This is a genomic window from Sorangium sp. So ce176 (genome assembly GCF_051519835.1).
GTDB lineage: Bacteria > Myxococcota_A > Polyangia > Polyangiales > Polyangiaceae > Sorangium > Sorangium cellulosum_G.
In genome coordinates, this window is the sequence record NZ_CP150371.1 from 115,343 (window position 1) to 346,028 (window position 230,686).

Annotated in this window: 177 protein-coding genes and 4 pseudogenes (2 of these 181 cut by a window edge); 83 read left to right on the plus strand and 98 right to left on the minus strand. The window is 72.3% G+C overall.

Going from position 1 to position 230,686, the window contains the following annotated elements:
• A protein-coding gene (locus WMF42_RS00420) for an acetylglutamate kinase (RefSeq protein WP_061609080.1) crosses the window boundary here: on the minus strand, positions 1 to 438 show its beginning. Its footprint begins 903 nt before the window's first position; 438 of the gene's 1,341 nt are visible here — the first part of the coding sequence; its start codon is at positions 436 to 438; its stop codon lies beyond the left edge, outside the window.
• A 5-nt stretch (positions 439 to 443) separates the two neighbouring features.
• Positions 444 to 1,445, minus strand: a complete 1,002-nt coding sequence (locus WMF42_RS00425; RefSeq protein WP_061609067.1) for an N-acetylornithine carbamoyltransferase — start codon at positions 1,443 to 1,445, stop codon at positions 444 to 446.
• 460 nt (positions 1,446 to 1,905) lie between these two features.
• Between WMF42_RS00425 and WMF42_RS00430 the strand changes: the two genes are divergently transcribed.
• Entirely contained in the window at positions 1,906 to 2,217 is a 312-nt protein-coding gene (locus WMF42_RS00430; protein WP_061609066.1) for a DUF1330 domain-containing protein, read from the plus strand.
• A 24-nt stretch (positions 2,218 to 2,241) separates the two neighbouring features.
• Here WMF42_RS00430 and WMF42_RS00435 read toward each other — a convergent pair whose 3' ends face one another.
• From WMF42_RS00435 to WMF42_RS00445, 3 genes are all read right to left on the minus strand, one after another.
• Positions 2,242 to 3,066 carry a GNAT family N-acetyltransferase gene (locus WMF42_RS00435; protein ID WP_437689696.1) on the minus strand — a complete coding sequence of 275 codons (825 nt, stop codon included), beginning with the start codon at positions 3,064 to 3,066 and terminating at the stop codon, positions 2,242 to 2,244.
• Positions 3,067 to 3,287: 221 nt separating this feature from the next.
• On the minus strand, positions 3,288 to 3,956 hold the full coding sequence (locus WMF42_RS00440) for a hypothetical protein (protein ID WP_437689698.1): 669 nt from the start codon (positions 3,954 to 3,956) through the stop codon (positions 3,288 to 3,290).
• Between the two features lie 139 nt (positions 3,957 to 4,095).
• On the minus strand, positions 4,096 to 5,082 hold the full coding sequence (locus WMF42_RS00445; protein WP_437689700.1) for an Rpn family recombination-promoting nuclease/putative transposase: 987 nt from the start codon (positions 5,080 to 5,082) through the stop codon (positions 4,096 to 4,098).
• 556 nt (positions 5,083 to 5,638) lie between these two features.
• Here WMF42_RS00445 and WMF42_RS00450 point away from each other — a divergent pair.
• The gene (locus WMF42_RS00450) at positions 5,639 to 6,037 is read left to right on the plus strand and encodes a hypothetical protein (RefSeq protein WP_061609849.1); all 399 of its coding nucleotides are present in this window, start codon (positions 5,639 to 5,641) and stop codon (positions 6,035 to 6,037) included.
• Positions 6,038 to 6,143: 106 nt separating this feature from the next.
• On the opposite strand, the gene WMF42_RS00455 is transcribed toward WMF42_RS00450, so the two are convergent.
• The gene (locus WMF42_RS00455) at positions 6,144 to 9,890 is read right to left on the minus strand and encodes a UvrD-helicase domain-containing protein (protein ID WP_437689703.1); all 3,747 of its coding nucleotides are present in this window, start codon (positions 9,888 to 9,890) and stop codon (positions 6,144 to 6,146) included.
• A 303-nt stretch (positions 9,891 to 10,193) separates the two neighbouring features.
• Here WMF42_RS00455 and WMF42_RS00460 point away from each other — a divergent pair, with 303 nt between their 5' ends.
• Genes WMF42_RS00460 through WMF42_RS00475 form a run of 4 tightly spaced genes read left to right on the plus strand, consistent with a single transcriptional unit; the run spans position 10,194 to position 13,564 of the window.
• Positions 10,194 to 11,153 (plus strand): prenyltransferase, encoded by a 960-nt coding sequence (locus WMF42_RS00460; protein WP_437689705.1) that lies wholly within the window; start codon positions 10,194 to 10,196, stop codon positions 11,151 to 11,153.
• Positions 11,150 to 11,884 (plus strand): hypothetical protein, encoded by a 735-nt coding sequence (locus WMF42_RS00465; protein ID WP_061607668.1) that lies wholly within the window; start codon positions 11,150 to 11,152, stop codon positions 11,882 to 11,884. The genes WMF42_RS00460 and WMF42_RS00465 overlap by 4 nt, the downstream gene beginning before the upstream one ends.
• Positions 11,881 to 12,801, plus strand: a complete 921-nt coding sequence (locus WMF42_RS00470) for a prenyltransferase (protein ID WP_437689706.1) — start codon at positions 11,881 to 11,883, stop codon at positions 12,799 to 12,801. Before WMF42_RS00465 ends, WMF42_RS00470 begins: the two co-directional genes overlap by 4 nt.
• A 13-nt stretch (positions 12,802 to 12,814) precedes the next feature.
• Positions 12,815 to 13,564, plus strand: a complete 750-nt coding sequence (locus tag WMF42_RS00475; protein WP_437689708.1) for a lycopene cyclase domain-containing protein — start codon at positions 12,815 to 12,817, stop codon at positions 13,562 to 13,564.
• A gap of 34 nt (positions 13,565 to 13,598) precedes the next feature.
• Here WMF42_RS00475 and WMF42_RS00480 read toward each other — a convergent pair whose 3' ends face one another.
• From WMF42_RS00480 to leuC, 4 genes are all read right to left on the minus strand, one after another.
• The gene (locus tag WMF42_RS00480) at positions 13,599 to 14,495 is read right to left on the minus strand and encodes a fibro-slime domain-containing protein (RefSeq protein WP_437689709.1); all 897 of its coding nucleotides are present in this window, start codon (positions 14,493 to 14,495) and stop codon (positions 13,599 to 13,601) included.
• A gap of 300 nt (positions 14,496 to 14,795) precedes the next feature.
• Positions 14,796 to 16,313, minus strand: a complete 1,518-nt coding sequence (locus tag WMF42_RS00485) for a hypothetical protein (RefSeq protein ID WP_437689711.1) — start codon at positions 16,311 to 16,313, stop codon at positions 14,796 to 14,798.
• 504 nt (positions 16,314 to 16,817) lie between these two features.
• Positions 16,818 to 17,435: a 3-isopropylmalate dehydratase small subunit gene (gene leuD / locus WMF42_RS00490; protein ID WP_437689713.1), complete on the minus strand. Its 618-nt coding sequence runs from the start codon at positions 17,433 to 17,435 to the stop codon at positions 16,818 to 16,820.
• A 27-nt stretch (positions 17,436 to 17,462) separates the two neighbouring features.
• Positions 17,463 to 18,872 carry a 3-isopropylmalate dehydratase large subunit gene (leuC, locus tag WMF42_RS00495; protein ID WP_061607658.1) on the minus strand — a complete coding sequence of 470 codons (1,410 nt, stop codon included), beginning with the start codon at positions 18,870 to 18,872 and terminating at the stop codon, positions 17,463 to 17,465.
• Positions 18,873 to 19,097: 225 nt separating this feature from the next.
• Between leuC and WMF42_RS00500 the strand changes: the two genes are divergently transcribed.
• The gene (locus tag WMF42_RS00500; protein WP_061607657.1) at positions 19,098 to 20,009 is read left to right on the plus strand and encodes a LysR family transcriptional regulator; all 912 of its coding nucleotides are present in this window, start codon (positions 19,098 to 19,100) and stop codon (positions 20,007 to 20,009) included.
• A gap of 15 nt (positions 20,010 to 20,024) precedes the next feature.
• Here WMF42_RS00500 and WMF42_RS00505 read toward each other — a convergent pair.
• Positions 20,025 to 20,455: pseudogene (locus WMF42_RS00505) on the minus strand (alcohol dehydrogenase catalytic domain-containing protein); the annotation flags it as partial.
• A gap of 21 nt (positions 20,456 to 20,476) precedes the next feature.
• Positions 20,477 to 22,273, minus strand: coding sequence for a glycoside hydrolase family 15 protein (locus WMF42_RS00510; RefSeq protein WP_437689715.1), 1,797 nt, complete (start codon positions 22,271 to 22,273; stop codon positions 20,477 to 20,479).
• A gap of 370 nt (positions 22,274 to 22,643) precedes the next feature.
• Between WMF42_RS00510 and WMF42_RS00515 the strand changes: the two genes are divergently transcribed.
• From WMF42_RS00515 to WMF42_RS00535, 5 genes are all read left to right on the plus strand, one after another.
• Positions 22,644 to 23,978 carry a hypothetical protein gene (locus WMF42_RS00515; RefSeq protein ID WP_437689717.1) on the plus strand — a complete coding sequence of 445 codons (1,335 nt, stop codon included), beginning with the start codon at positions 22,644 to 22,646 and terminating at the stop codon, positions 23,976 to 23,978.
• 240 nt (positions 23,979 to 24,218) lie between these two features.
• The gene (locus tag WMF42_RS00520; RefSeq protein WP_437689718.1) at positions 24,219 to 24,956 is read left to right on the plus strand and encodes a DUF4336 domain-containing protein; all 738 of its coding nucleotides are present in this window, start codon (positions 24,219 to 24,221) and stop codon (positions 24,954 to 24,956) included.
• 147 nt (positions 24,957 to 25,103) lie between these two features.
• On the plus strand, positions 25,104 to 25,940 hold the full coding sequence (locus WMF42_RS00525; protein WP_061607666.1) for a dienelactone hydrolase family protein: 837 nt from the start codon (positions 25,104 to 25,106) through the stop codon (positions 25,938 to 25,940).
• 126 nt (positions 25,941 to 26,066) lie between these two features.
• Positions 26,067 to 26,804 carry a hypothetical protein gene (locus WMF42_RS00530; protein ID WP_437689720.1) on the plus strand — a complete coding sequence of 246 codons (738 nt, stop codon included), beginning with the start codon at positions 26,067 to 26,069 and terminating at the stop codon, positions 26,802 to 26,804.
• Positions 26,805 to 26,954: 150 nt separating this feature from the next.
• Positions 26,955 to 27,089: a hypothetical protein gene (locus WMF42_RS00535; RefSeq protein ID WP_437689722.1), complete on the plus strand. Its 135-nt coding sequence runs from the start codon at positions 26,955 to 26,957 to the stop codon at positions 27,087 to 27,089.
• A 14-nt stretch (positions 27,090 to 27,103) separates the two neighbouring features.
• Here the strand turns inward: WMF42_RS00535 and WMF42_RS00540 are convergent, their stop codons facing one another.
• The 7 genes from WMF42_RS00540 to WMF42_RS00570 all read right to left on the minus strand — a co-directional run bounded on the left by WMF42_RS00540 (position 27,104) and on the right by WMF42_RS00570 (position 37,536).
• Positions 27,104 to 29,500 carry a penicillin acylase family protein gene (locus tag WMF42_RS00540; RefSeq protein WP_437694452.1) on the minus strand — a complete coding sequence of 799 codons (2,397 nt, stop codon included), beginning with the start codon at positions 29,498 to 29,500 and terminating at the stop codon, positions 27,104 to 27,106.
• 643 nt (positions 29,501 to 30,143) lie between these two features.
• Complete coding sequence (locus WMF42_RS00545) at positions 30,144 to 32,378, minus strand: ATP-binding cassette domain-containing protein (RefSeq protein WP_437689724.1); 2,235 nt, start codon at positions 32,376 to 32,378, stop codon at positions 30,144 to 30,146.
• A 265-nt stretch (positions 32,379 to 32,643) separates the two neighbouring features.
• Positions 32,644 to 34,281 carry a hypothetical protein gene (locus WMF42_RS00550; RefSeq protein ID WP_437689726.1) on the minus strand — a complete coding sequence of 546 codons (1,638 nt, stop codon included), beginning with the start codon at positions 34,279 to 34,281 and terminating at the stop codon, positions 32,644 to 32,646.
• Positions 34,282 to 34,685: 404 nt separating this feature from the next.
• Positions 34,686 to 35,345: a glutathione S-transferase family protein gene (locus tag WMF42_RS00555; protein WP_061607647.1), complete on the minus strand. Its 660-nt coding sequence runs from the start codon at positions 35,343 to 35,345 to the stop codon at positions 34,686 to 34,688.
• Positions 35,346 to 35,655: 310 nt separating this feature from the next.
• Positions 35,656 to 36,285: a LysE family translocator gene (locus WMF42_RS00560; RefSeq protein WP_437689728.1), complete on the minus strand. Its 630-nt coding sequence runs from the start codon at positions 36,283 to 36,285 to the stop codon at positions 35,656 to 35,658.
• 66 nt (positions 36,286 to 36,351) lie between these two features.
• The gene (locus WMF42_RS00565; RefSeq protein ID WP_437689730.1) at positions 36,352 to 36,918 is read right to left on the minus strand and encodes a hypothetical protein; all 567 of its coding nucleotides are present in this window, start codon (positions 36,916 to 36,918) and stop codon (positions 36,352 to 36,354) included.
• 279 nt (positions 36,919 to 37,197) lie between these two features.
• Positions 37,198 to 37,536, minus strand: a complete 339-nt coding sequence (locus WMF42_RS00570; protein ID WP_061607643.1) for a four-helix bundle copper-binding protein — start codon at positions 37,534 to 37,536, stop codon at positions 37,198 to 37,200.
• Between the two features lie 702 nt (positions 37,537 to 38,238).
• Between WMF42_RS00570 and WMF42_RS00575 the strand changes: the two genes are divergently transcribed.
• Together WMF42_RS00575 and WMF42_RS00580 are read left to right on the plus strand one after the other, a co-directional pair.
• A complete protein-coding gene (locus WMF42_RS00575; RefSeq protein ID WP_437689732.1) occupies positions 38,239 to 38,694 on the plus strand; it encodes a hypothetical protein in 456 nt (151 codons plus the stop codon).
• 211 nt (positions 38,695 to 38,905) lie between these two features.
• The gene (locus tag WMF42_RS00580; RefSeq protein WP_437694454.1) at positions 38,906 to 39,661 is read left to right on the plus strand and encodes a class I SAM-dependent methyltransferase; all 756 of its coding nucleotides are present in this window, start codon (positions 38,906 to 38,908) and stop codon (positions 39,659 to 39,661) included.
• A 62-nt stretch (positions 39,662 to 39,723) separates the two neighbouring features.
• Here WMF42_RS00580 and WMF42_RS00585 read toward each other — a convergent pair whose 3' ends face one another.
• From WMF42_RS00585 to WMF42_RS00600, 4 genes are all read right to left on the minus strand, one after another.
• A complete protein-coding gene (locus WMF42_RS00585) occupies positions 39,724 to 40,416 on the minus strand; it encodes a DUF2306 domain-containing protein (protein WP_437689734.1) in 693 nt (230 codons plus the stop codon).
• A 126-nt stretch (positions 40,417 to 40,542) separates the two neighbouring features.
• Positions 40,543 to 41,199, minus strand: coding sequence for a response regulator (locus WMF42_RS00590; RefSeq protein WP_437689736.1), 657 nt, complete (start codon positions 41,197 to 41,199; stop codon positions 40,543 to 40,545).
• On the minus strand, positions 41,196 to 42,344 hold the full coding sequence (locus WMF42_RS00595; protein ID WP_437689738.1) for a sensor histidine kinase: 1,149 nt from the start codon (positions 42,342 to 42,344) through the stop codon (positions 41,196 to 41,198). The genes WMF42_RS00590 and WMF42_RS00595 overlap by 4 nt, the downstream gene beginning before the upstream one ends.
• 15 nt (positions 42,345 to 42,359) lie before the next feature.
• Positions 42,360 to 43,016, minus strand: coding sequence for a ferritin-like domain-containing protein (locus tag WMF42_RS00600; RefSeq protein ID WP_437689740.1), 657 nt, complete (start codon positions 43,014 to 43,016; stop codon positions 42,360 to 42,362).
• Between the two features lie 81 nt (positions 43,017 to 43,097).
• Between WMF42_RS00600 and WMF42_RS00605 the strand changes: the two genes are divergently transcribed.
• From WMF42_RS00605 to WMF42_RS00615, 3 genes are read left to right on the plus strand one after another with little or no spacing between them, the layout of a single operon-like run.
• Positions 43,098 to 44,081, plus strand: coding sequence for a hypothetical protein (locus WMF42_RS00605; protein ID WP_061607638.1), 984 nt, complete (start codon positions 43,098 to 43,100; stop codon positions 44,079 to 44,081).
• A gap of 53 nt (positions 44,082 to 44,134) precedes the next feature.
• A complete protein-coding gene (locus WMF42_RS00610) occupies positions 44,135 to 44,953 on the plus strand; it encodes an MOSC domain-containing protein (protein WP_437689742.1) in 819 nt (272 codons plus the stop codon).
• Between the two features lie 51 nt (positions 44,954 to 45,004).
• A complete protein-coding gene (locus WMF42_RS00615; protein ID WP_437689743.1) occupies positions 45,005 to 45,481 on the plus strand; it encodes a DUF2059 domain-containing protein in 477 nt (158 codons plus the stop codon).
• A gap of 38 nt (positions 45,482 to 45,519) precedes the next feature.
• Here the strand turns inward: WMF42_RS00615 and WMF42_RS00620 are convergent, their stop codons facing one another.
• The 8 genes from WMF42_RS00620 to WMF42_RS00655 form a co-directional block, all read right to left on the minus strand.
• Positions 45,520 to 46,380, minus strand: coding sequence for an alpha/beta fold hydrolase (locus tag WMF42_RS00620; protein ID WP_437689745.1), 861 nt, complete (start codon positions 46,378 to 46,380; stop codon positions 45,520 to 45,522).
• Positions 46,381 to 46,525: 145 nt separating this feature from the next.
• A complete protein-coding gene (locus WMF42_RS00625; RefSeq protein ID WP_437689747.1) occupies positions 46,526 to 47,320 on the minus strand; it encodes a dienelactone hydrolase family protein in 795 nt (264 codons plus the stop codon).
• 286 nt (positions 47,321 to 47,606) lie between these two features.
• Positions 47,607 to 48,458 carry a dienelactone hydrolase family protein gene (locus WMF42_RS00630; protein WP_437689748.1) on the minus strand — a complete coding sequence of 284 codons (852 nt, stop codon included), beginning with the start codon at positions 48,456 to 48,458 and terminating at the stop codon, positions 47,607 to 47,609.
• Entirely contained in the window at positions 48,455 to 49,438 is a 984-nt protein-coding gene (locus tag WMF42_RS00635; RefSeq protein ID WP_437689750.1) for a TauD/TfdA dioxygenase family protein, read from the minus strand. The genes WMF42_RS00630 and WMF42_RS00635 overlap by 4 nt, the downstream gene beginning before the upstream one ends.
• A gap of 183 nt (positions 49,439 to 49,621) precedes the next feature.
• On the minus strand, positions 49,622 to 49,990 hold the full coding sequence (locus WMF42_RS00640) for a DUF5615 family PIN-like protein (protein WP_437689752.1): 369 nt from the start codon (positions 49,988 to 49,990) through the stop codon (positions 49,622 to 49,624).
• On the minus strand, positions 49,987 to 50,223 hold the full coding sequence (locus tag WMF42_RS00645) for a DUF433 domain-containing protein (protein ID WP_437689754.1): 237 nt from the start codon (positions 50,221 to 50,223) through the stop codon (positions 49,987 to 49,989). The genes WMF42_RS00640 and WMF42_RS00645 overlap by 4 nt, the downstream gene beginning before the upstream one ends.
• A gap of 399 nt (positions 50,224 to 50,622) precedes the next feature.
• Complete coding sequence (locus tag WMF42_RS00650; protein WP_437689756.1) at positions 50,623 to 52,917, minus strand: DUF2169 domain-containing protein; 2,295 nt, start codon at positions 52,915 to 52,917, stop codon at positions 50,623 to 50,625.
• Between the two features lie 347 nt (positions 52,918 to 53,264).
• Positions 53,265 to 54,977: a hypothetical protein gene (locus WMF42_RS00655; protein WP_437689757.1), complete on the minus strand. Its 1,713-nt coding sequence runs from the start codon at positions 54,975 to 54,977 to the stop codon at positions 53,265 to 53,267.
• 345 nt (positions 54,978 to 55,322) lie between these two features.
• Here WMF42_RS00655 and WMF42_RS00660 point away from each other — a divergent pair, with 345 nt between their 5' ends.
• On the plus strand, positions 55,323 to 56,276 hold the full coding sequence (locus WMF42_RS00660; RefSeq protein ID WP_437689758.1) for a helix-turn-helix domain-containing protein: 954 nt from the start codon (positions 55,323 to 55,325) through the stop codon (positions 56,274 to 56,276).
• Positions 56,277 to 56,490: 214 nt separating this feature from the next.
• Here WMF42_RS00660 and WMF42_RS00665 read toward each other — a convergent pair whose 3' ends face one another.
• Both WMF42_RS00665 and WMF42_RS00670 read right to left on the minus strand, forming a co-directional pair.
• Positions 56,491 to 57,318, minus strand: coding sequence for an SDR family NAD(P)-dependent oxidoreductase (locus tag WMF42_RS00665; protein ID WP_437689759.1), 828 nt, complete (start codon positions 57,316 to 57,318; stop codon positions 56,491 to 56,493).
• 113 nt (positions 57,319 to 57,431) lie between these two features.
• Positions 57,432 to 58,298, minus strand: coding sequence for a class I SAM-dependent methyltransferase (locus tag WMF42_RS00670; RefSeq protein ID WP_437689760.1), 867 nt, complete (start codon positions 58,296 to 58,298; stop codon positions 57,432 to 57,434).
• A gap of 152 nt (positions 58,299 to 58,450) precedes the next feature.
• Between WMF42_RS00670 and WMF42_RS00675 the strand changes: the two genes are divergently transcribed.
• Positions 58,451 to 58,756: an ArsR/SmtB family transcription factor gene (locus WMF42_RS00675; protein WP_437689761.1), complete on the plus strand. Its 306-nt coding sequence runs from the start codon at positions 58,451 to 58,453 to the stop codon at positions 58,754 to 58,756.
• A 46-nt stretch (positions 58,757 to 58,802) separates the two neighbouring features.
• On the plus strand, positions 58,803 to 59,276 hold the full coding sequence (locus WMF42_RS00680; protein ID WP_437689762.1) for an ArsI/CadI family heavy metal resistance metalloenzyme: 474 nt from the start codon (positions 58,803 to 58,805) through the stop codon (positions 59,274 to 59,276).
• A gap of 143 nt (positions 59,277 to 59,419) precedes the next feature.
• Here the strand turns inward: WMF42_RS00680 and WMF42_RS00685 are convergent, their stop codons facing one another.
• Positions 59,420 to 59,833: a PilZ domain-containing protein gene (locus WMF42_RS00685; RefSeq protein WP_437689763.1), complete on the minus strand. Its 414-nt coding sequence runs from the start codon at positions 59,831 to 59,833 to the stop codon at positions 59,420 to 59,422.
• Between the two features lie 1,021 nt (positions 59,834 to 60,854).
• Here WMF42_RS00685 and WMF42_RS00690 point away from each other — a divergent pair.
• Positions 60,855 to 61,838 carry a hypothetical protein gene (locus WMF42_RS00690; protein WP_061612185.1) on the plus strand — a complete coding sequence of 328 codons (984 nt, stop codon included), beginning with the start codon at positions 60,855 to 60,857 and terminating at the stop codon, positions 61,836 to 61,838.
• A 35-nt stretch (positions 61,839 to 61,873) separates the two neighbouring features.
• Here WMF42_RS00690 and bla read toward each other — a convergent pair whose 3' ends face one another.
• From bla to WMF42_RS00745, 11 genes are all read right to left on the minus strand, one after another.
• Entirely contained in the window at positions 61,874 to 62,857 is a 984-nt protein-coding gene (bla, locus tag WMF42_RS00695; RefSeq protein WP_437689764.1) for a class A beta-lactamase, read from the minus strand.
• Between the two features lie 514 nt (positions 62,858 to 63,371).
• On the minus strand, positions 63,372 to 64,226 hold the full coding sequence (locus WMF42_RS00700; protein ID WP_437689765.1) for a transglutaminase family protein: 855 nt from the start codon (positions 64,224 to 64,226) through the stop codon (positions 63,372 to 63,374).
• A 62-nt stretch (positions 64,227 to 64,288) separates the two neighbouring features.
• Positions 64,289 to 64,702 (minus strand): DUF4150 domain-containing protein, encoded by a 414-nt coding sequence (locus WMF42_RS00705; RefSeq protein WP_061612188.1) that lies wholly within the window; start codon positions 64,700 to 64,702, stop codon positions 64,289 to 64,291.
• A gap of 11 nt (positions 64,703 to 64,713) precedes the next feature.
• The gene (locus WMF42_RS00710; RefSeq protein ID WP_437689766.1) at positions 64,714 to 65,436 is read right to left on the minus strand and encodes a DUF3540 domain-containing protein; all 723 of its coding nucleotides are present in this window, start codon (positions 65,434 to 65,436) and stop codon (positions 64,714 to 64,716) included.
• Positions 65,437 to 65,480: 44 nt separating this feature from the next.
• A complete protein-coding gene (locus WMF42_RS00715) occupies positions 65,481 to 67,487 on the minus strand; it encodes a pentapeptide repeat-containing protein (protein WP_437689767.1) in 2,007 nt (668 codons plus the stop codon).
• Entirely contained in the window at positions 67,484 to 69,841 is a 2,358-nt protein-coding gene (locus WMF42_RS00720; protein ID WP_437689768.1) for a DUF2169 domain-containing protein, read from the minus strand. The genes WMF42_RS00715 and WMF42_RS00720 overlap by 4 nt, the downstream gene beginning before the upstream one ends.
• A 53-nt stretch (positions 69,842 to 69,894) precedes the next feature.
• Complete coding sequence (locus WMF42_RS00725; RefSeq protein WP_437689769.1) at positions 69,895 to 72,594, minus strand: type VI secretion system Vgr family protein; 2,700 nt, start codon at positions 72,592 to 72,594, stop codon at positions 69,895 to 69,897.
• The gene (locus WMF42_RS00730) at positions 72,591 to 74,051 is read right to left on the minus strand and encodes a type VI secretion system Vgr family protein (protein ID WP_061611989.1); all 1,461 of its coding nucleotides are present in this window, start codon (positions 74,049 to 74,051) and stop codon (positions 72,591 to 72,593) included. The genes WMF42_RS00725 and WMF42_RS00730 overlap by 4 nt, the downstream gene beginning before the upstream one ends.
• A 168-nt stretch (positions 74,052 to 74,219) precedes the next feature.
• A complete protein-coding gene (locus WMF42_RS00735) occupies positions 74,220 to 75,758 on the minus strand; it encodes a DUF2169 family type VI secretion system accessory protein (RefSeq protein ID WP_437689770.1) in 1,539 nt (512 codons plus the stop codon).
• 237 nt (positions 75,759 to 75,995) lie between these two features.
• A complete protein-coding gene (locus WMF42_RS00740) occupies positions 75,996 to 80,060 on the minus strand; it encodes a DUF3344 domain-containing protein (RefSeq protein WP_437689771.1) in 4,065 nt (1,354 codons plus the stop codon).
• Between the two features lie 41 nt (positions 80,061 to 80,101).
• On the minus strand, positions 80,102 to 81,811 hold the full coding sequence (locus WMF42_RS00745; protein WP_437694456.1) for an OmpA family protein: 1,710 nt from the start codon (positions 81,809 to 81,811) through the stop codon (positions 80,102 to 80,104).
• A gap of 670 nt (positions 81,812 to 82,481) precedes the next feature.
• Here WMF42_RS00745 and WMF42_RS00750 point away from each other — a divergent pair.
• Complete coding sequence (locus tag WMF42_RS00750) at positions 82,482 to 83,276, plus strand: DUF6585 family protein (RefSeq protein ID WP_061607448.1); 795 nt, start codon at positions 82,482 to 82,484, stop codon at positions 83,274 to 83,276.
• Positions 83,277 to 83,843: 567 nt separating this feature from the next.
• The gene (locus tag WMF42_RS00755) at positions 83,844 to 84,014 is read left to right on the plus strand and encodes a hypothetical protein (RefSeq protein WP_155798265.1); all 171 of its coding nucleotides are present in this window, start codon (positions 83,844 to 83,846) and stop codon (positions 84,012 to 84,014) included.
• A 14-nt stretch (positions 84,015 to 84,028) separates the two neighbouring features.
• Here WMF42_RS00755 and WMF42_RS00760 read toward each other — a convergent pair whose 3' ends face one another.
• The 3 genes from WMF42_RS00760 to WMF42_RS00770 all read right to left on the minus strand — a co-directional run bounded on the left by WMF42_RS00760 (position 84,029) and on the right by WMF42_RS00770 (position 88,278).
• Positions 84,029 to 85,402: a hypothetical protein gene (locus WMF42_RS00760; protein ID WP_437689772.1), complete on the minus strand. Its 1,374-nt coding sequence runs from the start codon at positions 85,400 to 85,402 to the stop codon at positions 84,029 to 84,031.
• A 224-nt stretch (positions 85,403 to 85,626) separates the two neighbouring features.
• On the minus strand, positions 85,627 to 87,963 hold the full coding sequence (metG, locus tag WMF42_RS00765; RefSeq protein ID WP_437689773.1) for a methionine--tRNA ligase: 2,337 nt from the start codon (positions 87,961 to 87,963) through the stop codon (positions 85,627 to 85,629).
• A 24-nt stretch (positions 87,964 to 87,987) separates the two neighbouring features.
• Positions 87,988 to 88,278, minus strand: coding sequence for a hypothetical protein (locus WMF42_RS00770; RefSeq protein WP_437689774.1), 291 nt, complete (start codon positions 88,276 to 88,278; stop codon positions 87,988 to 87,990).
• Between the two features lie 492 nt (positions 88,279 to 88,770).
• Here WMF42_RS00770 and WMF42_RS00775 point away from each other — a divergent pair, with 492 nt between their 5' ends.
• Positions 88,771 to 91,446 (plus strand): ATP-binding protein, encoded by a 2,676-nt coding sequence (locus tag WMF42_RS00775; RefSeq protein WP_437689775.1) that lies wholly within the window; start codon positions 88,771 to 88,773, stop codon positions 91,444 to 91,446.
• 24 nt (positions 91,447 to 91,470) lie between these two features.
• On the opposite strand, the gene WMF42_RS00780 is transcribed toward WMF42_RS00775, so the two are convergent.
• The gene (locus WMF42_RS00780) at positions 91,471 to 92,895 is read right to left on the minus strand and encodes a M20 family metallopeptidase (protein WP_437689776.1); all 1,425 of its coding nucleotides are present in this window, start codon (positions 92,893 to 92,895) and stop codon (positions 91,471 to 91,473) included.
• Between the two features lie 410 nt (positions 92,896 to 93,305).
• Here WMF42_RS00780 and WMF42_RS00785 point away from each other — a divergent pair.
• Together WMF42_RS00785 and WMF42_RS00790 are read left to right on the plus strand one after the other, a co-directional pair.
• A pseudogene (locus tag WMF42_RS00785) lies at positions 93,306 to 95,162 on the plus strand (hybrid sensor histidine kinase/response regulator); the annotation flags it as partial.
• Positions 95,163 to 95,309: 147 nt separating this feature from the next.
• Positions 95,310 to 95,708, plus strand: a pseudogene (locus WMF42_RS00790) (GNAT family N-acetyltransferase); the annotation flags it as partial.
• Positions 95,709 to 95,750: 42 nt separating this feature from the next.
• Here WMF42_RS00790 and WMF42_RS00795 read toward each other — a convergent pair.
• Both WMF42_RS00795 and WMF42_RS00800 read right to left on the minus strand, forming a co-directional pair.
• Positions 95,751 to 96,107, minus strand: a complete 357-nt coding sequence (locus WMF42_RS00795; protein WP_437689777.1) for a VanZ family protein — start codon at positions 96,105 to 96,107, stop codon at positions 95,751 to 95,753.
• 225 nt (positions 96,108 to 96,332) lie between these two features.
• On the minus strand, positions 96,333 to 96,833 hold the full coding sequence (locus WMF42_RS00800) for a hypothetical protein (RefSeq protein WP_434045011.1): 501 nt from the start codon (positions 96,831 to 96,833) through the stop codon (positions 96,333 to 96,335).
• Between the two features lie 236 nt (positions 96,834 to 97,069).
• Here WMF42_RS00800 and WMF42_RS00805 point away from each other — a divergent pair, with 236 nt between their 5' ends.
• The 4 genes and pseudogenes from WMF42_RS00805 (at position 97,070) to WMF42_RS00820 (ending at position 99,657) form a co-directional block, all read left to right on the plus strand.
• Entirely contained in the window at positions 97,070 to 97,498 is a 429-nt protein-coding gene (locus WMF42_RS00805; protein WP_437689778.1) for a hypothetical protein, read from the plus strand.
• Positions 97,499 to 97,629: 131 nt separating this feature from the next.
• A complete protein-coding gene (locus tag WMF42_RS00810; RefSeq protein ID WP_437689779.1) occupies positions 97,630 to 99,111 on the plus strand; it encodes a protein adenylyltransferase SelO in 1,482 nt (493 codons plus the stop codon).
• A gap of 63 nt (positions 99,112 to 99,174) precedes the next feature.
• Positions 99,175 to 99,414, plus strand: a pseudogene (locus WMF42_RS00815) (DUF3072 domain-containing protein); the annotation flags it as partial.
• Positions 99,388 to 99,657, plus strand: a complete 270-nt coding sequence (locus tag WMF42_RS00820; RefSeq protein WP_061606478.1) for a DUF3072 domain-containing protein — start codon at positions 99,388 to 99,390, stop codon at positions 99,655 to 99,657. The pseudogene WMF42_RS00815 and the gene WMF42_RS00820, both read left to right, overlap by 27 nt.
• Before the next feature lie 35 nt (positions 99,658 to 99,692).
• Here the strand turns inward: WMF42_RS00820 and WMF42_RS00825 are convergent, their stop codons facing one another.
• Together WMF42_RS00825 and WMF42_RS00830 are read right to left on the minus strand one after the other, a co-directional pair.
• Positions 99,693 to 100,217, minus strand: coding sequence for a hypothetical protein (locus WMF42_RS00825; RefSeq protein ID WP_434045013.1), 525 nt, complete (start codon positions 100,215 to 100,217; stop codon positions 99,693 to 99,695).
• A 288-nt stretch (positions 100,218 to 100,505) separates the two neighbouring features.
• Entirely contained in the window at positions 100,506 to 100,655 is a 150-nt protein-coding gene (locus tag WMF42_RS00830; protein WP_434045014.1) for a hypothetical protein, read from the minus strand.
• Between WMF42_RS00830 and WMF42_RS00835 the strand changes: the two genes are divergently transcribed.
• Positions 100,654 to 102,204, plus strand: coding sequence for an outer membrane protein assembly factor BamB family protein (locus WMF42_RS00835; protein ID WP_437689780.1), 1,551 nt, complete (start codon positions 100,654 to 100,656; stop codon positions 102,202 to 102,204). The two genes, WMF42_RS00830 and WMF42_RS00835, sit on opposite strands and share 2 nt — an antisense overlap.
• Positions 102,205 to 102,233: 29 nt before the next feature.
• Here WMF42_RS00835 and WMF42_RS00840 read toward each other — a convergent pair whose 3' ends face one another.
• From WMF42_RS00840 to WMF42_RS00850, 3 genes are read right to left on the minus strand one after another with little or no spacing between them, the layout of a single operon-like run.
• The gene (locus WMF42_RS00840) at positions 102,234 to 103,322 is read right to left on the minus strand and encodes a HisA/HisF-related TIM barrel protein (RefSeq protein WP_437689781.1); all 1,089 of its coding nucleotides are present in this window, start codon (positions 103,320 to 103,322) and stop codon (positions 102,234 to 102,236) included.
• A gap of 10 nt (positions 103,323 to 103,332) precedes the next feature.
• On the minus strand, positions 103,333 to 103,878 hold the full coding sequence (locus tag WMF42_RS00845; RefSeq protein WP_061606466.1) for a tyrosine-protein phosphatase: 546 nt from the start codon (positions 103,876 to 103,878) through the stop codon (positions 103,333 to 103,335).
• Between the two features lie 52 nt (positions 103,879 to 103,930).
• Positions 103,931 to 104,395, minus strand: a complete 465-nt coding sequence (locus WMF42_RS00850; protein ID WP_061606465.1) for a GNAT family N-acetyltransferase — start codon at positions 104,393 to 104,395, stop codon at positions 103,931 to 103,933.
• Between the two features lie 553 nt (positions 104,396 to 104,948).
• Between WMF42_RS00850 and WMF42_RS00855 the strand changes: the two genes are divergently transcribed.
• The gene (locus tag WMF42_RS00855; RefSeq protein WP_437689782.1) at positions 104,949 to 105,809 is read left to right on the plus strand and encodes a hypothetical protein; all 861 of its coding nucleotides are present in this window, start codon (positions 104,949 to 104,951) and stop codon (positions 105,807 to 105,809) included.
• Positions 105,810 to 105,824: 15 nt separating this feature from the next.
• On the opposite strand, the gene WMF42_RS00860 is transcribed toward WMF42_RS00855, so the two are convergent.
• Complete coding sequence (locus WMF42_RS00860; RefSeq protein ID WP_061606463.1) at positions 105,825 to 106,049, minus strand: hypothetical protein; 225 nt, start codon at positions 106,047 to 106,049, stop codon at positions 105,825 to 105,827.
• A gap of 159 nt (positions 106,050 to 106,208) precedes the next feature.
• Between WMF42_RS00860 and WMF42_RS00865 the strand changes: the two genes are divergently transcribed.
• Positions 106,209 to 106,613 carry a hypothetical protein gene (locus tag WMF42_RS00865; protein ID WP_061606462.1) on the plus strand — a complete coding sequence of 135 codons (405 nt, stop codon included), beginning with the start codon at positions 106,209 to 106,211 and terminating at the stop codon, positions 106,611 to 106,613.
• Positions 106,614 to 106,677: 64 nt separating this feature from the next.
• Complete coding sequence (locus WMF42_RS00870; protein WP_437689783.1) at positions 106,678 to 107,280, plus strand: GrpB family protein; 603 nt, start codon at positions 106,678 to 106,680, stop codon at positions 107,278 to 107,280.
• A 206-nt stretch (positions 107,281 to 107,486) separates the two neighbouring features.
• Here WMF42_RS00870 and WMF42_RS00875 read toward each other — a convergent pair whose 3' ends face one another.
• Positions 107,487 to 108,092 (minus strand): hypothetical protein, encoded by a 606-nt coding sequence (locus WMF42_RS00875; RefSeq protein WP_437689784.1) that lies wholly within the window; start codon positions 108,090 to 108,092, stop codon positions 107,487 to 107,489.
• Between the two features lie 11 nt (positions 108,093 to 108,103).
• Positions 108,104 to 109,288: a TPM domain-containing protein gene (locus WMF42_RS00880; protein WP_437689785.1), complete on the minus strand. Its 1,185-nt coding sequence runs from the start codon at positions 109,286 to 109,288 to the stop codon at positions 108,104 to 108,106.
• Between the two features lie 349 nt (positions 109,289 to 109,637).
• Here WMF42_RS00880 and WMF42_RS00885 point away from each other — a divergent pair, with 349 nt between their 5' ends.
• Entirely contained in the window at positions 109,638 to 110,576 is a 939-nt protein-coding gene (locus WMF42_RS00885) for a YkgJ family cysteine cluster protein (protein WP_437689786.1), read from the plus strand.
• A gap of 6 nt (positions 110,577 to 110,582) precedes the next feature.
• Here WMF42_RS00885 and WMF42_RS00890 read toward each other — a convergent pair whose 3' ends face one another.
• Together WMF42_RS00890 and WMF42_RS00895 are read right to left on the minus strand one after the other, a co-directional pair.
• The gene (locus tag WMF42_RS00890; RefSeq protein WP_437689787.1) at positions 110,583 to 112,082 is read right to left on the minus strand and encodes a DUF1552 domain-containing protein; all 1,500 of its coding nucleotides are present in this window, start codon (positions 112,080 to 112,082) and stop codon (positions 110,583 to 110,585) included.
• Between the two features lie 4 nt (positions 112,083 to 112,086).
• Positions 112,087 to 113,802 carry a DUF1592 domain-containing protein gene (locus tag WMF42_RS00895; protein ID WP_061606456.1) on the minus strand — a complete coding sequence of 572 codons (1,716 nt, stop codon included), beginning with the start codon at positions 113,800 to 113,802 and terminating at the stop codon, positions 112,087 to 112,089.
• Positions 113,803 to 114,809: 1,007 nt separating this feature from the next.
• Between WMF42_RS00895 and WMF42_RS00900 the strand changes: the two genes are divergently transcribed.
• Positions 114,810 to 115,535: a queuosine precursor transporter gene (locus tag WMF42_RS00900; RefSeq protein WP_061606455.1), complete on the plus strand. Its 726-nt coding sequence runs from the start codon at positions 114,810 to 114,812 to the stop codon at positions 115,533 to 115,535.
• Between the two features lie 136 nt (positions 115,536 to 115,671).
• Here WMF42_RS00900 and WMF42_RS00905 read toward each other — a convergent pair whose 3' ends face one another.
• Both WMF42_RS00905 and WMF42_RS00910 read right to left on the minus strand, forming a co-directional pair.
• Positions 115,672 to 116,550 carry an AgmX/PglI C-terminal domain-containing protein gene (locus WMF42_RS00905; RefSeq protein ID WP_437689788.1) on the minus strand — a complete coding sequence of 293 codons (879 nt, stop codon included), beginning with the start codon at positions 116,548 to 116,550 and terminating at the stop codon, positions 115,672 to 115,674.
• Complete coding sequence (locus WMF42_RS00910) at positions 116,504 to 116,920, minus strand: VOC family protein (RefSeq protein ID WP_437689789.1); 417 nt, start codon at positions 116,918 to 116,920, stop codon at positions 116,504 to 116,506. The genes WMF42_RS00905 and WMF42_RS00910 overlap by 47 nt, the downstream gene beginning before the upstream one ends.
• Positions 116,921 to 117,238: 318 nt before the next feature.
• On the opposite strand from WMF42_RS00910, the gene WMF42_RS00915 reads away from it, so the two are divergent.
• The gene (locus WMF42_RS00915; protein WP_437689790.1) at positions 117,239 to 117,499 is read left to right on the plus strand and encodes a hypothetical protein; all 261 of its coding nucleotides are present in this window, start codon (positions 117,239 to 117,241) and stop codon (positions 117,497 to 117,499) included.
• Between the two features lie 104 nt (positions 117,500 to 117,603).
• Here WMF42_RS00915 and WMF42_RS00920 read toward each other — a convergent pair whose 3' ends face one another.
• Positions 117,604 to 119,118 carry a xylulokinase gene (locus WMF42_RS00920; protein WP_437689791.1) on the minus strand — a complete coding sequence of 505 codons (1,515 nt, stop codon included), beginning with the start codon at positions 119,116 to 119,118 and terminating at the stop codon, positions 117,604 to 117,606.
• Between the two features lie 137 nt (positions 119,119 to 119,255).
• Here WMF42_RS00920 and WMF42_RS00925 point away from each other — a divergent pair, with 137 nt between their 5' ends.
• Positions 119,256 to 120,290, plus strand: a complete 1,035-nt coding sequence (locus WMF42_RS00925; RefSeq protein ID WP_437689792.1) for a zinc-dependent alcohol dehydrogenase — start codon at positions 119,256 to 119,258, stop codon at positions 120,288 to 120,290.
• Positions 120,291 to 120,335: 45 nt separating this feature from the next.
• Here the strand turns inward: WMF42_RS00925 and WMF42_RS00930 are convergent, their stop codons facing one another.
• The 3 genes from WMF42_RS00930 to WMF42_RS00940 all read right to left on the minus strand — a co-directional run bounded on the left by WMF42_RS00930 (position 120,336) and on the right by WMF42_RS00940 (position 124,839).
• A complete protein-coding gene (locus WMF42_RS00930; protein ID WP_437689793.1) occupies positions 120,336 to 122,420 on the minus strand; it encodes a lectin in 2,085 nt (694 codons plus the stop codon).
• Between the two features lie 939 nt (positions 122,421 to 123,359).
• Positions 123,360 to 124,016 carry a YceI family protein gene (locus WMF42_RS00935; RefSeq protein ID WP_437689794.1) on the minus strand — a complete coding sequence of 219 codons (657 nt, stop codon included), beginning with the start codon at positions 124,014 to 124,016 and terminating at the stop codon, positions 123,360 to 123,362.
• Positions 124,017 to 124,038: 22 nt separating this feature from the next.
• Complete coding sequence (locus WMF42_RS00940) at positions 124,039 to 124,839, minus strand: dioxygenase family protein (RefSeq protein ID WP_437689795.1); 801 nt, start codon at positions 124,837 to 124,839, stop codon at positions 124,039 to 124,041.
• A gap of 145 nt (positions 124,840 to 124,984) precedes the next feature.
• On the opposite strand from WMF42_RS00940, the gene WMF42_RS00945 reads away from it, so the two are divergent.
• The 5 genes from WMF42_RS00945 (at position 124,985) to WMF42_RS00965 (ending at position 130,514) form a co-directional block, all read left to right on the plus strand.
• Positions 124,985 to 125,929, plus strand: a complete 945-nt coding sequence (locus WMF42_RS00945; RefSeq protein WP_061606448.1) for a LysR family transcriptional regulator — start codon at positions 124,985 to 124,987, stop codon at positions 125,927 to 125,929.
• 438 nt (positions 125,930 to 126,367) lie between these two features.
• Positions 126,368 to 127,414, plus strand: coding sequence for an ABC transporter substrate-binding protein (locus tag WMF42_RS00950; RefSeq protein WP_437689796.1), 1,047 nt, complete (start codon positions 126,368 to 126,370; stop codon positions 127,412 to 127,414).
• Positions 127,411 to 128,352 (plus strand): ABC transporter permease, encoded by a 942-nt coding sequence (locus WMF42_RS00955; RefSeq protein WP_437689797.1) that lies wholly within the window; start codon positions 127,411 to 127,413, stop codon positions 128,350 to 128,352. Before WMF42_RS00950 ends, WMF42_RS00955 begins: the two co-directional genes overlap by 4 nt.
• Complete coding sequence (locus WMF42_RS00960; RefSeq protein ID WP_061609989.1) at positions 128,328 to 129,107, plus strand: ABC transporter ATP-binding protein; 780 nt, start codon at positions 128,328 to 128,330, stop codon at positions 129,105 to 129,107. Before WMF42_RS00955 ends, WMF42_RS00960 begins: the two co-directional genes overlap by 25 nt.
• 54 nt (positions 129,108 to 129,161) lie before the next feature.
• Entirely contained in the window at positions 129,162 to 130,514 is a 1,353-nt protein-coding gene (locus tag WMF42_RS00965) for an LLM class flavin-dependent oxidoreductase (RefSeq protein WP_267888107.1), read from the plus strand.
• A gap of 273 nt (positions 130,515 to 130,787) precedes the next feature.
• Here the strand turns inward: WMF42_RS00965 and WMF42_RS00970 are convergent, their stop codons facing one another.
• Entirely contained in the window at positions 130,788 to 132,302 is a 1,515-nt protein-coding gene (locus WMF42_RS00970; protein WP_437689798.1) for a S10 family serine carboxypeptidase-like protein, read from the minus strand.
• Between the two features lie 125 nt (positions 132,303 to 132,427).
• Here WMF42_RS00970 and WMF42_RS00975 point away from each other — a divergent pair, with 125 nt between their 5' ends.
• The 4 genes from WMF42_RS00975 (at position 132,428) to WMF42_RS00990 (ending at position 137,534) form a co-directional block, all read left to right on the plus strand.
• Positions 132,428 to 133,945: a S28 family serine protease gene (locus WMF42_RS00975; RefSeq protein WP_437689799.1), complete on the plus strand. Its 1,518-nt coding sequence runs from the start codon at positions 132,428 to 132,430 to the stop codon at positions 133,943 to 133,945.
• A gap of 110 nt (positions 133,946 to 134,055) precedes the next feature.
• Positions 134,056 to 135,372: a S41 family peptidase gene (locus WMF42_RS00980; RefSeq protein WP_437689800.1), complete on the plus strand. Its 1,317-nt coding sequence runs from the start codon at positions 134,056 to 134,058 to the stop codon at positions 135,370 to 135,372.
• A 181-nt stretch (positions 135,373 to 135,553) separates the two neighbouring features.
• Positions 135,554 to 136,192: a peroxiredoxin gene (locus WMF42_RS00985; RefSeq protein ID WP_061609994.1), complete on the plus strand. Its 639-nt coding sequence runs from the start codon at positions 135,554 to 135,556 to the stop codon at positions 136,190 to 136,192.
• A 49-nt stretch (positions 136,193 to 136,241) separates the two neighbouring features.
• Positions 136,242 to 137,534: a hypothetical protein gene (locus WMF42_RS00990; protein ID WP_437689801.1), complete on the plus strand. Its 1,293-nt coding sequence runs from the start codon at positions 136,242 to 136,244 to the stop codon at positions 137,532 to 137,534.
• A gap of 51 nt (positions 137,535 to 137,585) precedes the next feature.
• On the opposite strand, the gene WMF42_RS00995 is transcribed toward WMF42_RS00990, so the two are convergent.
• A complete protein-coding gene (locus WMF42_RS00995) occupies positions 137,586 to 138,716 on the minus strand; it encodes a substrate-binding domain-containing protein (RefSeq protein WP_061609996.1) in 1,131 nt (376 codons plus the stop codon).
• A 475-nt stretch (positions 138,717 to 139,191) separates the two neighbouring features.
• Complete coding sequence (locus tag WMF42_RS01000) at positions 139,192 to 139,902, minus strand: alpha/beta hydrolase (protein WP_437689802.1); 711 nt, start codon at positions 139,900 to 139,902, stop codon at positions 139,192 to 139,194.
• A 241-nt stretch (positions 139,903 to 140,143) separates the two neighbouring features.
• Here WMF42_RS01000 and WMF42_RS01005 point away from each other — a divergent pair, with 241 nt between their 5' ends.
• Entirely contained in the window at positions 140,144 to 140,845 is a 702-nt protein-coding gene (locus tag WMF42_RS01005; protein WP_437689803.1) for an IclR family transcriptional regulator, read from the plus strand.
• Between the two features lie 5 nt (positions 140,846 to 140,850).
• Complete coding sequence (gene ilvE / locus WMF42_RS01010) at positions 140,851 to 141,741, plus strand: branched-chain-amino-acid transaminase (RefSeq protein WP_434045043.1); 891 nt, start codon at positions 140,851 to 140,853, stop codon at positions 141,739 to 141,741.
• A gap of 20 nt (positions 141,742 to 141,761) precedes the next feature.
• Here ilvE and WMF42_RS01015 read toward each other — a convergent pair whose 3' ends face one another.
• On the minus strand, positions 141,762 to 142,673 hold the full coding sequence (locus WMF42_RS01015) for a LysR family transcriptional regulator (protein ID WP_437689804.1): 912 nt from the start codon (positions 142,671 to 142,673) through the stop codon (positions 141,762 to 141,764).
• Between the two features lie 677 nt (positions 142,674 to 143,350).
• Between WMF42_RS01015 and WMF42_RS01020 the strand changes: the two genes are divergently transcribed.
• The 3 genes from WMF42_RS01020 (at position 143,351) to WMF42_RS01030 (ending at position 148,860) form a co-directional block, all read left to right on the plus strand.
• A complete protein-coding gene (locus WMF42_RS01020; protein WP_437689805.1) occupies positions 143,351 to 144,898 on the plus strand; it encodes a hypothetical protein in 1,548 nt (515 codons plus the stop codon).
• 123 nt (positions 144,899 to 145,021) lie between these two features.
• Positions 145,022 to 146,965 carry an ABC transporter ATP-binding protein gene (locus WMF42_RS01025; protein WP_437689806.1) on the plus strand — a complete coding sequence of 648 codons (1,944 nt, stop codon included), beginning with the start codon at positions 145,022 to 145,024 and terminating at the stop codon, positions 146,963 to 146,965.
• Positions 146,962 to 148,860: an ABC transporter ATP-binding protein gene (locus tag WMF42_RS01030; RefSeq protein WP_437689807.1), complete on the plus strand. Its 1,899-nt coding sequence runs from the start codon at positions 146,962 to 146,964 to the stop codon at positions 148,858 to 148,860. The genes WMF42_RS01025 and WMF42_RS01030 overlap by 4 nt, the downstream gene beginning before the upstream one ends.
• 93 nt (positions 148,861 to 148,953) lie before the next feature.
• On the opposite strand, the gene WMF42_RS01035 is transcribed toward WMF42_RS01030, so the two are convergent.
• Positions 148,954 to 149,379, minus strand: a complete 426-nt coding sequence (locus tag WMF42_RS01035) for an organic hydroperoxide resistance protein (RefSeq protein WP_061609861.1) — start codon at positions 149,377 to 149,379, stop codon at positions 148,954 to 148,956.
• Positions 149,380 to 149,591: 212 nt separating this feature from the next.
• Positions 149,592 to 150,200 (minus strand): VOC family protein, encoded by a 609-nt coding sequence (locus WMF42_RS01040; RefSeq protein WP_437689808.1) that lies wholly within the window; start codon positions 150,198 to 150,200, stop codon positions 149,592 to 149,594.
• A gap of 126 nt (positions 150,201 to 150,326) precedes the next feature.
• Here WMF42_RS01040 and WMF42_RS01045 point away from each other — a divergent pair, with 126 nt between their 5' ends.
• Positions 150,327 to 151,001, plus strand: a complete 675-nt coding sequence (locus WMF42_RS01045; protein WP_437689809.1) for a TetR/AcrR family transcriptional regulator — start codon at positions 150,327 to 150,329, stop codon at positions 150,999 to 151,001.
• Positions 151,002 to 151,022: 21 nt separating this feature from the next.
• Here the strand turns inward: WMF42_RS01045 and WMF42_RS01050 are convergent, their stop codons facing one another.
• Positions 151,023 to 151,778, minus strand: coding sequence for a glutathione S-transferase (locus WMF42_RS01050; RefSeq protein WP_437689810.1), 756 nt, complete (start codon positions 151,776 to 151,778; stop codon positions 151,023 to 151,025).
• 169 nt (positions 151,779 to 151,947) lie between these two features.
• Here WMF42_RS01050 and WMF42_RS01055 point away from each other — a divergent pair, with 169 nt between their 5' ends.
• Positions 151,948 to 152,226, plus strand: coding sequence for an RICIN domain-containing protein (locus tag WMF42_RS01055; RefSeq protein ID WP_437689811.1), 279 nt, complete (start codon positions 151,948 to 151,950; stop codon positions 152,224 to 152,226).
• 9 nt (positions 152,227 to 152,235) lie between these two features.
• On the opposite strand, the gene WMF42_RS01060 is transcribed toward WMF42_RS01055, so the two are convergent.
• Complete coding sequence (locus WMF42_RS01060) at positions 152,236 to 152,565, minus strand: AzlD domain-containing protein (RefSeq protein WP_437689812.1); 330 nt, start codon at positions 152,563 to 152,565, stop codon at positions 152,236 to 152,238.
• Positions 152,562 to 153,314, minus strand: a complete 753-nt coding sequence (locus WMF42_RS01065) for an AzlC family ABC transporter permease (protein WP_437689813.1) — start codon at positions 153,312 to 153,314, stop codon at positions 152,562 to 152,564. Before WMF42_RS01065 ends, WMF42_RS01060 begins: the two co-directional genes overlap by 4 nt.
• A 132-nt stretch (positions 153,315 to 153,446) precedes the next feature.
• Here WMF42_RS01065 and WMF42_RS01070 point away from each other — a divergent pair, with 132 nt between their 5' ends.
• The 3 genes from WMF42_RS01070 (at position 153,447) to WMF42_RS01080 (ending at position 156,521) form a co-directional block, all read left to right on the plus strand.
• A complete protein-coding gene (locus WMF42_RS01070; RefSeq protein WP_061609856.1) occupies positions 153,447 to 154,064 on the plus strand; it encodes a TetR/AcrR family transcriptional regulator in 618 nt (205 codons plus the stop codon).
• Positions 154,061 to 155,332, plus strand: coding sequence for a cytochrome P450 family protein (locus WMF42_RS01075; RefSeq protein WP_061609855.1), 1,272 nt, complete (start codon positions 154,061 to 154,063; stop codon positions 155,330 to 155,332). The genes WMF42_RS01070 and WMF42_RS01075 overlap by 4 nt, the downstream gene beginning before the upstream one ends.
• Before the next feature lie 274 nt (positions 155,333 to 155,606).
• Complete coding sequence (locus tag WMF42_RS01080; RefSeq protein WP_437689814.1) at positions 155,607 to 156,521, plus strand: MBL fold metallo-hydrolase; 915 nt, start codon at positions 155,607 to 155,609, stop codon at positions 156,519 to 156,521.
• A gap of 49 nt (positions 156,522 to 156,570) precedes the next feature.
• Here WMF42_RS01080 and WMF42_RS01085 read toward each other — a convergent pair whose 3' ends face one another.
• Positions 156,571 to 158,997, minus strand: a complete 2,427-nt coding sequence (locus WMF42_RS01085; RefSeq protein ID WP_437689815.1) for a PAS domain-containing protein — start codon at positions 158,995 to 158,997, stop codon at positions 156,571 to 156,573.
• 768 nt (positions 158,998 to 159,765) lie between these two features.
• On the opposite strand from WMF42_RS01085, the gene WMF42_RS01090 reads away from it, so the two are divergent.
• The 5 genes from WMF42_RS01090 (at position 159,766) to WMF42_RS01110 (ending at position 165,694) form a co-directional block, all read left to right on the plus strand.
• Entirely contained in the window at positions 159,766 to 161,718 is a 1,953-nt protein-coding gene (locus WMF42_RS01090; protein ID WP_437689816.1) for a hypothetical protein, read from the plus strand.
• Between the two features lie 124 nt (positions 161,719 to 161,842).
• On the plus strand, positions 161,843 to 162,967 hold the full coding sequence (locus tag WMF42_RS01095) for a Gfo/Idh/MocA family protein (protein WP_437689817.1): 1,125 nt from the start codon (positions 161,843 to 161,845) through the stop codon (positions 162,965 to 162,967).
• A gap of 162 nt (positions 162,968 to 163,129) precedes the next feature.
• Entirely contained in the window at positions 163,130 to 164,335 is a 1,206-nt protein-coding gene (locus WMF42_RS01100; RefSeq protein WP_437689818.1) for a hypothetical protein, read from the plus strand.
• Positions 164,332 to 165,435, plus strand: a complete 1,104-nt coding sequence (locus WMF42_RS01105; RefSeq protein WP_434045059.1) for a metallophosphoesterase family protein — start codon at positions 164,332 to 164,334, stop codon at positions 165,433 to 165,435. Before WMF42_RS01100 ends, WMF42_RS01105 begins: the two co-directional genes overlap by 4 nt.
• A 40-nt stretch (positions 165,436 to 165,475) precedes the next feature.
• Complete coding sequence (locus tag WMF42_RS01110; RefSeq protein WP_061605738.1) at positions 165,476 to 165,694, plus strand: DUF4351 domain-containing protein; 219 nt, start codon at positions 165,476 to 165,478, stop codon at positions 165,692 to 165,694.
• Between the two features lie 58 nt (positions 165,695 to 165,752).
• Here the strand turns inward: WMF42_RS01110 and WMF42_RS01115 are convergent, their stop codons facing one another.
• Both WMF42_RS01115 and WMF42_RS01120 read right to left on the minus strand, forming a co-directional pair.
• Entirely contained in the window at positions 165,753 to 165,956 is a 204-nt protein-coding gene (locus tag WMF42_RS01115; protein WP_437689819.1) for a hypothetical protein, read from the minus strand.
• 34 nt (positions 165,957 to 165,990) lie between these two features.
• The gene (locus WMF42_RS01120; protein WP_437689820.1) at positions 165,991 to 167,130 is read right to left on the minus strand and encodes a DUF3500 domain-containing protein; all 1,140 of its coding nucleotides are present in this window, start codon (positions 167,128 to 167,130) and stop codon (positions 165,991 to 165,993) included.
• Positions 167,131 to 167,717: 587 nt separating this feature from the next.
• On the opposite strand from WMF42_RS01120, the gene WMF42_RS01125 reads away from it, so the two are divergent.
• Together WMF42_RS01125 and WMF42_RS01130 are read left to right on the plus strand one after the other, a co-directional pair.
• Positions 167,718 to 168,995 carry a hypothetical protein gene (locus WMF42_RS01125; RefSeq protein ID WP_437689821.1) on the plus strand — a complete coding sequence of 426 codons (1,278 nt, stop codon included), beginning with the start codon at positions 167,718 to 167,720 and terminating at the stop codon, positions 168,993 to 168,995.
• Positions 168,996 to 169,108: 113 nt separating this feature from the next.
• Positions 169,109 to 170,245, plus strand: a complete 1,137-nt coding sequence (locus tag WMF42_RS01130; protein ID WP_061605741.1) for a trans-sulfuration enzyme family protein — start codon at positions 169,109 to 169,111, stop codon at positions 170,243 to 170,245.
• A 14-nt stretch (positions 170,246 to 170,259) separates the two neighbouring features.
• Here WMF42_RS01130 and WMF42_RS01135 read toward each other — a convergent pair whose 3' ends face one another.
• The 4 genes from WMF42_RS01135 to WMF42_RS01150 form a co-directional block, all read right to left on the minus strand.
• Positions 170,260 to 170,406: a hypothetical protein gene (locus tag WMF42_RS01135; protein WP_155797997.1), complete on the minus strand. Its 147-nt coding sequence runs from the start codon at positions 170,404 to 170,406 to the stop codon at positions 170,260 to 170,262.
• Positions 170,400 to 171,161 carry a hypothetical protein gene (locus WMF42_RS01140; RefSeq protein WP_437689822.1) on the minus strand — a complete coding sequence of 254 codons (762 nt, stop codon included), beginning with the start codon at positions 171,159 to 171,161 and terminating at the stop codon, positions 170,400 to 170,402. The genes WMF42_RS01135 and WMF42_RS01140 overlap by 7 nt, the downstream gene beginning before the upstream one ends.
• 445 nt (positions 171,162 to 171,606) lie before the next feature.
• Positions 171,607 to 177,378: an nSTAND1 domain-containing NTPase gene (locus tag WMF42_RS01145; protein ID WP_437689823.1), complete on the minus strand. Its 5,772-nt coding sequence runs from the start codon at positions 177,376 to 177,378 to the stop codon at positions 171,607 to 171,609.
• A gap of 532 nt (positions 177,379 to 177,910) precedes the next feature.
• Positions 177,911 to 183,661 (minus strand): nSTAND1 domain-containing NTPase, encoded by a 5,751-nt coding sequence (locus WMF42_RS01150; protein WP_437689824.1) that lies wholly within the window; start codon positions 183,659 to 183,661, stop codon positions 177,911 to 177,913.
• 581 nt (positions 183,662 to 184,242) lie between these two features.
• On the opposite strand from WMF42_RS01150, the gene WMF42_RS01155 reads away from it, so the two are divergent.
• Positions 184,243 to 184,983: a 2TM domain-containing protein gene (locus tag WMF42_RS01155; RefSeq protein WP_437689825.1), complete on the plus strand. Its 741-nt coding sequence runs from the start codon at positions 184,243 to 184,245 to the stop codon at positions 184,981 to 184,983.
• Between the two features lie 396 nt (positions 184,984 to 185,379).
• Positions 185,380 to 185,610 carry a hypothetical protein gene (locus WMF42_RS01160; protein ID WP_437689826.1) on the plus strand — a complete coding sequence of 77 codons (231 nt, stop codon included), beginning with the start codon at positions 185,380 to 185,382 and terminating at the stop codon, positions 185,608 to 185,610.
• Between the two features lie 29 nt (positions 185,611 to 185,639).
• Here the strand turns inward: WMF42_RS01160 and WMF42_RS01165 are convergent, their stop codons facing one another.
• The 3 genes from WMF42_RS01165 to WMF42_RS01175 all read right to left on the minus strand — a co-directional run bounded on the left by WMF42_RS01165 (position 185,640) and on the right by WMF42_RS01175 (position 198,830).
• A complete protein-coding gene (locus tag WMF42_RS01165; protein WP_437689827.1) occupies positions 185,640 to 191,372 on the minus strand; it encodes an nSTAND1 domain-containing NTPase in 5,733 nt (1,910 codons plus the stop codon).
• A gap of 437 nt (positions 191,373 to 191,809) precedes the next feature.
• On the minus strand, positions 191,810 to 192,325 hold the full coding sequence (locus WMF42_RS01170) for a GxxExxY protein (protein WP_437689828.1): 516 nt from the start codon (positions 192,323 to 192,325) through the stop codon (positions 191,810 to 191,812).
• 925 nt (positions 192,326 to 193,250) lie between these two features.
• Positions 193,251 to 198,830, minus strand: coding sequence for an nSTAND1 domain-containing NTPase (locus tag WMF42_RS01175; protein WP_437689829.1), 5,580 nt, complete (start codon positions 198,828 to 198,830; stop codon positions 193,251 to 193,253).
• Positions 198,831 to 198,978: 148 nt separating this feature from the next.
• Here WMF42_RS01175 and WMF42_RS01180 point away from each other — a divergent pair, with 148 nt between their 5' ends.
• The 6 genes from WMF42_RS01180 to WMF42_RS01205 all read left to right on the plus strand — a co-directional run bounded on the left by WMF42_RS01180 (position 198,979) and on the right by WMF42_RS01205 (position 204,127).
• Positions 198,979 to 199,626, plus strand: a complete 648-nt coding sequence (locus WMF42_RS01180; protein ID WP_437689830.1) for an RNA polymerase sigma factor — start codon at positions 198,979 to 198,981, stop codon at positions 199,624 to 199,626.
• Positions 199,602 to 201,203, plus strand: a complete 1,602-nt coding sequence (locus WMF42_RS01185) for a FecR domain-containing protein (protein ID WP_437689831.1) — start codon at positions 199,602 to 199,604, stop codon at positions 201,201 to 201,203. The genes WMF42_RS01180 and WMF42_RS01185 overlap by 25 nt, the downstream gene beginning before the upstream one ends.
• A complete protein-coding gene (locus WMF42_RS01190; protein ID WP_437689832.1) occupies positions 201,200 to 202,285 on the plus strand; it encodes a hypothetical protein in 1,086 nt (361 codons plus the stop codon). Before WMF42_RS01185 ends, WMF42_RS01190 begins: the two co-directional genes overlap by 4 nt.
• A 75-nt stretch (positions 202,286 to 202,360) precedes the next feature.
• Entirely contained in the window at positions 202,361 to 202,924 is a 564-nt protein-coding gene (locus WMF42_RS01195) for a hypothetical protein (protein ID WP_437288372.1), read from the plus strand.
• A gap of 190 nt (positions 202,925 to 203,114) precedes the next feature.
• Positions 203,115 to 203,474, plus strand: coding sequence for an arsenate reductase family protein (locus WMF42_RS01200; protein WP_061607159.1), 360 nt, complete (start codon positions 203,115 to 203,117; stop codon positions 203,472 to 203,474).
• On the plus strand, positions 203,438 to 204,127 hold the full coding sequence (locus tag WMF42_RS01205) for a hypothetical protein (RefSeq protein ID WP_155798219.1): 690 nt from the start codon (positions 203,438 to 203,440) through the stop codon (positions 204,125 to 204,127). Before WMF42_RS01200 ends, WMF42_RS01205 begins: the two co-directional genes overlap by 37 nt.
• 28 nt (positions 204,128 to 204,155) lie before the next feature.
• On the opposite strand, the gene WMF42_RS01210 is transcribed toward WMF42_RS01205, so the two are convergent.
• The gene (locus WMF42_RS01210) at positions 204,156 to 205,793 is read right to left on the minus strand and encodes a sigma 54-interacting transcriptional regulator (RefSeq protein WP_437689833.1); all 1,638 of its coding nucleotides are present in this window, start codon (positions 205,791 to 205,793) and stop codon (positions 204,156 to 204,158) included.
• 170 nt (positions 205,794 to 205,963) lie between these two features.
• Positions 205,964 to 207,265 (minus strand): ABC transporter substrate-binding protein, encoded by a 1,302-nt coding sequence (locus WMF42_RS01215; protein ID WP_437689834.1) that lies wholly within the window; start codon positions 207,263 to 207,265, stop codon positions 205,964 to 205,966.
• A gap of 274 nt (positions 207,266 to 207,539) precedes the next feature.
• Between WMF42_RS01215 and WMF42_RS01220 the strand changes: the two genes are divergently transcribed.
• Positions 207,540 to 208,052, plus strand: coding sequence for a hypothetical protein (locus WMF42_RS01220; RefSeq protein ID WP_061607163.1), 513 nt, complete (start codon positions 207,540 to 207,542; stop codon positions 208,050 to 208,052).
• Positions 208,053 to 208,083: 31 nt separating this feature from the next.
• On the opposite strand, the gene WMF42_RS01225 is transcribed toward WMF42_RS01220, so the two are convergent.
• Positions 208,084 to 208,371: a hypothetical protein gene (locus WMF42_RS01225; protein ID WP_155798220.1), complete on the minus strand. Its 288-nt coding sequence runs from the start codon at positions 208,369 to 208,371 to the stop codon at positions 208,084 to 208,086.
• A 432-nt stretch (positions 208,372 to 208,803) separates the two neighbouring features.
• Here WMF42_RS01225 and WMF42_RS01230 point away from each other — a divergent pair, with 432 nt between their 5' ends.
• Both WMF42_RS01230 and WMF42_RS01235 read left to right on the plus strand, forming a co-directional pair.
• Positions 208,804 to 210,438, plus strand: coding sequence for a serine/threonine protein kinase (locus WMF42_RS01230; protein WP_437689835.1), 1,635 nt, complete (start codon positions 208,804 to 208,806; stop codon positions 210,436 to 210,438).
• Positions 210,439 to 210,454: 16 nt separating this feature from the next.
• A complete protein-coding gene (locus WMF42_RS01235) occupies positions 210,455 to 211,333 on the plus strand; it encodes a hypothetical protein (RefSeq protein ID WP_437689836.1) in 879 nt (292 codons plus the stop codon).
• A 149-nt stretch (positions 211,334 to 211,482) separates the two neighbouring features.
• Here WMF42_RS01235 and WMF42_RS01240 read toward each other — a convergent pair whose 3' ends face one another.
• Positions 211,483 to 211,998, minus strand: coding sequence for a hypothetical protein (locus WMF42_RS01240; protein ID WP_437689837.1), 516 nt, complete (start codon positions 211,996 to 211,998; stop codon positions 211,483 to 211,485).
• 149 nt (positions 211,999 to 212,147) lie between these two features.
• Here WMF42_RS01240 and WMF42_RS01245 point away from each other — a divergent pair, with 149 nt between their 5' ends.
• Entirely contained in the window at positions 212,148 to 212,567 is a 420-nt protein-coding gene (locus WMF42_RS01245; RefSeq protein ID WP_061611956.1) for a hypothetical protein, read from the plus strand.
• A 100-nt stretch (positions 212,568 to 212,667) separates the two neighbouring features.
• Here the strand turns inward: WMF42_RS01245 and WMF42_RS01250 are convergent, their stop codons facing one another.
• From WMF42_RS01250 to WMF42_RS01265, 4 genes are all read right to left on the minus strand, one after another.
• A complete protein-coding gene (locus WMF42_RS01250; RefSeq protein WP_437689838.1) occupies positions 212,668 to 213,384 on the minus strand; it encodes an SDR family NAD(P)-dependent oxidoreductase in 717 nt (238 codons plus the stop codon).
• Between the two features lie 85 nt (positions 213,385 to 213,469).
• Positions 213,470 to 213,901 carry a hypothetical protein gene (locus tag WMF42_RS01255; protein ID WP_061611954.1) on the minus strand — a complete coding sequence of 144 codons (432 nt, stop codon included), beginning with the start codon at positions 213,899 to 213,901 and terminating at the stop codon, positions 213,470 to 213,472.
• Complete coding sequence (locus WMF42_RS01260; RefSeq protein WP_061611953.1) at positions 213,898 to 214,116, minus strand: hypothetical protein; 219 nt, start codon at positions 214,114 to 214,116, stop codon at positions 213,898 to 213,900. The genes WMF42_RS01255 and WMF42_RS01260 overlap by 4 nt, the downstream gene beginning before the upstream one ends.
• Positions 214,117 to 214,413: 297 nt before the next feature.
• The gene (locus WMF42_RS01265; protein WP_437689839.1) at positions 214,414 to 215,700 is read right to left on the minus strand and encodes a DUF4142 domain-containing protein; all 1,287 of its coding nucleotides are present in this window, start codon (positions 215,698 to 215,700) and stop codon (positions 214,414 to 214,416) included.
• A gap of 619 nt (positions 215,701 to 216,319) precedes the next feature.
• On the opposite strand from WMF42_RS01265, the gene WMF42_RS01270 reads away from it, so the two are divergent.
• Positions 216,320 to 219,940, plus strand: a complete 3,621-nt coding sequence (locus WMF42_RS01270; protein WP_437689840.1) for a GAF domain-containing protein — start codon at positions 216,320 to 216,322, stop codon at positions 219,938 to 219,940.
• 89 nt (positions 219,941 to 220,029) lie between these two features.
• Here the strand turns inward: WMF42_RS01270 and WMF42_RS01275 are convergent, their stop codons facing one another.
• Positions 220,030 to 221,214 (minus strand): hypothetical protein, encoded by a 1,185-nt coding sequence (locus WMF42_RS01275; RefSeq protein WP_061612442.1) that lies wholly within the window; start codon positions 221,212 to 221,214, stop codon positions 220,030 to 220,032.
• A 68-nt stretch (positions 221,215 to 221,282) separates the two neighbouring features.
• On the opposite strand from WMF42_RS01275, the gene WMF42_RS01280 reads away from it, so the two are divergent.
• A complete protein-coding gene (locus WMF42_RS01280) occupies positions 221,283 to 221,726 on the plus strand; it encodes a GFA family protein (protein ID WP_061612443.1) in 444 nt (147 codons plus the stop codon).
• 67 nt (positions 221,727 to 221,793) lie between these two features.
• Here the strand turns inward: WMF42_RS01280 and WMF42_RS01285 are convergent, their stop codons facing one another.
• Complete coding sequence (locus WMF42_RS01285; protein ID WP_437689841.1) at positions 221,794 to 225,333, minus strand: PD-(D/E)XK nuclease family protein; 3,540 nt, start codon at positions 225,331 to 225,333, stop codon at positions 221,794 to 221,796.
• Between the two features lie 621 nt (positions 225,334 to 225,954).
• Here WMF42_RS01285 and WMF42_RS01290 point away from each other — a divergent pair.
• From WMF42_RS01290 to WMF42_RS01310, 5 genes are all read left to right on the plus strand, one after another.
• Positions 225,955 to 226,410: a hypothetical protein gene (locus tag WMF42_RS01290; protein ID WP_437689842.1), complete on the plus strand. Its 456-nt coding sequence runs from the start codon at positions 225,955 to 225,957 to the stop codon at positions 226,408 to 226,410.
• 58 nt (positions 226,411 to 226,468) lie between these two features.
• The gene (locus tag WMF42_RS01295; protein ID WP_437689843.1) at positions 226,469 to 226,813 is read left to right on the plus strand and encodes a hypothetical protein; all 345 of its coding nucleotides are present in this window, start codon (positions 226,469 to 226,471) and stop codon (positions 226,811 to 226,813) included.
• A 20-nt stretch (positions 226,814 to 226,833) separates the two neighbouring features.
• Positions 226,834 to 227,235 (plus strand): hypothetical protein, encoded by a 402-nt coding sequence (locus WMF42_RS01300; RefSeq protein ID WP_437689844.1) that lies wholly within the window; start codon positions 226,834 to 226,836, stop codon positions 227,233 to 227,235.
• Positions 227,236 to 227,579: 344 nt separating this feature from the next.
• A complete protein-coding gene (gene ribD, locus WMF42_RS01305; RefSeq protein WP_061611213.1) occupies positions 227,580 to 228,056 on the plus strand; it encodes a bifunctional diaminohydroxyphosphoribosylaminopyrimidine deaminase/5-amino-6-(5-phosphoribosylamino)uracil reductase RibD in 477 nt (158 codons plus the stop codon).
• A 293-nt stretch (positions 228,057 to 228,349) separates the two neighbouring features.
• Positions 228,350 to 229,315, plus strand: coding sequence for a S1 family peptidase (locus tag WMF42_RS01310; protein WP_437689845.1), 966 nt, complete (start codon positions 228,350 to 228,352; stop codon positions 229,313 to 229,315).
• A gap of 138 nt (positions 229,316 to 229,453) precedes the next feature.
• Here the strand turns inward: WMF42_RS01310 and WMF42_RS01315 are convergent, their stop codons facing one another.
• Complete coding sequence (locus WMF42_RS01315; RefSeq protein WP_437689846.1) at positions 229,454 to 229,924, minus strand: L-2-amino-thiazoline-4-carboxylic acid hydrolase; 471 nt, start codon at positions 229,922 to 229,924, stop codon at positions 229,454 to 229,456.
• Between the two features lie 456 nt (positions 229,925 to 230,380).
• Positions 230,381 to 230,686, minus strand: partial view of a radical SAM protein gene (locus WMF42_RS01320; RefSeq protein WP_061611211.1) — the 3' portion only. Its footprint extends 855 nt past the window's final position; only the last 306 of its 1,161 coding nucleotides appear in the window; its start codon lies beyond the right edge, outside the window; its stop codon occupies positions 230,381 to 230,383.

Genomic DNA, 230,686 nt, shown 5'->3' on the forward strand with positions numbered 1-230,686 from the left:
CCCGAGGCGCCCCTCGTCCAGCAGCGAGGCCTCGAAGACGCCCGCCGTGATCGGCCGTGTGCGCGTGCCCATCTCCTCGAGCGCCTCGACGAGCCGCAGGTTCTCGCGGAGGAAGACGCGGCGGGCGACCTCCAGGATGCGCGGCGTCGTGACGCGCAGCCCGTTGACGCGCTCGGTCGGGATGCCCGCCTCCGCGAGCGCCCGGTCGAGCTGCGGCCCGGCGCCGTGGATGACGATCGGGTACAGGCCGACCTGGTTCAGGAACACGAGCGAGGTCGCGAGCGCCTCGAGGTCCTCATCGAGGATGGCGCCGCCCACCTTGATGACGGCGAACTTCTGCTGATCGACAGCCGCGTACTGCTTCAGGTACTGCTCGACCTCCTTGCGGCTGCCGAGGTTCCTGAGCAGGCGAACGATGACGTCTTGCGTCGAGCCCATCGTGGTCACCACCCGTTCGCCAGCATGTCCATCACGGCCTTCTGGACGTGCAGCCGGTTCTCGGCTTCATCGATGACCATGGACGCGGGAGAGTCGATCACGGCGTCCGTTACCTTGACGTTGCGCCGGGCCGGGAGGCAATGGGAGAAGAGCCCCCCGGCGGTGAGCGCCATCTTCTGCTCGTCGACGATGAAGTGCTTGTGCTTGTCGCGGATGGGCTTCTCCTGCTCCCAGCGCCCGAAGTACGGAATCGCGCCCCAGCTCTTCGCGTACACGACGTGGGCGCCGCTGTAGGCGGACTCGATGTCGTAGGTGATGGTGAGCTTCCGCCCGTTGTCCGCCGCGCTCTTCCTGGCGGCGTCGATGTAGCGGTCGTCGAGGTGGTACTCCTCGCCGGGGCAGAGAAGGGTGACGTCCATGCCGAGCTTGGAGGCGATGAGGACGGCGGAGTTGGCGACTGCGGTGTTGAGCGGGCGCGGGTGGTACGTCCAGGTGAGGACGAACTTCTTGCCGTCGAGGCGGCCGAGGCGCTCCTTCATGGTGAGCGCGAGCGCGAGCTCCTGGCAGGGGTGGGTGATGGTCTCCAGGTTGATGACGGGCACTGTCGCGTGGCGGGCGAAGCTCTGGAGCACCTTGTCCTGGCGATCCTCTTCCCAGCGCTGGAACCTGGGGAACGCGCGCACGCCGATGAGGTCGGCATAGCGCGAGAGCACGCGGGCGACCTCGGCCACGTGCTCCTCGGGCTCGCCGTCCATCACGGCGCCGTCCTCGAACTCGATGGGCCACGCGCCCCGGCCGGGCTCCAGCACGACGGCGTGGCCGCCGAGCTGCCGGATGCCGACATCGAAGGAGGTGCGCGTGCGCAGCGACGGGTTGAAGAAGACGAGCGCGATGGTGCGATCCTGGAGGCGCGGCTCGATCGGCCGCCGCTTGAAGCGCTGCGCGCGCTCGAGGAGGCCCTCGATCTCGGCGCGGGTATAGTCGATCGTGGTCAGAAAGTGCCGCATGGGCTGCCTCCTCGTCCGGACACGCGTGGAGCGGGCGCACGCATTGGAGCAATCCTGGCGGCGATGTCAACGACGCACGCGGGCGCGCGCGCCGCTGTCGCGCCGAGTCGAGCGACCGGTCCGCGCGGCGGCCGCGCTGTCCGGCAGGCGCGGGGCCGGCGGTCCGGAGCCGGCCGCTCTCGAGGCGTGTCCTCCACGGTGCGTGAAGGGCGGGGAACGACAGGTGCTCTGGATACCGGCTCTCCTGGGAGAACTCAGGGTTGCACGCCTCGATTTCAGGAACGAAAGGGGGGCGACGAGCTCCTGGAGAAAATGCGCGGAAAACCATGTGTGATCCCCTGGCCCGCATCCTGCTAATCACGCAGGGCAGAGCGCCCGTGACGGTTTCCCCCCCCTCCGTCGAATGGGCGCTCTTTTTTTTGTGCCCGTGCGGCGGCGTCGCGCGAGCATGGGTGTTCCGATGACGCTGGTCGTGATCCTCACGGTGCGGTGCGAGGCGCTCGATGCGTTCCGCGCTTACGAGAGGAAGGCCGCGGCCGTGATGACCCGGTATGGAGGCGCGATCGAGCGGACCGTGGTGACCGGGCCCGACAGCGCTGGGCTCCGCTTGAAGGAGGTTCACGTCGTGACCTTCCCGGACGAAGAGGCGTTCTCGGCGTACCGTCGAGACGGCGAGCTCGGGGCGGTGGCGCACCTACGGGACGCGTCGGTCGTCGAGACCGAGATCCTGCGCGGGGAAGAGGGGCCGGACTACCACGCTGCCCCCGGCTGACGGAGGTCGCGGCGGAGCGCCGCGCTACGGCGGCTCCGGCGGCTCGGCGATGCACGCGGTGGCCACGCGCTCGAACCCGACGCGCTCGTAGACGCGGGCGACATCGTCGTTCTGGGCGGACAGGAACACAGTGCGATGGCCGGCGTCGAGGGCGTGGCGGGCCAGGATCGCGGTGACAGCGGCGGCGAGCCCTTGCCGGCGGGCCGCCGGCAGCGTGCCCACGCCGACGATCTCGGCAACGCCCTCCGCGTGCTGGTAGCTGCCCGCGCAGAGCGGACCGGCGAGGGCGCCGTGGCGCCCGCGGGCGGCGGCGTGCACCAGCGTCCGCTCGACAAGCGACGCGTGCCACGAGGCCGCGTGTCCGGCCGGGAGCGCGGCCGCGGTGGCGTCCCGCTCCGCCGGTCCCGCAGGGCCCGTCGCGGTGCTGAGCGCGCCGAAAGCGACGAGCGCCACGGCCTGAATGGCGGCGAGATCCGGATCCTCGGCGGTGACGATCGACAGCGAGATGTCGGCCGGCAAAGGCACCTGGACGGGCTCGCCGGAGAGCACGAGCAGCGGGCAGCGACGGACGTACAGGCCGGTGGCCTCGGCCGCGGCGTCGAGCCCCGGGGTTGTCTCCAGCACCCACTCGAACGCCTCCGGGACCGAGAGCTCCCGCTGGCGCGCGCGCACCGCGGCCACGTCGCCGGCCGAGACGGGGCCGGGATGGCCCAGGGTGGGGCGGGCATAGTAGGGCCAGCCGTCGCCGCGGCGGGCGAAGAGGGTCAGCGGCCCGTGGTCCTCGGCGTCCGCATGCTGTCGAGGGACGGCATCGTAGAACCGCTCGATGGCGGCGAGGAGGGCGCTCATGGGCAGACGAGCCGTGTCGTGCCCACCGGGGTGCGCGCCTCCGCGGCAGCGCCTCGCGGCGAGAGTGCGCGGAGGGCGGTGAGCTCGGGGGAGGGGAGGTGCGTCTCTGCCATGAGACCCGAGGGCGACGCGATGCAGGTAGTGGAGAACGGCGGTCTTGTCGAGGGAGACCAGCGCTCCTGGCGTGGAGCGTCCGTCGGGGTCGGCGTGGCGCTCGGGGATCAGTCGGTGCCGCCGCCAGGGCCCGGACCGGTTGCGTGGCAGTCGCTCGGACAGTTGCAGTCGTTCTCGCCCGCGCCGCAGGTTCCGTCGCCGCACTTCGCGCAGAGGTGGGCGTCGGGCGCGGTGACCACGCACTGGCCATCGGCGCGATCCATCGCGGGAATGGGCGCGAGCCCCGGGCAGCAGACGGTGAACGATTTGCCGGACGCCATCGCGCCTTCCCCCGAGCAGCGCGAGGCGAGCTCCGCGCACGAGCCATCGGCTTGCTGGACGTAGCCGGGAAGGCAATCGCACTGTGGTCGCCGAGGGCGGAGCACCGGCACCGTGCCGGCCGGCCCTCTCGGCCCGAGCTGGAGCCCGGCCTCGGTGGGAGAGCGCGCCGGTGCGGCGCCCTCCGGGGTCGCCGCCGGCGGGGGAGGCGGGGGAGGGGAAGCGATCTTGCCGTCGGGCGTCTGGGAGGTGATCGGGATCCAGTCGACGACCTGCCCGTCCGGAGTGACCGTGGTGGCCACGATGTCGCGGCGGGGAGGCCGCAGCGTTCCACCCGGCGCGCAGGGATCGTCGGCGCCCGGGCCAGGGGGACCCACGGGGGCCGGCTCGCTGGCGGCGCAGCCCATCGAGCGGAGCAGCAGAGAGCAGAGGAGCAGGGCGGGCGCGTTCATGGGCATGAAACACGCGAGCCTACGGGATCTTACGGCGAGCGCGCTGAATCACGGGCTGGTGGCGTGAGCTCCTCCAGACCATGGCGACGACGACGAGCTGACAGGGGAGCATCGCGACTCGCCGGGCTGAGCCGGAGGGGCTGCGTCAACGCTCGGTCAGGCAGTCGTCGAGCGTGGGCGAGGTGAGGACGCGCTCGGTCCACCCTTCGATCTGCGCGGCGTCGGCGGCGCGGACGCGCGCCACGACCGGCTCGGGCAGCTCGCCGAAGCGCAGCCGGAGCAGCTTGAGCAGCGTGCTTCGCTGGCCTTCCAGGCGGCCGTCCCGCTCGCCCGCCAGGCGGCCCTGCTCGCGAAGGTAGTCTGCGATGGTCACGATCTCCTCCTCGGCCTCCGGCCCCGCCGCCACGAGCAGCCGCTGCAGCAGCTCCCTTGGCTGGGCCGGGTCGGCGATGTTCAAGATATACCGCCACACGCGCGACAGCGCAGCCCCACCGCCGGGAGCGGCGCGCACCTCGCGGACCAGTCCGTACCAGCCGGACAGGCGCGCCACCAGCTCGTCCGGGCGGCGGGCGTGCCGGAAGCACCAGAGCACCAGCCGCCCCAGCGCCGTCATCGCCCGCGCCCGCAGCGCCTCGTCCGTCTCCTTGCTGATGTCGTCCAGCACGAACCGGAAGTGCGGCACATAGGCGGCCATCAGCCGCAGCACCGCCGGCGGCATGTCGATCACGTCCTGGAACGTGACCGCCGCGGTCCAGCCGGTGTCGCTGTGGTGCAGCACCACGGGCAAGATCGCCGGAAGGCGCGTCGACCTGGGGTGGCGCTCCAGGTGGCCCTTCCAGACGCGGACCATGTACTCGAGCAGCCGAAAGGCCATGAGCGGGTGCGTCGTGCTCTGGTGCTCGAAGAGCACGTAGATGAACAGCGGCGCTTCCGCGAGCCTCGCGGAGAAGAGCAGGTCGCTCTGGCTGGCGGCGAGCTCCTCGTCGACGAAGCTGCCGGACCGCAGCGCCAGCGACGCGAAATCGATGCGGGCGGCCAGGGCAGCGGGCAACACCTGACGGAGCGCCGCGGCGGCGTGCTCCGGCTGGCTGAAGGTGGACTTGAACAGGGCGTCATGAGGGGTCGGCGTCATGGGGATGGCACCCCCGCGGCCGCGGCGCGCGGCGGCGAGGCTCCATCTCTGAGTTCCGGGGATGTCAGCGCCGTGATCTAGAATTGCGATCGACGGCTTGCTCTGGCTGGCACGTCGGAGATCGCTTCCCGGGCAGCCGCTCAGCCCGACTACCCCCGGTTGCGGCGCTCTGCGCCGCGCTTGCCGCCACGCGGCTCCGGTTCTGCCCTTCGGGACCGCTCTCCACCCCCACCCGGCGCCGGTTTCGCCGTTCGCGCCCGCGGGTGGCGTCACCCGGCGCCGGTTTCGCCGTTCGCGCCCGCGGGTGGCGTCACCCGGCAGCGGTTTCGCCGTTCGAGCCCGCGGGTGGCGTCACCCGGCACCGGCTTTGCTCCGGTCGCTGCTGTGCCGCGAGCCATGGCGGTGATCGCGGCAGCGCGCACCGGCGATCCTCGCCGCGTCTCCGAGGATCCGGTCCCTCTCGTCGGGACTTTGCTGAGGCGCTTGCGACGCGCGCCGTCGTCACAACGATTCCAGGCTCCGTCAACCCATCACCCTCTCGCGAAGGAGCACTCGCATGGGCAAGACCAATATCGGAGAGAACCGCAGCTACGGCGCCGCCGTCCTCGATCGTTTCGGCGACGTCACCGTCCCTGCGCCTGTCAGGCCGCACCTCGCCGCCTTCAAGCAGGCGCACGCCGAGTACGAGGCGGCCGCGGCGCGCGCCGACGCCGCGCGCGACAAGCGCGACGCCGCGCTCGACGCGGTGGGCGCCGCCGACGATACGTTCGACGAGAGCGTGGGCACGCTCGCCGACAAGACAGCGGGCGCGGGCCTGGGCAAGCGGCAGAACCCGTTCGCCGGTTACTCCACGCACTCTCCCAGCCAGCTCACGTCGCTTCCGTACGCCGCCGAGCCCAGGGCCGCCCGCGAGCTCGTCGCCGAGGCGCCCGCGGCAGCGCCTGCGCCGGCCTGACGGGCTCCCGTTCACCCGTCGCCGCGCTCGGCGCCCGTCTCCTCGTCATCCATGAGCGGCGCCACCTCGGCCACCCGCGGGGCCCCGGGCGACGCGCGCGCGCCCCTCACACCCGGAGCACCACCCCTCTCGCCCTCTCGCCCGTCGCCTCCGCGATCGCCTGCACGTAGAGCCGCACCTGCGCCTCCTGCGCGGCGTGCGCGGTGCCCGCGTCCGAGCCGGTCTTGAAATCGACAACGGTCCAGACGCCCACGTCGCCCACGCTCTCGCGGAACGAGAGGTCGACAACGCCCTCGGCGATCGTGCCGTCCTCGAGCCGCAGGAGCAGCGGCGTCTCCCGCTCGCACGCGCCGCGCGCCGCGCTCTCCGCCGCGCGCCGGAGCAGCGGGTGCTCGAGCGCCGCGACCGCGGCCGCGACCGCCGCGTCGAGCTCCTCGGCCGGCGCGCCGAGCAGCCGCGCCTGCGCCGCGGCCACCACGCGCACCTCGTCCTCGCCCGCCCGGAGATCGACCTCCGCCAGCACCGCGTGCACCAGCGTCCCGAACCGCTTGCCGTACGGCCGGCCCTCGCGCGCGATCGCCGTCTGCTCGAACGAGATCACCGGCAGCGCGTCCGCCCGCTTCCCCCGCGCCGCCCCGCCGCCCGCCTGCCGCGCGCCCGCGCCCGCCGCCGCCTCCTCGGCCGCCGCCAGCGCCGCCTCGTGGCTGATCTCCGTCGCCGTCTTCACGCGGACCGCCGCCACCGAGCCGTCCCGGATCGCCCGCTGCCGCGCCTCCTGCCACACCTCGTGCCCGCGCTGCCCGAGCTCTCCGCCCAGCGCCCGCCCGCCCGCCGCCACGCCGGTGCCCGCCATGGCCCCGGCGCTCGCCACATCCCCCGCGCCCGCCGCCGCCCCGGCGCCCGCCATGGCCCCGGCGCCCGCGTCCGCCTGCAAGATCCGCTGCTGCCGCAGCCCCGCCTCCGGCTCGCGATCCAGGTCGAGCGCGCTCGGATCCCACCACACGACGCGGTGCGACCCCGCCATCGGCGCGTGCTCGCCCGGCGCCACCGCGTCCCGCTCGTCGGCCTCGCACCGCGCCGGGCGCTCCAGCACCGTGTCGGTCCCGAACGGCGGGCAGCCGAGGTCCTCGCAGCGCCGCGCGTCCCGCCGCTCGCGCGGCGCCGGGTAGAGCACCGGGTGCAGCACGTCGAGCCAGCCGTCGCTCGAGCCGTCCCCGGGGCGCGCGTCGCCCACCGCGGGCACCACGAGCAGCTCGCGCGCCCGCGTCGCCGCGACGTACGCGAGCCGCACCGCCTCCTCGCGATCGCGGCGCAGCACCTCGTCGCGGCGCTCGACCAGCTCCGCGGGCACGCAGCCCGCGAGCGGCTCCGCCCACAGACCGAGCGCCGGATCCACGTGCCGCGACGGGTTCTGATGCACCGCCGGCGACGCGGGATCCGCCAGGATCACCACCGGGAACTCGAGCCCCTTCGCCCGGTGCACCGTCATGATCCGAACCCCCTCCGTCCCCTCCTCGACGACAGGCGCCTCCGCCACCTCGCCCCGCTCGGCGTCCGCCTCGAGCCGCTCCACGAACGCCCGGAACGACGTCGCCCCGCCCGCCTCGAACCGCCGCCCGAGATCCATCACCCGCAGCACGTTCGCGAGCGCCTGCTCCCCCGTCGGCCAGATCGCGATGCCCGCGTGCGCGCGCGTCTCGTCGAGCAGCCCGCCGATCGTGTCCGCGATCGGCCGGCGGTTGCGCTCGCGGTGCAGCCGCCCGAGCACCGCCAGCGCCTCCGCGACCTCCCGCAGCGGCCGCGCCCCGCCCTCCACAGCGAGATCCAGCGCCGCCTCGTCCGGCTCGAACAGCGGGTGCAGCCGCTGGAGCCGGTCGCGGTACAGGAGGAGCACGTCGTCCGTCAGCGCGAACAGCGGCCCGCGCAGCGTCGCGTACACGCTGAGCTCGTCGTCCGGCCACTCGATCGCGAGCAGCGCGCTCCGCACCGCCATCACCTCCTCGCGATCGTGGAACGACCGCCCGCCCACGAGCACGTGCGGGATCCGCCGCGCCTCGAGCGCCCGCACGTACGCGCGCGTCGCGTCCTCCCCGAACGTCTGGAAACGCTTGAACAAAAGGCAGATGTGCCGCGCCTCGAGCGGCACGCGCTGGTCCGGGCGCTCGCGCTCGGTCACCGTCCAGCGCCGCTCCCCCGAGCCCGAGCCCCGGCCAGCGTGGATGAGGTGGTGGACGAACGCCCCCACCGCGTCCGGGATCGATTGCCGCACCCGGAAATCCGAGATCTTCCCGTAGTCGCCGTAAGGCCGCGGCACCGGCAGCGCGATCACCGTCGGCTGGTCCACCGGGTCGTCCCGGAACCGCTCGAGCGCGACGTACTGCGCCTGACTCGCCGCGCCCTCGCCCTCGCCCCCCTGCATGAGCGGCGCGAACGCCGCGTTGACGGCCGCCTGGATCGACGGGGCGCTGCGGAAGCTCGTCGACAGGTAGAGCACGCTCGCGCCGCACGCGACGAGCCGCGCCTTCGTCGCCTCGTAGAGCGCGACCTCGGCGCGGCGGAAGCGGTAGATCGACTGCTTCGGATCGCCGACGACGAAGAGCTTCCCGGGCACCGGGCGCGCCCGCGTCCAGTCGGTCTCGGCCGGGTCGTCGGCCGCGAGCAGGAGCAGGATCTCCGCCTGCAGCGGGTCGGTGTCCTGGAACTCGTCGACGAAGAGGTGCGAGAAGCGGAGGTTCAGCTCCTCGCGGACGGCGCGGCTCGAGCGCAGGAGGTTCCTGGCGCAGAGGAGCAGGTCGAGGAAGTCGAGCTTGCCGGCGCGCGCCTTGAGCGCGTCGTACGCCTCGATGGGCGGCCGGAGCTCGCGCGAGAGGCACGCCGCGAGGTCGGCGTTCGCGGCCGTGAGCACGGCGTCGAGCTCGGCCTTCACCCGGTCGCGCTGCGCGAGCACCTCGGCGCGCGAGAGATCCGCGCCGAACGCCTTGCCCGAGCCCCTCCAGCGCCATTCCTTCCAGCGCGCGAGCTCGCCGAGCTCGGCCTCCAGCCCGTCGTGATCGCGCCCGCCGGTCACCTCCTCGCGGCGGCGGAGCTCCGCGAGGTACCGGTCGAGGTTCCTGAGGCTCTGCGCGAGGTAGTCGCCCTCCCTGTCGGCCTCGGCGCCGAGATCGGCGAGCGCCGCGAGGCGGTCGATCAGCTCGTCGACGGCGCGCTCGCGGTCGAACGGATCGCGGCGCCAGGGGCGCGTGAAGTCGCGGTGCTCGGCGAGCTTCCACGCCGCGCCCCGGAGCAGATCGCGCGGGCCCTGCCCGCCGTCGCGCGGGCGACGGCGCAGGGTGCGGCGCACGCCCTCGGGCGGGTCGTTCAGGGTGCGCTGGAACCAGGCGTCGAACGCCTGATCGAAGAGCCCCTCGGCCTGGTCCGCGGCCGCGACCTGGAACAGCGGGTCGACGCGCGCCTCGACCGGCCACTCGCGCAGCAGGTCGGCGCAGAACGAGTGGATCGTCCCGATGCGGGCCGCCTCCAGGTGCGCGAGCGCCGCGTCGAGCCGCGCGCGCTCCGCCGGCCCGGACCGCGCGTCGCCGCGCGCCCGCTCGATCTCGGCGCGGAGGCGCAGCTTCATCTCGCCCGCCGCCTTCTCCGTGAAGGTGACAGCGACGATGCGGTCGAGCGTGCCGCCGCCCTCCTCGGGCGCCCTCCGCAGCACGGCGACGATCCGCGACACGAGCGCTGTCGTCTTGCCGGTGCCCGCGGCGGCCTCGACGACGAGCGTCGTCCGGAGGTCCTCGCGGATGCGGCGGCGGGCGGGCTCGTCCGCGAGCTCCCGCGCGCCGCGCCCCCGGGCCGCGCCGGCGCTCACGGGCACCTCCGCGCGGGCGCGGGGCGGGGGCGCTGCTCGGGGCCGCGGCGCAGGGGCGCGCCGGCCGGGCTCGGGGAGGGGGGGAGGGCGTAGCGCACGAGGTCGCGTGTCGAGGCTGTCGGGGGGATAAGGTGGCCCAGATCGGCGGCGAAGGAAACGCCGCACCGACGCGCCGCCGGGCTCGACCCGGGGCGCGCCGTCGCGGGCGCCCGCGCCCGGCGGAGGCCGCTCCCCTCGCGGAGCGATCTCATGTGGGCCGCAAAGCGCGGAGGTTCTTGTGCTAGCAGCAGAAGGACCTGATCCATGCGCGTCGAGTCGATGAGCCGTGGAGCGCGGTGGTGGTACGCGCTCAAGCCCGCGAGCTGGCCCAAGGTGCTCGTCCCCGCCCTGTGCGGGCAGGCCGTGGGCGCCGCCGTCGCCGGACGGATCGACGCGGGCGCGCTCGCCTTCGGCGCGCTGTGGATGGTCGCCGACGTCGCCTTCGTCGTGCTCCTCAACGACTGGGGCGACCGTGAGGTCGACGCCCTCAAGCGGCGCATGTTCCCGGACGGCTGCTCGCCCAAGACCATCCCGGACGGCATCCTCCCGGCCCACGCGCTCCTCCTCGCCGGCCTCGGGGCGGGCGCCGCCGCGCTGCTCGTGGCCTGGGGCGCCGGCGTCGCGCTCGATCGCCCGCTCCTGCTCCCGCTGGCCGCGCTCGGGCTGCTCGTCTTCGGCGCCTACACGCTGCCGCCGCTCCGGCTCAACTACCGCGGCGGCGGCGAGCTCCTCGAGATGGCCGGCGTCGGCGGCGTCCTCCCGCTGCTGCACGCCTACGCGCAGTGCGGCGCGTGGGCGCCTGCGTGGCTCGCCGCGCTCCTGCCGGGCCTGCTCCTCTGCGCCCTCGCGAGCGCCCTCGCCAGCGGGCTGTCCGACGAGCAGAGCGACCGCGCCGGCGGCAAGCGCACCGCGGCCACGCTCCTCGGCAACGCGGCCACGCGCCGGGCGACGGAGGCCCTGCTCGGCCTCGGCGCGGTCCTCTGGCCCGCGGCGTCGCTCGCCGGCCACCCCGCCCCGCCGCCGTGGTCGGTCGCGCCCGCGGCGGCCGTCGCGCTCCACTTCGGGGCGCGGCTCGTCCGGAGGAGCCCGGCGGCGGTGACCAACGCCTTCGCCGCCCAGGCGGCCTACAAGCGCGAGCTCCACCGCGCGATCTGGTGGGGGACGGCCGCGCTGTCGGCGGCGGTGCTCGCCGCCGGGCTCCGCGCCGGCGGGGTGCCGGCGTGACAGGGATCCCCGTCCTCCCCGACGACGCGCGCGACGAGCTCGCGCGCCTCACCCCGCTGCTCGGCGCGCGGGCCTCGGTCGCCCCGGGCCGGCCGTGCGCGCCCACCCCCGTCGCGCTGGTCGAGCAGATCATGGACGGCAGCGAGGACGCCGAGCGCGCGCGCGCCTTCGTCGGCGCGCTCGGCGAGGTGATCTGCGCGGTCGCCGACAACTTCCCCGACAACATCTTCTGGGACCTCGACTACCTCGCCTGCTGCATGTGGCAGGCCGGGAGCGCGCCAGCGATCGGCGACTTCTCCCGGCGCGTGGTGGCGCTCTGCCTCGGCTTCGGCAACAAGTCGAAGCTGCGCTTCCGCTACGCGCACGACTTCCTCTACGGCTACGACTGGGCCCGCTGGGTGATGCGCAAGCCGGACGAGCGCGCGGGCGTCGGGCCGTTCGACCTCGCCTTCTTCGACTACCTCGACGGCCGGCAGCAGGCGCTCATCGAGCTCGTGGCCAGCAACGACCGCAAGTACTCGCAGCTCAACGGCCGGGAGTTCCGCAACCCCTTCTCGTTCATCCGCGAGCCGCGCGAGGAGTCGCAGCTCCACCACCTGCTCGCCCAGGTCGACCTCATCCCGCTCAAGGCGTGGCGCCTCGACGGCGAGCGCCGCTGGGACCTGCCGTTCACCGAGCTGCGCGCCAAGCTGGCCGAGCGCCTCGGCCTGTCACGGGGCGACCGGCGATGACCGCCCGGCCGGGGGCGCTCTCGGCCTGGATCCGGGCGTCGCGGCTGGCCTCGCAGCCGACCATCGCGCTCCCGCTGCTGCTCGGGCAGCTCCTTGGCGCGCGGGCCGCCGGCCGCCCGCTCGACCTCGCGACGCTGGCGGCTGTCCATCTCTTCGGCCTGCTCGACCAGCTCTTCATCGTCCACGCCAACGACGTCGCCGACCAGGAGACCGACCGCCGCAACCGCACCGCCACGCCATTCTCGGGCGGCTCGCGCGTGCTTGTCGAGGGGCGCCTCTCACCGCGCGCGCTCGGCGCCGCGGCCCTCGGTTGCGCCGCGGCGCTCCTGGTCGTCTCGGCGTGGCTCGCCGCCACCGTGCCGGCGCCCGCGGCGCCGCTCCTCGTGCCCCTTGCGATCGCGGCGCTCCTGCTGCTCTGGGCCTACAGCTACCCGCCGCTCCGCCTCTCGTACAGCGGCGGCGGGGAGCTGCTCCAGGTGGTGGGCGTCGGCGTCGTCCTGCCGCTCTACGGCTACGTCGCGCAGGGGGGCGCCCTCGAGCGCTTCCCCGTCGCGCTGCTCGCGTGCCTGCTGCCGAGCCACCTCGGCTGCGCGATCGCGACGGCGCTCCCCGACGAGCCCTCGGACCGCGAGAGCGGCAAGCGGACGGTGCCCGTGCGCGTGGGCGGGGAGCGGGCCGCGCGGTGGGTGGCGCTCCTGAACGGGCTGTCGCTCCTGCTCGCGCCTGTCGGCCTGGGCGCGGCGGGCTTGCGCCCTGGCGCGGGGCTGCTGATCCCGGCGGCGGCGGCGCTCGTCGTGCTGCTGGCCCGGCCGGCGCCGCCCGGCTCGCGGCTGCTGCTGGTCCGGGTGGGGGCCGCGGGCGCGGCGACGCTGTCGCTTGTCGCGGTCACGGCGTGGCTAGCGAACGCCGCGCGGTGAGGAGGGCGGCGCGGTGACCCACGAGTTTCTGCTGCTCTCGCTGCTCTTCCTCCTGCCAGGGGGCGTCATCTGGCTCGCGCGCCCGGATCTGCGCGCCCTGATGCGGCGGACGGCGCTCGCCTCGCTGCCGTTCGCGGCGACCGAGCGGCTGTTCTACCCGGCGTACTGGACCCCGAAGTTCCTGTTCGACCTGGCCGACCGGATCGGGTTCGGCGTCGAGGACCTGCTGTTCCTCATCGGGCTCAGCGCGTTCTCGTCGACCGCCTATGCGGTTGTCTTCCGCCGGACGCCGGTGCCCTGCGCCCCGCCGGCGACCCAGGCGACCCCGGCGACCCCGACGTGGTCGAGGTCGGCCCGACCGTGGTTGAGGGCGTCCGCGGTCGTCGCGCTCGTGCTCGCGCTGGCCGGGGCGCTGCTGGCGGCCGGGGTGCCGATCCTCTACGCCGCCGTGGCGGCGATGGCGGCGGCCGCCGCGGCCCTCCTCGTGGCGCGCGGCGACCTGCTCGTGCCGAGCCTGCTCGGCGCGCTCCTGTCGGCGGCCCTCTACCTCGGCCTGTGCCTCGTCTTCGCGGCGCTCGTGCCCGGCGTGTTCGCGCGCACCTGGCGGCCCAGCGTGCTCTTGCCGGGCAGGGCGCTCCTCGGCGTCCCGCTCGACGAGATCCTCTACGGGCTCGGCGCGGGCTTCGCGGCCACCGTGTTCCCGGCGTGGGCCTTCGATTTCATGTACGCGAAGGCGGCGCGCGCCGCGCCGCGAGCGGGCTGAGGCCGGGGCGCTCTTCCCCGGCCCCGCGGGCGGCTCACTGGAGGGTCGGCTCGCAGGGGACGTCGAGCGCCGTGTTCAGCCGGAACACCGAGGAGCGGCCGTCTCGCTCGGCGTAGAAGACCTTGAGCTTGTGCTTCGACCCGGGCCGCATGCGGAGCCTCGCGGCCTCGTCGTCCAGGCGGACGGTCGTCCCGTTCACCCCGTCGCGCACGGAGTGGCTGACAACGATGCTGTCGTCGATCGATATCCAGACATCGTCGCTCGCGTCGAAGGAGAAGAAGGCCCCCATCCGGTAGGTGAACGGCAGCTCGAACGACGCCGTGAAGCCGAAGTTGTGCGCCTCGCCCTCGTTGCCGAAGCCGACGCCGTCGAGGAAGTAGAAATCCCTGCCGCCCAGGTGGCCGCCGGTGCTCCACATGTCGAGGTGGATGACCCTGTCGAACGTCATGTTGACGCCCGGCTCGTCCTTGAACCATTCGTCGAAGCTGTCGTCCTGATTGATCTCGTCCGAGGGCGGGTTCGCGTCGACAGGCCTGCCGTTCTCGAGCTCGCTCTTGGCCTCGACGTTCTTCCCGTTCGTGGTCTGGGAGGGCCCGAAATCCGGGTGCTTCTTGGGGAAGTCCCGCAGGGTCATGGGAAAGCTCGCCGTGCACAGGACCGCGTCGGAATCGCCGGGAGGCTCTCGGCCGGCGCTGTTGCCGGCGTTCTCGTCGACGGGGGCTTTGCCCTCCTCGACGCCGCTGCCGCCGCCCGCGCCGGGCGTCCCCCCACCGGTGTTCTCCGGGACCTCGACGTGGGTGATCTCGTCCCCGGGGGGAGGGGCGGGCTCTTCGCGGGGCGACGGCTCGCCGTCGGCGCGGGCGATCATGGCGTCCTGGAGGGGGCACCCCGCGAGGGGGAGCGCCGCGCACGCGAGGATCAGCAGGGCCACGGGCCGCCTGAAAGCCCGGCAGAGGGACGCTGATGGGTGGGCCAGGCTCATGGTACCGCCTCCTGCCCCTGGATGCGGTCGGGCCCGGTCGTCCTTCGCAAAATCGTACGGGGCGCACCGCGTCGGCGCGGAGCCGGCCGCGCAGGGACGCCCCGGCGCCCTCGGTGACCGCTGGTATGCGAAAAGCGCCAGAGGGTTGGAATCCCCTCTGGCGCTCTCCGCGTCTGTCTCCTCACCGGGAGCGGTGAGCGATCCTCCCGCGGGCGGGAGGGATCGCTCGCGCCGCTCGCGCCCGCCGCGTCACGGCAGCATCAGGACGCACTCGGTCCAGCAGACAGGGCCGGAGCCGCCGCCGCCGCTCGGCTCCTCGCAGATGGTCCGCACGATCGCCTCGGGGGGGCAGGTGGGCTCCTCCACGCACTCGGTCCAGCACTCGCCGGGGTACCCGCCGGTACCGCCCGTGCCGGTGCCGGTGCTGCCGTAACCGGAGCAGACCTGCTGCTCGGTCATGCCCGGCGGGCAGTAGGGCTCCACCGGGATGCACTCGGTCCAGCAGCCGCCGCCGGGGTACGCGCCGCCGCTGCCGCCGGAGCCGCTGCTGCCGGACGTGCCGGGCGTGGGGTACTCGAAGTTGGCGTCTCCGTAGCCGGAGCCGCTGCTGCCGCTCGTGCCGGGCATGGGGTCCTCGCAGACGGTCGCCGGGATGGTGTCCGGCGGGCAGTACGGCTCGACAGGGATGCACTCGGTCCAGCAGCCGCCGCCGGGATACGCGCCGCCGCTGCCGCCGCTGCCGCCGTACCCGGTGCCGGTGCTGCCCGAGGTGGCGACCATGACGTCGCCGTCGTCGCAGACGGTCTGCTCCCTCGTGCCCGGCGGGCAGTAGGGCTCGACAGGGATGCACTCGGTCCAGCAACCGCCCCATTCGCTGGCGCCCGAGCCGCCGCCCGTGCCGCCGACGCCGACGGTGACGCTGCTGCCGCCGTCGCACACGGTCTGCTCCCTCGTGCCCGGCGGGCAGGTGGGCTCCACCGGGAGGCACTCGGTCCGGCAACCGTCGATGGGGGGAGCCGGCCGGGCCGTGTCCCCGCCGGCGCCGCCGCCGCCGTCCCACGCGCCGGAGCCGCCGACGCCGCTTGTGCTGTCAGCGCCGCCGGAGCCGCCGACGCCGACGCTGACGCTGCTCGTCGTGACGCCGCTGCTGCCCTCGCAGACGGTATGCGCCGTCGTGCCCGGCGGGCAGTAGGGCACGGGCACGCACTCGGTCCAGCACATGTCGGGAGGCGGCGCCGCGGCGGCGTCGCCGGGAGAGCCGCCCATGCCCCAGCCGCCGCCGCCCGCGCTGGCGCTGCCCCAGCCGCCGCCGCCGGTGGTGCTGCTGGTCGAGCTGCCGGTGCCGCACACGAACTGCTCGTAGGTGCCCGGCGGGCACATCGGAGGCGGCGGCACGCACTCGGTCCAGCACCCCGGATCGACAGGCATGCCGACGCCGCCGGCCGAGCCGCCCTGGCCCGCGGTGGTCGTGACGGGGGTGCTGCCGCCGCAGGTGGTCTGCTCGAGCCACCCCCGAGGACAGCGGTCGTCAGGCACACACTGCGCTTCGCACATCTCGCCGACGTCGCACGGCGAACAGACCGTCTCCCAGTGGAAGCCAGGCCCGCAGTCGGGATCGGGCGGCGGCTGCGGCTCGTCCACGCCCCCGCAGCCCTGCCCCTTGGCGCCGGTGAGCACCACGAGCGCAGAGAGCGCGATGAGCCCCTGAAGCGAGGAGCGCGCTGTCGACGAGCGCGAGAGAAGAGAGGAGAAGATCGCGAATCGCATGGGTGTACTCCGTCCTGCGTGCCTGTGGCAGACACGCGATCAAGCAACGATGGCTCTGCGCCGCGGCATGCGGAGCGCTGCTGCTCCGCGGCTTCTCAGCGCCGGCTCGGAGAGCTCGCCCGGAGATAAAGCACCTGACATGCCACGTCCGTCCGGCCGCCACCCCGTGCGCTCCGGGCAGACGATCTCGGCGCTTTCCTGCCGCGCCTCGGGCCGCGCGCGACCTCCGCCGCGGGCCGAAGCGGCGCGCGACAGGGCCGCCGTGTGACGGGGAGTGTCGGGAACGTGCCACGTTGAGCCAGGTGCGCCCCGGGGGCGTGCCGGCTCACGACGGGCGGAATGGACATCAGGACGTCGCGCCAGCGCAGGGCGCGGGCGGCGGAGCCTCACGGCCCTGCGCCGTGCGGTGTCGGGTGACGCGTGTGGAGGGGGGCGCTGCGCAGGAGCGGCGGCTGCGTGCCACGTTGAGCCAGCTCCGCCGCGCTGCGGCGGATCGGGCGGCGCCTACTGCGCGGCGGCGCGCTGCTGGATGTACGGCAGCCGCGCGGCCACCTTCTGGACCTCGTCGGCCCCCTCGAGGAGCTGGGCGATCGGGTCCCAGGTGCCGCGGATCAGCGACTCGCGCGCGCCGGGCTTGATGGTGAAGGGCACCGTGAGGTCGCCGGCCCGGACGACCTGCTCCCGCAGATCGACCGTGACGGGCGTCGACGGCTCGGCGTTCACGCGGGCCACGAGCGCGGCGCGGTGCTCGCGGCCCACCGAGACACAGGGGATGCCGAGCGTCGTCGAGTTGCCGAAGAAGATCTCGGCGAAGCTCTCGGCGATCACCGCCTTGAAGCCGGCCTTCGCGATCGACTGCGGCGCGTGCTCGCGCGACGAGCCGCAGCCGAAGTTGCGGTCGGCGATGAGGATCGTGGCGCCGGCGAAGCGCGGGTCGTTCAGCGGGTGCTCCCGCTGCTGGCCGCGCTCGTCGAAGCGCACGTCGCGGAACAGGTGCTCGCCGATGCCGTCGAACGTGACGCACTTGAGGAAGCGCGCGGGGATGATGCGGTCGGTGTCGATGTCGTCGCCCGGAACGTGAACGGCGCGGCCGGTGACGGATTGGATCAGGTCGAGTGCCATTGGGATCTCCCTCGGGTGCGAGCGTCGTCAGATTCCGAACACGTCACGGGCGTCGGCGATCTCGCCGCGCACGGCGGCGGCGGCGACCATCACGGGGCTCATCAGCACGGTGCGGCCGGTGGGGCTGCCCTGCCGGCCCTTGAAGTTGCGGTTGGACGAGGAAGCGCACAGCTCGTCGCCGATGAGCTTGTCGGGGTTCATCGCCAGGCACATCGAGCAGCCCGGCTCGCGCCACTCGAAGCCGGCCTCGCGGAAGACCTTGTCGAGCCCCTCGGCCTCGGCCGCGCGCGCGACCTCCATCGACCCGGGCACGGCGAGCGCGCGCACGTTCGGCGCGACCTTGTGCCCCTGGATGCGCCGCGCGACCTCCCGGAAGTCCGAGAGCCGGCCGTTCGTGCAGCTCCCGATGAACGCGACGTTGATCTTCGTCCCCTCGATCGGCTTGCCGCCCTCGAGCCGCATGTACTCGAGCGCCTCGCGGATGAGCGCCCGCTCGGACTCGTTCGCCACGTCCTCGGCCGCAGGGACGTTCTCCTTCACCGAGATCGCCTGGCCCGGCGTGATGCCCCAGGTGACCGTGGGCGCGATCTCGCCCGCGTCGATCCGGACGACATCGTCGTAGCGCGCGTCGTCGTCCGACGCGATCGAGCGCCAGTACTCGAGCGCCCTGTCCCACGCCTCGCCCGCAGGGGCGTACGGGCGGCCCTTGATGTAATCGAACGTCGTCTGGTCCGGGTTGACGTACCCGACCCGGGCGCCGCCCTCGATCGACATGTTGCACAGGGTCATGCGCTCCTCCATCGAGAAGCCCTCGATGGTCGAGCCGCCGTACTCGTACGCGTAGCCCGTGCCGCCGGAGACGCCGAGCCGGCGGATGATCTCGAGGATGATGTCCTTCGCGTAGACGCCCGGGCCGAGCTTGCCCTCGACCTGGATGCGCCGGACCTTGAGCCGCTGGAGGCTCAGCGTCTGCGTGGCGAGGACGTCGCGCACCTGCGTCGTCCCGATGCCGAACGCGATCGCGCCGAACGCGCCGTGCGTCGACGTGTGCGAGTCGCCGCACGCGATCGTCATGCCGGGCTGCGTGAGGCCGAGCTCGGGGCCGATGATGTGCACGATGCCCTGCCGCCCGGACTCGAGGTCGAAGAAGGTGACGCCCTGCTCGGTGCACGCCTTCTTGAGCGCGTCGACCATCCCCTCGGCGAGCGAGTCCTTGAACGGCCGCTTGCGGTTGTCGGTGGGGACGATGTGATCGAGCGTCGCGAACGTCCGCTCGGGCATGCGCACGCGCAGGTTCAGGTCGCGGAGCATCCCGAACGCCTGGGGGCTCGTCACCTCGTGGATCAGGTGAAGGCCGATGAAGAGCTGGTCCTCGCCGTTCGGCAACGTGCGAACTTTGTGGAGGTCCCAAACCTTGTCATAGAGACTCTTGCCCATGATGGCCTCTCGGGGCGCGGCTGAACGCGGCTGAAGGGGACGGCGTGCGAAGCGGACCGGCCCGGGCGCCGGCGCGCCGACGTCGCGCGCAGGCGGCCTCCGCGGGAGCGGGAGGCCGCCGGGGCGCTCCTGGTCGGCGCAGCGTCGGGCTGGCGGCAGGACTATGCGGGAACGGGAGGATTAAGTCGAATGAAACTTTTTTCACGATGGGTTAAGTAACGCTACATGGACGCGTCGCTCCTCCCCGCGCTCGAGGATGTGCTGCTGGTGGCCCGATCGGGCTCGGTCGCCGAGGCGGCGCGGCGGCTGCACAAGACGCCTTCGGCGGTGAGCCAGCAGGTGCGCCGCGTGGAGGAGCACTTCGGGGTGGCGCTGTTCGAGCGCGACGGGCGCGGCGTGCGCCTGAGCCCGGCGGGCGAGGCGGCGCTCGGGGCGATCACGCGGCTGTTCGACCAGGCAGAGGGGGTGTTCGAGCTGCTGTCGGAGCTCTCGGGGGAGTCGTCGACGACCTTGCGGCTCGCGGCGAGCGACTACCTCGGCAAGGGGCTGCTCGTGCCGGTGATCCGGCAGATGCTCGAGCAGCGCGCGCCGGTGCGGTTCGCGATCACGACGGCGAACTCGGTGGACGCCGCGCGGTGGGTGGAGCGCGGGGAGGTGGACCTCGGCCTCGCGTCGGCGTCGTCGGCCGGGGGCGACCTCGTGAAGCAGCCGCTGTTCGTGCAGCCGTTCCTCTGGGTGGGGCCGCGGCTCAAGGGCAAGGCGCCGGCGCTGCGCGAGCGGCTCCGGCGCGAGCCGCTGCTCCGGCTCGCGCCCGGCAGCGTGGGGCGGCGGATGCTCGACGCCTACCTGGATCGCGAGCGGATCCGGCCGGTCTCGACGATCGACGTGTCGAGCGTGTCGCTGCTCGTGTCGTACGTCTCGGGCGGGCTCGGCATCGGCCTCGCGCCGGCGCTGGCGCTGACCGAGGTGGCGCGCTCGCGGCTCGACGTCGAGATCGCCGAGGTGGAGCCGCTGCCTGTCGAGCTGATGACGCGCGAGAACTTCCGGCGGAGCCCGATCATCGAGCGGTTCATCGACCAGCTCACCGACGAGGGGCGCCGCGCCGAGCAGCGGACGCGGGCGCTCCTCGGCGGCTAGCGACGGGCGCGCGCCGAGCTTCCTGTCGACGACAACCGCGTCCCGGGGCTCGATGCGGTACCGCTCCGAGGCATGGCCGTCGATCGCCTTGATGCCGCGCTCGGTGTACAGGCCGTTGCGGCACATGTCCCACTCGCCCTGCGCGCAGCTCGCGCACGGCACCGGGTCGGGGCGGCGCACGATGCCCACCACCCAGTCGCCCCTGTCGAGCCCGCTGCCGGGCGGCGCCTCGATCACCTCGCCGAGCGACTCGTGCCCGATCACGAGCCGCGCCTTGCCCGGCGGCGCCCACCCGTAACCGCCGTTCACGATCTCTCGACGTCGGTGCCGCACACGCCGACGGCGAGCGTCCTGACCAGCACCGGCCCGTGCTCGGCGGGCGGCTCGGGGACGTCTTCCGGGAGCCCGGAGACCGGTTTGCCGGGCTCGACCGTGATGGCGCGCATCGAAGCCTCCTCCGAGCCTCATCAGCGGGATCGCTGGTTCGCGGGACCGGTCTGGTCAGAGGCCAGGTTGAATGCGGTGCCGACCAGCGCAAGGTGGCTGAACGCCTGGGGGAAATTCCCGAGCAGCCGCCCGCTCGCGGGATCGTACTCCTCCGAGAGCAGGCCGACGTCGTTGCGCAGCGCGAGCAGCCGATCGAACAGCGCGCGCGCCTCGCCGGCGCGGCCCATGAGCGCATAGCAGTCCGCGAGCCAGAAGCTGCACGCGAGGAACACCCCCTCGTCGCCGGGCAGGCCGTCGGCCGTCCCCCCGGACCCGGTCGGGTAACGGAGCACGAAGCCCCCGCGCAGGAGCTCGCGCTCGATCGCGCGCACCGTGCCGACGACGCGCGGATCGTCCGGCGGCAGGAAGCCCACGAGCGGGATGAGCAGCGTGCTCGCGTCGAGCTCCCGGCTGCCGTACGACTGGGTGAACGCGCCGCGGCCGCGATCGAACCCCTTCTCGCACACCTCGGCGTGCACCGCGCCGCGCAGCGCGCGCCAGCGCTCGACCGGGCCCTCCAGCCCGAGCTGCTCGACGGTCTTCACGGCGCGATCGAACGCGACCCACGCCATCACCCGCGAGTAGGTGAAGGCGCGCGGCCCGCCCCGCACCTCCCAGATCCCCTCGTCGGGCCGGCGCCAGCTCGACTCGAGGAAATCCATCAGCTTGCGCTGGAGGCGCCAGGCCTCGGCCTCCGGCGCGATGCCGGAGCGGCGCGCCTGGTACATCGTGTCCATCACCTCGCCGTAGACGTCGAGCTGGAGCTGCGCGACAGCGGCGTTGCCGGTGCGCACCGGCCTCGATCCCTCGTAGCCCGGCAGCCAGGGGAGCTCGAACTCACGCAGCCGGCGCTCGCCCGCGATGCCGTAGAGGATCTGGAGCTTCGAGGGGTCGCCCGCGATGGCGCGCAGGAGCCAGTCGCGCCAGGCCGCGGCCTCCTCGCTGTAGCCGGCGAGCAGCAGCGCGTAGAGCGTGAGCGTCGCGTCGCGCAGCCAGCAGTAGCGATAATCCCAGTTGCGCACGCCGCCGATCGCCTCGGGCAGCGAGGTCGTCGGCGCCGCGACGAGCCCGCCGGTGGGCGCGTGGGTGAGCGCCTTGAGCGCGACGAGCGACGAGACGACCGCCTCGCGCCGCGGGCCGGCGTAGGCGCAGCGGCTCGACCAGGCGCGCCACCACGCCTCCGTGGCCTCCACCTCGCGCTCGGCGTCGAGCGCCTCGGGCGGCGGCTCGTGCGACGGGTGCCACGTGAGCACGAAGGGGACGCGCTCGCCCGCGCGGACGTCGAAGTCGGCGACCGTGGTGAGCCCCTGGCCGCGCAGCGGCACCCCCGCGCGCAGGATCAGCGCGTCGGGCCCGGCCACCGCGCGCAGCGCCCCGCCGACCGAGCGCACCCAGGGCACGATCGAGCCGTAGTCGAAGCGGATGACGAGCTCGAGCGAGACGGGGACGCGGCCGCGCACGCCCTCGACGACGCGCACGACGTCCGGCGCCCTCCCGCGCAGCGGCATGCAGTCCACGAGCCGCACCGCGCCCTCGGCCGTGGTGAACTCGGTCTCGAGCACGAGCGTGCCCTCGCGGTAGCGGCGCGCGACGCGGGGCGCCGGATCCTTCGGCGCGATCCGGAAGCGGCCGTGCTCCGGCGCGCCGAGCAGGGCGGCGAAGCAGGCGGCCGAATCGAAGCGCGGCAGGCAGAGCCAGTCGATCGAGCCGTCGCGCCCGGCGAGCGCGGCGGCCTGCGTGTCGCTGATCAGCGCGTACTCCTCGATCCGCAGCGGCATGCGTGCTCCCGATGCGCGCGGCGACGAGCGCCGGCGCGACGGCTGCGGCGAGAGCACGGAGGATGCCGCGCGCCGCGGCGCCGGGCCCGGCCGAGCGCCGCGCCAGAGCCGACTCGAGCGACGGCGGCCGTCGCGCGTCCGGTCGAACGCGTGGCCCGTGCGCCGGCGAGGACGGGCCGAGCCTGGCCGTGCCGGCAGCGACGATCGCGCCACCGCCCGTGAGGAGCTGGCCGGCGCCGAGGGTGCGTCCGAGGCGGCAGCGCGCACCTGGGCCGATATAGCGAGCTCTCCGGCGTCCAGGGGCGGAACCGCGAGGTGGACGCGGTCGGCGCGTTTGACACCATCTCCCGCGCGTCCAACAGATCGCCTCATGAGAGCTCTCTTCGCATGGGTCGTATTGCTCGTCCCGAGTCACCTCCTCGCCGAGGAGCCCGCCGCGAGCGCGCCGCCCGCCGGCGCAGCCCTCCGCTGCGCGGGCGCGGAGGCCAGCGCGCTCGCCGGTCAGCTCGACACGTCGTTCGGGGGAGAGGGGACCGGGATCGCGCGCGTGCGCTTCGGCGCCGACGACGACGGCGGCTTCTTCAAGCTCGACGTCGCGGGCGACGAGATCGTCGCCGGCGGCTGGGGCCAGGGCGGGCTCGGCGGGGTCCGGTTCCGCGTCGCCCGGCTGACCGGGGACGGCGCGCGCGACCCCGGGTTCGGAGAGGGCGGCATGGTGATGACCTCGTGGGCCGCCTCGACAGGCGACTACGTGACCCTGGCCGGCGTCGGGGACCAGCGCGGGGGCGCGATCGTCGCCGTCGGCTGGCGCGATCGGTTCGGGGGCGGCTCGGCGGACGTGGCGCTGGCGCGGTACGCGAAGGACGGGTCGCTCGACACGAGCTTCGGCGACGGCGGCAAGCGCCTGCTCGACCTCGGCGGAGACGAGGTGATCCGGGCCGGCCTTGTCGCGCGCGACGACCGGATCGTGGCCGTGGGCCAGCGCGACGGGCGCCTGCTGATCGCGCGCGCCACAGCGGACGGCGCCCTCGACACGTCGTTCGCGCGCCCGCGCGGCTACCGGACCGTGGCGCTGGGGCCCACCTCGGTCGCCGAGGCGGTCGCGATCGATCTCCGCGGCCGCCTCGTCGTGGCGGGCTCCGCCGCGACGGACGGCCAGCGCGACATTGTCGTTGTGCGCCTCCTGCCGAACGGCGCGCTCGACGGCTCCTTCGGCGACCGGGGCGTGATCGTCGCCGGCGACCCCGGGATCGACGAGCGCGCTGTCGCTGTCGCGCTGGCGCCCGGCGGCGCGATCGTGGTGGCCGGCGACGCGGGCCGCGCGGGGGCGCGCGACTTCCAGGTCCGCCGCTTCCACAAGGACGGCGCGCCCGACCTCGCGTTCGGCGAGGCCGGCGTGGCGGCGTGGCCGACCACCGGCGGCGACGATATGGCCGAGGACATGGTCCTGCTCCCGGGCGGCGCCGTCGTCGTCGCGGGCAACGGCGGCGACGCGGCCACGCCGCTGCTCGCGCGGTACACGTGCGGCGGCGCGCTCGACCCGGCGTTCGGCGACGGCGGCGTGCTCCCCGTCGACCTCGGCGAGTTCGGGGTGCTGCACACGGTGCGGGCGATCTCCGGGGATCAGATCCTCCTCGGCGGCGGCGACGTCGGCATGTCCCCGGGGCCCGGGACGTACGGCGTCGTGGCGCGGATGTGGATGTGAACGGGGCGGTCGAGGCCACGGCGCCGGCGGCGCCGACGCCCAGCGCGCGACGCGCTCGCTCCATGAGGCCTTTCCGGCGAAGAAGCGACGGTCGACGGGCCGAGCAACGCCGAACAGCGGATGACGTGACGCTCGTCATCCTGTGATCCCGTGAAGACGCGTGATGTGGTCCGTGAACGACCGTGCCGAGGCGCGTGGAGATGCCTTGACGGAGCGGTCGGGCGCGCGTTGCATGTCGGCATGCTCCGAGCGATCGCCGAGGACGTGTGGGCGTACGAGAAGGACTTCAGGATGCCGTTCGGCGATCTGCCGTCGCGGACGACCGTCGTGAGGCGGGCCGACGGCGGCATCGTGATCCACGCGCCGCTCGCGTTCGACGACGCCGCCGCCGCGGCGATCGACGCGCTCGGCGAGGTGCGCGCCCTCGTCGCCCCGAACTGCTTCCACCACCTCTTCCTGAAGGCCGCTACCGAGCGCTGGCCGCGCGCGAGCGTGCTCGGGGCGCCCGGGCTGGAGAAGAAGCTCTCCGGCCTTCGCTTCACCCCGCTTCCTCGGTCCGGCGTGGCGCCGGAGATCGGCGACGATCTCGGCGTGCGCGTCGTGGAGGGCGTGCCGTACATCACGGAGCACGTGTTCCTGCACGCGCGGTCGCGGACGCTCGTCGTGACGGATCTCCTCTTGAACGTGCACGAGGTCCGCAACTTCGGCATGAAGGTCTTCCTCTGGCTCGGCGGCGCCTGGAACAAGACAGCGCAGGACCACCTGTGGCGCCTGCTCATGAGGGACCGCGCCGCGGCCGCGCGGAGCGTCGCCGACATCCTCGCATGGGACTTCGATCGCGTCGTCGTCGCCCACGGCGATGTGATCGAGGGCGACGCGAAGGAGCGGCTGCGGAGGGCGGTCGCGTGGATCGGCGGGGCGAGCCCGCTCCTGCCGGAAGAGCCCCGCGAGGCCGGGAAGCGCTCCGCCGAGGTGTAGCCGGAGCCGCTCTGTCCCCTGGAGGGGTGACGCCGTATCCCGACCTCATCACCATGGCTGCTCCAGGGGCGCTCGGCTGCGGACGGACCTGAGCGCCGCTGGGGAGGGGCTTTACCGGGCGAACGTGGTGTGATGCAGTTCGCCGTGATGGCACCGAGCAAACCCAGGGCGCCGGAGGGCGATCTCGCCACCTTCGAGCGCGAGCGCTTCACGCACGACGGCGTCGCGCACGACGTCTATCGGAAAGGGAAGGGGCCTGCCGTCCTCGTGCTGACCGAGATGCCCGGGATCTCTCCCCAGGTGCTCGGGTTCGCCGACAGGGTCGTGGCGCTCGGCTGCACGGCCGTGCTGCCGAGCCTCTTCGGCACCCCTGGACGTGCCCTGCTGGGACCGGGCGTCACGGGCGCGCTCTACGCCCTCTCGTCGATGGCGAGGGCCTGCATCAGCAAGGAGTTCACCGTGCTCGCGACGGGGCGCTCGTCGCCTGTCGTCGACTGGCTCCGGGCGCTCGCCGCGTCGGAGCACCAGCGCTGCGGCGGGCCGGGCGTCGGCGTCGTGGGGATGTGCTTCACCGGCGGGTTCGCGCTCGCGATGGCGGCGGACGCCCGGGTGCTGGCGCCCGTGATGTCGCAGCCGTCGCTCCCGATCGCGCTCACGAAGGAGCGGCGGCGGACGATCGACTGCGACGCCGCGACCCTCGACGCGGTGGCCCAGCGCTGCGACAGGGAGGGCCTCCGGGTGATCGGGCTCCGCTTCAAGCGCGATCCGCTGGTGCCGGGGGAGCGGTTTCAGCTCCTCCGCGAGCGCCTCGGGGAAGGGTTCGTCGCCGTGGAGCTGGAGCAAGCCGACGGGCACCCCGAGGAGCCCCTCAAGAAGCACCACTCGGTGTTGACAGGCGGGCTCGTCGACGCTCCTGGCGAGCCGACGCGCGCCGCGCTCGACCGGGTCCTCCAGCTCTTTCGTGACAAGCTGCTGGCCGGGTAGCGCGCCGCCCGGCGCGCCCGCGCCGCCCGCGCGGGCGGCGCTCGCCGGGAGGGGCCGGCAGGGGCGGTCGGCGGACGTGGACGCGTTGTCGAGACGTGCGGATTCCGATGTGATGAGACCCGGGGGGTGGTGATCATGAAGCCTGTCGTTGCGTATCAGGTTCATCTCATGTCGCAGATGCGAAACAGCGCGGGCAGGGCGAAGGGCCTGAAGCTGCTGGGTGTCGATCCGTCGGAGGTCGACACGGCGAACGCGATGGTCGCGGACGTGGGCCTGAGCTTCCGGGAAGGGAACAACGGGAGCCTGCGCGAAGCCGACGTGGTTCCTCGATTCCTCGGGGCGCCCCGGCGCATCACGCCGGCGCCGGTGGAGGACTCCGCGTTCTGGACCACGAGGATGTTCTATTCTCTGCCCGTGTGGCCGGACATGGAACTGGAGCTCAGCTTCAACACGTGGGGGCATCTCGGCAATGCCCGGTTCGTTCGCGCAGGTGCGTCCGGGGCGTGTCTGAAGCGGTCGAAGAATGAGCTCCGGTTCGCCCCCGCAGCCGAGTCCAGGGCGCGTCGGCTTCGGTCCATGGATGTCGTGCCCTGGCGCGTGGTGGAGGACGATATTTCCCTCTCGTGTAGCGAGGCGATCACGGTGGAATGGTTCGGGTACATGACCGATTACTGCTGCACCCTGCTCGAACCCGGGAGCGCGCCGTACTTCTGGGCCTTCGACTTCGGCCTCCTGCAGAAAGTGGAGCCCTGGGACGAGCTGCCCATCGGCGAGGAGGAGATCGCCGCGTCTGGTGTCCCGCCCTTCCGTGCGAAGCCCTGGAGCGCCGGCCAGCTTGAACCACCCAGGAAGGAAGAGATTTGAACCACAGAGCTTGAACCACCCAGGAAGGAAGAGATTTGAACCACAGAGGCACAGAGGGCACAGAGGAACAACAAAAACTCTGTGCCCTCTGTGCCCTCTGTGCCCTCCGTGGCCTCTGTGGTTCGTCTTCTCGGGGTTTCAACCTGCTCGGTGTCCCAGAGCCTGGACGAGAGCGCCGAACAGGAGGGGATACCGGACGACGTCTCGGTGGAAGACGATGAGCGCGGCGAGCCATCGGCGCTGAACGACATGGCCCGCCCCGTCGAGCGGGTCAGCGGCGCCTGACGGGCCTCGTCGACTCAGGGGATCGCTGCGGGCGTGAACGGTACCGTGAAGATCTGACCCGACCTCCACGCCTCCGCGTGATCCGCGTAGTGGCACGTGCGCGGATCCCCGCTGATGCCGGTGCTCATCACCCCGAGCGAGCCGTCGAGCGGGGCGAGGTTCCAGATCATCCGCGTCGCGCTGAGCGAGTCCTGATCGAGTGCGGCCCACACCCCGCCGGCATCCTCGAAGTCGCCGGGCGGGAGCGCCAGGACACCGATGTTCCCGAACCACCCGCCGATGTTCACCGTCGCGACGTCGCCCTCCGCGGGGAAGGTGCCGATGGCGAAGCGCGCGTCGTCGCCCGCGAGCGGGTGGTTGTAGGTCAGCGTGTGGATCCCGCCCCAGGTCCAGGTGCTCACGTCCGGGCCCAGGGCGTCGCGGAGCATCGCGTCTGCCTGGCCCAGGGCCGCGCGGACGGCCTGGTCCCGCGCCGCCCCCGGATCGACGCCCGCGGTGATGCCGAAGTACGGCGCGCGCGGGTTCTCGAGGGCGTCCATCAAGCCGGCGAGCTGGTTCGTGAGGAACACGCTGGGCGCGAAGGACGCGTATTCGTCGGGGCCGATCACGTCGCTCACCAGGTTGCGCAGCAGGATCAAGGTGAGCATCTCGTGGACGGCCGCGCCCTGGCTGCTCGCCGCCGCGTTCCCGTCCCACGCTTGCAGGGCCGCCACCGCCGCGGCGGCGCTCGGATCGCCCGCCGGCAGCCCGGCGCGCCCGAGCGCGGCAACGTAGCTGTCGCGCAGCGGCAGCCCGATCGTCGTCTGCGTGTCGAGCTGGATCGACGCCATGTCCTGCGGCGTGAGCGGCGCCGTCGCGGAGGTCAACCGCGTGGTGATCCGCTGGGCGCGCCAGGGCATGTCCCAGTAGTTGGCGAGGTGGACAGGGCGCCCCTGCGGCGCGTAGCCCCGCGGGACGATCCGGTGGTTCGCCGTCACCAGCAGGTGCGAGGGCGGATCGTAGACCGAGGGCAGCTCGGCGTTCGTGGCGTACCCGGTCCACTCGTGTCCTCCCGTCCCCGGCACCGGATACAGCGCGTTCAGCGGGCTCTGGCGCTGCGGCGCGAGGCCCGAGTTCTGGTAGCCGATGTGGCCGTGGGTGCCCTCGTAGTCGGCGAAGATGAAGTTCCAGCCGATGCTCTGCTTCAGCGCCGCCGCCCTGAACTGCGTCCAGTTCAGCGCCGCCGGCATCTCGAAGAAGCCGTCGACCTTCCACGCCGGCTGGCCCGCCGTCGACTTGAGCGCGAGGGTGCCGAACGACTCCAGCCCGGCCAGACCGTCGTTGAGGACAGGCCCGTGGGGCGTCGCGCGGAACGTCCGCTGCACGTTCGGCTGCCCCTTCACGCGGATCGTCTCCACGCGCCGGGTGACGGGCTTCCACACGCCGCCCACGAGCACCTCCTGGCTTCCTCCGGGCGCCGCGCGGAGCGTCTCCACGTAGAGGTCGACGCTGTCGAAGAGCGAGTAGGTCGGCACCCAGGCGATGCGCTCTGTGTGGCCGCTGAGGAACCCGGGGAACCCGGGCACCATCCACCCTGCCACGTCGTATTGCCCTGTCACCTTGAGCTGAGCCACGTAGACGGCGGACGGGGTGGTGTGGGGGAAGTGCGGGTCGGTCGCGAGGAGCGGCTTGCCTGTCGAGGTGAGGTGTCCATCGACGGCCCACGCGTTGCTCGCGCGCCCGCTGGCGGGCGCCCTGCGCACGGCCTGCCCGGCGGTCCGGCGCGCCTCCGCCAGGCAAGACGGCGGCGGCGGGTTGACGATGGTCGCGGTCGGCGCGCTCGGGCCGGGCGGCACGAGGAACTGGGAAATCGGGTTCAGGTTGCCCGCCGCGTCGAACATCGACACGGTGTCCGGAGCCTCCTTGATCAGCGTCGTCGCGACCTCTGTCCCGGCGATGGCCGCGACGGCCGCACGTTCTAGCTTGGTGAACCACGTCAGGGTGTCGAAGGTGACTCCCACGTAGATGTAGGCGAGGACGCTGTCCTCGGGTGTCCAGGGATCCGGCTGATAGCCGAGCGTCTGGAACTCGAGCGGCAGCCCGCCGCTGGAGGCCTTCGCGTCGGCGATGTACTGGTTCACGCCCGCGGCGCACCCCTGCAGGATGCGCTTCGTCCGCGAGGCGGCCGCCGCGTAGCGCGCGGCGGCGAACGCGGACAGGTTCTGCGCGCGGGCGAGGAGGTCCTGATCGAGGATGCTGTTGCCGTCGCCGGGCCCGTAGATCTCCGCGAGGCGGCCCTGCGCGCTGCGGCGCAGCTCGTCCATCTGGAAGAGCCGGTCGCGCGCCATCGCGTAGCAGAGGCCGCCATAACCGGCCACCTCGTCCCCTGCGGTGACGTGGGACATGCCCCGATCATCCACGCGGATCGACACCGAGTAGTGCCCGCTGATCTCGAGGGTGGTTCGTCCCTCGGCCGTAGGCCCATCCAGCCCCGCGCCATCGTGGGCGACGCTGCATGCAGCAGCGGATACCAGGAATGCCACGCCGGTCATTCGCCTCATCGCAAGAATCTCCTCCAAGGCCCCTCGCGAGGCCGTGCTCTACAGGCCATGTGCGCCGCCCTCGCGCTGCGCGGATAAGCATTCCCCCGATGCGCATGTACGGAGAACGGCTGACATCGCAGCGCGCCGCTCCGCACGTGCTGGACGGCTATCAAAACCGGCAACCTAGCATCGCTCAGGCATGCGTGCCACGCGTCGTGCCATGATGAACCGAGCGCATGTCATCGCGCTGGCCGCCCACACCGCTCGCGGCTCTCGCACACCGCACGTCCGGGGCCCGGCGCCTGACGCAAGGAGGTCGCCGCCGCCGAGATGTCCTCTCTGCGGCGCTCCTCGGGGCAAGGCGACGTCATCGACCTAGGAGGTCACGATAGTAAAGACTTTTTCCTACACCGGCCTCTGGCGCGACCAGCGCAGGTCCACGTCGTCCGTGCAGGGATGCGCCCGCTGCACGAGGGGCCACGGCCATCTCCGGCCCGACGAACCCGATCGCCGCGCCCCTGGCGCGGTCACCTCAGATGAAGCGCGCCGTGATGCTCCGCTCGCAGCGCTTCAGCTCCTGCGGCGGCCCCTCGAACAGCACTTCGCCGCCGGCGCTGCCCCCTTCCGGGCCGAGATCGATGATCCAGTCGGCCTGCCGGATCACGTCGAGGTGGTGCTCGATCAGGACGACAGTGTTCCTGGCGTCCACCAGCCTGTCGATGATGCCCATCAACAGGCCGATGTCGGAGAGGTGAAGCCCGGTGGTGGGCTCGTCCATCACGTAGACGCTGCCCTGCTTGTGGAGCTCGGTGGCGAGCTTCAGCCGCTGTCCCTCTCCGCCCGACATGGTGCTGAGCGGCTGGCCCAGCTTCAGGTAGCCCAGCCCCACGTCGCTCATGGCCTTCACCACGGCCTTGATCTTCTTCTCGGAGAAGAAGGCCAGCGCTTCCTCCACGGTCATGTCCAGCACGTCGCTGATCGTCTTGCCGCGCAGCGTGTACGCCAGCACCTCGGCCTTGAAGCGCTTGCCCTCGCAGATCTCGCAGGTGGAGACGATGCCCTCCATGAACGCCAGATCGGTGTACACCACCCCGAGACCGTTGCAGTTCGAGCAGCTCCCCTCCGAGTTGAAGCTGAAGAGCGACGCGCTGACCTTGCTGGCCTTCGCGAACGCCTGCCGGATGTCGTCCATGATCCCGGTGTAGGTGGCGGGGGCCGAGCGGCTGTTCGCCGTCACGCGGGACTGGTCGATCACGATCGCCTCCGGGTGCTGCGCCAGGAAGACATCGTTGATCAACGTGCTCTTGCCGGAGCCGGCGACCCCCGTGACGACCGTGAGCACGCCGGTGGGAATGCCCACCGTGACGTTCTTCAGGTTGTGCAGGGTGGCGTCCTTGATGACCATCTGGCCGGTGGGCTGCCGCGCCTTCTGCTTGATCGGCAGGTGTTGCTTCAGGAACTTCCCCGTCAGCGTGTCAGCGTCCTTGAGGGCCTCATAGCCCCCTTCGAAGACCACCCGGCCGCCGTGCACCCCTGCCTTCGGGCCGATGTCGACAACGTGGTCCGCGATCGCCATCACGTCCGGGTCATGCTCGACGACAAGCACTGTGTTCCCCTTGTCGCGCAGCTTCTGGAGCAGGCTGTTCAGGCGGGCGACGTCGCGCGCGTGCAGACCCACGCTGGGCTCGTCGAGGATGTACAGCATCTCGGTCAGGCTGTTGCCGAGGTGCCGGATCATCTTCACGCGCTGCGACTCGCCGCCGGACAGGGTGGCGGTCTCCCGGCCGAGGCTCAGATAACCGAGCCCGATGTCCACGAGGTGCTGCAAGCGCTCGACGAGCCTGGCGCTCAGCCTCACGGCGACCGGATCGGTCAGGCCTCGCAGGAACCCGATCAGCTCCGTCGCGTCGAGATCGGAGAGCTCGGCGATGTTCCGGCCGTTGATCCTGCACTCGAGGGCGGCCTGGTTGAGCCGCGCGCCGCGGCACACAGGGCACGTCTGCGTGGTGGTGAATCGCTCGAAGACCGCGCGGTTGCGATCGGACATCGCCGCCGCGTCCTTCTTGATGTACATGCGGGTGAAGCGCTCGACGAGGCCCTCGTACTTCGAGCCGAACTCGCCGAAGGAGACCTTCACGTCCGCGCCGTGGAGGAGGGCGTGGAGCTCCTCGGCGGTGTAGTCCTTGATCGGCTTGTCGCTGTCGAAGAGGCCCGAGAGCGGGTACATCTTCCACATCCACTTGCCGACCTTGAAGTCCGGGTGGAGGATCGCCCCGCCGTTCAGGGACTTGCTGCGATCGAGGAGCCTGTCCAGATCGAGCTGGACTGTCTTGCCGATGCCCTCGCACTCCAGGCACATCCCCTGCGGGGTGTTGAACGAGAAGGCGAAGGCCGGCCCCGCATGGGGCTGCCCGATCCGCGAGAACAGCAGCCGCAGCAGGGCGGCGATGTCCGTGTAGGTGCCCGCCGTCGAGCGCGAGCCGCCCCCGACCCGCTTCTGATCGATGATGACCGGCGCGTTCAGGTGCTCGATGCGGTCGACGTCGGGCTGACCGTAATGCGGCAGGAAGCCCTGCACGAAGGCGGTGAAGGTCTCGTTGAGCTGGCGCTGCGCCTCGGCGGCGATGGTGTCGAAGACCAGCGAGGATTTGCCGGAGCCGGACACACCGGTGAACACCGTGATCTTCCGCTTGGGGATGTCCAGCGAGACGTCCTTGAGGTTGTTCTCGCGCGCGCCGCGAACCTGGATGAACTGGCGATCCGCCACGGTTGCCTCCTTGCGAGCCAGAAGTGCCCGATCTCCGCAGTCTCACCGCGAAGCACGAGGGAAAACCAAAACGATGTGAGGATGTCAAGGTCGAATCGCCGCGCCCGCCCCGGGGCGCCGGAGGGCCAATGAGCGAGGCCGCGGATGTGGCGACCTCGCCGCCGGTGACCGCGGTCGCTTTACACTTCTTATGATGACGCGGTGGGCGGGTGATCCTCGATCCCGAGCGCGGGGCGCGCCGCCGTCGCCCGGGCTTCATCGTCCGTCAGAATCGATAGAGGACGTTGCCCTCGTCGCCGGAGACGTAGATCGCGCCCGACGGGCCCACGGCGACGCTGCTCATCCCGAAGGTAGGCACCGTCCCGGTGGCCGCCTCGAGCCCCACCTCGAGGCGCTTCGCCACGACCGATGTGTGCCCGGTCGACGGATCGACGCGCAGGAGCCGGCGCCTGCCGCTCTCCACGACGAGCAGGGTGCCGTCGAGATCGACGGCCATCCCCTCCGGCTGGTCCAGGCCGGCGGCCACCTCGAACGGCGGAGAGAGCGTCACGCCCCCGGACACGAGCTGGAGGACCGCGCCCGTGGCCCAGTCGGCGGCCCAGAGATCGTCGCCCGACGCGGCGAGGCCCGAGGGCACGGTCATCGGCGCGAGCGTCTCGAGCCCGCCGCTGGTCTTGCGGACCACGCGCGCCGCGCCCGGCCCCGCGCCGAGCTCGGCCACCACGAGATCTCCCTCGAACCGGACCGCGTTGAGCGGCGAGGCGAAATCGGTGTGGGTCTCGAGGACCGTCGCCGTCGCCGGGTCGTAGACCTGGACCACGCCGGCGAACCACGCGCTGAGGATCAGCGACGCGCCGTCCGCCGACACCGTGGCGGGCGCGTGGAACTCCGTCTTGCCCAGGAACGACTTCGTCACCTCGAGCAGAGCGCCCGTGTCGCCGTCGAGCTTCCGCAGCGACGCCAGGTCTGCGACATAGACCGACTCGGCGCCTCCCTCGCTCACAACGGCCACGCCGCCGGGCAGGATCATGCCGCCCGGGAGCAGCGTGCGCGCCTGCCCGTCCGGCGCGATCCGGACGACGAAGCCGTCGGCGGCGCTCGAGACGTAGAGCTTGTTCTGCGCGTCGATGGCGAGGTTGTCGAGGCCGGCGGGGAGCACCGCGAGGACCTCCGTGTCGCCTGTCGCGACGTCGATCCGCACCACCTCGCCGTTCTGGTCGACCGCGTGGAGCCGGCCGAGCCCGTCGAACTTGACGGCCGCGGGGATGAAGAAGCCGTCCGCGACCGTCTGGACATCGCACTCCAGCTCCGGGTCGACAGCGTCGGTGCAGGAGTCCACATCGATGCTGACCACCCGGCCCTGCGTCCAGATCGGCCCGTACAGCCGGCCGTCGGGGCCCCAGTCCATGCCGTTCAGGAAGCCGAGGTTGCGCGTGATGAGGCGCGGGGGATCCGACAGCGCCGGATCGACCTCGTAGAGCGCGTCACCGAGGAAATCGAGGGCCACGAAGAGCCGCCCCGTGTCGGAGAAGGTGATGGGGTTGACCCCGGGCGCGACGAGCTGTTGGGTGATGTCGCCCGACGGCGAGCGCCGCACGACGTTCCCCGTCATGAGCGAGGTCCAGTAGAGCGAGCCGCCCGGTCCGAACGTGAGGTCATCCGGGCCATCGACCCCGTCCGACCGGTCGAGCCGGCGCACGATGGCGCCGCTGTTGCGGTTCACGACGGCGATCTCGCTTCCGAGGAAGCTCGCGACGTACAGCTTGCCATCCGGCCCCACGTTCATCCCGTTGGCGCCGTGCAGCCGCGCGCCCTCGACGAGGACCGAGCGCCTCGCGTGAGCCGTCGATGAAAAGCCGAGAAGCCAGGTGCCAGCGAGCACGAATGGTAAAAGCCTGTGCATGACTCTCCTTTCACCGCCGCGCGTGGGCCCTGGGCGCCTGGATCAGGAGGACGTCGGGCGCGAGACCAGCGCGACGGAGGGAATTCGGCGGACGCATGGGTCGCGCAGGATTGCATCGGTACGATACCACGGTCGGTGGGGGCTGCGCATCGCGTACGAGGCGCACGAGGGCTGTCCCAGCGTCGCGGCGTTCCTGCGGGAGGTGAGCGCGCGAACCTCGCCGCGCCGCCGCGCCGGCCGAGGCGGCGCTCGATGTGCGCGTTCGCATCACCCGGAGCGCGGGCGCGACCCGCGGCCGGATCACCCTCGGCAGGGAGGACGACGCGCGCGCCGCTGGTGCGGCGCGGCGTGACAGGCGCCGACGCGGAGGGCGCGGCGCGGCAGGCGTCAGCGCATCGAGCGCCTCACTTGTGCCTGGCCATGAAGTCCTGGAACGCCTTGGCGCCCTCGGCCTCGACCTTCTGGACGTGGGGGCGCTGTCGCAGCAGCGCGAAGAGGCTGTGGAGCTGCGGCCAGTCGTCGTAAGGGTCGTTACCGCCGAGCGCCTTGAGCACCACGGTGGCGATCGGCATGACCGTGATCGCGGCGAGATCCGCGTAGGTGAGCTCCCCGCCGGCGATATAGGGGCTGAACTTCGCCATGCGCTGGAGGGCGCCGATGCCGCGCAGGACGCCCTGCTGCGCCCGCGCCACCTGGTCGGGCGTCGTGCTCTGGCCGAAGAACGCCGCGGGCAGCACCGGGCGAACCGCGGCGTCGATGCTGGTGTCGATGACGGACATGATCGCGCGACACTGCGCCGCCTCCCAGGGGTCGGCGGGCAGCAGGCGGTTCTCCTTCGGCCCGATGGCCTCGATGTACTCGATGATCGGCTGGGACTCGATGAGACAGCCAGCCGATCCCGATCTCTCGATGAACGGGATCTTGCCCAGCGGGCTCTTCTCCAGGTACGCCGCGTCCTGGGACGGCGACGCCACCTCCTCCACGAAGGGGACCCCCTTCTCGAGCAGGGAGAGCTTCACCTTGTTGTGATAATTGCTCAGCGGAAATCCATGGAGCTTGATCATCGGAGACCTCCTGTCTTCAGAGCGGCCCAGCAGACGGCATGTCCCCTGTCGCTGTCAAGGAGATCGCCACGCCCCAGGCGAGCTCCCCTGTCACGGCGCGCGTCGCCGGGAGCCTCTGTGGTGACAATCAATGCTCAGAAGGCGCTCTCCGACGGATCCACGTGCAGCGGCGCCTGGACAGGGAGCGCCGGGATCACCGATCCCGCAGGAGATACCGAGATCGAGCGAGGGCGCCCCGGCGCCACCGCCGTGCAGGTCGCGCCGTCGCTGGGCCGTGTCCTGTCGTTCCGGGCGGCGCGGCGCCCGCGCATCATCCGCCGGTGCCGAGCCTGTTGACGAGCAAGTAGACTCCGGTCCCGATCATTACAGCGCCAGCAGTAATATTCAATCGCTGTCTTGCCCTCGAGTTCTCGAAGAACAACCTGGCCCTGTCCGCCGTGTGCGCATAGACGAGCTTCACGCCGCCCACCACCCCGGTGGCGATCGACATGATGACGGCCGTGTCGACCAGCGAGACCCTGGACAGGTCAAGGAACGCGGGGAACAGGCCCATGTAGAAGAGGATCGCCTTCGGGTCCGAGAGCGTCAGGAAGAAGCCGCCGAGGAACGCGGAGAACCGCGAGGCCTTCGTCGTCTCTCGAGCGGGCACGGCATCGGCCCTTGCCCTCCAGAAGCCGATCCCTGTCCAGACGAGGTACGCGGCGCAGGCGTATCTCGCCAGATCGAACAGGCCGCCCATCGCCCCCGCGATGGCCGTCAAGCTGTAGACGGCCAGCACGATGAACACGAGATCGGCGGCGACGATCCCGCCGACCATGAAGAGCGCGCTCGTGAACCCGGAGGCAGCGGACCTCGCGACAACCGCGACGTCGCTGGGCCCAGGGACGACCGCCAGCACGAGCAGCGTTCCGAGCAGCGCGACGATGTTGCCAGCGGTCATGGTCATCTCTGGGGCCTCACGATCTCCCGGTGCTCCTCGCGCGCCCGTGGCCTTCCCGGCGCTGCGTCACTCGATCTCCAGCTCGACCAGCCGGATCTCCCCTTCCAGGAAGCCCGTCTCCCGGAGGTACGTCACGTATACTCCACCCGCCCTCCTTCCCGCGCGAGCTCCGCGTGGCCGAGGCCGGCGTACGGCCACGCTTCCGGGCTCGACGGGGCCATGGCGGTGAACACGACCTCGCTGTCCGACCCCCGGCGCGCCGGCCGCGTCGAGCGGCTCGGTGAGCGACGAGAGCCCGTCCGACGCGTCGAGCTCGTCGGTCGCGCAGAACGTGCTCGACCTCCAGCTCGATCCGTCTTCCCCCGGCGTCTCGAGCGTCGTGTCGCCGAACACCCACACCGAGCTGTCGCCCCACCGCGCGCTGTACCCGCCGTCCCGGCCGCGGATCACCGGGTCGAACGCCAGCGGGCCCAGATCGCGCGCCGCGCGCACCGCGGCCTCGGGCGCGTCCGCGCCGCACCCGGCGCACGGCAGGGCGACGCCGGCGGCCCTCATCGTCCTTCGATAGCGCATGCGCGCGACGATATCATGGAGGCGGAACGCCGCCGCGCGCCGCTCGCGGAGCGCGCGCATGGAGGGGTGTCGGCCGCGCGCGAGGCGAGGCCGCGGGCAAGGCGGCCTGCAGGAGGTGGGGAAAGCCAGGCGATGGGTCAGTTCAAGGGAAGGAGCGGCCGAGACGCCAGGAGACTCTTCTTCTGATCGCGTCTCGGCGCTTCAAGCGCACGTCACTTCAGGCGAGGTTGAGGAAGCTCGATGCGATGGTCGTCTCGCCTTGCTGTCCCGAGCACGGCGCCGGGCGCCCCCGCCCGTGGGCCGGGCGGGCAAGGAGAGAGACGCCGCTGCCCCGCCGGGTCAGATCTGCCGGCACGCGGCCGCGCAGCGGCGGCACTCGTCGGCGCACGTCTTCATCTGGGCGTCGCCGGTGAGCTTGTCGCAGCTCGCCGCGCACAGGTCGCAGAGGGCCGCGCACACGCTGGTGATCTGGGCGCGCTGCGGCGAGCTGCGCAGGAGGAGCTTCGAGGCCGCCTCGCAGATGTCGGCGCAGTCCTGGAGCAATCGCACGTGCGTCGCGTCGGCGTGGGCGCCGCCCATCTCGAGGCAATACTGGCTTGCATGGGTGCAGATCGCCCCACAATCCTGGGTGAACCGGGCCACCTCCCGGAACGATCTGTCCCCCGGAAATTTGCTCATGAGAACCCCCCTTCGGTCAACCGGTCCGCTCCTCGCCGCGGCGCATCTCGCGACAAAGAGGCAACCTTGGTATCCAGAGGTTGAATGGATTGGGCGGCCTTCGCACGTCGGGCCATCCCGCATATGGGACTCGGAACAGCGATTGACGCGCCGAGCCCTGGTGTCCCGAACGCGCCGCGCGACCGCCGGGGCGTCTGGGCGAGCGCGCGCCCACCCGGTCGGAACGGCCGCTCCCGCCCTGGTCGCTCGCGCGGCGCGGCGCCTCGACCGCCCGTCGCCGTCGGGGAGCTGTTCGGCGAGGTCGAGCTCGGGCGCATCGCCGCCGCAGCCGCGCTCCAGGCGATCGATCCGGAGCGACGGCTCACGCGCGCTGCCGGTCGCGGCGGGGGCCGGGCGGGGCGGCGCGGCCGGGGTGTGCGGCTGGCGATCATGCGATGGGAAGCGACAGCGCGCTGCGGCTCCGGTCCGCGCCGCGCGAGGCGCTCACGCCGTTCGCCTGGGGGAGCTCTGCCGGCGCATTGTCCTTGCGGTCTGCCTCTTGCTTTGCGCGATGGATTCGACACGACGGGAAGATCCGTGAGCCCACCGGACGACGCGCGAGCGTGCTTGTCCCTGGCGTGGGCGCGTCAACCCGGATCTCCGAAGAAGGCAGGAAAGAAGAGCAAGGCCATCGGAAGCAAGGCCATCGGAAGGAGGCGTGTGATGATCGGAGCTGTGCAGTTCGTTCGGCGGGCGCTGCTGCCCGCGGCGTGCCTCGGCGTCGCCCAGATGCAGGCTGGAGACGCGCGGGCCCAGGCCGTGAAGCCCGTCTGGGCCAGCAACACGTTCGAGTCCAGCGAGCACTGCGATCCGCAGACAAAGCTCTTCGGCGGCGATTACCTGAACCGCGGGTACGGGGTCTACTCTGCGAACCGCAAGTTCCACCTCATCATGCAGGACGACGGCAACCTCGTGCTGTACCGGGTGCCGGCGCAGGCGCTGTGGTCCACCGGCACCGCCGGACAGGCCATCAAGCACGCGATCATGCAGGCGGACGGCAACCTCGTGCTCTATGACTACGCGGGACAGCCGAAGTGGTCGTCGAACACCCAGGGACACCGGGGCGCGTTCCTGGTGGTCCAGTGCGACGGCAACCTGGTCATCTACGCGCCCACCTAGCGCCGGGCCGCTGGCGCGGGCGCGCGCCGGCTGGCGCCGCGCCCCGGAAGCTCGTCCCTCCTCTCGCGATGTGAAAATTGCCAACCATCGCGGGCGCGAAAGGGCGCAGGGGTTCTGGGGGGCGGCGGTACGATCGACCGAAAGATCCGCCAATCCGGCAGAAAGCGGCGCCCTCCCGCGCAGGCGCCGCGCGCGCTACGTCGTCATCATGATGATTGACGTGGTGGACGAGATGACGGGGCGGCTGCTGGTCGATGCGGGCATCGGCGCCGGCATGCGCGTCCTCGACGTGGGCTGCGGTCGCGGGGATGTCTCGCGGATGATAGGGCAGCTCGTCGGGGGGCAAGGGCAGGTGGTGGGCGTCGACCGCGACGCGCCGTCGATCGCGGCGGCCCGGGAGCGGGCGCGCGATCTAGGCCTCTCGAACATGACCTTCGCCGAGGGCGACCTGGGCGCGCTGGCGCCCGAGATCGGCCACTTCGACGCCGTCGTCGGCAGGCGCGTCCTGATGTACCAGCCCGACGGCGTGGCGGCCGTGCGCAGCCTCTCCCGCGCCCTGCGCCCCGGAGGCGTGGTGGTCTTTCAGGAGCACGACGCCACGATGGTGCCGGCGAGCGTCGCGCCCCTCCCGCTCCACGAGCGCGTGTCTCACTGGATCTGGCGCACGGTGGAGCGAGAGGGCGCCGACATTCACATGGGCTTCCATCTCGCGACCGTGCTGGAGCAGGCGGGCCTCGCCGTCGTGCGCGTGCGCGCGGAGGCGGTCGTGCAGACGCCCCAGACGCGCTACCGCACCGTCGCGATCGTCCGTGCCATGCTGCCCCGCATCGTGCAGCGAGGCGTCGCCACCGAGGCCGAGATCGACGTCGACACGCTCGAAGATCGCCTCGTCGAGGAGCGGGCGAAGGCGAACGCCACGTACATCAGCGACATGGTCTTCGGCGCATGGGCCCGAAAGCCCGCCTAACCACGTCGACCGCGCCGATGCGGCGACCGCTTCAGAAGAGCTCGCGCTCGAGCCCCGCGTCCTCAAGGCGCGTGCGGGAGCTGGACGACGGCCCTGGCGGGGGCGGGCGGAGCCATCGACCTCCTGTGGAGGATCCACTCTGCGACGGCCACGTTGATCACCCAGCCGGCGCCCATGAGGAGCGCTCTCACGTCCTCGTGCGGCTGGCCAGCAACCAAGACCCAGGGCACGTGGGTCAGCACCTGAGTCCCTGCGCCGAGACCGATGGCATAGCCGCGCAGCATCCAGGCGCCGTGGCCGACGAAGTCGCGCCGCCAGAGGGCGACCACGCCGAGGAGGAGCGACGTCAACATGGCCGAGCCGAACAGCAGCCGGAGAACGGCAAGAGCGTCGCCGTCGCCCTCGGGGAGCTCGTAGCGCGCCTGCATCCATAGACCCGAAGCCGCGCCGACGAGCCCTGACGGGACCAGGACCCACCCCGCCGCGCGGTGCCAGCGAGGTCTCCGGCGGCGGAAGCCGGAGGAGAACTGGAACGCGCCCAGGACCGCGAACACGCTGACGCTGACGATGTGCAGCACGATGGGCAGGGGCGCTGCGAAGTAGCGCGCGTTATGATGGGTGATCTCGGCGCCGGAGCTCAGCTCGGTCAGGCGAAACGCACCGGCAGCTACGGGGACCGCGCTCAGGGCGATCAGAGATGCGGGCACGAGCCAGCCTCGCCTCGCCGAGGGGGTCGTGGTGCTCTTGTTCGTCATGAAACGAACGTAGCCACCGCCCCTGTTGCGGCACAATTGGCGCAAAGGCCAGAGCTCGGTCGACCAGGAGTCCGATGGGGAGATCCTACTTTCGGCCAGGTGCGCCTCCCGGCGCCGTCCGACGGGTCAGCCCCGAACGCGACCGGTCTCGTAGGCCCAGATGGCGATCTCGACGCGGTTGCGCGCGCCGAGCTTTGTCATGAGGCTCGCGATGTGCGCCTTGACGGTGCTGAGGCTGATCTGGAGCTCGTCAGCGATCTCGGCGTTGGTTCGCCCGCGGGCCACCGTCAGGAGCACCTCCTCCTCGCGGGCGGTGAGGGCATCGCTGGGCTGCGTTCGTTGCGGGGTGGGCTGAGAGGCGGCGAACGCGGAGAGGAGGCGGGCGGTGACGCTCGGGGCGACCAAGGCGTCGCCCTTGGCGGCGGCGCGGATCGCCTGCGCGAGCAGGTCAGGACCGGCGTCTTTCAGCAAGAAGCCGCGGGCGCCGGCCTTGAGGGCGCCATACACGTAGTCGTCGTGGTCGAAGGTGGTGATCACGACGATCGCGAGCGGAGCGTCGACCGTCGGGCCGGCGAGCCGTCGCGTGGCCTCGATGCCGTCGATCCCGGGCATTCGAATGTCGAGCAGGCACACGTCGGGGCGCAGGGCGAGCGCCAGCCTCACGGCCTCGCGTCCGTCGGCCGCGACGCCCACGACCTCGATGTCGGGCTGGGCGTCGAGGATCATGCTGAGCCCGGTACGGACGATCTCCTGGTCGTCGGCGACGAGGACTCGAATGCTCATGTGGACCTTCCATTCCGGGGCAGCACAGCCATCACCGTCCAGCCGCGCTGTGGGCCCGGGCCCGCGTGGCACGTGCCGCCGAGCAGCTCCGCTCGCTCGATCATGCCGATCAGCCCGTACCCCCTCGACGCCGAAGGGCGAGCCTGGACCGCATGACCATCGTCGGTGACCCGCAGACGTACGGAGGCATCGTCGGCCGTGACGTCGACCTCGACCCGGGTCGCCTGGCGAGCGTGCCGGCGGGCGTTGGTGATCGACTCTTGCGCTATCCGGAAGATCGCGGCAGCGACCGAGGACGGCAGGCTGTCGAGGTCCCCTGTCAGCTTGACGTCGACGGACGGCCCTGTGGCGGAGGGGCTCGCGAGCCGCTCGATGTCGGAGAACCGCGGGCCCGGAGCGAGCTCGGCCGGCTCGTCCCGGCGCAGGAGCCGGACCATCGTGCGCATCTCCCCGAGAGCGCGAGACGCCTCGTCCGCGATCACGCGGAGCGCGTCCACGGGCGCCTCGGGGCGGGTCGGCGCGGCTGCCAGGCCAGCTTGCGCGCGGATCGCGATCGCCGACACGTGGTGGGCGACCGTGTCGTGCAAGTCACGGGCAAGGCGCTCTCGCTCGGCCAGCTTGGCTTCGTCGAGCTCTCGCAGGCGCACGCGATCGCGGTAGCGCACCGCCGCGCCGAGCGCCATGGTGGAGCTCAGGACGGCGGAGCCCCCGATGACATCCCCGATCCCGGCCCCGGTGGAGATCAGATCGAACGACGCCGCGGCGGCCACGATCGACAAACCGAGGGTCGCTTCACGTCCCGTCCCCCACCGGAACAACGCATAGGGAAGCAGCAGCAGATACGCCATCGTGTGCAGCCCTGGCGGCTCGCTGCCGGCAGCCAGGGCCGCGAGCTTCATGGCCGTGACGAGGCCAAACGCGATAACGACCATCCGCAGCGGCCTTGTCCTCCGCCACAGCAGCGTCGGCAAGAGCCCGACGCCGACGACAAGCGAAGCGGCGCGCCACGGTAGATCGGATCGGAACGTGGCCTCGAGGAGCCCGACGACGGCGAACGCCGCGAGGAGGCCCCAGTCCATCCGGACGCGTCGAGGTGGGTGCGGCGCTCGTGGTTCGGACCACACGGATCGAAAGAACTCTCGCACCTGGGTGACGCCTCGTCAGCACCCGGGCGCTCGGCAGATACCCATCTTGATGCGCGCGATCTCCTGGAGCTCCTCGGCGATCTCGAGCGTTCGCAGCGCGGCGGCGCGCGCGAGGGCCTGGGCCTCGTCGGTGACGGCGAGGCGCGCGAGGAGCCGCCGGCCCATCTCGTGGTGGTGGCCCTCGTCGGGCTGGATAACGTCGCGGTAGAGACGCGCTGTCTCGGCGTCGCCCTGCGCCTCGCAGTACTCGATGAAGGCCTGGTTGTGCACCTTCGCGAGCGCCTCGCGCGTGAACTGGCCCGCCGCGACGCGCTCGACCGTGGAGCCGAGCCCCTTCAGGTACGCGTACATCGGCGTGGGCGCCCCGAACCTGGCCGGCACGGCCGCCGGGTCGACGCCGAGCGCGCGGAGGCGCTCGGCGATGAGCCGGTAATGCCGCGCCTCGTCGCCGCACTGCCGGGCGAGGGCGAGCTTCACCTCGACGTCGGTCTCGGTGGTGAGCCAGAGCGCGGCCTCTTCGGTCGCCTCGAGCTCCTTCTTGAGCGCGGTCGCGAGCAGCTCCGGGATGCCGATGCCGCTCCGGGGCTCGGCCGCGCCGGCGGAGGCGCCGATGTGGGCGAGGCGCTCGCCGACCTTGCGATCGAGCTCGTCGAGGAATTCCTCTGCATTCATGTGGGACATGATGGGTGCGCCCCGGGCGGCGGGTCAATAGGCGGCCCTTCCGCGGGCGAGGGGAGGGTGTACGATCCCGGGATGGCCTGGAGCTTCCTGCCCTCGTGGATCGATCTCGAGTCGGTCTCGATCTCGTTCGAGCTCCCCGCGCGCACCACCCTGAAGCGCACCGGGGTGGCCGCCCTCGCGACGTCGAGCGCCACGGCGCTCCGTCTGACGCTCGCGCCGGCGCTCCTGCGCGTCGCGTTCGAGCCGTACCTCGTCATCGACCTGCCGCCGCCGCTCGGCGACATGGGGCTTCAGCAGGTCGAGTACGACTTTCGCACGGGCGCGATGGCCCCCAACGTCTTCTACACGGGGGGCCTCGTCCGGGTGGGGAAGGGTTCGGCCGAGGACGAGGCCCGCGCGTTCATGCGCGATCTCGTCACCTCGACGCCCATGGCGATGCCCCCGTACGACCCGACGAGCGATCGCGATCTCGTGCTGACGGTGCGTCAGGTGCTCTCGAACCTCGAGTCCGGCGGCGGCGGTCCCCCCGTCCGCGGCGCGCGCCTCTCCGCGCGGCTGACGCTGCGCCAGGAGCTCGCTGGCGCGGTGGGCCCGGACGGGTTCTGCATCCCGGCCGGCGCGACGATCGCCGCGAGCGTCGATGTCGAGGGGACGCGGGAAGAGATCGAGACGGCGCCGCGCGTGCGGCGCATCGAGGTCGACTGCTCCTCCGCGGTGCTCCGCAAGGGCGGAGCCGACCAGGCGGATCTGCGCCGCTTCGTCGTGCTCCGCGGCGGGGACATCACGATCGAGCGGGTGGAGCCGCTCGGCGCGGCCGGCCAGGCGGCGGGGGTCGAGTCGCTCGTGCGCCTGTTCGGGGCGCTGGTGGCCGGCGGCGGCGTCGCGCTCGACCCGCAGCGCCTCGGGCCGAGCGCTGTCGAGGGATTGGTCAAGGAAGAGATCGCGCGCGCGCTGCGCCCCGTGCTCGTCGACTGGGTGCAGCAGAACGCCGAGATCGTCGCGGGGATGGACCTGCGGAAGGTGCTTGGCATCGCGGAGGGGCCGGGCGTGGCGTGAGGGCGTGAGGGGGCGCGGCGGGCGGGGAGTGGAGCGTGGTATAACCGCGCGCAATGCGCATCTCCGCCATCCACATCTATCCCGTCAAGGGCTGCCGGGGCGTCGCGCTCGACGCGGCGTCCCTCGACGAGCTCGGCCTCGCCGGCGACCGACGGTTCATGATCATCGACCCCGACGGCAAGCCGCTCACGCAGCGCCCGCTGCCGCGCATGGCGCTCATCGAGACGCAGCTCTCCCCGGGCTCGCTCACGCTCCGCACCGACGGCCGCGCGCCGCTCTCCGTGCCGCGCGCGGCGCAGGGCGCGCGGCTGCTCACCGTCGAGGTCTGGAGCAGCACCGGCCTCCAGGCCGAGGACTGCGGCGACGAGGCCGCCGCGTGGCTCAGCGAAGCCCTGGAGCACCCGGCGCGGCTCGTCCGCATCGGCGAGGCGTTCCGCCGGCCCGTCCTCCGGCCCTCGGTGGCGCGCCCGGAGGACGTCGTGACGTTCGCCGACGAGTTCCCGCTGCTCGTCATCTCCGAGGCCTCCCTCGCCGATCTGAACGCGCACCTGGAGGAGGGCGGCGCCGCGCCGGTGCCGATGGATCGCTTCCGGCCCAACCTCGTCGTGCGCGGGTGCGCCGCCTTCGACGAGGACCGGTGGGGCCGCGTCCGCATCGGAGACGTCGTGCTCCGCGCCGGCGGCCCGTGCGCCCGCTGCGTGGTCACGACGACCGATCAGCTCACCGCGGAGCGCGGCCTGGAGCCGCTCCGCACGCTCGCCACGTACCGGCGCGACCCGCAGAAGCGCGGCGATCTCAACTTCGGTCAGAACTACATCCACGAGACGAAATCCGGCGCGCTGCGCGTCGGAGACGAGGTGGCGCTGGCGTGATCAGGCGCTGACGGCGCCGGCGACGCGGCGCGTCCGTGATACAGGAGGAGCATGAGAAAGCATGCGCTTCGTTCCTGGATCGTCTCGCTCGCCGTCATGGCCGCCCTCTCGCTCGTGTCGCTCGGCAGCGCCCACGCCGGAGAGGCAGAGAAGAAGCTCGCGCGGGAGCTCACGCACCTCGTCATGCCGAAGGAGGTCTACAACGCGCTCCTCGATCAGCTCATGTCCAACATGGGCGCCTCGATGCAGCAGGCGGGCGCGAGGATCTCCGCGAGCGACGCCGGGAAGCTGAAGGCGGTCGTCGCCGAGGTGCTGCCGTACGACGAGCTCGTCCAGTGGAACGTCGAGATCTACGCGGGGAAGTTCACCGCAGATGAGCTGAAGGAGCTCATCAAGTTCTACGGCACGCCTGTCGGAAAGAAGGCCGCGAAGCTGCTCCCCGAGATCAGCGGGGAGGTGGGGAAGAAGGTCGGCGCGGTCATCGTCCAGCGGATGCCCGCGGCGATGCGGAAGGCCGGGATCCAGTAGCGCGCGCCTGGCACGCCGCGCGAGGAGGGCTGTCCGCGCTACCGCTTGTAGACCAGGAAGCCGGCGATGGCGTCGAGGAGCGCCCGCGGCTCGTCGGCGCGCACCGCGTGGCTGCTGCGCTCGAAGATGCGGAGATCGGCGCCGGGGATGAGGCGCGCGATCTCCTCCGAGAGATCGGGCGGGCAGATCCAGTCGTGCCGTCCGGCGATGACGAGGGTGGGCACCTCGATCTCGGGGAGGCGCGGCGTGAAGTCGAACGTGCGCATGAACCGCTCCAGGGCGACGTTCCACGCATCGACGTTGTAGAGGGTGCGCGCGCTCGACTCGGCCGCCTTCCGCGGATCGAAGGTGGTCGAGTAGAGCGGCCCCAGGATCTCGAGGAGCTCGGCGAACTGCGCGTCGCTCTCGAGCGCGCCGGCCCAGAGGCGCTCGCACGCGGCCCTCTGCCGCTCGGTGCCGCGCTCGGCGACGATCTGCTTCGCCCGGTCGATGAGGCGGTGGCTGGCCGCCGTGGCCACCAGGATGAGATGAGAGATGTGCTGCTGGTACCTGAGCGCATAGGCCATGGCCACCATGCCTCCATAGGAGGTGCCCATGACCACGATGCGATCGAGGCCGAGGTGCAGGCGCAGCGCCTCCATGTCCTCGACGTTGTTCTCGAGGGTATACGTGTCCTTCGGCCCGCGCGCCGAGCGGCCCTGTCCGCGGTGATCGAAATAGACGAGCTGCGCCCGGTCGGCGAGCGGCGTCATCCCGGCCTTGTGGGAGGAGTGGTCGGCGCCCGGCCCGCCGTGCACGACGAACATCACCGGCTTCTCGCGCATCTCGGGGCCGTCGGGGACGAGGCCCATGCCGTCGATGTCGAAGTAGATCTCGGTGTCCCTGAGCTTCGCGCGCATGGCGCGAGGGTAGTCGATCGGGGGAGCCGGGGGGCGAGGGGCGTCCGGAGGAGCGCGCGGCGGGTGCGCGCGGAGTAGCAGCGGAAGCGCAGCTTGCTGCATGGGCAGCAGCGGCCGCCGGGGCGGGAGCGCGGGCGGGGTGCGGTCAGGCGACGCCGTGCTGAGCGAGCCAGTCGAGCTGGCGCTGCCAGGCGTCGGAGGCGGCCTCGGGGCGGTAGCTCGGCCGGTAGTCGGCGTAGAAGGCGTGGGGGGCGTCCGGGTAGACGTGGATCGCCGAGCGCGCCGCGCCGGGCGCGGAGGCCGCCCGGAGGGCGCCCTGCAGCTCGGTGACGGTCGGCAGGGGGATGCCCTGGTCCTGGCCGGCGTAGAGGCCAAGGACGGGCACCTGGAGGGCGCTGGCGACGTCGATCGGGTGCTTCGGGTGCGTCTCGGTGCGATCGCCGGTGAGGCGGCCGTACCAGGCCACCGCGGCCTTCAGCGACGGGTTGTGCGCGGCGTACAGCCACGTGATGCGCCCGCCCCAGCAGAAGCCGATCACGGCCGCCTTGCTGACGTCCGCCTTCCCGGAGGCGCCCGCGAAGGCCACGCTCGCGTCGAGGTCGGAGAGCACCTGCTGGTCGGGCACGCGGCCCGCGAGGGCGCGGAACTCGTCGATGGTGCCGAGGCGGCTCGGGTCGCCCTGGCGGAGGAACAGGTCCGGGGCGAGGGCGTAGTAGCCGCGCTTGGCGAGGCGGCGGACGACGTCGCGGATGTGCTCGTGGACGCCGAAGATCTCCTGGATCACCAGCACCAGGGGAAAGGGGCCGCCGGAGGCGGGGTGGGCGCGGTAGCCGGGGAGGTCGCCGGCCGGTGCGGGGACGGTGACGGCGCCGGCGATGAGGCCTGCGTCGTCGGTGTGGATGGGCTTCGGAGCGTTGCTCTCGGCGATGGGGGCGGTCATGGCCGGCCGACGGGCAGGCTTCGTGCCACGGGCGAGGCGACTGGCCGGGCGGCCGACCCGGGTTGAGGCGGCCGACCCGGGTTGAGGCGGCAGCCGACCCAGGTTGAGGCAGCCGACCCAGGTTGAGGCAGCCGACCCAGGTTGAGGCAGCCGACCCAGGTTGAGGCAGCCGACCCAGGTTGAGGCAGCCGACCCAGGTTGAGGCGGCCGACCCAGGTTGAGGCGGCCGACCCAGGTTGAGGCGGCCGACCCAGGTTGAGGCGGCCGACCCGGGTTGAGCCGCCGCCTACCCCGCCGCGCGCGCGCCCTCTCCGGCGACCGCCTGCGGCCGCGGCTGCGCCGCGCTCCCGGTGCGCTCGGCGAAGAACTCCCGCGCGCGCCGCCACGCGAGCTGCGCCGCCTCCGCGTGGTACACCGCCCGCGTCTCGTTGAAGAACCCGTGCCGCGTCCCCGGGTACACGAACCCGATCAGCTCCCGCCCCGCCGCCCGGAACGCCTCCTCCACCGCGGGCGCCCTGGGCGTGATCGCCGGATCGTCCTCCGCATAGTGCACCTGCAGCGGAAACCTCACGCTCTTCACCTGCTCCAGCGGCGGCGCCTGCCCGTAGAACACCGCGCCCGCCGCGAGCTCCACGCCCCCCACCGCGAGCTGCCCCACGAGCCCCCCGCCCAGCGAGAACCCGACGGCGGCGATCCCCCCCGGGCGCACGTCGGCCCTGTCGGCCAGGTGCGCCACCGCGGCCTGCGCGTCGGGCAGGTACGTCGACGTATCGCGGCTGCTGAACCACGCGAACACCTTCTTCAGCCGCTTCTGCTCCTCCGCCGGCAGCCGCGCGACCACCTCGTCGCGATCCACAGCGCGCAGCAGCCCCACGCCGCGCGCCACCTCCGCCTCGGTGAACGTCCGGTGGGCCGCGTCGTGCGAGTACAGGTTCGGCGCGAACGCCAGGTATCCCTCCTGCGCGAAGCGCCTGGCCAGCGCGATCGTGTGGGCGGTGAGCCCCAGCCCTTCGTGCAGGATCAGCACCGCCGCCGTCGGCGAACGCCCGCCCGTCACGGGGCGGACCTGCACCGCCTCCACCGTCCCCCGGGGACCGAGGAACGACGTCCTCTCGACGCCCGCGCTCGCGGCCGTCACGCCTGCACCTCCGCCTCGGGCGCCCTTTCCTTGCGGGCGGCCTTCAGCTTGCTCGGCGGCCGCTTGCCGAACGGCTCGCCGGCCACGATCTCCGAGCGGACCCCGTCGATCCCCACCGGGATGTCCCCGGTCAGCGTCACGCGGTAGAGCACGCGCTCCACGTCGAGGTGCCCGAGGTCCTGCGGCCCGAGGTGCGCCGTCGCCCGGTTGTCCCAGAAGGCGACGCTGCCCGGCTCCCACCGGAACCGTACGGTGTACGTCGGTCGGCTGATCTGCTCGAAGAGCAGGTCGAGGATCGCGGCGCTCTCGCGGGGCGACAGCCCCACGATGTGGCTGGTGAAGCCGGGGCTGACGAACAGCGCGCGCTCGCCTGTCTCGGGGTGGACGCGCACCACGGGGTGGACCGAGATGAGCGGGTTCTCGCGCACCTTGCGCAGGTACGGGCTGTCCTGGTCCTGCGGCGCGAACCGCAGCCCGAAGCGGTGCTCGGCGCGCAGCCCGTCGACGAGGGCGCGGATCGGCGCGGACAGCCCCTCGTAGGCGGCCACGAGGTTGGTCCATGTGGTGTCGCCGCCGTAGGGCGGCAGGATGTGCGCCCGCAGGATCGACGCCGCCGGCGGGTTCACGGCCGCGGTGACGTCGGTGTGCCAGCGGTTCTCGTAGCTGAACCGCCTGCCGTAGCGCCGATCGTAGCGGCGGCTGTCGATGGCGAGGATCTCCGGGTGCTCGTCGAACGGCTCGTCCTCGTGCGGGTGGGCGTACGTCACCTCGCCGAAGCGCGCCGCGAAGGCGATCTGCTCGGCGTGGCCGAGCGGCTGGTCCCTGAAGAAGACGACCTTCCACTTCAGCAGCGCCGCGCGGATGGCCGCCACGGCCTCGTCGGGCAGCGGCTTCGAGATGTCGGCGCCGTGGATCTCGGCGCCGATGTGCCCTGCGAGCGGCTTCACCTGGATGGGTTGATCGGATGGTCTCTGGCTCATGGGTCTCCTCCGCGCCGTTCCCCCCGCCACGGCAGTGGCGATCAGCGGCATCCCGGCTATGCGGATGTCGTGCCAGGGAGGGAGCGCGGCGCGCGCGGAGGCGGTTGGGAGGCGAGCGGCCTGCGGAAGCGCCCTGTGCCGGGTGACCGAGGTAGCCGGGCAGCGCGCGATGTCGTGCCTTGTTTATGTCCCCTGCTTCGGCGACAGGCTCCGGATGCGAACGCGGCCATCGTTGGATAGCACCGTGAAGGCCCCCTCGAGCTCCGCGCCGCATTCGTGGAAGAGCGCTGATACCATCTCGGCTCGCTTCGGATAAGGAACGCCCGCGAGCCGCAAGAGGACGACTCCCCGGTGAGCGCATCCTTCCCGCACGACGAGCTCGCCGAAATCCTTGTCGTCGGTCAGCACGATGGCGTTGTGCTCCGCAGCCAGTCGGAGGACCTCGCTGTCGGCGATCGTCGGGGCGATCTCGGCGACCTGCAGGACGGTCAGCCCATCCGCGCGCAGGCGCTCCAGAATGGGTGCGGCGATGTTCTCGTCGGCCAGGATCAAGAGGCTGCCCGGAGCGTCCGGACCCGTTCAAGGCGCACGGCATCGACGGCAAACGCGACGGCCGCCGAGAGGTCTTCGCGTGTTATCTGGGGGTGAGCTGCGAGGAGGTCGTCGAAGGTCATGCCGCCCGCCAGCTCCTCCAGGACATGCTCCACGGTGATGCGCGTACCGCGGATGACAGGCTTGCCCAGCATCACTTCGGGGTCGCTCGTGATCCGATCCATGTCGTGCATGCGGTCCTTTCCCTACCGAGCCTAGCACCAGTGGACGAGCCGGGGGGAGGAGATGCCGAAGGTGAGGCCGTGATGTCACCGCACCGCCGGCGGGGCCGCGCTCGCGCGCCTGCTGCGCGAGGCCGACGCCGCGCTGTGCCCTCCTGCGTGCTCAGCGCCGGCCCAGCTCGCGCTGTCGCCGCTTGGCCGTGAGCTCGCCCGGAGAGGCCACCGACTCCATCGGTACGTTGTACGCGGGGGACGCAGCGCTGGTGTTCGAGCGCAGGCTGTCCGGTCGAACCGTGACGCGCATGCGAGCGCTGCGCCCCGAGGCGGTGCTCGCCTGGGACGAACTCACCTCGACCCTGCCTGAACCACCGCGTGTCCCGTGACCTCGGCGCCTCGGCACGATCGTCGTTCTCAGGACCCGGGGGCGCGCATGCGGTGCGGGGCCGCGCGGTGCGCGTCGGTGCTCCGCAGCTCGCGTTGCCGCGCGAGCTCGCGCTGAAGCCCGCTGGCGAGGCTCCGGCTCTCGGCGAGGCGCCTTGCCCAGACCCGCTTCAGCCGCACCCACAGGGTGCGGCGGATGCCGAGCGAATCGAGCGCGGCGGCGAGGTGGCCGCGCTCGGCCGCCACGGTGAGCCGCGCATAGTCGCCGAGCTCGAAGGGACGGCGGTGCGCCTCCCATTCCTTGACGTAGGCGGCGTCGTAGGCGTCGCGGAGCGCGCGCCCGCCGCGCCTGTCCTCGTCGTCCATCGCGGCGGTCCAGCGCCGCTCGATGCCGGAGAAGCGCGCCTCGGAGAGCCCGTGTGCGCCCAGCACGTCGGCCCGGGACGCGCGCCGCTCGGAGAGCTGCGCTGTAATGGCCGCGTAGCGCTCCACGCTGACGTCCGCCGTGTCCTCCGGCGGGGCGGTAGGCGTCTTCGCCTGCGGGGCGCTGAGGGGCGACGAGGAGGGCGCGGGCGGCGCGCTCGACGCAGGCGGCGCGCTCGACGCAGGCGGCGTGCTCAGCGCGGACGGCGCGCTCGAGGTGGGCGCAATGCTTGGCAGAGTCGGCGCGCTCGATGGGGGCGGCGCGCTCGGCGCGAGCAGCGAGGGCGGCGCGCTCGGCGCGAGCAGCGAGGGCGGCGCGCTCGGCGCGAGCAGCGAGGGCGGCGCGCTCGAAGCGGCCGGCGCGCTCTCCGTCGACCACGTCGGGCCGAGAATGGGGGTAGGCATCGCCGGATGTCGCTCCGCAATGGCCGTCCAGATCGCTGGAAATGGCAGCGCCGCGGACGCAGACGCGCGGGCGTCGTCGTCAGGGGACAGTGCGAACGTGGCGAACGGCGTGGCCGCGGAGAGCGCCGCCGCGGCGAGCGACGTGACGGCAGAGAGCGGCGCCGTGACGGCGGGCGGCGTGCCCATGGACTGCGGCGCCGCCTCGGCCGGCGTCGTGTCCATGGAGGGCGCCAGCCCCGCGCTCGGCGCCGCGCTCGGCGCCTGGGCGCGCTCGAACGGCAGCGCTTGCCGCACGCTCGCCGCTGCGTCCTCGTCCGGTCCGAGCACCACCGTGGCCGCAGGCGCAGCCGGCGCCACCTTGAACGGGATCACCGTGCGGCACATGGCCGCCTCCGCCTCGTCGGGCTGCAGGAAGGCCGTCTCGGCGGGGCGCGGCCGGCTCGCGGGCTCTTCGTCCGCGATGAGGAGGGTGCCGGCCCGCCCGCGCTGCGACGACGCCGGCGCCGTCGCCTCGGCGCGCGTCGCGCGCTGCGGCGGCGCCCACGCGACGGGGGTGCCCGCGAGCTCGACGCCCGCCACGATGCGCACCGCCGCGAGCGCGCCCGCGTGCGGGAGCGGGAAGCTCCGCCGCCAGACGACCGTGCACCGCTGTTCCTCCCCGTCGATGTGCAGCGTGTCGGCGACCAGATCGAGGCGCATCCCCTCCGCCACGCCGAGGCCCCCGAGGCCGTGGATCCGCGCCGCGCCGCGCGCGCCGGGCAGGCGCATGGCGAGGCGCGGCAAGCTCGGGTGGAGCCCCTCGAGCAGGATCCACTCGTCGCCGCGCAGGTGATCGATCTGCTGTCCCTCCGGCGCCGCCTGGAAATAGGCCCAGTCGAAGCCGTCGGGGATCTCGACGATGGGCGCCTCCAGCGCCTTTCGCGGCGTCGCGCCGAGCCGCCGCCTGCGCGCCGGCAGCGCGCGCGCGATCGGGCCGAACCCCGCCGGGCGGCTCGGGTCTCCCGGATCGACGATGTTCGCCGCGGCGGGGTCAGGGCCCCTCCCGAACGGGTTCTCCTGCCCGTCCACGCCGCTCGCGGCGCGGTCGCAGGTCAATGGCATCCGCTCGAAGCCGTCGCTGTCGCGGACGAGGAGCTGCCTGTCGAGGAGGATACGGCTGCTGTCGGCGACCGCGAGCCGCACGTGCATCGATTGCGCCCTCGTCCCGCGCGGCGCATACGCGTGCCCCGTGAACATGACATCGGCGCGACCGAGGTAGGGGGCGAGGTCGCTCGCGAAGCGGATGCCCCGGATCGGGTTGTTGCCGTGGTGCACCTCCCCGCGAAAGATGGGCTGCGGCGCGACGACAGGCATCTCCGAATCCGGAGCGAAGGCGAAGGTCGCCTTGACGATCGCGGTGAGGTGAAGCTGTCCCTGGGCCGTGCGCCACGCCATGGCGGCCGCGGTCGTCCCGGGGAGCGCCGTCACGGCGTCGCTGGATAGAGCGGGCTCATGCATCCTGCTCCACTCGATATCACGGAGAGCACGCCGCAGCCCGTTACGGCTTCGCGACACCCGTTACGGCTTCGCGACAATGGAGTCCGGGGCGCCTGGACCGTGCGAGCATTGGAGAGCCCGCAGCGTCGCTCGATCGTGCGCGGTCGCACCCATCTCTCCACGCGGGCTCGGCCCGATCGGGTCACGCACCCAGACCCACGCCGGAGCATGGCTGGAACTTTTTAGCATGGCTTCAGGGGACGATCGCCCCCGCGTCCGTGGATGCTCGCCACCGCCACGAATATGTTCAAAAATTCATCAGACAGTCCACCAGATGCTGGCACGGTGCCCGCCGGCGCGGCGATCTCTCAGGGCGTGATCCGCGTGATGGTCCGGCTGGCCCTTTGCCAGACATCGCCGACGAGGGTTGCATTGATGGTCGCCGTCGCGGTCCCCTGCCAGGCCAGCGGCGCGTCGATCGTCATGGTCCCAGCGTCCCAGGTCGAGATCGACACTGGGCCGGAGCACCCGGGACACGCATTGACGCCGGTCACTCCGGCGAGCGGAAAATCGAAGTGAGAGCCGCTGCCGTTGCTGACGCCGAAGACCCAGGTCGGCGCGCTCCCGGCGTAGGCCTGGAGGTAACCGACGTGGGTGCTCCCTTGCGAGAGCAGGCCGAGCCCCCAACCGGACTCGGTGGCATCGTACCAGAGCCCGCCGAGATCCGGTGAGCCGCCGGCACCCCAGATCCACGCCACGCTGTCGCGCCCCGAGCTGCCGTCGAGCTGCCAGGCCAGCTCACCGCGATCCGAGGACGTTAGCTCCAGGCTCGCAGCGCCGACCACGGTCGCGGTGATTCCGGTGCCGGTCCAGCGCGTGCGATACAGCTCGCCGGTCCAGGCGCTCGGGCCGTGAGACAGGATGGCCTGGTACCAGATCGGCGCGCCGCCCGGATCGAACGTGTACCACGTCATGACGACGCCATCGCTATGGCTCAGGTAGCGAACGTCGAGACCGTTGTTCGGACGGCTGAGATCGTCCCAGAGCCCTCCCTGGGGCGTCGGCGCGAGCGGCGGGTTCTCGCCGATCACCGTGACATCGCCGAGGGTCGGGCTCGTGGCGGTGGTGCCATACACGACGGTATAGAGATACCGATGGCCAGGCGAGATGGTCTCGACGCGCTGACCGGCGACGCGCGTGTCGATGATCTGCGGCGCGCCGCCGTCGATCCGGCGCACCAGACGGGCAGCGCTGACGTCCGACGTCGACCAGACCAGGTTGGTCGTGCTGGCGGGCGCGACCACGCGGTCGGGTGTCGCCGTGATCGTCGCGGTGGGGCCCCGGCCGACGACACCGTAGTTGTAGAGGAGCATCCCGTCGCCCCAGAGCTGGATTCCATGGGACTCGCCCCCGGCGATGGGACCATAGCTGAGCGAGCCGTCGTGGGCTGTGGAGAGCTCGATCTCCGGTCGATTGGGCGGCCGCGCGACCACGCGGATGTTCGTGGCCCCGCCGCCGTGCCAGGTCAAGGTCGTGTAGAACGTCTCCCGCGGCCCCAGCCGCGCTTCCCAGGGCGAAGCGCCGAAGCTGGCGCCGATATGGCACTGGTACTGCGAGGGCATGACGCCGCTCCAGAGGGTGCCTGGAGCGAGCGGGTGACAAGGCATCAGGGGACCGGCCTGCGGGGTCACGCTGACCGCTGTGTACGGCGGCGGGCAGGGCTCGCACGAGCTGAAGCTCAGCCCTGTCGTGTCGCGGCACGTCACCGCGTTGTCCCATCCGAGCCCGTAGCTGGGCACGCTGGAGCTGAAGTAGTACTCGAACGGGTGCCGCCCCGGGGGACACGCGAGCCACGGTTGTGGCGCGGCGCCCTTGCGAGACCCCGAAATCGAGGCGTCCTCGAGCACGATCACCTCGTCATAGGGCGTCGTGGCGGGCGTATCGACCTCCGAAGAGCTCCTCCCCTCCGTGCCGACATCGAGCGCGCGCGCCGTGTCGGCAGGGTCGAAGTCAGCATAGGGCCCGCTCGTGCACGCCACGACCGGCGCCGAGCCGGCGATGACGGCGAGGAGAGCGATCACCGGGGGACGATGCGCGCTCGTCGGCGCTCGGGGATCCCGGCGTGGGGAGGTCGGAGCCGAGGGGGCAGAATTCAAACGAGAAGAAGATACCATTGAATCCTCCTCATTGGGTCGATGGCTCATCACGGCTCTCCGGCTGCCGGCCGAGGAGCATGGGGGTAGATCCAGTGGGTCGGAGCGGCCGCCGGCTGCGCGCGCCCGGGGGGCGATCCGGGCTCGCCTGCTGCGTCCGTCATGACCCCTGGAACCCTAGGACGGGGCTGGGCGGCCGGCTCGGACGACAGCGCACCACGATTCGACTGAGAGTGCAGCCGTGGGGCTGTCGGCGTGGTAGCGTCGAGGCGCATGTTCGCTTCTTTCACTACAGACGCCGTTCCGGAGAAGGAGCGCGCGGAGTACTGGCAGGAGATGGCGGGCCGGGTGTTCCTGGGGCTGCGCACCGAACGGCGCGGTCGTGGTCCGTTCTTCGGCATGCTCGAGGGGCGCGGGGCCGGGTCGCTGTGGGTCACCCGGCTTCATTCGTCGGCGCAGGGGGTCTTCCGCGGGGAGCCCGAGATCGCGCGCGCGTCGCGCGAATGCTTCTTCGTCGCGATGCAGCTCGCCGGGGTATGCACGCTGCGCCAGGGGCGCGAGGTCCGTCAGGCCGAGCCGGGCGACATCGAGCTGCTCGATGGCACTCGTCCTGGCGCGCTGTCGTTCGAGACCGACTACGAGCGGGTCGTCGTATCCGTCCCCTACGACCTCTTGCGACCGAGGCTGACCGACATCGACCGGGCGGTCGGCAATGTTGTCATGGGCCGACAAGGCGTCGGAGCGCTGGTGTCGAGCTACATGCGCGCCTTCGCGCAGAACGTCCTGCCCGAGCCTGTCACGGGGTCGGCCTCCGACATCCTCATCGAGCTGCTGGCGCTCGCGTGCAATGCGCCGGAGGCCGGCGCGAGCTCCGATGGCGCGGCCGTGCGTGAAGCCCGGCGCTGCGCGCTGAAGCGGTACGTGGAGCGCAACCTCGCCGACCCTTCGCTGAGCCCGGCGACCGTGGCCGCGCGCTGCGGCATGTCGACGCGCTACCTTCACGGGTTGTTCGCCGAGAGCGGCGAAACGTTCATGCGCTGGGTCCTGTCGCGGCGGCTCTCGCGATGCCGCGACGCCCTCGTCGATCCGGCGCTCCGAGCGCGCGGCATCGCCGATATGGCCTTCGCCTGGGGCTTCCGCGACGTGTCGCATTTCGGGCGCGCCTTCAAGGCGGCCTTCGGGATGACGCCGCGCGACTGGCGGCGCGCCGGGCGAGCGTCCGGCTGATTCGGCGCCCGCCTCGTGCGCTGCATGGCGAAGGATCAGCCGTCAGGCGAGCCGTGCTTCGCGAAGCCGGCGGGGGCCGGCGGCGTGGACGCACGGCGCAAGGGGCACCGCACCCGGTCCAGCAGAAGCAACGGAGGGCGAGCTCCCCAGGCCCGGAGCTTGCCAGTTGGGTGCGGGTTGGGGCCATGCCGCCACGAGGGGTTGCGATCCGTCGCTACACCGCCAGCGCCTCGGTCAGCTCCCAGAGCCGCTCCTGCGCGGCCTCGTCGAGCGCCGCCGTCGCCGCCGGCTTGGTGCGGCTCTCCTCGAAGTATTCCCCTGTCACCCCGTCGAGCTCCGGCGCCGTCGCCACGTGCAGCGAGCACGCGGCGCCCTGCTCGGGCGTGAGCAGGAACAGCTGGAAGAGCTTCACGAATATCTTCGGAAAATCGCGCGTGAGCTCCGTCGCGACAACGCCTGGGTGGACGGCGTTGACCGTGACGCCGGTGCCCTGGAGCCGCCGCGCCAGCGCCTTCGTGAAGAGCACGTTCGCGAGCTTCGACTGGTTGTACGCGGCGCCCGAGCTGTACTTCCGCCGCTCGAACTGCAGATCGTCCCAGCCCATCTGGCCGCGATAGTGCAGCTTCGACGAGAGGACCACGATCCGCGACGGCGCGCTCTTCTTCAGCAGCGGGAGGAGCTCCTGCGTGAGCAGCCACGTCCCCACGTGGTTCACCCCGAACGTCGCCTCGAGCCCGTCCCTGGTCGTGCTGCGCGAGCGCTGCCACACCCCCGCGTTGTTCACCAGGGCGTCGAGGCGATCGTGCGTCGCGCGGAGCTTCTCCGCGAAGGCGCGGATGCTCGCCTTGCTCCCGAGATCCAGCGCCATCACCTCCACATCGTTGTTGCCGGTGGTGCGCGCGATGTCCTCGCGCGCGGCCTCGCCCTTCCCGGTGTCGCGGCACGCAAGCACCACCGTGGCGCCGCGCTGCGCCAGCCCGCGCGCCGTCTCCTTGCCGATACCCGTGTTGCCGCCGGTGACGATGCAGACCTTCCCGTTCATGCGGTTCTCTCTCTCTCTCTCGACTGTCTCGCTCGTTGTTTTGCCAGCCGACACGGCACCTCCGCGCTCCCCCGGCGCCGTTCGAGCCACCATGCCGAGCAGCGCCCCCGCGGTCAGTCCACGGCCGCCGTCACGATCCACACGGCGCCGCCCATGCGCACGCCCTCGGGGCCGTCGAACGGCGCGATCGCCTCGCGCAGGTCGGCGCGCACGCGCTCGACGAGCTCCGGCCCGGCCTGCGCCTGGCGGAGCGCTGCGGAGGCCGGGCCCATCTGCAGGAGGAAATCGACTGTCTCGCCGAGCGATCTCCCGCCTGCCACCGACAGCTCCCGGTCGACGGGCTCGAGCTGGACGCGGGCGAACCCCGCGCGCGAGAGGATGTCTCGCACGCGCCCGGCGTCGGCGAACGCGAACGGGCCGGGCGCGTGCGGGTCGGGCGGAGGCATCGGGAGGTGCCTTGCCGCTGTCATGGCCGGCACGAGCAGCCAGGGGTTCTCCTGCATCGATCGCCAGCAGACGAACGCGAGCCGCGCGCCGCTCCGCAGCGCCCCCCGGAGGTTCGCGAAGGCCGCCTCGGGCTCGGCGAAGAACATGACGCCGAAGCGCGAGTAGAGGAGGTCGAACGGCCCGGGCAGCGCCGCCGTCTGCGCGTCCGCGTTTTCGAAGGCGACGTTCGCGGCGCCCGCGGCCCGCGCCGCCGCGCGCGCCCGCTCCAGCATGGGCGCAGAGATGTCGACGCCCACCACGGAGCCGCCCGGCCCGACGCGCCGGCCGAGCTCCAGCGTTGTCTCGCCCGACCCGCAGCCGACGTCGAGGACGCGCTCGCCCGCGGCGATCCCGGCGCGATCCATCGCCAGGGCGCCCAGCGGCCGGATCTGCGCCGAGATGATGTCGTGGAGCGCCACCCATTTCGGTCCGGCGACCTCGTTCCAGTACTGGATCTGGTCGGCGTTCGGTCCAGCAGCTTCGATCATCGCCATCGCTCTCTCTCCTGTCCCTCCGAGGTTACACGTTCAGCTTCGAGCCCGCACAGGCTCGAACCGGGCGCCCGTACAGCAGGGCGAGGCAGGCTACTTCGCGTTTTTTCGAAGAAGCGCTTGCGCTCATACTTCGACATTGTTAGAAGTAGTGCGTGCCGCCGAAGCTCGACCGCCACGCCGAACAGCTCGCCGCGCTCGGTCATCCCGTGCGCCTGGCTGTCCTGCGCTTCGTTGTGCAGGCCGGCGCCGAGGGCGCTCCGGCCGGCGACATCCAGGCGCACGTCGGACTGCCGGCCTCGACGCTGAGCCACCACCTGAAGCGGCTCGTCGATGCGGGTATCCTGAGGACGCGCGGGGAAGGCACGTTTCATTACTACAGCGCTTCCTACGACGAGCTTCGCGCCCTCACGGAATACCTGTGGGAGGACTGCTGCAAGCGCGGCAAGACGTGCTGCTGAATTTTTTTTCTTCACTATTTCGATGTTTGTGGAAGAAAGGTGCACGATGAACGTCCTCAAGCCCCATATCTCGCTCAATGTCTCGGACATCGACGCCTCTGTCGCTTTCTACGAGAAGGCCTTTGGCGTGGGCGCCACCAAGCGTCGCCCCGGCTATGCGAAGTTCGACCTCGCGCAGCCGTCCTTGAACCTCACGATGCAGGAGGCGCCGCGTACGGGCGTCAACGCGAGCCACTTCGGCGTCCAGGTGGCGAGCACGGAGGACGTGACCGAGGCAAGGGGCCGCTTCGAGGCCGCGGGGCTCAAGACCTTCACGGAGGAGGACACGGCCTGCTGCTATGCAGTGCAGGACAAGGTCTGGGTCGAGGATCCGGACGGCAACTCGTGGGAGGTGTTCGTCGTCAAGGGCGACGCGGCCGTGATGGGGAGCCAGCCCGCGATGCCCTCGAAGAACGACGCCGCGTGCTGTGCGCCTGCGTGCTGCGTCCCGTCCAAGCTCTCCGATGACGCCGCGGGCTGATCAACCCCGCTGTCACGCTCGCCGTGGTTCCAGGGCTTTGCCGTGAGGACTGGCCCCTCGAAGGGCCCTGGGGCAAAGCCGGTGGAGCGCGTGCGGGAGATCCGCGACGAGGTCCGCGCGCGTGGCCGAGCTCGTCGCGCGGGTCAGCTCAGCGAGATCATCGCCGCCGTCGCCGCGTAATCGACGCGCGGCGCGCGGTACGGGTAGGTCGGCGGGAAGCGCTCGAGCGCCGCGCGGAGGCGCCGGGCCGACGCGCTGTCGAGCGGGTCGAAGCGCAGGCCGACGGCGCGGCCCGGGTCGCCCTCGCGCCGGCCGTGGACGGTGCGCGCGATTGTCGCCGTCGCGTCGAGCCAGACGTCCGTGTCCGGGAGCCGGAACGACACGATCACCGGCTCGCCCGTGAGCGCGCGGGCGCTCGTCAGCACGAGCATCCCGTCGATGGACAGGTCGATCGCCCGGGTCCCGAGCAGCCGGAAGCCCCGCTCGCGCACGGCCTGGCACTCCACGATCGCGGCGCGACGCGTGACGCGGCGCTCGCTGGCGAGCAGCATCTCCATGGTGTTCCTCCTCGGCGCGGTACGCTACGGAGGACCGCTACAGGGGGGCAAGAAACCTACATCGGTACCCTTCCGGCGAGGCGAGCGCCTTCATGTCGACCGTCGCGCCTGCCGCTCGTCTGGATTCACCGCCAGAGCCCCACAGCTCGCCAGTGTCCGCAGGTCGTGCTGAATCCGCACACGATTGCACACGTATGCGCTCAGGATACCAGGGTCGCCGACCTGGACCCGCTGGCCTACGTAGCCCGCCGCAAAGGGGTGCAGTCCCTCCCGCCGGGCCGATCGCGGCGCGTGCCCTCCTGGAGGCTGCTCTGGCTCGCGCACCCCGGGAGCATGCCGGGCTCATCATCGTGGGTGAGGGCGAGCAGGTGAGCGAGATCGCGAGGAGAGCCAGGCACCGGTCGGAGGCGGCCTGCTCATGGCATTTTGCCGTCACTCTACATCGCTGGTGCGGTGTGGCTCTATCCGCCGCGCGAGCTCGAGACATCGCCCTTCCTCGGGGCGAGGAGGCTCGCGAAACGGGAAGTGTAGCACCGGCGGCCCGGGAATGCGAGACGACAGCGCCTCACCTCTCGCCTCCTCCAGGGTGCGTGCCCGAGTGCCGCGTAGTGGCGTGCCGTCGTCGGGTACATTCTTTGGTGGACATCCGTTGCGGCGACGCGCCGGGGCGCCGAGGACGCCCTCGCGATTGCTGCGTCGGCGCGGATCAGGTGTGTGCCGGGGAGGCGGACGTCAGGGCGCACGCGGGAGAGGAATCTTCCGCCGCGATGGTGCGCCGCGATATCACGCGACGGTTTCGCTCAGGGGCCTTCGGGCTCATCGGCACTGGGGGTGACCAGGTTTCCTCTTCGTCTGCGCAAAGGCCCAGTAGGGACGGCGACGCTGGTCAGCCTCTCCGTCGGCCAATTCGCTGGAGCCAGCGCTACGCGCATGATACCATCAGCGTTCCGGCGATAGACGTCGCATGGGACCGTGTTACGAAGAGGTAGGGCAGGACGCCCCGAAGGAGAAGGAGTGAGGAATGGAGCTCAGGGCATGGTACGCGGCGCTCTGCGCAGGAATCGTGGGTCTCATGGGGTGCGGCGATAGCTCGGGCCAGAACCAGAACAGCGGCGCGGGCGCCTCGGGGCCGGGCAGCGGAGGGACCGCCGGAGTAGGCCAGGGGCAGGGGGGCGACAGCTTCGGTGGTCAGGGGGGGGATCCGTTCGGCAACGGCAGCGGCAACGGCAACGGCAGCGGCAACGGCGGGGTGGGCGGCAACGGGAACACCTCGGGTTGCGAGCACGTCGATGTCGTGTTCGCGCTCGACAACTCCTTCAGCATGGATGAGGAAAAGGCGTCGATGCGCGACGTCGTGTTCCCGGCCTTCGCGCAGGCGCTGCTCCAGATCAGCGGCATCAAGGACTTCCGCGCGGCCGTGATTGACGCCTGCCCTCTCCCCGCGAACTTCCACACCCGCGGCGCCGCGGGCGAGTGCTCGTTCCAGAGCCAGAAGGCGTGGATGGAGAGCACGAGCACCGAGCTCACGAGCGAGTTCCAGTGCGCCGCAGACCTCTATGCAGAGGACGTCGAGTGCACCGGCGACAGCGACGACGAGCAGCCCGCGTCCGCCGTCGCCGCCGCGCTGGAGCCGCCGTTCTCGACCGCCGAGAACGCGGGGTTCCTCCGCGACGATGCGCTGCTCGTGGTGGTGGCGATCACCGACGAGGACGAGCAGCCCGTTCCGTCCCAGCGGCCTCAGCAGATCCATGATCGGCTCGTCGCGGCGAAGGGAGGCGAGGCGAAGAACGTCGTGTTCCTCGGCATCGGCGGGAGGGAGGAGTGCGACGGTGCTTATGGCAGCGCGGATGAGGCCGACAACCTGCAGCGTCTCGTGGACACGTTCGCTGCCGACGAGCGCGGCTTCTTCTGGGATCTGTGCGAGGGGCGCCTCGAGGACGGCCTGACGAACGCCCTCTCGGCGATCGAGGAGGCGTGCACGGAGTTCGTGCCCACCGTGAATTGACGTGGCGTTGATGTGACCAGGGGCGGGTCGCCGGCTCAGCCGAACGCCGCGGCGACGAGCCGGGCGACCTCCGCGTGCGCGGCGTTCCGCGCATCGGCGCTGGCCGTCGGCGCTTCGACGAAGCACGCGACGACGATCGGCGCGCGGGAGGGGGGCCAGGCGACCGCGACGTCGTTCGCGATGCCGTTCTCGCCGGTCCCGGTCTTGTCGCCGACGACCCAGTCGCGCGGCAGGCCCGCCCGGAGGCGGGCGAGGCCGGTGGTCGCGCGGACCATCCACGCCTTCAGGCGTGCGCGCGACGCCTCGCGGAGGGCGCGATCGCCGACCAGGAGGGACCGGTAGGTGTCGGTCATGGCGTCGGGGGTCGACGTGTCGCGGGGGTCGCCGGGCAGGTTCGTGTTGAGCGCCGGCTCGTCGCGGTCGAGGCGCGTCACCTGGTCGCCGAGGCCGCGCAGGTAGGCGGTGAGGCCGGCGGGGCCGCCGATCTGCGCGAGCAGGAGGTTGGCGGCCGTGTTGTCGCTGACCTCGACGGCGGCGGCGCAGAGCTCCTCGACGGTGAGGCTGCCCTCGGCGAGGCGGGCGCGCGCGACAGGCGCGTGCTCGAGGAGATCGGACTCACGGTATGCGATGCGGCGATCGAGCGTGAGCTGACCCTGGTCGACGCGCGCGAGGACGCACGCCGCGAGGAGCGACTTGAAGGTGGAGCACATGGCGAAGCGCTCGCCGGCGCGGTGACCGATCCGGGCGCCGTTCGCCGTGTCGAGGGCGGCGACGCCGAGGCGGCCGCCGAGCTGCGCCTCGATGCGCGCGAGCGCCGGCGCTGTCTGCGCGGGCGGCTCGGGCGAGGCCGTCCGCGAAGAGGTGGTGGGAGCCGCCGCCGCTGGCGCCGTCGCCGCGCTCGCGCCCGGAGCTTCGGCGCCGGCCGGCCGCGGTTGCTGTGCTCCTCCACAGCCGACGAGAAGGATAGAGGCTGCTCCACCGAGGAAGCCACGACGTGACGAGTGAGGGGGATCTTTCATGCCGGCTGCCGTACGCCCGCGGAGCGAAGCTCATTCCCGAGGGGAGAAGAAGCCGAGGAGTCCCCTTGAATTCTTCGGAAAAGTTACAGGGGGCGCGGAGGAAATTCTTCAAGATCCTCCCCGCCTCCCTGTTCAATTTCTCTGCTGAAAATGGCTGCTCAATAAGGGGACTCCTTGGGAGAAGCAGGGCGTGCACGTCCCCCGCGGGGTCGCCTGAGACCCGTCGCGCGCGATCCAGACGGTGTCTCTCGGAGCAATTCGCTTGATCGGAGAGGGGGTTCGCCGGGAGGGGTGGGAATGGCGGAGCGAGAGACATCTCGTGACGATGCGTTGCTCTCGACGCGACGGCAGGCCTGCGGAGGAGGTGTTCGCCGGGCGGTGTGGGGACGGGCGGAGCGAGAGGCGCCTTGTGGCAACGCGCTTGAGCTCGACAGGATAGGCCTGCGGAGAGGGTGTTCGTCGCGCGAGGTGGGGACAGGCCGATGTCTGGATCGTGAGGGGGAGCGGGGAGGCTTCAATCGCTCTCCTCCGGCGCCACCAGGATCGCCGTCCGCAGCCGGACGCCGCGCGCCCCGTCGGCCGTGCCCCGGATCGGCGCGACGTCGTCGTAGTCGCGCCCGTAGCCGAGCACGATGTGCCCGGTCGCGCCCAGGCGCCCCACCGTCGGATCGAGGTCGCGCCAGCCGCCCGACGGCAACCACACAGAGGCCCACGCATGCGAGGCGCGCGACGGCGCCGCGGCGGAGCCGGCCACGTAGCCGCTCACGTAACGCGCCGCGAGGCCCATCGATCGCAGGCACGCCACGGCCAGGTGCGCGAAGTCCTGGCAGACACCGCGCCGGAGCTCGCAGAAGGCAGCGAGGCCGGTGTCCGCGGCGGTGGCCCCAGGATCGAAGGCGAAATCCCGCCGGATCCGGGCGACAAGCCCCTCCAGCGCCGCGCCGAGCGCGCGGCCCTCCTCGAAGCTCGCCCGCGCGTACTCCGCCATCGCGGCGCTCCGCGGCGCGCGCGCCGTGCCCTCGACGAACGCGCGCAGCGCCGGATCCTCCGACGCGGCGGCCGCCGTGCGCGCCGCCGCCGCCCGCCAGCCGTGCCCGAGATCTCCGTCGCCGCCCGGCTCCTCCTCGCCCAGGCGCACAACGCTGAGCGCCGTCACCTCGACGGCGCCGAAGCGCCCCCCGAGCTCGACGCGCGCGCAGCGGTTGCCGAAGGCGTCCTCCTCGAGCCGCCGCGAGGACGGCAAGGGCCGCACAACGAGCTGGTGAAACTCGACGGCCTGGTGGGGCAGGGCGCGCGGGGTGAGGTGCACCTCCAGCCGGCACGCGACCGCGCCCGCCGCCCCGAGCTCGTACCGGCTGCGGTGCACCACGCGGTGACGACCCCCCGCCAGGACGGCGCCCCGCCCGGCCAGCCCCTCGGCCCCTCGACCCCTCAGCCGCTCACCACGACCTTCGTCTGCGACGGCGCGACCTGCACCCCCATCGGCATGTTCGGGCTCTTGCCGTTCTGCGCCACCGAGCAGGTGTGGAACACGATCGGGTTGCCCTCGGCCTTCACCTTCATCGAGGACGTGCGGTACATCGCCTCCCCCTTGATCTTGCCGCTCACGACGCCGCCGGCAGATCCCGGCTCGTCGCCGGTCGACATCGGGATCTCGCTCTGCTTCGTGAGCACCGGCTTGCCCGCCAGCAGCACCTTCAGGGAGCAGGTGCTCGGCACCGCCTGGTTGCACATCGCCACGTTCGGGTACGGCAGCGGCACCGGCGGGCCAGGCGGCGCCGGGGTCTTGCACGTGTCCGGCATCGCCTGGCAGATCCCGGCCTGCATCGTCGTCACAGGGAACATCGCCGCCCCTCCTACCCGAGGTTGATCCGCTGGCCATCGAGGCTCACGTCCTCGCGCGCGTCCACCGACACCTCGCGCCCGCGCAGCTCGATCACGTCCTCCACCAGCGCGCGCAGACGCCCTGCGCGGAGCTGGTGCAGCTCGCGCACCTCCTGGAAGAGGTCCTCCGCGCGCGCGATCACCCGCCCCGCGATCGACTCGAGCTTGCCCACCGTTGTGTGCGCGCGCTCCAGCACGGCGGTGAGCGCGCGCCCCTCGTAGCGCGCCTCGGCGATGCGCACCTCGCCGCGCTCGGCCACGGCGGCGAGCTCCGCCCCCGCCACGGTGACGCGCTCGGGCGCGACCCGCACCGTCGCCCCCTGCCCGCCGGCGCGCGCGCCGAGGGTCGCGCCGCTCCTGCTCGAGATCGCGATCTCGCCGGCCGCCCAGCAGCGGATGGCGCCGCCCGCCACGAGATCGATGTCGCCCCCGGGCGCGGCGAGCGAGAGGCCGCCCGCCGCGACGAGGCTGCCCCGGCCGGTCTCGGCGTCGTACTCGAAGAGCAGCCGGCCGGCCGGGTCGTGCACCGCGACGACCTCGTGGCCGTCGCGCTCGACGATCGAGGCCGAGGCGCCCGCGCGCGCCACGATGCGCAGCGGGCGCTCCTCCGGCGGGGCGCCGTCGCGGCGCGCCTCGGGGCTCGCGTCGGCGGGCGAGGGCTCGGCGGGGAGGGAAGGGAGGGCGGCGGTGGGCATGGCGGTGGTCCTCGGGTCGGGGCTTCGCAGCGGTCGTGGGCGGCTCATAACGACGTGGGCGGGCGCCAGTCCTCGGCGCGGGCGCGCTCCGGATCGGTCCCGCGGGCGCCCTCGATCTTCGCGCCTTCCCACCGCGCGCGCGCGGTGATCGCGCGGTGCAGGTTCGCGGCGCGGCAGTCGGCGCCGGACAGGTCGGCGCCGGACAGGTCGGCGTGCGACAGATCGGCGTGGGCGAGCGAGGCGCCTTCGAGCCGCGCGCCGCTCAGATCCGCCTTGCGCACCATCGCCTCGTCGAGCCGGGCGCCGCCGAGATCGGCGCGCGCGAGCGAGGCGCCGTCGAGGCACGCCCGGGAGAGATCCGCGCCCGCGAGCCGCGCGCCCCGGAGGCTGGCGCCCGTCAGGTTCGCGACCCCGAGGCGCGCCGAGACGAGCGAGGCGCCGCCCAGGTCGGCGCCGGCGAGGCTCGCCTGCGTCAGATCGGCCCCGTCGAGCTTCGTGCCCCGGAGATCGGCGCGCGACAGATCGCAGTCGCGCAGCTCCGCGTTCGAGAGATCCATCCCGGCGAGCCGCGCCTCGACGAGCGAGCTCCTCGCGAGCCGCGCGCCGGGAAGGCGCACGCCCCGCAGGTCGAGCCCGAGCAGCGAGGTCTGCTCGATCGAGGCCCCGGAGAGGTCCGCGCCGGCGACGGTGGCGCCGGCGAGCTGCGCGCGCTGGAGCGCCGCGCCGCGGAGGCTCGCGCCGGACAGGTCCGCGCCGCGGAGGCGCCCGCCCGCGATGCGCGCCCCGGCGAGATCGGCGCCCGCGAGGACGGCGTGCGAGAGATCGACGCCGACGAGCGCGGCGCGGGCGAGGCGGGCGCCCGAGAGGTCCGCGCGGCGCAGCTCCGCCCCGTCGAGCGTGGCGTCGAGCAGCGACGCCTCGGTGAGATCGGCGCCCGTCAGCTCGGTCCCGCGCAGCGTGGCGGCCGCGAGCAGCGCGCCGCGCAGGCGGGCGTCGCGCAGGCGGGCGCGCGAGAGATCGCAGCCCGACAGGTTCGCGCCGGTGAGGTCGGCCCGCTCGAGGCAGGCGCCGTCGAGCCGGGCGCCGTCGAGGTTCGCGCGCTCGAGCGCGGCGCCCTCGAGGTCGGCCCCGCTCAGCACGGCGCCGGCGAGGCGCGCGCCGCGCAGCGAGGCGCCGCGCAGCGAGGCGCCGCCGAGCTCGGCGGACGCGAGCTGGGCGCCGTCGAGATCGGCCGCGTCGAGCTTGCAGCCGCGCAGGTCGAAGCCGGACAGGTCCTTGCCGGCGAGGTTCGCGCCCGTGAGATCGCCGCCCGCGAGGTCGCGCGGGAGCGCCGCGCGGCGGAGATCCTGGTTCGGGGCGCGGAGCCCGAGGACGAGGCGGGCGCGGGACAGATCGAGCGCGGCGAGCTCGACCCCGATGAGCGTCACCGCGGCGAGCTCGGCGTCGATGAAGCTCGCCCCCGCGAGCGTGCAGCGGTCGAGCTCGGTCTCGCCGAGCGTCGCGCGGTCGAGGCGCGCGCCGTCGAGGGCGCACTCGGCGAGCCCGGCGCCGGACAGCGTGGCGGCCGAGAGATCGGCGCCGGTGAGGTCGACGCCCTCGAGCCGCGCGCGCGACAGATCGGCGCCGCGGAGCGAGGCGCCGGCGAGCGACGTGGCCCCGGCCTGGTACCCCGCGTACCCCGCGGCGCGCAGGGCCTCGACGACCTCGGGGCCGAGGTCGCGGTCGGCCTCGAGCGGCAGCGCCGCGGCCGCGGCGTCGCGGGTGAGCTGCGCGCTCCGCGCGAGCACCGCGCCCTCGAGGCGCGCGCCCGACAGGTCGGCGCCGCGGAGCGCGACGGCGAGGAAGACGGCGCCGGCGAGCCTCGCCCCGGCGAGGCGCGCGTCGCTCAGATCGACGCCGTTGAAGAGCACGCCCGAGAGATCGCGGCCCGAGAGGTCGACGCCGCGCAGGTCGAGGCCGACGACCATCGGCGGGTCGAGCGGCCCGGCGTCGAGGCGCGCCAGGAGCTCGTCCCTGTCGCGCGCGAACCCGGCGGCGGCGGTCCCGGTCATGTCGCGCCCCGATCGCTGGTGAGCAGGGTGGCCGCGAGCTGCGCGCCCCGCAGGTCGGCGCCGTCGAGCCGCGCCTGCCACAGGGCGGCCTCGTGGAGCCCCGCGCCGCGCAGATCGGCGCCGCGCAGGTCGGCGGCTTCCAGGCGGGCGCCGTGCAGGTTCGCCCGCTCGAGGCGGGCGCCCCCGAGCCGCGCCCGCGTCAGGTCGGCGCCCGCCATGTCGGCGCCGCGGAGGTCGGCGCCGCCGAGCTCGGCCCGGCCGAGATCCGCGCGGCGAAGGCTCGCCAGCGCGAGGTCGGCGCCGGTCAGATCGGCGTCCATCCAGCGCGAGCCGTCGGCCCGGGCGCCGCGCGCCTGGGCGCGCGGCAGGCGGGTCTGCTCCGAGGCGCGCAGCCCGCGCAGGTCGGCGCCGCGCAGGTCGACCGCCTCGCCGTGCGCCCCCTCGAGGCTCGCGTCCTCGAGCGCCGCGCCGCGGAGCGAGGCGCGGTCGAGCGCCGCGCGCGCGAGGCGGGCGCCGGCGAGCTGGGCGCGGTCGAGCCGCGCCTCGGTGAGGTCGGCCTCGAGGAACGAGGCGCCGGCCGCGCCGGCGCCTGTCAGGTCCGCCCCGCGCAGCGCCGCGCCGTCCAGGCGCGCCTTGTCGAGGGTCGCGCCGGTCAGATCGGCGCCGGTGAGGTCGGCCCCGGAGAGGTCCGCGTCGCTCAGCCTGGCCGACGGGAGCCGCGCGCCCGCCATCCTGGCGCGCGCGAGCGTCGCCCCCTCGAGGTCGGCGGCGTCGAAGCGGGCGCCGGTCAGGTCGGCGCCCACGAGCAGGGCGCGCGCGAGCCGCGCCTCGCCGAAGTCGAGCTTCGACAGGTCGAGCCCCGAGAGGTCGGCGCCGGCCATGCTCTCCTGGATCGACAGGCAGAGCTCGACGCGCTCGCGCGTCCACGGCGCCGCGGCCGCCCGGGCCGCCTCGCGCCGCGCCCCGTCCGCGCGGTCGAGCGCGTCGAGCTCGTCGAGCTGCGCCGGGTCGAGCCCCTGCGCCTCGAGCGCCTTTCTCGCCTGCTCGCGCGTCTTGCGCTGGATCTCCTCGAGCTGGGCCGGATCTCCGCCGAGCGCGTCGAGCCACGCCTCGAGCGCCGCGTCGCCCTCGGGGGTGCCGAGGGCGGCGACGAGCGCCGCCGGGGCGCCGCCCTTCTCGAGCGTCGCGCGGATGTGCGAGAGGAGCTCGGCGTCGTCGACGCCGGCCAGGGGAGGCGCGCCGTCGTTGTCGTTGCCGGGCGGCGCCGCGGCGGGCGCCTCCGCGGCGGGCGCGGCGGCGGGGCGCGCCTCCAGCAGGGCGAGCGCGAGCCGCTCGCGGTAGCGCGCGGCGGCGACGCGGCCCTCGCCGAGCGGCTCGCTCGCGAGGAGCACGTGCAGCACCTCGGGGTGGTCCTCGGCGGACACGGGCGCGTGGCCGCGCCACACGAGGGACAGCGAGCCCGCCTCCAGGTCGACGTGGACCGTGTCGAGGTTCATCTGCACCTCGCGGAAGCGGTCCGCGCCGCCCGCGAGCTCGTCGAGGAAGCAGCGGATCCGGACGCCCGGCAGCCGCGCGCGGTACTCGCGCCGCTCGCGGTGCAGGTTGAGGCAGACGATCTCCTCGTCGCCGCGCAGGTACTCGGCCTGGAGCGCCGGCGCGGCCGCGTTGAAGTGGCTCCAGTCGAAGTCCTCGGGGAAGAACGGCCAGCGCTGCTTCAGCCAGCGCGCGTCGTAGGTGCCGAGCTTGCTCGCGCGCGTCGCCCACGCGGCCGAGAGCGGCCCGAAGCCCGCGGGCGGCGGCCTCGCCGCGGGCGAGTCGACAGGCGCGCGCGGATCCTCGACGTTCGGCAGCGGCCGCCGCCGCGGGTCGCGCTCGGCCGGGTCGAAGACGCCGCGGCCGACGGGGTTGGCCGCGAAGCCAGGGCCCCCGAAGGCGCGATCGAAGCCGAGCGGCATCTCGACGAACGGCTGCGGATCGGAGCGCTTGCCTGCGGCCGGGTCGGTCCAGTGGCGGTCGCCGGTCACCAGCAGCGCGAGCGAGGTCTTGCCGACGGCGAAGCTGACCGGCATCGACGTGACGGGCCGGCGGCCGGGCGCGTGCGCCTTCCCCGACAGCAGGAGGTCCGCCTTCGGCTTGAAGGGGGCGAAATCGGACGCGCGGAGGAGGGCCCGGCGCGGGTCGTCCTCGTCGTACACGTCGCCGAGCGGCAGCTCCGGGGCGTCCGCCGGGATCGCCGGCTCGCCGGGCGAGAGGCGGTAGGTGCCCTTCGCGATGAGGCACAGGGCCCACTGCGGGGGCCGGAGCTGCCAGGAGATGGCGGCGAACGTCGTGGGGGTGGGGTTGACGATCTTCATGACAGCTCTCGACCGGCGCGGGGCTGCGCACGCTCGCGCGCCGCGCGCGCTCCTCAGAAGAACTGCAGCTGCTGCCCCCGGATCAGGGCTCCCGCGGCGTCGACCGTTACCTGGTTGCCGCCGAACTTCAGGGTGGAGATCGCGCTCGGGGCGCTCAGCTCCAGGACGGCGGTCCCCGACTTGGCCACGACGCCGGTCGCGTCGAGCTTGAGGCTGCTGGTGCCGCAGGCGAGCTCGATCGCGGCGGGCTCGATCTTGATCGTCGCGCCGGCCGCCCCGCCGCAGCGCAGCAGGATCTGGGTCGGCTCGATGATCAGCTCGGCGTCGTTCACCGGGTTCGCGTGCGCGAGCTTGTGGACCAGGTACGACCCGACGAGCGCCCCGAGCGTCGCGATGCCCCACGTCATCCCCGTGAGCCCGCCGCCCTTGTCGAGGTCGTCCTTGCCCGCGGCCGCGCCGCCCGCGCCGAACACCGCGCCCGCGGCGCCCGCCGCGACAGCGGCCACCCACGGCTTCGCGGCCTCGATCGCCGGCTTGTCGGTGGTCCGCACGCGCAGGTGCACCTTGGAGCGCGCCTTGATGTCCTGCTCGTCGGCCGTGGTGAGCTTCTTCGTGCTGCCGAACTCGAGCACCGGCCCGTACGCGATGTTGCACGTCATCCCGGCCGTGATCCCTGTGTTGAGCCCGAGGAAGACGTTGCCGTTCACGCCCGCCGCGATGTTGTAGCTCCCGCCGAGGCTCATCCCGAAGTTGATGCCTGTGAAGAAGCTCGAGTTGTCGCCGTACGTGAGGTTGACCGACGAGACGTGGCTGCGCTGGGTCTTGCGCCAGCCCTGCCAGTCGTTGCTGAACGTCATCGAGTAGAAGTCGGCGTCGTACATGCCGAACGTCCGGCTGGGGATCACGAGCCGGTAGTTCCCGAGGACGACGTCGGTGCGGTTGCCCACGGTGACCGACTGGTGATCGCCCTGGGTCACGACCGTGCGGTTGCCGTCCGTGTGATCGTAGATCCCGTCGCTCGCGGCCCAGCCGAAGTGCGCGGCGCTCCCCTTGTCGCGGTCCGCGGAGCTGATGTCGTAGCCGGTATCGAGGCTCGACCACGTCCAGCCGCCGTCGCCGAACCCGTCCGCCGGATCTAGCCGCGCGGACTCGGTGAACGTGCCGGCCGACGCTGTCGCGCGCTCGCCGTACCGCAGGTAGCTGTACTTCCCGTCGCTGTGCGGGACCGCGATGCGGATCCAGTCCTCCGCGGCGCTCGCTGTCGTCGTGATGTCGTCCTGGCCGAGCTGCTGCTCCAGCGGCAGCGCGCCGTCGGCGCCGGCCCGCGAGGCCGGCGCGCCGTCGGCGCCTCGGGCGCGCGGGCGCCCGGAGCCGCCGCCCATCTCGACCATGGCCCCGTTCGGCATCCGGATGCGGCCGCGCCCCTCGTCCGCGCTCGTCACCACGCGGCTCTTCGCGTTGGGCACGACCCCGGTGATCACCGGCCGCTCGGGGTCGCCGCCGACGCCGGTCCACAGCACCTCGGCGCCCTTGCGCAGCGTGAAGTGCATGCCCTCGTCGGCGCCGCCGTAGGGCGTCGCCAGGCGCATCGGCACCGAGGCCTGCGCCTCGGCCGCGCCGCTCAGGTCGAACGGCATCACAACGCGGTAGCGGCCCTCGGCGTCGACCGCCGCGGTGCCCTCCGGGCCGCGCGCGTCGACGTGCGCGACCATCGCGCCCTCGAGGCGCGGCCTCGGCGTGGCGCGCGGCGGGCGATAGCGCGTCGAGGCCGGGATGGCCTCGAACTCGCAGGCGTAGCGCGGCCCGTCGCCCGCCTCTGCGCGGTGCACGGCGCGCGTCACCAGGTAATCGCGGTTCCAGTCGGCCCGGAAGTGGCCGGAGAGCCCGAGGCGCGCGCCCGCGGCGAGCGGCGCGCCGATCGCGCCGTCGTACACGGCCGCCCGGCAGCGCAGCTCCTCGGCGCGCGCGGCGGCGAGCGCGGCGCCCTCCTCGGGCGTCGCGAACGGGCCGCCCTCGTCGATGAGCAGCCCGAAGCCGCGGCCGTCGACCTCGGCCTCGGCCTGGAGCGGCACCTCCGGCGTGCGCTCGTTGTAGTCGAGCAGCACGACAGCGCGCGGCGACAGCCGGCGCCGGCAGCGCAGCGCGCGCACCTGGGCGGCCTCCCCCTCGCCCATGGAGGCCTCGACCGCGCCCCGGAAGCCGCCCGGGTGGTCGCAGAGGACGAGCCGCTCGGCCCCGCCCCGCGGCTCGATGAAGTAGCTGATGCCCGCCTGCTCGAGCTGCCGCGAGACGAAGTCGAGCGCGCTCTCCTGGTACTGCACGGCGTGCTCGCGCGGCGGGTACGCCCCCTCGAGCCGCCGCTCCACCTCGATCGCGAGGCCGCTCTCGGCGATCACCGCCTCCACCAGGTCGGGCACGCTGAGCCGCTGGTAGATCCGCGTCTGCCGCGCGAGGCCGAGCAGCGCGAGGCGCGGCACGAGCGCGACCCGGTAGGCGTACCGGCCGGCGCCGAGCGCGCCGCCTTGCTCCACCTCGACAACGACCCCCGGGATCGCGCGGCCGGCGAGGTCGAGCTCGCCGGCCGCGCCGGCGATGTCGTCGAGCGGCAGCGCGGGATCGGGCGACGCCAGATCGATCTCGAAGCGGTACGGGCGCGACAGCGCCTCCTCGCCGCGGAGCCCCAGCACGGTGAACCCTCCGGCCGGGGCGGCCTCGGAGCGGAAGTGGATCCCGACCGTCGTGGGCTTCGTCATTGCTTCTCCGAGATCTCGAGCATGGCGCCCGAGGCCATGGCGATGCGGCTCTGGTTGGCGTTGCGCGCCGCCACGGGCGAGGGCGCGAGCGGGTGGAACATGGCCCCGAGGATCACCGGGCGATCCGGGTCGCCGTTGGCGAACCCCACGAGGACCTCGGTGCCCGGGCGCAGGGGGAAGTGCATCCCGTGCCCCATGCCGCTGAAGGGCTGCGCCATCCGGACCGGGCGCGAGGCCTTCTGCTCGCCCGGCTGCGCCGTGTCGAAATGGAGCTGGACCGTGTAGCGCCCCTCGGCGTCGAGCTGCGCGATCCCGTTCGTCTTCCCCCCGGGCCCCGGCTGCACGATCCCGGTCACCACGCCGGAGATGCGCGGCCTCGGCGTCCGGCGCGGCGGCCGGTAGGCGACGTGGGCCGGGATCGCGCGGAAGGCGTTCCTGTAATAGGGGCTCTGCTCGCCGGTGTCCTTGAACACGGGGAAGCGCGCCTCGTGCTCCACCTCGACGAGGAGCAGCTCCTCGGGGCCCGGGAGGCGCGGGTGTTCGATCAGCGTCACGCGCCGCCCGGCGGACAGCGCCGCGCGGCTGGCCTTGCCCTCGTACACGCGTTGCCGCGAGAGCCGCTCCTCGGCCCGGATCTGCGCGAGCCTCCGGGCCTCCTCGGGCGTCTTGACGTGGCTGCCGTACTCGACGACGCCGCCGCCGTCGCCCGACTCCAGGCCGGTGTAGGCCGTCAGGTCGAGCTGCGGAGCGCGGTAGTTGTAGTCCTGCACGACGTAGTTGGTGGGCACCAGATCGGTCGTCACCTCGAGGGCGAAGACGCCCGCGGCCTCGCCGCGGGCGCGGAAAGGCACCGTCGCCGCGCCCGCGGCGGGGCGGAAGCCGGACGGATGGTCGGTGAAGACAAGCCTGTCGCGGCCGTCCTCGTGCTCGAAGAAGAAGCTGATCCCGACGTGCTCGGCCAGGCGGCTGATGAACGCGAGGTCGCTCTCGCCGTACTGCACGACGAACTCGCGCTCCGGGTAGCTCTCGAGCAGCCGCAGCTCGATGTCCTCCGTGCCGAGGCCGTGCCGCTCGAGCTTGCTCCGGAGGATGTCCGGAACGCTGCGGTCCATGAAGATCTCCTGCGTCTCGACGAGGGTGAGCCGGAACGCGCGCGGCACGAGGCGCAGGCGACAGGTGGAGCGCTCGGCCAGCGGATCGAGGCGGTCCCGGATGGGTCCGAGCATGCCCGAGACGCGGCGGATCTCCTCGCCGTCGGACTCGAAGACGAGGCTGACCTCGGCGCCGGGCGCGGCGTCGGCCGGGAGCTCGTGGCCCTCGTCGATCACGATGTCGATATCGAACGAGAAGAGCTGCGAGATCGCCTCTCGCCCGGAGAGCTCGCGGACCTGGACGTTGTCCCACGACCCCCGCTCCGACTCGATGCGAACGCTCAGCGTCCCCGAGGCTTCCGTCATCGCTCGTCCTCCGCTCCACTGCAGGTCGGGCCCGGAGGGCCGATCCGGTACAAGCGCCGCGCAGGCGGCGGTGTGGGTTGGAGCCGAGGGCGCGGGGTCAACCTCCGCATCCGCGAGGGGCTCCTGCTCTGCTGTGGTCCATTCCCGGTCCTCGCGCGCATCGGTGGGTCAGCTCCGCCTCTTGCCGGTGCCGTACAGCAGGGCCTTCACGTCGAGCTTCGCGGGGGGCTTCGGCGGCCCGGCGGACGCCCCGGGGGGCGGTGGCTCGGGAGGCGGCGTGGACCAGGTGAAGGCGCGCCCCGCGGCCGGCGGGGCGGGGGGCGGCGCGGCCGGCGGGGTGGGGGGCGGCGCGGCCGGTGGGGCGGGGGGCGGCGCGGCCGGTGGGGCGGGGGGCGGCGCGGCCGTGAAGGGGGTCGCCGGCAGGCTCGCTGCGAACTCGATGATCTCCTTCGGCAGAGGCACCGTCTCCGGCCTGCCGACCGGCGCCTCGAGCGGCGGCGGCGCGGGTTGCGCCAGCGGCGAGGCGCCCGCGGGCGCCGGTCGAAACGGCAGCATCGACGCGGCCGGCAGCAGCGCGACCGACCTGTCCGCGAGGTCGATCGTCCCGTCGAGCCTCGCCGTCTGGCTCGCCTCGGGGGACGTCGCGAGGGTCGACGCCAGGGCGTAGTCGTCCCCGTCGTCCGCGCCGGACCGGGGCGCGAGCCCCGGGACCGCCGCTCCGGCGCTGTGGATCGCGGCGCCCGGGGCCGGCCACGCGATCGGCTCGCCCGGGAGCTCGACGCCGGCCAGGATGCGCATCCGAGAGAGCGCGCCCTCGGCGGGCACGGGAAAGCTGCCGCGCCACGTCACCGTGCAGCGCTGCTCGTCGCCGTCGATGCGCAGCATGTCGGCGCTGAGCGGGAGCGCCTCGCGCTCATCCACGCCGAGGTCCGAGAGGCCGTGGATGCGCGCGAAGCCGCGCGCGTCGGGCAGGCGCATGCGTACGCGCGGGGCGCTCGGGTGCAGGCCGTCCATCACGATCCACTCGTCGCCGCGCAGGAGGGGCGTGCGCTGGTCGGGCGGCGCTGCCTGGAAGCACTCCCAGCAGAGATCGTCGGGGATCTCGGCGATCGCGCGCTCGAGCAGGGCGCGCGGGGCCGCGCCGAGGAGCCGCCTGCGGGCAGGCGTGGCCTGCGAGATCGGACCGAAGCCGGCCACGCGCTTCGCGTCGCGCGGATCGAGGATGTTCGGCTCGCCCTCCGCGTAGCCGATCCCGAAGGGGTTTCCCGGGAAGCCGGGCCCGCCGTAGGCGTGCTCGTGATCGACAGGGAGCCGCACGAAGCCGCCCCGCTTCCGGACCATCAGCGTCTTGTCCAGCAGCGTCCATCCGCTCGACGAGAAGAGCCCGAGCCGGACGGGCAACGCCTCGACAGGGCGGCCGTGCGGCGCATGCGCATGGCCGGTCCAGAGCACGTCGGCCTGAAGCAGGCGAGGGACCAGGTCGGTCGTGAACCGGACGCTCCGCGAGGGCAGGGCGCCGTGATGGATCTCCGCCCGGATGATCTCCTGCGGCGCGACGCGCGGCATCGCCGTGTCGCTGGCGAACGCGAAGGTGGCCTTCACGATCGCTGTCACCCGGAGCTCGCCCTTGAACCGCCAGCTCACGGCGGCGGCGGTCGCAGCTCCGAGGGGCGTCACGCTGGCACGCGGCGGGCTGCTCGTGGCCATGAGTCCACCCTCGATGAGACCCGCTCGCCGATGCCGCTGTCAACCCGTGGTGGTCGTGGGAGCGCGCCTCTTCGCGGCGCTCACGGCCGCCCTCTCGCGGAGGGCCGCTGTGACGAAGGATCGCGTCGGTGAGATGTTCGGTGCAGGAGGGGCGGGTGGGGCGCCCACGGCCGCTCGTGGGAGCGTCATCCCGCCAGCTCAGGCGGGGACGCGCGGCCGTGGGCTCGCTCTCGTCCGCTAGGCGCGGCGCCGACGGCGCAGCGCGAGGCCGGCGAGGGCGCCGAGCAGGGGCAGCAGCGCCCCCGCGCCCGGGCCGCTGCCGGCCGGCGTGGGCCGCGCGGCGCAGAGGCCGTTGCCCTCGGCGAAGATGCCGCTCGGGTCGTGGGGCTCCCCGGGACCGGGCTCGCAGGTGCCCGGCGAGCTGTCGGTCGAGGTGCACACATCGCCGGACGGGCAGCCGTTGCCGTCAGCGCCGCGGCAACCCTCCACGCACTGGTGCTCCTCGCAGATCATCCCGCTCGTCGGGCCGCCGCAGTCGATGTCCTGCCGGCAGGCCTGGGGCCGATCGTCGGCGGGATCGTTGGGATCGGTCTCGCCCTCGTCGATCGCGCCGTTGTGGTTGGCGTCCTCGTCGCCGTCGCTCACGCCACCGTTGTCCGTGTCCGGATCGAGCGGGTTCGTTGTCGTCGTGGGATCCGCATCCGGGATGCAGGTCTCCGCCGCCGCGTCGGTCGCCGCGTTGTCGCAGGGCAGGCCGAGCTCGGTGCCGTCGAACAGCCCGTCGCCGTCGCTGTCGGGGTCGAGCGCGTTGATGAGCCCGTCGCCGTCGTGATCGTCGCTGAAGTTCGGCTCCTCGCCGTCGATCACGCCGTCGTCGTCGCTGTCGGCGTCGTTCGGATCGGTGCCGAGGTGCTCCTCGAGGTCGTCGCTCAGCCCGTCGCCGTCGGTGTCCGCCGGCGGCACGTCGTCCTCGCCGTTGTTCGGATCGGTCTCGCCCGCGTCGATGGCGCCGTCGAGGTTGAAATCCTCCTGGCCGTCGGGCACGCCGCCGTCGTCGGTGTCCGCGTCGAGCGGGTTGGTCTTCGTCGCCCCCTCGTCCGCGTCGGCGCGGCAGTGGCCCGCGTCCGCGTTGGTGGCCTCGTTGTCGCAGGGCAGGCCGAGCTCGGTGCCGTCGAACAGCCCGTCGTTGTCGCTGTCCACGTCGAGCGCGTTGATGAGCCCGTCCCCGTCGGTGTCCTCGCCGGGGCTCGGCTCGTGCCCGTCGAGCACGCCGTCGTCGTCGCTGTCGGCGTCGTCCGGATCGGTCCCGATCATCTCCTCGACCGCGTCGGGCAGCCCGTCGCCGTCGCGATCGTCCCCCACCGCGTCGTCATCGCCGTTGTTGGGATCGGTCTCGCCCTCGTCGATGGCGCCGTTGTGGTTCGCGTCCTCCGCGCCGTCGGGCACGCCGCCGTCGTCCGTGTCCGGATCGAGCGGGTGCGTTGTCGTCGTGGGATCCGCATCCGCGATGCAGGTCTCCGCCGCCGCGTCGGTCGCGGCGTTGTCGCAGGGCAGGCCGAGCTCGGTGCCGTCGAACAGCCCGTCGCCGTCGCTGTCGGGGTCGAGCGCGTTGATGAGCCCGTCGCCGTCGTGGTCGTCGCTGAAGTTCGGCTCGTGCCCGTCGAGCACGCCGTCGTCGTCGCTGTCGGCGTCGTTCGGGTCGGTGCCGATCGTCTCCTCGAGGTCGTCGCTCAGCCCGTCGCCGTCGGTGTCCACCGGCGGCACGTCGTCCTCGCCGTTGTTCGGATCGGTCTCGCCCGCGTCGATGGCGCCGTCGAGGTTGGAGTCCTCCTGGCCGTCGGGCACGCCGCCGTCGTCGGTGTCCGGGTCGATCGGTGAGGTCTTTGTCGCCCCTCCGTCCGCGTCGGCGCGGCAGTGGCCCGCGGTGACGTCGGTCGCGGCGTTGTCGCAGGGCAGGCCGAGCTCGGTGCCGTCGAACAGCCCGTCGTTGTCGCTGTCCACGTCGAGCACGTTGATGAGCCCGTCGCCGTCGGTGTCGTCGGCGGGGTTCGGCTCCTGGCCGTCGAGCACGCCGTCGTCGTCGCTGTCGGCGTCGAGCGGATCGCTCCCGATCGTCTCCTCGAGGTCGTCGCTCAGCCCGTCGCCGTCGGTGTCCACCGGCGGCACGTCGTCCGCGCCGTCGTTCGGATCGGTCTCGCCCTCGTCGACGACGCCGTCGAGGTCGAAGTCCTCGTGCCCGTCGGGCACGCCGCCGTCGTCGCTGTCGGCGTCGAGCGGATCGGTCTTTGTCGCCCCCTCGTCCCCGTCGGCGCGGCAGTGGCCCGCGGCGGCGTTGGTGGCCGGGTTGTCGCAGGGCAGGCCGAGCTCGGTGCCGTCATAGAGCCCGTCGTTGTCGCTGTCGGGGTCGAGCGCGTTGATGAGGCCATCGCCGTCGGTGTCCTCGTCGAAGCGCGGCTCCTCGCCGTCGGGCACGCCGTCGTCGTCGCTGTCCGCGTCGTTCGGGTCGGTGCCGGCGGCGATCTCGGTGGGATCGTCGATCCCGTCCTCGTCCGAGTCGCAACCGTTGCCGATCACGCCGTCGCAGTCGTTGTCGATCGCGTCGCCGCAGACCTCGGCCCCCGAGGGCTCGCACACGCAGGTGTTGGCGTCGGCGTCGCAGGTCGGCGACAGCGGCCCGCAGTGCGCGTCGGTGAGGCACTCGACGCACGTAAAGGGCGGCGCCGCCGTGTCGCAGTACGCCGTCGGCGCGGCGCAGTCCGCGTTCGTCTCGCACTCGTCGACGGACACCTCGGTCGGCGGCACGCCGCCCTCCGGGCCGTTGCCGTCGGTCGGCGTGTCCTCGGCCGGCGCGCCCTGCTGCCCGGCGGCGTGGACGATCGCCTGGTTGGCGATGAGGCCCGAGACGCCGGCGTCGACCCTCACCTGGAAGGTGATCGCCGTCGTCGCGCCGGAGGCGAGCGTGCCCCCCGCCGTCCCGTTCGCGCCAGCGCCGAGCCGCACGCGGATCGTGCGCGACGCGGCGTCGAACTCGCCCTGGTCGTCGCCGACCGCGTCCGTCTTCGCGCCCGTGTTGGCGCCGGCCGTGATCGAGAGCGAGCCCGGCACGTACGTCACGCCCGCGGGCAGCGGATCGGTGAGCACGGTGTTGATCGAGGCGTCGTTGCCGCTGTTGGCGACCTGGATCGTGTACTGGAGCACGTCGCCCGGGCGCAGCCGCCCGCCGTTCACGTCGGTCACCGTCTTCGTGGAGGACGTGAAGTCCGGCCTGAAGGTCGAGATCGACGTGATGAACCCGGCGAGGAAGTACAGATCGTTGTTGCTCGACGCCTGGATGGGCGCCGAGGTCTGCCCAGGGGTCACCTTGGTCGTGATGTCGAGGACGTCGATGTCCATGCCGGCCATGCTCCCCGCGCTTCCGGCGAGCTGCGGCAGGTCCCCGACGTTCGACACCGGCATGTTGAGGTAGGACCGCGTGCCGTTGAAGAAGTTGTCGGCCGGGCTCAGATCGTTGCCGAGCGCCGGCGGCCCGTTGAAGAAGAACTGATCTCCACCGAAGGCCACGTCGCCCTCGAACGCGACGATGCCGAGCTTCGCGTCGTAGCCCGCGTTCGGCACCACGAACCCCGACAGGGTGGCGCTCTGGGTCGATCCGCTGGCCACCGTGTCGAGCCCGTCGAAGAGCGCGAGGTTGCGCGGCGGCGACGAGGCGAGCTCGTAGAACACGACGAGCCACCACCCGGCGAAGTGGTTGTCGAAGTTGTTGTTCGTGAAGGTCGCCGTGTCGACGCCGCTCACCCGGTACGCGCCGGAGCCCCGCGCCTGCACGACGGCGGTGATGTCCGCGACCGACTGGTAGTAGACGCGCCCCGAGCTGGTCTTCTCGATGCTGTCGATGGCGGTCACCTCCTCGGAGAAGCCGCTCGCGCCGGGCCGCTCCAGGGTGACGGCCTCGTCCGCGCTCCCGCTGGTGCCGAGGTGCGCGCCCCAGTACAGGTACGCGTGGGTGACCCTGGCGCCGGCCGGCACCTCTAGCACCGCGGTGGTGCGCGCCTGCGCCGCGGTGATGTTGGCGTTCGCCTCCGCCCCGCCCTCCGCGGGCGAGTCGGCGCGCCAGAAGATGTCGGGCGCGCTGTCGCCGGTGTTGCTCCCGCAGGGGCCGATGTCGCCCAGCACGGGCGACTCGATGTCATCCCTGCCGCACTCGTGGCCGAGCGTGTTCCCGATGAGGAGGAAATCGCCCCGCTGATCGACCTGCACGCGCAGCGCGGGCTCGGCGTGCGCGGCGCGGCCCTGCCCGCCCACGCAAGCGAGCCCGACAAGACTACCTATGACCCAACGTCTCTTCACGGCGCCTCCTGCTGCTGCTTCGGCTTCTTCTCGATGATCTTGAACTGCACGCGGCGGTTCTTCTGGCGTCCCTCGTCGGTGTCGTTCTCCGCGATCGGGACGTCAGGCCCGTAGCCCTTCGACGCGAGCCGCTCGGCCTCGACGCCGCGCTGGACCAGCGCCTTCGTGACCGACTCGGCCCTCGCCTGGCTGAGCCGGACATTGTACGCGCGTCCGCCGCGCGGATCGGTGTGCCCCTGCACCTCGATCTTGGTGATCTCCGGGTGCTCCTTCAGCACACCCGCGACCTCATCGAGGAGCTCGTCGCTCGCCTTCTTGATGGTCGCCTTGCCGGTGTCGAACTGCACCTGCTGGAGGATGACGATCTCCTGCTCGGTCACGCGCACAGCGACGGGGCAGCCGTTCTTGCCCGGATCCGGATCGGGCTTGCCCTTCTCGTCGGGGCAGGCGTCCTTGTCGTCGCGCACCGTGTCGCCGTCGCGATCGCCGGGGCAGCCGTTCGTCGCCGGATCCGAGGTGCGGAGACCGGGGATATCGGGGCAGGCGTCCTCCGCGTCGATCACGCCGTCGCCGTCCCTGTCCGGCGGCGGCGGGCAGCCGTGCTTCTTCGGGTCCTCGTTGCTCGGGCCGGCCTCGTCCGGGCACGCGTCGACGTCGTCGGTGATGCCGTCCTTGTCGCGGTCCCCTGGCGGCGGGCAGCCGTGCTTCTTCGGGTCGTCGTTCGCGATGCCGGGCGTGTCCGGGCACGCGTCGATGCGGTCGAGGATGCCGTCCTCGTCGCGATCGGAGGGCGGGCAGCCGTTCTTCTTCGGGTCGGCGTCGCTCACGCCGGGCGTCTCCGGGCAGGCGTCCTGCTCGTTGGGGATGCCGTCCTTGTCGCGGTCGGGGTCCACGCGCCGGACCTCGGGCGAGTACGCGAGCATCGCGACAGCGCGGAAGTCCGGGGTGCCGATGCCCGAGGTGAACCCAGGGCCGGCGGCGACGCCGATCTCGAAGTCGCGCACCGCGGGCGCGAAGCGGTAGCGCACGCCGAGCAGCGCCTCGACGTTCGTGTTGCGCGCGTCCGGGTCCTCCAGCACCGTCGACACGGTCACCTCGGGCCCGATCTGGAGCTGCTCCTCGGGCAGCAGCAGCAGGCCGACGCCCGCGCCGCCGTTGAACATCAGCCCCTGCCGCACCTGCGCGAACGTCTGCGCGGGGCGCAGGTCGACGCCGGCCGCGACCGACCACGTGAGGTGCGGGACCCTGCCGCCGGCGATGATCTGGGGCATGCCGCGCACCGTCCCCTCGCCCACGTACGAGCCGCGCTCGCCGTTGCCGGTCGGCAGCCACATGGTGCCGCCGATGGCGAGCTGGAACGGGTCGAAGTACTCGCCCAGCAGCCGCAGCCGCAGCCCGAGCCGGAGGTCGCCGATCTCCGCGCCGCTCGGCGACGGGAACGAGAGCCCCTCCGCCGTCGGGTTTCCGCCCTGCTGCAGCACGGCGAGCGGCACGTCGACGTTGACGTGGAGGCGGTCCCAGAGCGTGAGCGAGCCGTTCAGGTGCAGGAAGAGCTGGTGCTCCACGATCGAGTCGATCGGCTCAGCCTGCCCCTGGCGCGTGAGCACGAGCGGGTTGTGCGCGTAGTCGCCGAGCAGCATCAGGTGGAGCGTCGGGCTGCCGTCCTGCCTGGGCGAGGCCGCATAGGGCGACGGCACGCCAAACATCCGATCGCCGGCGGGCGCTGGGCTGAATCGGTCAAGGGCAAGGCCGCGCTCCGCGTCCGCCTCCTGAGCGGACGCTGGCGCGGCCCACGCCGCCGCGGCTAGCGCGGCGGCGCCGCAGATCCATCGAGGGGGAGAATGGGCTCTCATGCGCAGGATCACCTTCAAGAGTGCATTGGGGCGAGCGGCCGTGGACTGCTCCGGCGCGCAGGCGAGTTGTGGGAAACGCCGCTTCCTCCAGCGGAGGAACGGCACGCTGCCTCGAATCGCAGGCGGTCTTATAGGACGTCGCTGGATGCCGCCGGTGGACTTTTCGAACCGCGGTCGACCGAAATCCAGGCGGCCTCGGCAGGCGGCTCGCGCTGCGATCCGGACTTCGCAGCGCCGCCCATGCAAGCCGTGTGCACGCACGCGCGCGGCGTCGGCGCCGGCGCGCGCAGTGATTTCGCGCTTCAGGGCGGCTCGGCGGCGGGTCGACTGAGGTCTGCAGACATCAGCGTTGCGGTCCAGGAGCATCGGGCGACTCCTGGGTCGCCCGCGCGAGCGAGCTCCCTCGCGCAGCCAGCCGCGCTGGGAGCGCCGCGGCGCGACGGTGACGCGATCGAGGAGATGCCGCGGTGGCGCGCCCGCGCAGAACTCGCGGCCGCGGCCGGGCCTGTGCTACGGCCTCTCTGTGCAGCCGCACCCCTTCCGCCAGCCGGCGGAGCGCCCGACGGCGCCTCCCGAGGATCAGCGCCTCGGCGACCTCCGCTCCGTTCACGCGCAGCGCCGGAACTTCGCGCTGTTCCAGGTCGCGCGGGGCGCGCTGCTCCTCGTGTTCACGAGCGTGATCGGCGCCGTCATCGCCGGCTGGCAGGGCTTCTTCCTGTCGTTGCCGTTCGGGCTCGCGGGCTTCGCCGTGCTCGCGTCGGCTGCGCTGCGCCACCGCGGGCTGCGGATCGAGCTGTACGACCACGGCGTCGTCGTCGCTCGCCGGGAGGGGCGCGAGGTCGTGGTGTTCGACGACGTGGACGAGGTGTGGTTCGACCTCGACCGGAGCGCGACGCCGTTCGGGAGCTTCGTGTTCCTCCGCGGCCTCCGCCTCGTGGAGCACTCCGGCGCGCAGCGCTCCGTGCCTGTCGAGGTCACGGACGGCCAGGAGGTGGCCCGCCGGATACTCCTGTGCTGCTCTCATCCCCTGATGGACGACGCGCGGCGCGCGATCAAGGACGGCGAGGTCCTGACGTTCGGTCCGGTGCGCCTCGACGGGCAGGGGATCGCGATCCGCGAGCACCACGTGGCCTGGAGCGCTCTCTCCCTCGTGCGCTTGCAGTCGGGCCGAGTCGCCTTCTTCCGGGGCCAGACAGTGTTTCCCTGGCAGACGGTGAGCCTCGATCGCGTCCCGCACCCGACGGTGTTCGCCAGGCTGGTCACCGAGCGCGCGCCGCGCGTCGAGCGCGACGACGTCTGGGCGGCCTGGACCGGGTGAGGCGCGCCGCGCGCGCGCCGGTGCCTTCCCCCGTCTGCGTCGTCTCCCTGCCGGAGGCTCGCGAGCAAGGAGCCGTGGGAGCGCGCGAGGCCCTCAACGTCCTCGGCCCCGCGCGCCTGCCGATCTGCTTCGAGCCGGGCAGGCGCAGCGCCGCCGCGGGCTGACGGACAGTCGCGCAGCTTTGCCGCGTTGACGCGCGCCTGCAGGTCCTCGTGCGTCGCCTGCGACGAGGCGCGTGCCAGCTCGTGTGTCCGTGCCAGCGTGCCAGCACGTTTTCGCGTGATCCCGGCCATTCCCCGCGCCGCCGTCCCGAAATCCTGCGCCCGGAACAACGAATGACGAATTCGTGGGCGCCACTGTCGGGCGCGACGGCCGGCGAATACCGCTTCAGCAGCGTGCGCCAGCGCATGCACGCAGCCGTCGCGCGGAGCCTGAGTCCTTGAGGATTGAGCATGGATCACCCGGAGACGCCGCCCAAGCGCGTGTCGATCGCCAAGCGCCTGCGGCGTGCCCATGGGATGAAGGTGCGAGCGCTGCCCCTGCAGCCGCCCAGGACCCTCGTGGTCCTTGGCTATCTCGCGCTGCACATTCACGGTGGTGCTCACCGGGATCGCCGGGCTCCTGTTCCTCCGGGAGTCGATCGGCCCGGCGCAGAGCCTCGGCATGGCCATCATCCTGTCGGCCATCGTCCTCATCAACCTGTCGAACCGGAGCCCCCGGGCCGGCGCGCCGGGGTAGCGAGCGACACCGCGCTAAGGCTGCTGCTGCTTCTTCTTCCACTTCTTCTTGGGGCGCGGCGGCAGCTTCATCTTCTTCGGGTCCTTGGGCGCCCACGGCACGCGCGTGTCGACCGGCAGGATGTCCTCGTGCGGCAGGGCGCGCTCGCCCTCGCGCTTCACCACGAAGGACGCCGAGACCACGTTGACCCTGTGCGCCCCGACATCGGACAGATCGCCCCCGGCGCGGAGGCCGACGGGGATGCAGAAGGCCCTCTTCCGCTCTTCCGCGTCCATGTCGGCCGCCGGCGGCGGCCCGTCGCCGCCCCCGCCGCGCAGCTCGCCGAGCTGGCTCGGGTTCTCCACGGTCTGCTGCAGCTTCTCGAGCACCTCCTCGGCGCACACGAGCTCCGCCGTGGGCTTCTTCTTGCTGCCGGAGGGATATTGCACCTTGGACTGGACCTTGACGGTCACGGTCACCGGCGCCCGGTCCGACCCCATCTGAAGCGCGCTGCCGGCGAGCGCGCCCTTCGCCTCGCCCACGATGCGCTCCCACGTGGGGCCGTCGCCGGCCGTCGCGCTCACCAGCCGGACGCCGAGGACCTGGCCGTCGGCGCCGAGCTTGACCTCGAACGTCGCGCGGGCGTCGAGGGGCGCGGCCGAGGAGCGCACCGTGCTCGCCAGCGTGCTCGCCACCACGCCGGCGGCCGGGACGCTGATGCCCACGCTCTTGTCCTTGCTGTGCAGCGTGCCGCTCAGGACCTTGCCCGCGATGGCCGGATCCACGGGGCGAGGGAGCGGGGCGGCCGTCGGGGCGGCCCGCGGCGCGTCGGGCGCGGGGAGCGCGCCGGGCACGGTCCAGAGCGGCGCCCCGAGCCCGGGCGCGAGCGCGATGCCCCCGCCCGCCGCCGGGGGCGGCCCGCCGTACTCGTCGCCGGGGGGCGCGGGCGGCGCGGGGCCGGGCGCCGCGGCGGCAGGGGCCTCGGCCGCGGGGGCGGGAGCTTCGGCGGCAGGGGCCTCGGCGGCAGGGGCCTCGGCCGCGGGGGCAGGGGACTCGGCCGGGGGCGGGGGCGCCTCGGGGGCGGCCGGCGCGGGCCTCGCGCGCTCGACGGAGGCCACCTTGGCGGCCGCTGCGCCGGGCGCGGGCGCCTGGGTCTTTTCGACCGGGGCGGCCTTGCCGAGCTCGCCCGCCTGCTCGGGCTCGCTCGCGCCGGGCGCGGCTCCGGCCGGCAGCGCCGCGGCGCGGGGGGCGGGCTCCTCGAGCTCGACATCGATGCCATCCACGAGCGCGGGTGGCCCGGCAGGCGGCTCGGGGAGCCGCTCGCGCGTCGGCGCGGCGAAGAGCGCGAGGTGCGCCGCGATCGCCATGGCCAGGGCCATGGCATCGCGTCCCCTGAGCGAGATGCTCACCGCCTCCTCAAGCCAAGGCGACTGCGCATCGAAGATTTCTAGCACGCCCCCGGCCACGCGCGCCGCCGGACCCGGGAGGGCCGTCGTCCACCCCGCGTAGAGCACGATCGCGACGCCGCGACCTGCGTCAGGTCAGCCCGTGCGACGGAGTACAGCGGAGACCGTGCTCGTGGCGCTTGTCTGTCGTGCGCGCGTGATGCCGTGGATGTGAACGGGGCGCGGCGTCAGAGGACGGGGGTGCCCGGCGCGGCGTCCTCGACCGTGATGGTGCGGACGCGCCCTTCGACCTCGGCGGTCAGCAACATGCCCTCGGACACGAGCCCTTTGCCGAAGTCGCGCGGCAGCAGGTTGCAGATGACGACGACCCGCTTGCCGACCAGCTCTTCCGGGGCGTAGCTGGCGGCGATCCCCGAGATGATGCGCCGGGGCGCGCCGTCGCCTGTGTCGACCCGCAGATCGAGCAGCCGGTCCTTCTTCTTCACGCGCTCGGCGCTCGTGACAAGGCCGATCCGGAGGTCCAGCTTGGCGAAGTCGTCGAACGCCACGGGCGCCTTGCTCTGGTGCGCCGGAGGGGCGGGCGCTCCGGCGCCGCCCGCCGCCCCGGGGGCGGCGGTTGCGGCGGGAGCGGCGTTTGCGGCCTTGGCCTCGGCGGCGGGCTTCGCGCCGGCGTCGGGCTGCGGCGGGGCGGCGTCGGCCGGGGGCGGGGCGAACCGGGCGAGCAGCTCGGCCTCTTTCGCCTTCTCGAGGCGCGGGAAGATGGGCGAGCCCCGGCGGAGCTTCTCGCCGGGCTTGCGGACAGGAGGGTTGAACGGCCACTGATCGTGCCCCACCGCGGGCGCGATCGGCGGCAGCCCGAGCTGATCGCGCATCCTGTCGGCCACGACCGGCAGCACGGGGGAGATCATCACGCTGATCGCCTCGAGCTGCTCGATCAATGTCGCGATGATCGTGGCGAGGCGCCGCGGGTCCGTCTTCTTGGCCGCCCACGGAGCGGCCTTGTCGACGTAGAGGTTCGCCGCGCCGATCGCCGTCCAGATCGCGTCGAGCGCGCGCGTCGGCTGGTTCGCGTCGAACGCGGCGATCGCGGCCGACGAGGCCTGTCGCTGCGCGCTGGCGAGCTCCGCCTCGAGCGGGCCGGGCTCCCCCTTCTCGGGGACCTCCTCGGCGAACGGCAGCACCCGGTTCAGCAGGTTGCCGAGCGCGTTGCCGAGCTCCGAGGCGTACCGCGCCAGGACGTCCTGGAGGCCGAAGTCGCCGTCCTGACCGAAGGAGATCGCGCGCATGAGGCAATAGCGCACCACGTCCACCCCGACGGGCGGCGCGCCAGCGGCCGCAGCCGGGCCGCCGGGCAGGGCCGCCGCGGCCGCCTCGGAGATCGCGTCCGCCACCTCGACGGGGCTGATCGTGTTGCGAAGCGTCTTCGACATCTTCTGGCCGCTGTAGGTGAGGAACCCGTGGGCGAAGACCTGCCGCGGGAGCTCCGCCTCGCTGTAGCCGGCGGAGAGCAGGAACGCGGGCCAGTAGACGGCGTGGAAGCGGAGGATGTCCTTGCCCACGAGGTGAACGTCCGCGGGCCAGAAGCGCGTGTTGTCCTCGGGCTCGCCGAGGGCGGTCATGTAGTTCGCCAGCGCGTCGAACCAGACGTACATGACGTGCTTCGGGTCATCGGGGACGGGGATTCCCCACTGGAACGTGGTGCGGGAGACGGAGAGATCCTGGAGCCCCTCGCGCACGAAGCTCGTCACCTCGTTGAGGCGGCTGACAGGCTGCACGAAGGTGGGGTTGCGCTTGTAAAAGTCGAGCAGCGCGTCTGCGTAGCTGGAGAGGCGGAAGAAATAGCTCTCTTCCTTGACGGTCTCGGCGGGCTTGTTGTGCAGCGGGCAGATGTTGCCGGGCTGCTGGAGATCCTTCTCGGTATAGTAGGCCTCGCATCCGACGCAGTAGAGCCCCTCGTAATGGCCGAGGTAGATGTCCCCGCGCGCCTGGATGCGGCGCCAGAGCTCCTGCACGCCCTTCTTGTGGCGGGGCTCGCTCGTGCGGATGAAGTCGTCCGGAGCGCAGCCGAGCTTCGGCCACGTGGCGCGGAAGGCGGCGGCGATCTCGTCCGCGTGGGCGCCCGGGGAGATGCCGCGCGCCTCGGCGGCGCGCTGGATCTTGAGGCCGTGCTCGTCCGTGCCGGTGAGCATGCGGCTCTCGTGGCCGCGCAGCCGGTGGTAGCGGCAGAGCACGTCGGCGGCGATCGTCGTGTAGGCGGTGCCGAGGTGCGGCACGTCGTTGATGTAGTAGATGGGCGTCGTGACGTAGAAGCGGCTCGCCATGGGGACGCGGTCATACCATGGGGGGGTGGCGCGCGGGGCGCAGCGGCCCGCCGGCGCCGCCTCCTCGCTCCCATCGCCCCCACCGCCGCCGCTTCCGCCTCCCCCCGGCCCGCCGGCGCCCATCGGGCACGTCCCGCGCGACCCGGGCTTCGCCGGGACATGGAGCCGGGCATTGAAGCCGCTCCCGCAGTCGCTGTCCGTATCGCAGCCCGTCCCAGGCCGCGAGCGCTCGTGGAGCAGCATGGCGGACGCCTTGCGCGCCTCCGGTCAGCAGCGTGCCGCCCGGAAGCAGCGATGTGCGAAGTCCCATGATGCTCGACCCGCCCGGCGATCGGCACGGCCTCGCGGCGACGACGTTGCGGACGCCAGACCGTAGCCGCGCGCGAGCGCCGTGCCCCCGTCCACCGTGACCAGCCCCGATCCGGAGAACCCGGCCATCGCCGCGGCGTCGATGCGGCGCTCCAGCTCGTCGTGGAGGTCGTCCGGCGCGTCCGGCGTACCGGAGCTCGATCCGCAGGCGGGGTTCAGGACAAGCAGCGCGGCAAGGGCAACTACCATCGACAGAGAATCTCGTCTTGTACGGGATGTCATGGGGCACCCACGCTGCCAGACGAGGTGGCGAGATCGAGCGACGGATGACCAGGCAGGGGTTTTGCCCGACGAGCGGCGGGTTCTCCGGTACGAGCCGCGGGGGCGTTGAAATCTCTCTCCTCTCGCGAGGCAGGAGGTCGCGATAGAGCTCCAGGATCCCTCCGAGGTCTCCAGCCTGCGCTGCGCGGAGGATCCCGTCCGCGATCACGGAGGTCCCCGATCCGGCCGACCCCACCCGGCTGGTCCCTGCAGCGCGGCGCCGCCCGCCTCACATCGCGCCCGGCGCCGCGGCTTCGGCAGGTTGCGCGCGAGCCGCCCGGTGCGGTACCATGGCCAATGGATCCCAGGTCCGCCCGCGGCCCTCCGCGGCGCCGGACTGCACGGGGGCGTCCTGGGGCGGCTGGCCAGGAACGTCGCGCTGGCCTTCACGTCAAGATCCGCTCGCGTCGTGGCTTGCTTATGTCGGACTTGAAAACGCGAAAGCGCACTCCGCCGAACCTGAGGGAGTCCCAGAAAGAGCAGCTCTTACGCTACATCGTCTCGACGTTCCCTTACAGCATCTGGTGGAAGGACCGCGACTGCGTTTACATCGGCACGAACGAGCTGAACGCCCGCGGCGCGGGGCTGAGCCGCCCCGATGACATCATCGGCCTCACCGACCACGACCTGCCCTGGACGGCGGAGGAGGCGGAGCACTACATCCGCGTCGACAAGGCCGTCATGGCCTCGGGCGAGCCGCTGCTGAACATCGAGGAGACGCAGCGCCAGGCCGACGGCAGCCATCGGTACCTGCTCACGTGCAAGGTGCCGCTCAAGGACGAGGACGGCGAGGTGTTCGGCATCCTCGGCGCCTGGACCGACATCACCGACCGCAAGCTCACCGAGATCGCGCTCGAGCGCGCCAAGGACGAGGCGGAGCGCGCCAACCGCGCCAAGAGCGACTTCCTCGCCACGGTGAGCCACGAGCTGCGCACGCCCCTCACCCTCATCCTGTCCCCCCTCGAGCGCCTCCTCGAGGCGCAGCACGGCGCCCTGCCGCGCGAGGTGCGCGGCGAGCTCGAGCTCATCCGCCGCAACACGGCGCGCCTCCTCAACGTCGTGAGCGACCTCCTCCACTTCTCCAAGGCCGAGGCGGCGCGGATGGAGGTCGACTGGGAGCCCGTCGATATTAACCGGTTCACTTCACAGATGCTCGACGACATCCGGCCGAGCGCGGCGGGCCGGGGCCGCACCCTGGCCATGACCGGCGACGCGCTCGGCGTCGTCTCGCTGGATCGCTACAAATACGAGCGCATCCTGCTCAACCTCATCAGCAATGCGCTGAAGTTCTCCCACCCCGGGGGGCACATCGAGGTCGCGCTGCGCGCGCTCGACGACGCCTCGTTCGAGCTCTGCGTGCGCGACGAGGGCATCGGCATCTCCGGGGACGACCTCGGCAAGCTGTTCTCGAAGTTCACCCAGGTCGACGGCTCGGTGAAGCGGCGGTACGAGGGCACGGGGCTCGGGCTCTCGCTGGTCAAGCAGTTCGCCGAGCTCATGTGCGGCGCTGTCTCGATCGAGAGCGAGCTCGGCGAGGGCACGGCCGTCCGCGTGCGCCTGCCGCGGTCGGCCCCGGGCGCCGCGCAGGAGCACGCGGCGGGCGCGGGAGGCCCCGCGGAGCGCCCCGCCGGCCCGGACCTGACCTGCGCGCCCAGCACGGCGCAGACGCGGCGCTGGCTCAGCTCGCTGCCGCCCTCGGAGGCCTCGCCCGACGGCCCCGCGCCCGAGCAGCCCGAGCCCGACGCGGGCGACCGGGGCGCCGGGGCGCTGCCGAGCCGCCCGCCCGGGCCGCCGAGCGCCGCGCCGCCGCCCGTGCGCCCGGACAGGCCGCTGCTGCTCCTCGTCGACGACAACCCCGACATGCGGCAGTTCATGCGCTCGCTGCTCGCCCCGGGCTACCGCCTGATGGAGGCGGCGAACGGCCTCGAGGCGCAGCGGCTGATCGAGCGGTCCCCGCCGCACGTCATCGTGTCGGACGTGATGATGCCGCAGATGTCGGGCATCGAGCTCACCGCCTGGCTGAAGGGCCACCCCGTGCTGCGCCACATCCCGATCGTCCTCGTCACCGCCCGCGCCGACGACGAGGCGGTCGCGTCGGGGCTCGACGGGGGCGCCGACGAGTACCTGGTAAAGCCGTTCTCCCCGAGGGAGCTCCTCGCGCGCGTGCGATCGATGGTGCGGCTCTACGACTCGTACCGGCAGCTCGGCGCGGAGCAGGCCGAGATCGCGCGCCACTCGGGGATGGCCCAGGTCGCCATGGACGTCCTCCACAGCGCGGGCAACACGCTGAACAGCGCCGGGATCGCCGTCGACCTGGCGCGCGATCGGGTGGCGCGGTCGCGGCTCCCGCGCCTGAAGCGGGCGCTCGTCGAGCTCGTGGGGGGCGACGCGGGCGCCGCCGATCCGACCGACGCGTCGCGCGGCGAGAGCCTGCGCCGGTACGTCGAGCTGGCGCTCGTCGCCGTGGAGCAGGAGCAGCAGGAGACGGCGGACGACCTCGGGCGCATGCGCGCGCAGCTCGACGTCCTCCGCGACGCCCTCCGCGCGCAGGAGAGGTATGCGTACAGGAACGCGTACCGCACCGAGCGGCTCTCCGTGAACGAGGTCATCCACGAATCGCTGCGCGCGCACGGCCCGGCGCTCGTGAACGCGCGCGCCGCCGTCCGGCTCGATCTGCGGCCGGTCGACGACGTCGTGGCGAACCGCCACGACCTCCTGACGATCCTCTACAACCTGCTCGACAACGCGCGCGCCGCGGTCGACGGCGGCCCGCGCGAGCCCTGGATCGCGATCTCGACCTGGCAGGACGGGGCAGGGGTGTGCTGCGCCGTGGAGGACAACGGGCCCGGCGTCCCCGATACCGCGCGGGTGCAGGTGTTCCAGTACGGGTTCACGACGAAGGAGGGCGCGAGCGGTATCGGCCTGCATTTCTCCGCGAACCGGATGAAGACCTTCGGCGGATCCATCCGGATCGAGGAAGGGCGCGAGCGCGGGGCCCGGGTCGTCCTCGCGTTCGCGGCAGCGCCGGCCGCGGCAGGCCTCGACGGGCCAGGCCCGGCCGCGGCGCCCCTCGACGGGGAAGCCCCCGCCCGCTGAGCGCGCCGCGGCGCGCGGCCTCGCTCAGCGCGCCCGCGCTGCGTGGTCCGCGATCACGCTGGCCACGCAGCAGGTCAGCCTCTTCCCCATCCCGAGGTGCAGGAACTCGTTCGGCCCGTGCGCGTTCGACTGCGGCCCGAGCACGCCGGTGATGAGGAACTGCGCCTCCGGGAACTTCTGCCCCAGCATCGCCATGAACGGGATCGTCCCGCCCTCGCCGATCCCCATCGCCGGCCGGCCGAAGAACGCCTGCGAGGCCTTGTTCGCCGCCTCCTGCAGCCACGGCGCCGTCGGGGGCGCGTCCCACCCGGGCGACGGCTCGCTCACGTGGAAGCGGACCTCCGCGCCGTACGGCGGGTCCTTCTCCAGCGCCTCCTTCAGGGCCGCCGCCGCGGCCTTCGGGTCGACGCGCGGCGGGATGCGCATCGACAGCTTCGCCCTCGTGAACGGCCGCAGCACGTTGCCCGCGCTCGCGATGGGCGGGAGGCCCTCGGCGCCGGTCACCGAGAGCGCGGGCCGCCACGTCCGGTTCAGCAGGAGCTCGGCCACGTCGCCCGTCACCGGGCCCGCGCCCTGCGCCCACGGCAGCTCGCTCACGACCGTCGTCCCGAGCACCTCGGCGGCCGCCCGCGCCTGCGCCACGCGCTCCTTCGGGATGTCCACGTGCAGCGCGTCCACGAGGACGCGCCCCGTGCGCTCGTCCTCGATGCGCGACAGGAGCTGCCGCAGGATCCGGAAGCTCGACGGCACCACGCCGCTGCCCACGCCCGAGTGCACGCCCTCGCGCAGGATGCTCACCTCGAGCGTGCCCTGGAGCAGCCCGCGCAGCGACGTCGTGGTCCAGAGCTGGTCGTAGTTGCCGCAGCCCGAGTCGAGGCACACGACGAGGCTCGGCTTGCCGATGCGGCCCTCGAGCGCGTCGATGTAGGCCGGCAGGTCCGGGCTGCCGCTCTCCTCGCAGCCCTCGATGAGCACCACGCAGCGCGCGTGCGGGATCCCTTGCTCGTGCAGCAGGCGCAGGGCGGCGAGCGACGCGAACGCCGAGTAGCCGTCGTCGGCGCCGCCGCGGCCGTACAGCCGGTCGCCCTCCCGCACCGGCTCCCACGGGCCGAGCCCCTGGCGCCAGCCCACCATCTCGGGCTGCTTGTCGAGGTGCCCGTAGAGCAGCACCGTGTCATCGGTCCTGCCCGGCACCTCCATCAGGAGGACCGGCGTGCGGCTCCCGATGCGCACCACCTCCACCTTGAGCCCGGGGATCGGCTGCTCCTTGCTCCAGGCCTCGATGAGCGCCGCTGCCCTGTCCATGTGGCCGTTCTCGCGCCAGGCAGGGTCGAAGGCGGGCGACTTGTTGGGGATGCGGATGTACTCGTGCAGCGCGGGGACGATCTCCTTCTCCCAGCAGCGCTCGCAGGACGCGACGGCCTCGTTCTCGTTGAGCTTCGTCAGCATGATCCTCTCCAGGGGTTGAGCACGGCGGTGATCTCCGGGGCCGGACTCTACAGCGCTGGCCCCGCGGGCATACCCCGAAGGACAGGTTTGACACCGGATCCGCGCGGACGGAGGCGCGGCGCGCGACAGGGCGGCGGTCGGATCCAGCGTCGAGGCCGGGAAGGCTGGAAGATCGGACCAGGGATCGCGGTGCTCATCGCCCTCCTCTCTTCGTGGGGCCGCCTCCCCGGACTCCGAGCGAGCCGCGCGCCTCGCCGACCGCGCCGCCGCACCCCCGTGGCGGCCTCATGCGCTGGACGGGGCTCTCGTTCGGTGTTGAAGCGAAGCGAGCGCGAGGCCCGTGCCATACGGCCCACGATGATCCACGACCGCGCCGGGATCCACGCGCGTTCTGCGGTAAGCTCCGCCGCATGGATCCAGTCGAGCTAGGAGCCGACGTACATTTCCGCATGCTGATCGACGGCGTGAAGGATTACGCCATCTTCCTGCTCGACCCCGAGGGCCGCGTGAGCACGTGGAACGCCGGCGCGGAGCATATCAAGGGATATTCCGCGGAAGAGGTGATCGGCACGCACTTCTCGCGCTTCTATCCGGCCGAGGCGCTCGACCGCAAGTGGCCAGACATAGAGCTCGCCGAGGCGCGGCGCCTGGGACGCTTCGAGGACGAAGGCTGGCGCGTGCGCAAGGACGGCTCGATGTTCTGGGCGAACGTCACCATCACGGCGCTCCGCGACGCCCAGGGCGAGCTGCGCGGCTTCTCCAAGATCACGCGCGACCTCACCGAGCGCAAGCGCCAGGAGGAGTCGCTGCGGCAGAGCGAGGAGCGCTTCCGCACGCTGGTCGAGGGCGTGAAGGACTACGCCATCTTCATGCTCGACCCCGAGGGCCGCGTGAGCACGTGGAACGCCGGCGCGCAGAAGATCAAAGGGTACTCCGCGGAAGAGGTGATCGGCACGCACTTCTCGCGCTTCTATCCGGCGGACGCGATCGTGCGCGGGTGGCCAGAGAAGGTGCTCGCCGCCGCGCGGCGCGACGGCCGCTCCGAGGACGAAGGCTGGCGCGTGCGCAAGGACGGCTCGATGTTCTGGGCGAGCGTCGTCGTCACGGCCATTCGCGGCCCCCAGGGCGAGCTGCGCGGCTTCTCCAAGATCACGCGCGACCTCACCGAGCGCAAGCGCTTCGAGCAGATCGAGTCCAACGCGCGTCAGATGGAGGAGTTCGTGGCGATGCTGGCGCACGAGCTGCGCAACCCGCTGGCGTCGATATCCAACGCGACAATCGTCCTCACGAGCGAGAGCAAGGCCAGCTCCGAGGTCGCGTGGGCGGCCGGCGTGATGGAGCGGCAGGTCGGCCTGCTCGCGCGGCTCGTCGACGATCTTCTCGACGTGAGCCGCATCACGCGAGGCAAGATCGCCCTGGAGCGCAAGAGCGTGGACCTCACCGACATCGTGAAGCGCGCGGTCGAGGCGTCCCGGATCTGGATCGACGCCCGCGAGCAGGTCCTGGAGGTGCGGTTGCCCGAAGGGCCGCTCGCCATCGAAGGTGATCTGGCGCGGCTCACGCAGGTGGTGACCAACCTGCTGCACAACGCGGCGAAGTTCACGCCGGCGCGCGGCGCGATCCATGTCGCGCTCGAGGCGGACGACGCGCGCGCGACGCTCCGCGTCCGCGACAACGGCGTCGGTATCTCGCCCCGGCTGCTGCCGCAGGTGTTCGATCTGTTCACGCAGGGGGATCGCAGCCTCGATCGCGCGGAGGGCGGCCTCGGCATCGGCTTGACGATCGTGCGCCGGCTGATCGAGCTGCATGGCGGGACGGTCCGCGCGCTCAGCGAGGGCCCCGGTCGCGGCAGCGAGTTCGTCGTGCAGCTCCCTCGGACCGCGCGCCCCGTCGCGCAGCCTGCGCGGGGGGCGCCCGCGGAGCAGGGCGCGGACAGGCTGCGGGTCCTCGTCGTCGACGACAACCAGGACTCGGCCGAGAGCATGGCCATGCTGCTGCAGCGCATGGGCCACGAGGCGCATGCCGTGTTCGACGGTCCTTCGGCGCTCGATCTCGCGACGCGGCTGAAGCCGGATCTCGTGCTGCTCGACATCGGCATGCCCGGCATGTCAGGCCATGAGGTCGCGCGCGCGCTGCGGGGCACTCCAGGCCTCGCCGGGCTATCGCTGTTCGCGATGACCGGCTACGGCCAGGAGGCCGATCGGCGCTCGACGCAGGAGGCCGGGTTCGACGAGCACCTGGTCAAGCCCATCAGCGTGGACGTGCTGAGGCGGCGCGTGTCCAGCATCGCCGCTCGCGCCCGGGCGCAGCGCCACGAAGGAGGAGCCGTGGACGACCGCGAGCCGCCCGCGGACGTCGAGATCCGGCGGGCGAGCATCGCCTCTCCCGTCGCCCAGGCGCTGATCGAGGCGCTGAACGCGGAGCTATCGAGTCGTTATCCGGAGGAGGGCGCCAACCACTTCGCGCTGGAGGAAGGCGAGGTGGCGGAGGACCGCGGGGCGTTCCTCGTGGCGCGCGACGGGGATGGGCGGCCCCTCGGGTGCGGCGCCCTCCGCCGGCTCGACGCCCGGACGGCCGAGATCAAGCGGATGTACGTCGCGCCCGAGGCGCGAGGGCGCGGCGTCGCCCGCGCCGTGCTGGCCGCGCTGGAGGCGGAGGCGCGCCGCCTCGGCGTCACCCGCCTGGTGCTCGAGACAGGCGAGCGCCAGCCGGAGGCGCTGGCGCTGTATTCGCAGGCGGGCTTCCGCCGGACCCCTCCGTTCGGCGAGTACGTCGACTCCCCCCTGAGCGTCTGTCTGGAAAAGCTGCTCTGACATTCCGCGCGGCCACGTCGATGCAGGGGCGCCGGAGCGCCCTCACGGCAGCTGCCGTGAGGCGCCGGCCACGCGCGGCGAGCGCCAGCGCGCGAGCAGCATCAACAGCCCGGCGCCTGCCAGCGCGCCCAGGCTGTCGGCCAGCAGATCCAGCCACTCCGCCGAGCGGTGGGGCAGCGAGGCCTGCACCAGCTCGAGCAGCCCGCCGGCGCCGGCGCTCATCGCGACCGCCGTCCGGCGCCGCGCCGCGACCGCCGTCCCGACGAGCGCGAGCTCGATCAGCCATTCGAGCCCCAGGAAGGCCGCGAAATGGGTGATCTTGTCGAACGGCACATCGGTCGTCCTCGGCAGGCTGATGTTCGCGCAACCGAAGATAAAGAGCGCGATCGTGTAGAGCACCGCCGGCGCCCGGCGCGCCCACGCCGGCCATGAAAGGATCGAGCTCACCTGGGGCCTGCTGCTCCTCGCGCAGGCGGATCTACCTCAGCGCGGTCGGCAGGAGAAGACATTTACCGGCTCGGTGCTCGATCATCGAATGGGCGAAGAGCTTCCACCGGTACCCGGACACCCGCTCGAGCCGAGCGCGCGCGATCGCCGCTCGGCCCTGCAGCTCGCGTCCGGGGGTCAGTCCGGCGGGAGCAGGGCGAGGAGCGCTCTGGCGGCGACCCTCTTGTCGAAGACAAGCACGCTCCGGATCAGCTTCGCCTTTCCCGTGAGCTTTTCGCCCAGCTCGTCGCCCGTGATCTCGAGCCGGCAGGCCAGCAGGCGCTGCGGGTAGCGGGAGAGGAGCGCGTCGCAGTCGCGATAGAAGCGGGTGCTGCCGTCGTTCGCGAGGAAGAGGACGCGCGACGCGCGGGCGTTCTGCGGGCTCTCCGGGGCCCTCCTGGCCGCGGCGTCCAGCCCCTTCTGCTCGCCGGCGAGCCGCTCGGCGATGAGCTCGAGGCCATGACAGGCGTGCTCGGCCGCGAGCGCGCCGCGGAGCTCCGCGGCCAGCGCCTCGGTCATCGGGAGCGTCGCCACCCGGTTTCGGCCGCTCTCCCACAGCAGCCCTGCGTGCTTCGAGAGGAGAGCGGACACCGCGTCGTGGCGCGGATCGGCGACGAGATCTTTCGGCAGCTTGAGCACGGGTACCTCTGCGCGCACCCTACCAGAGCCGGGCGCCGGGTGACGGCTGACGCGCTGGCGAGCCCCTCCGAGCCGCCCGCCGGGCCCGTCCCGCGCGCGGGCCCGAGGCGGCGCGCGCTCGCGGTGGTTCAGGAGCCGACCGCGCCGTGCGTTCATGGCAGGCAGGGAGACGCGCCGCGGGTATCGCGCGCGCCGCGCGCGGGGCCGTGGCATGCTCGAGCCTCGGAGGGATCTCCATGCGACGATTCGCCATCTCCATCGTGCTGGGCGCGTGCCTGTCGCGCTGTACGGCCGCGCCGCCGTCCACGCCGGGGGAAAGCGACGTCGAGGGCCCGCTGTCCCCCGCGGCGTCGTGTCCGAGCCATGAGCTCGCGTTCACCAAGGACACCGGGTGCTTGAACGATGGATCGGTGGAGTTCTGCCTGCCGACGGGCGACGAGGCGCTCCTCGCCCGCGTGCGGGACGTCGCGCCCGCGATCCAGGCGGGCTCGTCGAGAGGGCGCGCCGGCTGCGATGTGCCCGCGGAGACGCTGTACTTCTTCCCCACGGGAGACGCCGAGTGCGTCGCGCCCCACGGCGCGCTCGTGGACGCGGCGTGGGACAGGCTGTGCCGCATCGCCGCGCTGCCCGAGGTGAGGGCGATCGTGCCGACGTGGTACGAGTGATCGGGGCGCGTTGGCAGGCTCGACGGTGGGGGAGCCGCCGGGCTCGTCCCTGAGCGGCGCCGGCGCGCGGATTGATGTAGAACGACGGCTCAGATGACGCTGCACGATCCCACGCGCAACGAGGTTCGCCGATGAAGTTCGCGTTCGACAACACCTACGCCCGGCTCCCGGATCGCTTTCACGCGCGCGTCTCCCCCGCGAAGGTCCGCGAGCCGCGCGTCGTGAAGGTCAACCGCGCGCTCGCGGAGGTGCTCGGGCTCGACGCGGACGAGCTCGGCTCGGCCGAGGGGGCTCAGGTGCTCGCGGGCAACACGCTGCCCGAGGGCGCGGAGCCGATCGCGCTCGCGTACGCGGGGCACCAGTTCGGCAGCTTCGTGGGGCAGCTCGGGGACGGCCGGGCCATCCTGCTCGGCGAGGTCGTCGGCAAGGACGGCAAGCGGCGCGACATCCAGCTCAAGGGCGCAGGGCGGACGCCGTTCTCGCGCGGCGGCGACGGGCGCGCCGCCGTCGGGCCCGTGCTGCGCGAGTATGTCGTGAGCGAGGCCATGGCGGCGCTCGGCGTGCCGACGACGCGCACGCTCGCCGCCGTGACCACGGGCGAGCCGGTCCATCGCGAGGAGGTGCTCCCCGGCGCGGTGCTCACGCGCGTGGCCGCGAGCCACATCCGCGTGGGCACGTTCCAGTTCTTCGCCGCGCGGGGCGACCGGGAGGCGCTGGCCACGCTCGCCTCGTACGCGCTCTCCCGGCACTACCCCGACGCGGCGGGCAGCGGCAACGACGCGCTGGCGCTGCTCGACCGCGTCATCGAGGCGCAGGCGAACCTTGTCGCGCGCTGGCTCGGCGTCGGCTTCATCCACGGCGTGATGAACACCGACAACACGTCGATCGCCGGTGAGACGATCGACTACGGGCCGTGCGCGTTCCTCGACGAGTACAACCCCGAGAAGAAGTTCAGCTCGATCGACCGGGGCGGCCGCTACGCCTTCGGGAACCAGCCGCGCATCGCCCAGTGGAACATGGCGCGGCTCGCCGAGGCGCTGCTGCCGCTGCTGGCCGACGACAAGGAGGAGGCCGTCCGCGTCGCGACCGAGCGCGTGCAGGGCTTCACCGGCCTGTTCATCGCGGCGCACGAGCACGTGCTGCGCGCCAAGCTGGGGCTCGTGCGCGAGGAGGAAGAAGACCTCGCGCTCGCCGCCGATCTGCTGGATCTCCTCGCTGCGAACGGCGTCGATTACACTGTCTTCTTTCGCCGGCTCTGCGCTGCCGCGGCCGACCCGGCCGCCGACGCGCAGGTGGCCTCGCTGTTCGCGGACCCCGGCGCCTTCCGTTCCTGGGCCGAGGCGTGGCGCCAGCGGATCGCCAGGGAGGACGTCGCGCGCGTCGACGACAGCGCGCGCGCGAGCGCGATGCGGCTCGTCAACCCGGCGTTCATCCCGCGCAATCACCGGATCGAGGCGCTCATCCAGGCGGCCGTCCTCCGTGGCGACTTCGAGCCCTTCGAGACGCTTGTGCGGGTGCTCGAGCGACCGTACGAGGATCAGCCGGAGTTCGCGTACCTGAGCGAGCCCCCGCAGGTGGAAGAGCGCGTGCAGCACACGTTCTGCGGGACGTGACGGCGGATCGCGCGGCGCCGTCGCGGGCTTGCCACGGGGTCTCCCGGGATTAGGAAACGGGAGATGAGCACGAAACGAGACCAGCAGACCGCCGATCCCAGCGCCGCGGGGCAAGCAGGGGAACAGCGGCCGTCGAACGTCCAGAAGGATCCGCGCGACTGGAAGACCGGCGACGAGCCGATGACGGGCGCGCAGGCCTCGTACCTGCACACGCTCGCGGAGCAGCAGGGCGAAGAGGTCCCCGACGACCTGACCAAGGCGGAGGCGTCCGAGAAGATCGACGCGTTGCGGGACGCAGCGGGCGTCTCCGGCGGGGGCGTCTCCGGCGGCGCGGCGGGAGCCGCCGGCGTCGAGAACACGCGCAAGGACCCCGAGCAGTGGAAGACGGGGGACGAGCCGATGACGGGCGCGCAGGCCTCGTATCTCCAGACGCTCTCCCAGGAGGCGGGCGTGGACTTCGACGCGAGCCTGACCAAGGCGGAGGCGTCGAAGCGCATCGACGAGCTGCAGGCGAAGACCGGGCGCGGGCAGAAGCTGCGGGAGTGACCGGAGGGGCGCTTCAGCTCGCCGCCCCGCAGGCATCAGTTGTCGAACCAGAAGACCACACGCGTCGACGGTCCCTTCTTCCCTGCGACCGCGCTGACGTACTGAAATAGAAGCACGAATTCGTCCGACGCAGCGTCCAGGCTGAACTGTGCATGCTCGAGCGCGAGCCGGATCTCGTGGACCGCGAGCCAGCTCGCCGAGTGCCAGTCAGGGTGGGCAATGTACCCATGGGTGGCCGGCGTGAGCGGCGTGGTCGTCCCGTCCGGCAGCCAATGGGAGGCACCCGACGCGACGAGCTGGGCGGCGTGGGGCGGAGTGAAATGGTCTCCGAGTCCCCACGCACGAGCCCGCTCGTCCTCGAGCACCGGGACGAAATACCTGTCCGCCACGTGCTGGCTGACGTCGCGAGGGATACCGCGCGGAGGCCTCAGCGGTACGAACCCCGGCTGTGCTCGTACCCCTGCGAGCGCGGCGAAGAGGCCGTAGTCGCGCGGAAGAAGAAAGTCGCCGTCCGAGAGCGCCGTGAACGGCCCGGGGCCTGCCCCGAACTCGGCGAACATGTGGATGTCACAGCCCATCGCGCCTCACCCTATCCATACGCCGAACGACTTTATCCTGGCAGGGCTCGTCCAGGGTGGGCATCCGTCGGCCACGACGCTCTTCCATCCCCGAAGGTAGGTGGCTCTGGGTGGGGGACAGGAGCTGGCCGAGGAGGTAGCCGTTGCGCCGCGCAGCGCGACGCCCGCGAAGCTGGCGGAGAGCGACAGCGCCACGTCGTCACGGAAGCGGCCGATGTGGGGGAAGAGCCCGTCGGCGGCGCCGCCACCGCGAGCCCGACCCGGGTCGGGTCACAGGCGCTTCGACGATTCCTCTATCCCATTGACGCGCAGCTCGATCTTGCGCGATTCATGCTCGGGGCCTCGCATACCAGAGGCGGCAGCGCTGAGGTGTTGGATTGCTGAACGCCGCTGATCTCGGTGCCCCAGGAGGATCACCATGAAGCGCATCTTCTGGGTGCGGCCCGCGATCGTGGCCGCCGCCTGCCTCGCCGTGTTCCATGTCGTCCAGGGCCGCGCCGCCACGGGCATGGGGGCCGGGCGCTGGACCATGTTCGGCAAGGACCTCGCCAACACGCACCATGCGCCCGCCGAGAACGACATCGGGCCTGCGAACGTCGCGTCGCTCTCCATGAAGTGGGCCTTCACCACGACCGGCAACGTCCCCGCGACGCCGGTCGTCGACGGCAGCGCGGTGTACTTTCCGGACGGGGGAGGCAACCTGTACAAGCTCGACGCCGAGACGGGGCTGCCGATCTGGACGCGCGCGATCGCCGACCTCACGGGCACGGCCGGCGCCATCTCGCGCACGAGCCCCACGCTCCACGGCCACATGCTGTTCCTCGGCACCCAGGCCGGCGCGCACATGATCGCGGTGGACAGCCGCACCGGCGATCTCCTGTGGAAGACGCAGCTCGATCCGCACCCTGCGGCGATCATCACGCAGTCTCCCGTCGTGCACGGCGGTCGCGTGTACGTGGGCGTCTCCTCGCGCGAGGAGCTCTTCGCGGCGGACAACGCGTATCCGTGCTGCTCGTTCCGCGGCAGCGTTGTCGCGCTCGACGCGGTGACCGGGGAGCTGCTCTGGCAGCGCTACCTGGTCCCCGCCGGCTACACCGGGGGCGCCGTCTGGGGTGGGGCGCCCGCGATCGACCTCGGGCGTCGCACGCTGTACGTGGCCACCGGCAACAACTACACCGTGCCGCCGGACGTCTCCGCGTGCGTGGAGGCTGCCGGCGACGACGCCCTCGCTGTCGAGGCCTGCCTCCCGGAGGACAACTACATCGACGCCATCCTCGCGCTCGACCTCGACACCGGCGCGCTGAAGTGGGCGCGGCGGCTCCAGGGCTTCGACGCCTGGACGGGCGCGTGCTTCTTCGGCGGCGACTGGTGCCCTGATCCGGCGGGCCCGGACTACGACTTCGGCACGGGCGCCACGCTGTTCACGGCCGGCGCGGGGGCGGAGCGCCGCGATCTCGTCGGCGCCGGCCAGAAGAGCGGTATCTTCTGGGCGCTCGACAGGGACGACGGGAGCGTTGTGTGGAGCACGCTTGTCGGCCCCGGCGGCGAGCTCGGCGGCATCATGTGGGGAGTCGCCGTGGACGAGAGCAGGATCTACGTGCCGATCGGCAACAACGGCCAGGTCGAGTACACGCTGGAGCCCTCCGGACAGGTCGTCTCGTGGGGATCGTGGAGCGCGCTCGACAAGGCCACGGGCGACATCCTCTGGCAGACGCCCGATCCCACGCCGGGCGCGCAGGACAGGGGGCCGCTGACTGTCGCGAACGGCGTGCTCTACGCCGGCTCGATGAGCGGCGACGTGCACGCGCTGAACGCCGCGACGGGCGCCGTTCTCTGGAGCCATCCGGCCGACGGCTCCGTCACCGCCGGGCCGGCGGTGGTGAACGGCATGGTGTACTGGGGGAGCGGCTACGAGAGCTTCGGCATCGGCACGCCGGGCAACACGCTGTTCGCGTTCGGCTTGCCGTAGCGCTGCTCCCGCTCCGCCAAGGGTGGCCGTCAGTCGGCCACGAAGCCCTTCCATCTCCGCAGGTAGCCGGCGAACGTCTCGGAGACGCCGCGCTCGACCAGCTCGGCGCGCGTGAGCGGCGGTCGCCGCGGTTGCCACGCGGGGTCGGCGATCCGCGCTGGCCAGTCGGGGTTGGTGATGGCGGCGCGCCCCAGCGCGACCGCGGTGGCGCCCCTGTCGAGCAGCGCCTCGGCCTCGGCGCGCGTCCAGACGCCGCCGGCGACAACGAGCGGCAGGCTCGGCCCCACCGCCTCGCGGAACAGCGGCAGCGGGTGCGTGTCCGGGCGCTTCTGCGAGGGCTTGCTCGCGTCCCACAGCGAGAGGTGGAGGAAGTCGGCGCCGTCCTCGACCAGCCAGCGGGCGAGCGCCAGGCTCTCGTCGAGATCGAGCCCCTTGGCCTGGCCCCAGTCCTCGGGCGACAGGCGCACGCCGACAACGAAGGACGCGGGCACCGCGGCGCGGACAGCCCGGAGGGTCTCGCGCAGGAGGCGAGCCCGGTTCTCCCACGCGCCGCCCCAGCGATCCGTGCGCTGGTTCTGGGTGGCGGACAGGAACTGGCCGAAGAGGTAGCCGTGGGCGCCGTGCAGCTCGACGCCCGCGAAGCCGGCGGCGAGCGCCCGCGCCGCGGCGTCGCGGAAGCGCTCGATGGCGAGGAGGATGTCCTGCTCGGTGGCGGCGCGGGGGACGGGCAGGTCGGGCTCGGCGACGGCGCTGGCGCTCCACGTGGGCACGCCGGAGAGCCTGGGATCGGCCCGCAGGCCGCCGTGGAAGAGCTGGACGAGGCCCAGCGCGCCGGGGGCGGCGATCGCTCTCGCGAGCCGGCGCAGGCCGGGCAGCAGGCGGTCGGCGAAGATGCCGAGCTCGCCCTGCCAGGCCTGGCCGTCCTCGGCGACGTGGGCGGCGCAGGTCTCGACGACGCCGAAGCCGCCTTGCGCCCGGAAGGAGAGCCAGCGCAGCTCGTCGTCGCCCAGCGCGCCATCGTCGTGGCTTTGCCGGTTCGTGAGCGGGGCGAGCCAGACGCGGTTCCTGGCGGTGAGGCCGTTCGGGAAGGAGAAGGGAGAGAGCAGCGGTGAGGTCACGGGCAGATGGTTAGCACTCGCAGGTGAGCGCTGCCCGCAGCCTCGCCAGGTCGCGACCGGCGGACGGCAGCCACTCCAGGATGCCGTCGATGGCCCGCTCGATGGCGATGGCGTCTGCGCCGTCGCTGAGCATGTACTCCTCCGCGACCACCTGCCGTGGAACGCCGATCGCGAGCAGCGCCGCCGCGATGACGACCCCGGTACGGTCTCTCCCCGACGTGCAGTGTACGTAGACCGGCCAGGCGCGCCCGGGGGTGACGAGCACGGAGAGGGCCTTGCCGAGCCAGCTCCTCACCCGGCGCTGACGCGTGTCGTAGTTCTCGACATCGTCGTCCGCGGCGACATGTACAACCTCGACCCCGGTGAGATGACCCGGATCGGGGCCGCGCCGGAGGTTCAGTATCGTACCGGGCGATCCGAGATCCCGGGCCGTCGTCATGGCGTCGAATCGCCCGCCGCGGAGCAGCCGGCCAGCGGGGATCGGCGACACGTCGAACCAGAGCCCGAGGGCTTCGCCCACATCCCGGTAGTTGGCAGGTCGGAACGTCGCGCTCATGCGCCGCCCTTCCGTCGGCCGATCCACCGGCGGGCCGCCGCGAGCGTCGGCCTCACAAGGTGAGGGCCATGTAGCGCGCGCCGGCCACCGGGTTGTGCCGGTAGGGAGCGACGTCCTTGAACCCGAGCGCCTCGTACATCGCCGTCGCTCGAGCCATCGACGGGAGCGTGTCGAGGTAGATGCGCCGGTACCCGATCGCGCGGGCCTCGTCGAGCACCCGAGCAACGAGCCGCCGGCCGAGTCCGAGGCCGCGCTGCCCCGCCTGTACATACAGCCGCTTCATCTCGCAGTCCTCGGCGGTGATGGCCTGCAGCGCGACGCAGCCGCGCGGGACCTGCTCGACCGTACAGAGCAGGAGTCGACCCGACGGCGGGGCGTAGGACCCGGGCAGGCGAGCGAGCTCGTCGGCGAACCCCTGGAAGCAGAGGTCGACATCGAGCGAGGCCTGGTACTCGAGAAACAACGCGCGGACCTGCTCTATCTGCTCCGCGCCGCTGGCATACCCGATCTCGATCATCGACGCTCTCGCTGCCGCAAACGGCTGGACACGACCTCGATGGTAAGCCAGGGCGACCTGCTGCGCCACCGTTCCCGACGTGCACGTGCTTGACGGTGCACATCCCACCCTGTGAGGCCGGAGAGCTCCCGGCGCTGTCCCGCGGTTCGCTCGGCGTCGACGTGGAGCGGAGGGCCCCGCTGCTGCTCGCCCGGGGGGCACCGGACCGGACATCGACTCCCCGTGTGCGCGCGCGTGCGCACCGCCGCCGGGCCTCATTCCGGGGAAATCTCCCTCGCCATCACGCCGGAGCGCCGGTGAGGCCGCGCTGAAAGGTGCCTTGGTCAACAAGCGTCCTGCGCGAGAGCGCGTGGCGAAATGCCGCAATGGGGCACATGTGCAGCCCGCGCGTGGATTGTCACGGCGGCTGACGAGGTGCCCTCATCCGGATCCATCGCATTCATGCAAGCTCCTCGATTGTTATTCTCTCAAACCAGGCTGAGCTCGCGCGCCTGGATCGAGCCTTGCAATCACGCAGGACATGCATCGACACGCTCTGCTCGGATCGGGTTTCATGGGTCTCGCGCTGATGCTCGGCTGCGTCGGCGAAGCTGGAACATCCGAGGCGCTCGAGGAGAGCGCCCATGAATTTTCGACGGCGCCAGGGGAGGCGAACCACGAAGACGTCACCCGCACCGCGCTGGCGTTCCTGAAGCCTGCCGTGCTCCACACGCTGGTCACCGGGAACGTGGCCACGGACGTGAAGTTCGCGCTCCTCAATACTGCCCACTTCGATGACTGCAACTTCAGCGGAGGCGCCGCCTTCGTCCGCGCGAAGCAAGCCGAGGCGGTGCGGGCGCTCGGCCCGGGCATCGCGCTGCTGGACGGAGATGCCCTGGCCATGCTGGCGTTCTCCCATTCGCTTCACGCGGTACAGGACTTCTACGCGCACACGAACTGGGTCGAGCTCGGCGGCGACGTCCTCGTGGACCAGTCGCTCACAGCGTTCCCCCCGCTCAGGCCGTACTCCGCGATCCCGTCGACGGGCTTCGTCGTCGTGCAGGGCGCCAAGCCGAAGGGGACGACCGTGGTTCGCGACGACGACGCCGCGTACCCGGAGTACGCGGTCGTGACGGTCCGCCACCGGCGGACGACGGCCCCTGGGCTCGTCTCGGGCACTGTCGATTACGAGCCAGGCGACCACTGTCCGCCCCCTGTCGCGATGACGCACGACGAGCTCAACAAGGACAAGAGCTCAGTGCCCGATCGCACGGAGCAGTATCAGGCGGCAAAGTCGCTCGCCATTCGACAGACGCGTCATGAATGGTGCCGGCTGAATCAGCTCGTCCGCGACGCGTGGGGCGACGCCGGAACGCAGCGCCTCGCGGCGTGGGTGGCCGACCCGAGCTCGGCGCCCGACTGCAGCACCGAGTGACGCGCACGACCCCCGTCAACGCGACGATGCCTTGATGACGGCCAGTGCAGACGTGTACTCCTCCATCGCCGCGAAGATTGTTGTTGCCTGCAGCTCGAGCGTCGCTGCAAGAGCGCGCGCCTCGCGCTTCCGGCCGAGCGCCTCGCGGGCGAGGACATCGCCACCCGCTTGAACCGCGAGCTTCGCGGTTTGCTCGCGCTGATCCGCGTTCGCTGCCTGGTGCGCAGCCTCTCGCGCCACCGCCGCGCCATCGTGCGGTGCGCGGAGCCGGCGCTGGCCTCCTCGTGCTGGAGGCTACTGGCGCCCGGCCCGGCCCGGGCCGCGCCGCGCGGTGGAGCGTTCGGGCTCGCGCCGCCGCTCGGCCCGGGAGGGCTTCCACGCTAGACTGGCAGAGCGCTGATGATCGAGCTCCTGCGCAACGCCCATTTCATCGTGACCGTCGATCGCACGACGAAGGTCGTGAGGATCACGCGCACCGCCGAGCCGTTCGAATCCCTGGAGCAGATCCAGCAGGAGTGCCTGGCGGTCACCGACGCGCTCGCCATGGTGGACCGGAGCGCGATGTCGCTGTTCCTCGACATCCGGGCGGCTCCGGGGCGAAACGATCCGAAATTCGAGGAAGCGACCCTGCGGCTGCGGACGGCCGCGGTGCGCGGCTTCGGGCGCGTGGCCGTCCTCGTGGGGACCTCCGCCGGGGCGCTCCAGGTCCGGCGCCACTCCCGCGAGGACGGCATCGATCGCATGATCAGCGACAGCGAGGACGAGCTGCTCGCCTACCTCGCCGCCGTGCCGCGCCGCCGCTGATCGCGGTCTCGGCGTCGCGCCGCTTTCCGTGCGACGCAGCGCGCGGCCTGTCTATACTCGCCTCGTGCCGACCGCCGAGGAGATCACGAAGCACCACGAGCCGGCGCCCGATCGGAGCCCGTGGGTGAGCGGCCCCCCGGAGCCGGCGCCGATCGTCGTCGTCGATCACGACGAGCGCTGGCCGCGGCTGTTCGACGTTGTCGCGCAGAAGATCCGCGCCGCCCTCGGCGACGCCGCGCTCGCGATCGAGCACGTCGGATCGACCTCGGTGCGCGGGCTGGCCGCCAAGCCGACGATCGACGTCGACCTCACGGTCGCCGATCCAGCCGACGAGCTCTCGTACGTCCCCGCTCTCTCTCTCGCCGGATTCACGCTGGTCATTCGCGAACCAGAGTGGCACGAGCACCGGTGCCTCAAGCTCGCCGATCCGGACAGCAACGTGCATGTTTTCGGCCCCGACTGCCCGGAGGTGATCCGCCACCGGATGTTCCGCCAGTGGCTCCTCGACCATCCGGAGGATCTCGAGCTCTATCGCCGGGCAAAGCTCGCGGCCGCATCCGAGATCTCGGCAGGGAGCGGCATGGTGATGGACTACAACAGGCACAAGGAGCCGGTGATTCGTGCGATCTACGAGCGGATGTTCCGCGCGAACGGCCTCATTCCCTGACGGGCGATTGCGCACGTGGCGCCCCGGGATGAGCTCGAAAGGCGGCGGCGTTTACATGAGCATGAAGCACGCAGCGTCGGAAAAGAGGTAGCTCGCCGCGTCGAGGGTCCGGGCTGGAGCGAGCCGCCGGTGCGAAGGGGCGTCGGTCGACGGCCGCGACCGCTTCATGGGGTCGGTGCGTCGGCCCCACGAGCGCTGTCTGGCGTTTACCGGGCGTCGATCTCGTTCGAGAGCGGCACGCGCGTCGGCAGGCCGAAGAGGCGCGCGGCGAGCTGCTCGGAGAGCCCCGAGGCGAGCGCGTTGTACGCGCTGGCGTCCTCGTCGTGGCGCCGGCGCTCGATGCTCACCCGGTTGTCCGCGCCGGCGAGCTCCGCGTCGCGCTCGGGCGAGGGCGCCGCGCCCTCGTGGCGCGCGCGGGTGCGCTCCCGCCGCTCGACAACGTTCTCGACCTGCGCCCTCCTGCGCTGCACCTCGGCGCGCGCCTGCTCCAGCGAGGCGCGCGCCGAGAGGGTGACGCCGCCGAGCACGAGGACGATCGCCGCGAGGGCAGCGCCCGCCCAGCGGAGCCGCCGCCGCGCCGCGAGCTGCTGCGCCGCCTCGCGCTGCCTCCGCATTGCGAGCTCCTCCGCCGCCCGGCGCACGTGGTGCGGCGGTATCTCGAGCTCGGCGCCGACGCGCTCGAGATCCTCGATGCGGAGCCGATCCTTGTCCGCCTCGGCGAGGCGCGCGGCGAGCGCGATCACCTCGTCGACGTCCTCGTAATCGATCTTCTCCGATTGCGCTGTTTCCAGCTCCGTCTCGCGCGTCTTCACCGACGTTCCTCCTACCAGCTCGAGCTCGCCCCGCCGCCTCCGAAGGAGCCGCCCCCGCCGCTGTAACCGCTGCTCGAGGACGACGACGAGGACGAGGACGAGGAGTACGAAGGCGAGGAGTACGAGGGCGACGACGATGAGGCCGAGCTCGAGGCGGAGGACGAGCCCGAGGACGCTGCCGAGCCGCTGGCGGGCAGGAGGGTCATGGCCGGGAAAAAGCCGAACAGGAAGCACATGTACAGCGCCAAGAAGAGCGACGCCTCGGTGGCGACGAACCCGAACAGACCAGCGGCGAACGGGACGACAATGGCGAGCGCGAGGCCGAAGAACCTCAGGCGGCGTATCTCGGGTTCCTCCGAGCCTCTCTCCAGGAAGAGGCTCCGTCCGGCGACCAGGCCCATCAGTGTCGCGATGAGCATCACGCCGAGGAGGGGGCCTGCCTGCGTCCTCAGGTAGGTCGAGGCGGCAGCCTCGGAGCGCGCCCGGTAAGCCCAGGCCGACGCGAACGCCGCGAGCCCTGGGATGATGAGGAAGGCGAGGATGGCCGTGGCGGCGCTGAGCAGCTTCCCTCGCTGGGCCGCCACCATGTACCGCTGGACATCGCCAAGCTGCGCAGGGGAGCGCGGCCCGCGCCGGACCACGAAGCCGAGCAGGAGGCCCGACAGCACACCCAGCGTATAATGGGCGACGTAACGCCCCAGGACGTGCTCCGACGGCGACCCGAGCACCGCCATCGCCCCACCCGGCCCCATCTTCTCTTCCGCCGTGAGGGCGACCAACCTGCCCACCACGAAGAGCGCGGCGCTGCCGTACCGCGAGCGCCGGAGGTCGTCGCGGGAGTCGTCGAGGACCGCCCGGCACACGCCGTCGGTCAGGATGTCCTCCAGGCCATAGCCCACCTCGATGCGCATCCGCCGATCGTCGATGGCGAGCGTGTACAGGACCCCGTTGTCCTGCTGCTTCGTGCCCCCGCCCCAGGCCTCCGCGATCTCCAGCGAGTAGTCCTCGATGGGCACGCCGCCCGTGGTCTTCACGATCAGCACCGCGATCTGCACGCCGGTCTTCTCGCGGTGCGCGTGGAGCTTCCGTGTGAGGTCGTCGCGCTCCGCCTGCGTGAGCACGCCCGCGTGGTCGTTCACCGCGGCCTCGATCGTCACAGCCGGCGCCGCGAGCGCGGGTGATGCTGTGAACAGCATCACGAGCACACCGAGCGCGGCGGCGAGGAAGAGCCGCACTCCGCGGCCAAGCCCCACCACCGCCACCACCCCAGGCCACCCTCCCGTTCGACTTGAGCTCATCCGGCGGAAGAGAACCCGGGTCGAGGGGGAGAGCAACACCGCAGCCCGGATCCGACGCGGGGCCGGCGGGGGAGGGGAGGGTGGTACTCGACGGAGCCACAGCGTATCCTGTCATAGATGCGCTCTGGCTCCCTCGAGGCTGGAGACCGCGCCCGGCCCTCGAGGTATGGTGGACGGTTCGCCCTTCTGGTAGTCTGTCGCCTCGTCGAACGCGCGGTCCGCAGCCACTCTCCAGGAGCCGGCGACCATGAAGCAGAGGAACAGCAAGGCGCGCCCTGCTCGCGGCAAGGCCGGAAAGAACGGTCGACGCGACGCCCACAAGGACGCCGCGGGCCGCGTGCACCTCACTGTCCATCGCGATCCGGCGAGCGGGCAGGAGCGCGTTGCGCTCAGGAGCCCGGTGTTCCAGGAGGCGTGGCAGAACGACGTCGCGACCGCCGCGGCGAATACGGCCTATGCCGTCCTGCGCGGGGAGCCGAGCGTGGATGGCGCCATCGAGCTCGCGCGGAACGCGATGGCGGCCACGTCGCGGCTCGCGGCGGGGCTCCTGGCGCGCGCGCCAGGCGGCGCGGTGGCGTGCAGGGCGGGCTGTGACCACTGCTGCCATCAGGCGGTCGGGGTCACGCCGCCGGAGGCGCTCGCGATCGTCGACCACCTGAAGAGGGCCCTGTCGGACGCGGCCCTCGAGCGCGTGGCGAGGCGCGTGTCCGACTGTCACGAGAGGACGCGCGAGCTGCCATCGACAGAGCGGTTCTCGCCCGACCACCCGTGCCCTTTCCTCGAATCGGGTAGGTGCTCGATCTACGAGGTTCGGCCGCTCTCTTGCCGAGGAATGAACTCGCTCGATGCGGGGGAGTGCGCGACAAGGCTGCGGGACCCGGCGGCGCGCGCCGCGTTCCTGGCGAGCGGCCTGGGGGGCCGTTCGTTCATGGAGCCGATCCGCGCCTTCCATGCCATCAGCGCCGGTCTGCAGCTCGGCCTCTCCGAGCTCTTCCGCCTCGACATGCGCCCCCTGGAGCTGACCGCGGCCGTGCACCTGCTCCTGACCGGGCCAGAATCGCTCGCCACCGAGTGGCTCCGCGGACTACGGCCCTTCGAGCCGGCGCGCGGCGCCGACCAGGGCAAGGATCCCGGCCTGGGCCGGCCCATCGATGCGCTGGGCCGCGCGTCTGGCCGGGATCCGTGAGCGCGCTCAGGCCTTCAGCTCGGTGAGCTCCCCCGGCTTGGTGATGCCGGCATCCGCGTTCCTGCTGTCGAACTGACCCCACGTCTCGACGGGCCCGCCGCCCGGGGCCTTGCACCCGACGGCGTTCATCAGCGTCACATAGAGCTTGTTGATGGGGACGTTGCCGGTGTTCGAGCCCGTACCGAAGCCGACGCTTGTGTCGTCGCCCGTGCAGTCCGCCTCGCTGTTGCCGGTGCCGAGCGTCTTGCCCTCGAGGTTCACGACCTGGCCCTGCTTGAGGTAACCCCCCGCGCTGCCGGCGATCACGATCGGCAGGTTGTTCGTGTTGTGGGCGTTCCCGTCGGCGAGCTCCGGGAGCCACATCGTGGCGGTGTTGTCGAGCAGCTTGCCGTCGCCCTCCACGATGCTGTCGAGCAGGGTGACGAGCCGCACGTACTTGCTCGCGTACCAGGCGTCGATCTCCGCGATCATGTCGAGCACGCCGTTCTTGCATGTCCCGCCCACCTGGAACGACCCGTTCCGGTGCGAGAGGCCGTGGTGGTCGGCGTCGTGCTGGATGCCGTCCCAGCCGAAGGTCACGTAGCCGGGATACACGAGGATGATCGACCGGTTCATGTCGCAGATCATGCTCAGCGCGATGAGGTTCATCATCATGTCCCCGCCGGCCGTGAACGAGGTCGTCAGTCCGCCGCCGAACCCGCCGCCCGAGCTGGCGTCGTTGACCGCGCTGGCCGTGACGCCGATCGTGGCCGCTGTCGCGTCGGTGCACGCCGCGGGGGTGAGCTGCTGCTCGGTGCTGCGGAGCAGATCGAGCCAGTCGCTGACCCGGCGCTGGTCGGCCTTGCTCATGTTGAGCGACTGGTAGCTCCGGAGGTCCTCCCGGACGAGATCGATGGCGCTCTCCCCGCGCCGCACGCGGTAATCGCCCTCGGTCATCGCCCCGCCCCCGAACAGCCCGGTGAGCTGGTTGTACACCGTCTTCGGGTTGACCACGGCCGGGAAGGCGGTGTTCGGCGCCGAGAACGACAGCACCTCCTTGATGCTGGTGCTCGACGGCCCCACCGACAGCACCAGCGGGCTCGCCCCGCCCGGGTTGATCTGCCTGGCGATCTCGTGGTCGAGCGAGTGGGACGTCGCGTACCGCGTCTTGTCGTCGTTGATGAGCGCGCAGGTGAGCTTCGAGCCCATCGCCTGATCGTGCGGGTCGATGGTCTGGATCTCCGCGTAGGAGTTGAACATCTTCAGGCCGCGCGGGAACAGCAGCTTCGACGCGAACGGCGTCAGCCCGGCCAGCGTGGTGCCCGCGAGGTGCTCGGCCGCGAGGGGGCCGCTCTCGATCTTCGGGAACCAGCGGTTGGTGAGGCACCCGTTGTGCGTGTAGAAGATCACCATGCGCCTCGGCGCCGGCGCGGGCTGCGCCTTGACCTCCTTCTCGTGGAGCGAGCTAAGGAACGGAGCCGCGAGCGCGGCGCCTGCAACACCCTTCAGAAAGACTCTGCGCTTCATGGGCCTACTCCAGCTCAATGGCTCGGGTCCGGAACGACGGAGACTGCGTGAGGTCCGTCACGAGATCGAGGATCGTGTAGCCTCCGGCGGTGATCTTCGCTGTCAGATCGTCCACCGTGCACGAGTCCAGCGGGTGACCATCGCGCTCGTAGGCGTACGAGACCCATTTCTGCGCGTACTGGCGCTGCGCGTTCCGGGAGGCCGCGAGCTTCGCCATCAGATCGGCCGGGCTCGTGACCTTGACGGGCTCCCCGTCGATGCGCACGTCCGCGACCGTGTCGATGGGCGCGCCGGTGGACGCTTCCTGCGTCTGCCACCCACCCACGGCGTCGTACGCCTCCATCACGAAGCCCGGCGGGTTGATGAAGCTGTGATGGCACGCGGCGCAGGCGGCGCCCGCCGTCTGCGCGTCCACGCGCTTGCGGTTCGTGTCGAGATCGGCCCCTTCCGGCAGCGGCGTCTCGAGCGCGCCGGGAGGCGGGGTGCCCGGGTCGATGCCGAGCACGTCCTTGGTGATGAACACGCCGCGGAGGATCGGCGAGGTGCGGTTGTACGACGAGTACGCGTTGAGGAAGCCCACGCGCGTCAGGAACCCCGGCCGCTGGATCGGGTCGAGCGTGACCTCCTGGAGCTCGGACCCGAAATTGGCGGGGTCGAGCCTGTAGAGCGGCGCCGTCGCCGCGTTCACGAAGGCGATCGGGCTGAGGAAGAACTCCTGGAACCCTCCGCCGCGCGTGAAGGCCACATGATCGAAGAAGCGCTCGGTCTCCTCCGCCATGATCGGGATGAGCGAGCGATCGAACGCGGGGAACATCGTCGTGTCCCGCTGCGCCGAGTCCCAGCGCGTGTTCGGCCCCAGCTCCAGGTAGTATCGATGGAAGCTGGCCACCATCTGCCGGGCCCTGGGGTCTTGCAGCATCCGCTGGGCCTGCGCGAGGATCTGCGCCGGGGTCGATAGCTGTCCCTGATCGGCGGCCTGGTTCAGCGCCTCGTCCGGGATCGTCCCCCAGAGCATGTACGAGAGCCGGGACGCGACCTCGTGGCTCGACAGAACGAAGCTCCCGGCGTCGCCGGGCGCCTCCGTGATCTCCGCGCGCTGGATGAACGAGGGGGAGATCAGGAACATGTACAGCAGCGCCTCGGCGACCTCCTCCGGGGTCCCGTTCTCGGTGATCTGGGGGCCTTTCGCCGCGATCGCATCGAACCTCGCCACCTCCGCCTGCGTCAGCGGCCGGCGGAAAGCGCGCCGCCCGAACTCGACGATCGTGTCGTGCAAGCACGCGGCGCCGTCGCCGCTGGGCGTGCACTTCAGGAAGTTTTCCTTGAGCGCGGGGTCGGCCATCACCTGCGCCGCGATCATCTCGGCCACGGACCTGTAGGAGCTCCAGCCAAGATCCGTGAGGCTGCCAGCCTGGTCCGTCGCCAGCAGCGTCGAGGGCGCCACGTTGCCCGACGCGGCGAGCGCCGTGACGCCCAGAAGATCGCGGATCGTCCTGTCGTACTGCGCGCTCGTCAGGCGCCGGATCTGAGAGGTAGGCGCGATCCCTGGCTTGCACTCCGTGCCCCCGTTCGGGGAGCCCGGAGAGCCCGGCTTGCCGCCCGCGCCTCCGGTGGAACTTTCCCCGCCCGGCCCCGTGTCGACGGGGTCGTCGCCGACGGAACCTATGCATCCAGCCGCGAACATTGCGGCGACGATGATGCCGCTCCTCCAGGTGTACATGGCGCTCACCTCAGGTGTTATGTCCGGCTCCGGGAACCCGGACAGAAGCAGCGAGGGCGGCTTTTTGCGATCAGCATGAGAAGGCCGTTCGAGAGCCTGCGCCTCGCTTGGGTATTGTCTCATTTCATCATGATGAGCGGCAATGCCTTAAAGGTGGAGGGCTCACGATTTTTTGAGCTCGACGAGCTGGTGTCTCTCCAGAGATCCGGGGACATTTCGGCGTTCAGGATTGAGAGCATTCGGGGGACATTTCGATGTTCAGCATCGAGGATATCCGGGGGACATTTCGACGTTCAGCGCTGCCTCATCCACTTGAAATGTCGATTGCAGGCAGCGATGAGCCACTGCTCGCGCTGGGCGCGCGACAATCCGCGCCACGTTCCTGGCACATCGGGTGGAAACGGGAAATCCGTCACGGCTCACGTCCTGCTGCCGGTCCTCTCACGTGGACACGGGGGACGTGTCGCATATTTTCTCCGTCATCCCTCCCGCCCAACGTCCTGCCGGTGTCCCACGGGCGCGCAGCGTCGGTCTGCACCAACGCCGGGCTGGGCGGCGGCACAGCGACGCGTCATCACGGCGCTCTCCTACCAACAAGGATCCTGGCAGTCGTCAACGCGTCGATGACACCGGGGATGTGCTGCAGCGCTGACGCGACGCGCTGGGAGAAGACATCGAGATCTATACCCACGTCGTCGACCGCGGACCTCTCGGCGTCATCAGCTCCTGGAGCTGATGACCGCCGCCTCAGCATGGCGCGCCTCGAACTCCGGCCACTTGCGCGACGTGCTGATCGGGCACCGCGCGCAGCGCCGCTCCAGGCCACCGATGGCGCCCGCGCAGCGGGGCGAAGCGCCTGGAGGCGCGCGAGTACGGTGCCACCCTCGCCTGGCGACGGCGGAGCTCCTCGGACCTGTCCGGTGGCGCGGCCACGGTCGGCAGGCGCGGGAACCAGCAGGATCGACCTTGCGGCCGACACGTTTCCATGATGCCTGGTCCCTCCGAACATGGACTCTCCGCGCGCCTTACGCTACCTGGATCTGGTCACCGCCGCCTTCGTCTGCGTCCTCGTCGTCAGCAACGTCGCCTCCTCCGCGAAGATCGTGAGCCTCGGTTTTTCCCTCTTCGGAATCCCGATGGCCTTCGACGGCGGGACGCTGCTCTTTCCCGTGAGCTACATATTCGGCGACATCCTCACCGAGGTCTACGGTTTTCGGACCTCTCGGAGGGTCATCTGGACCGGTTTCGTCGCCCTGGCGGCCAGTTCCCTCGTGTTCTTCGTACTGAAGGCGCTCCCCGGCGACCCCTCCTGGGAAGGATATGCGGGACAGGCCGCCTACAATGCCATCCTCGGCGGCATGAGCTCCGGCGGCATCGTCGCGGCGAGCCTCGCCGGATTCCTGATGGGCGGGCTCTCCAACGCCCTCGTGCTGGCGCGCCTGAAGGTGCTCACCGGGGGCAAGGCCCTCTGGATGCGGACCATCGGGAGCACCTTGGTGGGGCAGCTCGTCGATACGGTCGCCTTCGTCGTCGTCGCGAGCGCGTTCGGCGTCTTCGGCTGGGATCTCTTCGTTTCCCTGGTCGTGTCCAACTACCTGTTCAAGTGTCTCGTGGAGGCACTGATGACCCCTGCGACGTACCGGGCCGTCCAGTTCCTGAAGGGAGCCGAGGGCATCGACGTGTACGACTGGGATCTCAGGATCACCCTTCCCCGCCTCCGCCCGGGACGATGACGCGGCGACGGCAGCAAGCCCTCGCCGGGCGGCACATCGGGTTGCTCGAACAGGCACCCTCGGCCTCGGCGCTCCCCCTGGCGACGAGACGCGCACCGGGGCACCCTGGCGTGCGCGCAACCCCGCGGGGCCGCGCTCAGTCCTGCGGCGAGAACATGATCGGATACACGACGGTAACGCGCCCGCCCTGGGGTACTGGAAACTTGAGCTCCCTGAAGCCGGCCACGACGCAGCGCACGACATCCTTGTCGGGCATGGGCTTGCCCGGCGGGCTCGCCATCGCGGCGCGCGCGAAGCGCTCGAACTCCAGGTCTCGACGTAACTTCTCGTCGATTGATGGGTCCGCTCCAGGCGCCGGCTGGATCGGAGCGTCGGCGTCTCCAGCATACGCGACCGAGCCGTCGCGGTCGATCAGGAAGCGGACGGCGACACGGCCCTCGAGCTTCGGGTCCTTGGCGAGCGCCTTCTCGTAGCAAGCGCGGAACGACGTGAAGCTATCGCGAACCACGGCTCGAATCGTCTCCGGCGGGAGGCGTCCGCGGAGCGGAGGTTCGGCCGCCGTGGCCGAGGACGCGGGCGCGCCGGCGCCGGGGGCCGGCGCCGGGCCAGGTTCCGCGGTGGTGCTGCTGGCTGTCTGGTCCGGCGCAGCAGTCGACGGCTGCGGCGACTCCGGCGGGGGTACAGGTCTCCCAGAGCCACACGCCAGCGCGCCCGAAACAAGGGCGCCCGCGAGCGGCCCCAGGGCGACGAGCCGATTGAATGTGCCACCGCATGCGCGCAGCCGCTGAGCCTCAGGGGTCTCGCCACCTTCCATGTGGCCTCCATACAATGACGGAGGCCGCGCGTCATGACCGACGCTCGAGGCAGCAGCGTCAGCGGGCCGATCGTTGTCTTCTCGGCGCCCGACGTCGCCGCTCACGCGCCGCGCTCCTCGACGCGGCCGCGTGCAGCGGTTTGCTGGGCATCGCCTACCCTGACCATTGGGGATTCCAGACGACCTCCCATAGATGACCATCTGGATCCTGGAAATAACCCGAGTAGCCGCCCCAGAACGTGTCGTGAGCGGGCTTGACGATCGTAGCTCCTGCGGCGCCTGCCTTTGTCATGACGGCATCGACCTCTTCCCTTGAATCGACGTTGTGTCCCAGGGTCATCTCGGTGGGGCTGACGGGACCTGGCGCGACCCCGGTGTCGTGGCTGATGCTCTTGCGGGGCCACAGAGCGAGCCGCAAGCCAGGCTGCATCTGGATGAATACGACAGCGCCATGCTCGAGCTCTTCACCGATGATGCCCTCGGTGGCAAACCTCAGGCCATCGCGGTAGAATCGCAGCGCCGCTTCCAGATCGTTGACGCCGATGGTGATGACGGTGATCCGAGGCTTCATAGATGTTCGGCTTTCCTTGAGGTCCAACGATGCGAAGACAACGGGGTCAGTGGGCGGAGGGCGCGCGCCGACCGCCGCCATCGCGACGCGGGACGAACGAGCTGTGATGTGTGGCGCGGTCTGCTTCGAGGCGTCCGAACGCCTCGCACAGCGCGTGGAGGTCATGACCACACCCCTTCGCAAGCTCGCCGCGATCGCACGGAGCTCATCGACGGGGGTGTACCAGGCCCGGGCCCGCGCGCCCAGGTCGTCCCGCGCGAATCCCCGCCTGCCGCGAGGCGATCCCGACGCGATCGGGCGGCACAGCACGAGGACGATGTGAGCGCAGAGATCCGGGCGTGGTTCGAGGAGTACCAGCAGAAGCTTCGGGCCGAGGCGCGGAAGGAGGGCCTCAATGAGGGTCGCGCCGAGGAGGCTGCGCGTGCCGTGCTGACCGTGCTCCGGGTTCGCAGCATTGTCGTGCCGGACGCCGCGCGGGAGCGCATCCTGGCCGAGAAGGATCCGGAGACCCTTAACCGGTGGCTCGAGCGGGCCACCGTCGCCGCGTCGCTCGCCGAGGTGCTCGACGGGCTGAGCTGAGCGAGCCATTCAGGACGGCGCCTGAGACATCGCCTCCTTCGATCTCGCGCGATCGCGCGACCTCGAGATGGGCTGAAGCAGGCCGCAGCGAGGGCCCGCGCCCGCTACCTGGCGAACGCCGACAGGCGGCGAATCACCCCCGAGAGCTGCGGATACACGTCCCTGTAGATCCCCAGCAGCGCCGCATACCGCCGCCGGCGCTCCGCATCGGGATGGAACGTCGCAGTCGCCGTCCCGCGCATCGCCTTCGCGGCCGCCTCGATGCTCCCGGCCAGCCCGGCCCCGGCGGCCGCGCACATGGCCGCGCCCAGGCACGCCGCCTCGACCGTCTCGGACCGCTCCAGGACCACGCCCGTCGCGTCGGCCACGACCGAGCACCAGAGATCGCTGGCGGCGACGCCGCCGACCGCGGCGAACTCCGCGACCTCGATCCCCGCCGCGCCGCGCATCAGGTCCAGCACCAGCGCCTGCTCCAGCGCCACGCCCTCGATCAGCGCGCGGTACACGTGCCCGCGCCCGTGCGCGTCCGTCAGGCCGAGGATCGCGCCGCGGGCGTCGGGGTCCCAGTGGGGGTTCATGGCGCCCTCCCAGTAGGGCAGGAGCAGCAGCCCGTCGCTGCCCGGCGGCAGCGACGCCGCCTCCGCCTCGATCGCCGCCATCGCGGCCCCGTCGCGCGGATCGACGCCCAGCAGGCGGCGAAGGAACCAGTCCGAGAGCAGCGCCCCGCTGCGCAGGCTGCTCTCCAGCACGTAGCCGCGGCCAGAGGCGCTTGTCATCGTGCGCCAGGCCGGGTCCTGCCGCGGCTCCGGGCTCCACACGCCGAACACGACCGCCGTGCCGAGGTTCAGGTAGGCGCGCCGCGGGTCCAGCGCGTCGACCCCGAGCCCGGCCACCTGGCCGTCGCCGCCGCCAGCCAGCACCGGCGTGCCCGCGCGCAGCCCGGTGGCCGCCGCGGCGGCCTCCGACACGGCGCCGAGCGGCGCGCCGGGAGGGAGCGCCTCCGGCAGCCGGTCGGGCGCGATGCCGACGGCGCCGCAGAGCTCCTCCGACCAGCGGTGCGCGACGATGTCGAACAGCGCCAGCGGGTCGGCGCTCGCCCAGCTCGTGCGGGCGCGCCCGGTCAGCGCCTGCACCAGGTAGGCCTGCACGTCGCAGAAGAGCGCGGTGCGGCGGTGCGTCTCCGGCTCCTGCTCGGCCAGCCAGGCGATCTTGGGCAGCGCCGGGCCAAAATCAGCAGCCTTTCCGGACACTTCCCGCAGCCGGTCGGCCCCGATGCGGCCGACGAGCGAGCCGACCTGCCCGCGCGCGCGCCCGTCCAGCCACAGCATCGCGGGGCGCAGCGGCTCGCCGCTGCGATCGAGGCAGGCGAAGGTCTCGCGCTGGTGCGCGATGGCGAGCCCCGCGATGCGGCCCGGGTCCACCGCGGCCGTGACCTCCGCGACCGCCCGGCACAGGGCCGCCCACCAGTCCCGCGGATCCTGCTCGAACCGATCGGGCGCCGGCCGCGCCAGCGAGAGGGGCGCCCGGCCGGCGGCCTGCACGCGCCCCTCGGCGTCGAAGGCGACCGCCTTGGCGGCGGTGGTGCTCAGGTCGATACCGAGGACGAGGTCGGCTCGCATGGCGCCCGTCAGCGGACCGGAAGGCATGATTGACAAGCGATCACGGAGGCAGACTACAGTGGGAGTCGCGCCGGGACAATTGTTCAGCCCGGAGCGGCCGGGATACCGGCGCGATGGCGAAAGGGGAGTCCGAAACGGTGCAAGCGACCTTCATTCACGGCATCCGCGACGTCCGGCTCGGCGAGGTAGAGCCTCCGCCGCCGCAAGAGGGCAAGGTGACGATCCGGGTCGCCGGCTGCGGGATCTGCGGCAGCGATCTGCACTATTATCTGGAGGGCGGGATCGGCTCGGCGCAGATCCACAATCCCTTCGTGCCGGGGCACGAGCTCGCGGGCTGGATCGCCCAGGACTATCCGGCGCTGGGCCTTTCCAAGGGGCAGCTCGTCGCCGTCGACCCCGCGCACGCCTGCGGCCGCTGCGAGTGGTGTCATCGCGGCCACGTGAACCTGTGCCCCTTCGTGGAGTTCCTGGGCGCGCCGCCGCTCCACGGCGCCATGGTGGAGCAGCTTTCGGTGTACCCCGATCAGGTCGTGCCGGTCCCCCGCGCCTTCTCGGTGCGCCGGGCCGTGATGCTGGAGCCGCTGGGGGTCGCGGTCCACGCGATGGACCTGGCGCGGGTGCGCCTGCAGGAGACCGTGGTGGTGCTGGGCTGCGGGCCGATCGGCCTTTGCCTGGTCCAGCTCGCGCGCCTCGCCGGGGCCGACCGCGTCTTCGCGGTCGACCCCGTCGCCTACAGGGCGGAGGCCGCGCGCCGGCTGGGCGCGCACGACGCGGCGCCGACGTTCGCGGCCGTCGCGGAGTGGACCGGCGGTCGGGGGGTCGACCTCGTGATCGAGGCGACGAACTCGCCCGAGGGGTTCCACCACTCGGCCGAGGCCGCGCGCATCGGTGGGCGGGTCGTGCTCGCGGGCATCCCCGAGGGCGACCGCTACGCGCTGCCGGCGGCGCTATGCCGCCGCAAGGGGCTGAAGGTCAAGCTCTCCCGGCGCATGGGGCACGTGTACCCGCGGGCGATCCGCCTGGTCGCCGAGGGGGCGGTGGACGTCGATTCCATCGTCACGCACCGCTTCGACCTGGCGAGCGCCGCCGAGGGCTTCCGCCTGCAGGCGGACTGCCAGGACGGGGCGCTGAAGTCGATCATCGTCCCGGGGGAGGGCGACTCGCCCTTCTGATCCGGGCCATCCCGCGCGGGCAGCGCGGGACGGCAGGCGGCGCGCTCAGCCGCCGAGAATGACGCGGAAGATCTTCTCGTTGCTGTTGTTCGGGGTGCTGTCCTTGTCCCCCGTGTTGGTCGTCGTCAGCCAGAGGCCGCCGCCGAGCCTGGGCTCGACGGTGCGGAGGCGCCCGTAGGTCCCCACGAAGAGCTGCTGCACGCTGGTGAGGCTGCTCCCGCTGATGACCGCGCGGACCATCCGTGTCCCCCGCTGGCAAGCGGCGTAGAACACGTCGTTCACGATCGCGATCCCGCTGCACGACCCCTCGGAGGTCCTGTACGTGAGCTTCGGCGCGATGTAGCCCGCCGTCCCGCAGCCGCTGCCGCCTTGCGACGTGGTCCCCTCGCAGTTCGGCCAGCCGTAGTTCCCGCCCTTCTGGATGAGGTTCGTCTCATCCATCACGGAGTTGCCGAACTCCTGCTCCCAGAGCCGGCCCAGGGAATCGAACGCCAGCCCCTGCGGGTTCCGGTGACCATAGCTCCACACGAGGTTCCCGAAGGGGTTGTCCGAAGGGACGCGGCCGTCGGGCTCCATGCGCAGGACCTTGCCATTGAGGCTGCTCGTGTCCTGCGAGAGGGCCGCGTTCTGAGCGTCACCCGTCGAGGCGTAGAGCTTGCCGTCCGGCCCGAACCGCAGCCGGCCGCCGTTGTGGTACTTGTTGCGGAGGATGCCGGAGACGAGCACCTGCTCCGTCGACGTGTCGAGCCTGTTGCCGACGACCTTGATCCGCACGATCCGGTTGTCCGTGGGCGACGTGTGCATGATGTACAGCCACCCGTCGGTGTTGAACGTCGGCGCGATGGCCAGCCCCATCAGGCCGCCTTCGCCGTCCGTGCCCGCGACGTTCGGCACCGTGCCGAGCGTGGTCTTCGTGCCGGTGGCCGGGTCGAGTCGGATGATGTCGTCCGCGTCCCTCCGGCTGTAGAGGACCGCCCCGTCCGGCAGCTCGACAAGGCCCCACGGAACGTCGTTGTCCGTGGCCACCTGGACCACGTCGCAGACCGCCGAGCTGCAGGCTGCCCCCGTGGTCACCGAGACGGAGCCGCTCGCCGGCGAGGCGTTGCCTTGCGCGTCGCGCGCGATCACGTGATAGGCGTAGGCCCGCGTCGCCGCCAGCCCGCTGTCGACGAAGGTCGTCGGAGGGGGGTTCGAGGCCGTGCCGGCCACCGCGCCGACCTTCGCGCCGTCGCGGTAGATGTCGTACGCCGTGACCGCCGCGTTGTCGGTCGACGCGGTCCACTGGAGCGTCACGCTCGTCCCCGACGCCCTCGCGGTCAGGTTGCTCGGAGCGGTCGGCGGCTGCGTGTCGACCTCGCAGTGCGGCGTGGCCAGCGGCAGCGTCTCGCTCGCCTGGGAGACGTTCCCTGCGGCGTCGCGCGCGTTGACGTAGACCCCCCAGCTCACGCCCGGCAGCACGGTGATGGTCGTCGACAGCGTGGAGCCGCTCACCGACGTCATCTGCTGGCCGTCGTGGTAGATGTCATAGAACGCGACACCGGTGTTGTCCGTCGACGCCGACCAGGAGATCGTCGCCGAGCTGCACGTCACGTTGCTGGCGCTCAGGCCGGAAGGGGGCGTCGGCGGCTGGGTGTCTCCATCGTCCGGCCATGACCATCGCTGGTTCGTCTGGCCGTTGCAGGTCCACAGATTGACGGGGGTGCTGTCGGCCGTCCGCCGCCCCTCGACGTCCAGGCACAGGCCGGACGGCTGGCTGACGATGGTGCCGTTCGTGTTCATCGTCCATTTCTGGCGAGGCTGACCGGAGCAATTGCCGATCACCACCTTGGTACCGGCGGTGGTCCCGCCGCCCGACGCCTCGACGCACCTGGTCGTCCCATAGACCCGGAGCTCGCCGGCGGCTGTATACGTGAAGGCCTGGTTCTCCCCACCATGGCAGGTGTAGATCTGCAGCGCGGCGCCTGGCGTGGTGCTCCTCCCCTTCACGTCCAGGCATTTCCCGGACTCGACGCCCCTCACCGGGGCGCTCGTCAGGAGCGCTGCCTCGTCGGCGCCGATCTCCTCGGCGTCCCCGCCGGGTTCACCGATGCAGCCGGCAGGGAAGAGCGCCAGCGTGGCCGCTCCGGTCATCCAGTACCGTTGTCTCCGAGCTGTCCTCATGTCGTCCCATCCATGTTGGTGATCCGTTGTGCTCGCCGAATGGCCAGCCCCAGGCGCGCTGAGGCGACGTCTCGGCATACCTCTCGTACGATCTCGTCCGATCTGGCTGGCGACGGATCTCGACAATCGACGGTGATCGCGCGGCTACGCCGATGAGCTTGCTTACTATCATGCTCGACGCGTGGCGCAACGCATTTCAATGCATGATCATGGGAAGGAAAATTTTCGAGCGATCTTGCGTCGGTATGTCTGGAGCTGCCCGTTGCCAGCGGAAGAATCGATGGCTTGTAGGTGCAGTCAGCGTACCAGCGCTCCTCCTCGCCGCGGCGCCTGGCCGGCGAGCGTCGTGTGGCGCAAAAGCGCCTCAGTGAGCGCTGCTCGGCGCAAAAGCGCCTCACTCGAGGGCGCCGCCGAGCGTCGGTCTCATTGACGTGCTTCGCCGTGGAATGGGCGACCGCTCGTGTCGCTGAAGCTGAATAGTTGTCGTGTGCCTGTTTCAATGCAAGGACGAGGCGACAGGCCGGCGCGGCGTCGGCCGGGGCTCCGCGTCGATCGCCTCCGCACCGCGCCGGTCGCCGCGCGGCGCGCGGGGAGCCCTGGACTCTCGCGATCCATGTAGTCCGGTATGCGGGCAGGGATCACTTCGTATGGCACGTACAGCGCCTGCTGAACGGCGCTGCCATCCCGGAATGGACCCGGGGGCCTCGTCATGGATGGCGGAGGAGGGGGAGGAGAGGCCAGGGCGCAGGGGCGATGGCCGATCGAGGCGGGGCGCGGGAGCTCTTCGGAAAATTCACGGGGAGGCGAGGAGACGGGGAGGCAAATCCAGAAACTACTCCCTGCCTCCCCGCCTCCCTGCTCAATCTCTCACTGAAAAGGCCTGCGCAACGAGGGCATTCCCCCGCGCGCTCAGCCCTGCTTGCGCGGCGCCTTGAGCGACAGCTTGAGCAGCACGTCGTCGCGGATCAGGTCGTCCTGCTTGCCCGGATACTCGATACCGAAATCCTTCCGGTTGATCACGAACTCGGCGGTGCCCGACACGCTGTCGGCGCCCTCGGTGATCGTCGCGGGGAAGGTGATGGCCTTCTTCACCCCGTGCAGCTCGAGCTCGCCGGTGATGGTGTGCGTCGCGCCCTTCTCGCCGCCGGCCTTGATCTGCGTCGAGGTGAAGGTCGCCTTGGGGAACTGCTCCACGTCGAAGAAGTCCTTCGACTTGAGGTGACCGTCGAGCTTCTCCGCGTCCGTCTTCACCGACGACGTGTCGGCCTCGATGCTGAGCTTGCCGCCCTCGGCCTTGCCGCCGACGAGCGTGATGGAGCCCGAGATCTTCTCGAATTTCCCCTCGTGCTTGCCCGTCACCTTGGAGCCGACGAAGCCGATGGTCGAGGCGGCCGCGTCGATGGGGAGCGCCTCGGCGGCGCCTGAGGGCGCCTGCGCCTGCGGCTGCGCCGGCGCGGCGGACGAGACGGTCGCCCTGGGCTTGTCCTTGGTCGGATCCTCGCAGCCCGCGAGCGAGAGCAGGAGAGCCGCGGGGAGCGCGATGCGAGCGATGCGGGACGTGATCATGAGAGACATTCTCCTTAATTGGTCAGCCAAATTGCACAGAGCGCTTCGTGAACGTGCCATAGGTGAGCCCCGTGATGGGGAACGCCACGCGCTCGCCCACGTCGAGCGACGCGCCGACGGCGGCGACGACAGGCACGAAATGCTCGTGGGTCGGGAGCGCCATCCGCACCCCCGGCGCGCGCGCGCGGTAATCGAGCAGCGCGTCCACGTCCCGGCGCGCCAGGACGTCGGCGCACCAGGCGTCGAACTCGGTGGCCCAGGGCTGCGTGACCGCATCGCCGCGCCAGTCTGCCGCGCGGAGGTTATGGGTCAAGAAGCCGCTGCCCACGACGAGCACCCCCTCGTCGCGCAGCGGCGCGAGCGCCCGCCCCATCTCGAGGAGCGGGGCGGGAGAGAGGGTCGGCAAGGAGACCTGGAGCACAGGAATGTCCGCGCCCGGGTACATGCAGACGAGCGGCACGTACGCGCCGTGATCGAGGCCGCGGCCCGGGGCCTCCGCGACCCGACCCAGGGGGCCGAGCAGCTCGCGCACGCGCCGCGCGAGCGCGGGGGCGCCCGGCGCGGGATACGTCACCTGGTAGTACTTCTCGGGGAAGTTGTAGAAGTCGTAGACGAGCGGCACGGTCTCGGTGGCGCCGATCGTGACAGGCGCGTCGACCCAGTGGGCCGAGAGCATCAGGATGGATCTCGGGCGCGGCATCGCCTGCGCCCACGCGCCGAGCTCGGCCACCCACGCGCGATCGTCGAGCAGGAAGGGAGAGCCGTGCGCGAGGAAGATGGCGGGCATGCGCGCCTCGCGCGCCTGTTGCTGGGGTTCGGACATGGGACCTCCCTCGGTCGACGTCGACGGCCGGCATGCGCCCGCGAAGGGCAAGGCTCCGCCCGCGGCGAGCAGGAACCTCAGGGCAGCGCGGCGATCCATGAGACGGACCCTAGGATGTTTCCAGGAATGATACAATCGCCGCAGAATGAAACGTGAGGTTGCGAAACGGGAAACCATCGACGCCGATCTGGCCGATTTGCGGGCCTTTTGCCTGGTCGTCGATCTCGGATCGATCACGGCGGCGGCGAAGACGCTGGGCGAGACCAAGGGCAGCGTCAGCCGGCGCATCACCCGGCTCGAGCAGGCGCTCGGGGTGGAGCTGCTCCGGCGCAGCCCGCGGCGGGTGCAGGCCACCGACGACGGCCTCGCCTACAGGATGCGGGTCGGCCGGGCGCTCGAGCTGCTGGAGGACGCGAACGTGGCGGTGCAGCAGGCGCGCGCCAGGCCGAGCGGGCACCTGCGCGTGACCGCGCCGTTCGATCTCGGTCTGAGCATCCTCGCGCCGCTCTCGGCGGGCTTCGCGGAGCGCTTCCCCGAGATCTCGCTGGAGATGCTGCTCACGGAGGCGCTGCTCGACTTCGACGCCCACCAGATCGACGTCGCCCTGCGCGCGACCTCGAGCCTGCCGGACTCGTCGCTCATCGCCCACAAGCTGCTGCACCTCGAGGTCGGGCTCTTCGCCGCGCCGGCCTACCTCCGCAAGCACAGGCCCGTGCGCAGGCCCGACGACCTGAAGGGGCACCGGCTCCTGATGGCCCAGACGACGCGCGGCCACGCGACGATCGCCCTGCAGCCGCGCGACGGCGGCGACCGCGCGGAGCTCCGCGTGCGCGCGGCGATCTCGGCCTCGGATTACTCGTTCTGCCGCGAGGTCGCCCTGGCCGGGGCCGGGATCGCGCTCGTCCCCGAGGTCAACGTGCGGGGCGACCTCGAGGCGAAGCGGCTCGTCCCCGTGCTCACGGACCACACGATCGACGGCGCCGCCCCCCTCTACCTCGTCCACCCCGGGACGCGCTTCCTGCCGCCGAAGATCCGCGCCTTCCGCGACTACCTGCTCGACGCCCTCGGCGTGCGCGGGCGCCGCGCGTAGCCGCGTCCGGTCGGGCCGGCGCGCCGCCTCGCCCTCCGGACGGAGGCGGCCGTGCTCGCGCCGGAGCAGCGGATCACCACCGGCTGCTTCTGGGGAAGCAGCGCGGCCGCAGATCCGCGCGCCGTCGCCGCCGAGCGCCGCGCGACGGCGCCGCGCGCCAGCGGGCGCGGGCCCATGGACGGCCGACGCCGGCACGCGAGCCGCGCGGCGGCATGGGTGTTGCTGAACCTGCGGATCAAGGCGCGGCGCCGCCGGTGGAGCCGGTCGCGATGGCGCGATGGCCGACGTGCCGAAGCCCATCTCCGCGTCTCCCAGGACCCTTCTCCGTCGCCGGCTGGGCGGCGGGGCGGCGCCTGGGCGCCCGAGGAACAGCCACGCTTCCAGCCGCGCACCGAGGTCCATCTGCGCACGCTCATCGACAGGAAACGCTTTCTTCTGGTGCTCGCGGCGCTCGTCGCCCTGACCGGGTGCAAGCGCGAGGGCGCGGCGAGCGCCGCCCCCCGGCTCGCCCCGGACGCCCCGATCCCGGACGCGTTCCCGCGCGAGACGCGGCTCAGCATCGGTGATCCGACCGTGCAGAAGCAACTCCAGCTCTCCGGCGACATCGACAGGCTGCCGTTCGTCGTGGACTGGCAGAACATCAGCGGCGGACCGCAGACAGTCGAGGCGTTCCGCGCCGGCGTCCTCGACGCGGGCGCGGTCGGCGACACGCCGCCCATCCACGCCACCTTCACCGGACTCGACGTGAAGATCGTCGCTGTGTACGTCCGGGAAAAGCCGATCTACGAGCTGGCCACGGCGCCCGGCGTGCGCCTGTCGTCGATCCACGATCTCCGCGGCAAGAAGATCGCCTATTCGCCGGGGCAGGCGCAGGGCGCGCTCGTGCAGCGCGCGCTCCGGGCGGCGCGGCTGTCGCCAGCGGACGTCACGCTCGTCCAGCTCGCCAGCCCCGAGTTCAAGGAGGCGCTCACGAGCCGCCAGGTCGACGTCGCGCCGCTGTCCGGCACCATCCTGCGGCGCTACCTCAACGAGTACGGCGCCGAGGGCGCCTCGTCGATCGCGCACGGGGTCCGCGACAACCTCAGCTTCCTCCACGTGCGCGCGGCGGCGCTCGAGGACGCCCACAAGGCGGCGGCGCTGCGCGAGTACGTGAAGTGGCGGACCCGGGCCCAGCTCTGGGCCCACGCGCACCCGGACGCGTGGGTCGAGGCGTACTACGTCAAGGACCAGGGCCTCACGGCCGGCGAAGGGCGCTTCCTCATCGAGAGCGCCGGCAAGCCGCTGTACCCGCGCGACTGGGCCGAGTCGATCGCGCTGACCCAGGAGACCGTCGACCTGCTCGCCGAGGCCTCCGGCCAGGAGCGCTTCGAGGCCAGGACGATCTTCGACCTTCGATTCCAGACGATCGGAGCGGAGGTGGCCGGCGCCGCGCAGGGCGCCGCGCCGACGGACCGGCCGGCGACGGCCGAAAGGAGCACGCCATGACGACCGCACTGCCCACGAGGGCCGCCTCCCCGCGGCTCGCCAGCCTCCACGCCCTCTCCGCGACGGCCGACGTCCACGCGCCGCTCGACGACGTGCGCGCGCTCGCGCCGGCGAGCACGCCGCGCGGCCCGTCCGCCCGCGCCCTGTCCGGCCGCCGCCCGCGGCGCCGCCTGGGCCCGGGCCGGCGCCTCCCGTACGGCCTCGCGATCGGCCCGGCGCTGCTGCTCGCGGGCTGGGCGGTCGCGTCGGCGACAGGCGCGCTCGACGCGCGCGTGCTCTCCGCGCCCTGGACCGTTGTCGCCACGGCCCGCGACCTGATCGCCGACGGGCGGCTCCTGTCGAACCTGCTCACGTCGGCGCAGCGGGCCTTCCTCGGGCTCGCGCTCGGGGTCGGGCTGGGCACCGTCCTGGCGCTGCTCGCCGGGCTGACCCGCGTCGGCGAGGCGCTCGTCGACGGGCCGGTGCAGATCAAGCGCGCGATCCCGACGCTCGCGCTCATCCCGCTGCTGATCCTCTGGTTCGGCATCGGCGAGCAGATGAAGGTGCTCACGATCGCCCTCGGCGTCGTCATCCCTGTCTACGTCCACACCCACGCCGCGCTGCGCACCATCGACGCGCGCTACGTGGAGCTGGCCGAGACGGTGCGGCTGTCCCGGTGGCAGTTCGTCCGGAAGGTGGCCTTGCCGGGGGCGCTGCCGGGCTTCCTGATGGGCGTCCGGCTGGCTGTCACCGGCGCGTGGCTGGCGCTCGTCGTCGTCGAGCAGATCAACGCCACGAGCGGCATCGGTCACATGATGTCGCTGGCCCGCTCGTACGGCCAGACGGAGATCATCCTCCTCGGCCTCGTCGTGTACGGGCTCTTCGGCCTGGCCTCGGACTCGGCCGTCCGGCTCATCGAGCGAAAGACCCTGGCATGGCGACGCATCCTGGCCGGCTGATCGCGGCCCCGCCCACGGTGCGGATCCGCGGCCTGGTCCGCCGCTTCGGCGCCCGCACGATCCTCGACGCCGTCGACCTCGACATCCAGAAGGGCGAGTTCGTCGCGCTGCTCGGTCGCAGCGGCTCGGGCAAGAGCACCCTGCTGCGGGCGATCGCCGAGCTCGATCACGACGTGACAGGCTCGGGCGAGCTGAGGGCGCCGGAGAACCGCGCTGTCGTGTTCCAGGACACGCGGCTCCTGCCGTGGGCGCGGGTGCTCGACAACGTGATCCTGGGGCTCGACGAGCCCTCGGCGCGGGCGCGCGGCCTGGCCGCGCTCGCGGAGGTCGGGCTGGCCGGGCGGGAGCGCGCGTGGCCTGTCGAGCTGTCCGGCGGCGAGCAGCAGCGGGTCGCGCTGGCGCGGTCGCTTGTGCGCGAGCCGGAGCTCGTGCTGGCCGACGAGCCGTTCGGCGCGCTCGACGCCCTGACCCGCATGCGCATGCACGACCTCTTGCGCGAGCTGTGCGTGCGGCACCGCCCCGCCGTGCTGCTGGTCACCCACGACGTGGACGAGGCGATCACGCTCGCCGACAGGGTGCTCGTGCTCGTCGAGGGCCGCATCGCCGAGGAGCGGCGGATCGATCTGCCGGCGCCGCGCCCGCTGCGCCACCCCCGCTTCCTCGCGCACCGCGAGTCGCTGCTGGCCGCGCTCGGCGTCGCGCCGGCCGCCGCCGTCGCCGGGGACGTCGCGTCGAGCCCTGAGCTGGAATCCTGAGCTGGAATCTGACGTGGAAACTGACGTGGAATCTGACGTGGAAGGAAGTGCCTTGTGACCCATCGGCCTGGACAACTGCATCTCAACGCGTTTCTCATGAGCGTCGGCCACCACGAGGCCTCGTGGCGCTTGCCCGGGAGCGACCCGTTCGCGAACACGAACGTCGAGCATTTCAAGAACCTGGCGCGCATCGCGGAGCGGGGGAAGCTCGACTCGCTGTTCCTGGCCGACAGCCCGGTGCTCTGGAACAACGTGGGCCGCCGGCCGGCGGGGACGCTCGAGCCGACGGTGCTGCTGGCGGCGCTGGCGGGGGTGACCGAGCACATCGGGCTGATCGCCACCGCCTCGACAACGTACAACGAGCCGTTCAACCTGGCGCGGCGGTTCGCGTCGCTGGATCACATCAGCGGGGGCCGGGCCGGCTGGAACATCGTCACGACGGCCGGCGTGGACGCGGCGCGCAACTTCAACCTCGACGAGCTGCCGGCGCACAGCGACAGGTACGCGCGGGCGGCCGAGTTCATCGACGTGTCGCTGAAGCTCTGGGATAGCTGGGGCGACGACGCCCCGCTCGGCGACAAGGAGAGCGGCGTCTGGGGGGACGACCGCAGGATCTACCCGCCGCGGCACGTGGGCCGGTACTTCAAGGTCGAGGGGGCGCTCAACGTGCCGCGCCCGCCGCAGGGCTACCCGCTGCTCGTGCAGGCCGGCTCGTCGGACGACGGCAAGGAGCTGGCGGCGCGCTACGCCGAGGCCGTGTTCACGGCGCAGCAGACGCTGGCGGACGCGCAGCAGTTCTACGGCGACCTGAAGGCGCGGGTGCGCGCGCTGGGGCGCGATCCGGAGGGGATCAAGATCCTGCCGGGGATCGTGCCCGTCATCGGGGCGACGGAGGCCGAGGCGCAGGCGCTCGACGCGGAGCTCGACCGGCTCATCAAGCCGGAGTACGCGAAGCGGCAGCTCGCGCAGACGCTGCGCGTGAAGCCGGAGGACCTCGACCTCGACGCCGAGCTGCCGAAGGATCTGCCGAGCGAGGATCAGATCGAGGGCGCGAAGAGCCGCTACACGCTGATCGTGACGCTGGCCCGGCGCGAGCGGCTGACGGTGCGCCAGCTCATCGGCCGCCTCGGCGGCGGCCGCGGGCACCGGACGTTCGCGGGCACGCCCGAGCAGGTGGCGGACGCGATCCAGCACTGGTGGGAGCAGGGCGCCGCCGACGGCTTCAACGTGATGCCGCCGGTGCTGCCGTCGGGCCTCGCGGCGTTCGTCGACCACGTGGTGCCGATCCTGCAAAAGCGCGGCCTGTTCCGTACGCAGTACGAGGGCAGGACGCTGCGCGACCGCTACGGCCTCCCGCGGCCGGCGAACCTCAACCACGGTCGGGACCTGGTCGAGGCGGCGGAGTAATCTGCATTACATATTTGGCGAACCTCAACCTCGGTCGGGCGAACCTCAACCTCGGTCGGGCGAACCTCAACCTCGGTCGGGCGAACCTCAACCTCGGTCGGGCGAACCTCAACCTCGGTCGGGCGAACCTCAACCTCGGTCGGGCGAACCTCAACCTCGGTCGGGCGAACCTCAACCTCGGTCGGGCGAACCTCAACCTCGGTCAGGGCCCGGTCGAGGTATTGTGTAATATAAATAACAAATTATCGCCGGGCTCTCGGCTGCCTGCGTGGCTCACCTCCGACCCGACGCGCCGGTCTCGGCGAGCCACGCCGCGATGTCCTCGGCGAGCTCGCGCGGGGCGCTCACCGAGACGGCGTGCCCTGACGCGTACGTCGGGAACCGGAGCGCGATGTCCGCCTCGTCGCTGGTGAGGCGAACGACGCCGGGCCGGGCGGCGCCCGCGGGCAGCGACATGTCGATCTCGACCTCGTAGACCGAGCGCTCCGCGAAGAAGACAGGCAAGGCCTCCGTGTAGACGGCCGCGTCGTACCGAGCGTTGGTGATGAACGTCGCCGTGTGCGGCAGGACCTTGCCGAGCGCGCGCAGCGAGCCGTGGTCGCCGAGGTAGCCCTGGCACGGTAGCCCCTCGGGCAGCCAGTACGCGTCGTCTGCGCCGAGCCTGCCGAGCTCCGCGCGGAGCGCGCCCTCGCTCGCCGTCGCCCTCGCCGCCTCGCTGCCGCTCCAGAAGTACCGCGAGGAGGGCCACCGCTCCGGCGGCGTGAGCCCGGCGATCTCGGTCAGCCGCACGCCAAGGAGCGTCTCGAGGTGCTCCGGGTTGCGCATCGACCTCGCGGCGTGCTCCGCGACGCGCGCTCCTTCCTCGACAGTCCTGCGCACGTCGAAGCGGTCCCGCGCCCCCGGGGCCGCGAAGTGCTCGGCGAGGTCCGGGTCCGCCCGCGCGAGCGGCTCCTCGTACATCGCCTGCTGCAGCCCGAAGAGGTTGGGCTGGATCAGCACCTGCCACCCGAACTGCTCGGCCACCTGCGACGGCTCCTGGCGGGCTCCGGCGCGCGCCGGGAAGGCCGCGTCGAGGTGCGCTTGCATCCTGTCCTTCAGCCAGAGAGGCGCGAGCCCCATCACCTCGAGCCCGTCCGCGCGGAGCGCGTAATGTTGCATCATGTAGAGCATCACCGCAGCGCGCGTGCCGCCATAGCTCTCTCCTGCGACGACGACCGGGTTGTCGCGGAGCGCCTCGTGCGCGTCGAGGAACTCGAGCAGCACATGGATGAAGTCGGCGGCGTCGGCGATGTAGAGCTGCGCTCGACCGTGGCAGTCCGACGGGCGGGGGCTCGCGCGCTCGTACGAGAACCCCGTGCTGCGCGCGTCGACGTACAGCAGGTTCGCGAAGCGCGTATACGACGCGTCGTTCGCGATCGGCGCGGCGTTGGCGGGCGCCGTGGGGTCCAGCGTGTGGGGTCCGGTCCCGTAGGGCAGCAGGATGCTGGTTGTCGCGGCGCCCGGGCCGCCGTTGAAGAACAGGATGAGCGGCGCGCGCTCCGGGCGCTCCTCGGCGGGCAGGAAGGAATAGAACATCTGTGATGGCCAGCCCGGGCCGAGCGTCTCCGATCCCGGGACCTCGATGAACCCGGCCTCGGCGGACAGCGCGGCAGGGCGGCCGCCGGAGGATCCGCCCGTGCCGCGCTCGCCGACGGAGCCACCCGGATCCTCGCCGCTTCCACCGCAAGCCGCGAGCAAGAGCGCGACGAGGGTTGCCGTGAAGACAGACCTGGCGCGAAGCAATGTCATACAGGTTGGTGGACATTCCCCGCTTTCGCTATCAACGAAAGATCGCGTTCGGCAGCGCACAGCCGCGAGCTTTTCTTGTTCGATTCCGGCTCAGCGGAGCTCCGGCTCATGTACTTGGGTCCGACATGCGCGCTCCTTCCCTCTCCTGGTTCGCCTTCACCCTGTTCGCCCTGGCGGCCGTCGCCTGTGGCGATGAAGCCGGCAGCGGCCCGCCCTCCGGGGGCTCCGGGGGCTCCGGCGGCGAAGGCGCCGCGGGCGGCGGCGGCGGCGCGGGCGCAAGCGACGGCGGTGGCGGCGGCCATGCAGGCGGAAGCGGCGGCGGCGGCGCGGGCGGCGGCGGCGCGGGCCCGCGCGATCTCCTCGATCAGCTTCGGGACCTCGAAGGCCTCACGGTCTCGGAGGAGGAGTCGAGCATTCCCGGAACTCGCTACTTCGTCATGGAGCTCGACCAGCCCGCGGATCACGCCGACCCCGACGGTGTGCGCTTCCAGCAGCGCGTTGTGCTGCACCACCGGGATCGTGCGGCGCCCGTGGTGCTCGTCACCGAGGGGTACGAGATCTACCCTGAAGTCCAGTGGCTCGAGGAGCCGACCGAGCTGCTCGCCGCCAACCAGATCCGGGTCGAGCATCGCTTCTTCACCCCCTCCCGCCCGGAGTCAGGGGACTGGTCGCTGCTCACCATCGAGCAGGCCGCCGCGGACGTTCACCGCGTGATCGCGTCGATCCGGCCGCTCTACGACGGCCGATGGATCTCCACCGGCACCAGCAAGGGCGGCATGACCTCGGTCTATCATCGCCGCTTCTATCCGGCCGACGTGGACGGCACCGTGGCTTACGTGGCCCCGCACAGCGCTGGCGTCTCCGACCCGCGCTACGTCGACTTCGTGGCCGAGCGCGGCGACCCCGCGTGCCGCGAGGCCCTTCAGCGCTTCCAGCGCGAGGTGCTGCTGCGTCGCCCTGCCATGGTGGACGCGATGGAGGCCGATGCGGAGGAGCGCGGCGTCACCTATGACCTCCTCGGCGCCGACAGGGCGCTGGACGTCGCCGTCATCGAGTCTGTCTTCTCCCTCTGGCAGTACCGGGACTCGAGCTTCTGCCAGCGCGTGCCGACCGCGGCGTCGGACGACGGCGACGTCTGGGCTTTCCTCGACGAGGCGAACGCTCCTCATCTCTGGTCCGACCCCTGGCTCCTGAACGTCGAGCCGTACCACTGGCAAGCTGCGGCGGAGCTCGGCTATCCGGGCTTCGCGGAGGCGCACCTCGCCGATCTCCTCCTGTATCCTGGCGCGAACGTGCCCACCTCGTTCGTCCAGCCCCGTCCTGACAGCACGCCTGTCTTCGATCCCGGGGCGATGCAGGACGTCTCCGGCTGGCTCACCGCCGAGGGCGAGCGTTTCCTGTTCATCTACGGCGAGAACGACCCGTACACAGCCGCTGCCTTCGACGTCGGGGCTGCCCGGGACTCCCACCGTTTCATCGCGCCCGGCGGCACCCACGGCGCCGTCATCCTCGCGCTCGCCCCCGCCGATCAGGCGCTGGCCCTCGGCGCCCTCGCTGCCTGGACGGGCGTGACCCCCACCCGCCCCTCCGAGGCCGCGCTGCGCCCGCTGCTCCGTGGCCGCCGCTGGATGATGCGCGACTAGCGTCCCCCCGCTCCCTCCATCCCCCCGCAGCGCGCCCGGGGCGGCGTCCGGCACGACCCCGCCCCAGATCGGCGTTGCTCGCCGTTTCCGTTTCGTGGTGAGCTGAGGCCATGGTCGCTTCGAAGCTTGTCGCGGTCCTCTCCCCGTGTGCCCTCGCGCTGGCCGTCGCCGTCACGACGGGCTGTACCCCGTCCGAGGGGACGGTGGCGCAGGCGGCGGACTGCTCCACGGCCGGGCAGAACGAGTTTCTGTTCAACCTGATGAAGGATGTCTATCTCTGGTACGACGGCGTGCCGGATCTGGACCTCCAGAGCTACCCCTCGCCCGAGGCGCTGCTCGAGGACCTCGTCGACAAGGGCCGGGACCGCTGGAGCTACATCACGCCCAAGAGCGACTACGAGGCGTACTTCCGTGAAGGACAGACCCTGGGGCTCGGCTTCCGGTGGAGCTTCGACCAGGAGGGCAGCCTCCGGTTCGCCCTGGTCCACCCCGCCTCGCCCGCGGGCGCGGCGGGCCTCCGCCGGGGCGACCGGGTGCTGGCCGTCAACGACATCGACGTCGAGGAGATCGCGCGCGACGACCGCTGGGCAGAGGTGACGGGCCCCGACGAGGAAGGACACGAGATCTCGCTGACCGTCGAGCGCCCGGGCGAGGAGGTCGCCACTGTCGCCGTCCGGAAGGCCTGGTATGCCGTCACCACGGTGCTGAACCCGCGCGTCCTCCAGGTCGGCTCGTCGACGGTCGGCTACCTCATGCTCACCACCTTCATCGAGCCTTCGGCGGGAGAGCTCGATCGCGCCTTCGCGGCGTTCCGGGAGGGCCAGGTGAACGAGCTGGTCCTCGACCTGCGCTACAACGGCGGGGGGCGCCTCGACGTCGAGCGGCACCTCGCGAGCCTGATCCACCAGCCGGCGACGGCCGGCGCGCTGCTCGACATCACCGCGCACAACGACAGGCACGGCGACTGGGACAAGCGCGCCTCGTTCGAGGAGCTCGACGCGCCGGCGCTCCCCCTGTCCCGGCTGGTCGTCATCACCTCCGGCGGCACGGCCTCCGCCAGCGAGACGCTGATCAACAGCCTCCGTCCTTACATCGACGTCAAGCTCGTCGGCTCGACAACGCACGGCAAGCCCGTCGGCATGCACGGCTGGGACTACTGCGACAAGCTCATCAACCCGATCTCGTTCCGGGTGCTCAACGCCAGGGAAGAGGGCGATTACTACGACGGCTTCACCCCGGATTGCCCCGCCGGCGACACGCTCAACGCGGAGCTGGGCGACCCGGACGAGACGGCCCTCGCGGAGGCGCTGCACCTCCTCGAGCGCGGGGAGTGCTCGAGCCAGCCGGTCGGGGCGGGCGAGCGGCGCCCGGCGCCGCCGCGCGAGATCCGCTGGGACGGCCTCCGGCGCGAGATCGGCGCCCTCTGAGGCGATCGTGGGCCTGCCGCGGGCGCCGTAGGCCCGCCCGGTCCTGCGCTGCCCGGTGGGCCGGCCCCCGGCGTCGCGCCGCGTCGAAGAAAGAGCGCAGCGACCGGCTTGACACCATGAGCAGCTTGGCAGACATTCCTCCGCCATAGCGGACATATGGCCGCGGCCAGGAGGGACTGTCATGAGCCTGCAACTCGGAAGCATCGCGCCCGATTTCGAGCAAGAGTCCACGCACGGGACCATCCGGTTCCACGAGTGGGCCGGGAATTCGTGGGTGATCCTGTTCTCGCACCCGAAGGATTTCACCCCGGTCTGCACGACCGAGCTCGGCGCGGTCGCGAACCTCAAGGCGGAGTTCGACAAGCGCGGCGTCAAGCCGATCGCCCTCAGCGTCGACGACGTCGACTCGCACAAGCGCTGGACCGTGGATATCGAGGAGACGCAGCGCACGAAGCTGAACTACCCGATCCTCGCCGACGTCGACCGCAAGGTGTCGAGCCTCTACGGGATGATTCACCCGCAGGCGAATGACACGCTCACGGTCCGCTCGGTGTTCGTCATCGACCCGAACAAGAAGGTCCGCGCGACGTTCACGTACCCGGCGAGCACGGGGCGCAACTTCGACGAGCTCCTGCGCCTCATCGACTCGCTCCAGCTCACGGACAGCCACTCCGTGGCGACGCCGGCCAACTGGAAGGACGGCGATGACGTCGTGATCGTCCCTTCGCTCCAGGATCCCACGGTCCTCGCGCAGAAGTTCCCGAAGGGCTACAACGCCGTCCGCCCGTACCTGCGCCTCACCCCCCAGCCGAACCGCTGAGCGCCGCCCGCGCGCTGCTCCTTGCGTGAGGCACACCCGCGCGAGACGCATGACCCGGCTGCTCGTCCTGCTCGCCCTGTCGCTCCCGGCGTGCTCCCGCGCGCCGGCGCGCGAGGCACCCGGGACGAGCGCCGGCGCGCCGCGGCCGTCGGCGCCTGCGGCGCGGGACACGCGGGACGCCGTCACGCGGTGGAAGCTCGTGCACCACGAGACCTTCGACGCGCCGTTCCGGGAGCCCGCGGCGTGGACCGAGGACTCCTATGGCGACGGGAGCCCCTATCACGTCGATTCTTTCGATGAAGACGGCGCGTTCTTCCTCGCGCGCGGCGGTGAGGTGTTCCGCGAGGGGCTGAGGAAGTTCCGCTCGTTCCGGAAGTCCTTCACGTACGGGGAAGGGGGCTGGCTCACGGTCGAGCTGTACGGCCGCGACAGCGACAGCGACGGCGTCCCCGAGACGGGCGGCCGCTTCGAGGCGGTGGGCGGCCGGGCGCGGCTCGTCTCGACCCGTCATCACGACGGCGCCATCCTCCGCTCGACAGCGCCCTTGCCGGCGCGGTACCGCGTCGAGGTGACCGTCTCGAACATCGCCTTCGGCGGCATGGTCGAGGGGAGCTGGACGCACGGGGGCAAGGTCAACGGCTATGACGGCGACGAGGCGGCCGACCCCTGGCGGTTCAGCGACCTGAGCACGACGCCGCTGTCCGCGACGTTCGGAAACGGTGTTTACTTTCTCTGCATCACCGATTACGCGCGCCCGGCGCCGCACAACAACGTCTTCATCCATCATCACCGGAAGGTCGTGATGGACACAGACAACAACTTCGGCGAGGGCGGCCCCTGGTCGTCGGTCTGGAACCCGTTGACCGGCCGGGCCGAGCAGGACGGCTCGCGCTACGTGAGCATGCTGTGGCTCCGCGGCGACGCCTTCGGGAGCCCCTGGAACGGCAACGGCTTCACGTCGTACACGCCGGGCGGGTGGAAGGTCGGCCCGGTCTTCGTGGACAAGTACCTCGACGGGGAGGCGTACGTGTTCACCGTCGAGCGCGACGGCGAGGGCTACGCGATGTCCGCGGCGGGCAGGTTCCATCACGGCGGCCGCACGACGTACGCGGCCCGGAGGGGCTTCCGCGAGCCGCCGGTGACCTGGCATTACAACCAGCGCCCCGAGGAGTACGAGCCTCCCGTCCACAACGAGACGGTCGACCACGGCGAGACGTTCGAGACCTGGCCGGCGGGGTCGGCCTATCCGGATCACTTCTTCTTCGGCGATCCGCACATCAACTACTACGAGGGCACCGCCGAGTTCGACGACGTGAAGCTGTACCTGCCGGACGACGGATAGCGCTCCTCCCGGCCGAGCGCGGCTCCGTGGAGCCCCTCGGGCCCGGCTCCGCTACTGGTTCGAGCCGATCAGGTCGAGGAAGTCGTTGTAGGCGTCGATCTTGTCCGCTCGAACCACGTCGAGCCCGGTGTTGATCCGACTGTCGTCGACCCGATGCGGGGCGAGGATCTCCCTGGTCGCGTCGAGGCCGATGCTCTTGATGCCGTAGAGGATGTAGGGCACGAGATATCCCTGGTAGTACTGCCGCTGGATGTGTGTGGCCTTGATGTGCCCCGTGCGCATGTAGTTGACCGTCCTCGGATCGAAGTCGAAGGCGACGATGGGGAAGTCGTTCTCGCCCGCGGCCTCTGCGGCCATGGCGCACCGATACGAGATGTTGAACAGGCCGATCATCCCCACGACGGGCGGGTCCGCTGTCTCGATCTGGGCCTTCATCCAGTCGACGTCCTCGGTCTCACCCGCCTCTTCCCAGCTGGCTGCGCGCACCAGGACCTCGTACCCGGCGGCCTCGAGCACCTCCACGGCGCCCTGCGTCCGCTCGAATCCGCTGACCCAGCCCGCGTCCTCGTTGCCGTGGATGAGCACCGTCCCCGGCGCCGGGAGGAGCTCCGCGAGCAAGGTCTCCCCGGCCGTGGCGCCGGCAGACCTGTCGAGCGTCCCGATGTGGAGCGAGCGCTTCGTGGTCGGCACGTCGGTGTCGAGCGTCACCACGTCGACGCCGTCCGCGACCGCCTCATCGACGGCGGCTGTCTGGGTGTTGCCGAAGGGCGCGATGCCGATCCCCTCCGCGCCGTCCGCGACCGCCTGCTTGATCTGTTGGTTCTGGAACTCGACCTTTTCCTCCTCATCGCCCTTCGATTCGATGGGCCCGAGCACGCTCCCCGTGACGTCGAGCTCACCCATGGCCTGGTTCGCGGCCCTGACGACCGGCGACCAGAAGCCGTCGGCCTCCTTCAGCAGGATCGCCATCTGCATGGGCTGGGTCGCGTTCTTGTTGATCTCGGCGACGAGGTTGTCGATCGTCTCCTCGAGCTCCATGGGCGTGAACTCGCTCGCGAGGGTCGGCGCTCGCTGGATGGGCGCGGTCCGCTCACCCGCGCCGGGGGCATCGCTCGATCCGCATGCCGCCGTCATCAGCGTGAGCCCGAGCGCCGTGATCCCCCATCGTCCGATCGTCAGCATGAGACCCCTCCTCGTCTGTGCGCCCGACGTGAACGTCACCGGGGGAGACTCTGCTCCTCGTAGGGCAACAGGCTCCGGAGGACGATTGCAGCGTCGGGGTGACTGGCGCTGTAGGTGAGCACGATACCGAGAGCAGGTACGCGAGTCCCACAACCGGTCCAGCCTCCACGCAGCACACGCGTCGTCCACGATAAACGGACCACACGCCGGTTCGAGCTGTCAAGAGGGATGTCCGTGGTGCGCACAAGGGCTGGAGTGGCGGGGTCGCGCTTTCCCATGCTTGTTCCCCTGCTTGTTCCCTGCTTGTTCCCCTGCTTGTTCCCCGTGATTTCCGATTCCGCGTATTTCCCGCCTCTGCGTCTTTCACGCCCTTCATGCAATGCAGACCACGATCGGTCCGCTGCGCCGCCCCATGACCGCGGTTCGAGCGGGGTGCACGGCGGAGGCCGGGAGGTCGCCGCCGCGCTACGACAGCTCAGCCGGCGTCGCCGAGGGGCGACGCGAGGACGTCGCGCACGATCGCGGCCACCTCGTCCGGCCGCGACAGGAACGGAGAGTGGCTCGCGTCGAGGCGCAGGACCTTCCGCGCGCGCTGCGACATCGCCTCCTGCGCGAACACCGGGATCGCGTTGTCGCGCTCACAGATCACGTACGTCGACGGCAGCTCCTGCCAGGCCGCGGCGGTCAGCGGCTGGGTGAAGGCGGCCATGGCCTGGGGCACCAGATCCGCCTCGGCGGCGGCCGCCACCTCCTCGGTGCAGTCGTTGTAGAAGACGCTGCGCGGATCGGCGGGCGTCACCGTCGCGCCGTCGGCGGAGAGGATCGACCACGGCGGGGGCTGTCCGCCGATCGCCGAGAGCAGCGACTCCCCCGGGCCGAGCATGAACGCGCACAGGTAAACGATGTGGGCGACATTGCCCGTCCGGGCCGCCACCTCGGTCACCGGCAGCCCCCCATAGGAGTGCGCGACAACGATCGCCTCGCCGGGCACCCCGGCGAGCGCCGCGCGGACCGCGGCCGCGTCCGCCGCGAGATCGCCGCGCTGGCCCGCCTCCGCCCCGGCGCTCGGCAGCTCCGGCACGCGCACGTCGATCCCGCTGCCGAGCAGCCTGCGCGCGACCCGGGACCAGCACGCAGGCCGGTGCCAGGCGCCATGGACGAGCACGACCGAGGGGATTGCGCTCATGAGCTCCTCGCCGTTGTGGCGCGGCCGCGACCTGCGGCGCGCGATGGGACGACAGCGACGCTAGCCGACCCCCTCGACCGGCACCAGCGCGCGCTTCGCCGGCGCTCCGGGCCCGCCCCCCGCGCGCCTCGGAGCCCGGCGCGCGCATCGAAGCGCGCGGGCACGACGTCGCGCCCCGGGCGAGCCCTGGACGGCGGCCCGAGTCCGGGGTAGATCCTGTATCGGAACGCAATTCCGTATAATGGAACGATCTGGGACGGTGGACAAGGCGGTGCGCGCCCTCGAGGCGCTGCGGGAGAGCGGCGGCAGCGCGTCGCTCGCGGAGCTCGCGGCGCGCCTCGGCATGCCGAAGGCGACCCTGCACCGGCTGCTCGCGTCGCTCGCGGCGCACGCGCTTGTCGAGCAGGACGGCGAGGGGCGCTACAGGCTCGGCGTCGGCCTCATCCGCCTCGGGCTCGGGGCGCAGGGGCTCGACCCCGTCGCGCGCGTGGCCAGGCCGGAGCTGGAGCGGGCGGCGCGCGCGTTCGGCGAGACGTTCTTCCTCGTGGCGGCGCGCGCGGGGCGGCTCGTCGTGCTCGACAAGGCGGAGGGCACCGGGCTCCTGCGCGCGGCGCCCACGGTCGGGGTCGAGGTACCTGTCGACCTCACGGCGAGCGGCCGGCTCTACCTCGCGTACGCGCCCGAGCTCGTGGGCGCCCCGCCCGCCGGCCCCGCCGCGCAGCGCGCCGCGCGGCGCGGCTACGACGTCAACGAGGGGGAGTGGATCGACGGGCTCACGGTCATCGCGGCCCCGGTGCTCGCGCGCGGCAGCCTGCACGGCTGCATCGCCTGCGCCGCCGCGGCCCAGAGCCTGCGCGGCGATCGTCTCGACGCCGCGGTGCGCCACACGCGCGAGGTCGCGGAGCGCGTCGCGCGCGCGCTCCAGGGTGAAAGCAGGAGGTGAACGGCATGAAGACATGGATCGATGGGCGGGTCGTCGACGTGGCAGAGGCGACCGTGAACGTGACCGACCACGGGCTGCTCTACGGCGACGGCGTGTTCGAGGGCATGCGCGTCGCGGCGGGCCGGGTCTTCCGGATCGACCGCCACCTCGCGCGGCTCGCTGTCGGCGCGAAGGCGCTCGGCATCGCGCTGCCGCGCTCGCCCGACGAGCTCCGCGCGATCGTCGAGGAGACGGCGCGCGCGCACGGCGAGCGCGAGGCCTACGTCCGCCTCGTGGTGACGCGCGGCGTCGGCCCGCTCGGCGTCGACCCCACGACCTGCGAGCGGCCCGGGCTGTTCTGCATCGTCGGGTCGATCCGCCTCTTCAGCGAGGAGCAGCGGCGGCGCGGCCTCGACCTCATCACGTCGAGCCACCGGCGGCCGGACGCGGACGCGCTCGACATGCGGGTCAAGAGCCTGAACTACCTGGGCTCCGCGCTCGCGAAGCTCGAGGCCAGGCAGCGCGGCGCCGACGACGCGCTCCTGCTGAACACGCGCGGCCACGTCGCCGAGGCGTCGGTGGCCAACGTGTTCGCGCTCCGCGGCGACGTGCTCGCGACGCCGCCGGCCACCGACGGGTGCCTCGAGGGCATCAACCGCGCGGCCGTGATGGACGTCGCGCGCAGCATCGGGCTCACCGTCGTCGAGCGCTCGCTCGGGCGGCTCGACTTCTTCGCCGCCGACGAGGCGTTCCTGACCGGCACCGGCGCCGGCGTGATCGCGATGCGGAGCCTCGACGGGCGCACGATCGGCGGCGGGGAGCGCGGCCCCGTCACCGCCCGCCTGACGGCGCTGCACCGGCGGCTCGCCGAGAGCGAGGGCGTCGAGATCGTCGCGCCGGCCGGCGCTCAGGCGTAGCGGCGGCGCCGCGGGGCAGCTCAGGAGTCGCGGGCGATCTCGGCGAAGATCCCGCGCAGCCACATGTGCGCCGGGTCCTTCGCCTGCCGCTCGTGCCACACCTGATCCAGCGAGAACCCGCCGAGCTCCACGGGCGGCTTCATGACGCGCAGCGCTTCCATGTCGGCGAACACGCGCGCGATGCGCGCCGGCACGGTGAGCACGAGATCGGTCTGCGCGACGATGTGGGCCGCCACGAGGAAGTGCGGGATCTGCAGCGCCACGCGGCGCGAGAGCCCCTGCTGGGCCAGGACCTCGTCCACCCGGCCGCCGCCGTCGCCGCGGGGGCTGATGAGCGCGTGCGGCAGGCTCGCGTACATCTTGAGCGTGAGCTTGCTGCGCACGACGGGGTGGTCCCTCCGCACGACGCACATGTAATGCTCCTCGATGAGCCTCTGCCGGTAAAACCCCGCGGGCACGGTCGGGAGCAGGCCGATCGCCAGATCGACCTTGCCGGTCTCCATGGAGCTCCACATGTCGTTGTCGTAGGGGCGCGCGATCAGGTCGACGAAGGGCGCGTCGGTGAAGAGCTTGTGCACGAGGCGCGGCAGCAGGATGAGCTCCACGTAGTCCACGGTGGCGACGGAGAACGAGCGGCGCGCCGTCGCGGGATCGAAGCGCGGGCTGCGCGCGACGGTCGCCTCGATCTTGGCGAGGGCCTCGCGGATGGGGCCGGCGAGCTCCTGCGCGCGCGGGGTCGGGATCATCCCCTTCGGCGTGCGCACCAGGACGGGGTCGTCGATCAGGGTGCGGAGGCGCCCGAGCGCGTGGCTCATCGCCGACTGGCTCAGCCCGACGCGGGCCGCCGCGCGCGTGACGCTCCCCTCCGCCAGCAGGGCGTCGAACACGACGAGCAGGTTCAGGTCAATCGAGGCAAGATGCACGGGATGCATGTGGCCCATGCTACTAATGAGTTGGAGGCGCGCCATCGGACGCCCTACAGGTTCCTGACTGAACCGGCAGGATGGACCGCCTGGGGAGGCGAGGGAATGCCGCCGGTCGCCGCGCCCATGTCTCGCTTCGATCGTCAGAGCACGCCCGCGGAGCCTCGCTTCCGGCTCCTCCTGGCGGCCGCGCCGCCGCGATTCGCGCCGGGGTGCTGTGCGTGCAGGCGGTGCATGTCGTCACGTGGTCGTCTTTGTAAAGAACCCTGCAGAAGTCAGAATTGTGCTGTGAGCCCGGTGAAGATTGATGGTCCTGGTCTGGTCCGCTAAGTAGTCCGGCTCCTGAGATCGCCCTGAAATCGAGCCCCCGCGCGGCCCGCTTCAGGGCGAGGCAGCCAGAGAGCTCCAGCTCATACGAGCTCGCACAGGCTCCCACGGGCGCGGATCATGGGCCTTCGACGCGCCTCGAAGGCCGCCTGGATGTCGGATGGCCTGAACTCGCCATCTCGCCGCCAGGGGGCCGCTGCAGCGGTCGGTTCGAGCTGGTTCGCCCCCCGACGGGCCGGCTTCCTCCGCGTTTCGCGGGCGATCCCCGCGGAGCGCGCGCCGCGTCCACGAGCGGCGCGCTTTGGCAACTGTACGGAACAACGGTCACAGGAAATGAGAGCGCCATGCCAAGTCGCACATTGAGTTCGTTGATCCTCGCTCCGCTCACCGCTGTCGCCCTCCTCGCCTCCTGCGCGCCGGCGCCGGAGGGCGAGCACCACAACGCCGCGTCGAGCGCGCTCACCGTCCGGGATCGGCTCAAGGCGTGCGAACAGGATCCCCGGGTGGTCGCCGGGCTCGTCACGAGGGAAATTTGCGCAGGCGCGGATATCTTCTTTCGAGAGACGTTCGAGGGCAACGGCCGGACCTGCGGATCATGCCATCCTGTCGAAAACAACTTCACGATTGACATCCCGTTCATCGACGCTCTCATCGACAGCAACCCTCTCGACCCGCTCTTCATCTTCGAGCAGGACCCGGAGCTGACCGATCTCGAGGCGTTCGAGCTGAAGACGAACGCCCTGGTCCGCGAGAACGTCGACGGCTTCGAGGATCTCGATCGCAAGTACGTGATGCGCGGGGTCCAGCACACGCTGTCGCTGGCGACGACCATCGCGCCGGACCCGGTGAACGGGACGGCGGACGTGCCGCGGCAGCGCACGGGCTGGTCGGGCGACGGCGCCCCGGGCGACGGCTCGCTGCGCGAGTTCCTCACCGGCGGGATCACGCAGCACCTCCCGAAGGATCTCGGGCGCGAGCCCGGGGTCGCGTTCCGGCTCCCGACCGAGCAGGAGCTCGACCTCGTGCTGGCCTACCAGATGAGCCTCGGCCGCACGAACGAGCTCGACCTGACGAAGGTCGACCTGGCCGACCCCGAGGCGAACGAGGGGCGGCTCGCGTTCCTCGACCCGAACCGCGGCCGCTGCAACGTGTGCCACAGCAACGCCGGCGCGAACCACATGGACACGGGGCGAAACCGCAACCTGGACACCGGGACCCGGACGGCCCCGGGGACCAACGACCGCTTCGGGGTGTTCGACGGCGGGTTCGGCGGCAAGGGCAAGGCCGAGCCCGACTTCGATGTCCTCGACCTCAAGTTCCTGAACGGGTACGGCGACGGCACGTTCAACGTCCCGCCCATCATCGAGGCCGTGGACACGCCGCCGTTCTTCCACTCGAACGCGTTCGGGCCCGACATCGAGGGCGCTGTCCATTACTACACCCTGAGCTTCTTCAAGAACTCGCCGGCCGGCAAGGAGCTGGAGGCGCGGTTCGGCAGCCCCATCGCGTTCCCCGACTCCGACATCATCAAGATGGGGCGCTTCCTCCGCGTCCTGAACGCCGCGTTCAACCTCGACCTCGCGCGGCAGCGCCTGGACGCCGCCCAGGTGCTCGCCCTCCGGTTCCACGACACGCGGCCCGACGTCCAGCGGCGCCTGATGGAGCTGGCCGAGGTCGAGATCGACGACGCGCTGAAGGTCATGTCCATTCCCACCGCGCCGCTGCACCCGGTCGCGCTCGATCGCCTCCACCTGGCGAAGGCCGAGATCGCGGCGGGCGTCGAGGCGACGCGCTGGCCGCTGCGCCTGGCCCGCCTCTCGGCGGCGATCGCGCGCGTCCAGAACGCGCGCGATCAGTTCGGCAAGAACATCACCTACCGGCTCGGCAGGGGGAACCTGATGTACTAGCGGGGAGCGCTGTCGCGCGGGGCGCGCTGGCGGAGCGAGCGTGTCGCGGCCGCTGGCCAACGCCGCGCGAACCGGTAGGTTACGGCCCCCCGGCGTGGCCGGCCTGGCAGGTCCTCCGCTTCGATGTTGTCCGGTTCACGTCTCGGCCTCGGCTCCCCCTCGGCCCCCGCGACAGCGCGCCCCCGCGCCGGGCGCTCGCTCCTCGTGCGGCTCCTCGATCTGGCGTGGGCGTACCGCGGGCGCGTCGCCCGCGTCCTCGGCTACCAGATCGTCCTGCTCTCGCTGGGGCTCGCGGGGCTCGGCCTGACAGGGCTCGCCATCGACATCCTCCGCCACCGGCTCGATCCATCGGTCCGCGCGCCCGCGCTGCCGCTCGGCCTCGGCCGGCTGATCGACGTCGAGCGGGAGCCGATGCTCGCGGTCGGCGCGATCGGCGGCGCCATCCTCGCCATGGCGGCCGCGCGCGCGGTGCTCAATTACGGGTACGCGCTCGCCGTGGGCCACCTCGTCCACATGGAGATCGTCCCGGATCTCCGGGCGAGGGTGTACGACAAGCTCCAGCGGCTGAGCTTCCGGTTCTTCGACGCGAACAGGAGCGGTTCGCTGATCAACCGCGTCACCAGCGACGTGCAGCTCGTGCGCTCGTTCGTCGACGGCGTGCTGCTGCAGAGCGTCATCATGGTCCTGTCGCTCGGCGTGTACGTCGCGTACATGCTGCGCGCGCACGTCCTGCTGACGATCGCGTGCCTCGCGCCGACGCCGCTGATCTGGATCGCGAGCACGCTCTTCGCCCGGTGGGTGCGGCCCGCCTACCTGCGCAACCGGGAGCTCGTGGACCGGATGGTGCTGAGCTTCACCGAGGGGCTGCAGGGGATCCAGGTCATCAAGGGGCTCGGGCGGGAGCGCGAGGCCCACCGCCGCTTCGACGAGCGCAACCGCGAGGTGCGCGAGCAGCAGCAGGACACGTTCCGGAAGGTCAGCGTGCTCAGCCCGACCATCGAGCTGCTCGGGCAGATCAACCAGGTCGTCCTGCTCGGCATGGGCGGGCTGCTCGTGGCGCGCGACAGGATGACGCTCGGGCAGCTCGTCGTGTTCGCCGGCATCCTGCAGCAGTTCTCCGGGCAGGTCGCGAGCATGGCCACGATCGTCAACACGGCGCAGCAGAGCTTCATCGGCGCGCGGCGCGTGTTCGAGGTGCTCGACACCCCGGTGGAGATCGCGAGCCCCGAGGCGCCCGCGCGGCCCGCCGAGGTGGCGGGGCGCCTCGTGTTCGAGCGCGTCACGTTCGGCTACGACGCGGCGAGGCCCGTCCTGCACGACATCCAGCTCGACGTCGCGCCCGGGCAGCTCGTCGCCGTTGTCGGCCCCACCGGCGCGGGCAAGAGCACCCTGCTCAGCCTGATCCCGCGCTTCTACGATCCGACAGCCGGGCGCGTCCTGCTCGACGGCGTCGACCTCCGGCGCCACGACCTGGACCACCTCCGCCGGCGGATGGGGGTCGTCTTCCAGGACAACTTCCTCTTCAGCAACACGGTGGCGGCGAACATCGCGTTCGGCGCGCCGCACGCGACGCGGGAGCAGATCGAGCGCGCCGCGGTGATCGCCTGCGCGCACGAGTTCATCCGGGAGCTGCCCGAGGGCTACGACACCGAGCTCGGCGAGTCGGCGGCCAACCTCTCGGGCGGGCAGCGGCAGCGGCTCGCCATCGCCCGCGCCGTGCTGCTCGACCCGCCGCTGCTCCTGCTCGACGACCCGACCGCCGCGGTGGACGCGAGCACCGAGCGCGAGATCCTCGACGCCATCCTCAGCGCCACCCGGGGGCGGACGACGATCATGGCCACGCACCGGGCCCACCTGCTCCGCCGCGCGCACCAGGTGATCGTGCTCGACAGGGGCCGCATCGCCGAGCGGGGGACCCACGAGGAGCTGCTCGGCCGGCGCGGCCACTACGCGAGCGCGCTCGCGCTGCACGACGCCCACGTCGCCGCCGCGCGCGCCGAGGCCGCCCCCGCGAGCCGGCCGGGCGGCCGCCCGGCGCGGCCGACCCCGGCGGAGGACCCGGCGTGAGCCGCGCGCGCGAGACGCGCGGGACGTACGATGCGCCGCGCCGCGCCGCGGACGCGCGCCCCGCCGCCGGGGCGCCGGCCATCGACGTGCGGCTCGGGCTCGCGCGCGCCGCGCTCGACGACGAGCGGGAGCACGACCACCGGCGGCTCGACCTCGGGCTCGTGCGGCGGCTGCTCGGCTTCACCCGCCCGTACGCGAGGAAGCGCAACCTGCTCTTTCTGCTTGTCGTCGTGCGGTCGATCCAGCTCCCGCTCCTGACGTGGGCGGTCGGCGCGATCATCAGCGGCCCTGTCGCCCGCCGCGACGCCCGCGCGACGCTGCTCTCCGTCCTCGGCTTCGCGCTGTTCGCCCTGGTCACCGCGATCGTCTTCCACTTCCGCGCGCGCTTCGCCCTCGAGCTCGGGGAAGCGGTTGTGTTCGACCTGCGCGACCGGCTGGAGCGGCACCTGCTGCGCATGCCGATGAGCTTCTTCGTGAAGACGAAGGTGGGGCGCCTCATCGGCCGCATGACGTCCGATATCGACGCGATCCGGGTGGCCGTGCAGGACGTGGTGTTCGTGAGCACCGTGCAGCTCGGCACGATGGCTGTCGCCATGGGGCTGATGGCGTACTTCCACTTCACCCTCTTCCTCGTGGTCCTGGCGATGGTCCCCGTGTTCTGGGGGCTGATCGTCTATTTCCACAAGCGCCTCGGCGCCGCGCACCAGCGCGCGCAGGAGAGCTTCAGCCGCGTCACGGCCACGCTCGCCGAGTCGGTCACCGGGGTCCGCGTGACGCAGGGGTTCGTGCGGCAGGACATCAACGGGGGGCTCTTCCGCGCGCTGATCTTCGACCATTCCCGCTACAACATGGATGCGGCGCGCCACTCGGCGGTCTTCCTGCCGCTCCTCGAGTTCAACGGGCAGCTCTTCCTGGCGGTCCTCGTCGTGATCGGCGGCCATCAGGCGCTGGGCGGCGCGATCGAGCTGAGCGTGCTCGTGCAGTTCTTCTTCCTGACGAACCTCCTGTTCAACCCGATCCCCGTGCTCGGCAACCAGTACAACCAGGCGCTCACGGCCATGGCGGGCGCGGAGCGGCTGTTTCGCGTGCTCGACGCGGAGCCCGACTGGCCCGACGAGCGTGGCTATCCGGCGCTGCCCCCGGCGCGCGGGCGGGTGGTCTTCGAGGGGGTGCGCTTCGCGTACGAGCCGGGCAAGCCGGTGCTCCACGGGGTGGACCTCGTCGCCGAGCCGGGCCAGATGATCGCGCTCGTCGGGCACACGGGCAGCGGCAAGACGTCGATCCTGAACCTGCTCGCGAAGCTCTACCGGCCGACGGCGGGGGTCATCACGATCGACGGGCACGATCTCGCGGGGACGTCGTCCGCGTCGCTGCGCGCGCAGCTCGGGCTGGTGCTGCAGAGCAACTTCCTGTTCAGCGGGACGGTGCTCGACAACGTGCGCCTGGGGAACCTGGCGGCGACGGACGCGGAGATCCGCGAGGCGGCGCGGAGCCTGGATGTGCTCGACATGCTCGAGGCGCTCCCGGACGGCCTGCGCACCGAGGTCGGCGAGCGAGGGACGGGGCTGTCGCTGGGGCAGCGGCAGATCGTGTGTTTCCTGCGCGCCGTGGTCGCCCGGCCGCGGATCGTGCTGCTCGACGAGGCGACGAGCTCGGTGGACGCGCTCACCGAGGCCCGGCTGCAGGCGGCGCTCGGGCGGCTCCTGGAGGGGCGCACGAGCTTCGTCGTGGCCCACCGGCTGAGCACGATCCGGCACGCGGATCGGGTCGTCGTGCTCGACCACGGGCGGGTCGTCGAGCAGGGAACGCACGCGGAGCTGCTCGCGCGCGGGGGGGCGTTCGCGGCGCTCCATCGGGAGCTCGCGGGGGACGGGGAGAGCTCCGCGGGGACCTGAGGGAGCGGCCCCCGGCGGGGGCGCGGTCGATCGCGAGAGGGGGGAGCGTGCGCCGCGGCCGGTGGAGGGGCGGCGCGACGGGGGATCAGGGGGTCAGACGACCTCGAGGCGGACCGGGACGTTGTTGCGCGTGGCGTTGGAGTACGGGCAAACCTGGTGCGCCTTCTCGACGAGCTGCTCGGCTTGCGCGCGCTCCAGGCCCGGAAGCGCGATCCGGAGGCCGACGTCGATGCCGAAACCACCCTCGGAGCGGGGGCCGATGCCGACCGTCGCGGTCACGGTGCTGTCGGCGGGGATCCGCGCCTTCTCCTGCCCGGCCACGAACTTCAGGGCACCCAGGAAGCAGGCCGCATAACCCGCGGCGAAGAGCTGCTCGGGGTTGTTCCCGTCGCCGCCGGCGCCGCCGAGCTCCTTCGGCGTCGAGAGCTTCACGTCAAAGGTACCGTCCGCGGTGGTGGCGCGGCCGTCCCGGCCCCCATTGGCAGTGGCTTGGGTCGTGTACTTCACGTCGACAGACATCGGAGAGCTCCTTTCGTGGCAGAGAGCCAGGCTGGGCAGGGCCCGGCCTGGCAGCCGTTCGGATACGCACCCATACTGCCCAAGTCCATCGTCCGCAATCGGGGAGGAGACGCCGCAGGCGTGACGCTCGCCCTCGATAACGTGACGTCGATGTGACGCGGCCGGATCGCGAGGCCGACGGCGAGCGGCCCCGTGCCCCGGGACGCGCTCTCTCACGCGCCCGACCAGGTGTACTCGAGCGCGGAGACGTCCGGCGCCCCGACAGGTATCTCCGCGGTGAACCCGAGCGTGACGAGCTCGAGCCGGTTTCCGAACGGATCGTTGAAATAGAGCGACGCGTGGCCCGGCGGCCCGAGCCGCGTGGGGCCGTACGTCGGCACGCCGGCGTCGTTCAGGCGCTTCTTCCAGGCGAGGAGCTTGCCCGGCGCGACCCCGAGCGCGCAGTGCGGGTGCGGCGCCGCGCGCGGCGGCTGACCGATCGACGACTCGAAGAGGTCGAGTCGCGGCCCGCCGGCGAACACGATCGACAGGTGAACGCCGCGCGCGATCTCATCCGCTGGGCGCCCCAGCCGCGCGAGGAACTGGGCGTCGACTCGCATCATCACGCGCGCGCCGAGCAGCCCGACGTAGAACCGCTCGGCCACCCGCAGATCCGAGCACGGCACCGTGAGGTGATCGACAGCGCGCAGCTTGCCGCCCCACGGGGGGCTCAGGCGGTAAACGAGGTGCGACCAGGCGAAGAACAGGCGCATCCCCGCGCCGATGGCCCTCCGCTGGACACGCGCGGACAACGGAACGGCGGTGAGCTCCGGAGACATCATGCGTTTCCTCCCTGAATGAGATTCAATCAATCAGTTGATTGAACGTACGCGACCGCGGGCGGGCGGTCAAGGCGGGCGGCGCGGGCGCTTGCTGGAAGGGGAGAAAATCAGTAGCGTTCCGCGGGCTTGGCGAAGACGAGAGGCGTCGCGGCGGCCGGCATGACCTCGGCCACGGAGCTCGGTGCAGCGCGGCGGCGCGACCTGCTCGAGGCGGCGTATTCGCTCATCGCCGAAAAGGGGCTCGAGGGGCTGAGGACGCGCGATATCGCGGCGCGCGCCGGCGTCAACATCTCGATGCTGCACTATTATTTCGGGACGAAGGACGCGCTCCTCGCCGCCATCGTCGCGCACGTGACGGGCAAATTCGTCGAGGCGCAGCGCCGGCCGGAAGGCGCGGGCGCCGCAGGCCCGACGGACGCGCGCGCGACCCTGAGAGCGCACCTCGAGAGCGCATGGCGCACCTTCCAGGACCACCCGCACCTCGCGGCCGTCCTGCAGGAGCTCTCCGCGCGCGCGCAGCGCGATCCGACGGCGCAGACAGCGCTGCGCGAGGTCCACGAGGCGTGGAACCTCGCGGTGGAGCAGATCGTGCGGCACGGCGTCCGCGGCGGACAGCTCCGCTCCGATCTGGACCCGCGCGCCGCCGCCCGCGTTGTCACGTCCTTCGTCATCGGCGCGATGACCCAGCTCGGGATCCACGCCGGAGGGTTCGACTTCCACCACGTCGCCGGCGAGCTCGATCGATGGCTCGCCGCCGCGCCGTCCGCCGCGCCAGGCGCGCGGCCGCGCCGCCGCGCGTGAGGTGACCGCGCCTCGAGTCGGTCAGCTCGTCCGGAAGGCGCGGTACAGCTCGTCGCGCCACGCGATCAGGTCGCTGTAGCGGTCGCGCAGCTCGGGGTCGGCGAAGCACCGCCGGCCGGCGGGGCTGAGCTTCAGCTCGGCCGGCGGCATCACGCTCACGAGCGCCTGGCTCACCGTGATGTCGGCGAACGTGAAGCGGTCCAGGAGCGTCTTCGGCGCTGTCGCGGGCAGCGTCTTTCGCACGAGCGTCGCGCGGATCTCGTCCAGCGCGTCGACGAGCGCGCGCCGGTGCGCCGCGCCGTCGGCCGTGTGGCCCTCGTACTTGCGGAGGGTGCGGCGGACGCCCAGCGCGCCGAGCCGCGAGGCGAGGGGACCGAGCGTGCGGCGGAGCGGCCTGGGCGTCATGTCGGCGAGCGCCTCGTCGTCGGCCAGCATGCGCGACAGCGAGAGGGCCCGCCCGGCGTCGAGCGCGCGCTCCGAGAGATCGATGAACCGCGCGATCTCGGCCTCGTGCTCGGCCGGGAACAGCGTCGGACCGTCGCCGCGCCCGTCGGCCCAGCGCGCGATGTCCGCCGAGTCGGCGATCACGCGCCCGTCGTCGGTCGTCAGCACAGGCACGCTGACCCGGCCCGTGAGCCGGCGGAGCTTCGCGCGGAGCGCCGGCTCGCCGATCAGCGGCTGGTAGTGCCGGAACGTGTACGGGACGCGCCGGACGTCGAGCGCCCAGCGCGCCTTCTCGGTCCACGGCGAGAAAATCAGGCCCAGCAGCTCGGTCATGGCGCCGGCAGCCTACCACACGCATCCGCGCGCTTTCGATCCGTCGTCCTCGGGGAGAGGGGCCCGCGCGAGCCGGTGAAGGATCTCGGGGCAGGCGGCATTCAAGCCAGCACAGGCGAACGATCGCGCAGCCGGCCACGACGGCTCGTGGCGTGAACCGTGGATCGACGTGCCGCGGAGCAGCGCCGTCGCCGACGACCGCTGCCTCGAGGTCGCCGCCTCCGGCGCCAGCGTCCGGTCCGGCAGCAACGCCCAGATCGGCACCTGCAGCGGCGGCAACGAACAGAGATGGACCTGGACCGCCAGCGGCGAGCTCAGGAGCTTCACGAAAAGCACCCTTTTCCTCGACGTGAGCAGCAGCAAGACGGACCCGCGGACGAACGTCCAGGTCTGGAGCTGCAACGGCACCCGCGCGCAGCGCTGGATGAAGCCCGGCATCAGCTTCTGAGGCGGGGGCCTACCAGCCGAGGCCGATACGCAGCGGCAGGAACACCGCCATTCCGGTCACGATGGTGCCCAGGATATCGCGGCGCGAGAAGTAGTAGACGCTGGCCGCGACGCTCGCGGGCAGCCGCGCGTCCTGGAAGGTCGCGATCAGGTGCCCCTGCGTCATCAGCACCTCGGGCACGATCACCGCGGCCAGCGCCGCCAGCGGGGCGTAGCGCAGCCCGCGCCTGAGCCAGGCGGGCATCGGCAGGTCCTCGTCGGGGAACAGGAAGAAGCTGCGGGTGAACAGCGTGATCAGCGCCAGCCCGACGATGATGACGACGGTCTCCAAGGCGCTCATCGCCGGGCCCCCTCGGCGCGCTGGCGGGCGCGTCGCTGCGCCCCCTCGGCGGCCTCGATCCCGAGGCCGACCGCGACGGCGGCGGCGATCGCGACAAGGATGTTGAGCTTCAGCGGGAGCGCGTAGGCCGCCACCGCGGCCGAGGCGGCGGTGCCGCCCGAGAGCCAGGTGGCCCTGTCCTGCAGCAGCGAGCACGCGATGCCCAGCAGCGCGAGCACGCCGGCGAAGCCGAGCCCCCACTCGACCGGGACCACGTTGGCCAGCGCGATGCCGCCGAGCGACGAGCCGTGCCACGAGGACCAGTTCGTCGCGACGCCGCCCCAGTAGTAGGGCTCGTGCGCGGGCGACGGCGTGGGGTCGGGGAAGCGCTTCATGAAGATCACGTAGTTCAGGTCGCCGCTGAAGTAGCCGATCAGGCACCGGCGCCAGCGCGGCAGGCGCGCGAAATAGGGCCGCCACATCGCGCTGAAGATCACGAAGCGCAGGTTCACGCACGTGGCGGTGGCCCAGATGACCCACATCGGCGCGCCCGACGCGATCAGCGGCATCGTCGCGAGCTGCGCGCTGCCGGCGAAGACAAGGAGCGACATCAGCGCAGCGAGCGGCGGCGCGAGCCCGCTCTTGACCATCGAGACGCCGGTCACGAGGCCCCAGGCGGCGACGCCGAACGACACCTGCAGCATGTCGCGCGCGCCGCGGCGGAACTCGGGGTGGAGCGCGGTGGCGCGGACGGAGGCGGAGAGGGACATACGGGCGCTCGAAGGGCGTAGGAAGTGTCCAGCCGCGATCCGAAAGTCAAGGCGCCCACCCCCGGAGCCCCGATCCTGCCCTGAACCTCGGAACGCCTTGCACACAGACCGACCGGTCGGTATGGTTTGCTCATGGCGACGCGGATCTATCCCAGCGCGCGAGATCGCATCCTCGACGCGGCCGAGCGGCTCGTCGTCTCACGCGGGGTGAACTCGCTGACCATCGAGGCGGTGATCACCGAGGCGCAGATCAGCAAAGGGGGCTTCTTTCACCACTTCGCGACGAAGGACGCGCTCCTGACAGCGATCATCGACCGGCTGAGCAAGCGGATGGCCGACGACGCCGCGGAGCGCGCCGCGCAGGACCCGGAGCCACGCGGCGCCCGGCTGCGGGCGCAGATAGCGCTCGCCTTCGACGCCGAGAGGCGCGATACGGCCGCGCCGCGCGCCTTGCTCCTGGCGCTCATCGAGGCGGCCGGCGGCCAGCCCGAGATCGCGCGCCACATCAGCGCGCTGAACGCCGAGGCCTTCGCGCACGACGTGGCCGAGGATGTTCCCGAGGGCCGTGCCATCGCGATCCAGCTCGCCCTCGACGGTTTCTGGCTCTCCCAGGCGCTCGGCACGGCGGCGCTCACGGAGCGGCAGTTGCAGGCGCTGCGCGACGCGCTCCTCGCGCTCGCGCAGCCGGAGGCGGAGGCGGGGCGCGGGCCCGCGCGGCCACGCGCCCTCAGGAAAGGTGGTCGAACATGAAGTCCATTCCCGACATCTCCAGCGCTCAGCACAAGGCGAACCCCCATCCGCTGTACGCGCGGCTGCGCGCCGAGGCGCCGGTCGTGCGCATCGTGTACAGCGACCGGAAGCCCGCGTGGCTCCTGACGCGCTACGCCGACGTGGCCCCCGCGCTCAAGGATCCGCGCCTCGGCAAGGACCCGTTTCGCGTCCTGAGCGCGAAGGAGCGGGCCGAACAGACGCCGTGGATGCCGTCGTTCCTCCGCCCGCTCACGAACAGCATGCTCGACAAGGACCCTCCGGATCACACCCGGCTTCGCGCCCTTGTGCACCAGGTCTTCACGCCCCGGCGGGTGGAGGACCTGCGCGGGCGCATCGCGACGATCACCGAGGGCCTCGTGGCGCGGGCCCGGGCGCGCGGCGCGGTCGACCTCCTGGAGGAGGTCGCGCTGCCGTTGCCGATCACGGTGATCTGCGAGCTGCTCGGGATCCCGGAGGCCGACTGGCCGCGCTTCCGCGCCTGGACGAACCGCCTTGTCGGGCTCCGCACGCCGCTCGACATGGTCCGCGCGATCCCGTCGCTTTACATGATGATGCGCTACCTGCGCGGGCTCGTCGAGAAGCGCCGCGGCGCGGGCGGGGACGACCTCGTCGCGGCGCTCGTCCGGGCCGAGGAGGAGGGCAGTCGGCTCAACGAGGAGGAGCTGCTCGCGATGATCCTGCTCCTCGTCGCGGCGGGGCACGAGACGACGGTGAACCTGATCGCCAGCGGGACGCTGGCCCTGCTCGACGATCCGGGGTCGCTCGACCGCATGCGGCGCGAGCCCGAGCTGGTCAAGCCGGCGGTCGAGGAGCTCCTGCGCTTCACGACCCCGGTCGACCTCGCGACCGAGCGGTACACGACAGAGGACGTCGCGTTCGGCGAGCACGTGATCCCGCGGGGACAGCGGGTGTTCCCGGTGCTCGGCTCTGCCAACCACGACGCGCAGATCTTCGAGAGCCCCGAGCGGCTGACGCTCGATCGGGAGCCGAACCGGCACCTCGCCTTCGGCAGCGGGGTGCACTATTGCCTCGGCGCGCCGCTCGCGCGGCTCGAGGCGCAGATCGCGTTCTCCGCGATCGTCCAGGACCTTCCCGGCCTGCGGCTCGCCGTGCCGCGAGCGTCCCTGACGTGGAGGTCGTCGTCGATCCTGCGCGGGCTCACGAGGCTGCCGGTGACGTTCGCCGCGGCGCCGATCTACTCCGTGCCCCGCGCGGCCCGGCCGACTGCGGCAGGGCTCCACCCGTAGAGACTGAACAGGACAGTAGAACACCGAGAGACGCCAGGCACAGAACAGCGCGCCGTCGCTTCGCCATGTCGCGAAGCGCCTCGGTGTGGCAGAAACGTCGTCCTCTCCTCGCTCCTCTCCTCAGCGCGCTGCTCGGCGGGCGCGGCGCCCACGAGGCATGCGCTGTGCACTCCCTGCGATCCTCGAGGCCGGGGAGCGCAGGATACGCGGTGCGCCCGCCCCGGCGCGGATCCGTCCAGCGGCCGCCCCAGCCGGGTGGCCACGAGAGGAGCGCATGCGAATCCATCATCTCAACTGCATCTCGACCTGCCCGATCGGCGGCGCGCTGATGGATGGGCAGACGCTCGGGCTCCGGGGAAGGCTGACGTGCCACTGCCTGCTCCTCGAGACGGACAGCGGCCTCGTCCTCGTGGACACAGGGCTCGGCTTGCTGGACGTCTCGATGGCCAGAAAGCGGTTGAGCCGGTTCTTCCTCTTCCTCGTGCGGCCGGAGTTCCGGGCCGAGATGACGGCGTATCGCCAGATCCAGCGGCTCGGCTTCCGACCCGAGGACGTCCGCCACATCGTGCTCACCCACCTCGATTTCGACCACGCCGGCGGGCTCGACGACTTCCCCTCGGCCGAGGTCCACCTGCTCGCGGACGAGCGCGACGCCGCGTTCGCGCGGCGGACGCTCCTCGACCGCATGCGTTACCGGCCCGCCCAGTGGTCGACGCAGGCGAACTGGATCGCCTATCCCTCGGACGGCGGTGAGCGCTGGTTCGGCTTCGAGGGCGCGCGGGCGGTGGGCGGCCTGAAGGAAGAGGTGCTGTTCGTCCCGCTCGTGGGTCACACCCTCGGCCACGCCGGCGTGGCCGTCCGGAGCGACGGCGGCTGGCTGCTCCTCGCCGGCGACGCCTACTTCTATTATCGCGAGATGGAGCCGGTGCGCCCGCGCTGCACGCCGGGCCTGCGGTTCTATCAGTTCATGATGGAGAAGGACCGCGCCGCGCGGCTCGACAACCAGCGCCGGCTGCGCGCGCTGCGCCAGGAGAGCGGGCACGAGGTGACCCTCGTGTGCTCCCACGATGTCGTGGAGTTCGAGCGCATCACCGGCCGGAGCCACGCCGTGCCCGCGGGCGACAGGGAGAACGTACCCGAGCCGTCCTACCCCGTCCCACGAGGCGTCCAGAGCCCATCCCGCGCATGACGCTCCGCCCGTCGGGGGCCGGGCAGCCCTCGATCTCGCGCTGTCCGCGTCACCCCCCCACGAGCGGCAGCGTGAAATGGAATGCCGCGCGGCCGTCGCCCGGGCTCTCGGCCCAGATCTGGCCGCCGTGCGCCTCGATGAGGCCCTTCGCGATGTACAGGCCGAGGCCGAGGCCGATGACGCGCGCCTCCCCCGCCTTGCCCCGGAAGAACCGCTCGAACAGGAACGGCAGCTCGTCGGGCGGGATCCCGCGGCCGCTGTTCCAGATCGACGTGACCACCGCGTCGCCGCGCCGCTCCAGCCTCACCTGGATCGGCGTCTCCGGATCTCCGTATTTCGCCGCGTTCGAGAGGAGGTTGCTGAGGACCTGCTCCACGCGCCCCGCGTCCGCGGCCACGACAGGGATCTCGCCCCGGAGCTCGACGTCGACCGGGTGCCCCTCGGTCTCGCTCGCCGTCCGCTCCACGACGGCCTGCACGAGCGCCGGCAGGTCGACGGGGCCGCGCTCGATCGCGAGCCGCCGCGACTCGATGCGGGAGATGTCCGTGAGATCGGAGACCATCCGCCCGAGCCGCCTGGCGCTCGCCAGGATGTGGCCTGCCCTGGCCTTCGCCGCGTCGGCGAACTGGGGCCTCCGCTCGATCTGCGCCGCATAACCGATGATCGTGGTCACCGGCTGCTTCAGATCGTGCGCGACGACCGACGTCCACTCGTCCTTGAGCCGCTCGAGCTCCTTCAGCCGCGTGATGTCCTCGAACGCGAGGACGGCGCCGAGCAGCCTCCCGTTGGCGTCGACGATCGGCCCGGCGCTCATGAGCACCGCCAGGGCGCTGCCGTGGGCGCGCCGCAGCGAGAGCTCCCTCGCGGTCGTGACCTCGCCCCGCAGCGCGCGCATCGCCGGGCACTCCTCGGGGGAGAGCGGCTGCCCGTCCGAGAGGCACAGGTACGACGCGCCGCCCAGCTCGTCCGGCGAGGTCGCCCGGGCGAGCTCCTGGGCGCGGTGGTTCCAGGTGATCTGCTGGCCGGTCGGGTCGAGCAGGACGATGCCGACCGGCGTGCGCTCGATGACCGTGTTGAGCCACGTCCGCTCGGCCGCGAGCTGCTCGAGGAGCCGCTCGCGCTCCTCGTCGGCGAGCTTCTCCGCGGTGACGTCGCGCGAGATCCCGATCGCGGCGAGCGGCTTTCCGCTGTCGTCGCGCTCGATCGTGACGTGGGTCGCGACCCACCGGACCCGGCCGCTCCGGTCGATGATCCGGAACGTGATCCGCCCGCCGGCGGCCGCCATGCGCTCGACGAACTCGTGATAACGCCCGGTGTCCTCGGGGTGGACCAGCGAGAGGAAGAGCCGGGGGTTCTCGTACCAGGCCTCGGGCGGATAGCCGGTGTGGTCGACGACGGCGGGGTTGATGTACTCGTAGCCTCCGTCGGGGCCGAGCCGCATGCGGAAGATGACGTCGCTCGCGTGCTCCGCGATGAGCCGAAGGCGCGCCTCGCTGAGCCGAAGGGCGTCCTCCGCGCTCCGCTGTTCGGTCACGTCGAGGGCCGTGCCGATCATCCGGATCGGGGCTCCGTCCTCGGCGCGCTGCACGTCGGCCACTGTGTGGATGACGCGCTCCTCGCCGTCCGGGCGGAGGATCCGGTAATCGACCCGGTACGGCGCGGCCCCGTGCAGCGCGAGATCGACGGCGCGCATCAGCCCGGCGCGGTCGTCCGGGTGGACGCGCTCGAGGAACGTCTCGTACGTGATCGGGCCGGCGTCGCTGGGTAACCCCAGCATGGGATAGCTCTCTTCCGACCAGACCAGCTCGTTCCTCACGATGCGCCAGTCCCAGTTGGCCAGCCTGACGATCTTCTGCGCGCGGGCGAAGCCCTCGCCCATGAGCCGGAGCGCCTCCTCGGTCCGTCGGGCCTCCGCGATCGTCGCGTCGAGCTGCTCGCGCGAGCGCTCGAGCGCCGTCCTCTCCCGCTCGAGCTCCCCGACCCGCGCGCCCAGCGCGCGCGACGCGGCGGCGGCGAGCGCCATGCCGAAGAGGACCGACAGGGCGCCGGCGATCTCGAGCGCCTCGGCCTGCGGCAGGGCCGGCTGCGCCGCGGCGCAGAGCAGCACCGCGCGCACGTCGCCCGCGAAGGCGAGCGGGATCGCGAGCGCGTGCGAGGAGCCGCGCTGCGCGCGGAGGTGAGCCACGTCGAGGAGCGCCGCGTCGCCCTCGCCCCCGGGCGCGACCTGCACGGCCCCCCGGCGCGCGGCCGCCCCGGCGAGGCTCTCGGCGTCGAGCGGCAGGCGCTGGAGCGCGCTCATCGCGGCCGCCGGGTCGCCCTCGGAGGCGACCAGCGCGAGCGCGCGCGGCTCCTGCAAGACGTCGAAGAGATATGCGATCTCGACGCGGAGGGCGCGCGCCGCCGCCGCCGCGATCACCCCCCGCAGCGCGCCCGCGTCCTCGCCGGCGCGCGAGAGGGCCAGCGACGCGTCGGCCACGGCGCGGCCCAGCGCGTCACCCGGCGCCGCATCGCGCCGTCCGCGCACGGACGGTAAGCCCCGCCCGGCCCTTCGCCGTCTGTCGTCACTGTTCACTCGGCCCCTCGCGCTGCTCGACCCGATCCGGGTGAGCGCGAGGCGAGCGTAACACGGCCCTTCGCGCCGCACGTCGGTTCGCTCGGCCGCCCGCGTCGGGCGCCGGGTCGCCGGCCGCGCCCGCGCGCGAGGGGGCCTTCGCGGGAGAGCGAGGTCCTCGACGCTCGATGTTCCGTCGCAGCGCGCCAGGACGATCGCGGCGCCTCGGCGCGCCGCGCAGGCGCGCTCCCCGGGCGCGGGCTGAAGCGCGACCGAGGCGCCGCGATCGTCCTGGCGCCGGCCCGTCGAGATCCACGGCGAATTCGTGCTCCCCCACCCTTGAAGGGTCCTCCCGGCCCTTCGGTGCTACACGACTGCACGGTATTCGTGCAGAAGGAAAAATACGGCTGTTACAGTGAGAGCGTGAATCATCTTCGACGGCTCGCGCTGCGGCAGAGCGGCAGGAGCGGCGCTATCCGTCGCTGAACCCGGAGTCCGCGGCGCGCAGGGAGAGCCGTCGGGCTCGGGTGTGTGGTAAGCGAGATAACATGATTGCGGCGTTCGCGATGGTTGCGGCGGGCCCGGCTTCCGGTTGTGCTCGCGTTGCTCCAGGACATCGCGCAGAGCCGCGGCCGGGGCGACGTGAATACGGCGGCCTGTCGCCGCATCCAAGCTGCCATCACTGGAGGACTCATGCGTGATTTTCGTACGTTGATCAGCATTGCGCTCGCATCTCTGGTGTCGCTCTCGGCCGCGGCCGCCCAGGCCGAGGTGACGATCGAAGATGTCCAGGCGTCGGACGGCGTCAGCGCGCCCCGGGGCGATCTGATCGTCGCGGGCGACACGCTGCTCGTGCGCGTCCACGCGACCTCGAACGAAGGCGTCTACCGGGTCGACGCGGAGCTCGAGGGGGTGACGGTCCGATTGTCGCCGGTGGGCGACGACCGCTACGAGGGGAGCTTCGACATCAGCGAGCTCGCCTATGGTCCTCACGCGCTCACGATCCGCGCGTATGACCTGTTCGGCGACGGATCGACGGTGGAGAGGGTGATGGAGCGGTCCGGCGATCCGGTGACGCCGCTCCTCTGGCTGTCGACCCCGCGGCCGTACAGCGTCGTCTCCGGGGACGTGCCGCTCGACGCGAGGTGCTTCGCGACGCCGCCCCTCGAGTGCCAGCGCCTCTGCGTCGAGGTCCGTGGCCGGACGCACACGGCGAGCGCCTGCAGCCGCCGCACGGAGAGCTCGCCGCCGGGGACATTGATGCTGCTGACACGCCCGTTCCCGGCGTTCGAGTCGGGGGAGGAGCTCACCGTCACGCTCACGGGCGATACAGGCGGCGGCTCCGATTTCACGACGACCTTCGGGCCCATCTACATCGAGCGGAGCCCCAGGCTCACCGCGGTTCAGCGTGCCCCGGGCGCCATCCTCGATATCGACGCCACGCGGATCCTGTTCCTCGATCGTTATAATCGGGTCGGCATCGTCGACCGCGCCACGGGGGAGGAGCGCTTGATCGTGCTCATCCCGCCCGATCCGGCCGGGAGCAGCCCGAGCTACGGCGCGCTCACGCCCTCGGGCTTCGTGGTCCAGTCGGCGACGACCCGCATCTTCACGTGGGTCGACGGCGTGGTGACCAGGATAGCGCGGGGGCGGCTCGACGCGGTGAACGGCGATCTGCTCGTGTGGACCGCGCAGGACGAGGACAGGGCGTACCTGCACACGCTGTCGACGGGGCTCAACCAGAGCATCTGGAACAGGCCGGGCGGCGCGACGCCGTTCCAGGCCGACATCACGGCCTCCGGCGACGTGTACTACGGCACGTACGAGGAGCCGTGGATTCGCCGGCTGCTCGTGAGCCGGATCGGGAATCACCCCGGCAACCTCCAGCGGCCGATCACCGACGGGACGAACATCGCCGGGCGGTGGTGGGACGGGAGCACGAGCTCCAGCTACCTGTACACGGCCAGCGGCGAGGAGGTGTTCCTCGGCGACTCGATCTCGGGCAACTCCGCCGGGCTGCTCCTGCACGCGGGGCACGCCGCGTTCCTGAGGAGCGACGGAGAGGTCAACCAGGTGTGGCTGCGGACCTCGGACGGCGAGCAGCACCAGATCAGCAGCTTCGAGACGTCGAGCCTGTTCGACCAGCAGAAGCTCCGGATCGGCCACGACGGCATCAGCGACAGCGGCGAGGTGGTGTTCCTCAACGGCGGCAAGCGCTACATCGGCGTCCCGGGCGAGGCGCCCGCGGAGATCGGCAGCGATCTCGGGCACGCGCGCTGGCTCGACGACGGCTGGCACGTGACGATCGGAGACACGCTGTTCCGGGCGGCGCGCGAGTGGGCCGAGGTCATCGATCTGCCCGGCGAGGCGGTGCTCGCCGGCCCGACGGGCGCGGGCGAGGTTCAGGAGGTCGTGATCGCGCCGATCGCCGGCGAGGCGCTCGAGAGCGCGGCGCGGCCGAATCGCCTCGAGCCGGACGCGCTGCCGGACCTGTCGGGCGTCGACGAGGCGACCGACCTCGCCGGCGACGGCGCGTCGGCCGCGGCCGGGTGCAGCGCCGGCGGCTCGGCGGGCCCGGGCGGCGGCGTCGCCGCGTTCGCGGCGATCGCCGGCCTCGCGCTCGCGCGGCGGCGCCGGCGAGCCTAGGTCCGCCCGCCGGAGGCCGGCCCGGGGCCAGCGCGCCGCTGCCCCGGGAGGCCGCGCCGGTTGACGCCAAGGGGCATCTCTCCATGCTTCCCGGGAACGCGGGTTGCCCGCGTACGGAGGGACCATGGCCAGGACAGCGTCGAATGAGCCCAGGAAGATCCGCTACGCCGTCGTCGGGGCGGGCAACATCGCGCAGGTCGCCGTGCTTCCGGCGTTCAAGAACGCCGCCGAGAACTCCGAGCTCGTCGCGATCGTCTCGGGCGACGCCGAGAAGCGCGCGGCGCTCGGCGAGCGCTACGGCGTCGCGGAGCTCGGCGGGTACGACGAGCTCGAGGACGTCCTGAAGCGCGCGCGGGTCGACGCGGCGTACATCGCCCTGCCGAACACGATGCACCGCGAGTACACCGAGCGCGCCGCGGCCGCGGGCGTCCACGTGCTCTGCGAGAAGCCCATGGCCATGACCGAGGAGGACTGCGAGGCGATGATCCGCGCCACGAAGGACCGCGGCGTGAAGCTGATGATCGCCTACCGCCTGCACTTCGAGGAGGGGAACCTCAAGGCCGTCGAGATCGCCCGCTCCGGCGAGCTCGGCGAGGTGCGCGCCTTCTCCTCCCTGTTCACGCACGTGGTGCGCGCCGGCGACATCCGCACCCGGAGCGAGCAGGGCGGCGGCGCGCTCTTCGACCTGGGCGTCTACTGCGTCAACGCCGCGCGCTACCTCTTCCGCGAGGAGCCGAGCGAGGCGCTCGCCGTCAGCCTGCGGCTCGACGCGCGGCGCGCCGACGACGTCGACGAGACCACCTCGGCCATCCTGCGCTTCCCGAGCGGCGCCGTCGCCCAGTTCACCGTGAGCCAGGGGCTCGCGAGCGTGTCGTCGTTCCGCATCGCGGGCACCGAGGGCGAGCTCCGCGTGGAGCCGGCCTTCGATTACTCGTCCGATATCAAGCACTACATGACGGTCGGGGGGAAGACCGAGGAGAAGACCTTCAAGGGCCGCGACCAGTTCGCCCCGGAGCTCGTCTATTTCTCGCGGTGCATCCTCGAGGACAGGGAGCCGGAGCCCTCGGGGCTCGAAGGGCTCGCGGACGTGCGGGTGATGCGCGCGATCCAGAGCTCGGCCGCGAGCGGGAGGGCCGAGGCGATTCCCCCCTTCCAGCGGGACCAGCGGCCCGGGATGAGCCAGAGCATCAAGAAGCCTCCGGTGGACCCGCCGGCGCCGGTGAAGGCCCCGTCGCCCTCGGAGCAGTGATCGGGACCAGCGCTCGAGCGGCGCGTCCCGCCGCAAGGTGTCTGCCATACGAGCGCGCGGGATCGGCCCGGCGTGCGCTGGTCGCGTCGCGCGAGAGGCTCACGCGAGGCGTGCAAAGTCCGCACGGCCGTGCCACGGTAGGCGCGTTCCACGAAGAGCTCGATGCTGAGGCCCCCGCGTACGACAGGCCACCTTGTCGCCCTGCTCGCGCTCTTCGCGGCCGCGCCGGCCCAGGCCGACGAGGGCAACGACTCACCTGTCTCGCGAGCCATGGCCGCGCCCGCTGTCGCGTCGGGCGCGGCGCCCGCGAGCGCGGCGGTGGCGGGCGCGACGCCGCCCGCGAGCGCGGCGACGAAGGGGCGAGCGATCTCCCCCCGGCGGCGCGCCCTCGCCGCGACAGGCGCGGTGATCCCCGGGCTCCTCGTGCACGGCAGCGGGCACTTTCTCCTGGGCGAGGGGCGCACGGGCCTGTCGCTCCTGGCGCTCGGCGGCGCGGGGACCGGGCTCATGATCGGTGGGCTCGGGGGCGCGGCGGTCACCGGGGCTTCGCGGCGCGTCATCGCTCCGATCGTGCTCACCACGGTGACGGGCGCGGGCCTGTTCGGGATCACCCTCCTCGCGGACCTCTATGGCGTGCTCGCCCCCGAGGGCGGCACGGGCAGCCCTCCTTCCGCGCTGCCCTGGGTCGAGACGCAGCTCGGCATGGCCTACGTCTACGACCCCACGTTCGCTTACCGAACGTTCGTCGTGCCGGGCATGGATCTGCGCCTGCGCCGACTCCGGCTCTCCGGCTCTGGCTGGTTTGCCCTGAACGACGACAACGCGCGCCTGCGCGCCGAGACAGCCTATCGCTTTCTCGGCCCCGGCACGCCGGACGGCCCGCGCGCGGCGGACGGCTCGTTCCTCGAGCTCGAGGCCGCGCTCACCCATCACCGCTACACCTCCGACGGCTTCTCGATCACCACCGGCGAGGTCACGCTCCAGGGCCGGCTCGATCTCGCCCGCGTCGGTGCGACCTTGCGGGGCTCGTTCGCGGAGATGGGCTGGGGGATCGGGGTGGAGGCCTATCGCAACGGCCGCCGGCCGTTCGAGGGGAACGAGCTCTTGACCCCGCATTTCGCCTTCGGGATGTACCTTGGGCACGAGGGGTATCCGCGCGGCGAGGCCAAGGTGGTTTACGAGCACCGGCACGACGGGTATGCGGCCGGCGCGAAGATCACCGGCCTCGGCAGCGGCGTGCCGGGGCACCTCGGCCTTCAGGGCCGGCTCTATGCCTCGCCCCGCTGGGGCGTGCTCGCCGACGTGCAGGCGGGCTCCGCGTACGTCGGGCGCCTGTCGCTGCTCCTGCGCCCCGGAGGATCGCCATGATCATGAGAGGCCCGCTCCTCGTGCTCCTCGCCCTCACAGCGCCGCTCGCGCTCTCCTGCCTCGACGCGGCCGAGGGCCGCGCGCGGCGTGATCTGGAGGTGGGAAAGGCCTCTCTGGGCGAGGCGCGCGTCGTCGTGGACGAGGGGCTCGCGGCGATCCGCCGCCTCGCGCCGGGCGAGCTCTCGCTCTGGGCGAGCGCGCCTGTGCTCTCATTCCGCCTCACCGACGCTGCGGGCGGGCCGTGGACGGTGACGATCGAGAACCTGCTCGCCGACGCGGAGCTCTCGGCCGACGTCGGCGGCGAGCGCGTGCCCGTGGAGCTCGTCGAGGCGCCCTTTCCGACCCAGCGCACGTTCCGGTTCGCCCTGCCGCCGGGCGCCGAGGCCACGCTCTCGCTGCGCCCGCCGGACGCGGCGCGGCTCGAGCCGTGGCGGTTCGCTGTCTTCGCCGATGTCCAGGAGGACATCGACCGCGTGCAGGACATCTACGCGAAGATGAACGAGACCGAGGGCGTCCGCTTCGCGCTCATCAGCGGCGATCTCACCTCGCGGGGCTCGCCCGAGCAGCTCGAGCGGTTCCAGCGCGAGATGAAGACCCTCGCGTTCCCCTGCTATGCGACGCTCGGCAACCACGAGCTCGGCACGCGGGACGACCTGTATCACGAGTGGTTTGGCCGGGGGAACTTCCGCTTCGTCTTCCGGGGCGTGCATTTCACGATGCTGGACTCGGCGAGCGCGACGATCGATCCGCTCGCCTACGGGTGGCTCTCCGGCTGGCTCACCGAGGGGCGGGACCTCTTGCACGTGGTCACGATGCACCTCGCGCCGCTCGATCCGGTGGGCTCCCGCAACGGCGCCTTCGCGAGCCGGGCCGAGGCGAACAAGCTGCTCACGATGCTCGCGGACGGGCGCGTGGACCTCACGTTCTACGGCCACATCCACTCGTTCTACGCGTTCGAGAACGCGGGCATCCCCGCGTACATCTCGGGCGGCGGCGGCGCCATCCCCGAGCGGCTCGACGGCATCGGGCGCCATTTCGTCACCGTCGACGTCGAGCCTCCCGGCAGGATATCGCAGGTCGCTGTCGTCCGCGTGGATTGAGGCGCGGGCGGAGGCTGCTATCGAGTTGCGGGCGCGGGCAATGACGGCGCTCGGGCGGCAGGGCCGCCAGGCGGGCGAGCGGGAGGGCCGCCAGGAAGGGCAACGAAGCACGCTGCTCAAGCAGCTCCGGTTGCGCTTCGGCGAGCTGCCCGAACCGGTCGTGGCGCGCGTCCGCGCCGCCGATGCCGCGCAGATCGAAGGATGGACCGAGCGCGTCCTCACCTCGCCGACGCTCGACGACTGCCTGACCGAGCGCTGACGCGACAGCGCGAGCGCGGCTGACCTGCGGGCGCTCGCACGGCCTGGTGCCAAATCGCTCACGATAGTTCCTGGTTCATGAGAATTTGAACCACAGAGGCACAGAGGGCACAGAGGAGAGAAAGAGAAAAGAGAAAAAGGGGAGTGAGAGTTCTCCTCTCCCTCTCTCCTCTCCCTCTCTCCTCTCCCTCTCTCCTCTCCCTCTCTCCTCTCCCTCTCTCCTCTGTGCCCTCTGTGCCTCTGTGGTTCAATCTCTTCCTCATCACGGAACCAGCGACGCACGGCGAGGACGCCGCGTCAGGGCCGCCGGCCGGCGGGAGCGCCGTGGCCCTGCTGGAGGTGCTGCGCGAGGAGGCTGTCGCCGAAGTCGTCCTGCAGATCGCGGAACACCGTGTGGATGTGATCGCCGCCGCGGTTGTCGTACTCGATCAGGTGCGTGGGGCCGTGGATCCGGTAGTAATGCGACTGCTTCGGCGCGGCGCTGCCCGCCCAGGCGAAGTGCAGCCGCTCCACGCCGGCGCGCTCGATGCGGCGGAGGTGCCCCTGGGCGACGGCGTCCGGGAAGTTGCGGGCGTAGACCTCCAGGAGGCGTATCAGCGCGGCGCGCTGGGTCGGGGTCATCTCGGCTGCGGGCAGGCCGTCGAAGCCCGGCAGCGCGGCGCGGCGGGAGGCCTCGGTGACGAGGTCGGGCGGCGCCGTGGGGGCGATCACGGCGCGCTGACGCTGCGCCGGGGTGAGGGAGGCCAGGAAGGCGCGGCCGAGATCCTCCTCGACCGCGAGCACACGCAGGCCCTTCCGGGGACCCGAGGGCACCTCGGCCGGGTTGGCGCCCAGGAAAGCCGGTGTCGTGGCCACGGCACGTCCCGCCGACGTGAAGTTGAGCGAGACGTGGTGACCCTCGAAGCGAAAACCCCAGGGGCCCAGGGGCCCGGGCTGACCGAAGACGGCGACGTGATAGCGACCCGGGTCGCGGAACGCCGGGCTGCCCTCGATGCCGCCGAGGATGCCCTCGAGCAACAGGACGCCCTCCAGCTTGCGATACCCCTCCGGGCTCAGCCCGGCCCGGAGCAGCGCGTGCGCGGCGCCGCGCTCGCGATCGTCCATGTCCCCGAGCGCAAGGCCGGCGCGGCGGCGCGGGACGTAGTGCCAGTCCTCGCGCTCGCCGCTCTCGAACGCGAGCTGCGCCCGGCCGCGCGATCCTCGAGAGAGACCCTCCAGGAAGGCGCCGGCAGACGCCGCGATCGCCTCGGCCGTGGCGCGTCCCGCAGCGGCGCCCGGGGGAGACGCGAGGCCCGGAGGCCCCGCAACTGCCGGTGACGCCGGCGGAGCGCCGTGCCCGGCGGCCAGCTCGGCCGGCGCGGGCTGGCCGCTCGAGGCAGCCGCGGGCTCGCCGCCTCGGCCTTCCTGGGGTCGTATGCTGTTGCACGAGGCCGCCATCACGAGCGCCAGGACGGTGGCAATCCGCGCGCGCGGTCTGGATGAGCTCTCGCAGGGTCGAGGTGCAAAGGCGGGCTCTTCAGCTCGCCGGCAGATCGTTGGGCTCACGCTGCTAAAGTACCCCGATGCGATGGCGTGCTTGGATTTTTCTCGCGGCGTGCCCTGCTCTGAGCACAGCGCCGGGCTGCAACGCGATCTGGCGCTCGGCGAGCCCAGCGAGCCCGAGACCGTCGCGATGATCCGCGGTGAACCCGGCGAGCAGCCCGGAGACATCGAGGTCGGCGAGCGCATCTACTGGATCACCGGCGGGAACATCTACGCCGTGGAGAAGGACGGCTCCGGCCCAGGGGGGCTCGCAGCGGCGGATTACCCCAGGTTGCTCCTTGCGGACTCCACCTTCATCGACTGGTACACCCCCGGCGCGAGGCAGCTCCGGCGGGTGCGCACATCCGCGTCGGATCGAACCCGAGCGGTCAACCCGGGTCGGATGAAGGGGCGCGTTGCGGTGAATGATTCTCGCGCCAATGAAACCCAGCGGCGTGCTGCCGGCTCGCCTGTCCGGAGGTGCGCGGCGGTAGAGTACGGCGATGCGATCGAGCGAATCGATGACCCTCGCTGTGTGCGCTGCCTTGAGCACAGCGCTGGGCTGCAACGCGATCTGGGGGATCTCCGACGGAAAACCCACCGCGGAGCCCGCGTTGACCGGCGCCGGAGGGGCCGGCGGTGGCGAGGCCGCCGGGGGGGCCGGTGGCGCCGCCGGGAACGGCGAGGCTGGGGGAAACCCGTCGGCGTGCCCGCCGGAGCCGTTCACCGCGCGCGCGCCGGAAGGGTGCCATGCCGCCGACGGCGACATCGATTACCTCTCCGATCCGGAGAACTGCTGTGTCCCCGGCAGGAGCTGCCTCGGCGGCGCGTGCAAGGAGGGCAAGTGCACGCCAGTCATCCTCACCACCACGGTCCCCGAGGAGCACGAGACGATCGGCATCGCCGTCGAGGGGGAAGGGGCCGGCGCGCGCGTGCTCTGGGGCAGCGGCTATGGAGGCACTGTCTTCGCGACAGAGAAGGCGGCCGGCGGCTTGACCGAGCCGCTGGTGGTCCTGGACTCCACCGTGACCATGCTCGCGCGCGACGGGAGCTCGCTGTTCATCACCGACTGGAACTTGCCAGACGTGCTGCGGGTGCCGCTTCAAGGGAACATCACGGTCCCGACGGTCGCGACCTCCGAGGGGGCGTCGCGCGGCTGGCAGCCCGTGGCCGGCGACGGCTGGCTCTACTGGGTCACCGAGACGTTCCAGGAGGACGATGCGCCCGACGCGCCGGACGCCCCGCATCGCATCTGGGCAGCGCGGGCCGATCAGTCGGACCAGACAGGCCTGCTGGTGCTCGACAAGGACGCCTACGTGGGAGGCCTCGCGCTGGACTCCACCCATCTCTACTGGAGCGAGATGGAGGTCGGCGCGACGCAGATCTCCGTGCAGCGGATGGCGATCGGCGAGCCCAGCGCGCCCGAGCTCGTCGCGTCGATCCGCGTCGGCAGCGGCGAGAGGCCGGGGGACATCACGGTGGGCGATCGCATCTACTGGGTCGCCGCCGGCGATGTTTACGCCGCGAACAAGGATGGATCCGGCGCAGGGGTGCTCGCGGCGGCGGGTTACCCAAGCAGGATCCTGGCCGACTCCGCCTTCGTTTACTACTTCGGCGCCGGCGGCGAGCAGCTCCGGCGCGTGCGCCTCTCGGGCGGCGCGCCGGAGCTGCTCGCCGACAGCACGTACGCCCTGGGGGTCGCGCAGGACTGCCGCGCCATCTACTGGACGACGGCCCAGGCCGAGGCGTCACCGCCCTCCGTGCGCATGCTGGCCAAGTGATGGGCCGGGACGACGAGGGCACCCCGGGCGCACCCGGACGAGGGCGGCGCTTCGGATGACGCCGCCCATCACCGGCGACCGCGCGCGCCGGCGTCCGCGCTAGCATCGGGCCCATGACCTCTCCCGAGACGATCGCCGCGCAGGCGCGCCACTCCATCGACGAAGCGACAGGCGCTGTCGTGCCGCCGCTCCACGCGAGCACGACGTACGCGCGCGACGAGGGGTATCGCCTGCCCGCAGCGCACGAGTACACGCGCGACGACAACCCGACGTACCGCGCGCCCGAGGGGCTCCTCGCGGCCCTCGAGGGCGGCGTCGACGCGCGCCTGTTCGCGTCGGGCATGGCGGCCGCGACCGCGGCGGTGCAGGCGCTCGCGCGGCCCGGCGCGCGCCTCGTCGCCTCGCGGGCGATGTACAGCGGCCTCCGCCTCTGGCTGACCGAGTGGTGCGCGACGTGGAACGTCGACCTCGAGCTCGTCGACGCGACGGACCTCGACGCGCTCCGCGCGGCCGTCCAGCGCGGCCCGACGTCCCTCGTCTGGATCGAGACGCCCGCGAACCCCACGTGGGACGTGGTCGACATCGCGGCCGCGGCGGAGATCGCGCGCGCGGGCGGCGCGCGGCTCGCCGTCGACTCGACCGTCGCCACGCCCGTGCACACGCGGCCGCTCGCCCTCGGCGCCGACCTGGTGATGCACGCGGCGACCAAGGCGCTGAACGGCCACAGCGACGTGCTCGCCGGCGCGCTCGCGACAGCGCGCGACGACGAGGCATGGCAGCGCATCCGCCGCGTCCGCCGCCTGCAGGGCGCCGTCCCCGGCCCGTTCGAGGCGTGGCTCCTGCTGCGCGGCATGCGGACGCTCTTCGTGCGCGTGGAGCGGGCGAGCGCCACCGCGCTGGAGCTCGCCCGGCGCCTCGCGGGCCACGGGGGCGTCGAGCGGGTGCTGTATCCGGGGCTCGAGTCGCACCCCGGTCACCTGGTCGCGGCGCGGCAGATGAAGGGCGGCTTCGGGTCGATGCTCTCGCTGCTCGTGCGGGGCGGCGCCGAGGACGCGCTCCGCGTCGCGGGCCGCGTGAAGGTCTTCCTCCGCGCGACGTCGCTCGGCGGCGTCGAGAGCCTGATCGAGCACAGGGCGACCGTCGAGGGCCCGAACACGCTGGCGCCGCCGAACCTGCTCCGGCTCTCGATCGGCCTCGAGTCGGTCGACGACCTCTGGGCCGACCTCGACGAGGCGCTCCGGGCGCGCTGACGGTCCTGGCGCGGCTAGGGGGTGATGTCGATCATTCCCTCGATGTTCAGGAGGGTCACGGAGATCTCCGCGCCGAGGCCCGCCCCGCCGGCGAACGCCGGCGCCTCCACGCGCACAGCGCAGACCCCGTCGGCGATGACCTCCGCGGAGCGCGTCAGCACGTCTCCCTGTGGGAGCACGAGGCCGCTGTCGCAGAAGGGCCCGTCGACGGGGCAGGTCTCGCGGCGGGGATCACCGAGATCTCATGAGATGCGCCGTCCTCGGTGGCGGTGACCACGACCTTGCCGTCCCCGGTCGCGACGATGTCGGAAGGCGCGCCCCCCTCGGGCACCCGGAGCCCCACGCCCGAGCCGACAACGGTGACGGCCGGGTGCTCGACGTTCTGTGGAGAGAAGGGCTTGCCCATCGCGTCGAGGGCCACCGCGGTGATCGGGAGAGGGCGGTTTGACTGGATGACGGTGCGCGCGCCGCACTCCGCGGGCGCTTCGAGCCGCCAGCGTGGCCGCTCGGCCCGGACGGTCATGAACCAGGTGACCGGGAGCTCGCGGGTGTCGTCGTACGCGGAGCAGAGGTCGAGGCCGCCGACCGGCACCGTGAGCACGCCGGACACCTCGAAGGACGACGGCCCCTCCTCGAGCACGTTGACGACAAAGGTCGTGGGCCCCGTCTGCATCACGGTGATGGCCCCCTGAACGGCGCTGATCTCATCGATGGTGACGGCGGTTCCGAGCGGGTCGCAGCAGCAGCGCGGATCGATCACGGGATTGAGCTTCATGGTCACGGAGGCTGGATACTCGGGGCCGAACGCGAGCGCGGCCCTGCCCTCGACGACCATGCGCGTCGGCGTCGACCGGTCGATGCTCGCGAGGTTGTGGCCGTTGAACGTCGAGCGCGCGCGGGCCGGGATCGCGAGCATCGGGACCTCGCTGGTGCCCGGCTCGACGGGGGCGGGACAGCGCGGATCGCTGCTGACATCCGGCTCTTCAACGCCTGGTTCGGGCTCTTCAACGCCCGGTTCGGGCTCTTCAACGCCTGGTTCGGGGTCCTCGCCGGCGTCCGGTCTTGCAACGCCGTCATCGGGTTCCCCGACGTCGGCGCCGGGAGCAGGCGGCGCCGGCTGACACGAGAGGAACGCGCCGAGGAGCACGATGGAGCGGAAGAACCCTGTTTGTATGACAGCAGGAGTACCGGAGGGGCGCAGGAGATCGCAAGGACACGCCCGGAATGCAGCGGCGCAGGGTTGCGACGCTGGCGGCGCCGAGGAGGCTCCTCTGCGCGAGTCCGCCGCTGCCGTCCCGGCGGTCGACCGGAGTCCACGAAACAGGATGGATGCGGGCGGGGCGGGCAGCGGGGCATGCTCGTCACCGGTTCTGTGAAGCGTCTGGAGGAGCTGCCGGGTCGGGCGGGGTCCCCGCGGCCGCGGCGCGGGCCAGCTCCACGTGGCGCAGGCAGGCTTCCCGGTTCGCGCGGGCCATGGCTTCGGGCACGCGGAACAGGTCGATCCTCCGATCGATGGGCATGCAGTAGGTGGTCGCGGTCCACAGCTTCGGGTCGTCGGCGCCGTGGAGCGGTTCGATGTCGGACCACACCCGCACGACCTTGTCGTCAGACGCGGTGACGATGCGCTTGCCATCGGGGCTGAACGCCGCGTCGTTGACCGGGGAGTCGGAGCCGCGGAGGACCAGGGGCTCTCCCGTCCCATCGGCGTTCCATACCCGTATCGTCTTGTCCTGGGACGCGGTGACGATGCGCTTGCCGTCGGGGCTGAACACGGCCGCCACGACGCCGTACGCGTGCCCCCGGAGGACCAGGGGCTCGCCGGTTCCGTCGGCGTTCCAGACCCGGGCGGTCCTGTCAAAGGACGCGGTGACGATGCGCTTGCCATCGGGACTGAACGCCGCCGAAGATACCCAGCTCTCGTGTCCACGGAGGACCAGGGGCTCGCCGGTTCCATCGGCGTTCCAGACCCGCGCCGTCTGGTCGGGTGACGCCGTGACGATGCGCTTGCCGTCGGGGCTGAATGCCGCCGAGTTGACCTTATCCTCGTGACCCCGAAGGACCAGGGGCGTGCCCTTGCCATCGATGTTCCAGACCCGGACGGTCCTGTCCTGGGACGCGGTGACGATGCGCTGGCCATCCGGGCTGAACGCCGCCGACGAGAGCTCCTCCTCGTGACCGCGGAAGATCAGGGGCGCGCCCTTGCCATCGGCGTTCCATACGCGCGCGGTCCCGTCAAAGGACGCGGTGACGACGCGCTTGCCATCGGGGCTGAACTCCGCGGAAGGGACCGTATCCGCATGACCGAGGAGGACCAAGGGCTCACCCGTGCCGTCGGCATTCCAGATGCGCGCCGTATGGTCCCGCGACGCCGTGACGATGCGCTTGCCATCGGGGCTGAACGCTGCCGAATACACGATATCCTTGTGACCTCGAAGGCTCAGGGGGTCCTCCGCGTCATCGCTGTCCCAGGTCCGCGCGGTCTTGTCCCACGATGCGGTGACGATGCGCGTGCCATCGGGGCTGAACGCCGCCCAGGTGAGCCCCTCCTCGTGGCCACGGAGGACCACGGGCTTGCCGACGCCGTCGGCGTTCCAGACGCGCGCGGTCTTGTCCCAGGACGCGGTGACGACGCGCTTGCCATCGGGGCTGAACGCCGCCCAGGTGAGCCCCTCCTCGTGGCCACGGAGGACCACGGGCTTGCCGACGCCGTCGGCGTTCCAGACGCGCGCGGTCTTGTCCCAGGACGCGGTGACGACGCGCTTGCCATCGGGGCTGAACGCCGCTGAATAGATCGCTTCCTCGTGACCGCGAAGGATGATGGGCTCACCCGTGCCGTCGGCGTTCCAGACCCGCGCGGTCCTGTCATAGGATCCCGTGACGATGCGCTTGCCATCGGGGCTGAACGCCGCCCTGTAAGCCACGTCCTTGTGGCCGCGGAGGACCACGGGCCGGCCGGTGCCATCGGCGTTCCAGACCCGGGCGGTCCTGTCGTTGGACGCCGTGACGACGCGCTTGCCGTCGGGGCTGAACGCCGCCCCGCGGACCGCGTCCTCGTGACCGCGAAGGATGATGGGCTCACCCGTGCCATCGGCGTTCCAGATCCGCGCGGTCCCGTCCTGGGACGCGGCGACGATGCGCTTGCCGTCAGGGCTGAAGGACGCTGTGTTGACCCGACTCCCGTGGCCACGAAGGACCACGGGCTCGCCCGTGCCATCGGCGTTCCAGACCCGCGCGGTCGCGTCCGCGCACGCCGTGACGATGCGCTTGCCGTCCGGGCTATAGCTCGCCTGGACGACGAGATCCGGATGGCTGAGCACGGCGCGCGAGACCCTGCTGTTCAGCGCCGACCGCGCGAGGCTGGCCCACCCTCGCGGCAGGTTGGGCGGCTCGACCTCGCGCACGATCGCCAGCACGATCGTGGGATCGGCCTCCATCTCGCGGGCCGCGGCCATGCGCGTGGCGTTGCGCGCCTCCCGGGCTTCGGCCTGCGCGCGCGTCGCCTCGTCGTGCGCGCGGGCTGCCGAGTACGACACGACGAGCGCGACCGCGCCGAGCGCGGCGATGACGCCCGCCGTGAGGCGCCGCCGCAGGCGCCGCGCTCGCTCGTGGAGCGCCACGACGGCCAGCATGTACCGCTCCTCGCGGTCGCCGAGCCCGACACGCCAGTCGGCGCCGTGCTCGGCGCGCCGGCGCTCACGCCATTGCCGGGCATCCTCCGCGGCGCGATCGCGCCAGAGCAGCCCCGCGGCCTGGCCGCTCGCCTCCCATTGCTGGGCCGCCGCCCGCAGCCGGGCCAGGAACTGCGCGTCTCGCTCGCTCTCTGCGATCCACTGCCCGAGCCTGGGCCACCTGTCGATCAACGATTCGTGGACCAGCTCCACCTTCGTGCGATCTCGCGCGCAGCCGGCCTCCTCGTCGCCAGCTTCGAGGAGCAGGAGCCGCGCGCCGGCCAGGCGCTGGATCACCCGCGCGACCGCGTCGCCGGCGCTCCCTTCGCCGCCCTGCGCGGCCTCGCGGAGCTCGCCCAGGCTCACCACCGCGCGCGTGCGCTCGGGCGTGACGAGCCGCAGGAGCACGGCCCGGGCCAGCCGCTGCTCGCGCAACGACATCGCCAGGAGCACCGCGTCCGCGTGGGCGGACAGGGCACCGGCGACGCCGCCGAGCTGCTCGTAGCTGCCCCGCGTGAGCAGCCGGCGCTCGCGATCCCGCCGCTCCCACAGCTTCGCTGCCGTGAATTGCAAGAGGGGCAGCGGGCTCCGCGTGCTCTCGAGCGTGCCCAGCATGTGCTCGACCATCCCGGCGGCCTCGAAGCGATACCCGGCCGCCGCGAGCGGCGCCATCAGGGCATCACGCAGGCCAGCGCGCCCCATCGGCGGCAGGAACCAGAGCCCGCGGGTCACGTCGCTGATGAAGCCGTGATCCTCGGCCATCCGCTCGAGGAAGTCCGAGCGGACGGCGAGCAGCACGCGCAGGGGCGACGAGGCGTCGTCGGCCGCGCCCTCCAGGCAGGAGATGAACACCGCCAGCTCCTCGGTGGAGGCGCCGAGCGTATAGAGCTCCTCGAACTGGTCGACGAAGAGCAGGATATGGCGACGTGACCCGTCTCGCCGGCAGCGCGCCCGCAGCCGTGCGCCCAGGTATCCGGGCTGGGCGCGCAAGGTGGCGACCAGGCCGTCGTGATCGGGGAGCTCGGGCGAGCTCGCCGTCGCGTCGCTTCGCGCCGTCGCCCCGCTCGCGTGGTCCGCCTCGGCCACCTGCGTGAGCACATCGGCGAGGGCGGACAGCGGCCGGCGTCCGGGCCGCAGCACGAACGCCTCCCAGCGGTCTGCCGACCGTTTCAGGGCGGGGATCACGCCCGCGCGCACGAACGACGACTTGCCCGCCCCCGAGGGCCCGGCGACGACCAGGAGCTGCTCCTTGCGCAGCCGCGCCGCCGCAGCGGTGATCTCGCGATCGCGGCCGAAGAAGCGCGCGGCGTCCGCCTCCTGGAAGGCGGACAGGCCGGCGAACGGGCTCTCGTCCTCGCCCAGCCGGAGGGGCCTTCGGCCGGGCACGAGCGCCTCGAGCTCGGCGAGGAGCTCGCTGGCGGAGCCGATGCGCTCGGCCCTGCGCTTCTTGAGGCAGCGGTCGACGAGGGCGCCGAGCGCGCCCAGCTCCGGCTGCCGCTCGCTCAGGCTGGGCATCGGGAGATCGAGGTTCACGACCTCCGAGAGCCGCGCGAGCGAGAACGGGCGCAGCGGGTGGTCGCCTGTGAGCAGCTCGTACAGGACGATGCCGACGGCCCAGAGGTCGGTGCGACCGTCGATGTCGCTGCCCAGCAATTGCTCGGGCGCCATGTAGGCCGGCGTGCCGGTGAGCGTGCTCCTCCAGCGCCGGCCGGCGCCTCCGGCGAGCGCCGCCCGCGCGCTCGCGCTCGACGGGACCAAGCCCGGGTCGATCCGCTTGGCGAGGCCGAAATCGAGCACCTTGATGCATCCGGCGTCGTCCAGCCGGATGTTCTCCGGCTTGAGATCGCGGTGCACGATCCCGAGCTCGTGCGTGCACACCAGGGCGCGAACGACGGGGATGATGATCTCGATGACGGCGCCGGCCGCCCTCGGACCCGGCGGCGCAGGGGCGGCCGGCGGCGCAGGGGCGGCCGGCGGCGCAGGGGCGGCCGGCGGCCCGGGCGTGCTGGCTCGCTCGCCCTGGACCATCCATTCGCGCAGCGAGCGACCCTTGATGTACTCGAGCACGAGGTAGCTACATCCATGGATCTCGTCGACCTCGTGGATGACGACGATGTTCTCGTGCCCGCAGCGCGCCGTGGCCCGCGCCTCGTCCAGGAAGCGCTCGCCCTTCTGCCCGGTGTAGCTGAGGAGGAACTTGATCGCGACCAGACGGCCTAGCCTCATGTCGCGCGCCAGGTACACGACCCCCATGCCGCCCTGGCCCAGCTTGCGGATGATCTCGTAATGCTTGATCACGTCGCCGGGCTTCCAGTGCACGCGGATCGCGGCGGGCTCCGCTGGCACCCCCGCACCGGTCCGGCGAGAGACGGCGCCGCGCGCTCGCCCGCCGGAGGCCAGGCTGGTTGGGACCCCGGCGAGCGTGAGCGAGGGCTCCGCGCTGGAGGGCTCGGGCGCGATCGGCTCGTCATGACCGGTCGCCGCGTCTCGCCCCGAGCCCGCCAGGGCGCGGCCGGCGGCCTCCTCTCGTGCCTTCGCTTCGTCGCCGCTCGGGGCGTCTTTCAGGATCAAGTCCTCCCGGCGGAGCCCGTCGACCCCGCAGTCATCGAGCTCACACAGCAGGCCGTCGGCCGTGACGTCCCGCGCCGCGACGTCCAGGATGGTCGCCCGTCGCAAGAGGGCGCCGAGCGGGTGGGCGAGGAGCGCGCGGGGGATCCGGACGGGCTCGTCGCTCTCCGGAGAGAGAGCCTCGCCGTCCGGGGACATTCCGCGGCCGAGCCGGCTGCCCGTGAGGCACTCGAGGAACACGAGGCCCCAGGCGTACAGGTCCGAGCGCGCGGTCGGCGGGAATCCCCGGCGCTGCTCGGGCGCCGCGTAGGCCTGCGAGCCGACGATCCCGGTGCCGGAGACGTGCGCCTCGCCCTCGCCGAGGCGCGCTCCCGCGTCGACCTTCCCGAAGCCGAAGCCGAAAAGCATCGCGCTCTGCTCTGGCCGCGAGGGCACGACCATCACGTGGGCCGGCCTGACGTCCCCGTGGACCATGCCCTGCCGGTGCGCGCAGGCCAGCGCGTCGAGGACCTGCCTCATCAGGCGCCGCGCCTCGCGGGGATCGAGCGCGCCCTGCGCCGACAGCAGCTCGGCCAGGCTCTGCCCGGGGACGCGCTCGAAGATCGCATAGAGCTGCCCCTCGTCCGTCTGCCCCGCGTCGATCAGCCGGGCGATGCTGGGATGATCGAGCCGCGCATAGCGGCGCATCTCCCGCAGGAAGTGCGCGCGGCGGCGTCGCGCGACGTCCTCGGAGACCCCCTCTGGCAGGATGCGCACGACCTCGAGGACGACCGGCTGCCCGCTCGGGATCTGCCGCCCGTGGTAGACCGCAGCCAGGGCGGTCTCCTGGGGCGAAGAGAGGATCTCGTAGCGGCCCTGGAATACCGTCCTTGGAGCGAGGGTCTCCCGTTTCATCATGGCCCCCTCCGGTCGCAGCCGGCTCGCGCGGCAGCTTCTGCCGGAACGCCCGCATCATGGCTTGACGCCGTCCGCGCGGCGATCCTGCCGGTCGAGTCCGTCCCGCGCCCCGGGGAGAGCTCGACGATGTGACTAGTCCGTGGTCGGGCAGCGAGCCTCGCTGTCCCGTCGCTGCTTCTATAGAGCGATCTCCGCTCCTCGTCTGGCACCGGCGCGCCCGCAGAGCCCCATGTGGAGCGCTGTTCATGCACGGCGTGGCGCGCTGCTTCTGGACGAGCCTGGCGGCATGACCGGCCTGACTGGCGCACGTGGGCAGAGGGCGCCTTGGACACAGCCGGCCGCACACGGCGGAGCGTGGCGCTGGTCTCGTCTTGTGGAGTCATCGACGGCTGGACAAGGCTGCTCGGCAAGCCCCGCCCGGTGCCATGTCGCGCTCGCCGGTTGCGCTGTCCGCCTTGCTTCCGCGCCCAGAGGCGATGGCGTCCGGCTTCGACGTCGTCGCCGGCCTGCTCGCCCTCTCCCGTCCTTCAGCTCACCGCTGCTCCCGGGCAGCCGCGCGGGCCGCCTCGACGTGGCGCAGGCAGGCTTCCCGGTTCGCGCGGGCCATGGCTTCGGGCACGCGGAACAGGTCGATCCTCCGATCGATGGGCATGCAGTAGGTGGTCGCTGTCCACAGCTTCGGGTCGTCGGCGCCGCGGAGCGGTTCGATGTCGGACCACACCCGCACGACCTTGTCGTCGGACGCGGTGACGATGCGCTTGCCATCGGGGCTGAACGCCGCGTCGTTGACAGGGGAGTCGGAGCCGCGGAGCACGACCGGCTCCCCCGTCCCATCCGCGTTCCACACGCGCGTCGTCTTGTCCTGGGACGTCGTGACGATGCGTTCGCCGCCGGGGCTGAACGCGGCCGAGAGCACCCAGTGCTCGTGACCCTCCAGGACCAGAGGCTCGCCGGTGCCGTCGGCGTTCCAGACCCGCGCCGTACGGTCCCGTGACGTTGTGACGATGCGCTTGCCGTCGGGGCTGAACTCCGCCGAGGATACCCAGCTCTGGTGACCCCGGAGGACCAGCGGCTCGCCGGTGCCGTCGGCGTTCCAGACCCGCGCCGTACGGTCCCGTGACGTTGTGACGATGCGCTTGCCGTCGGGGCTGAACGCCGCTGACTCGACCGCCTCCTCGTGCCCTCGAAGGACCAGCGGCGTGCTCTTGCCGTCGGCGTTCCAGACCCGCGCGGTCCTGTCCCGGGACGCGGTGACGATGCGCTTGCCATCTGGGCTGAAGGCGGCCGAAGTGACCGCCTCCTCGTGACCGCGGAGGACCAGAGGCCTGCCCTTGCCATCGGCGCTCCACACCCGCGCGGTCCTGTCGTCGGACGCGGTGACGATGCGCTCGCCATCGGGGCTGAACGCCGCCGAATGGACCTCATCCACGTGACCGCGGAGGACCACGGGCTCACCCGTGCCGTCGGCGCTCCACACCCGCGCGGTCCTGTCGTAGGACGCGGTGACGATGCGCTTGCCATCGGGGCTGAACGCCGCCGAATACACCATGCCCTCGTGACCGCGAAGGATCATGGGCTCGCCCGTGCCACCGACATCCCAGGTCCGGGCGGTCCTGTCGTAGGACGCGGTGACGATGCGCTTGCCATCGGGGCTGAACGCCGCCGAACACACGCCGTCCTCGTGACCGCGAAGGATCATGGGCTCGCCCGTGCCGTCGGCATTCCAGATCCGCGCGGTTCGGTCCCAGGACGCAGTGGCAATGCGCTTGCCATCGGGGCTGAACGCTGCTGAGTAGAGCCCGTCCTCGTGGCCGCGGAGGACCATGGGCTCGCCCGTGCCGTCGGCATTCCAGATCCGCGCGGTTCGGTCCCAGGACGCAGTCACAATGCGCTTTCCATCGGGGCTGAACGCCGCCGAGTAGAGCGCGTCCTTGTGACCGCGAAGGATCATGGGCTCGCCCGTGCCGTCAGCGTTCCAGACCCGCGCGGTCCGGTCATAGGACGCAGTCACAATGCGCTTTCCATCGGGGCTGAACGCCGCCGAGTAGGGCACCTCCTCGTGGCCGCGGAGCACCACAGGCTCGCCGCTGCCATCGGCGCTCCAGACGCGCACGGTCCTGTCATAGGACGCGGTGGCGATGCGCTTTCCATCGGGGCTGAACGTCGCCCACCGGACCGCCTTCTGGTGGCCGCGGAGGACCACGGGCTCGCCCGTACCGTCGGCGTTCCACACCCGCGCGGTCTTGTCAGACGATGCGGTGACGATGCGCTTGCCGTCGGGGCTGAAGGCCGCCGAACTGACCCGATCGCCGTGGCCGCGGAGGACCACGGGCTCGCCCGTACCGTCGGCGTTCCACACCCGCGCGGTCGCGTCCGCGCACGCAGTGACGATGCGCTTGCCGTCGGGGCTATAGCCCGCCTGGATGACGAGATCCGGATGGCTGAGCACAGCGCGCGAAACACCGCTGTTCAACGCCGACCGCGCCAGGGTGGCCCACCCTCGCGGCAGGTTGGGTGGCTCGACCTCGCGCACGATCGAAAGCTCGGTCGTGGGATCGGCTTGCATCTCGCGGGCCGTGGCCATGCGGGTGGCGTTGCGCGCCTCCCGGGCCTCGGCCTGCGCGCGCGTCGCCTCCTCGTCGGCGCGCGTGGCCTGCTGACTGGCGCGCGTGGCCTGCTGGCTGGCGCGGATCGCCAGACCCGACACGACGAGCGCGACAGCGCAGAGCGCGGCGATGACGCCCACCGTGAGCCGCCGCCGCAGGCGCCGCGCTCGCTCGTGGAGGGCCACGACGGCCAGCATGTACCGCTCCTCGCGGTCGCCGAGCCCGACGCGAAAGGCGGCTCCCTGCTCGGCGCGCCGGCGCTCACGCCATTGCCGGGCGTCCTCCGCGGCGCGATCGCGCCAGAGCAGCCCCTCGGCCTGGCCGCTCGCCTCCCATTGCTGGGCCGCGGCCCGCAGCCGGGCCAGGAACTGCGCGTCTTGCTCGCTCTCGGCGAGCCACTGCCCGAGCCTGGGCCACCTGTCGATCAGGGACTCGTGGACCAGCTCCACCTTCGTGCGATCGCGCGCGCAGCCGGTCTCCTCGTCGCCCGCTTCGATGAGCAGGAGCCGCGCGCCGGCCAGGCGCTGGATCACCTGCGCGACGGCGTCGCCAGCGCCCCCTTCGCCGCCCTGCGCGGCCTCACGGAGCTCGCCCAGGCTCACCACCGCGCGCGTGCGCTCGGGCGTGACGAGGCGCAGGAGCACGGCCCGGGCCAGCCGCTGCTCGCGCGAGGACATCGCCACGAGCACCGCGTCCGCATGGGCGGAGAGGGCACCGGCGACGCCGCCGAGCTGCTCATAGCTGTCTCGCGTCAGCAGCCGGCGCGCGCGATCTCGCCGCTCCCACAGCTTCGCCGCCGTGAATTGCAGGAGCGGCAGCGGGCTCCGCGTGCCCTCGAGCGCGCCCAGCATGTGCTCGACCATCTCGGCGGCCTCGAAGCGGTACCCGGCCGCCTCGAGCGGCGCCATCAAGGCTTCGCGCAGGCCGGCGCGCCCCATCGGCGGCAGGAACCAGAGCCCGCGGGTCACGTCGCTGATGAACCCACGATCATCGGCCATGCGCTCGAGGAAGTCCGAGCGGACGGCGAGCAGGACGCGCAGGGGCGACGAGGCGTCGTCGGCCGCGCCCGCCAGGCTGGAGATGAACACCGCCAGCTCCTCGGCGGAGGCGCCGAGGGTATAGAGCTCCTCGAACTGGTCGACGAAGAGCAGGATACGGCGACGCGCCCCCTCACGCCGACAGCGCGCGCGCAGCCGTGCGCCCAGGTATCCCGGCTGGGCGCGCAAGGTGGCGACAAGCACGTCGTGATCGGGGAGCTCGGGCGAGCCCGTCGTCGCTTCGCCTCGCGCCGTCGCCCCGCTCGCGCGCTCCGCCTCGGCGAGCTGCGTGAGCACATCGGCGAGGGCAGACAGCGGCCGGCGCCCGGGCCGCAGGACGAACGCCTCGCAGCGGTCCCCTGACCCTTTGAAGGCGGGGAGCACGCCCGCGCGCACGAACGACGATTTGCCCGCCCCCGAGGGCCCGGCGATGACCAGGAGCTGCTCGCTGCGCAGCCGCGGCGCCACGGCGGCGATCTCGCGATCGCGGCCGAAGAAGCGCGCGGCGTCCGCCTCCTGGAAGGCGGACAGGCCGGGGAACGGGCTCTCGTCCTCGCCCAGCCGGGGCGCCCTCCGGCCAGGCACGAGCGCCTCGAGCTCGGCGAGGAGCTCCCTGGCCGAGCCGATGCGCTCGGCCGTGCGCTTCTTGAGGCAGCGGTCAACGAGGGCGCCGAGCGCGCCCAGCTCCGGATGCCGCTCGCTCGCGCTGGGCATGGGGAGCTCGAGGTTCACGATCTCCGGGAGCCGGGCGAGCGAGAAGGGGCACAGCGGATGGTCGCCGGTGAGCAGCTCGTGCAGGAGGATGCCCACGGCCCAGAGGTCGGTGCGACCATCGACGTCCCTGCCCAGCAGTTGCTCGGGCGCCATGTAGGCGGGCGTGCCGGTGAGCGTGCTCCTCCGGCGCCGGCCGGCGCCTCCGGCGGGCGCCGCCCGCGCGCTCGCGTTCGATGGGACCACGCCCGCCTCGATCCTCCTGGCGAGGCCGAAATCGAGCACCTTGATGCATCCGGCGTCATCCAGGCGGACGTTCTCCGGCTTGAGATCGCGGTGCACGATCCCGAGACCGTGCGCGCACACCAGCGCGCGGAGGACAGGGATCATGATCTCGATCACGACGCCGGCCGGCCTCGGGCCAGGCGGCGCAGGGGCGGCCGGCGACCCGGGCGCGCTGGGGCGCTCGCCCTGGGCCATCCATTCGCGCAGCGAGCGACCCTTGATGTACTCGAGCACGAGGTAGGGACATCCATGGATCTCGTCGATCTCGTGGATCACCACGATGTTCTCGTGCCTGCAGCGCGCCGTGGCCTGCGCCTCGTCCAGCGAGCGCTCGACGTTCTGCCCGGCGTAGCCGAGGAGGAACTTGATCGCGACAAGGCGGCCGAGCGTCGTGTCGCGCGCCAGGTAAACGACCCCCATGCCGCCCTGGCCCAGCTTGCGGATGATCTCGTAGTGCTTGATGACGTCGCCGGCCCTCGGGTGCATGGGGGCCGCAACGGGCTCCGCTGGCCTCCGCGCATCACCGGTCCGGGGGGGCGCGGCGCCGTGCGTGCGCCCGTCGGGGGCCGGGCTGGCCGGGATCTCTGGCAGCGAGAGCGTGAGCGGGGCCTCCTCGCTGGAGATCTCGGGCGCGCCCGGCTCGTCAGGGCGGGTCGCCGCGCCTCGCCCCGGGGCGGTCAGGGCGCGGCCCGCGGCCTCCTCGCTTCGCGTCCCTTCGGCGCCGATTGGGGCGTCCTTCAGGGTCAGGTCCTCCCGGCGGAGCCCGTCGACCGAGCAAGCGTCGAGCGCGCACAGCAGGCCCTCGGCCGTGACGTCCCGCGCCGCGAAGTCCCCGGCCGTCGCCGATCGCAGGACGGCGCCGAGCGGGTGATCGACGAGCGCGCGCGGGATCCGGACGGGCTCACCGCTGTCCGGAGGGAGCCCGTCTCTCTCCGGGGACACTCCGCAGCCGAGCCGGCTGCCCGTGAGGCACTCGAGGAAGACGAGGCCCCAGGCGTACAGGTCCGAGCGCGCGGTGGGCGGGAATCCCCGGCGCTGCTCGGGCGCCGCGTAGGCCAGCGAGCCGACGATCCCGGTGCCGGACACGTGCGTGCCGCCCTCGCCGACGCGCGCTCCCGAGGCGGCGACCCTGCCGAAGCCGAAGCCGAAAAGCATCGCGCTCTGCTCTGGCCGCGAGGGCACGACCATCACGTGGGCCGGCCTGACGTCCCCGTGGACCATGCCCTGCCGGTGCGCGCAGGCCAGCGCGTCGAGGACCTGCCTCATCAGGCGCCGCGCCTCGCGGGGATCGAGCGCGCCCTGCGCCGACAGCAGCTCGGCCAGGCTCTGCCCGGGGACGCGCTCGAAGATCGCATAGAGCTGCCCCTCGTCCGTCTGCCCCGCGTCGATCAGCCGGGCGATGCTGGGATGATCGAGCCGCGCGTAGCGGCGCATCTCCCGCAGGAAGTGCGCGCGGCGGCGTCGCGCGACGTCGCCGGAGATCCCTTCCGGTAAGAGGCGCACGACCTCGAGGACGACCGGCTGCCCGCCCTCGATCTGCCGCCCATGGTAGACAGCGGCGAGGGCGGTCTCCTCGGGCGAAGAGAGGATCTCGTAGCGCCCCTGGAACACCGTCCTTGGGGCGAGGGTCTCCTGTTTCGTCATGGCCCCTCCGGTCGCTGCCGGCTCGCGCGGCAGCTTCCGCCGGAACGCCCGCATCACGGCGCGACGCCGTCCAAGCGGCGATCCCGTCGGTCGAGCCCGCCCCGCACCTGCGGGAGAGCTCGACGAGGTGGCCGGCCCGGCGCCCGGGCAGCCAGCCCCGCTGCCTCGTGGCTTCTCTTGTAAAGTGATCTCCGCGCCTCGTCCGGTGCCGGCGCGCCTCCTCGCGAGGAATCGGGCGACTCGAGCGCAGCAGCGGCGGGCCGCGACCAGTCGGACCGGCCTTGCGAGGGCGGGCGTGCCGATCTGGAACCGAGCCGGGCGGTCTCGATGGGAGACGGGCGCAGGTCGCGGCGTGGCCGAGCGCCCCGGCGGGGAGGGGAGACCGAGCCGGAGCGCGTGCGCGCGCGCGTCGGCCTGTCGTGCGCCTCCGCTGCGACGCTTCAATCCTCTGCGCGCGGCCCGCGCGGGCGCGCGGCGCCTGTCGACGGCGCATTCGCCTTGGCTCGCGGTGCCGGGCGCACGGAAGCGGCGCCCGCGTGCGGTCGGGCGTATGCTCCGCGCACGCGAGGAGCAGGAGAGCGATGGCGAAGCCGGACAATCAGAGCGGGCGCCAGTACACCGAGGCCGAGGTGCGGGCCATCCTGGAGCGCGCCCTCCGGGGCGCGCAGGCGCGTGAGGTCGGTCATGACGAGCTCGTCGCGGCGGCCGAGGAGATCGGCATCTCTCGGGCCGCGATCGAGGCCGCGTCGCGCGACATCGAGCTGGTCCGGGGCGAGGAGGACGCGCGCGCCGCGATCATGGCGCACCGGCGCAAGGGCTTCCGGTCGCACCTGTTCTCGTTCGTCGTGGTGAACGCGTTTCTCTTCGCGATCAACGCGCTGACGCCCGGGCCGTGGTGGTTCTTCTGGCCGCTGCTCGGATGGGGGCTGGGGCTCGCCTTCCATGCGCGCGCCGCGCTCTCCAGCGACGTGTCGCCGCGGCGGCTCCGGCGGGAGATCGAGCGCAGCGCCGAGCGGGCGCGTCGGGAGGAGCTCCGGCGGCTCAAGGAGCGGCGCACGGCCGAGCGCCTCGAGCGCAAGCAGCGCCTCGAGCGGAGCGCCGAGGACCTCGGGCACGCCGTCGAGGAGGGCGTGGCGACGGTGCTCTCGCGGATCGCGCAGGAGATCCGCGGCAGCGTTCCGCCGGGGCCGGGGCCGGCGCCGGCAGAGGAAGCGGCGCGCAGGCAGCGGATCGCGCCGCTCGACGCGGACGACGCCGAGTCCGAGGCGCTCGGCGAGGAAGAGGCGGAGCGCGCGGGGCGGCGCGGCCGCGGCCGGCGCTGACGGCGTCGACGGCGCCACACCCCTCTCGACGACCCTGGGGGGCGAGAGCTCGGCGATCGCCTGGCGCACGCGAGGCTCTGCGTGATCCAGGTCTGGCGTCATGGGCTTCTTCTACGATCCTGCGCGCGAGCCGTTCCCGCCCCACCTTGTGGCGGCCCGCCTGACCCTGGTCATGCCGGGGAGCATCACGGACCTGAAACGATGTAGATGAGGCCGCGCTGGAGCGGCTCAGATCGCATGATCCGAAGCAGACGAGGGCTTCGGTGAAGCGTGGCTATCGACGCGCAATTTGTCGCTCACCACGTTGTTGAGCGCGATCGCTCGAGATGCCACGGGCGCACGAGGCGCCCGGCTTCGGTGGGCGCGGGCACGCGAGCTGGCGAGCCTGCGTGGTCCGTGGGCGCCGAGGTCTGCGCCGGGCTCGGCGCGCAGGTGAAGGTGGTGAACGGCGAGGTCCAGGGCTGTATCACCTCCAGCTCCGCAGAGCTGCTCGCTGTGTTCCGGTGGACCTACACCGGGTTGGACACGGAGCTGAACTACAATGTGCTCGAGTACAGCGGCGGCAACCTGGTCGGCCAATCCGGGTGGATGCCGCCGACCCTGTCGAACGGATGTCCGCGCTGGTGATCGGGGCGCGCTCTTGACACGCGTTTGGCTCACCGCTGCTCCCGGGAAGCTGCGCGGGCCTCGTCCACGCGGCGCAGGCAGGCTTCCCGGTCAGCGCGGGCCATGGCTTCGGGCACGCGGAACAGGTCGATCCTCTGCTCGACGGGCATGCAGTAGGTGGTCGCAGCCCACAGCTTGGGATCGTCGATGCCGCGGAGCGGCTCGATGTCGGCCCACACCCGCGCGATCTTGTCGTCCGACGCGGTGACGATGCGCTTGCCATCGGGGCTGAACGACGCGCCATTGACCACGGAGTCGGAGGCCCGAAGGACCATGGGCTCGCCCCCGCCGTCGGCGTCCCACACCCGCGTGGTCATGTCGTGCGACGCGGTGACAATCCGCTTGCCGTCAGGGCTGAACCTCGCTGCCACGACCCAGTTCTCGTGACCGCGAAGGACGATGGGCGTGCCCGTGCCGTCGGCGTTCCAGACCCGCGCGGTCCCGTCAAAAGATGCGGTGACGATGCGCTTGCCGTCAGGGCTGAACTCCGCCGAGTAGACCTGCTCCTCGTGGCCGCGCAGAACGACGGGCTCACCCGAGTTGTCGGCGTTCCACACGCGCGCGGTCTTGTCCCAGGACGCGGTGACGATGCGCTCGCCGTCGGGGCTGAATGCCGCCGAGTAGACCTGATCCTCATGGCCGCGTAGAATGACGGGTTCACCGGAGCCGTCGGCGTTCCACACGCGCGCCGTCTTGTCCCAGGACGCTGTGACGATGCGCTTGCCATCGGGGCTGAACGCCGCCGCGTAGACCTGCTCCTCGTGGCCGCGCAGGACCACGGGCTGGCCAGCGCCGTCGGCGTTCCAGATGCGCGCGGTCCTGTCCCAGGACGCTGTGACGATGCGCTTGCCGTCGGGGCTGAACGCCGCTGAAGTGACCCGATCTTCATGACCGCGGAGGACGATGGGCTCGCCGGTTCCATCGGCATTCCACACGCGCGCGGTCCTGTCCCAGGACGCTGTGACGATGCGCTTGCCGTCGGGGCTGAACGCCGCCGAAATGATGACGTCCTTGTGACCACGGAGGGCCATGGGCTCGCTTGCCTCCTCGGCGTTCCACACGCGCGCGGTTCTGTCGTAGGACGCGGTGATGATGCGCTTGCCGTCGGGGCTGAACGCTGCCGAAGACACTCCCCTGTTGTGAAAAGGAATGACCAGGGGCTTGCCTGTGCCATCGGCGTTCCATACACGCGCCGTCTTGTCCCAGGACGCGGTGACGACGCGTTTGCCGTCGGGGCTGAATGCCGCCGAGTAGAGCACATCCTCATGACCGCGAAGGACCACGGGCTCACGCTTGCCGTCGGTGTTCCACACGCGGGCGGTCTTGTCCCATGATGCGGTGACGATGCGGTCGCCGTCGGGGCTGAACGCCGCCCAGTAGACAGAGTTCTCGTGGCCGCGCAGGACGATGGGCTTGCCGGTACCATCGGCGTTCCGTACCTGCGCGGTCTTGTCCCACGATGCGGTGACGATGCGGTTGCCGTCGGGGCTGAACGCCGCGGAAGTGACCCGATCGTCATGACCGCGGAGGACCACGGGCTCGCCGGTACCATCGGCGTTCCACACGCGCGCGGTCCTGTCCCAGGAAGCGGTGACGATGCGGTTGCCGTCGGGGCTGAACGCCGCGGAAGTGACCCGATCGTCATGACCGCGGAGGACCAGGGGCTCGCCGGTTCCATCGGCGTTCCAGACGCGCGCGGTCCTGTCGTAGGACGCGGTGACGATGCGCTTGCCGTCGGGGCTGAACACCGCCGAGGAGACATAATCCTGGTGACCGTGCAGGACCACGGGCTCGCCGGTACCATCGGCGTTCCACACGCGCGCTGTCTTGTCCCAGGATGTGGTGACGATGCGCTCTCCGTCGGGGCTATAGCTCGCGGACAGGGCCGCATCCGGATGGATGAGCACCGCGCGAGCGATCCAGCGATGCAACGCCCAGCGCGCGAGGACGGCCCACCCCCGCGGCACGTCGGGCGGCTCGATCTCTCTCAGGATGGCGAGCACGGTCGTTGGATCGGCCTGCAGCTCACGGGCCGTGGCCATGCGGGTCGCGTTGCGCGCTTCTCGGGCCTCGACCTGCGCACGAGCCGCTTCTTGATCGGCGCGCGCAGCTTGCTGGCTGGCATCGATCGCCAGGCGCGATACGAGGAGCGCAGCCGCGCCGAGCGTGGCCATCAAGGCCACCCCGAACCGCTGGCGCAGGCGCAGGCGCCGCGCGCGCTCGGCGAGCGCCACGACGGCCCGGAGATAGCGCTCCTCGCGCTTGCCCAGCCCGACGCGGGAGGCGGCGCCCTGCTCGGCGCGGCGGCGCTCGTACCACGCCCTGGCCTCCTCCGCGGCGCGATCGCGCCAGATGAGGCCCTCGTCCCCGCCGCTCGCCTCCCACTGCTGGGCCGCGGCGCGCAGCCGGGCCACGAGCTGCGCGTCTTGCTCGCTCTCGGCGAGCCACTGCCCGAGCTTCGGCCACCGCTCGATCAAGGACTCGTGGACCAGCTCCACGGTCGGCCCCACGCGCTCGCCGCCGGTCTCGCCGCCCACCCCGAGGAGCAGGAGCCGCGCGCCGGCCAGGTGCTGGACCACCTGCGCGATCGCCTCGGCGCCGTCGCGCTCGCCGCCCGGCGCGAGCTCCTGGAGCTCGTCCAGGCTCACCACAGCGCGCGTGCGCTCGGGCGTGACGAGGCGCAGGAGCACCGCCCGGACCAGCCGCTGCTCGCGCGGCGGGAGCGCGGAGAGCACCGCGTCCGCGTGGGCCGACAGGGCGCCGGCGACGCCGCCGAGCCGTTCATAGCTGTCCCGCGTGACCAGCCGGCGCTTGCGATCCCGCGCGTCCCAGAGCTTGCCGGCCGTGAATTGCAGGAGCGGCAGCGGGCTCCGCGTGCTCTCGAGCGCGCCCAGCATGTGCTCGACCATCTCCGCGGCCTCGAAGCGATACCCGGCCGCCTCGATCGGCCGCGTCAGGGCCTCGCGCAGGTCGTCGCGGCCCATCGGCGGCAAGAGCCAGAGCCCGCCTGTCGCGTCGCGGATGAACCCCCGGTCGTCGGCCATGCGCTCGAGGAAGTCGGAGCGGACGGCGAGCAGGACGCGCAGGGGGGATGACGCGTCGTCGGCCGCGCCCTCCAGGCAGGCGACGAAGGCGGCCCGCTCCTCGGGGGCGTCGCCGAGCGTGTAGAGCTCCTCGAACTGGTCGACGAAGAGCAGGATACGGCGACCCGCCCCCTCACGCCGACAGCGCGCGCGCAGCCGGGCGCCCAGATAACCTGGCTGGGCGCGCAAGGTGGCGACCAGCCCGTCGTGATCGGGGAGCTCCGGTGAGCCCACCATCGCGTCGCCTGGCGCCGTCGCCCCGCTCGCGCGCTCCGCCGCGGCGACCTGCGCGAGCACATCGGCGAGGGCGTACAGCGGGCGGCGGCCCGGCCGCAGCACGAACGCCTCCCAGCGGTCCTCAGAGCCCTTCAAGGCCGGGATCACGCCCGCGCGCACGAACGACGACTTGCCCGCCCCGGAGGGGCCGACGAGCACCATGAGCTGCTGGCTGCGCAGCCGCGTCGTCATGGCGGCGATGTCTCGATCGCGGCCGAAGAAGCGCGCGGCGTCCGCCTCCTGGAACGCGAACAGGCCGGCGAAGGGGCTGTCGTCCTCGCCCAGCCGCAGCGCCCGTCGGCCGGGGGCGAGCGCCTCGAGCTCGGCGAGGAGCTCCCTGGCCGAGCCGATGCGCTCGGCCTTGCGCTTCTTGAGGCAGCGGTCGATGAGGGCGCCGAGCGCGCCCAGCTCCGGGCGCCGCTCGCTCTGGCTGGGCATGGGGAGCTCGAGGTTCACGATCTCCGGGAGCCGCGCGAGCGAGAACGGCTCCAGCGGGTGCTCCCCCGTGAGCAGCTCGACCAGGATGACGCCCACGGCCCAGAGGTCGGTGCGACCATCGACGTCCCTGCCCAGCAATTGCTCGGGCGCCATGTAGCGGGGTGTCCCGACCGCCCCGCGCCTCCGGTGCTCGCCGGCGTCTCCGGTGAGCGCCGCCGCGCCCGCGAGCGCCGGCGCGCAGCTCGCCTCGATCCGCTTGGCGAGGCCGAAATCGACCACCTTGGTGCATCCGGCGTCGTCGACGAGGATGTTCTCCGGCTTGAGATCGCGGTGCACGATCCCGAGGCCGTGCGCGCACACCAGCGCGCGAACGACAGGGATCATGGCCTCGACCACGGCGCCGGTCCCCCTCGATCCAGGACGCGCAGGGGCGGCTGACGACCCGGGCGCGCCGGGGAGCTCGCGCTGGGTCATCCACTCGCGCAGCGAGGGACCCTTGATGTACTCGAGCACGAGGTAGGGACACCCGAGGATCTCGTCGACCTCGTGGATGACGACGATGTTCTCGTGCCTGCAGCGCGCCGTGGCCCGCGCCTCGTCGAGGAAGCGCTCGATCCTGCGCCCGGTGTAGCTGAGGAGAAACTTGATCGCGACCAGGCGGCCGAGCCTCGTGTCGCGCGCCAGGTACACGACCGCCATGCCGCCCTGGCCCAGCTTGCGGATGATCTCGTAATGCTTGAGGGGGGCGCCGATGCTCACGGGCGCGGTGGCCTCGATCGGCTCCGTCGGCGATCTCGCAGCGCCGGTCCGGAGCGGCACGGCGGCCGGCGCTCGCCCGCTGAATGGCGCGCTGGATGAGGCCTCGGAGAGCGTGAGCGTGGGCTCCTCGCCGGCGATGCCGGGCGAGCTCGGGTCGTCAGGATGGGTCGTGACGCCTTGTCCCGGGGCGGTCGGGGCGGGGCGGGTGAACTCCTCTCTTCTGTTCTCGATCCCCTCGGTCCGCTCAACGCCGCTCGGCGCGTCATTCGAGATCAGGTCCTCCCGGCGGAGCCCGTCCACCTCGCAGGCGTCGAGCTCGCACAGCAGGCCGTCGGCCGTGGCGGCCCGCGCCGCGATATCCTCGATCGTCGCTCTTCGCAGGATCGCGCCGAGCGGGTGTGTGAGGAGCGGGCGAGGGATCGGGGTGGGCTCACCGCTCCCCGGCCGCGGAGCCTCGCCGCGGGGCGATGGGCCACCGCCGACCCGCCTGCCGGTGAGGCACTCGAGAAACACGAGCCCCCAGGCGTACAGGTCCGAGCGCGCCGTCGGCGGGTAGCCCCGGAGCTGCTCGGGCGCCGCGTACGCCTGCCAGGTCACGAGATCGCTCGAGGTAGCGAGCGTCTCGCCCCGGCCTGCTCGCGCGGCCGCGGCGAGCGCGCCGAAGCCAAAACCGAGCACGCTCGCGCCCCGCAGCGCTCCAGCCTGCACGGTCATGACGTGGCTCGGCTGGAGGTTTCCGTGGATCATGCCGTGCCTGTGCGCGAAGGCCAGCGCGTCGAGGACCTGCAGCATCAGGCTCCGCGCCTGCTGCGGCTCGAGCGCGCCCTGCTCCGTGAGCAGCTCGGACAGGCTCTGCCCGGACACGAGCCCGAAGACGGCGTAGAGCTGTCCGTCATCGGTCTGCCCGACATCGATGGGCCGGACGATGCCGGGATGCTGGAGCCGCGCGAAGCCGCGCATCTGCCGCAGGAAGCGCCCGCCGCGCACGCGCGCCAGGTCCGCGGGAGCTCCGTCCCGGTCCAGGCGGGTGACCTCGAGGACGATCGGTTGCCCCGTGGCGAGTTGCCGCCCCTGGTAGGCGAACACCAGGCCACCTTCCCGGAGCATGGAGAGGACCTCGTAACGGCTCTGGAACACCATTCCTGGAGCGAGGATCTCCTGGTTCATCACAGCCCCTCAGGTCGCCGCCGCCTCGCGCGGCAGCCTCGGTCGATCGAGCCGTCGCCGCTGTCGACGCGGCGGCCGTCACGGAGAGCCCGCCCCACGCCTGCGCCGGGGGAGCTCGACAAGGTGGCCGGCCCGATGCTCGGACAGCCAGCCTCGCAGCCCGTTGCTTGCTCATATAGCTGCGTCTCGGCCACTCGTCCGCCCCGCCCGGCGTCTTCGACGGCGGGCCGGGAGCGGCGAGGATCTGCGGTATTGGCATGACCCCGCTCGGCCTCGCCGCGGGCGCCGTGTCCTCGATCATCGCTTCGACCCACGGCGCGGAGGCGGAGCGCCGCGCGGGCGCTGCGGCAGCGCACGAGCGCGACGTTGGGCGGAGAGGAAGATGGAGAGGGAGAGATTCACAGGGAGACGGGGAGGCGGGGAGGCGAGAGCCGGGATCAGTCGTTCGAACCAGCTGCCTCAGCGCCGGCTGCTTCGGGTTGGGTCGAGGCGGGGCGGCTGGTGGTGCTGGAGTGGTCGTCTTCGATGCGAAGCCGGGCGAGCCGGACAGCCTCCGCGCCGCGGCGTACCAGGCGGCGGACCCCGCGGCGGAGCGCCGGCGTGTTGAAGTTGACGAGCAGTCCGACGTCCAGGTTCGTCAGCTTCAGGTACGTGAGCACCTGAGCTTCATGGACTGGCAGCAGATGATCGACGGCCTTGAGTTCCAGCACGAGCTTCTCCTCGACGACAACGTCCAGCCGATAACCACAGTTGAGCATGGCTCCCTTGTAGATCACCGGCAGCGGCCTTTGCCTCGCGAAGCTCAAACCGGCGAGCGACAGTTCATGGCACAAGCATTGTTCGTAGGCGGACTCCAGAAGCCCGGGACCGAGGTGGCGATGCACCTCGATGCACGCTCCGAGGACTCGCTCGGACAGATCCCACAATCGCCCCATCGCCAACTCTGTGTTCATACCCCTATGTCGACGCGGGACCAGACGTAGTTGCGCAGAATTGACGTCCCCGGCACCCGCCCTTCAAGACGAGCGACCTGGAGCCAACCGGCACCGAACAAGCTCGAACGATGGTCCCCATCTCTCACCCACCCCCCCCTGTCTGTACTCTCTCTTTCTCGCCTCCCCGCCTCCCCGCCTCCCTGTGTACTCTCTCTTTCTCTGTCTCCGGCCCAACAGGGTCTCACGCCGCCGGGCTACGCCGGGGTGGACGGCGCGGATGGCGGGCACGGAGGTGGCGGGGGCGGCGGCTCCCTGGCGGGCCGGGATCGGAGGGCGAGGGGCCGGGGGATCGCCGTTCGGGTGCTCGGGCGGGGACGGCGGCAAGGGCGGGAACGGAGGGCACGGCGGCGGCGGGCTCGGCGGGCCGTCGATCGGGGAGGCGGGCGCGGAGAGGTCGCGACGTGGCGGAGCGACCTTGCGAGGGGGGCGGGCCAGGTCGAGATCGAGCCGGGCGGCCTTGGAGGGGGTCGCGGGGAGGTCGCGACCTGGCGGAGCGGCCTCGCGAGGGGGGACAGGTCGATCTGAAACCGACCCGGGCGGCCTCGGAGGGGGTCGCGGGGAGGTCGCGACCTGGCGGAGCGGCCTCGCGAGGGGGGACAGGTCGATCTGAAACCGACCCGGGCGGCCTCGGAGGGGGCGCGGGAAGGTCGCGACCTGGCGGAGCGGCCTCCGAGGGCTCTTGGTCGCGTTCGCTCGAGACGCCACGGTGATGCCCCGCCGCGCTCGCCAGCGTGGCGGCGCTGGCGGTTGCGGAGCTGGACCGATGATGCCGGACGCCCCGGTCGCGCGCCGGCTTGCCGGATCGGCGTGCCAGAGCGTCGTGGAGTCGAGGTCGCCGTCGTCGCACGCCTCGCCGGGGTCGAGCGCGCCGTCCCCCTTCAGCTCACCGCTGCTCCCGGGACGCTGCGCGGGCCGCCTCGACGCGGCGCTGACAGTCTGCCAGGCCGCTCTGGGCGGTGGCCTTGGAGTTGCGAAGGAGCTCCATCCTCCGCTCGACGGGCATGCAGTAGGTTGTCGCGGTCCACAGCTTCGGGTCGCCGGGGTCCCGGAGCGGCTCGAGATCGGTCCACACCCGCGCGAGCTTGTCGTCGGACGCTGTGACGATGCGCTTGCCATCCGGGCTGAACGCGGCCGAGTTGACCGCGGCGTCGGAGGCCAGGAGGACCGCGGGCTCGCCCGTGCCGTCGGCGTTCCACACCCGCGTGGTCATGTCACGAGACGCGGTGACGACGCGCTTGCCATCCGGGCTGAACGCCGCCGAGTTGACCCAGTTCTCGTGACCGCGAAGGATGATGGGCGTGCCGGTGCCGTCGGCGTTCCAGACCCGCGCGGTCCCGTCCCAGGACGCCGTGACGATGCGCTTGCCATCCGGGCTGAACGCCGCCGAGGTGACCCAGCTCTCGTGACCGCGGAGGGGGATGGGCGTGCCGGTGCCGTCGGCGTTCCACACCAGCGCGGTCCTGTCACCAGACGCGGTGACGATGCGCCTGCCGTCGGGGCTGAACGCCGCTGAAGACACCCCTTCCTTGTGGCCGCCAAGGAGGATGGGCGTACCGGTGCCGTCGGCGTTCCAGACCCGCGCGGTCCCATCCACGGACGCGGTGACGATGCGCTTGCCATCCGGGCTGAACGCCGCCGAGTAGACAGCATCCCTGTGGCCGCGAAGGAGGGTGGGCGCGCCGGTGCCGTCGGCGTTCCAGACCCGCGCTGCCTTGTCGTAGGACGCGGTGACGATGCGCTTGCCGTCGGGGCTGAACGCCGCCGAACAGACAGCATCCCCGTGGCCGCGAAGGAGGGTGGGCGCGCCGGTGCCGTCGGCGTTCCAGACCCGCGCTGCCTTGTCGTAGGACGCGGTGACGATGCGCTTGCCGTCGGGGCTGAACGCCGCCGAACAGACCCGATCCGCGTGGCCGCGGAGGATCCTGAACTCGTTCATTCCGTCGACGCTCCAGACCCGCGCGGTCCTGTCGGACGCGGTGACGACGTGCTTGCCGTCGGGGCTGAACGCCGCTGAGCTGATCGAGACATCATGACCGCGAAGGACGATGGGCGTGCCCTTGCCGCTGGCGTCCCAGACCCGCGCGGTCCCGTCGTGGGACGCGGTGACGACGCGATCGCCATCGGGGCTGAACGCCGCCGAGTAGATTGCCTTCTTGTGGCCGCGAAGGACGATGGGCGTGCCCGTGCCGTCGGCGTTCCAGACGCGCGCGGTCCTGTCCTTGGACGCGGTGACGATGCGCTTGCCGTCAGGGCTGAAGGCCGCCGAATAGAGCTTGTCCTTGTGGCCTCGAAGGAGGATGGGCGCGCCCGAGCCATCGGCGTTCCAGACGCGCGCGATCTTGTCGCTCGACGCGGTGACGATGCGCTTGCCGTCACGGCTGAACGCCGTCGAGTGGATCACGCCCACCTTCCTGCCGAGGAGCATGGACTCGCCGGTGCCGTCGGCGCTCCAGACCCGCACCGTCCCGTCATAGGACCCGGAGACAACGCGCTTGCCGTCGGGGCTGAAGGCCGCCGAGGTGACTCCATCCTTGTGCCCGCGGAGCACAACGGGCTCGCCGGTGCCGTCGGCGTTCCAGATGCGCACGGTCTTGTCGTTGGACGCGGTGACGATGCGCTTGCCGTCACGGCTGAACGCCGCCGAGGAGACCCGATCCTCGTGACCGCGAAGGACCACCGGCTCGCCCGTGCCGTCGGCGTTCCACACCCGCACGACCTCGTCCGCGCAGGCCGTGACGATGCGCGTCCCGTCAGGGCTGTAGCTCGCGTACAGGACGAGATCCGGATGGTTGAGCACCGCGCGAGCAACGAAGCTGTTCAGCGCCCTCCGCGCGAGGTCGTCCCACCCGCGCAGCACGTCGGGCGGCTCGAGCTCGCGCAAGATCGCCAGCGCCGTCGTTGGATCGGCCCGGAGCCCGCGCGCCGCGGCCGCGGCCATCCGGGTCGCGTTGCGCGCCTGCCGGGCTTCGTCCTGCGCGCGCGCCGCTTCCTGACTGGCGCGCGCGGCTTCCCAGTTGGCGCGCGTCTTTTCCTGATGGGCCTTCATCGCGAGCAGCAGCACGGCGGCCGCGACCGCGCTGATCGCGACGAGCACGGCCGTCCCGAACCGCTGGCGCAGGCGCAGGCGCCGCGCGCGCTCGGCGAGCGCCACGACGGCCCGGAGATAGCGCTCCTCGCGCTTGCCCAGCCCGACGCGGGAGGCGGCGCCCTGCTCGGCGCGGCGGCGCTCGTACCACGCCCTGGCCTCCTCCGCTGTGCGGTCGCGCCAGAGCAGCCCCTCGTCCCCGCCGCTCGCCTCCCACTGCTGGGCCGCGGCGCGCAGGCGGGCCACGAGCTGCGCGTCTTGCTCGCTCTCGGTGAGCCACTGCCCGAGCTTCGGCCACCGCTCGATCAAGGACTCGTGGACCAGCTCGACGGTCGGCCCGCCGCGCTCGCCGCCGATCTCGCCGCCCGCGCCGAGGAGCAGGAGCCGCGCGCCGGCCAGGTGCTGGACCACCTGCGCGATCGCCTCGGCGCCGTCGCGCTCGCCGCCCGGCGCGAGCTCCTGGAGCTCGTCCAGGCTCACCACAGCGCGCGTGCGCTCGGGCGTGACGAGGCGCAGGAGCACCGCCCGGACCAGCCGCTGCTCGCGCGGCGGGAGCGCGGAGAGCACCGCGTCCGCGTGGGCCGACAGGGCGCCGGCGACGCCGCCGAGCTGCTCGTAGCTGGCCTGCGTCAGCAGCCGGCGCGCGCGATCCCGCGCGTCCCAGAGCTTGCCGGCCGTGAATTGCAAGAGCGGCAGCGGGCTCCGCGTGCTCTCGAGCGTGTCCAGCATGTGCTCGACCATCTCCGCCGTCTCGAAGCGGTAGCCGGCGGCCCCGAGCGGCCGCGTCAGGGCCTCGCGCAGGTCGGCGCGGCCCATCGGCGGCAAGAACCAGAGCCCGCGGGTCACGCCGATCATGAAGTCGCGGTGCTCGGCCAGGCGATCGAGGAAGTCGGAGCGGACGGCGAGCAGGACGCGCAGGGGGGACGAGGCGTCGTCGGCCACGCCCTCCAGGCAGGCGACGAACGCCGCGCGCTCCTCGGGGGCGGCGCCGAGCGTGTACAGCTCCTCGAGCTGGTCGACGAAGAGCAGGGCGCGGCGCCTCGGCCCGTCGCGGCGGCAGCGCGCGCGCAGCCGCGCCCCGAGGCAACCCGGCTGGGTGCGCAAGGTGGCGACCAGCCCGTCGTGATCGGGGGGCTCTGGCGAGCCCGCCGCCGCGCCCGCGGGCGGCGGCTCGGCGATCTGCGCGAGCACGTCGGCGAGCGCGGCCAGCGGGCGGCGCCCCGGCCGCAGGATGAACGACTCCCAGCGGTCGCTGGAGCGCTTCAAGGCCGGGATGACCCCCGCGCGCCCGAGCGACGACTTGCCGGCCCCGGAGGGGCCGGCGATCACGAGGAGCTGCTGGCTGCGCAGCCTCACCGCCATGGCGGTGATGTCGCGATCGCGGCCGAAGAAGCGCGCGGCGTCCGCCTCCTGGAACGAGAACAGGCCCGCGAAGGGGCTCTCGCCCTCGCTCAGGTCGAGCGATCTCCGATCGGGCAGGAGCGCCTCGAGCGCGGCGAGGAGCTCGCTGGCCGAGCCGACGCGCGCGGCCTTGCGCTTCTCGAGGCAGCGATCGACGAGGGCGCCGAGCGCGCCGAGCTCCGGGCGCCGCTCGCACAGGCTGGGCATCGGGGCGTCGAGGTCCACGACCTCCGAGAGGCGCGCGCGCGAGAACGGATCGAGCGGGTGCGCCCCCGTGAGCAGCTCGTGCAGGATGACGCCCACGGCCCAGAGATCGGTGCGGCCGTCCATGTCGCCGCCCAGGAGTTGCTCGGGCGCCATGTAGTGCGGCGTGCCGGCGATCGCGCTCTTCCGGGGCTGGCCGGCGTCCCCGGCGAGCGCCGCCGCCGCGCCCGTGATCGCCGGGGCCAGGCCCGCGTCGATGCGCTTGGCCAGGCCGAAATCGAGCACCTTGATGCCTCCGGCGTCGTCCAGGCGGATGTTCTCCGGCTTGAGATCGCGGTGCACGATCCCGACCTCGTGCGCGCAGAGGAGCGCGCGGACCACGGGGATCATGAGCTCGATGGCGTGGCGGGGCGACATCGAGCCGGGCGGCGCGGCGAGGACCGGCCACCCGGACGCGTCGGGGCGCTCGCGCTGGGTCATCCACTCGCGCAGCGAGCGACCCTTGATGTACTCGAGCACGAGGTAGGGATATCCACGGATCTCGTCGACCTCGTGGATGACGACGATGTTCTCGTGCCTGCAGCGCGCCGTGGCCCGCGCCTCGTCGAGGAAGCGCTCGATCCCGCGGCCTGTGTAGCTGAGGAGGAGCTTGAGCGCGACCAGGCGGCCGAGCTTTGTGTCGCGCGCCAGGTACACGACCCCCATGCCGCCCTGGCCCAGCTTGCGGATGATCTCGTAATTGTTGATGATATCGCCGGGGTCGAGGAGCGTGACGTCCCGCGCGGGCGCCGCGGCCGCCCCGTTCCCGGGGAGCGCGGCGCGCTCGGTGCGCTCCCCCGGCGTCGTCGCTGGCCCGGTCGCCGGCGGGGCCGGCATCACCAGGTCTTCCCGGCGGAGCCCGTCCAGCGCGCAGGCGTCGAGCTCGCGCAGCAGGCCGTCGGCCGTGGCGTTCCGCGCCGCGACGTCCTCGAGCGTCGCCTGCCGCAGGAGGGCGCCGAGCGGGTGATCGAGGAGCGCGGGAGGGAGCCGCGCCGGCCCGCGGCTGGCGCCCGGGAGAGCGGCCCCGCCGGCCGGCTCGCCGCGGCCCGCGCGCAGGCCGGTGAGGCACTCGAGGAAGACGAGGCCCCAGGCGTACAGGTCCGAGCGCGCCGTCGGCGAGAACCCCCGGCGCAGCTCGGGCGCCGCGTAGGCCTGCGAGCCCACGATCTCGCGGCCGGAGACGGGCGCTTCCTCCTGCTCCGCCCGCGCGTCCGCGGCGCCGGCGCCGAAGCCGAAGCCGAGCACCAGGGCGCCCGGCTGCGCGCCCGAGGGCGTGACAAGCACCTGGGCCGGCCTGAGGTCGCCGTGGACGACGCCCTGCCGGTGCGCGAAGCCGAGGGCGTCGAGGACCTGCCGCAGGAGGTGCCGCGCCACCGGGGGATCGAGCGCGCCGCGGGCCGACAGCAGCTCGGCCAGGCTCTGGCCGGGCACGCGCGCGAAGACGGCGAAGACCTGCCCCTCGTCCGCCTGCCCTGCCTCGATGGGCCGGACGATGCAGGGGTGGTCGAGCCGCGCGCAGCGGCGCATCTCCTGAAGGAACCGCGCGCGGCGCCGTCGCGTCAGGTCCGCGGGGGCCTCGTCCCTGGAGAGGCGCAGGATCTTGAGGACGATCGGCCGCCCGCTCGCGAGCTGCCGCCCCTCGTAGACGACCGCGCGCCTGCTCTCCCGGAGCAGGGACAGGATCTCGTAGCGATCCTGGAACACCGTCCTCGGAGCGAGGATCCCCTGATTCATCGCGGCCCTTGCGAACGGTGCCCCCCGCGCGGCAGCCTCGGGCGGGAGGCCGCGCACCGCCAGATGTCCGCGACGATCTCGGCGACGATCGTGCGCCCGCCTGAGCCGCGGGGCGGGCCTCCGGGGACTTGAGGGGGAGGAGCCTCGCTTGTCCCGCCCCCTGACGCTCGTCCGACCGCTGCCGCCGCTCGCGAAGGACGCTTTTTCAGGGGACGACGCGGCGCTCGTGGCCGGGTTCCGGCGGGGCGACAGCAGGGCGCGCGCCGCCCTGTACGACAGGTACGCCGAGCACATCCACCGGGTGCTCTACCGGCTGCTCGGCTTCCACCACGACCTCGCGGACCTGCACCACGACGTCTTCGTGCGCGCGCTCGGATCGCTGCCGAACCTCGAGGACCCGAGCGCGCTCAAGGGGTGGCTCACGATGATCGCCGTGCACGTGGCGCGCTCGTCGATCACCCGCGCGCGGCGGCGGCGCTGGCTCTGGTTCTTGCCGAGCGAGGAGCTGCCCGAGGTCGAGTCCAGCGCGGCGTCGGGCGAGGTGCTGGACGCGCTGCGGGCGACCTACGCGGTGCTCGACGCGCTCCCGGTGGACGAGCGCATCGCCTTCGCCCTGCGGTTCATCGACGGCATGGAGCTGACCGAGGTGGCCGCGGCGTGCGAGACGTCGCTGGCGACCGTCAAGCGGCGGCTCGCGCGCGCCTCGGCCCGCTTCGGGGCCGAGGCGCGCAAGCAACCCGTGCTCGAGGCGTGGCTCGAGGGAGGTACCCGGTGGGGCAATCCGAGCGATCGCTGACCGCCCTCGGGCGGCGCGTGGCCGCGCTGCAGGACCGGGCGCCGGGGGCGCGGCTCGACCTGGAGCGGGGGCGCGCGCGGCTGATGGAGGCGGAGCTGCCGGGTCGGCGGGGGGACGGCAGAGGACGCGGGGAGGGGACCGCGAGCGGGGCGCGGCTGCGGGCGCCGGGGAGGTGGGGCGGGCGGCGGGTCGCCGCCGTGATGGCGGCGGCGGCGCTGGTGCTGTCGGCGGTCGCGGTGGTGATCGTGGCGCGACCGGGAGCGCCGATGCGGTTCGAGCTCGGGACGACCGAGGTGGGGGTCGTCGGGGCGTGGATCGCCGCGCCGGCGGCGGCGGAGCTGCCGATCCGGTTCTCGGACGGGTCGCTGCTCCGCCTGGCGCCGGGCGGGCGCGCGCGTGTGGCGTCGGTGGACGCGAACGGCGCGGAGATCGCGCTGGAGCGGGGCGCGCTGGATGTCGCGGTGGTCCACCGCGGGGGGGCGCGCTGGCGGGTGCGGGTGGGGCCGTTCCAGGTGCACGTGACCGGGACGCGCTTCGAGACCCGGTGGGACCCGGTGACCGAGCGGTTCGAGGTGGCTCTGATCGAGGGGGCGATCACCGTGTCGGGGCCGGTCGTGGGGGAGGCGCGGGCGGTGCGCGCCGGGGAGCGGGTGACGGTTTCGCCCGGGACGAATACGATCGAGGTGGCGCCGATCGGTGCAACCGGCGCAACCGGCGCAACCGGCGCAACCACGTTGGGGGCGGGCTCAACCCCGGTCGGGCCAGGCTCAACCTCGGTCGGGCCAGGCTCAACCCCGGTCGGGCCAGGCTCAACCTCGGTCGGGCCAGGCTCAACCTCGGTCGGGTCAACCTCGGTCGGGTCAACCTCGGTCGGGCCAGGCTCAACCCCGGTCGGGTCAACCTCGGTCGGGCCAGGCTCAACCCCGGTCGGGTCAACCTCGGTCGGGTCAGGCTCAACCCCGGTCGGGTCAACCTCGGTCGGGTCCACCCACCCGCCCGGCCACGCTGGCGCCGAGACCCCCCTGCCGACCGCGCCGGAGACGCCTCGCTGGCGGGCCCTCGCCCTCGATGCGCGGTACAAGGACGCCCTCGCCGCCGCCGAGCGCGAAGGCTTCGACGCCCTCTGCGCCGCCGCGGGCGCCGGCGACCTCCACGCCCTCGGCGACGCGGCCCGGCTCGGCGGCAGCTCGGCCCGCGCCATCCAGGCCTTCACCGCCCTCCGCCGGCGGTTCCCCGGCACGCCCGAGGCCGCTGCCGCGGCGTTCCTTCTCGGACGGATCGCGCAGGACCAGAGCAACGACCCCGCGGGCGCCGCGCGCTGGTTCACCCGGTACCTGAGCGAGCTTCCGGGGGGCGCCTTTGCCGCCGACGCTGCGGGGCGCCTCGTCGAGGCGGAGGACAGGCGCGGCGACGAGGAGGGCGCCCGCCGCGCGGCCGAGCGCTACCTCGCCGCGTACCCGAACGGCTCCCATGCCCCCTACGCGCGGCGCCTGCTCGCGCGCGCGCCGGCCCCGACCCCCTCCGCGCCCGGGTCCGCCACGCCGGACGCCGCCCCCGGCGACCCTCCCGCGCCGTGACACGCCGCTCCCCGGCGCCCCTCCTCCTCGCCCTCGCCGCGCTCGCGGCGGGGTCCTCGCTCGCCGCGAGCGCGCGCGCCGACGAGGCCCTCGAGGACGCCTCCTCGACCATCGCCGTCGTGTGCGCCCCCGGCGATCGCTTCGGCCTGCGGGTCGTCGCCGAGCTCGAGTCGCTCGGCTTCCGGGCGGCGATCCTCGACCCCGCGGCCGACGCGCCGGCGTCGCGCGCCTCCCTCGAGGCCTCCGCGCGCGACGCCGGCGCGATCGCCGCGATCCGCGCCGTCCCCTCCGGCCGCGGCGTCGAGGTGTGGATCGCCGATCGGGTCACCGGCAAGACCGTCCTCCGCGAGATGGCGGGCGACGCCGGCGCGCCCGACAGCGACGCCGCGCTCGCGCTTCGCGTCGTCGAGCTCCTGCGCGCCAGCCTCCTCGAGGCCGCCCTGCCCGCGCCGCCGCCCGGAGAGCTGCCCGCGACCCCCGAGATCCGCGAGAAGCTGCGCGTCCCCGCGCCGGCCGCGCTCGCCGACCCGCCCTCGCCGCCGCCGTCGCCCTCGCCGCCGCCGTCGCCCGCGCTCCGCGTCGCGCTCGCTCCCGGCGCGCTGCTGAGCCCCGGCGGCCTCGGCGCGGCGGCCAGCGTCGACCTCGGCGTCGTCTGGATGCCGAGCGAGCACGTCGGCGCCGTCGCGTTCGCGGCGATCCCGTTGACCAGCGCGCGGATCGAGCGAGCGAACCTCGACGTCGACCTCTCGGTCCAGCTCACCGGCGGCGGCGCCCGCTTCACCACCCGCGCGGGCCGGTGGGCTCCCTCGGCGGATCTCGGCCTGGCGGTGGTCTCGCTCCAGAGCACGGGCATGGTCGTCAGCTCGAGCTTCAGCAACGGCGAGGCCTCCACGATGACAGTCGCTCCCTTCACGCGCCTCGGCCTCGCCTTCGCCGTGACACCCACGTTCCGCCTCCGCGCCGACGTCCTCGCCAGCGTGGTCGTCGAGGGGGTCTCGATCCAGATCGCCGGGCGCGAGATCGCGACATGGGGTCGACCGATCCTGCTCTCTTCTGCCGGCATCGATCTCGGCTGGTTCTGATGAGCCGTCCTCGCGCCCTCGGGGGACTTCACCCGAGAACCTGTTCTGGAGGTCAATCCAATGAAGAGCTTCCTCATGGCCATCGGCGTGATGGCGATCGTGAGCACCGGGTGCGAAGAGATCGTGTTCATACCCGTTCTGGGCGGGGAGCACCCGTCCGATCCGGACTCCCCCCCGCCTCCCGACGACGACCCTCCGGTGCCGAGCGCCATCGCGATGAGGGCCGGCGATCTGCCGCCCGATTTCAACTTCCGGAAGGGGGAGGATCCCGACACGTTCATCCTGGTTTTCAACAGTGATGTCCAGGAGTGCCCTCCGACCGTGATCGAGCCGACGTGCGACAATGCACCCATCTGGCAGCTCATCCTCGCCCTGCCGCCCGAGCTCGACACACCCGGGCTGATCGACCTGTCGGATGACCGGATCCGTTTTCAAGAAGCGCTGTCCGAGAACGCCAACGGTTGCGGTTTGTTCGGCGGGGAAGGCTTCCTCGGCTACAGAGGCACGCTCGAGATCATCAGCACCGACGAGACCTCCCTCTTCGTGAAGCTGCGTGACACCGGCATGGAAGGTCGGGCGAGCGGCGATTACACGGTCCAGCGCTGCGGCGCAGCGCTCGAGACCGCGCCCGGCGGGTGATGGCCCCCCTCGCCCGCGCCCGCTCGCTCCGCGGGCCGCGGTGGACTCCTCCTCCGGCGCGCCGGCCACCCGGGCGCGCGGCGCTCGGCCTGCCGCCGGCCTGGTAGGCTGCCGCGTCCGCACCTATGCTTCACGGCCGCGCGCCCCGCGGGGGCGCCGCGAGCCATTCCACCGGGGAGCGACGACGCGCATGATCCAGATCTTCGGCACGGCCAGGTGCAAGGCGACGCGGGCGGCGCAGCGGTTCTTCGCGGACCGGGGCATCAAGGTCCAGTTCGTCGAGGTGCGCGAGAAGGGCCTCTCGAAGGGGGAGCTCGCCAGCGTGGCGCGCGCTGTCGGCGGCGTGCGCGCGCTCTACGACGCCGAGGGCGCGCGCGTGAAGGAGCGCGGCCTGCAGCACCTCGGCCCGAGCGACGCGCGCATCGCCGAGCTCCTCGCGGAGGATCCGCTCCTGCTCCGCACGCCCATCGTGCGCGACGGCCAGCGCGCCTGCGTGGGCGCGGCCGAGGCGACGTGGAAATCGTTCGCCGACGCCGCGAAGGGGAAGTAGAGGCGATCGGGATCGCCGAGCGGGGCCGGCTCCAGACGGCGCCGTACCTCGGCGATGAAGCGGAGAAGGGGGTGAGGGTGGCACAGTACGTCGCGTTCCGGTCGGGCATCGAGGTGCGCGCGGCCAACCTGCAGACCCTCTTCGCGGCGCCGGGTCGCGCGTATCTCCCGATGATCATGAAGATCATGATCAAGCACGGCCTCCACCAGCTCATGGCCATCGACTGGCTCCCCATGCAGCTCTGGCTCGACGCCCAGCGGGAGATCGCGGACACGATCGGAGAGCACACGCTCTTCGCGCTGGGCAAGAAGGCCCCCGAGGTGGTCGCCTGGCCGACGGGCATCGACACCATCGAGGCGGCGCTCGCGTCGATCGACGTCGCCTATCACCTCAATCACCGCATGGACGGCGAGCCGATGTGCGATCTGCGGACCGGCGTGATGAAGGAGGGGATCGGCCACTACCGCTGTCGCGCCAGCGGCGACCGGAGCATCGCCGTCGTCTGCGATACGCCCTACTCCACCGAGCTCGAGCGCGGGCTCATCACCGGCACGGCTCGCAGGCTCGAGCCGGCCGCCGAGGTCACCCTGGACGAGACCCAGCCCACCCGCAGGCGGGGCGGGGACTCGTGCACCTTCCTCGTGCGGTGGTGATCCCGGCGCGCCGGCCCGGCCGCCGCCCTCACCGCGCCTGTCCACGCCCGTACTCCTTGAGCTTGCGGTAGAGCGTCGACACGCCGATCCCGAGCTCCGCCGCGGCGCGCGTCTGGTTGCCCCCGTTGCGGGCCAGCACCGCCAGGATGTACTCCTGCTCGACGTCGCCGAGCGTCCGCACGCGCGCCTCGGCCGCCGGCGCCGACGGCACCGGCAGGGCGGAGCGCACCTCCTCGGGCAGGTCCTCGGCCTCGATGCGCCGCCCCTCGGCGAGGGCGACGGCCCGCTCCATCGCGTTCTCCAGCTCCCGCACGTTGCCGGGCCACGCGTAGCGCACGAGGCGGTCGGCGGCGCCGGGGCTGAGGCGCGGCGCCGGCCGCTTCATGCGCGCGGCCGCCTGGGCGAGCAGCCCGCGCGCGAGCGGCAGCACGTCCTCCCGGCGCTCGCGCAGCGGCGGGAGCCGGAGCTCGACCACCTTGAGCCGATAGTAAAGATCCTTTCTGAACCGGCCGGCCGACACCTCCGCGGCGAGCTCGCGGTTCGTCGCCGCCACCACGCGCACGTCGACCGGCCGGCTCCGGTTCTCGCCGACCCGCCGCACCTCGCGCGCCTGCAGCGCCCGGAGCAGCTTCACCTGCGCCCCGGCCGGCAGCTCGCCCACCTCGTCGAGGAACAGCGTCCCCCCGGCCGCCGCCTCGAAGATCCCCGCGCGGTCTCGCGTCGCGCCGGTGAAGGCGCCGCGCGCGTGCCCGAACAGCTCGCTCTCGATCAGCGGCTCCGGGATCGCCGCGCAGTTGATCGCGAGCAGCGGCCCGCGCGCGGCGCGGGATGACGAGGCGTCGTGGACGAGCCGCGCCACGCGCTCCTTGCCCGTGCCGCTCTCGCCCGTGACGAGCACGGTGGCGTCCACCTGCGCCACCCGCCGCGCGAGCTCCACGACGCGCTGCATCGCCGGGCTCGCCGCGATGATGCCGCCCGCGTCAGCGCCCGCCGCGCCCGCCCGCGAGAGCGCCTCCGCGCGCGTCTTCAGCCGGCGCTCGGCGCGCCCCAGCGCCTCGGCGGCGCGGCGCAGCGAGGCGTCGAGGCGGTGCTCCTCGAAGAACGGCAGGTGCGGCTCGAGGTCAGCGCCCCACGCCTCGGCCGTGCGGCCGGCGAACACGCAGCTCGCGTCGCCGCGGCCCAGGCAGCGGCGCTCGATCACGTAGATGTCGCGGCCCTCGACGCAGCTCAGGTAGCCGCTCGCGAACCCCGCGAGCGTCCAGCACACCGGCGCGTCCGCGCGGCCGACGTGCAGCAGGTGCTGCTCCGCCTCGTACGACGCCTCCACCGTCGCGCCCCCGGGCGAGAGCGGGTCGTCCGCGCCCGGCGCGAGGCGGATCAGCCCCTGCAGCGCGTGGATGCGCCCGCCGGCGCCGCGCCACTCCTCGTCGCTCTCCAGCGCGAGCTCGGCGCGCGCCGCCTCGGCCGTGCGGTAGCCGTGCGCGAAGCCGAACCGGGTGAGGATCGCCCGCGCCGCCGCCGCGCCGACGCTGTCGAGGAGCTGCCTGCGAAGGAGGCCCATCGCCACCGCGTCGAGCAGGATCGCCCGCGCCCCGGAGAAGCGCAGCTCGCCGGCCTGCGGGTCGACCGTGAGGAGCTCCGAGAGATCGAGGTCCGCTGCGCGCATGCTGCCTGCCCTGTCGACGCGACCGGAGCATAGGTGGCCCTCCCGTCGCGCGGAAGGCTCCGCCGGGCGGCCCGACGCGGCGCGACGTCCGGGCGCGCCTCCGGAGCCCCGCGCCCCTCGCGTCATCGAGCGCGCGCGAGGCGCGCCGGCGGGGGCACGCCGGCGCGCGGTCAGCGCGCAGCAGCGTGGTAGTCCTGGATGATGTAGTAATGCGCCTCCATCGCCGAGATCATCCTGTCGATGTTCCTGTCCTTCACGAACTCCCAGAAGGCCTCGTCGATCGGATCGAAGAACGGGCCGGGGACGCTGAGGTGGCGCGAGGGGACGAAGCGCGTCCTCGGGTCGCTCGCGTCCTTCATCGCCCGCTGCGACAGCGAATCGTAGAGGCTGATGTCGGTGTCGGTCCTCGACGGGATCGACCCCTTGAGCGGGTTGAGCGCGTCCTGCCCTTCCACCGATCCCATGGTCGCGAGCAGCTCGAGCGCGGCGTTCCGGTGCACTGCCCCTCTCGGGAGGACGAAGGTGTCGACCACGTAGACGAACGCGTCGTCGCCCACCGTCACCATGCCGAAATCCTCGCCGAGCGCGTACCCGCGCGCCTGGAACTCGGCCTTGGCCCAGTCCCCGTCCATGACCATCGCGGCCTCGCCTCGCCCGACGAGCTCGACGGCATCGTACCAGCGCAGCTCCTCGGCGTTCGCGTTCATGTGCTTCATGGCCTTCAGGCCCGCGCTCAGCGCGGCCCTCACCTTGGGCGTGTCGGGGCTCTCGAGGCGCCCCTTGAACAGGTCGTCGTAGTACGTCGCGCCGGCCGACATGATGAAGATGTGCTCCCACATGACGCTGGCCGGCACCGACGGATCCCTCGCCGCCACCGCGAGCGGCACGACGTTCTTCGCGGCCAGCGCCTCGTTGACGGCGTGGAGCTCGACGAGCGTCCTCGGGGGACGGAGGCCGTTCTCCGCGAAGATCTTCTTGTTGTAGAAGAGGCAGTTGGTGCGGTGGATGTTCACCGGCACCGCGTAGAGTCGACCGTCGTGCGACACGGACTCGACGACCGACGCGGGCGCGCTGGAGAGCCACCCGCTCGACGCCACGACGTCATCGATCGCCTCCAGCTTGTTCTCTCCCTCCTGGCCGTTGTACCTGACCCAGCTCATCATCCGGGCGCCGCCGTAGGACTGGAACATGTCCGGCGGGAGGCCCTCGACCATGCGCTCTTCCAGGCGCCTCTCCGAGGCGTTCGCCGCCGCCGCGGCGGCGTTGATGACCTTCACGTCGGGGTGATCGCGCCGGTGGACGTCGAGGAGCGCCTGCAGCGCCCTGCTCTCGCTCGGGCTGCTCCACCAGCTGAAGACCTCGACCCTCGCGTCTCCGCCCTCCGGATCGCCGCCCCCGCACCCCGTCGCGCCGAGCGTGGCGAGCGTCAGGACCCCGGCATAACGCAGCACCGCCACGAAGGCACCCTTCATGTCAGTCTCCCGTCCTCCGTTGTCGCCCCGCCGCTCGCCACCAGCGGTCTGCGAGCCCATGTCCGTCGAGCATCAGAGCGCGGCGTGATGGTACATTCTCTCGAACCGCGTGCGACGTCAAGCTCGAGCGCCCCGGAAGGAGCCTCTCAGGAGCCGTCGCTCATGAGCTCATGGGTCGAGTCGCGGCCGCTGGTCGAACTTCCGGTCAGGCGCCGCTCCGTGTACGATCCGCGCGCCGGGGACATGCGAGGTATGGCGGAAAGTACGGTGTGAGATGAGCGATTCCTTGCTCGATGTCGGGCAGCGGGGCCGAGCGCGAGTCCCCTTCGTCTCTCGGCTGTGGCGCGCGCTGCGGGGCGCCCGCCGGCGCGATCTTGCCGCGCCGCTCGCGGCGCTCATGCCCCTCGCGGCCGCTGCGTCGTGCAGCGTGACGGTCGACCTCGATCCGCTCCAGGACGGCGTCTCGTGCCCGAGCGGGCAGAAATCCTGTTACGGAAGCTGCGTGTCGATCATGGACCCTGACTACGGGTGTACTCCGGACCGGTGCGCGCCGTGCACCCTGATGCAGGCGGACGCCGTCTGCGACCCCTCCAGCGCGGAAGGCCAGTGCATCCTGAGCAGGTGCATCCCGGGCACAGAGTACGAGAGCTGTGATGGCGACCTGAACAACGGGTGCGAGACCAACACGAACACCAGCCTTGAACACTGCGGCTTCTGCAACACCCCGTGCACCTGCGAGGTCGGCTTCGCCACGTGCATCCGCGGATCGTGCCGATGCTCGTCGTGACGGCGGGGGGCCGGGCCCCTCGGGATCACGATCAGAGCGGCCGCTTCGCCCGGTATCGCGTGTAGCAGCTCGGGCAGCGCCACTCCATGATCCGGCGCCCGTTCGCGTCGACGGTCCGCGTCAGCCTCCACCCGTACCGCGAGCTGATCAGCGTGTAGTTCGTCTCCGTCTTCGGCGCCGGTGTACCGCAATCGACGCACCGCTGGGCTACGCGCTGCTCGCTCTCCGGTGGGATCGTGTGCCCTGAGGGGGCAGAAGGCGCGCTCGTCGGGCCGTCGAGCATTTCCGGGTAGAGCGAATCGCGTCTGGTAGCCGACATCTGAACCTCAGGATGTACGCTGAATGTCCACTGAGCGTGTCGCCTCACCTGTCCGCTGGGCGCCCGGGATCCAACGCTCTCAAGTGTAACGGAGGACTCCTCGGGTGCCAAGATCGATCTCGATGAGACCCACGGTCGCGCGGCTTCCGCGGCCGTTCGAGGCAGCACGCCGCCGTCGAGTCCCGTGCTTCCATGACGCGCTCTGATGCGCCGTATCATGGCCGAGGCACGGGCCGCTCTCGTCGTCGTCTCCGCTCTCATTCGTGGGCGGCCCCACGTAGGACCGCTGTTCGAGCGTCCCAGCATGCGTGTCGCCATGCGACCGGTGAACGCCCACAGCGCGCCACGTCGACCCTCATCGTGCCAGGCGCGCACCGCCTCTCCCTCGCGTGCGCTTTCTCTCCACCAGGGCGCCGTGTACTCTCGGATCCCGTGGCGGGGCTGGTCGAGAGGATCGTGGACAGCGCGAGCGAGACGCACGGAAAGTATCGTGTCCTGCTCGAGCTGGGGCAGGGAGGGACCGCCCGCGCGCTGCTCGCCGTCGCTCACGGCCCGAGCGGCTTCAGCAAGCTCGTCGTGCTCAAGACGCCGAAGAAGGCGCACGCGCTCGATCCCGAGTTCCGGCGGATGTTCCTGAACGAGGCGCGCCTCTCCGCCCGGCTCAACCACGCCAACATCGTCCAGACCAACGAGGCGATCGAGGAGAACGGGAGCCCCGTCCTCGTGATGGAGTTCCTCGACGGGCAGCCCCTCTCTAGCGTGCTCACGATCGGCCGCGGATCGCTGCCGCTCGCCATGCACCTCCAGATCATCGTCCACGCCCTGTGCGGCCTCCACCACGCCCACGAGCTGGAGGATTTCGACGGCCAGAAGCTCAACGTCGTGCACCGCGACATGACGCCGCACAACATCTTCGTCACCTACGACGGGCAGGTGAAGATCCTCGACTTCGGCATCGCGAAGCTCGATCGAGGGTCCGACTGCCAGACCGAGACCGGCGTCATCAAGGGCAAGATCCGGTACATGTCGCCGGAGCAGATGATGGGCGAGAAGATCGACCGACGCGCGGATCTCTACGCGGTCGGGGTCATGCTGTGGGAAGCGGCCACGGGCGAGCGGATGTGGAAGGAGACGCCCGATCCGCTGCTCATGAACCTCGTGCTCAACGGAGAGGTCGCCGCCCCGAGGAGCGTCAATCCGAGCGTCCCCGTCGACCTCGAGCGCGTCATCATGAAGGCGCTCGCCCCGGAGCGCGACGACCGGTACGCGACCGCCGCGCAGCTCGCGGCGGACCTCGAGGCCGTCATCGACGCGCTCGGCGCGCGCGTGACCAACGGCGCTATCGGCAAGTTCGTCTCGACGCTGTTCGAGGGCGAGCGGGCCGCGATGAAGAAATCGGTCGAGGCGCAGCTCGCGAAGGTGGCGTCGCTGGCGTGGGCCGAGGCGGAGGGGATGGACCGAGAGGCGCGCTCCGAGACGGGGATCCGCGCGGTCCGCAACAGCATCACCGGGGCGCCCGCCCCGAGCCGGACGCGTCGCGCCGCGCTCGTCGGCGTCGCGTGCGTGGCCGTGGCGGTCCCGTTCCTCACGTGGAGGCTCGCGCCGGGCCCGCGCGGCGACCCGGCCCCGCCGGCGCCCGCCGCGTCCGGGGCGAGCGCCGCGCAGGCAGCGCCCGGTCCCGCGGTGGAGCAGCCTGCCCGCCCGGCGACAGTCCGCGTCCGCATCGCGGCGTCGCCCCGGCACGCGGCGCTGTTCCTCGACGGCGAGCCGCTCGCGACGAACCCCTTCAAGGCGCGGATGGAGAAGAGCGGCGCGGCGCACGAGGTGCGCGCGGAGGCCCCGGGCTACACGAGCGCGCGCGCGGAGATCGTCCTCGACAGGAACGTGGACCTCGATCTCGTCCTCGAGCAGGAGAAGCGGGACGCGCCCGCGGCACCGGCGCCGCCGCGCGTCGTGAAGCGCGCCCCCACGGCGGAGCCCGCGGCGCCGCCGCCGGAGGCGGACTGCAACCCGCCCTATGACTTCAACGAGCATGGGATCAAGAAGTTCAAGCCGGCGTGCCTCTGAGCGCCGCGCGCCCGGGGTGAGCAGGCCGCTCGTCGGGGCGGGAGCGTTCTTGACCGCCGCCGCCGCGCTCCTCGCCGGCTCGCCCGCGCTGGGCCAGCGAGCCGACGAGAAGGCCGCGTGCCTCGAGAAGCACGAGCAGGCGCAGGTAGCGCGGCAGCAGGGCAGGTTCCGGGAGGCGCGCGGCGCGCTGCTCGCGTGCGCGCGATCGACCTGCCCATCGCTCCTTCGCTCGGACTGCGCGGGCTGGCTGTCCGCGCTCCTCCAGGAGATCCCGTCGGTCGTGCTCTCCGCGGAGTCGCAGCGCGGCGACGAGCCGGACGCCCGCGTGCTCATCGACGGCCAGCTCGTGGCGGAGGCGCTCGACGGCAAGGAGATCGAGGTCGACCCCGGCAAGCGCGTGTTCCGGTTCGAGCTGCCGCCGCACGCGCCCATCGAGAGGACGCTCCTCATCCGCGAGCGCGAGAGGGGCAGGCCGGTGTCCGTCTTCTTCGGCGAGCGCGCGGCGAGCCCCCCGCCGCCCGCGCTCCCCGCGCCCCCGCCGCCGGAGGGGCCGCGCCCCGTGCCGCTCGCTGTCTACGTGCTCGGCGGATCGGCGCTCGTGGCCGCCGGGCTGTCCGCCGGGTTCGGCGCGGCCGGCCTGGCCGGGCGCGCGTCGCTCCAGGCGAGCTGCGCGCCGTTCTGCGACGACGCGCAGGTGCAGCCCGTGCGGACCCGGCTCCTCGTCGCCGACGTCGCGCTCGCCGCGGGCGTCGGGGCCGCGATCTCCGCGGGGATCCTCTTCTGGCTCCGCCCCGCGGCGCCGGTCGACGTCCCGCCGGGCCGGCCCGCCGCGGCGTCGGTCGACGTCGCGCCGGTCGCCCGTGGCGCGCTGCTCCAGCTCCGAGGCGCGCTGTAGCGCGGTGGCCAGCGCGGTGGCCTCGGCGCGCCCAGCCTCGGCGCGTTCACCCGCGCGTTCGACGCGTTCACGGGCGAGCGGTCGAAGGGCTACCGGGCGCGGGCGGGCGGGAGCGTCCCCGGGACGTCACGCCCGCCGTGATCGCTCGGTCAGGGGGATCGCCTGGGCCGCGCGTGCTCGACGCGCTGCGGGCGGTGCTCCACGCGCGGCTCCGCCGACGGCCTGCGCGTCGTGGCGCGGTAGCTGTGGTGGTGGTGAGGCTGATGGTGGTGGTGGACGCGGGTCCTGTCGAACTCGACGCGGTAGCTGACAAGGGCGCGCGGCTCCTCGCGGTAGTAGACCCAGCCGTGGCGCGTCGGATAGTACCAGCGGCCGTCCACGTAATAGACGTAGCTCCCCCGGTAGTAGACGCGGGGGTAGGTCTCGATGTAGGCCGGCGCCGCCGCGATGTGAACGACCGGCTCCTCGCCCACCGCGAACTCCCGGTGCGTGACGACAACGGGCGCGGGGGCGACGGTCCTTGTGTGGACCTCGGCGGCGCACCCGGTCGCGCCGAGGACGGCGAGCGCGGCGAGCGCGGCGAGCGCGGCGGGCCTGCTGCGCTGCGGCGAAACCGCCGTGGTTCTGGGGGAAGAGCTCTGGAGGTCAGGCGCGTTGATGTTCATGGAGACCTCCGGAGAGCAACAGCGATGCCATCCGACGGCGCCGGGCGCCGCCGCCGGCCCGACGCAGCGCGCCTGCTGGTGGTATGGCGCTTGCTGAACTGTGGCCCATCGGCGCGACGGCGCCAGACTCCAATCAAGGAAGACAACCCATGAAACTCTCGAAGGTGCTCTCCGGTCTCACTGCCTGCATTCTCGCCTCGTCCTCGCTCGCGGGGTGCATCATCGTCGACAACGACGACCATTACCACTCCGGGTACGGCTCGCTCACGGTGGCGCTGACGATCGATGGCCGCGCTGATTCATTCCAGTGCTTCGACTACGACGTGGATGGGCTCGTTGTCCGCGTCGAGGACGAGGCGGGCTTCGTGACCGAGGCGTCCGCGGATTGTGATGAGCTCGGCCTCACCCTCTTCGATCTCCCCGGGGGCTATTACGACGTCGAGACCTGGCTCGTGGATTTTGATGGCTTCCAGAAGAGCGACGTCGTGCGCGTCGAGTCGGTCGACGTGTACGGCGACACGGACACGCTCGTCGAGGTCGACTTTCCCTGGAACTGGATCGATCCGTGAAGCGCGGCCCGCCTGAGCGCCTGAGCGCCGGGCCCCTACCTGCTCGCGAGCTCCGCGAGCTTCTCGTTGTGGCTCGCGGCCTCGGGCGCCGCGCGCCGGCTCAGAACCTCTCCATCGACGGGCGCACGTCGATCTCGTGGGTCCAGGCGCTCGGCGGCTGGGCGTGGAGCTGGAAGTAGGTCTCCGCGAGCGCCTCCGGCGCGAGCATCGTGGCGGCGTCCCTCCCGGGATCCATGGCGCGCACGCGCGGGGTGTCGATCAGCCCGTCGATGATCACGTGGGCCACGTGGATGCCGCGCGGGCCGAGCTCGCGCGCGAGCGACTGGGCGAGGGCGCGGAGGCCGAACTTGCCCACGGCCAGGGCCGCGAAGCGCGCGCCGCCGCGGAGCGAGGCCGTGGCGCCCGTGAAGAGGAGCGTGCCCCGGCCGCGCTCGAGCATGTCGGGCAGCGCGGCCTGCGCGGCGACGAAGCCGCCGAGGCAGCTGATCTTCCAGTCGTCCTCGAGCTCCCGCGGCGTGAGCTCCAGGGCGCCGGCCACGCGGAAGGCGCCGGCGTTGTAGATCAGCGCCTCCACCGGGCCGAGCGACCCCTTGATCCGCGCGAAGGCGGCCGCGACCGAGCCCGGGTCGGTCGCGTCCGCGGGGGCGCTCAGGGCGCGTCCCCCGTCCCCCTCGATCTCCCGCTGCACGGCCTCGCACGTGGCGGCCGTGCGGGCCACGAGGCCGACGGAGAACCCCTCGCGCGCGAAGCGCCTGGACACAGCGGCGCCGAGGCCGGGGCCGACGCCGACGACGACCGCTACCCTGTTCGAGCTCATGAGTCGATCACCTCCTGCCAGGCCTCGCGCCCGGCGAGCGCCGGTAGGTTACCCTGCTCCGGGGCCCGCGGCCTTCACCAGGACCTCAGGGCGAGCGCTCCTCTCCCGCTGGAGCCCTCCACTGACGCACATAGAAGGGCCACGCGTCATGGAGATACAGGCCGAAGGGGACCCACCAGACGAGATCGTTCGTCAAGCAGAGCACGGCGGCGCGCGGCGGCCACTCCCCTGTCACGAGCAGCGCCGCGAGGCCGATCGGCCCGAGGACCTTGCCGAGCAGGCCGACAGCCGCGAGGAGAAAGCCGCGCTCGGGGGCGCGCGCGACCTCCGCATAAAGAAGGGCGTAGACGCCGACCACCATCCCGAGACAGGCGAAGATCGCAGGGTGGTTGATGGGCGGCATGCCCGCGAAGCGGAAGAGCCATTGCGGGTCGAGCGCCGCGTGGAGGCCCCAGAGGGCGTTGTAGAGGGCGGCGAGGGAGAAGACGGCGCGGTGCAGGCGGCGGCGGGGGATCATGCGGGCACCTCGCGCTCGACCCCGGAGGGTTGTTGCGCGGACGCTTCCTCCGCCTGCGCGGTGATCGCCTCCGCTGCCTGCGCGGCGCCCGCGCCGGGCTCGGACGAGGAGCGGCACGCGTCGACGATCCGCGAGAAGGTGCCGCGAGGGGCGGGGAGAACGGCGCCGCGACCGGGGAAGGTGGGGGAGGGGGCGTACGGAGGCGTCGGCGGCATGCGGGCGAGGATACAGCTCGAGCGCGCGCGAGCGCCACGCCGGGGCGCACGCGCGGCGGGCGAGAGGGCGGCCGCGGATCGATGATCCGGTCCGCGGGTTGAGGAATCCCCTCGAATTCTTCGGAAAATTCACAGGGAGGCGGGGAGGAAAATCTTCAAATTACTCCCCGCCTCCCCGCCCCCTGTTCAATTTCTCCGCTGAGAAGGGCTGCTAAATAAGGGGATTCCTCATGTCGGCGGGAGGTGAGGGCGTGGCGCCGCTTGCTGCGACGTCTGCGGTGCCTCTTGCCGCTGTGCTCAGCGCAGCGGGCCCTGCGGCGCGGACTGCTGGCCTTGCGACTGGCCGCCTCGCTGCTGGCCGTGCTGCTGCTGGGCAGACTGCTGGCCTTGCTGCTGGCCGCGCTGCTGCTGGCCCTGGAACTGGGCGCCTTGCTGCTGACCGCGCTGCTGGGCGGATTGCTGGCCTTGCTGCTGACCGCGCTGCTGGGCGGACTGCTGGTCTTGCTGCTGACCGCGCTGCTGCTGGGCGGACTGCTGGCCTTGCTGCTGACCGCGCTGCTGCTGGCCCTGGAACTGGGCGCCTTGCTGGCCTTGCTGCTGGGCGGACTGCGGGCCTTGCTGCTGGGCGGACTGCGGGCCTTGCTGCTGGGCGCCCTTCTGCTGGCCGGATTGCTGCTGTCGCGCTTGCAGCAGCGTGCAGAAGATCTGCTCGGCCCTCCTCAGGTGCTGCTCGACGTCCGAGCGCATCTGCATGAGGTGGGACCGGAGGTTCACGCTCTTCGTCTGCTCGACGAGCGGCTCGTCGAGGATCTCGATGGCGCGACGGTGCAGGGAGATCTGGGCCCAGATGAACGCCACGTCGAACTCTGCGCCTTCCTGCTCTTGCAGCGACTCGCTCGTCTCGACCGCGTCGTCCTGGAGCTGCTGGCACTGCGGGCAGGCCTCGATGCTGGCGGTGGCGCCCCTCGACAGCCGGACCCCGTGCTGCTCAGCCCGAGAGTGCTCGTCGATCATCGCCTCGGCGAAGCGCTGCACCTCCGGGGACTCGGCCTTCTCCAGCGCGATCTTCGACAGCTTCACCTCCTGCCGGTTGATGATCGAGACAAGCGTCGCGAGCTCCTGCTCCGACACCTGCCGCATCGCGCTGTGACCTCCGGACTGCGCGCTGCCGCCCTGGCGGCCGCCCTGGTAGCCGGCCTGCTCGCCGCACGCTTGCTCCGCGCCCCGCTGTCCGCCGCCGCCCTGGCGGCCGCCCTGGTAGCCGGCCTGCTCGCCGCCCTGGCGGCCGCCCTGGTGGCCGCCCTGGCGGCCGCCCTGCTCGCCACCCTGGCGGCCGCCCTGCCTGCCGGCCTGTTCGCCGCCGCTCTGCCTGCCGCCGGCGCGGCTCTGACGATCCCCGTGCGTCTGGCCGCCGCGCCGGCCGTCAGCGTCCGTGTTGTCACGGCGGCCGCTCTCGCCGCCGGCCGTCGCCTCGCGGTCCGTCTCGGCCTCATCCGCACCGGCGATGCACCCGCCAACCCCCGCGAGCACAAAGCTCCCCGCGAACATGATCGCCACGAGGCGACCTGAACGATTGCGCAACATCTTGCTTGCTCCTTGCTCGATATCGGCGCGCTGTCGCGCTCACCTGCCGGTTATCGAGCCCCCAACATCTGGGTTCCCGCTCCGGGGATGGTGAGCGAGGTAGAGCCCTAAGCCTGCATCGTCATTTCCCCGAGCGCCCCGCGGCCGGGCCGGGATCGGCGCGAGAATCGATGTCTCGCGCAGCGTCGACCCTGGTCGTCGCGCGGCGGCCGGCGCGGCGACGCCGATCGCAATTGACCTGCTCGCGCACCCGCCTGACCGGGGAGCGGCGCCATCGGTCGTCCTTCGCGCGCCCTTCGCGCCAGCGCCCGCTCGCGCCCGCGTGAGCTTCGTCCTCGCCGCGGTCGCGGCCGCCACCGTCGCGGCGCGGCGCATGCGGGCGCCGGCCGCCGCCGTCGCTGCCTGAGCGCCGCGGTCGCGGCCGCCGCGAGCGCGCGAGGCCGCGCCGCGGCGGGCCGCGCCGCCTTTCGCTGCGCCGCCGATGAGCGTAAGCTCCGCGCGATGTCCGGACGTGCGACGCTTCGGCCCTGCTCCGAGCTTCTGGCCGAGGTCACTTCATGGGAGCTCCCACGCCCGATCGCCCTCCTCGCGGCGCCGGGCCCCGGTCCGCGCTGACGTGATGGATATCGAGGCCCTGAAGCGCGAGATCGAGCGGCTCCGCATCGCTGCCTCCCGCGATCGCGGCTGGCTCGACGCGGTGCTCGAGCACAGCCCGCACGGCGTCATCCTGTGCGACGCGTCCGGGAAGCTCATCCTGCACAACCGGGCGGCGGAGCGCATCTGGGCCGGCAGCGCCTCGACCGAGTCGATGCGCGACTGGACGCTCTATCGCGCCTTCCACCACGACGGCCGCCCGTACGAGGCCGCGGACTGGGCGATGGCGCGCGCGATGGCCCAGCGGCAGGTCATCGAGAGCGAGGAGACCCCGATCCAGCGCTTCGACGGGACGCGGGCCATGGTCCTCGGGAGCGCCGCGCCCATCCTCGGGCCCGACGGCGAGATCGAGGGCGGGATCTCGGTGTTCGCCGACATCTCGCACCTCAAGCAGATCGAGGCGGAGCGCGTGGAGCTCGCGGCGCAGCTCGAGAAGCGCGTCGAGGAGCTCCATCGCAGCGCGCAGCTCACGCAGGCGCTGCTCGCCGTCAGCGCCGCGCTGAGCGGCGCGGTGACGCTCGACGAGATGACCACCGCCGTCGTCCGCGACATCCACCGCGTGATCGGCGCCTCGACGACGATGATGTACACGGCGGACGAGGCGGCCGGGGTCGCGACGCTCGTCGGCCACAGCGGGCTGGAGGAGCAGCGCTCGAGCCGTTACGCGGCCGTGCGCCTCGACGCCCGACTGCCGCTCTCCGAGGCGCTCCGGGAGCGCCGCCCGTGCTGGGTGGCGACGAAGCAGGCCTTGCACGCTGCGTATCCGGAGCTCGCGGCGCTCAGGCCGGCGCGCGACGACATCCAGGCGCTCGCCGTCCTGCCGATCGTCGCCCACGGCGCGCTGCTCGGCGGGCTCTCGTTCTCGTTCGCGCGCGAGCGGCCGTGGGGCGCCGAAGATCGCGAGTTCTTGCTGAGCGTGGCGGCGCAGTGCGCGTCGGCGCTGGACAGGGCGCGCCTGCTCGATCAGGAGCGCAGCGCCCGGGCGCGCGCGGAGACGCTCGCGGCCGAGCTCGCGCGGCAGCAGGCGACGCTGCGCCTCCTGAGCGAGGCGGGCGCCGTGCTCTCCAACTCGCTCGACTACGCGTCGCGGCTCGCGCACCTGACGCACCTCGCGGTCCCCACGCTGGCGGACTGGTGCGCGGTCGACATGGTGAACGGCGACACAATCGAGCGCGTGGCCGTTCACCACATGGATCCGGCGAAGCTCGAGCTGTCCGAGCGCCTGCGGGCGATGTCGCCGCCCCGGCTCGACGCCCCGACGGGCGTGCCCGCGGTCATCCGCACCGGCCGCCCCGAGTGGGTGCCGGACATCCCGGACGCCGTCCTCGAGGCCGCCGCGATGGACCCCGAACACCTGCGCCTGATCCGGTCGCTCGGGCTGAGGTCCTACGTCGTCGTCCCGCTCCGGGGGCGCGAGCGGACGATCGGCGCGCTCACGCTGGTCCACGCGGAGTCGGGCCGCCGCTTCAACGAGGCGGACGTCGCGCTCGCCGAGGAGCTCGCGAACCGCGTGGCGCTGCTGCTCGACAACGCGCGGCTGTTCCAGCAGGTCGACGCGTCCCGCGAGCGCCTCGCGGGCCTGTTCAACCAGGCGCCCGCCGGCATCTGCATCCTGCGCGGCCCCGGGCACGCCTTCGAGCTGGTGAACCCGGTGTACGCGGACATCCTCGGCGGTCGTGAGGTGATGGGCAGGCCCATCCGCGAGGCGCTGCCCGAGCTGGAGGGCCAGGGCATCTTCGAGCTCCTGGATGCGGTCTACCGCAGCGGGCGGCCCTATGTCGGCACGTCCGTGCCCCTCCGCCTCCGGCGCGGCGCCGCCGGCCCGGAGGAAGAGCGGTTCTTCAACTTCGTGTACCAGGCGATGCGCGCGCCCGACGGCAGCACCGAGGGCGTCATGGCGTTCGCCTTCGAGGTGACCGAGCAGGTGCAGGCGCGCCGCCGCGTCGAGCAGCTCGCGTCCGAGCTCGCCACGAGCGAGGCGCGCCTGCGCACGCTGGTGCAGGCGACCACGGCCATCGTGTGGACGGCCACGGAGAAGGGAGAGGTCGTCGAGAGCTCGCCGAGCTGGCTCGAGTTCACCGGCCAGACCGAGGCGGAGTACCTGAACGGCGGCTTCCTGGAGGCGATCCACCCCGACGATCGGGCGACGACGATGCGGGCCTGGGCGGACGCGCTGGCGCGCGGGGCCATGTACGAGGCCGAGTACAGGCTCCGCCGGAGCAACGGCACGTACGCGCATACAGCGGCGCGCGCGGCGCCCGTCCGCGCGCCGGACGGCAGCGCCCGCGAGTACGTGGGTTGCAACATCGATATCAGCCAGCAGCGCGAGGCCGAGCGGCTCACGCGGGAGCACGCCGAGGTGCTCGAGACGCTCCACGAGGTCGGGCAGGCGCTGTCGGCGGAGCTCGAGCTCGACGCGCTCGTCCAGTCGGTCACCGACGCCGGGACGAAGCTCTCCGGCGCGGCGTTCGGCGCGTTCTTCTACAACGTGAACGACCCGCAGGGCGACAGTTGCATGCTCTATTCGCTCTCCGGGGCGCCGAGAGAGGCGTTCTCGCGCTTCCCGGTGCCGCGGAACACGGCGGTGTTCGCGCCGACGTTCAGCGGCGAGGGCGTGATTCGCCTCGACGACGTGACCAGGGATCCGCGCTACGGCAAGAACACCCCTTACCAGGGTACGCCGGAAGGCCACCTCCCGGTCGCGAGCTACCTGGCCGTGCCGGTCGTCTCCCGGAGCGGCAAGGTCATCGGCGCCATGTTCTTCGGCCACCCGGAGCCGGGGGTGTTCACCGAGCGCTCGGAGCGCATCGTCGTCGGCCTCGCCGCGCAGGCGGCGGTGGCGATGGACAACGCGCGGCTGTTCCGGGAGGCGCAGGTGCTCATCCGGGCGCTGGAGCGGACGAACGCCGAGCTCGACCAGTTCGCGTACGTGACGAGCCACGACCTGAAGGCGCCGCTCCGCGGCATCGCGAGCCTGGCCCAGTGGATCGAGGAGGATCTGTCGGACAAGCTCACCGCCGACACGCGCCACCAGATGGATCTGCTGCGCGGGCGCGTGCAGCGCATGGAGGCGCTGATCGAGGGGATCCTGGCCTACTCGCGCGCGACGAGGTTCCGCGAGAAGCCGGAGAGCGTGAACGTCGAGAAGCTCGCGAAAGAGGTCGTCGAGCTCATCGCGCCGAAGCCGCCTGCGCAGGTCGCGCTCGACGTGCCGCCCGCCGTCCTGCGGACATACAAGGTGCCGCTCCAGCAGGTGCTGATGAACCTGATCACGAACGCGCTGAAGCACGCGGGCCGCGAGGACGCGCGGGTGTCCGTCGGCGCCCGCGAGGAGGGCGACAGGGTCGAGTTCTCCGTGTCGGACAACGGGCCTGGCATCGCGCCCGCGTTCCACGAGAAGGTGTGGGGCATGTTCCAGACGCTGCAGGCGCGGGACAAGGTGGAGAGCACCGGGATCGGGCTCGCCATCGTGCGCAAGATCGTGGAGAGCCGCGGCGGGCGGGCGTGGGTGGAGTCGGACGGCAAGAGCGGCGCGACGTTCCGGTTCACGTGGCCGAAGAGGGAAGGGGCGCAGGGGGCGGCCTGAGGCGCCGGGAGCCGCCGTGAGCGCCTGGCTCGCCAGCGCTCATGACGCCCGTTTCGGGGTCAGAGCGCGGCTCTTTGCCATCGCTCTTCTCAGTTCGAGGGCTTCGGCATCGTGAGCACCATCGCTTCCTCGTCGGCCTCGAGGTTGTTGACGTTCCAGTAGATGGAGCCGCAATCGACGGCGATCTCGAAGAAGTACGGCTGCCCGGTCGCGAGGGTGGTCGCGTCTCCCTCGCCGATGCGCGCCCTCCGCACCTCGCCCTGGCCGGCGCCGTTCACGTAGACGGTCCAGTAGATGAACTCGTCGTCCACCGCGAGCGACTTCGAGACGGCCTGAGCGTCGACCGTCGTGGTGAAGGGCGGGGCATCGAGCGCCGCGTTCGTGGCCTTGGACTGGACCGCGCCTGTGGTGTCGGTCACCCAGTGCAAGACGCCGTTGGCGAGGACGATCTCGCTCGGGTGTCCGTTCGTCTCCGCGAAGACCTCGGCGGTATCGCCGAGCGGATCCTTCGTCTTGCGCAGGATCTTGCGCTCGGAGTACTCCGCCCAGTAAACGTGCGTCGCGTCGACGGCGATGCCGACCGGCTGGCCGCCGGAAGCTACCTGCTCGGCGAGCGGCTGGCTGCCATCGGCCTTGGCCCGCCAGACGGCCGCGGGCGTCTGGGTCACCCAGTAGACGCTGTCGCCGTACGAGGCGATCCGGCCGAAGGCCGGGACGATATCCTCGTCTTCCTGCCGGGGGACCTCCGCGATCTCGATGGGGCTCGAGCTCGGCGGATCGATGGAGATCCCCAGCACGTCTCCGTTGCTCCAGTTGATCCACGAGAGCTGCCCGCCCGAGTAGGTGACCCAGGCGGTGTCGCCGAATCCAAGGGTGCCGGGGAGCGTACGCGGGGCCCCGCCGTCCTTCGGGATGGAGACGATGGCCGCGTTGTTCGCCATGAGCACGGCGTCCTGCGTGACGACCATTCCCTTCGGGTTGGACCCGAACCCTGTCGCCATCTGCGTTACCGGGCACTGGCCCGCGGTGCAGCTCGACGGGGCACACGAGGCGGGGCCGCCGCCCGCGCCGCCCGCGCCGCCCTCACCGCCGTGGCCGCCGGAGCCCGACGTCGTCGTGGTCGAGCCTCCGCCGCCCGACGCCGTGCTCGCCGTCGTCGAGGACGAGGAGGTGGCCGCCTCGGTGCCAGGCTCGATGCCGAAGAGGAGATTGCATCCGGTGCCCGCCGTCGCGAGCGCGATCAGGGCGCAGGGCAAAGCGAACTTGCTGTGCATGAGGGAGTCTATAGAACGGGCGCGCAGCGACGGCTATGATGCGCCCCGGACCTTTTCGTGGAGGCGATATGGAAGCTGGATCCGAGCGCGTCCGGAGCGGCGGCTGCTCCTGCGGCGCGGTGCGCTTTCGTCTTCGTGGTGAGCCGATCCGCGTGGGGCTGTGCCACTGCACCGACTGCAGGAAGGTGACGGGCAGCGTCTTCCTGGCGTTCGCCATATGGCCCTGGGCGAGCTTCGAGTTCACGGGCGAGACGAGGTGCTGGGAAGGACGCAGCTTCTGCCCGACGTGCGGATCACGGCTGTTCTCGCTGAGGGAAGAGGAGGGTGAGGCCGAGATCAAGCTGGGGTGTCTGGACGAGGCGCCCGCGGATCTCTCGCCGACCTACGAGCTCTGGATCAAGCGCCGCGAGCGCTGGCTGCCCGCCCTCGCGGGCACGGCGCAGCACGTGGAAGACCCGCCGTGGGTGACCGCCGGCTCGAAGGCGCCAGCGAATCCTGTCGATCCCGGGTGACTGGCACCCTCGCCGCGCGCCGCGCCCGCGCCCGGCTGGACGCGCCGCGTGCGCGCGCCGCCCGCGCTCACGCCAGCCTGCGGAGCTGCTCCAGCCGCCGCCGTTGATCGATGTCGCGCCGCTTGATCTTGCCGGTCCTGAGCTCCTCGTAGGGCCCGCACACCGGCCGGTAATCGCAGTGCGCGCACGCGCCCTCGGCGGGCATCGGCAGGAGCGCCGCCCTGTCGATCGCGTCGCCGATGATCCCCGCCACCTGCGCGGCCGCCTCGCGCGCCCGCGCGTCCAGGTAGATCGGCACCTCCGTGAACCCGCCGGCGGAGGTGCAGTAATAGAGCCGCCCCGACTCGACCTGCGTCCCGGGCGGCATGAGCTTCTCCAGCGCGAGCGCGTAGAGCACCGGCTGGAGCGTCCCGCCGCCGCTCACGACAGCGTCGCGCGGCGCCCGGGCCTTGCCCGTCTTGTAGTCGGTCGCCCGCATCGCGCCCCACACGCTCCGCTCGACGAGGTCGATCGACCCGCGGAGCCGCACGCCGCAGTCGAGCTCCACGGGCTCGTCCGAGCTCCCCGGGTCGCGGGTCGCGAAGCGGCGCGGCAGCCCGAACGACATCTCGAAGTGGATCGGCTCCCAGTCGCGGTCCTCCGCGGCGCGCCGCAGCCACTCCCGGAGGTCGGCCCGCACCGACGCGATGCCGTCGTCCCACACGCGCTGGATCGCCGGCGCGAGCTCGTCCGCGTAGCGCGCGGCCACGCGGTCGAGCGTCCGGTCGAGCTCGGCCCGCGCCTCGTCGAGCGAAGGCGCGCTCACCGGCAGCTTGCCCGCGTCGCGCAGGGCGACGAGCACCTCGTAGAGCACGTCGTGCACGAGCCGGCCGCGCTGGAGCGGGTCGAGCTCCTCGATCGCCTCGGGCGACGGGCGCGGCGCGAGCTTGTGCACGGCGTAGAGGAAGAAGCGGTAGGGGCACGCGGCGAAGTGCTGGAGCGCCGTCGGCGAGAACGAGCGGCGCCCGAACGCGTGCTTCGCGAGCGCCTCGCGCGCCTCCGCGACCGGCTTGAACAGCCCGTCGGCGCTCGTCCAGGCGGGGATCCAGCGCCGCGCCCGGAAGCGGAGCGCCCGCGCCAGGTGCGGGTTCGCGCCGAGCAGGTAGCGCGCGGTGCCGATGGTCTGCTCCTCGGGCAGGCTGAAGAGCGTCTCCAGGAGCGCGAGGTCGTGCTCGGCGGCGTCGATGGCGTCCTCGGGCCGCGCGGGCGCGGGCCAGCCGATGCGCGCGGCGCCGCCCTGCTCGGCGCGGCGCTCGAGCTCGCCGAAGCCGGGCAGCCTGCCCTCGGCGGCGCGCAGCAGCTCGAGCCCGTAGAACGACGGCACCCGCGGCCGCGACTGGTCCATGTCGACGCGCGGGTACGACACGACGAGCTTGCGCCGGGCCGCGCCGACAGCGAGCCGGAGCGCGAGGCGCTCGCGCGCGACGCGGTCGTCGCTCGTGTCGAGGCCCGAGGCGCCCCCGGCGATCGCCCGGCGGAGCGCGTCGCGGAGGATCGGATCCTCGGTGACCTTCTGCGGGAAGATGCGCTCGGCGAGGCCGGGAACGAAGACGACGTCGAACGAGCGCCCGCGGGCGGCCTCGATGGGCGCCACGAACAGGCGCCCGTCGCGGCGGGCGGCCGGTGGCAGCACGAGATCGGTGAGGCGGTGCGCGAGGCAGAGGCGCACCTCGCCGAGGTCCACCGGGCCGACGTCGGCCATCGGCGCGAGCTCCGCGAGCACGGCGAGCACCCGCTCGGGCCGCCGGAGCGCGCGCGTCGCGAGCGCCGAGAGCCTGTCGCGCCACGCGCCCCAGGTCATGCGCTCGCTCGGGCTCGGCAGCGCCGCGAGCAGCGGCAGCGCGAAGTCGCGGAGCGCCGCGAGGTCCGCGAGCGTCCGCGAGACGCGCGCTGTGTCGCGCTCCTCGGAGGCGCGCGAGAGCTCGAGCCGGAGCTCCCGCTCGAACCCCGAGAGCCGCGCCTTCCACCGATCGAGCCCGCCGATCACCGCCGCGTCGACGAGGATCCGCTCCCAGCGCCGCGGGGCGCGCAGGGTGCCGTCCTGCACCGGCGCGTCAGGGTGTGCGCCCGGCGACGCCGGCGCGCCCGCAGGGGTGGACAGCGCGCCCGCAGGGGTGGACAGCGCGCCCGCGGGGGTGGACGGCGCGCCCGCAGGGGTGGACAGCGCGCCTGCGGGGGTGGACGGCGCGCCCGCAGGGGTGGACGGCGCGCCCGCCGAGGAGGGCGCGTCGTCGTCCGCCGGCGCCTCGTCGTCGAGCCCGCCGCGCAGCAGCTCGGGGAAGAGGTCGTCGTCCGGCGGCACCCAGCGATCGGCCTCGGACGCGGCCGGCGGCGGCTCGCCCGCGGGGGTCGGGTCGGGCACCTGCCCGAGCGAGAGGTACTCGGCGAAGCGCGACGCCGAGAGGTGCTCGGCCGCGCACGCGAGCAGCGCGAGGAGCGCGCGGCCCGCGGGATCGGGCTGGACCGAGCCCTGCGCGAAGTAGGCGGGGATCCCGGCCCGGCGCAGCGCCTCGACGAGGTGCGCGCGGTACTGCTCGGGCGCCCGCAGGAGGATCGCCATCCGCTCGAACGGCACGCCGGCGCCGGCCTCGCGCAGCGCGATGCGCGCGATCTCCACGCACTCGCGGCTCTCTCCGGGCGCGGAGAGGATCTCTACCTCGTCGCCGAGCCCGGGGGCGTCGTCGGTGAGCGGGTCGAACAGGTGCTCCTGCAGGCGCGCCAGCGAGGTGCTGGGCGCGCCCGGCGGCTCGTGGCCCGCGCCGTCCGCGCCGTCGCCGTCGTCGGCGCCTTCGCCCGCGCCGGCGCCGTCGTGCGCGGCGGAGACCGCGGTCAGCGAGACGCGGCGCGGCGGCGACCGGAGCGCCGCCTCGAGGTGGCGCAGCGACGCGGCGTCGCCCGCGGGCACGGTGGCGAGCGCGTCGGGCGAGCGCGCGGCCACGGCCTCGAGGAGCTCGCGCTCCAGCGCGAACCGCACCGGCAGGTCGAGCAGGAGCATCGGCAGCCCGAGCAGCGGGTGCCTCGCGCGCGGGTCGCCGCCGTCGTCGGCGCGGGCGCGCTCGGCGGCGAGGCGCAGGACGAGCGCGCGGTCGGCGAGGCCGGCCTCGTCGAGGGCGGCGTCGAAGGCGCGGGCGATGCGATCGAGGTCGGCCGGCGCGAGCGCGTCCGGCTCGACGCCGGCGAGCCGCGCCTCGTCGAGCGTCCGCGCGACGGCGCGCGGCAGCCCGGGCCGATCCGCGACGCGGGCGAAGCGCCCGAGCAGCCCGTCGTGCGCGAGCCCGTCGAGCGCGCGCGCGCACAGGGCCTCGATCGCGAGCGCGCTGGCCGGGACGAGGCCACGCGCGGCGAGCGCCGGCATCGCGAGCGCGGCCGCGAGGCGCCCCAGCGTGAGCCGGTGCCAGCCGAAGGTGGCGCGGTAGCCGCGGATCGACGCGCGGGCGAGCTCGCTCACGGCCTCGACCGAGGCGCCGACGAGGAGCACGCGATCGGCGGGGCGCCGGCGGCGCAGCCAGCCCGCGGCCCGATCGAGGCGGGCGGCGGCGCTGGGGGAGGTAATGAGGACGTGGGGCACGGGGTCGTGGAGGCGGAAGCGGCGGAGGCCGGAAGGGCCCCGGGGGAGGCCGCTGCACGCGGTGCAGGCCGGCGGAGTCGGAGTGTGAAGCAGAACGGAGGGGGAGGAAACCCGCCGCCGAGCAGGACGGCGCTGGCGCGGGGTCGGTCGAGGCCGCCGGCTTCGGGCCAGTCGAGGCTATCGGGCGGAGGCCGCGAGCCGCTTGGCCCGGGCGGCGGCTCCGCGTACGCTGCCACGCGCGAGATCCCCACCACCCCGTCGATCGATCATGCGCACGCAAGCTTCGCCCTGGTTCCGGCCGTACGGGCGCGGTGTCCTGGGTTCAATCCGTGCGGCGCGACGGACCGGAGCGCCGGCGGCCGAACTGCCGGAGTACATGCTCCTGCAGCAGCCTATCTATGGATATGCGCTGGTAGGACGCCAAAGGTCACGGCCTGTCCACCGGAAGTTGGACACGGGCTGCGGGGAGATGCGCCCCATCCATGGGAATACGGATCGTAGGCCGCGGTGGCTCGCGGCCTACATGCTCGAATGCGCGGATAGGCGGTGCTTCACAGCGAGTTGCGACGTTAGACGAAGACGAACCTACGAAGGGCTTGCCACGCCGCAGGAGGTGCCGCGATGCCGCGCTACCAGCTCGTGATCCAGTTCCCGCACGACTTCTTCTCCACCCATGGGGACGTCGTCGCGTTCGAGGATCGTCTGATCGCCTGCATGCCTCGCACGTGCGTGGTCGACGGCCACGACATCGGCGCGGGTACGGTGAACTTCTTCATCCACACCAATGCGCCCGAGGCAGCCCACCGCACGTTTCGCAGGTACCTCGGTACGAACAAGGTTGAGAAGCGCCTCCGTATTGCCTACCGCGACATCGATGGCACGACCTTCACGAATCTGTGGCCAAGGCGCGACCCTCGACCGTTCGCCTATGCCTACGACGAAGGCAGCAATCCCTTCGCGCGAGGAGCGGCGCGGAGGATCCCGAAGCGACGCCCGCCAACGAACTCCGATCCCGCGAAGGTGAATGACGCCCGTGCGGCAGCGGCGTCCAAGCGCAGCCGGGGGCAGTCCCAGTGAGCCGTGGCCACCGTGACCGGTCCCGTGCCGGCATGGGGCGTGCTCGAGGCCGGGCGTCATGCCGACGCTCGAGCACAACGCCCTCGTCGAGATGTTCCGCGAGCACCCGGAGCTCGCGCCCCGCTTTCTCGCGACGCTCTTCCACGTGGAGGTGCCGCCGCACGCCTCGGTCGCGGTGGTCGAGTCGTCGCTCGACCAGCTCATCCCGGTGGAGTTCCGCGCCGACCTGGTGCTCGAGCTTCGCGGCGCGACTGGCACGCTCGTGCTGGCGATCGTCATCGAGGTGCAGCGCGACGTGGACCCGGACAAGAAGTTCTCGTGGCCGGCGTACGTCGCGGTCGTGCGCGCCAGGAAGCGCTGCGGCACGATCGTCCTCGTGGTCGCTCGCCAGGGCGATGAGTGAGCGGCGATACCGGATGGAGCGTGGACGTGGTGCTTCCGCCCTATGGGAAGCAGGTCAGGGCGATCGTCGACGGCGAGCAGCCCAATGCGTGTTCCGCTGTCCTGCGCGTGACCTGCGGAGGGATCGCGGACCACGTCCACGCAGCGCGTCGCGCTGGATCGTGCCGCGCCCTCTGCACCCAGCTCACGTCGAGGTGCCACGATCGGCCTGACGAGCGCCTGGCGCAAGGCCTGGCACGCACGGGAGAGGTGACCTACGCGTACCGTCACTACGTGAAGCGCTCTGCGGATACGCCCGAGGTGCCGTGCGCGGGCTCGATCGCCTTGACCCTCGACGGCGCTGGAGGCTACTCCGTCGCGCCGGCCCGCTACGGCTGGCACAACGCCTTCGTCGCCAAGCTGGACCAGCCCATGTGCCAGTGAGGCCCCCGCGTCGCGCTCCACGCGCCCATGGAGCGATCCTCCTCGCTCCACGCCCCGCACCCCCGCCCAGCGCGCTGGCCGGCACGAGGCCGCGCGAGGCGAGCGCCGGCATCGCGAGCGCGGCGGTGAGGCGCCCCAGCGTGAGCCGGTGCCAGCCGAAGGTGGCGCGGTAGCCGCGGGACGCCGCGCGGGGCGGACGGGGCGCCGCGCCGGCGAGCGGGGGCCGCGCCGCTCGGCCGCTGCCCCGCTCGCGGTCCTCCGCTATACTGGCGCGGCATGCTGTGCGACGTTGCGGCGGAACAGGCCGGCCGCCCCTACATGGACCGCCGCGGCCCGAGGCCGGCATGAACGACGTCGACCTTCGCTGGATGGAGCGCTGCCTGGAGCTCGCGGCGCTCGCCGCCGGGCACACAGCGCCGAACCCGATGGTCGGCTCGGTCATCGTGCGCGACGACGTGCTCCTCGCCGAGGGGTTCCACGAGCGAGCCGGGCTGGCCCACGCCGAGGTCGACGCGCTCCGCAAGCTCGCCGGCCGCGCCGAGGGGGCCACGCTCTACGTCAACCTCGAGCCGTGCTGCCACCACGGCCGGACGCCGCCCTGCACCGACGCGCTCCTCCGCTCCGGCGTCCGTCGCGTCGTGATCGGGATGGTCGACCCGAACCCCCTCGTCTCCGGCAGGGGCGTGGCCCTCCTCGAGAGCGCCGGGATCGACGTCGTGATCGGCGTCCGCGAGCCCGCGTGCCGCGAGCTCAACCGCGTCTACATCGCGACCATGGCCGAGCGCAGCGCCCTGGTCGAGCGAGTGACGTCGACGTCCTGACACCCCGCGAGCGCCGCGCCCGCGCTCCTCGTGAACGTCCCCGCCGTCCCGGCGGGCTTTCCTGCGATCGGGCGAGATCCACCCCGCTCGCGCGCGATTCCAGGACTCCCGCTCGCGCGCCCTTCCTGGACCCCCGCCGCGCGCCGGAGCCGACTCGCGGTCTCGCCGAGCAGGGCGCTGGCACCACGCTTGATATGGCCTCCTCCCAGCGGAGGAGCCAAGTGGCGCAATGGTGTGCGCACCCTCACGCAGTGGCCGCTCTAGACATCATTTCTAGACGGAAAGGTAGCAGTATGAAGAATGCTCTCCTGATCGCGCTCCTCTGCCTCGGCGCGCCCGGCTGCGCGGATACGCTGGCCGGAGACGACGGCGAGCAGCCCGTGCTCACGTCCCGACAGCGCATCGTCGGAGGCGCCGTCGACACAGCGCACGCCTATGTCGTGGGCGTGGGCAACCGGGTCCGGGCGTACTGCACCGGGACGGTCATCTCGCGGCGCACCGTGATCACGGCGGGGCACTGCCACGGCGGGGCCACGCGGGTCTACTTCGGCACGAGCCTCGGGCGGCGCTCGGCGAGTGTGCGGGTCGAGGAGTCGAGGAGGCACCCCGGGTTTGACCCGGGCACCCTCGAGAACGACATCACCCTGCTCAAGCTGGAGAGCGACGCGCCCGTGCAGCCCGCGCCGCTCCTGCGCGAGTCGATGGAGAACAACGGCTGGTACGTCGGGCCGGACTACACCTTCGTCGGTTACGGGGTCTCCGACGGCGTCGCCGGGACGGGGTTCGGCACGCGCCGCGTCGCGGCGTTTCCCATCCTGGCGGTCGGCCCCGCCCAGGTCGGCGGCACGCCGGGGACGATCACCGAGACCCAGTTCTATTACCAGGTCCCGGCCATGAACACGTGCGCCGGCGACTCCGGAGGTCCGGCGTTCCTCGTGCGGTGGGGCGTCGAGCGCCACGCCGGCGTGACCTCGTTCGGCGACGACCCCTGCACCCTCGACGGGGTGCAGGCGCGCACGGATCACCTCCAGCTCGCCCGGTTCATCCAGCCGACCATCGACGAGTTCGAGGCGGACAACCCGTGCCGCGCCGATGGCCTCTGCGAGGCGTCGTGCGATGTCGGCCCCGACGTCGTCGACCCGGACTGCGCCGATCGCCACTGCGCCGCAGACGGCGTGTGCGCGCTGGCGTGCGTGCAGCCGGCCGACCCGGACTGCGCGCCCGACGACGACGCGCCGGAGTGGTGGTCGGGGTGGTGAAGGAGGGGTGAGGGTGAAGGGCGGGTGAAGGGCTGGCCGGCGATCGGCGCGACGTTCGAGTCGAAGGCGAGGACGAACGCCTCGATCTGGCGACGGACCATGTCGCCCGCCGGCGCGAGCCGCCGTTCGCCTCGCCGCCTACTTCTTCGCTGTCACGTAGCGGAAGTCGCGCCGCTCGGCGCCCATGCCGAGCGTGCCCGTGCGCTGGAGCTCGACGCCATGGAGCGCTTGCACCTGGAGGTCGTCGAGCCGGCAGATCATCGGGACAACCTCCGGCGCGCCGTGCCGCCGCGCGAACGCCACGAGCGGGCACGCGCGCACGTCGAAGGCGAGGAGGGCGCCGGCGTCGCTGGCCCTGTCGAAGCGGAAGCCGCCCGGCTCGCGCGTGAGCATGCTCTTCAGGAGCAGGCTCCGCGCGGGCCTCAACCGGAGCATGATCTCCAGGGCGGCGCCGAGGAGCGGGCTCCGGCTCCGCTGCTTGCGATGAAACGCGAGCAGCATGTCCTCGGTGAGGCGCAGCGCCGGCCCCCGGTCCACGCCGAGGTCGTGGTGGAGCGCCAGGTAGATCGCGAGCACGGGCGGGCAAAGCTCGAAGAGCTTGCGATTCATGCTGCTCCGGAACCGGGGTATGGTCTCCTCGAGCGCGAGATACCTCTCCTTGGCGTGCGTGTGGAGCTCGGCCGCGCTCTCTTCGCCGAGCTCGCGAATCGCGACGAACCGGCCTTCCGTGAGAACCTGAGCAAGACGTTCCGACGGCGACATGCCCCCCAAATTACCACATGCGGCTCCGGGACAAGCAACCATGTCGACTTCTCACCGCGCCAAGGGCGGGTCGACGTGGCAGGCCTGGCCGGCCAGCAGGCCAGTTGAAGTGGCCGGCCAGCAGGCCAGCAGGCCAGTCGACGTGAGCGGCGAGCTGCCAGTCGGGCATCCGGCCAGCCGGCCAGTCCCTCGGATCGGCCCGAGCGGCCCTCGTGGAAACGAGGCAGATGCCTCGCAGAAACATGTCCTGGGCGGCGCGGCGCGCGCGCACTCGGCAGGTGTGGGCCGCTCGGCCGGGCAACGCTAGGCGGCGGACGGTCCCCACAGGCCGGGCACGCGCGTCCCGCACGAGGGGCACGCGCCGCCGGAGAGGAGGACCTCCTGCGTCTCATAGTTGAACCGCCGCACCACGACCTCGTAGCAAGCCGGACAGCGGGTATGCGAGAGCTCGCGCACCCGGTCGGCCACGTTGCTGACGTAGACGTATTTCATGCCGCGGGCATAGGCGACGCCAGCGACGTCCACGAGGAACGCCGGGTCGGTCGTCGCGAGGTCGCGCATCTTGTAACGCGGGTAGAAGGCGTTGAGGTGCCACGGGATGTCGGGGTC

Excerpts from the sequence above, each read along its gene's own strand:
- WMF42_RS00425 (WP_061609067.1), bottom strand. The coding sequence starts at position 1,445 with ATGCGGCACTTTCTGACCACGATCGACTATACCCGCGCCGAGATCGAG.
- WMF42_RS00430 (WP_061609066.1), top strand. The coding sequence starts at position 1,906 with ATGACGCTGGTCGTGATCCTCACGGTGCGGTGCGAGGCGCTCGATGCG.
- WMF42_RS00435 (WP_437689696.1), bottom strand. The coding sequence starts at position 3,066 with ATGAGCGCCCTCCTCGCCGCCATCGAGCGGTTCTACGATGCCGTCCCT.
- WMF42_RS00440 (WP_437689698.1), bottom strand. The coding sequence starts at position 3,956 with ATGCCCATGAACGCGCCCGCCCTGCTCCTCTGCTCTCTGCTGCTCCGC.
- WMF42_RS00445 (WP_437689700.1), bottom strand. The coding sequence starts at position 5,082 with ATGACGCCGACCCCTCATGACGCCCTGTTCAAGTCCACCTTCAGCCAG.
- WMF42_RS00450 (WP_061609849.1), top strand. The coding sequence starts at position 5,639 with ATGGGCAAGACCAATATCGGAGAGAACCGCAGCTACGGCGCCGCCGTC.
- WMF42_RS00460 (WP_437689705.1), top strand. The coding sequence starts at position 10,194 with ATGCGCGTCGAGTCGATGAGCCGTGGAGCGCGGTGGTGGTACGCGCTC.
- WMF42_RS00470 (WP_437689706.1), top strand. The coding sequence starts at position 11,881 with ATGACCGCCCGGCCGGGGGCGCTCTCGGCCTGGATCCGGGCGTCGCGG.
- WMF42_RS00485 (WP_437689711.1), bottom strand. The coding sequence starts at position 16,313 with ATGCGATTCGCGATCTTCTCCTCTCTTCTCTCGCGCTCGTCGACAGCG.
- leuD (WP_437689713.1), bottom strand. The coding sequence starts at position 17,435 with ATGGCACTCGACCTGATCCAATCCGTCACCGGCCGCGCCGTTCACGTT.
- leuC (WP_061607658.1), bottom strand. The coding sequence starts at position 18,872 with ATGGGCAAGAGTCTCTATGACAAGGTTTGGGACCTCCACAAAGTTCGC.
- WMF42_RS00500 (WP_061607657.1), top strand. The coding sequence starts at position 19,098 with ATGGACGCGTCGCTCCTCCCCGCGCTCGAGGATGTGCTGCTGGTGGCC.
- WMF42_RS00510 (WP_437689715.1), bottom strand. The coding sequence starts at position 22,273 with ATGCCGCTGCGGATCGAGGAGTACGCGCTGATCAGCGACACGCAGGCC.
- WMF42_RS00515 (WP_437689717.1), top strand. The coding sequence starts at position 22,644 with ATGAGAGCTCTCTTCGCATGGGTCGTATTGCTCGTCCCGAGTCACCTC.
- WMF42_RS00520 (WP_437689718.1), top strand. The coding sequence starts at position 24,219 with ATGCTCCGAGCGATCGCCGAGGACGTGTGGGCGTACGAGAAGGACTTC.
- WMF42_RS00525 (WP_061607666.1), top strand. The coding sequence starts at position 25,104 with ATGGCACCGAGCAAACCCAGGGCGCCGGAGGGCGATCTCGCCACCTTC.
- WMF42_RS00550 (WP_437689726.1), bottom strand. The coding sequence starts at position 34,281 with ATGCACAGGCTTTTACCATTCGTGCTCGCTGGCACCTGGCTTCTCGGC.
- WMF42_RS00555 (WP_061607647.1), bottom strand. The coding sequence starts at position 35,345 with ATGATCAAGCTCCATGGATTTCCGCTGAGCAATTATCACAACAAGGTG.
- WMF42_RS00560 (WP_437689728.1), bottom strand. The coding sequence starts at position 36,285 with ATGACCGCTGGCAACATCGTCGCGCTGCTCGGAACGCTGCTCGTGCTG.
- WMF42_RS00565 (WP_437689730.1), bottom strand. The coding sequence starts at position 36,918 with ATGCGCGCGCTCCGCGAGCGGCGCGCGGCGGCGTTCCGCCTCCATGAT.
- WMF42_RS00570 (WP_061607643.1), bottom strand. The coding sequence starts at position 37,536 with ATGAGCAAATTTCCGGGGGACAGATCGTTCCGGGAGGTGGCCCGGTTC.
- WMF42_RS00575 (WP_437689732.1), top strand. The coding sequence starts at position 38,239 with ATGATCGGAGCTGTGCAGTTCGTTCGGCGGGCGCTGCTGCCCGCGGCG.
- WMF42_RS00580 (WP_437694454.1), top strand. The coding sequence starts at position 38,906 with ATGATTGACGTGGTGGACGAGATGACGGGGCGGCTGCTGGTCGATGCG.
- WMF42_RS00585 (WP_437689734.1), bottom strand. The coding sequence starts at position 40,416 with ATGACGAACAAGAGCACCACGACCCCCTCGGCGAGGCGAGGCTGGCTC.
- WMF42_RS00590 (WP_437689736.1), bottom strand. The coding sequence starts at position 41,199 with ATGAGCATTCGAGTCCTCGTCGCCGACGACCAGGAGATCGTCCGTACC.
- WMF42_RS00600 (WP_437689740.1), bottom strand. The coding sequence starts at position 43,016 with ATGAATGCAGAGGAATTCCTCGACGAGCTCGATCGCAAGGTCGGCGAG.
- WMF42_RS00605 (WP_061607638.1), top strand. The coding sequence starts at position 43,098 with ATGGCCTGGAGCTTCCTGCCCTCGTGGATCGATCTCGAGTCGGTCTCG.
- WMF42_RS00610 (WP_437689742.1), top strand. The coding sequence starts at position 44,135 with ATGCGCATCTCCGCCATCCACATCTATCCCGTCAAGGGCTGCCGGGGC.
- WMF42_RS00615 (WP_437689743.1), top strand. The coding sequence starts at position 45,005 with ATGAGAAAGCATGCGCTTCGTTCCTGGATCGTCTCGCTCGCCGTCATG.
- WMF42_RS00620 (WP_437689745.1), bottom strand. The coding sequence starts at position 46,380 with ATGCGCGCGAAGCTCAGGGACACCGAGATCTACTTCGACATCGACGGC.
- WMF42_RS00625 (WP_437689747.1), bottom strand. The coding sequence starts at position 47,320 with ATGACCGCCCCCATCGCCGAGAGCAACGCTCCGAAGCCCATCCACACC.
- WMF42_RS00635 (WP_437689750.1), bottom strand. The coding sequence starts at position 49,438 with ATGAGCCAGAGACCATCCGATCAACCCATCCAGGTGAAGCCGCTCGCA.
- WMF42_RS00645 (WP_437689754.1), bottom strand. The coding sequence starts at position 50,223 with ATGCACGACATGGATCGGATCACGAGCGACCCCGAAGTGATGCTGGGC.
- WMF42_RS00650 (WP_437689756.1), bottom strand. The coding sequence starts at position 52,917 with ATGCATGAGCCCGCTCTATCCAGCGACGCCGTGACGGCGCTCCCCGGG.
- WMF42_RS00660 (WP_437689758.1), top strand. The coding sequence starts at position 55,323 with ATGTTCGCTTCTTTCACTACAGACGCCGTTCCGGAGAAGGAGCGCGCG.
- WMF42_RS00665 (WP_437689759.1), bottom strand. The coding sequence starts at position 57,318 with ATGAACGGGAAGGTCTGCATCGTCACCGGCGGCAACACGGGTATCGGC.
- WMF42_RS00670 (WP_437689760.1), bottom strand. The coding sequence starts at position 58,298 with ATGGCGATGATCGAAGCTGCTGGACCGAACGCCGACCAGATCCAGTAC.
- WMF42_RS00680 (WP_437689762.1), top strand. The coding sequence starts at position 58,803 with ATGAACGTCCTCAAGCCCCATATCTCGCTCAATGTCTCGGACATCGAC.
- WMF42_RS00685 (WP_437689763.1), bottom strand. The coding sequence starts at position 59,833 with ATGGAGATGCTGCTCGCCAGCGAGCGCCGCGTCACGCGTCGCGCCGCG.
- WMF42_RS00690 (WP_061612185.1), top strand. The coding sequence starts at position 60,855 with ATGGAGCTCAGGGCATGGTACGCGGCGCTCTGCGCAGGAATCGTGGGT.
- bla (WP_437689764.1), bottom strand. The coding sequence starts at position 62,857 with ATGAAAGATCCCCCTCACTCGTCACGTCGTGGCTTCCTCGGTGGAGCA.
- WMF42_RS00705 (WP_061612188.1), bottom strand. The coding sequence starts at position 64,702 with ATGTTCCCTGTGACGACGATGCAGGCCGGGATCTGCCAGGCGATGCCG.
- WMF42_RS00710 (WP_437689766.1), bottom strand. The coding sequence starts at position 65,436 with ATGCCCACCGCCGCCCTCCCTTCCCTCCCCGCCGAGCCCTCGCCCGCC.
- WMF42_RS00715 (WP_437689767.1), bottom strand. The coding sequence starts at position 67,487 with ATGACCGGGACCGCCGCCGCCGGGTTCGCGCGCGACAGGGACGAGCTC.
- WMF42_RS00720 (WP_437689768.1), bottom strand. The coding sequence starts at position 69,841 with ATGAAGATCGTCAACCCCACCCCCACGACGTTCGCCGCCATCTCCTGG.
- WMF42_RS00725 (WP_437689769.1), bottom strand. The coding sequence starts at position 72,594 with ATGACGAAGCCCACGACGGTCGGGATCCACTTCCGCTCCGAGGCCGCC.
- WMF42_RS00730 (WP_061611989.1), bottom strand. The coding sequence starts at position 74,051 with ATGACGGAAGCCTCGGGGACGCTGAGCGTTCGCATCGAGTCGGAGCGG.
- WMF42_RS00735 (WP_437689770.1), bottom strand. The coding sequence starts at position 75,758 with ATGGCCACGAGCAGCCCGCCGCGTGCCAGCGTGACGCCCCTCGGAGCT.
- WMF42_RS00745 (WP_437694456.1), bottom strand. The coding sequence starts at position 81,811 with ATGTTTGGCGTGCCGTCGCCCTATGCGGCCTCGCCCAGGCAGGACGGC.
- metG (WP_437689773.1), bottom strand. The coding sequence starts at position 87,963 with ATGCTGCTCCACGAGCGCTCGCGGCCTGGGACGGGCTGCGATACGGAC.
- WMF42_RS00770 (WP_437689774.1), bottom strand. The coding sequence starts at position 88,278 with ATGGTAGTTGCCCTTGCCGCGCTGCTTGTCCTGAACCCCGCCTGCGGA.
- WMF42_RS00775 (WP_437689775.1), top strand. The coding sequence starts at position 88,771 with ATGTCGGACTTGAAAACGCGAAAGCGCACTCCGCCGAACCTGAGGGAG.
- WMF42_RS00780 (WP_437689776.1), bottom strand. The coding sequence starts at position 92,895 with ATGCTGACGAAGCTCAACGAGAACGAGGCCGTCGCGTCCTGCGAGCGC.
- WMF42_RS00805 (WP_437689778.1), top strand. The coding sequence starts at position 97,070 with ATGCGACGATTCGCCATCTCCATCGTGCTGGGCGCGTGCCTGTCGCGC.
- WMF42_RS00810 (WP_437689779.1), top strand. The coding sequence starts at position 97,630 with ATGAAGTTCGCGTTCGACAACACCTACGCCCGGCTCCCGGATCGCTTT.
- WMF42_RS00825 (WP_434045013.1), bottom strand. The coding sequence starts at position 100,217 with ATGTTCGCCGAGTTCGGGGCAGGCCCCGGGCCGTTCACGGCGCTCTCG.
- WMF42_RS00835 (WP_437689780.1), top strand. The coding sequence starts at position 100,654 with ATGAAGCGCATCTTCTGGGTGCGGCCCGCGATCGTGGCCGCCGCCTGC.
- WMF42_RS00830 (WP_434045014.1), bottom strand. The coding sequence starts at position 100,655 with ATGGTGATCCTCCTGGGGCACCGAGATCAGCGGCGTTCAGCAATCCAA.
- WMF42_RS00845 (WP_061606466.1), bottom strand. The coding sequence starts at position 103,878 with ATGAGCGCGACGTTCCGACCTGCCAACTACCGGGATGTGGGCGAAGCC.
- WMF42_RS00850 (WP_061606465.1), bottom strand. The coding sequence starts at position 104,395 with ATGATCGAGATCGGGTATGCCAGCGGCGCGGAGCAGATAGAGCAGGTC.
- WMF42_RS00855 (WP_437689782.1), top strand. The coding sequence starts at position 104,949 with ATGGGTCTCGCGCTGATGCTCGGCTGCGTCGGCGAAGCTGGAACATCC.
- WMF42_RS00865 (WP_061606462.1), top strand. The coding sequence starts at position 106,209 with ATGATCGAGCTCCTGCGCAACGCCCATTTCATCGTGACCGTCGATCGC.
- WMF42_RS00880 (WP_437689785.1), bottom strand. The coding sequence starts at position 109,288 with ATGCTGTTCACAGCATCACCCGCGCTCGCGGCGCCGGCTGTGACGATC.
- WMF42_RS00885 (WP_437689786.1), top strand. The coding sequence starts at position 109,638 with ATGAAGCAGAGGAACAGCAAGGCGCGCCCTGCTCGCGGCAAGGCCGGA.
- WMF42_RS00890 (WP_437689787.1), bottom strand. The coding sequence starts at position 112,082 with ATGAAGCGCAGAGTCTTTCTGAAGGGTGTTGCAGGCGCCGCGCTCGCG.
- WMF42_RS00895 (WP_061606456.1), bottom strand. The coding sequence starts at position 113,802 with ATGTACACCTGGAGGAGCGGCATCATCGTCGCCGCAATGTTCGCGGCT.
- WMF42_RS00900 (WP_061606455.1), top strand. The coding sequence starts at position 114,810 with ATGGACTCTCCGCGCGCCTTACGCTACCTGGATCTGGTCACCGCCGCC.
- WMF42_RS00905 (WP_437689788.1), bottom strand. The coding sequence starts at position 116,550 with ATGGTCATCTATGGGAGGTCGTCTGGAATCCCCAATGGTCAGGGTAGG.
- WMF42_RS00910 (WP_437689789.1), bottom strand. The coding sequence starts at position 116,920 with ATGAAGCCTCGGATCACCGTCATCACCATCGGCGTCAACGATCTGGAA.
- WMF42_RS00920 (WP_437689791.1), bottom strand. The coding sequence starts at position 119,118 with ATGCGAGCCGACCTCGTCCTCGGTATCGACCTGAGCACCACCGCCGCC.
- WMF42_RS00930 (WP_437689793.1), bottom strand. The coding sequence starts at position 122,420 with ATGACCGGAGCGGCCACGCTGGCGCTCTTCCCTGCCGGCTGCATCGGT.
- WMF42_RS00935 (WP_437689794.1), bottom strand. The coding sequence starts at position 124,016 with ATGATCACGTCCCGCATCGCTCGCATCGCGCTCCCCGCGGCTCTCCTG.
- WMF42_RS00940 (WP_437689795.1), bottom strand. The coding sequence starts at position 124,839 with ATGTCCGAACCCCAGCAACAGGCGCGCGAGGCGCGCATGCCCGCCATC.
- WMF42_RS00945 (WP_061606448.1), top strand. The coding sequence starts at position 124,985 with ATGAAACGTGAGGTTGCGAAACGGGAAACCATCGACGCCGATCTGGCC.
- WMF42_RS00955 (WP_437689797.1), top strand. The coding sequence starts at position 127,411 with ATGACGACCGCACTGCCCACGAGGGCCGCCTCCCCGCGGCTCGCCAGC.
- WMF42_RS00960 (WP_061609989.1), top strand. The coding sequence starts at position 128,328 with ATGGCGACGCATCCTGGCCGGCTGATCGCGGCCCCGCCCACGGTGCGG.
- WMF42_RS00970 (WP_437689798.1), bottom strand. The coding sequence starts at position 132,302 with ATGACATTGCTTCGCGCCAGGTCTGTCTTCACGGCAACCCTCGTCGCG.
- WMF42_RS00975 (WP_437689799.1), top strand. The coding sequence starts at position 132,428 with ATGCGCGCTCCTTCCCTCTCCTGGTTCGCCTTCACCCTGTTCGCCCTG.
- WMF42_RS00980 (WP_437689800.1), top strand. The coding sequence starts at position 134,056 with ATGGTCGCTTCGAAGCTTGTCGCGGTCCTCTCCCCGTGTGCCCTCGCG.
- WMF42_RS00985 (WP_061609994.1), top strand. The coding sequence starts at position 135,554 with ATGAGCCTGCAACTCGGAAGCATCGCGCCCGATTTCGAGCAAGAGTCC.
- WMF42_RS00990 (WP_437689801.1), top strand. The coding sequence starts at position 136,242 with ATGACCCGGCTGCTCGTCCTGCTCGCCCTGTCGCTCCCGGCGTGCTCC.
- WMF42_RS00995 (WP_061609996.1), bottom strand. The coding sequence starts at position 138,716 with ATGCTGACGATCGGACGATGGGGGATCACGGCGCTCGGGCTCACGCTG.
- WMF42_RS01000 (WP_437689802.1), bottom strand. The coding sequence starts at position 139,902 with ATGAGCGCAATCCCCTCGGTCGTGCTCGTCCATGGCGCCTGGCACCGG.
- WMF42_RS01005 (WP_437689803.1), top strand. The coding sequence starts at position 140,144 with ATGGAACGATCTGGGACGGTGGACAAGGCGGTGCGCGCCCTCGAGGCG.
- ilvE (WP_434045043.1), top strand. The coding sequence starts at position 140,851 with ATGAAGACATGGATCGATGGGCGGGTCGTCGACGTGGCAGAGGCGACC.
- WMF42_RS01015 (WP_437689804.1), bottom strand. The coding sequence starts at position 142,673 with ATGCATCCCGTGCATCTTGCCTCGATTGACCTGAACCTGCTCGTCGTG.
- WMF42_RS01025 (WP_437689806.1), top strand. The coding sequence starts at position 145,022 with ATGTTGTCCGGTTCACGTCTCGGCCTCGGCTCCCCCTCGGCCCCCGCG.
- WMF42_RS01035 (WP_061609861.1), bottom strand. The coding sequence starts at position 149,379 with ATGTCTGTCGACGTGAAGTACACGACCCAAGCCACTGCCAATGGGGGC.
- WMF42_RS01040 (WP_437689808.1), bottom strand. The coding sequence starts at position 150,200 with ATGATGTCTCCGGAGCTCACCGCCGTTCCGTTGTCCGCGCGTGTCCAG.
- WMF42_RS01050 (WP_437689810.1), bottom strand. The coding sequence starts at position 151,778 with ATGACCGAGCTGCTGGGCCTGATTTTCTCGCCGTGGACCGAGAAGGCG.
- WMF42_RS01060 (WP_437689812.1), bottom strand. The coding sequence starts at position 152,565 with ATGAGCGCCTTGGAGACCGTCGTCATCATCGTCGGGCTGGCGCTGATC.
- WMF42_RS01065 (WP_437689813.1), bottom strand. The coding sequence starts at position 153,314 with ATGTCCCTCTCCGCCTCCGTCCGCGCCACCGCGCTCCACCCCGAGTTC.
- WMF42_RS01070 (WP_061609856.1), top strand. The coding sequence starts at position 153,447 with ATGGCGACGCGGATCTATCCCAGCGCGCGAGATCGCATCCTCGACGCG.
- WMF42_RS01075 (WP_061609855.1), top strand. The coding sequence starts at position 154,061 with ATGAAGTCCATTCCCGACATCTCCAGCGCTCAGCACAAGGCGAACCCC.
- WMF42_RS01080 (WP_437689814.1), top strand. The coding sequence starts at position 155,607 with ATGCGAATCCATCATCTCAACTGCATCTCGACCTGCCCGATCGGCGGC.
- WMF42_RS01090 (WP_437689816.1), top strand. The coding sequence starts at position 159,766 with ATGCGTGATTTTCGTACGTTGATCAGCATTGCGCTCGCATCTCTGGTG.
- WMF42_RS01095 (WP_437689817.1), top strand. The coding sequence starts at position 161,843 with ATGGCCAGGACAGCGTCGAATGAGCCCAGGAAGATCCGCTACGCCGTC.
- WMF42_RS01100 (WP_437689818.1), top strand. The coding sequence starts at position 163,130 with ATGCTGAGGCCCCCGCGTACGACAGGCCACCTTGTCGCCCTGCTCGCG.
- WMF42_RS01105 (WP_434045059.1), top strand. The coding sequence starts at position 164,332 with ATGATCATGAGAGGCCCGCTCCTCGTGCTCCTCGCCCTCACAGCGCCG.
- WMF42_RS01110 (WP_061605738.1), top strand. The coding sequence starts at position 165,476 with ATGACGGCGCTCGGGCGGCAGGGCCGCCAGGCGGGCGAGCGGGAGGGC.
- WMF42_RS01115 (WP_437689819.1), bottom strand. The coding sequence starts at position 165,956 with ATGAGGAAGAGATTGAACCACAGAGGCACAGAGGGCACAGAGGAGAGA.
- WMF42_RS01120 (WP_437689820.1), bottom strand. The coding sequence starts at position 167,130 with ATGGCGGCCTCGTGCAACAGCATACGACCCCAGGAAGGCCGAGGCGGC.
- WMF42_RS01125 (WP_437689821.1), top strand. The coding sequence starts at position 167,718 with ATGCGATCGAGCGAATCGATGACCCTCGCTGTGTGCGCTGCCTTGAGC.
- WMF42_RS01130 (WP_061605741.1), top strand. The coding sequence starts at position 169,109 with ATGACCTCTCCCGAGACGATCGCCGCGCAGGCGCGCCACTCCATCGAC.
- WMF42_RS01140 (WP_437689822.1), bottom strand. The coding sequence starts at position 171,161 with ATGCTCGCGATCCCGGCCCGCGCGCGCTCGACGTTCAACGGCCACAAC.
- WMF42_RS01145 (WP_437689823.1), bottom strand. The coding sequence starts at position 177,378 with ATGATGAAACGGGAGACCCTCGCTCCAAGGACGGTATTCCAGGGCCGC.
- WMF42_RS01150 (WP_437689824.1), bottom strand. The coding sequence starts at position 183,661 with ATGACGAAACAGGAGACCCTCGCCCCAAGGACGGTGTTCCAGGGGCGC.
- WMF42_RS01155 (WP_437689825.1), top strand. The coding sequence starts at position 184,243 with ATGGCGAAGCCGGACAATCAGAGCGGGCGCCAGTACACCGAGGCCGAG.
- WMF42_RS01165 (WP_437689827.1), bottom strand. The coding sequence starts at position 191,372 with ATGAACCAGGAGATCCTCGCTCCAGGAATGGTGTTCCAGAGCCGTTAC.
- WMF42_RS01170 (WP_437689828.1), bottom strand. The coding sequence starts at position 192,325 with ATGAACACAGAGTTGGCGATGGGGCGATTGTGGGATCTGTCCGAGCGA.
- WMF42_RS01175 (WP_437689829.1), bottom strand. The coding sequence starts at position 198,830 with ATGAATCAGGGGATCCTCGCTCCGAGGACGGTGTTCCAGGATCGCTAC.
- WMF42_RS01195 (WP_437288372.1), top strand. The coding sequence starts at position 202,361 with ATGGCCATCGGCGTGATGGCGATCGTGAGCACCGGGTGCGAAGAGATC.
- WMF42_RS01200 (WP_061607159.1), top strand. The coding sequence starts at position 203,115 with ATGATCCAGATCTTCGGCACGGCCAGGTGCAAGGCGACGCGGGCGGCG.
- WMF42_RS01210 (WP_437689833.1), bottom strand. The coding sequence starts at position 205,793 with ATGCGCGCAGCGGACCTCGATCTCTCGGAGCTCCTCACGGTCGACCCG.
- WMF42_RS01215 (WP_437689834.1), bottom strand. The coding sequence starts at position 207,265 with ATGAAGGGTGCCTTCGTGGCGGTGCTGCGTTATGCCGGGGTCCTGACG.
- WMF42_RS01220 (WP_061607163.1), top strand. The coding sequence starts at position 207,540 with ATGAGCGATTCCTTGCTCGATGTCGGGCAGCGGGGCCGAGCGCGAGTC.
- WMF42_RS01225 (WP_155798220.1), bottom strand. The coding sequence starts at position 208,371 with ATGTCGGCTACCAGACGCGATTCGCTCTACCCGGAAATGCTCGACGGC.
- WMF42_RS01240 (WP_437689837.1), bottom strand. The coding sequence starts at position 211,998 with ATGAACATCAACGCGCCTGACCTCCAGAGCTCTTCCCCCAGAACCACG.
- WMF42_RS01245 (WP_061611956.1), top strand. The coding sequence starts at position 212,148 with ATGAAACTCTCGAAGGTGCTCTCCGGTCTCACTGCCTGCATTCTCGCC.
- WMF42_RS01250 (WP_437689838.1), bottom strand. The coding sequence starts at position 213,384 with ATGAGCTCGAACAGGGTAGCGGTCGTCGTCGGCGTCGGCCCCGGCCTC.
- WMF42_RS01255 (WP_061611954.1), bottom strand. The coding sequence starts at position 213,901 with ATGATCCCCCGCCGCCGCCTGCACCGCGCCGTCTTCTCCCTCGCCGCC.
- WMF42_RS01260 (WP_061611953.1), bottom strand. The coding sequence starts at position 214,116 with ATGCCGCCGACGCCTCCGTACGCCCCCTCCCCCACCTTCCCCGGTCGC.
- WMF42_RS01265 (WP_437689839.1), bottom strand. The coding sequence starts at position 215,700 with ATGTTGCGCAATCGTTCAGGTCGCCTCGTGGCGATCATGTTCGCGGGG.
- WMF42_RS01270 (WP_437689840.1), top strand. The coding sequence starts at position 216,320 with ATGGATATCGAGGCCCTGAAGCGCGAGATCGAGCGGCTCCGCATCGCT.
- WMF42_RS01275 (WP_061612442.1), bottom strand. The coding sequence starts at position 221,214 with ATGCACAGCAAGTTCGCTTTGCCCTGCGCCCTGATCGCGCTCGCGACG.
- WMF42_RS01280 (WP_061612443.1), top strand. The coding sequence starts at position 221,283 with ATGGAAGCTGGATCCGAGCGCGTCCGGAGCGGCGGCTGCTCCTGCGGC.
- WMF42_RS01290 (WP_437689842.1), top strand. The coding sequence starts at position 225,955 with ATGCCGCGCTACCAGCTCGTGATCCAGTTCCCGCACGACTTCTTCTCC.
- WMF42_RS01295 (WP_437689843.1), top strand. The coding sequence starts at position 226,469 with ATGCCGACGCTCGAGCACAACGCCCTCGTCGAGATGTTCCGCGAGCAC.
- ribD (WP_061611213.1), top strand. The coding sequence starts at position 227,580 with ATGAACGACGTCGACCTTCGCTGGATGGAGCGCTGCCTGGAGCTCGCG.
- WMF42_RS01310 (WP_437689845.1), top strand. The coding sequence starts at position 228,350 with ATGAAGAATGCTCTCCTGATCGCGCTCCTCTGCCTCGGCGCGCCCGGC.
- WMF42_RS01315 (WP_437689846.1), bottom strand. The coding sequence starts at position 229,924 with ATGAATCGCAAGCTCTTCGAGCTTTGCCCGCCCGTGCTCGCGATCTAC.